Genomic DNA, 230686 nt, shown 5'->3' on the forward strand with positions numbered 1-230686 from the left:
AAAACTTCTATACACTCTTCCAAACTATGTTCCCAACGACGAGGCTCGATACCATAGGTTTTCTCTATTTTGTCAAGATTCATCGTAGAACGCATTGGACGTTTTGCAGGCGTCGGAAATTGCTCTGTCGTAATTGGGTTAAGCTTAACACTAGAACCCGAATATTCTTTAATTTTTTCAGCAAAGTTAAACCAAGTCGTCTCAGGATAATTTGAAAAGTGGAAAATCCCAAAATGCTTCGCATCTTTTTTAATAATTTCCATAATCGCGTCCGCTAAATCGTTTGCATTAGTCGGTTGTCCATATTGGTCATTCACGATTCCTAGTTCATCCTTTGTTGCAAACAAGTAAAGCATGGTTTTAACAAAGTTCTTGTTAAACTCCGAATATAACCACGACGTTCTCAAAATAATTGTTTTTGGGTTGTTATCTAAAGCCAACTCCTCGCCCTTTCTTTTACTTGCGCCATAAACGCCTTGTGGATTTGTAAAATTGTCTTCAGAATAATCGATGTTGGTGTTACCTTCAAAAACGTAATCTGTCGAAACGTGGATTAATGTACATTCGTGGCTTTCGCAAACATCTGCCAAATCTGCAACAGCATAGGCATTAACTGCAAAGGCTTTATCTTCCTCTGTTTCTGCCAAATCTACAGCGGTGTAAGCTGAAGCGTTGATGCAGTAGTCAGGCTGATAATCCTGAAACTCACGAGAAATATCTTCGTGTTTCGTAATGTCTAAAACGCTAGAACTTGTAAAATTAAAATCGAAAACATCATGATAACGATGTGCCAATTTTTGTAAACAATGTCCCAATTGACCATTAGCTCCGATTACCAATATTCTTTTCATAGTATTAATTTTTAGCTTTATTAAATTGTCTTAAGACTTTCGCACGCTCACTGAATTCTTTTTCGGGAAGATCAACAATAGTCGGCGCAAACAAATCCAAAGTTTCTTGCGGATGTGGAACGCTAGTTCTGGCTTTCATACTAAAATGAATAACCGTCATCCAAAGAACTGCGTGGATTGTTTTTTCGTCCTCACTTTTCATTAAGATTTCGACTTTCGAAACGCGGTCTTGTAACTCGATTAACTTGCTGGAAATTACAACTTTTTTATTATATCTAACTTCTTTGAAATAGGCTATCTCATTCTGAATACTTACCCATGTAAAACCAGTTTTGGTAGCGTATTCTTCGTAAGTGAATCCAAAATGTTGTTCAACATGATCTTCTCTCGCATTAAGCATATATACCAAATAGTTGATATTGTTAAGATGCCCGATTGGATCGCAATCTCCGAAACGTATTTTGGCTAAACTCTTGAATTCTTTTTCCATAGGGCAAAAATAAAAAAACCACTCCATAAAGAGTGGTTAATATTTGTTAATTAAAACGAATTATTTAATACCTAATTGATTTTTAACATCTTGAGTTGCATCTGGACCTCCTTTGTATACGAAAACTGTGTCGTCAACGATGAAATCGTATCCTTTAGCTTTAGCTACTTTAGAGATAGCATCTTTAATTTTAGCTTCGATGGGAGCAAGACCAGCATCATATTTTTCTCTGATATCTTTCTCACCAGCCATAGCTTCTTGTTGAAGGTTAGATTGAAGTTTTTCCATCTCAGCGCTTCTTTGCTCATTGACTTGTTGAGTTTGAGTAGAAGCTTCTTTTTGGTATTTTTCAAATGTTTGTTGAGCTGCAGTTCTTTTCTTTTCTAATTCTGCTTTTTTAGTATCAGACAAAGTTTTCATTTGTTGATCTAACTTAATTTTCTCTGGCATAACGCTAAGTACAGAAGCAACATCTAATGAAGCTATTTTTTGAGCCTTTGCAACGCCTACTGCAACAAACATCATAACTGCTGCAAATAATACACTTAGTTTTTTCATAATAGAATTTATATAATTTTAATTGTTACTTAGCAACTTCCATTTGCAAACTCTCAATCTTTAACTGTTGAGATGCTTTTGGATTGTTGGTTTTAGTTGGTGCTGTTCTACTTCTAGTTCCACGATCGTTATTAAGAACTGGCGCTCCAACTTTGCTATTGTTTTTTGTATCCGTATTAGATTTTGGAAGTGTTTTCACCAATAAATCCAACACAGCATCTGTATAATCAAACTTTTTGTCTAAAAACAATACACTTGTGTTATTGCTTTTATCAAAGACTATGCCCAAGCTATTTTTCTTAGACATTGTTTCGATGCTATTCCAGATTTGATCTTGGTAAGGTTTAACAAGACTTGCGCGTAATTGATCGATCTCGCCACCTGTACCAAAACGTCCGTTGATAGAATTACGAATATTATTTTCTAAATCTGAGATTTCTTTTTCTCTCAATTTTAATTGATCACCAACTAATAAAACCTTTTCGCTTTCGAAAGCAGCTTTTTTGGTTTCATATTCATTTTGTAATCTTTGTAAATCACCTTGCCATTGCGTAACTTGTGTATTAAGTCTAGTTTCGGCTTCTTTATATTGTGGTAATTTGCTCAATATATAATTAGTGTCTACAACACCTATTTTTTGTGCGAAAGCTGTGCTAGAAAAAACACATACTGCAAAAGCTAAAAATAATTTCTTCATATTACAAATGTATAAAAATTATAATGGTTGGTTCATTAGGAAGTGAGTCTGCCATCCTGAAGGTTCTGTTTGTCCAATACCTTTGTCGAATCCATACGCAAAGTCAAATCCGATTAATCCAAATGCAGACATCGATACTCTAATACCAATACCTACGGATCTTTTTAATTGGAAAGGGTTATAACTTCCCCAAGAGTTCCAAGCGTTACCACCTTCTGCAAATGTTAATGCGAAGATTTTGGCAGTTTGGTTCATTGAGATCGGATATCTTAACTCCATCGCAAATCTATTGTAAATAGTTGCTCCACCGTAAGGTGTAATATCATAAGGTGTCGAACTTGTAAAACCTGTAGATGAAGCGTTTTCATAACCTCTTAACGGCACAATCTCTCTACCATCGAATCTACCATTGAAAAGCCCTACACCTCCGACATAGAATCTCTCAAAAGGTGGTGCTCCCAAATCTTTATTATAGCCACTAAGGTAACCCATCTCAGCAGTTGTTCTAAGAACAAGTTTACCAACAACTTCGTTATAGAAATCTGCTTTAAATTTAACTTTAAAGAATTCCATCCACTTATATTTATCCAAGGCAGACATATTGGCATAGTCCTTCTTTTCAAATAACGAATAAGGTGGCGTGAATTTAACAGACAAATCTAAGTTAGATCCATAAGTTGGGAATACTGGATCTAGACCCGCAGAGTTACGAGAAAGTCCTAGATTCATCGTTAATGACTTCGTAGAACCATTCATCTCTTGTTTGTCACCAAATTGGAAAGGATAATTCTGGAAGTTATAACTCTGGAATTGTAGCCCTGTGTAGAATGAGAAATAGTCATCCGGCCATCTCAATCTTTTCGTTAGACCTACGTTAGCAGAGAAAATATTCAATTTTTGATTTTCACCAGTATAATAATCATAATTAACGCGAGAGTAGTTGAAACCAACACTCAAAGCGGTTGGACGTGTACCATATAACCAAGGCTCAACAAAAGAGATTGAGTAGTTGGTAAAGTACTGACCTGCTTGTGCTTGTAAAGATAAAACCTGACCATCACCTTGAGGAACTGGTTTAAAATCTTTAAACTTCAAGAAGTTTCTAAGTGAAAAGTTATTAAACGTTAATCCCAAAGTACCGATAAAAGAGTTACCACCATAACCAGCTTGTAACTGCACTTGCGAAGATCCTTTCTCCACCAATGTCCAATGCATGTTAACCGTGTTATCTTGAGGATTTGGTTTTACATCTGTCCCGATTTGTTGAGGATCGAAAAACTGCATACCTGCCAACTCGAAATAAGTTCTTTTGATATCGGATTTTGCAAACAAAGCACCTGGTCTCGTTTGTAAAGATCTAAGGATAACGTGGTCATGCGTTGTTGTATTACCAGACCAAGTTACACGGTTCCAAGTTGCTTTTTCGCCTTCGTTGATACGGATTTCTAAATCGATAGAATCACCTTTAACGGCTTTCTCGATTGGTGTTACCGTTGAGAACAAGAAACCATTGTTCATGTAGATTGACTTAAGGTCAGAGTCATCCTCTTTACCGCCATCTTCACCAACTTTCTTGTTAAATCCTACCGCATCGTAAATATCTCCAGTTTTATAACCTAAAATCTTTTGTAAAAACTCTGTGGTAAAGGTTGTGTTACCGATGAAGTTAATATCACCGATATAATATTTTTTCCCTTCGCTAAGGTCAACATTTATGTGGAATCCTTTCTGGTCACGTGTTACGCTATCCGAAACAATTGCCGCATCTCTAAAACCTAACGAGTTGTAATAGCTAATAAGATGTTTTTTGTCTTCCTCATATTTTTCTTCAATAAATTTTGAAGGCTTAATAAGTCCGATTAAAAAGCGTTTTTGCTTGGTATCTTTGAAACCTTTTTTTCTTAATTTACTAGAAGATACATTTTGGTTTCCTTTAAAAACGATTTCATCAATCTTCACCTTTTTACCTTTATCAACTTCAATAGTCCAATCTACCATGTTAGGATCGGTAGCACTTGGCTTATCACTGATTTTGATATTAGCGTCTGCAAAACCTTTTTTTATATATTCTTGAGGAATCTTATTTTGTAAACTTGAAACTAAATTGTTATTAATTTTAGTTCCTGGCTTTAGGTTATTGTCTTTTATGAATTTTTCATTCTTAGACTTACCGATACCTTTTCCTGTGAATTTAACTTCACCAAGTTCTTTAAGATCTTGTAATGAAAACTTAAGAACCGCTTGATCGCCTTCAACATTTTCTACAAGAACTTCAACTTTAGAAAAAGATTGTGAGTCCCATAATTTTTTAATTGCAGAGCTTATACGCTGACCTGGTATTTCTATTTTTTCGCCTTTTACAAAGCCTGCCATTCTAAGGATCTGTGCCGAAGAATATTTTTTAACACCGTCTACAACGATATCCTTAAGATAATATTCGCTAGTGTTTGTATCTTGCTGTAATTCTGCAGTTTGGCTACCAGTTTGCGGGTTAATTTGTGCATTAACCACGCTAAAAGTGGTTGCAAAAAATATTATAGGTAAAATAATTTTTTTCATTTCTCTTCCTGAGTTCTTCAATCGCTAAATCCCAAATTGTTACTTGACTTGCTCACTAGTCATCCCGTAACGTCTTTCTTTATTTTGATAATCCAATATACATTGGAAAAATATGTCTTTACTAAAATCTGGCCACAATACATCCAAAAATTGTAGCTCAGCATAAGCTATTTGCCATAGCATAAAATTACTAATACGAATCTCTCCACTAGTGCGGATCATAAGATCTACTGGCGGAAAATCTTTTGTATAAAGATGATTTTCAAATAGTTTATCATCTATGTCATTAATGGCTACTTTACCATCTTTAACATCAGAAGCTATTTCTTTAACCGCTTTCAAAATCTCATGTTGCGCTCCGTAATTGAGTGCCAATATAAGATTTCCTCCTTTGTTGTCTTTTGTAAGATCTACAAGGTTAAGCAACTGCTCTCTCACAAGATCAGGAAGCTTTGCAATGTCTCCAATAAAATGAAGTCTAAGTCCTTTTGTGTAGATTTCTTCGGCTTCGTTAAGCAAAGATTCTGACAACAAAGACATCAATGTATCAACCTCGTCTGTTGGACGCTTCCAATTTTCTGTTGAAAAAGTATATAATGTAAGATAAGGAATATTGATTTCGTTACACGCGTTAATCGCATTACGAACAGCCTCGATAGCATTACGATGTCCAAAAGTTCTTTGTTCACCTCTTGTTTTTGCCCAACGACCATTGCCATCCATAATGATAGCAACATGTTGTGGCAAATTCGCCTTATCTATTTTTTCTTTTAAATCTGACATGTGATTATTTACAATAACAAGGCGGTCGTCCAAATGAATATGATAAAATGATTGTTGCAGAGTTAACCCAATCGTTAGAGTTTGGATTTCCTATATTCCTAACAGCTTTGACATCTTCTGGTGCATTTTCTACAACACTATAATCGATCTCATCAGAGAAACTTTGTCTAAAGGTTAACTCACCAGAGATAGCCCAATTATAATTAAATTTGTACTTTAAACCAGCTCCAAAGGGAAGATCCATAGTGAATTTTTTCGCTGAGTTATAAACAGGTTTTCCGTCAACAACATCTTGAAACTTTACAATATTATGATACATCCCTCCAACACCCGCAAAAATGTAAGGGCTAAGCTTGCTTTTATATTCTTCATTAATATCAAAAAAATAATATTCAAAAGTTAGGTCCGCATGATAAATAGAATTTGAACCATATAGTTTTCTTATTCTTCTATAATTCTCCTTTGCATAAAGATCACTAAACTGTACATTACTATAACCTGCGCTAATCCTAAGAGACTGTTGAGGATTGACATTAAGTCTATAAATAGCACCTACATACACAGGTATCCCTAAATCAAGCGTTTTGCCCAAAATTGGTTTTTGCAAAATAAAATTGGTTCGACCTATATCACCTACCAAACTACTTGTGCCTATTTGTACACCAACTTCATGACGCTGAGCACTCATATTAGTATGACTTAGAAGACTAACAAGTATTATAAAAAAACTACAAACAATTCTAACTCTCATATTCTTTTGGGATAAATTCTCCCTAAAAATTGCTGCAAATATAACACATTTTTAGGTTAAGAAACCTCTTAAAGTTTCGTTAAAAATAATTGAACTACATTAAAATAAGTTAATTAAATAACGAAAAAATGAAATATTATTATTAGCAGAACAAAATAATATTAATCTAGAGCATTAACCTAATAAGACTAATCCCTTCTGAAAATTTTTCTTATTTGGTTTCTTACCTTAATAATTAGAGGCTCTTTATAGTTGACATCATCTTCAAAATACCCATAACCATAGCCGTAACCATAGCCGTAGCCGTAACCATAGCCTTGTTTAATTTCATAATCGTTATATATAAGTCCAATATTAGAAACCTCTTGTTTAGCTACTTTATCTTTAATCATATTTAACATATACTTTTCGGTATATTCATGTCTAACTATATATATCGTAGCATCCGCAAATTTGATCAACTCGAACGAATCTGCAACTAGTCCAATTGGTGGCGAGTCAATAACAATGTATTCATATTGTTTTTTTAACTCGTTTAGAAGAACTTCGTTTCTTCGCCCTAGTAACAATTCTGAAGGATTAGGAGGAATAGGTCCCGATGTTATTACATCCAAACTTGGAATCTGGGTACTATTTACAATTTGCTCAAGAGTCACCTCGCCTGTTAAATAATTAGAAACCCCGTTTTTATTAGTAAATTTAAAATCACCAAAAATTTTAGGTTTACGGAGATCCATTCCTACTAAAACAGTTTTCTTTCCACTAATTGCTAACACAGTAGCCAAATTCATAGAATTATAGGTCTTCCCTTCTCCACTTATTGATGAGGTTATAAGTATAATTTTACTCTCTTTTGTATCATCAAGTAAAAACTTTAGATTTGATCTGATGCCACGAAAAGACTCAGCAATCGAAGATTTTGGTCTATCCAAAACACTAAGACTACTATCTTCAGTATTTTTTCCGATAACCCCCAGAAGAGGTATTTTGATCACAGACACGATTTCTTTAATATTTCTCACTCGATTATCCAACACTTCAGATACCGCTATTAGAAGCAATGGAATAAGCAACAAGCCTCCAATAATTCCGTTTTGGGTCATTTTAATATCTGGAGCTATTGGACCTTGTCCTAGATTTTTGGCCTTATCAATAATTGTTAAATTACTTTTATTAGAGACAATTCTCATTTGAGCTTTTGCCTGCTCACTTAACAATGTATTATAGGTAGCTTCAATAATATTATATCCCCTTTCTGAGTCAAGAAACAATCTCTGCTTCTCTGGTAATGAATAAAGCTCAGAATCAATTTTTTGAACTTGAGAATTAAGATTACTCAACTCCTGATCAAAAGTTGAATAATATTGACGTAGACCATTAGTAGAGTTAAGTCTTGCTTCATTTATTAATCTATTAATTTCTCGCATTGGTTCAGAATTAGGCGTATAGATTGTCGCCATCTCTCTTCGCTTTGCATATAAGGCTTTGAGCTCAGAAACGGAAGCTGAAAACACACCGTCCTCAATACCAGCAGAACTAATGTTAATAATTTTTTCAATATTATTAGAATTCACAACATTACGCACTTGATCTAAATTTTTCATTTTAGCAAGTAGCTCTGCTCTCTTACTTTCTAAATTTTTAAGTTCTGCGAATGTCTTGGAGTCAAGATTTGTCATATCGTACAGCTTATTATCTACCTTAATTTGATTAAGATTGGCCGCACTCGAATCTAATTTTTTCCTAACTTTTAAAATATTTTCTGCTAAATAATCTAAAGTATTTTTGTCAACCGTGTTCGTATCTTCCAATCTTTTTTTAATAAGCTCTTCAATAGCTATATTTAAAAACCGTACTGTACCATTTAGATTATACCCGCTCTTGCTAATAATCATTATACTTGGTAGTTCTGGGTCAAAACTTACAGATAATGTAGATACAATGTTTCCAACTGATTCGCTTACAGATTTAAGAGTAACATTAATATTTTCATAATTAATAAGTGGTGGATTAGGATTTTTTTCCAGCTTAAATCTTAAGTTTGGAGATGTGTACCATTCATCTATGCCGATAATTTTATTAGCGGGACGTTTATAACTCCCAACTCTTTCAACCGCCTCTGTCGTATAGTTATAAAGAGTTATCGCATGTCCTTCTTCTGGTAAAACAATCTCATATTTATCATGTCCTTTAGGGATAATTGTGATGGGATAATTAGTCTGTTGAAGATGCGTCTTATCAATTCTAAGAATAACAGGTGAGTCATCTTGATCTAGATAGGTTTGCTTAATAACCCCTTTAGTAGTGTAGGTAGTATAAAGGTCTAGTTTATTAACCAAATACTCATTAAGACTTCGGGACATTAATATTTTCTTAATATAAATACCATCTTGATTGCCATTTTGCCCCCAAATGAAATTAATTGATTGATTGGGTGTAAAGTAACTTGCTGTATTATTGGAAATACTTAAAGTCAGATTAGAAGCGTATACTCTTTGTGCATAATATTTACTATAAAAATATGAAATCGCATAACCTAACATACCTAAAATCACAAACCAATACCAATTTCTCAATAATCTATTAAGAAAATTTATTGGATCAAACAGATTAAAAGACTTTGATTTAACGTCCTCTTCCGCTGGATTGTCGTATGTTTTATTCTTTTCAGGAATCATATTATAATTTGGTAAAAATCAAATAAATAGACAATACGGTCGTTAACAAAGTAACACCTGTCGACAAACTCTGCAATGGTTCTTTTCCAAAACCATACATACTTTTTTTATTAGTACTTAACAATATCATGTCGCCATTTTGCAACCAAAAATAAGGAGAATTCATTACATCTTCCCGAGTAAGATCAAGTCGAACGCGCTTCATTCCCTCAGGATATTTCCTAACAAGTACAATATTTTTTCTATCGACAGTTCTATTAAGACCATTATTAGTTGAAATAGCTTCCAAAATATTAAGCTGCTGCACATGTGCTTTTTTTGCACCAGTCAGACCAACTCCTTCCATATCACCAAGGATAAAATAGTTAATCCCGTCGATATTTAATCTAACTTCTGATTTGCCTTCAAGAAAGTTTTCATTTACTTTAATTTGTATCTCTTGCCCAATATCTTCTAAAGTTCTACCCTCTGCTTTCACAAATCCAATTCCAAAAACATAAATATCACCTTTGGAATCAACTTTCAACCCATTGAAGTAAAACCTCGTATTACCAACCGCTTGACCGGATGCTCCTCCTGAAGCACTAATTGTAGTAGTTGGATTTTGATTTACACTTCCGCTACCAGATTCGCCCCCACTTGAGCTAGTATTGAAACCTGAATAAAATTGCGCTGCATCACCTTTAGGTGTTGTTACAATATTCAGTGCCAAAATATCATTCTTTGTTATACGATACTCTTGTATGTTATAAGGAACCAAACCTTCCTCATTTAATACTAAACTAGGATTAGGCTGCAAATACGTAATATCCTTTCTCGAAACACAAGAAGATAACAACAAGACGGGTAAGAGCAGATATAAAAATATTTTTTTCATTATTTAAAACATTCACAAAATTAAATATTTATTTTAACATTTTTTTTAATAAAAAAGGTAAAAAAGAACACATCAATCCTATTATAAACACCAAAACAAAAAGTAAATTTAAATCTTGGTGCCTTAATAGGTAGACAATTCCAATCACTATTAAATAAACAATACAAATGCTGAATGTTGCTTGTTTATGACTCAAACCTAAATCTACCACTCTGTGATGAAGGTGATTCTTATCAGGCTTAAATAACGACTGCCTTTTTATTAATCTTATTAAAATCACAGAAAAGGTATCTGCAACTGGTAATATCAACACAGACAATGCGATTACAGGTGCGCTTACCAAATGATAATGAGGCTTAAAATAATCGCCCTTATCTATAAAAATATCAATGAAATTAATTGCGGTAAAAGCCAATAAAAACCCTAAAATCATGGAACCTGTATCTCCCATAAAAATTTTTTGATTCCGTTGATTAGAGAGATTAAAACGTAAAAAACCTAGAACAGATCCAATTATAATGATACAAAATACTACCAAAGGAAAGTTATATTCGCCAAGACGATAAAAACTAACCGCAAACAAACCACTAGACAATAAACTATAACTTCCTGCTAGTCCATCAATTCCATCAATCAGATTGAAAGCATTTATCAGTATAATAAACGTCAACACACTAAAAAAAACACTGAAATAATAATTAAGTTCATCAATACCAAACAACCCAAAAAAACTCCGTATCCTCACATCGGAACCAACGACAACTAGCACAGATACAACAATCTGAGCTAATAATTTTTTATAAGCACGCATCACGACAATATCATCAGTAACACCAATATAAAATAAAATAACTAATGAAGCGAACAAAAATTTGTATTGGTCAAACAATTCGTAGGCAAAAATTGGAGCACAAACACCGAGTGCGAAAAATATCGCAATTCCTCCAAGGTTGGGGATTTTTCTTTGATGAGACGACCGCATTGTTGGCTCATCCATCAAATTTTTTCTCCTAGAGATTTTAATAATTGCTGGAACCAAAAAATAGGTCAACAAAAATGATATTGAAAATCCTAAAACCATCTTCAAAATAAAGACGGATTCAAAACTCATATTTTGCACAAAACCTAAGTTGTCCATGGGCAGAATTCGTAATTTTTTTTCATCGCGTTGTGGGTGAAAAACTCTCTAAGGAATGCTTCTCAGCGCAAAAATACTAATAAATAGCAAATAACTTCAGATTAGTTTTAAAAACATTTCAACCATTACTCTCAAATATTATCATTAAACATCAAAACATTTCAAAATATTGAACTAAATGTTATTTTTGTAAAACAACAGCACTATTTAGATAATTTCGAAATAATTGTTGTATGCAAACTTACGGGTACAAAAAATTGAATTAAATAATAAAATCGCTTCGTTATTGGCAAGCTAGAAAAGTAATTTTCTCCAAATCTTTTGTAAGCAAAAACATCATTTCGTGATATTTGACGTTCCTTTATAAAAGTTGAAAGCGCATTCTGCATTTGTAGATATGTAGACTTATCTTTCACAAAAGCCAAGTAAGCTAAAAAAGTGTAAACACCTTCTAGAATCTGGAAATTCTTAAGTTCAATTGTTCGGTTAGAAAAACTAGAATTTTTAAAAGCAACTTCAACATCTTTAACAGCGTTAAGAATATCAAGGCCTTTCAAAGTATGTGTTTTGGTTATCGAATCGGTGCGTTCTAGATATTGATAATGGAATTTCTGAGTTTGTGCTATCGTTTTGCAATTCAACAAAAGCTGTGGAATTAACTGTATATCCTCAAAATGAATGTCTTTTTTAAAATTTTTATTCGAAAACAAATCAGCTCTAAAAATTTTATTACAAGCAAAATAACTCAAATCCGAAAACACTGAAAAATGCTCGCTCAAGTCAATTTTCTCTGGCATATTTGGGATTTGCGTCAACTTTTGCGTAACATTTCCGAATTGATCAACTTTTTCTAAATTACAAATGACCATTTCGGCATTGTGTTTTTGCGCCAAATCGTACATTTCCGCAAACATATCATCCGTCACATAATCGTCACTGTCTACAAAACCAATATACTCGCCAGTGCAATGTTTTAATCCAAAATTTCGGGCTTCACTAAGGCCTCCATTTTCTTTTGTAAAAGCTCTAATTTTTTCAGGAAAACGATTTGTAAAATCATCGATAATCTGTTGCGAATTATCTTTGCTACCGTCATTAACAATAATAACTTCAATGGCGGAAAGTTGTTGACTAATTAACGAATTAAGACATTTTTCAAGGTAAATTTCAACATTATAAACGGGAACAATTACCGAAACTTTTGGTCGCATATTTTTTATTTTCTAGTAAAACGTTCGCCCAAATAACCTCTTTTTGCCTCTTCAAAATCCGAGCGCGAACACGGAATTAAATTATTAGAATCCTCATCTTCCCCAAAATACCAAAGATTCCTAAATGTATCACGTTGGAAAGCATGACTTTCTTCGCCAACCATCACCCAATAAGTTTCGAATTTTCGTTCTTTAGGATGTGATCGCTGGATATTGATTCCTTCTATCAAATACCAAATCATTTGCGCCAAAAGCTGATGATTCATTCTGTCGTCAGAATAAATATTAAAATTAAAAATACCAACAGATTTCAGGTTTTCACTAAGACCGATTTCCTTCATATAAGCACAAATTTCGCGCTTATTAAGTCCGTTAACTTGAGGATTTATCGAGAAAGGATCCATGCCGCTTTCGATGGCGTCACAATTAATCGTTACTAAATCTGTTTTTCTAAAAAAAGGTTCGGTGCGCTCTGTAGAATTCATCATTTCAGCCAAACGAATAACATCAAACTGAACTTCTTTTATCAATTTAACAGAATCTAATTCGTTAAGATGTTTTTGATAACCAAGGTGATGATAATTCTGAATTTCGAAGTTTTTGGAACCCAAAATTTTACTTAAAAAATTGCGCTCATTGATTTCGTCACCTTGCGCCAAAGACACAACGTTATTGATTTGCGTATAATTTATCTTTTTATAATGAAAATCTAAAGCGGCATAAAGTGAATAAGAGAAATCTGTAGAACCGCCAACCACAACTGGAATCGCGCGTTTGTAATGACAAGCAGAAAGCACTTCTTGCAAAATATAATGCGTGTCTTCTAGACTTTTACCAGACACCAAATCGCCCAAATCCACCATCGGAATTTCAAAATCCAATTTTGACAACCTGTAAAACTCACGACGAACATTCATAAAATCCTGAACCTCAGCATCACCGCGCGCACCACGATTATCTGAAACAAACAACAACACAATGCTGTCTTCCAAAATTTCATTTGCGATATGAGCGCCCAATTGCCATTCTTCAGTTTTTATGGGTTTTGGAGCAATGATAAAATCTTCAAAATTCATGTTTAGTTTTATTTACGGTTGGTGATTTGATAGTAAAATTTTATTTTTCTTTTAAATCTTTAAGAACTTCACGGAAAAAATTTGCCATCAACTCTCGATCTGTCTTACTAAGATTAGCTTCGGGATGCTTTGAGATATACGCAGGCAACGGCATTGTATAATTTTCCACTGTAGTACTACTTTTCTCCATCATCCCCTCTTTTTGGAAAGTATTATAAGTCCCCCATTTGGAAAAATTAAGGCGCTCGCGACCTTCCGAAACGTGATCTTTCACCATCCACGAAATTGGCGCTACATAAGCATAATCTGGATATTTAACCTCGTTAGAATGACAATCGTAACAAGCCGCAATTATCAAATTCTTGACACGCGGACTCACTTTATAATTATCTACAAAATTCTCCTCTTTTTTGATAGGTTCATTAACTCTATCAATCGGAATTAATTGTATCAAGCCAAATATTACAATTACAACAATTAAAATTCTTAAAATCTTTTTCAATTCCCTTGTGTTTCAGCGTTAAGATCCCACTTTTCGTTAATTTCCCACATCGGTCGTATATTAACTTTAGTCATCGGATTTTGATCTTTTCCTTTTTTAAATAAATAAGCATCCTCCGCATATCGATTCTCCGCAAAGGAAGCGGTTTCCCAATAAGCATCATCGTTATTATCCACCAAAATACGAAGAAAATAATCACCAGGTTTTAAGTTTTTAAAATAGACAACATTCTCCTTAGTGTATTGTTGGTATTGGACATCGCCTTTTTCATTCAGCATTTGTACCCAAAAATGTGACGTCGGCGCATTGGAAATTTCAAGTTTAAAAGTTCCAAAATCTGTAGGTTTTCCGATTTCGAAATCGAGTCGATAAGATTTTGCGATAGATTTATAGAAAGATTTTACACTTTCTTTTGGAATGGAAAGTTGATAAGATTTCCCAGCTTTAAAATCAGAATTAATGATAATATCCTCGCTATTCGCCTTAGAAATATTTGCCGTAAAATTTTGCGAAATACTATCCGAAGTCAATCTCCATTTGTCCGATTGAATTTCTGACACTGGAAAATTAGCTTTAATTTTAAATAATGTATTTGGCGCTAAAACTTTGTCTGATCCACTTGCTAAAGTCATTTCCGCTCTTGGATCATTTTTATAATAAACCGAAACAGAATCTGTTTTAACAACAGTTTTTGAAGCTAATTTTATGTTATCACTTTTATCAATACCTATGTTTTGCGCAATTGCATCAAACCAAACAAACACCGAATCCGACTTTGGACGATGCGTGACCTTGTAATCTTTGAGATTGGCCGACGCAGAAGTTACCTCAACATTCTCAGGTTTTCCTTCATACAACAACATAATGCCGCCATTTGTCTGTTTGTATTCTTTATATTTAATAGGCGGAACACTTGGATAAAGTTTCAGTTTTGTCCCAGAAATATTTTTCTTGTCTTCGATAACAACATCATCTTTAGAAAAGGCAAATTTTTCTTTTCCATTATCAAAAATAGAATTTCCATTTTGATCTTCAAAAGCTAGAATTTTATATTTTCCTGGTGATAAATAATTAAGTTCAAAATAACCATCCGGATCAACATTCGTAATATAATAAGGCTTTTGACGATAGTCCATCGAGTCTTTAACCTGATAAAGTCCTACAACATAATTGACATCTTTACCTTCAGATTTTTTTTCACCGAGTGCATCCACCAAAGTTCCACTTAGATAATTATCTTCTATCTCTGGACCTGTAGAAAAAGCATAATTAAAATACGGTAAAACGTTAGCTTCATTAAGGTCGTTAATCGCATTCCCGAAGTTGAAATTGTAAGTCGTGTTTTCTTTAAGCGTATCGCTCCATTGGATCATCAAAAATTTTGTTCCAAGATTAGCGGGCAAAATCTTTTTGATATTCTTAATAGGGGGTGATATAATCAGGTTTTTGTTAATATCTTTTAGCTTGATATATTCATCAAACTCAATGCGCAATTCTTTAGTTGTCACAGGCACATTAACACGTGTTGTATCGATATTGCTAAACAACATTTTTGGCGGAATTGTATCTTTGGCGCCGCCGTTAGGAGAACCAACGCGCGCGCAAGACAGCATCAACAAACTGATGAGGAAAAGAAAAAAAATCTTCTTCATTATGGTATTTATACTGCAAAAATAAAAAAACTAAAACGGAAAATGCGTTTTAGTTCTCTATATGATTTTTATTCTGAATAATTCGTGGTACTCACATTGACAGAATCTGCATTTTCGTTGGTTGGTTTGTCGCCATTCATAACTTTATTAAGTTTTTCAATCTCAAAAGGAAACGGCTCGAACAAGCCTGACAAAGCCATTGCCGAATAAACACGCTGCGAATATTTGTTACCGATAGCGATTATCGTCACCTTAGATTTTAAAAGATGAACAAAAACTGCATTACTACCATGCCACCAACCATTATGATAGGTCAGTTTATTATTTTCGTCAAAGATTTTCATTCGGAAACCTAAACCGTAATTATTAACGCCAGCTTTTTCATTACTGTAAGGTTCAAAAATTTTAGCTTTTAATTCTGGCTTCAAAAAGTCTTTAGAAAACATTGCAGTCGAAAATTTTAATAAATCTCTTGGCGTTGTGTAGACATTTTTATCACCGTAGATTAGGTCAAAATGATCTAGCGGATATAATCGATTTTGTCCATTATAAAAGGATTGCGAAGCCGTCGGAATATCTTTTTCTTCAAAAATAAAAGAATGCTCCATGTGCAAAGGCTTGAACAAAATCTCTTGCATCGCCTCAGGGAATTTGGTCTCTGTCACTTTTTCAACAATTAAAGCCAACATCGCAAAGTTCGTGTTACAATACATAAAACCTGTATTGCTAGGACGCGCCAATTCTGGTTTGTCACGTTCCAAAATATTAAGAACATCTTGGTTGGTGATAAATTTCTTTTGCAGTTCAGCAGGCGCGGGTTTTACAGATTGGTCAAAATGCTCATATTTCGGAAGTCCGCTACGTTGCGACAACAAGCTAAAAACTGTAATATTAGGATACGGAAGTTTTGGAAAAAACTTGGTTAAATCATCTTCGAGTTTCAACTTTCCAGCTTCAATTAATTTGAGAACCGCCATCGCTGTCATCGTCTTACTAACCGAAGCGACATGAAGCGGCGTATCTTTATCAATCGGCATTTGCTCATTTTCTCGTCCAAAACCTCGGTATTTTTCAACCAAAATCTCGTCACCTTTTGCCACTAAAAAACTTCCGCTAAGATTTCCGTTTTCCCAAACTGTTTTATAGTAATTATCGATTTGCGAAACGATTTGATCTTTGTTATCAAGTTGTCGATCCTCGTCAGTGAAAACTTTATCGAGTTTGACATTAGAATAATTGGGTAATTTGCTTTGATAAGCTTCTTTTTCCGTAGGTGAATTATCTTTTTTACAACTAAAAAATAACATCGACATCACTAATAAAAACACACCTTTGGAGTTCTTCATTGTTCCTTACATTTTTTCAATTAACAGAATCGCTAAATTATGGATTTGTACAAAGAAATGACGCACCCGAAAATGTTATTTTATGTTAAATTAATTACAAAAAAAGAAGCCTAAAAATGATTTAAGCTTCTCTTGATTATTATTAAAATGAAGACTTTATTCTATTAACTATTATAAAGTTTCAAAATTTTATCAACGATAAATTGCGCTAATTTTTCTTTGCTTTGATGCGTCCAACCAGCGATATGTGGCGTTACGATGACATTGTCAGAATTTAATAAATATTTTAAATCATCATTTTCAACATCTAAATTTTCAAAAGAAGATTTTTCATATTCTAAAACGTCAAGCGCTGCAGCTTTTACTTTTCTAGATTTCAGAGCTTCAACCAAAGCCGAAGTTTTAAGATTTTTACCACGCGCAGTGTTAACGAAGTAAAACTCTTTTTCCATGTTATTAATGAAATTTTCATCAATCATATAATGCGTCAAATCGGTCAGCGGAATATGAAGGCTCACAATGTCAGCGCGTTTTTGCAATTCTTCTAAGCTAACCTGCGTCGCAAATTCGTCCGCTATGTTTGGTAAAATATCATAAAAAATAACTTCAACACCAAAACCCGACAATCGTTTTGCAACCGATTTTCCCATATTTCCGTAACCGATAATACCGAAAGTCTTGCCTAAAAGTTCGTCGCCACGATTTTCTTCGCGCAGCCAAATTCCGTTTTTAACTTCGTTAGACGCGATAAAAAGACGATTCATCAAAATCAATAACATCCCCAAAACATGTTCTGCAACAGCATCTCGATTGCCTTCGGGTGAATTTATCAATTCAATATTTAAAGCTTTAGCAGTTTCGCCATCGATGTTTTCCATACCAGCACCAACGCGCGCTATGAATTTCAAATTTTTTGCTTGATTCAGAAAATTAGCATCAATCGGAATTCTACTTCTAATGATAATGCCGTCGTACTCTTTTATCTTTTTTAAAACCTCATCGTAACTCGAACTAAAATCTTCGTCCAACACAAATCCTTGCGCCAATAATTGTTCGTCAATTAAGGGATGGTTTTTGTCTAATAATAAAATCTTTGCTTTCATATCTACTTCATTTTTAATGATAAAAAAACGGAAGATAAATCTTCCGTCATATTATATTTCTCCAGCGAATAATTTTTTCAACTCTACAGAATCTGTCGCTTTCATTCTTCCAGAAAGGATTAATGACAATTCTTTTCTGCGAAGTGCCGCATCGAATCTCTTTTTCTCCTCTTCCGTTTCTGGCTCTAACGCAGGAATCGGAACTGGCTTGTTAAACTCATCAACCGCCACGAAAGTGTAAATACCTTCGTTAGTATGAATTTTTTTTTGGTTGATGGGATCATCCAACCAAACATCAACATAAATCTCCATCGATGTTGAAAATGCACGCGTCACTTTTGATTCCAAAACAACAATTCCAGCTTCAGGAATCGGATGATTAAACGAAACGTGATTAACAGAAGCTGTTACCACACGTCTTTCGCAATGACGAGCCGCCGAGATAGAAGCGCAACGGTCCATTTTGGAAAGCAATTCTCCACCGAAAAGATTACGCAACGAGTTGGTTTCGTTTGGTAGAACAATGTTCGTCATAACCGTAAGCGACTCAGCTGCTTTTTTTGATTTTTGCATATATTATTTCCTTGTATTGTTAATTGGTCGCGATAAAGAATCGCTTTTGATCGAGTCGCTCGGTTTTACACCCAACGAGTCGACAACGACAGGTTTTGTTGGTTGTTTTTCAATCTTTGAAAGTTCAACACTTTTGAAAGAAGATTTCCCAAACAGTTGATCTTTTTGGGTAAATGCAACGTACAAAATGCCCGCAATCGGAATAACGACTAAAAATGTCCAAAGAATAGATTTATTAAATTTGTAATCTTCATCGAGGCTTGGCATTAACTGCGGCGCATGGGCGCCAACTCTCGGCACTTCAATTTCTTCGAAACCGTAAAAGTCGTTTGCTGCAATTTGAGAATCTGCAACAAAGTCGATTTTCCCTGCAAAATTTGTCCATTTACCAATACCTGCAAGATCGTAATTTCCTTTTTCCAAAAGATCTTTTAGAATTTGCGATGACAACCCATTAAATTGATTATCAGCCTTTTGACCACGATAAAGATTAAAAATTAATTCCTTTTTTGGAGGCAGAATTTTATCATTCTGAACATCCAATTCAGCATGTTTAGTGATAAGAGAAAGCATCCCCAACCCTGCTAGCTCAAGTTGACCTTGAGCATTAAGAACCTGTAAAATTTGCTGTGCAATGTCCATAATATGCAAATTTATAATTTTATAACAGGATGGCAAATTAATTAGTAATTTATAAAAACAAAAACACCCCAAAATTTTGAGATGCTTTTGCAGATATATTTAATTAGTGTTTAATTATTTGAACTTTAAAGAAATGCCAAACATAAAGTTAACACCAGCTTGTGCATAATAATAAGGTGTATCGCCATATACAAAACCATTATTAATATATTTTTGATCAAAAACATTATTCACCAAAAGCTTGAATTCTGCTGTTGTTCGTGGCAACTGTAATGTAAACTTTGCATTAAAATCTGTCAAGAAATAATCTTTAATTCGGTAGTTTTCGTTCTGAGTATTGTCCAAATATTGTTTTCCAACATATTGATTGGTTAAACCAATTGTAAAAGCGTCACCAAAATCATACTGCAATCCCAAATTTCCGATAACAGAAGGAGAAAAAGAAGTTTCTGCATCTTTAATAATGATAACAGCATCGTCTTTTGAAGCATTAACTTCTTTAATTTTGTTTCTGCTTAAACTTAAGTTTGCATTAACTCGGAAGTCTTTCGAAACATTTGCCAAAGCACCTAACTCGATACCAGCTCGGTAACTTTTGTCAACATTTTGACGGACAAAATTCCCAACATCATTAATAACGCCCGACAGTACCAATTGATCTTTGTACTGCATATAATAAAGATTCGCGGAAAAAGATAACACGGACCCAAATTGTTTTTCTAAACCAAGTTCCCAATCTTGTAAAAATTCGTTTTTAGTATTTGGGTTTTCTTGTAAGTCGTCACGATTCGGTTCTCGGTTTGCGATAGCGTAAGACAAAAATAATTTGCCACCGTTTATCTTGTAATTAACGCCAGCTTTAGGATTAAAGAACGTCCATTTTTTATTTAAATCAAAACTTTCTCCATCACCTTGTTGAATGTTTTTTGCATCATAAGTCACATTTCGCATTTGCAAATCTCCAAACAACTCAAAGTCATTAATTCTGTAAAGTCCTTTAACAAAGCCAGAAATCTCATTCTTCACCGTTCTATTTCGGTAATACTCATGTTCAGTAATTTCTGGAAAGAAAACACCCGATACATTCCCGAAATGTCTTCCGTAATATTGGTTAGCAACAACGCCAATATTGATGTCTGTATTTTCATATTTACCATATAAAGTTGATACAGCTCCATAAAAATCGTTATCCAACCATTTCTTTCTAATAAAGTCTGAGCGCTTAATCTCCGAACCTTCAACTAAAATATTCGGTAAGTTATATTTTGAAAACTTAGCGTCTTGTTTGTAATTTTCATAGTAACCTTTTCCTTTGGTGTAATGTAAAGTCGTTTCAAGATTCCAATGGTCGTTAAAAGTTTGTTCCCAAAGTAATTGATAATGATTTTGTCTGTAATTATCTGTTTCGTTATCGTAGAATTTTTCTTTATTTGTCAACAAATCAAAATATTGACCTGAATAGTTAAATCGTCGATCTTTGTCATAAGTCTCTTTATCGACGCCATTCCAAGCTTGGTAAGTCTTTTCTTTTCCACCAAAAGCCATCAAACGAATTCTCGTTTTATCTTCTTCAAATAAAGCTGCGAAACTATAGGAATTAAGATCAGAAAATGCCCGATCAATATAACCATCCGAATGGATTTTGGTGTAACGTCCCATCAATGACAATCGGTCTTTCCAGAACTTTCCAGAACCTATTTCGGCAGAATATTTATAGGTATTAAACGAGCCATAACTGTCATCGGTTTTTACATAAAATTCTTTTTCAGGATCTTTAGAAACGATGTTAACACTCGCTCCAAAAGCGGCAGCTCCGTTTGTGGATGTCCCAACACCACGCTGAATAACAATCTGTGATGCCGAACTTGTCAAGTCCGGAACGTTAACAAAGAAAGTCCCTTGACTTTCGGAATCGTTGTACGGAATACCATTCATCATCACATTGATACTTGTCCCAGCAACACCACGAATTCTAAAACCTGTGTAGCCAACGCCATTACCAGCATCTGAAGTTGACATAACTGAAGTTTGATTTTTCAATAAAATGGGTAAATCTTGTCCAAGATTTTTGGCATCAAGATCTCTCTGAACATTGATAATTTCTTTAGAAACTGGTAGTTTTTTGAAAACACGAACTTGCTCTATCTCCTTGATTGTATCTTGCTTGGATTGAGCAAAACTGAAAGCTCCGATACTAAGAGCCGATAAAAAAATAAATCCTTTCATTCTAACACAATATTTGTTGGAATAAAAGGATGCACCAAACAGCCAAGCCGTTTATATTTCCCTTGGCAGCATTACCCGCCCAGGTTCTTAGGGTATAATCTCAGCCTTTCTAGGGCACCCCTTTTTCCGTGTTGCAAACTTATGAAAAATAAATTTGATTTTTTGAAGATTTGTTAATGAAATTTTTAAAAAAAAGCTTGGTTTAAAAAACTAAATTGAATTAATGAATACGGTGTAAAATCCTGTGTTTCTAACAACAAAAAACATTAAAACAATAATTAAATAAATAAGAATACTTTTAAACCCAAACAACAAATTGTAAAATTTCGAATACTTTGTTTTTAAATCAACAATCTGAAAAACAAGAAAAATCAAAAAAACGGGAATCGCGACTACAAAAAGCGGATTCAAAACAAAAGCATTACTACATTGCCCATGTAATAATTGATGAAAAGCGCGCTGACTACCACAACCAGGACAATCGTATTTAGTTATAGCTTTAAATGGACAGTTAATCGCCCAACCAGAATATGCTGGATCTATAAAAAAGTAAACCAACAAAACACCAGTTAATAATACGCCCAAAAACCACTTAATTTTCATTTTCCAAATCATAAATCAGCGAATATTCGCTAAATATTTTTTACGATTTCCAAACTCACACCAATTAATAAAACACTAACCATCAATTAATTACAAACAAAAATAAGAAAATATAGATAAAAACTAATTGTACTTATTTCAAAACTGAATGAATAAAGTTTATAAAAAGTATAAAAAATCGTATTTTTGGCTGCAATTTATAGAATAATTTAATAATCAACTGAATTCACTTTTAGTTTTAAATAAAATTACAAGCAAAAGCTTCTACATATTATGAGCGTTTATACAGATTATCTTCAAGAGATTGAAGAAAGAAAAGGTCAAGGTTTGCATCCAAAACCAATTGACGGAGCAGAACTTACAAGCGAAATCATCGCACAAATTAAAGATTCCAACAATCCGAACAGAGCGGATTCTATTCAGTTTTTAATTTACAACACACTTCCAGGTACGACGCCTGCTGCGGGTGTAAAGGCTAAATTTTTGAAAGAAATTATTCTTGATGAAACTGCAGTTGCGGAAATTACACCAACTTTTGCGTTCGAATTGTTGTCGCACATGAAAGGTGGCCCGTCTATCGAGGCTCTTTTAGATTTGGCTTTAGGAAACGATGAAGCAATTGCAAAACAAGCTGCTGAAGTTCTTAAAACTCAGGTTTTCTTGTATGACGCCGATACAGCGCGTTTAGCAGATGCTTATAAAGCTGGAAACGCGATTGCAAAAGACATTCTTGAAAGTTATGCAAAAGCAGAATTCTTCACAAAACTTCCAGAAGTTGCTGAAGAAATTAAAATCGTAACATTCATCGCTGGTGAAGGAGATATTTCTACTGATTTATTGTCGCCAGGTAACCAAGCGCACTCGCGTTCTGACAGAGAATTGCATGGGAAATGTATGATTACGCCAGAAGCTCAGGAGCAGATTCGTGCGTTACAAGCACAACATCCTGATGCGAGCGTGATGCTTATCGCAGAAAAAGGAACTATGGGTGTTGGTTCTTCTCGTATGTCGGGCGTTAACAACGTTGCACTTTGGACAGGGAAACAAGCATCACCTTACGTACCTTTCGTGAATATCGCACCGATTGTTGGTGGAACGAATGGTATTTCTCCGATTTTCTTAACGACAGTTGATGTAACTGGAGGTATCGGAATCGACCTTAAAAACTGGACAAAAAAAGTAGATGAAAACGGAAATGTTGTTCGTAACGAAAATGATGAACCTATTTTAGAAGAGGTTTATTCGGTTGCAACAGGTACAGTTTTAACCATAAATACGAAGACTAAAAAATTATACAACGGCGACCAAGAATTAATTGACATCGCTCGTTCTTTAACACCGCAAAAAATGGAATTCATCAAAGCGGGTGGTTCTTATGCGATTGTTTTCGGAAAGAAAATTCAAACTTTTGCAGCACAAACTTTAGGTGTTGAAGCGCCAACAGTTTTTGCTCCAGCAAAAGAAATTTCAATAGACGGTCAAGGTTTAACCGCTGTTGAAAAAATCTTCAACAAAAATGCTGTTGGTGTAACGCCAGGAAAAACATTACACGCAGGTTCAGACGTTCGTGTAAAAGTAAATATCGTTGGTTCTCAAGATACAACTGGTTTGATGACAGCTCAAGAGCTTGAATCTATGGCGGCCACTGTTATTTCACCGATCGTTGATGGAGCTTACCAATCTGGATGCCACACCGCTTCGGTTTGGGACAAAAAAGCCCAAACCAACATTCCTAAATTGATGAAATTTATGAATGATTTTGGGGTGATTACAGCAAGAGACCCGAAAGGTGAATATCATGCAATGACCGACGTTATTCACAAAGTTTTGAATGATATTACGATTGACGAATGGGCAATTATCATCGGGGGAGATTCGCACACGAGAATGTCGAAAGGTGTTGCTTTTGGAGCCGATTCAGGGACTGTAGCTTTGGCTTTGGCGACTGGTGAAGCGTCTATGCCAATTCCAGAATCTGTGAAAGTGACTTTCAAAGGTGAAATGAAACCGTACATGGATTTCCGTGACGTGGTTCATGCAACTCAAGCGCAGATGTTGAAGCAATTTGATGGTGAAAACGTTTTCCAAGGAAGAATTATCGAAGTTCATATCGGTACTTTATTAGCCGATCAAGCCTTTACATTCACTGACTGGACGGCGGAAATGAAAGCGAAAGCGTCAATCTGTATTTCACAAGACGATACTTTAATTCAATCTTTAGAAATTGCGAAATCTAGAATTCAGATTATGATTAATAAAGGAATGGATAATCATAATAAAGTTCTACAAGGTCTTATCGATAAAGCAAACAAGCGTATCGAAGAAATTAAATCTGGTTCTAAACCAGCACTTCAACCCGATGCGAATGCAAAATATTACGCTGAAGTGGTAATTGATTTGGATATCATCAACGAGCCAATGATTGCCGATCCAGACGTAAATAATGAAGATGTTTCTAAACGTTATACGCACGACACAATTCGTGATTTGACGTATTACGGCGGAACAAAAGCGGTAGATTTAGGTTTCGTAGGTTCTTGTATGGTTCACAAAGATGACCTTAAAATCGTTTCGCAAATGTTGAGAAATGTTGAGAAAAAAGAAGGTGAAGTTAAATTCAACGCGCCATTAGTTGTTGCAGCACCTACGTACAACATTATCGACGAATTGAAAGCAGAAGGCGATTGGGAAATGCTTCAAAAATATTCTGGATTCGAATTTAATGACGATGCACCGAAAAATGCAGCTCGTACAGAATACGAAAACATCATGTATCTGGAACGTCCGGGATGTAACCTTTGTATGGGTAACCAAGAAAAAGCGGAAAAAGGAGATACGGTAATGGCGACTTCTACGCGTCTTTTCCAAGGTCGTGTGGTTGAAGACAGAGATGGCAAAAAAGGAGAATCTTTATTGGCTTCTACTCCAGTGGTTGTACTTTCGGCTATTTTGGGTAGAATTCCGAATATCGAAGAATACCAAGATGCTGTTGAAGGTATCAATTTAACGAAATTCACGCCGATTTCTTGTCACTAAGAAACCCTTGAATAAATACAAAAGACTGCTCGATTTGGGCAGTCTTTTTTTGTTTAATTGAAATATCCAAAAATTGTTGCGATAGGCATTTTCAACTAAAACAAGTTTGCTTGGCATAGAATTCCCATCATAATTAAAGCTCTTAAAATTGATTTTAATTCAAAATAGAGATGTCAATTTGTCAATTTTGATTCTTATTTAAAATCAATCTTAATAACAAACTGAATTCGAATAAGTTCTAAATTATCACTAATTTTAGAAGTCGATTTTAAAACATTTCAAAGTATAATATTAAAAAATTAAAGTATGATTTTTGACCTTGATATGATCAAAAAAGTGTACGAACGTTACCCAGAAAGAATCGCTGTTGCGAGAAAAGTTGTGGGAAAACCTTTGACACTTGCTGAGAAAATTCTTTACGCACACCTTTGGGAAGGTAACGCAACACAAGCTTACGAAAGAGGAAACTCGTATGTAGATTTCGCACCAGACAGAGTGGCGATGCAGGATGCTACGGCTCAGATGGCGTTATTGCAATTTATGCAAGCTGGAAAAGCGAAAGTTGCGGTTCCATCTACAGCACACGCTGACCACCTTATCCAAGCGAGAGTTGGTGCTGAAGCAGATTTACAAGAAGGAATTAATAAGAATTCGGAGGTTTTCAACTTCTTAAGTTCTGTTTGTGATAAATACGGAATCGGTTTCTGGAAGCCAGGAGCAGGGATTATTCACCAAGTGGTTTTAGAAAACTACGCTTTCCCTGGTGGAATGATGATTGGTACCGATTCGCACACAGTTAATGCAGGAGGTTTAGGAATGGTAGCCATTGGTGTTGGTGGTGCAGATGCGGTTGACGTAATGGCTGGAATGGCTTGGGAACTGAAAATGCCAAAACTTATTGGTGTTAAATTAACGGGTAAAATGAGCGGATGGACTTCTGCAAAAGACGTTATACTAAAAGTTGCTGGTATTTTAACCGTAAAAGGTGGAACTGGTTGCATCGTTGAATATTTCGGTGAAGGTGCAGAATCTCTTTCTGCAACTGGAAAAGGAACAATTTGTAACATGGGAGCAGAAATCGGTGCTACGACTTCTACTTTCGGTTACGATGATTCTATGAGAAGATATTTGGCTGCAACAGGAAGACAGGATGTTGTAGATGCTGCCGACAAAATCGCAGAACATTTAACCGGTGACGCAGAAGTTTACGCAAATCCTGAACAATATTTCGATCAAGTTATTGAAATCAATCTTTCTGAATTAACTCCACACCTTAACGGACCATTCACGCCAGATTTAGCAACACCAGTTGCTGAATTTAGAGCAAAAGCAGAAGCTAACGGATGGCCTTTGGAAGTTGAATGGGCATTAATCGGATCTTGTACCAACTCATCTTACGAGGATTTATCAAGAGCGGCTTCAATTGTTGAAGACGCTGTTGCTAAAGGAGTGAAACCAAAAGCGATTTTGGGAATCAACCCAGGTTCTGAGCAAGTGAAATTCACTGCAGAAAGAGATGGTTTCTTGGATTCATTTAGAAAATTCGAAAACGCAAGAATATTTACCAACGCTTGTGGACCTTGTATTGGACAATGGGATAGAGAAGGTGCTGAAAAAGCTGAGAAAAACTCAATTATTCATTCTTTCAACAGAAACTTTGCAAAAAGAGCGGATGGAAACCCAAATACACACGCTTTCGTAGCTTCTCCAGAAATGGTTGCGGCGGTTGCAATTTCGGGTCGATTAGATTTTAACCCAATTACAGATACCTTAACGAACGAAGCTGGTGAGCAAGTGAAATTAGACGAGCCAAAAGGTTCTGAACTTCCTGCAAAAGGTTTCGCAGTAGATGATAACGGTTATCAAGCGCCGTCTGAAGATGGTTCTAATGTACAAGTTGTTGTTAGTCCAACTTCGGATAGACTTCAGTTGTTAGAAGAATTCCCAGCATGGGACGGATTGAACATTACAGGAGCTTTTGTATTAATTAAAGCTTTCGGAAAATGTACAACCGACCATATTTCTATGGCTGGACCTTGGTTGAAATACAGAGGTCATTTGGATAATATTTCGAACAATATGTTAATTGGAGCCGTAAACGCTTACAATATGGAAACCAACAAGGTAAAGAACCAATTAACCGGTGCTTATGGTGAAGTTCCTGCAGTAGCAAGAGCTTATAAAGCAGCAGGTGTTCCTTCTATTGTTATTGGTGACGAAAATTACGGCGAAGGTTCTTCAAGAGAGCACGCTGCAATGGAACCGAGACATCTTGGTGTGAAAGCAGTTTTGGTAAAATCTTTCGCTCGTATCCACGAAACTAACCTAAAAAAACAAGGGATGTTGGCTCTTACTTTCGCTGACAAAGCGGACTATGACAAAGTAAGAGAAGATGACGTTGTGAATTTCTTGGATTTGGACAAATTTGCCCCAAGAAAACAATTGACTTTAGAATTTGTTCACAACGATGGAACTAAAGATATCGTTATGGCAAACCACACGTACAACGAGCAACAAATTGATTGGTTCAAAGCGGGTTCTGCCTTGAATTTAATTAAAAGAATGGAAGCGAATTAATTTTGCTTTCAATATAAAATTAAAACCACTCCAAAACGGGGTGGCTTTTTTGTTCTAAATAAAGTTTTTTTACTTACGGTCAGGATAATATGATCGAATCAACTTTTCTGGTGAAAGCTCAATTATTGCAAGACCATTAGAAATAAGTAAATAACTTACTTTTATTTTGGATAAAGTTAGTTTTTCAATTAGCGTATTAGCAGTTTCATCATTCTTAATAGCAGAAATTTCGACATTTTTTAAGACCATCCCTTTTCCTTTTGCGTCTATAAAACCATTAATAGCTGCAGAATTAGGAATGAAAATAACAACGGAGTTTCTGTCATCATGCATAGTTTGTAAAAAGAGTATTTCAAGTTGTTTTTCAAAACCTTTTTGCATACTTGTACCGACAATTACTTTATCCGAACCATCGACGAATTTACCGAATTGCATTGTTTTGTTAGAAACTTCTAGTAAGGATTTAGAAGCCAATTGCAGATCAAAATTTTCAAAAGTTTTCATGGCATTATAATTTTCTGTTAAAGTGACAATAAATTTGAAATTTGCATCCGTAAAAACCCCAAATTTTAATAGTGAAGTCCTCATCAACGTAAAACCAACCATAAAGAGATAGAACAATGACAATTATCATTATTTAGAAATAATTTGTAACAAATGCAAAAATTTTTTGTCTAATTGCGTAGACAAGCATTTATGAACAAAAGAATTATTTTAGCAGCGAGTTTATTTTTGAGCGTTCAAGTTGCGTTTGCGCAAGAAACTAAAAAAGATAATCCGAAGGAAAAACAAATAGAAGAGGTTACAATAACCAAAACTAAAAAAGCTGTCGAGCAAAAGGCTGACAGAACAATTTTCGACTTTTCCGAACAAGCAAGCCTTAATTCAGGCTCATCTTTAGAAGGAATTAAAAAACTTCCAGGTATGGTGGTTACAGACATCGCAGGAATGATGTATCAGGGAAAACCGCTCCAAGTCTACATGGATGGACGACCACTTAACATTTCGACCAACGATTTAACTGCTTTCCTTGAAGGCATGCCTGCATCGGCGATTGAGCGTGTGGAAGTTGTGACGCAACCAGGAGCGGAATTTCCTGCAACTTCTGGTGGCGCTATTCTAAATATTATTACTTCAAAATCTGCAAAAAATTATTTAACAGCAACATATTCTGGAGGTTATAGATTTTCGGATTATGATAAATTCAGAAATAGATTTAACAATAGTATTGTTTTAAATTCTAGAAATAAAGTTTTTGGATGGCAATTCAGTGCTGGTCAAACTTACGCAGAAGCTTTTTCTAGCAACCAAATGGACGATTTATCGAGAGGTTTTGGTGACAAATATTCTCGCGGATATTTTGCAAAAGCGGCTTTAACTTTCGATTTAGGAAAAGATAGATTATTATTAAATTACGATTATTATAAAGCAAACAACGACGCTTACAACAATTCGGACGGAACATCTATGATCGAATCGCCGATCGGATCAGGAAATAATGTTGTTGCTAATTATCTAAACATCGGAAAAAGCAAAACCAAAAGCGACCGAAACGAAATTACGGCAACTTATCAGAAAAGATTTGATGATAAAAACCAAAAGTTAGACATCAAAGCCAATTATTCTAGTTTCAAATCAACTTTTGACCAAACAGGACAAAACTCATTTTATACACCAACTGGCACACAGATTTTTGGAGCTGATATGGACAATGCGTCCGATCAAAACTACTACAACCTTCGCGTCGACTATTCGCAACCGATAAAATTGTTGGATGAAGGTAAAATTAGTTTTGGAGGCTTGTACGAAAAGACGGATTTTACAACAGATTTTCTTGGCATTAAAAACTTAGATTATCAAAGACAAACGGCTGCAACTTATGCAGAATTAAATACGAAGATTAAAAAATTTACTTTTATCGCTGGTCTTAGAGCTGAAGATTACGACATTTCTGGTAAATCTTTGAATTTAAGAAAAAACCAATGGGATGATTTAACGCCTTTCAAAAGGTTTGAATTGTTCCCAAATGCTAGCATGCAATATGATTTTGCAAAAAGCTTGTATTTTAATTTAAACTATAACCGAAAAATCAGTTTGCCATCAACTGGTCAATTGAACCCGAACAACACGACTTTCCAAAATCCGAATGTTAGCATTTCTGGTAACCCAAATGTGCAACCGACGATTTACAACAACTTCGAAGCTAAAATTAGCGCATTCGATTATGCCTTTATCAGCTATAACGTGAGCAGCGTGAAAGACCAAGTGATGATGTATGTGGAACGCGACGGCTACAGCATTTCGCAGACCAATGTTAACATCCATAGTTTGACACAACACAGCTTTAATGTGGGACTTCCCGTTCCGTTTATGATTTTCTCGAAACCGTTTAGCGAGATTATGAAGTTTAATTTTAATCCTGATAAAATTAATTTCTTGTACTTGTATGCAGGTTATCAATTCCAAGACATCAAAGAAATTACGGATAAAAAAGGCATGTGGTTTTTCAATGTAGCTGGACAATTTATTCTTCCCTACAATATTAAATTTGCGCCGAATTTCTCTTATTCAACAAAAGGAAATTACTATTTCTTCCAATCGACACAACCAATTATGAATCGTGTTGACCTTAATTTCAGCAAGAAATTTAATAAAGATAGAATTACTGTAAGCTTGTTTGCAAATGATATTTTCAACAGTTCGAGAATGAATTTCAAAACGGTTAATACTGCAACGCCGATTTATCTGCAAAACCGTTGGGACAGCCGAAACTTTGGTTTCTCTATCAACTATAAAATCCCGACTAAAAATAAGTTAGCAAAAGTTGATCAAAACCTCTTAAATCAAGATACGCCAAAAGAAGACAACGGCGGATTGATGAACCAAAAATAGGCACTCAATCACACACATTTATATTACTTAAAAAAGGCATCCGAAAATTTCGGATGCCTTTTTAGTATTCTTAATTTTAAAATTTATTTTCTAAAATTACAAATTCTCACACGCCTGCCAAACCTTATCATTCTTCGGCAAAGACGCGATGATTTCAATGTCTTCTTTTGTTACAGGATGTACAAAATTCAGTTGTCTTGCGTGAAGATTAATGCCCCCATCGGGATTAGAACGCGGCGAACCATATTTGAGATCACCTTTTATTGGCGTTCCGTTTTTTGATAGTTGCGCTCGGATTTGATGATGACGACCAGTTTCTAAATCAATTTCTAACAGCAAATAATTGTCCAAAGTTTGAAGCAAATGATAAGTCAGAATCGCTTCTTTTGCACCATCAGTTGGTTTTGAAAAGACAATCGCTTTATTATTTTTTTCATTCTTTTTAAGATAATTCACCAAACGTTGCGACGTCGGAATCATCTCTTTTGCCACCAAAGCCCAATAGGTTTTCTTAATTTCTCGATTTGCGACCATTTGTGTTAAACGAGAAAGCGCTTTAGAGGTTTTAGCATAAAGCACCAAACCAGAAGTTGGTCGATCGATACGATGTACCAAACCCAAAAATACGTTTCCAGGCTTGTCATCTCTTTTTTTTATAAAATCTTTAATCAATTCTAACAACGACGAATCGCCAGTTTTGTCACCTTGTACAAGCTGACCAACTTTTTTATTAATCACCATCATGTGATTATCCTCGTAGACGATTTGCGATGCAGAAAATATTTGTTCCGACATTATTGCTGTGCGTTTCTGTTACGTCCAAATAATGACATGATAACTCCAGCAATTAATCCGATGGTTTTAATACCTGAAAGTCTTGTCTCAACTGGTAAAAATGCACCAATAATACAAAGTCCAGCTGCGATGTACATTGGGATTTTGAATTTTGGATTCGCTAAAGTTGGCGCTTGTAATACAAAACTTGCACCTACTAAAATGTAAAATAATTTATTATAAAAAATATTGTTAAGCTCTGGAGAAAATGGCTGAATCCAACCAACTAATAAACAAGCTAAAGCCGCGAAAGATACGCCAGCTTGTATTGCCATAAGGTTTTTCATGTATAAATTTTAATAACTTTCTGAGGCATTCGGGAAATCTACAGATTTTACATCTTTTACAAACTGAGCAACAGCACCAGTAATTTCGGTATGTAAATCTAAATATCTTCTTAAAAACTTAGGTGAAAAACCTTTGTTCATCCCAACCATATCGTGATAAACCAAAACTTGTCCGTCGCAATTTGCGCCAGCTCCAATTCCGATCGTTGGAATTGTAATAGCTTCGGTCACTTTTTTAGCTAAATCAGCAGGGATTTTTTCTAAAACAACTGCAAAACAGCCTAGTTCTTCCAAAAGCTTAGCATCAGAAATTAGTTTTTCTGCTTCTGCATCTTCCTTAGCTCTTACTTTATAAGTTCCGAATTGATAAATCGATTGCGGCGTTAATCCCAAATGTCCCATCACAGGAATCCCCGCATTTACAATTTTACGAATCGATTCTTCGATTTCTTTTCCGCCTTCAATTTTTACAGCGTGTGCACCGCCTTCCTTCATCATTCTCACCGCCGATTCCAAAGCTTTTTCTGGATTACTTTGGTAAGTTCCGAAAGGCAAATCCGCCACAACCAAAGCTCTGTCAATCCCCCGAACAACGCATTGCGTGTGATAAATCATTTGGTCAAGAGTAATCGGAAGTGTTGTCTCGAATCCCGCCATAACATTAGCCGCAGAATCGCCAACCAACACCGCATCTATACCGCCAGCATCAACCATCTTTGCAGTTGTGAAATCGTAAGCAGTGATCATCGAGATTTTATCATTATCGAACTTCATCTTACGAAGTGTCTCCGTTGTAATCTTTTTTATTTCTGAATGTACCGACATGGGCTTAACTTTTAGGTTGTATTAAAGAAACAAATGGTTATCTAAAATTAGATAACCACATGACCAAGTTTTATAAGTTTTTCGTGATTGATGATTTTGATGTTCCGTCCCTCGACAAGGATCAATTCATCTTGTTTGAATTCTGATATTAATCGGATTGCACTTTCTGTCGCAGTCCCGATAAGGTTGGCAATTTCTTCTCTTGTTAAAGAAATATTAATAAATCCTTCTGGATCAGTTCCTAATTTTTGTTCAAGTAAAATTAAAATCTCAGCTAATCTTTCTCTTACTGTTTTCTGAGCTAAAAAGGTTACTGTGTTAGACGATTCGCCCAATTCGTAAGCAATTTTTTGCAGCATTGCGTAAGACAATTTAGCATCAACTTCTAATAAATGAATGAAGAAATCCGCTGGTAAAAAAACAACCTTCAGTGGTGTCATCGCTTCCGCTTTTGCTTGGAAATTTTCTCCACACAATAAAGAGCGATAACCGATAAGATCGCCTTCTTTACAAAATCGAAGGATCTGATCTTTACCATAAACTCCAGATTTTGAAAGCTTTGCAGTACCTTCTTTTATAAAATAGACACCTTGCGGAGATTCTCCATCTTCGAAAACAGTATCTCCCTTTGCGAACTCCATATCTCGCAGTTCTGCTACTAATTTATCATAATCCTCAGGTGATAAACTTCTCTTAAAAGACTCTCTATTAAAGGCTTTAATAAAATTCTGTTCAATAACTTGCTGTAATTCAAGTGACATATGTAATGACATTTATCAGCAAAAATAAGACTTTCTACTCCCAAAAGCAAAGTTTTTTGACGTAATTTTGTAAGCTAAACCCAACAAACCACATGTCAGAAAAGTGCTTCCATTGCGGTCAGCCTATTGAAAGTGAGCGCATTGAATTTGATGAAAAAGTCTTCTGTTGTAATGGTTGTCAGTCCGTTTACGAAATCCTAAACCTAAATAATCTTGGTAACTTTTATGAATTTAATAAGAATTCGGGGATACGACCAAGTAGCGACGACCAAACGCAGTTCGACTATTTAGATACTGAGGATGTCTTCAACAAAGTTGTAGACTTTCATGAAGGTGGAACGACATTAGTTACTTTCAAAATCCCTGTAATCCATTGTTCGTCATGTATTTGGCTTTTGGAAAGCTTAAACACAATCAATCCAAAAATAAAATATTCGCAAGTTAACTTCACGAGAAAAACGGTGCAAATCGCTTACAAAAGCGACGAACTGAAACTCAGCGAACTAGCTAATTTTTTAACAAATTTCGGCTACAAACCTGTTATTAACCTCGAAACTGCGGACAAAAAGAAGGAAACACTTGACAAAAGTCTTTTGATAAAATTGGCTATCGCAGGATTTGCTTTTGGAAATAGTATGTTTTTAAGTTTCCCCGAATATGTTGGTGGCAACGATGTTTGGATGGATAATTACAAGCATCTTTTCAGAATCACCTTGTTGATTTTGGCAACGCCAGTTGTTTTCTATTCTGCTTTAGATTATTACAAATCAGCTTGGTACGGTCTTAAAAATAAAATCATCAATATCGACGTTCCCATTGTCATCGGGATTATCATGTTATACGGACGTTCGATTTACGAAATTGCGACCGATTACGGCGGCGGCTATTTCGATACACTTTGTGGACTTTTGTTCTTCATGCTTTTAGGAAAAACTTTCCAAAAAAGAACTTACAACAGTTTGTCTTACGACCGCGATTACAAGTCATTCTACCCGATTGCCGTCACCAAAATCGATTTTAATGGTAAGCAAGACAATATTCTGCTTTCTGACCTGAAAGTTGGCGACAGAATCATGGTTAGAAATCAAGAAATCATTCCTGTTGATTCGATTTTAATAAAAGGAGAAGCCAATATTGACAATAGTTTCATCACTGGAGAAGCGGCTTTGGTTCCTAAAAAAGCTGGTGACAAAATTTTTGCTGGTGGTAAGCAAAGTGGACCAATCTTGGAGTTGGAAGTTATTAAAAACGTGGATCAAAGTTACTTAACACAACTTTGGAACAAGGAAGCCTTCAAAAAAACAGAAACGGGACTCGATACAATTACCAATAAAATCAGCAAATATTTCACAATTGTTATTTTGACGATTACCGCGATTGCCGCAATATATTGGTCACAAGAGAATTTTGAAAAAATGTTCCAAGTGGTTGCCGCAATTTTAATTATTGCTTGTCCGTGTGCCTTAGCGCTTTCGGCACCGTTCACCTTTGGGCACATTATGCGAATTTTGGGCAGAAATAAATTTTACGTTAAAGATACTTTGACCATTGAAAGACTCTCAAAAATTGACAGTTTAGTTTTTGACAAAACTGGAACGATTACAGAAAATAAAAAGTTAAATATTAATTATTCTGGACAAGATATTGCCGAGTTTGATTTGAAAAACATTAAAAGCTTATTAAAAAATTCGAATCACCCTCTTTCAAAATCTTTATATGATTTTATTGACACTAAAGATGATTATTTCCCGATCGAAAATTTTGTAGAAATACCTGGAAAAGGTTATTCTGCAAGCGTTAGAGGCAAGCTTTACAAAATAGGCTCTGCGAATTTCACAGGACAAAAATCTGAGAACTTAGAAACCGCTGTTTTCGTACAAGTCGGCGACGAATTTTTGGGGAAATATATTTTTAAGAACGAATACAGAAAAGATTTAGAGACCCTTTTTACACATCTTAAATCTTACCAAATTAATATCTTAAGTGGCGACAACGCATCGGAAGAACAGCAACTTAAAAAGATGATCCCGAATGTTTCGCAGATGCGTTTTAATCAAAGTCCAGAAGACAAATTAGAATTTATACAAGAACTTCAAAACCAACATTATAAAGTAGCGATGCTTGGCGATGGTCTTAACGACGCAGGCGCACTAAAGCAAAGTGATGTAGGCATTGCCATTTCTGACGACACTAACGCCTTTACGCCATCATCCGACGTTATAATGGATGGTAGCAAAATCCCAGAATTAGATAAGTATTTAAAATTCTCAAAAGACGCCATAAGCATCGTAAAATTAACGTTTGCAATTAGTTTATTCTACAACGTTATTGGGGTAACATTTGCGGTTATGGGCAAGGTTTCGCCATTATTTGCAGCCATTATAATGCCTATAAGTTCGATAAGTGTTGTTGCTTTTACAACTTTATCAACGTGGTACCATAGTACAAAGTATTTCAAGCTGTTAAAATAGAATCATCTATTTAGATAAATTATAAATTAATTAATTTAAATTCATTCTGACTAAAGTCATTAATTTTAACTAAATTTGGGAACTTTAATTAGTGTAAATTTGTCTCAGTTATGGAGATTCTCTATTTAATGATCATATGCAGCGTGTCTTTAGCTGTGGTTTTCTTAATAATTTTTATTATTGGAGCTAAAAAAGGGCACTTCGAGGATGACGAAAGTCCGGCTGTACGTATCCTAATGGACGACGAAATTAAGGAGGAAAAATCTGACAACAACAAACAAGAAGAAAAAGATAATAGTGATTTGTAGATATGGAAACACAAAAGTTTAGTTATGACAATAGTATCGTTAGGGCTTTCCTGATTGCAACTATGGCCTTTGGTCTAGTTGGATTCTTGCTTGGTCTGATAGCGGCACTTATGCTTTTTTATCCCGAACTTCCAGAGTTCTTCTTCGGAACGGATGATACGACAATTGCCAGTTTAAGAAGCGGCGATATGTCTGGACTTATCAGTTCTCACGGAGCGTTTGGATTCGGTAGAATCAGAATGTTGCACACAAGTGCAGTTATTTTCGCTTTTGTAGGTAATAGTATTTTCGCTGGTGCTTACTATTCTTTGCAAAGGTTATTGAAAACAAGAATGTGGAGTGACACTGTGTCTTGGTTACACTTCTGGACATGGCAGATTATGATTGTGTCTGTAGTTATTACTTTCTTGATGGGTATTAATACATCAAAAGAATACGCAGAGCATGAATGGCCAATTGACATCCTAATTACCATTTCTTGGGTATTATTTGGAGTTAATATGTTCGGAACAATTGCTAAGAGAAGAGTTAGACACTTGTATGTTGCTATTTGGTTCTATCTAGGAACTTGGGTTGCTGTAGCAATGCTACACATCTTTAACAACCTTGAGATACCATTAACAATGTGGAAATCTTACTCTATTTATTCAGGTGTTAAAGATGCTCTTGTACAATGGTGGTATGGTCACAATGCGGTAGCATTCTTCTTGACAACCCCAGTATTAGGTTTGATGTATTACTTCTTACCAAAAGCTGCTGATAGACCTGTATTCTCATACAAACTTTCAATCATCCACTTTTGGTCCTTGATTTTCGTATATATCTGGGCTGGTCCTCACCACTTACAGTATACTTCATTACCTGCGTGGGCACAGGCTGTAGGCACAGGCTTCTCAATTATGCTTATTGCACCATCTTGGGGTGGGATGCTTAATGGTTTATTAACATTGAGAGGTTCATGGGATAAAGTACGCGAAAATCCTATTCTTAAGTTTTTCGTTGTAGCTGTCACATGTTATGGTATGGCAACTTTTGAAGGTCCTCTTTTAGCCACCAAAACTTTAAATAAAATTGGTCACTTTACAGACTGGGTTATTGGTCACGTACATTTAGGAGCTCTTGGATGGAATGGTTTTATGGCATTCGGGGTTATTTATTACTTGGTTCCAGTAATGTGGAGAACAAAATTGTACTCCACTAAAATGGCTAACTGGCATTTTTGGCTAGGTACATTTGGTATTATTTTCTACGCTGTTCCTTTATATATCGCAGGATTCACACAAGGTTTGATGTGGAAACAATTTAACCCAGATGGTACTTTAGTTTATAAAAACTGGTTAGATACTGTTACGGCAATTCTTCCTTATTATAAAATGAGATTTGTTGGAGGTTTATTCTATATCTCAGGTGCAATCTTGATGGTGGTTAACGTAATATTAACTGCAAAACAAGGATCATTCCTTAAAGATGTTCCTGCAGAAGCGCCTGCTTTAGCAAAAACTATTAAAGGTAGAAAACAAGGTGAGAGCTTCCATTTATGGTTAGAAAGAACACCTTTATATTTAACAATTGGAGCTTTTATAGCTGTTGCTATTGGTGGTGCTATTGAGATTCTACCTACTATATTTGTTAAAAATAATGTACCAACAATTTCTGCTGTTAAGCCTTACAGTCCACTAGAATTAGAAGGTAGAGATATTTATATTAGAGAAGGCTGTAATGCTTGTCACTCTCAAATGATTAGACCATTCCGTGATGAAGTTGTTAGATTTAACGGTAAAAATGGCCAATACTCAAAAGCTGGAGAATTCGTATATGATCATCCATTCTTGTGGGGATCTAAAAGAACAGGTCCAGACTTACAGAGAGAAGGTGGTGTTAGACCAGATTCTTGGCATTTTAAGCACATGTACAACCCTAGATCTACCTCAGCAGGATCTATCATGCCTCGTTATCCTTGGTTAATTACAAGTACACTAGACAGGTCATTAACCAAAGCTAAATTAGAATTGATGAAAAATTCTTTAGATGTACCATACACTAAAGCACAAATCGACTCAGCAGATTCTTGGATGAATAACCAAGCAGCTGCTATCGTGAAAAACATCTATTCTGAAGCAGCCGACGTTAAAGATCAATTTGCTAAACAGCAACAAACACAAGGAGCTAGCTTTGTTCCGCTTGAGAAAAGAGAAATTACAGCACTTATTTCTTACCTACAAAGATTAGGTACAGATATTAAGACAACTGAAGTTAAAACAGCGAGCAACTAATAATAATTACGAATGATTCCGCAAAGTTTTAAAGATATTATTTCTAATGTTGAGTATGCAGGATTACTGAATACCCTTTCGCTAATCCTGTTCATTATAGTTTTTGTAGGGATAACATTGTATGTGTTTAATAGACCTAAAAAATATTACGAGGAAGAAGAGAATGCTCCTCTTAATGATGACCTAGACATGGATGATGATGAGAATAGAACTTCGCACTAAAACATTTTAAAATCATGAAAAGAAGAACACCCGTATATATTAACATCCTTATCGTCTTAGGATTATTGCTTGTCGTATTTTACATGTTTGCACAGTCTTCCGATTTCTTTGGTACAAAGTATTTCTGGGCTGCTGCTATAGTGAGTATCATTGTTGTATTTATCCAATCAGCAATTGGTGATTTGATCGAGAATGAAAAATTCAAAAAGCTAACAGACGAAGAGAAGAAAACCTACCTAGCAGAAACCAAGGTTCCTTACTTCAAATACCTTTGGAATTCCGCTTCCAAAAAGCAAACTGCAAAGGAGGAAGAAGACATACTTATCGATCATGGCTTCGATGGTATCATGGAGTTGGATAATCAACTTCCAAAATGGTGGTTAGGTCTCTTTTACTTTGGTGTTGCTTATTGTATTCTTTACATTGTTTCATTTAGTTTTACAGATTTTGCCCACCCAGATGTTGAATACAACATAGAGCATAAAGAGCAAATTGCTGCAATTGACGAGTATAACAAAAGTGTCCCTCCTGTAACTATTGAAACTGCGGTTTTCTCAGAAGATAATGTTGCAGAAGGAGAACAGATATTCAACACCAACTGTACTGCTTGTCATATGGATGCTGGAAAAGGCGGTATTGGTCCGAACTTAACTGACAACTCTTGGATTAACCAACCAGAGAAGACATTGTTTAAAAACATTTTCCATGTGGTATATAATGGTAGTCCGAACAATCCAACAATGCAAGCTTGGGGTAAAAATGGTGTGTTAACTGGAAAAGATATCGAAAAAGTTTCGGCTTACGTATATCATATCAACCAAGAAAAGGCACCTATTACACAAGCACAAGGCGGTGCAGCACCTCAAGGTACAGAAGCGCATTGGGAGAAATAGATTTTTAACAAAACATACTAAAAGAGATTGTCAAAATGTATCGGTTCAATTTTTGTAAATGAGCTGATATGGGAGAAACTAATTTTTCCGGGCAATCTCTTTTTTTATTTATAAATGAATGATATGAGCAACTCTAACAAACCTGACATTGGAGGCCAAGGCCAAATAATAGAGGCAGAAACATTTAGAGATTCTGTCGGGACAATGGATAATACTGGGAAGCGTAAATGGGTCTTCCCGCGCAAACCAAAAGGAAAATACACTAACTACAGAAATATTGTAAGTGTTATTCTTTTAATGATTTTTTTTATTCTTCCTTTTATTAAAATTAACGGAAATCCGTTTTTGATGATTAATATTCTAGATCGTCAATTCTTTATAATTGGGCAACCATTTTATCCACAAGACTTTTTCATACTCGCACTAGGAGCCATTGCTTCGCTAGTATTTATTATTCTTTTTACAGTTGTTTTTGGTAGAATATTTTGTGGATGGATTTGTCCCCAAACTATTTTTCTAGAAATGATTTTCAGAAAAATTGAATACGCGATAGAAGGTGACAGAAACAAACAAATACGCCTAGATCAACAACCTTGGAATTCCGAAAAAATATGGAAAAGAGGTCTTAAATGGAGCATTTTTCTTTTGATATCACTTATCATAACGCACTTTATGTTCATGTATATTGTAGGTTATGAAGAGGTTTTCAGAATCATGAAAGAAGGTCCATTTGCACGACCAACCAACTTCTTGGTAATGATAATGTTCACAGCGGCATTCTACTTTGTATTTGCATGGTTTAGAGAACAAGTTTGTACACTAGTCTGTCCTTATGGTCGTCTACAAGGCGTACTTATCGACAAAGAAACCATTAATGTTTTCTACGATTATCAACGTGGCGAAAACCGATCTAAATGGAGAAAAGGCGAAGATCGAGCTGCAGCTGGCAAAGGAGATTGTATCGATTGTCATCAATGCGTTGTTGTGTGTCCAACAGGTATCGACATCCGTAATGGTCAACAATTAGAATGTATTAACTGTACTGCATGTATAGATGCTTGCGACGAAGTAATGGAGAAAGTTGGTTTACCAAAAGGCCTTATCCGTTATGCGTCTATCAACCAAATCGAAAAAAAGGAAAGTTTTAAATTTACCAACAGAATGAAAGCTTCAACTGTCATTTTAGCTTTATTAATGGTATTTTTGGGCTTTTTATTAAACAACAGAGGAACTATGGAAGCAAAATTCCTAAAACCTCCTGGATCTACTTTCTTTGTTAGAGATGGTCAAATTACAAACACTTACAATTACACCTTCCTTAATAAGTCTAATAAGACGATGACGGTTACTATAAAGGTATTAGAGCCTAACAACGGAACAATTAATGTAAGTGGTGGTAACAAGATTGTTTTGAAAAGAGACGCAATGTTAAAAGGTACAATCAATGTAAGTTTTCCTGAAAAGCAAATTACACTATCTAAACAAAATGTAACAATTGGCGTTTATGATATGGACGGAAAACTTCTTGACTCTTTCCAAACCTATTTTGAAGGCCCGTTTAAGTTTCAATTTTAAAAATTAAATATGTTCAAGAAATTATCGTGGGGACATGCAGTGGTTATAGCTTTAGGTAGTTTTATCGCATTTATTTTATACTTAATTCTCATCTTCCCAATGGGAAAACAAAATGCAGAAATGATATCTAATAACTATTACGAAGAAGAATTAGTCTATCAAGATGTTATCGATGCTAAAAAAAGAGCGATGGAACTAGAAGTGCATCCAGTCTATTCTCAAGACAAAAATGGAATCAAACTTCATTTTCCGGAGGACAGAAAAGTTGACAAAAAAGAGATTGACTTTGTACTTTTCCGTACCGATGATTCGACTTTAGATTTAAAAAAAGTAGAATTTTTGGATGGGACTAACTCGATGCTAATCCCTGCTAGAGTTTTGGTTCCTGGATCTTATACATTAAAAACTAAATGGAAAGAAAATAATCAATTGTACCAAATTGATTATGATGTATTATGGAAATAGCCTTGCTTTTTTCAGCATTATTTCTAGGATTTGCGTCGGGCTTTCATTGCGTTGGTATGTGTGGCCCGATTGCCCTTTCCATGGGATTAACGCGCGAACAAAAGATTAATTTCTACCTTCAGAATTTTACCTACAATTTGGGCCGAATTATCACCTATTCTATCCTTGGCGCTATTATCGGTATTGTTGGCGAAAGTTTTCAATTTGCAGGATTACAAACCACTTTGAGTATTGTTGTTGGGATTTTATTAATTTTAATGGCGTTATTTTCATTTGGAGGAAAAGACTTCGCAACCAAAATCCCATTCATTAATAAAGCTTTATTACAAGTTAAATTAAAACTATCAAAACTCCTTACCAAAGCCGATCTTAGCTCACGTTTTACAACAGGATTGCTGAATGGTCTATTACCATGCGGAATGGTCTATATGGCGTTAACGGCATCCATAGCAGCTGGCGGAATCTGGCAAAGTGCGCTGTATATGCTATTTTTCGGATTGGGGACTTTTCCTTTTATGTTCGCTATCGTACTTATCGGTAATTTTCTTAACCAAAATATGCGTCTTAAAATTGTAAAAATCGTCCCAATTGTTTTGATACTTCTTGGTGGACTATTTATACTTCGAGGTTTAGAATTGGGCATTCCTTATTTGTCACCGAAAAAAGAAGCTTTACAAATTAAAACTCACAATCATGGTACTGATCCTAACGATCATACCATGTGTCACTAAATAAAAAAACCTCCCGAATGCTCGAGAGGTTTTGCTTTATGATTCAATTTTATTAAAAATCGACATCTGCAGTTTCTTTCCCTTTTTGGAAGTTAACCGTTTTTAGATTGCCTTTATAAGAAACGTTTACAATATTAACTTGTTTAGGATAAACATTAGTCAAAATTGAATTCTTAATTCTAAGACTTGATACATCACTAACGCCAGTTGCTTCATAATACACGAAAACCGACTCACCATTAACCTGACTTCCTGTAAAAGTTAAAGTCTTGTTAGTCCCATTAACTGCTACTGCAACGTTGGCATTAACATACTTTTTAACATCAGCATCGAAACCTGCTGTATTTGGGTCAATACCTACTGCTTTAGAAATATGAGAGGTGTTAAGTTTAGTTGTAAATTTTAAGGTTTTACTACCTTCCACAAACTCAACCTTCGTCATCGAAGAAAACATCTCCAATCCAGTAAAACTCATTGCAATAAGCAATAGTAAAACCCCAAAAATGTTGAAATACTTTTTCATAACAATTGATTTTTATATTTAGCTCAAATAACATGCCATGCGGCAGTATTTAGAAATTCACGTTTACAGAATATTTATCATAGAAGGCTTTAATGTGAGCAACCGCTTCATCTGCAGTATCTACAACTCGGAACAATAATAGATCTTCTTCATTTATTAATTTATTCTCAAGAAGTGTATTTTTGAACCAATCCAAAAGTCCACTCCAAAAATCTGATCCTACCAAAACAATCGGAAAACGTCCAATTTTTTTTGTCTGAATTAAAGTCAATGCTTCCATCAACTCGTCCAAAGTCCCAAAACCTCCAGGCATTACAATAAAACCTTGAGAATACTTTACAAACATCACTTTTCTAACAAAGAAATAATCGAAGTCCATATTGTAACCCTTGTCAATATACGGATTAAAATGCTGTTCAAAAGGTAAATCGATATTTAAACCAATAGAACTTCCATGTCCGAAAGCGCCTCTGTTACCAGCTTCCATAATACCAGGACCGCCGCCAGTTATCACACCAAATCCTATTTCGGTGATTTTCTTAGCAATTTCGCTAGCCATTTTATAATAATAGTCCTCTTCCTTCAGACGAGCGGATCCAAAAATAGAAACACAAGGTCCTATTCTACTCATTTTTTCGTAACCATCTACGAATTCTGACATGACTTTAAAAACCATCCAGCTGTCTTTGGTAATGGTTTCGTCCCAAGTTTTTCTACGAAAACTCTCATGTAACTTTTTATCTAAATCTTGATTATCGTCAATCATAAAAATATTTTTTCTGCTTCTGTAATAGATTCTGGTTTTCCAACATCAATAAGATTCGCGTGATGCTCGTAACCAACAATCTGTTCTGTCATCATCATATCGAGATATTCCTCCATGATGGAGAATTTGCCAGTTCTTTTAATTTTATTAAAAATCGCTGAATTAATGCAATGGATTCCGCTAAAAGCCAATTCTTTAAATCCTACATTTGTGCTTGCCATTCTGGTTTCGGCAGTCCCAACATTCTTCCAACCTTTCAAAATCATATGATCGTCGAAAAATAATTTTCGAGAACTTTTTCTATCCGAAACCGCTAAAGTAACAAAATTCTCAGATTCGAGATGTGACTTAATAAAATCTGAAATATTAAGATCTGTGAGGATGTCCGCATTCATAATGAGGAAATCTTCTTCTGATGATAAAAAATCTTTTGCAAAAAGCAAACCACCACCAGTTTCCAAGAGTTCATTTCGCTCGTCAGAAATTTCAATATTGGCTCCGAAATTATTTTTAAGTTTTAAAAAATCAACAATTTGTTCTCCAAAATGATGAATATTAATAACAAAATCATTGATGCCGAAAGATTGCAAATATTTGATATTACGTTCTAACAACGGGCTTCCGTTAACTTCGGCTAAAGCTTTCGGATGCGAATTGGTGAAAGGTTGCAAACGTGTCCCCTTTCCTGCCGCAAAAATTAGAGCTTTCATCAATCAATTTATTTATTAAGTTGTGGTTGCTCATCATGATTAATCACCACTTCGACTTCAGGATATTTTTCTTTAATAAATTCTGCAATTTTTATCGCTGAATATACCGAACGATGTTGTCCACCAGTACAACCAAAATTAATTTGCAAATTTTCAAAACCTCGTGCTAAATAATCTTCAATATTAATGGAAACGATAGATTTAATCGCGTTTAAGAAATGTGGCATCTGCGTTTTCTCTTCCAAATAATCTTGGACAGCGACATCATTACCTGTTTGGATTTTGTATTCTTCGATACGTCCCGGATTGAGAATTCCACGACAATCAAAGACAAATCCGCCACCATTCCCAGAATTATCTTTCGGTATTCCTTCTTTTTTATATGAGAAACTATGTATTTCAACTTTCAAAGTATTGGACATCATTTTTTAATTTTTGTAAAAATAGTTTTTTTAATATGCTTAACGCAAAAAGAAATGATGTAATTTTGCAGCATCAAAGCTTCTATACTATGCAAAACATTGCAATATAGTAGATTAACAACAATTTTTGTATATTAGATTTCTAACTAAAAAAACATAGATATGAAATTCTTCCGTTACCTTTTATTTGCAAGTTTAGTCCTTGTGATGTCTTGTAAAAAAACAAGTGTAGATGGTGCTAACAGAAAAGCTTTCCAAGAAAGTATCAACGATATGACCTCATCGTTACCAACACTTAAGCAAATAAAATTCAATGAAGCTTTATATATTCTTAAAACTTTTGGTGTAGAAGCCGATGGCGATATTGCAGAAATTGAAGCTTTAGGAAAACTTCTTAACGGAAAAAAAGTTCCTGACATTTTGAAAATGGCGGACGAAGTGGCTCAAAAAAATAACATTACTTGGTCTAGCACTGCTCCACCATCATTAGGAACCATGAATATCTTCGGTGATGAAAAAGCATCGGAAGTTGACCCGAACGACGTAACAGCTAGCGGACTTAACATTGTTGTTCGTCCTGCGATGTCAGACAGCATCACTGGTCCAAAGGCAATTGTTGTTGTACCGCAATTGGTTGATCAAAACGGTGAAAAAGTAAGTTTCACAGGCGCTGGTCTAGAAACGACACTTGAAGTTTTCAGTAACGGAAACAAATTGCAAACTGCTAAAAACATGATGCAGGACAATAACTTCAAAGGTTTTACTATTAAATTTTCTTCTCTTCCTATTGCAAGTATTGTTGACAACAAATTAGAAGTTAAGGTCAGTGTAAAAACGGCTAAGAAAGTCTATCAAATGATTAAATCTGGAATTGAATTTAATCCTCGTGCAATTGTACAAGCAGCGCCTTCTACAAATATCCCTGAACCAACAGATCCAACTTTAGCTGATCCAAACAACCCAGAAAACCCAACAACTGGAACAGAAAACCCAACAACAGGAACAACTCCAACCACGCCTACGACACCTACTAAACCAGCAGGAGATCCAAAGACAACGGTTTCAAAATTCTTGAGTAGTCTTAATTCTCAAAACTATAAAGCCGCTTTTGACAATGCAGACAACCCAGCTTGGGGAAGTTATGATAAATTTTCAAATCCAAATTCTGGCTTTGGTTCGGTTAAAAGTGTGAAGGTTAATTCGCTTTCTGCACCAGTTACCAAAGACAATGCATCTACGGTTAATGCTAACTACGATGTAACCGACAAAGACGGCAATGTGACTTCGCTTAATGTAACTTATGGACTTAAATCCACTTCTAACGGTTGGAAAATCACAAGCTACAAAATCAATTCATCTAAAAAACAATAATTAAATGGCATCTTCGGAGCTTATCCACGATTTAGAAAAAACAATAACCAATATCCCTGACTTTCCTATTGAAGGCATTCAGTTTAAGGATATTTCACCAATATTTTTACAGCCAAAACTTTACGAAGCGGTTATTAAAGACTTTGTAGAATTTAGCAAAGGAAAAATCGATGTCGTTTGTGGTATCGAAAGTCGCGGGTATCTTTTTGGAATTGCGATTGCGGTTGCGTTAGAAGTTCCATTTATTTTAATTCGTAAAAAAGGAAAACTTCCACCACCATTTATTGGACAAGTTTATGACTTAGAATATGGCACCTCGGAAATTGAGATGAAAACCGACCAACTACAAAAAGGACAACGCGTGTTAATCCACGACGATCTTTTAGCAACTGGCGGCACAACAGAAGCCGCAGCCAAATTAGTTGAAAAGCAAGGTGGCATCCCAGCACAATTCAGTTTTTTGATTTATTTGGAAGGGCTTAACGGCTCCAAAAAACTTGAAAAATTCAACGCAGATATTTATTCAATTTTAAAATATTAATCTATAAAACGCAGTTTTTTTGCATATCACACAGAAAGCATTAAATTTGCATTTCGATTATATAAAAAATATGGCAGACTTAAATAAAAAACAAATCGAGGAAGGTAAAGAAACCGTAGAGTTTTTTAAAGACTTAGACCAAAAAGCTTTCAATGTAGAACAAGGCTTAGAGAAGCATTCTAAAACAATTAGTATTGCTTTCGGAGTTCTTATCCTTGCAGTTTTAGGATTCTTTGGTTACAAACAATTTATCGTTGGACCTCAAAACGAAGAAGCGACTAAATCATTCTTAACAGCTCTTGCTAACCTTTCCAAAGGTGATAACGACTTAGCTTTAGGAGGAAAAAGCGCTGCTAATCCTGGTTTTGTTGGGACTTACAACGAGTATTCTGCTACAGATGCTGGTAAGTTAGCGGCTTATAACGCAGGTCTTATCGAATTCAAAAAAGGAAATTTCCAAAAAGCTTATGACATGTTGGACAAATTCAGCAGCGACAATAAGACTTTAATGGCGATGAAGTACGGTGCAATGGCAGATTGCTCTGCTAACCTTAACCGTAGCGATGACGCAATGTCTAATCTTGACAAAGCAACAACTGCGTCAAAGGATGCTTATACAACTTATTATTTTACAAAAAAAGCAGGGATGTTGGCATTGTCTCTTAACAAAAAGGCAGAAGCTAAAAAATACTTTGCAACAATCGATGAGAAGTATCAAGACTATGACAATGGTCAGTCTGATGCTTATATTGAAATGACTAAATATTACTAAAACATGGCAACGGTTAATCTTTCCGATTACAAGCCACTCAGCCTATCAAATGCCGATGAATATTCTATCGGCATTGTTGTTTCTGAGTGGAATGATTTTGTAACATTCAACATGCGCGATGGCGCGATAGAAGTACTTCAAAAAGAAGGCATTCGTAAAGAAAACATCAAAGTTTTCTACGTCCCGGGCGCTTTCGAACTTAGTTTTGCAGCAATGCAAATGTGCAAATCCAACCGTTTTGCAGCCGTTATCGCTATTGGATGCGTTATTCGTGGCGAGACGCCGCATTTTGACTACGTTTGTTCGGCAGTGGCGCACGGCATCAAAGATTGCAACGTCCTTACCAAGACGCCGACTATTTTCTGCGTTTTAACAGACGACACCAAAGAACAGTCTATTGCAAGAAGTGGTGGTGCATTGGGCAACAAAGGCATCGAAGCAGCCGTTACAGCCATCAAAATGATACAGTTTAACAACAAAGTATAATTTTAGGAGCAGGACCATTCGCCATGCTTTTGACTATTAGTCCCTCTGTCCGCACTCGCTGTTGTAGCCAAAGCAAATCCAAGCTTTACAACGAGCTCAAACAATTGCTCCCATCGGGGCTATTTTAGACGATTTTCCACATTCTTAGAATAAAATTAAATGTAGGTTTCTCACCTACATTTTTTTTGTACTTTTATCACATAAATTTTCAAACTATGAAATGGACTAACGATAGAAGTGACAACGTTGACGACAGACGTGGTTCCGGCGGAGGTGGCGGAATGCTTGTTGGCGGTGGATTGGGCACTTTAATTATTGCTGCTATTGTTTTCTTTTTAGGAGGCGATCCATCAGCAATTTTAGGGACTGCTGTTAACTCTGGCGGACAACAGACCGAACAAAGACAACTTAACCAACAAGAACTTCAAGTTCGTGAGTTTGTACGGATGGTAACAGCCGAGACTGAGAAAACATGGTCACAAATCTTCCAGCAAAACGGAATGACTTATATAGAACCGCATGTTGTACTTTTCGAAGACGTAACGCGCTCTGGTTGCGGTACAGCGCAAGCGGCGATGGGACCTTTCTATTGTCCCGCTGACGAAACAGCCTACATGGACATGAGCTTCTTCAACGAGTTGCAACAACGCTTTGGTGCTAAAGTAACCGAATTTTCTATCGCTTATGTAATGGCGCATGAAGTTGGTCACCATGTACAGACTTTGTTAGGAACGACACAAAAAGTAGATCAACTTAGACAAAGTGGACGTTACTCCGAAGCTGAAATGAATCGTGTATCGGTTGCAACCGAACTACAAGCGGATTTCTACGCTGGTGTATGGGCAAGACAAACGGACAATCGTGAAAAGATATTAGAACCCGGCGACATTGAGTCTGCAATTAGTGCAGCAGAAGCTGTTGGTGACGACAATATCCAAAAAAGATCAAGCGGCTATGTTAATCAAGAAGCTTTTACACATGGTTCTTCTGCTCAACGTAAAGAATGGTTTATGAAAGGTTACAACACAGGCGACATTCGTCAAGGTGACACTTTCAATGCTCTTTTGAAATAGAAAAGTCTACAAAAAATAATGTAACAAAAACAAGCCGCGCGGAACGAAGTTCCGCGCGGCTTTCTTTACTAATATGAAAAAAATAAACTAATTGGGAATTTGCAACTGATAATGCGTCCCTATTTTTGAATGCACATAATAGACGGAAGCTTCTATCTGCTTACTAAGCTCCATCGCCAATTTTAATCCCAAAGAAGGAGAATTTTTAAAATCAATCTCCGAAAAATTTTTGAGACCATTATCTTTAACATCAATAGCTAACTTGCCTGCTTCTTGCTTTACATTAACATTAACTTTTAAGCGCTCCTCTCCAACTGGTTGATGTGCAAAAGCACTTGACATCAACTCATGAACAATAAGCCCAATAAAAGCAAGTTTTTCAACCTCCAATTTTGGATTATGATTGACGCTAAATCTTAGATCAGCATGATTTGACTTCTCATTAATAAAACTTTCAAACATGGACATATATTCCTTCATGTGTAGTTGACTTTGGTTAGATCGCCTCGTTAACTCATTGTGCATTTGTCCAAGATCTGACACTCTATTTTTAATAGCTAATAAAGCAGTATTAACCTCTGGAGAACAGCCAACACCTTCCGCATCAAAAAGTGATTGCATTAAAGAATGTTGATAACTAAAGCGTAAATCTGCATTTCTACTTAAGAATTCATTTTCGGTTTTTAATTTAATAATCTCAGCTGTTGCGCTTTTTCTATGACGTCTGTGTTTTTTAAAAAAGAATAAAAACATTAAAACACATAGCAGAAAAATACCAAAAAACACGTCAATATGCTGATTCCTATACGAAATGTCACGAAAAAAAACAGCAATCGAATTTGTGATGCTTGTATTTTGTGGTAATGGCACTAAAAATTTGACAGTTGACAAAAAAGAAAAGTCTTTATAGAAAAGCTGAGGCGACGAATACACACACTCAGCAAAAGCAAAGCATCTCATATTGATTTCATTTTGGTTATTAGTTTCTCTAATATACTAAATAATAACGCAATAACTAACATTTTTACTAAATAATTTAAAAATCGGAAACAAACAATAAGAAACAGAAGTACTAACCAGTTTTTCTAATACAAATCATATAAATTTCGTAATGTGAATACAAAAACTAAAGAAAAAAGCTTAGAAAACTACTTTTTTATTTAAAAATCCGATAAGTAAAGCGTTAAAGCATCATTTTTATTGAAAAAAAATTGGGTGCAATCAAACAAAATTCTATATTTGACGCTCAAATTAAAATAATTTACAATGAAAGAACTTATTGAAAAGATCAATGCTGAAATCGAAGCTTTCAAAACTGATGCTAGCTTACAAGAAGAAAAAGGAAACAAAGCTGCTGGAGCAAGAGCTAGAAAATCAGCTTTAGAATTAACAAAATTATTCAAAGAATTCAGAAAAGTTTCTGTAGAAGAATCTAAAAAGTAATTTTTGAATTGTGCAAGTTATAAAAGTCCTCTGTTGAGGGCTTTTTTGTTTTTAAATATAAGGTAATGGCTATTTAATATTCCTTAAGATCATGCATTCTAATAGCTGAAAAGACGCCAATAGGTTTATTAAATATAAGCTTCAAAAAAAAACATCTCATCCTAAAACAAAAAAGACCGATAATCAATGATTATCAGTCTTCTTATGTACCCCAGACGGGACTACCATAATACTTTTCTCAATTTTTCTTGTTTTTAATCCACTTATATTCAGTATATTTGATTAACAAAGGGAAATGGAACTATGCTATTTTTTTAATTTTAGTTAAGTTAATTTCAAATTTAGCCACCCTTTTAGCCACCCTTTATTATTTTTTATTAAATTAAATTTCACAATGAAGATAGTTTTTGAATTAAGAAAAGAAAAAATAGCTCAAAATGGTTTAATTCCAATTCAACTCGTTCTAAGACACGATGGAAAAAGAATCAGAAAAAACACTGGATTTTCTGTTTTAGAAAGCCATTGGAATGGACATAGAGTTAAACCCAACCTTAAAAAAGAACCTAACAACAATTATGAAATAACAAATAATGAGTTACAATTAATTGAAGAAAAAGTAAACAAGTTATTTCTTTTTTTAAAGGGTAATGATATTCCTTTTTCAGTCGAAAAATTCAATGAAATATTTGAAAAAAAAGAAGAACCTTCGGATAATAAATTTGATTTCTTTTCTTGCTTTAAAGAATACATTGAAAAAGGAAAACTAACAAAAACACCAAATACAATAAAAGGTCAAATTACAGTAAAAAATTATTTAGAGCTCTTTTGTAAAGAAAAAAACATTTCGCTTTCTTTTGATGAAGTAAATAATGATTTTTTTGACTCATTAAGAGATTACTCCTATGAAGTAAAAAAAATGAAACAGAACTACTTTGCTAAAGTAATTAAGGTTTTAAAATCATTTCTGAATTGGGCGATAGAAAAAGGATACAACACTAATCGTGAATTTGAAAAATTCAAAGCTGCTGAACATGATATTGACATTGTTTTTTTGACTTTTGAAGAATTAATGAACTTATACAATTATCAATTTGAAAGTGATAGACTTTCTCAAGCAAGAGATTTCTATTGTATGGGTTGTTTTACAGGATTAAGATTTTCTGATTTGTCAAAACTACACCTAGCTAATATTTCCGAGGATCATATTGTCCTTTCTATCCAAAAAACGAAAACCCAAAACCACGCCATTAAACTCAATAAATACGCAAAAGCTATTTTGGGAAAATACAAAGGAACAATCTATGAACCGTTACCTATAATTTCCTCTCAAAAATTTAATGAATACATCAAGGAATGTTGTGAGTTAGTGGAAATCAATCAACTTTTTACTATTCATTGGTTTGTTGGTAATAAGAAAAAATCTTTAACTCAACCAAAATATAAATTTATTACAAGCCATACTGCAAGAAAAACATTCATAACCAATTCTCTACTTTTGGGAATGGAACCGAAAGCCATTAAGAAAATTGCAAACATCAAAAAAGATGCAGTTTTAGACAAATACATGAAAGTAACAGAAGCTTTTACAGATGAACAAATGGATAAAGCATGGAGATAAAGTTATTGCATATTGCGATATGCAATAACGCTAATTTGTAATTCAATTTTTTTTTATTAATATTGCATATCGCAATATGCAATATATGAAGAATTCAAAGCAAAATATGAAACCACAGGACATCGTTTTGTTACTAAAAATTATTAGCCTCGATAATGATTCGTGGAATCAATCTTCCGTTGCGGCAGATTTAGGAATAAGCCAAGCTGAAATAAGCGAATCGGTTGCAAGGTCAAAAAACTCAGGCTTATTAGACCCAAAAGGAAAAGTAGTAATGAAGTATGCTCTTGCCGAGTTTCTACAATATGGGATAAGATATGTTTTTCCTCAGAAGCCGGGAGCAATAGTCAGAGGAATTCCAACCGCTCATAGTGCTTTACCTCTCAATAATGAAATCCAAAGTAATGAAAAGTATGTTTGGGCTTATGCAAAAGGAAATACAAGAGGTCAAAGTATAGAACCACTTTATCCATCGGTTCCAGAAGCAGTATTGAAAGATGAAAAATTATATGAATTACTTGCAATCACAGATGCGATTCGTGTTGGGCGAACAAGAGAAAAAGAAATAGCCGTAGAATACCTAAAAAAATATTTAAAAATTGTATAATAAGACCATAAATATAGGAGTTGTAGCGAAAGTAGCAGAAGGTTTACAACAATATAGGGAGCAAGTAGTGTTCGTCGGTGGAGCTGTTATCAGTCTTTATACAGATGACCCAGCAGCCGACGAAATACGTCCCACGAAAGACATTGATTTTACAATTAATATCGTAAATGTAGGAGAATTTCTCAAAACAATCGAGGAATTGGGAAAATTAGGTTTTCATCCAGACCCTTATGGAACATCTATTTGCAGTTACACATACAAAAAATATCCAGTAGATATAATTCCTGCCGAAGACAACGCCTTTGGTTCAACCAATCGCTGGTATAAAATAGGTTTTGAGGACTTATGGAAAGTGAAAGCAAAAAATCAGGAAATTTACATCTTATCAGCACCTTGTTTTCTTGCAACAAAGTTTGAAGCATTCAATAGTAGGGGAAAAGATTACAGAACCAGCCATGATATTGAGGACATTATCTACATCATTGATAACAGAATCAGCATTGTAGATGAAATAGCAAAGTGCGATGAGAGAATTTTAGAATTTATTAAATCTGAATTGCAAAAAATCATTGATAAAGGTCTTTTAGAAGAACTCTTGCAAACACATATACACCCATTGATTATTGATGAAAGGATTGAAATTGTAAAAGAAAAAATCAACAGCATTATGAATGCCTGAAAATATTGACGATGGATAGTTCTTGTATTTTAATCAAAAAACAACACTCTTTATTTTTGAATCAAGTAAAAAAACGTTAAACTTTGTTAAAGTAGAAGTATTTTAGTTAAAATTTGTTAAAACATAAGATTTATTGAAAAGACTAATCTGGATTAATTTAGATTAATCTGGATTGCAAAAAAATTATTCTGGACTAATTTGGATTAATTTAGACTGTTCTGGACGAATCACAACTATTTGATTTTCAATAATTAAGTTGATATTATTGCATTTGAATTTAAAATAATTAAAATACAATCAAATGTCAGTACAACTTTTTTCACATTCCAAAGCAGATTTGGAAAAAGCGGTTGAAATTATTCTAAAAAAAGCAACCGACTTCACATTACCCGTTAAAAAAACAGAAGAACAACCCGAAGATTTAATTTCTCAAATCGAAGCCACAAAATTTCTGCACATTTCTGTTCCGACCATTATTGACTGGCGGAAAAATAAGAGTCTGCCTCATTACAATTTTAATGGGCGATACTACTATTCTAAAAAGGAACTTTTGGAATACGGAAAAAACCGAAGAATGTAACCTCTGTTCGAGCATTACAATTTCTATTGTTTAACAATTTCGTATTAAAATCATTCTTAAAATGAACAAAAAAATTCCCTATTTACGAGTAGGCACAACATACTACAAAACCATAGAAAAACCATTAATTTCAGGTGATAAAATTTCCATACTAGTTCGTTGGAATCGGGAAACCATTATCAGCGACTACGGAAAAACCTATCTTTCACAAATTCCGAAACACGATGGTTTTTGCTGTATTCCCAGTCATCTGAATTATGAAAAAATAATCGAAGGGTTTTACAATATGTACAATGAAATCCCACATCAACCAATTGAAGAAAGCTTAAATTCCGATGCACTAAAAGAAAAAATTAAGTTTTCTCTGAATTTTATGGAACATATTTTCGGCGAACAATTGGAGTTAGGATTAGATTACATAAAAATATTACTTGAGAAACCCACACAAATGCTTCCGATTCTATGTTTGGTAAGCAAGGAGCGTTCTACAGGAAAATCCACTTTTATCAAATGGCTAAAATCCATTTTCGGGTTGAATATGACTTACATTAAAGGAGATTCCTTTAACAGTCAATTTAATTCAGATTGGGCGTCAATGCTCATTGTAGCTATTGATGAGGTGTTTTTCGACAAAAAAGAGATTACTGAGCGCCTTAAGCACCTTTCCACAACAGATAAAGATAAGAAAGAAGCGAAAGGAAAAGATCGTGAGGAAGTTGAATTTTTTGGAAAATTCATTCTTTGTTCCAACAATGAAGACAATTTTATTCAGATTGATGAAGAAGAAATTCGGTTCTGGATTATCAAAGTTAAATCTATAAAAACAGAGAATACTGAATTCCTTCAAAACCTAATTAAAGAAATTCCCTATTTCCTTCGCTATCTGATTCAAAGATCGTTCTGTAGCCAGAAACAAACCCGAATGTGGTTTACTGATTCTGAGATAAGAACAAAGGCGTTACAAAAATTGGTTTGGAAAAACAATAACAAACTTGAATCAAAAATTATTGAGCTCTTGTATGAGTTTTTTGAGAGTACCGAAGAAAATGAAATCCAAGTCATTCCGCAGGATATTTTCAATATGCTCGGAAGAATGTTCAGAAACCATTATTGGACTGTAAACGACATCCGAAAGCTTCTAAAAGAAACATGGAAACTTGAACCACAAAATAATTCTTTGGCATACATCAAATACGACATTGATTATTCAGGAAGTTTTTATCAAAATAATAAAACTGGACGCTATTTCACAATTAAAAAAGATTTCATTCTTCAAAAATTTGATGAAATGATGAATTAATTGATAATGAAAACAAAATCAATGGTTTATATCTCATCAAAACTCTTATCAAAATATAAAACCTTGATTTTTGATGAGAAACTGATGAGCAAAAAATTTGAAGTTTGATGAGATGATGAGTCTTTGATGAGAATGTAATCTTTTAAAATACAGCAACATATACGGCTATCTCATCAATTCATCAAAATATTTGCGAAAATTAAACCCTAACATTTTTCATCTATGAACTGCAAACAATTCAACTCTGTAAAGTTGGAAGAAATCCTTGTTTCACTCGGACACCATCCAACAAAACAAAATGAAAAAGAAGCTTGGTTTCTCAATCCTTTTTACACAGAAACACAAGCCTCTTTTAAAATTAATAAAAATCTGAATTATTGGTATTTACACTCCGAAGGAATTGGCGGAAACAATGTCGATTTTATGAAAAAATATCTAAACGAATCAGTAAAAGAAGTTTTAGAATGGGCAGAAAAGCAAAATTTTTCTTCTTTTCAACAGCAGAATGTTATTCATTCAATAAATTCAAAACCAAATTATCAAATCACCGAAATCAAAAAACTCCAAAACGAACATCTTAAAAGCTATCTTCATCAAAGAGGACTTTCAAAAGTAGTATATCCGTTAGTTAAAGAAATTCATTTTACCATTGGAGAAAAGAAACTCTACGCTATAGGTTTTGAAAATTTTTCTGGAGGTTGGGAACTTAGAAATTCATTTTACAAAGGTTCATTACAGAAGAAAGACATTTCGCTCATTAATCTGAATAATCAGACAGAAAATAAAAATGTAGCCGTTTTTGAAGGCTTTACCGATGCTTTATCTTTTGTTGAAATGAAGCCGTTTTTCAATGGTGATTTGTTGGTGATGAATTCTATTTCATTGTTGAATAGAACAAAAGAATATTTAAAAAACTACTCCGAAATCAACTTGTTTTTAGACAATGACAAAGCAGGAGAAACTTGTAAAAATTCAATTCTGAAATCTTTTCCCGAAGCCAAAAATCATTCTGAAATTTATGCTCTTCATAAAGATTTGAACGACTATTTACAATTCAAAAACAACACTGAAATCGAAAAAAAACAGCAGATAGACTTGAAATCAAAACAAGAACAAGAGGAAAGTGAAATATATCAAACTTACAAAAGAAAACGCTGATTATGTGGGTTACCTATTTTTATCAACTATCGGCGAAAGTTAGGAGCTCATTCGCAACTTTGAAGGTCGATACTCTCCCAACAAAGTTTCTACTTCGCTCTGCGAGGCTTTAACCTGAGTAAAATAAATACAGGTGCCTTTTTTCAGAAATTACAAAAATAATAAATCGTCATTTTATAGCCTGGTTAAAAAAGAATCAAGATGTAAAGTAACTGAGTAAAAAAGATACAGGTAGAATTTTTATTTAATTAAAAAAATGAAGACATCAATTAACTTCAAAGCCGTAAAATCTGATTCTGAAATTCATAATTTCAGAAAAAAATCATTTGACTATATCCGCAAAGATTTAACTCATAAAAATGAATATTGGATGGAACAAAAGATTGCGGATCGACTGTTAAAAATAGAAGCTTTTTGTAAAGAAAAATCTGGAAGAAAATTACAGAAAAATGCAATGCCAGTTCGAGAAGCGGTAGTTGTCATTAAAGAAAATACAACGATGCAGGATTTGCATAACCTATCAAAAAGATTGGAAGAAGAACTTAAAATCCGAATTTTTCAAATTGCCATACACAAAGATGAAGGGCATTATGATAAAGACACCAAAGAGTGGAAACCAAATTATCACGCTAATTTGGTCGCAGATTGGCAAGATTTGCAAACTGGAAAAACGCTGAAACATCAATCATTTCATTATTCCAAAATGCAGGATTTGGCAGCAGAATGTCTCGAAATGGAAAGAGGTGTTTCAGGTTCATTAGCAAGATTGGAAGCGGTAGAATTTAAAATCAAGAAAAAAGAAGAAGATTTGAAAATTTTGGAAGAACGCTATCAAGAAATGCAACAAGAAATGGAATCTAAAAAGTCTGAAGAGTTAATTGTAAAAGAATCAGATTTTCTTGGTTTTCAGAAAATAAAAACGGACAAAACCATTGAAAACTACAAAAAGGCAATCAAAACGAATAATATTCAACTTCTCAAAAACAAAACAGAACTGGAATCCAAAGAAAAACAAATTGTAGAATTAAAAACCAACATTGAAAGTCTTAAAAAAGAGGTTTCCTTCTTCAAAAGCAAAAACTCCGCTCTGTTAACCAATGAAACTATTTTTGCTGTTGAAAAGAAAAAATATTTGGATTCGGTAGAAAACACACTTAAAAAAGCGATTCTACAGGAAAGTATAAATATTCCGAATCTGCAAAATCTAAATGATGCTGAACGAAAAGATAAAATGATTGAGCTATTGGAAAAAACATCAAAAGAAAATCAAATCCCTTTTTTGGCTATAGAGGAGGTTTTTAAAGACTCTCATAAAGCAACTTATCTTTTAAGTTTGTTAGGCATTGGTAAAAGTAATAAACAATCACAGGAAGTAGAGAATGTTCAAAGTACTATAAAATCAAGGAGATAATTGTGATTATTAATTAAAAAAAAACAAAGCATTAAATAAAAAAATATCTTTTTATGATCTTGACAAGATTTTTTTTTCTAGCAATTTTCATTACAATATATTGAATATCATATATAACTCAATAAATCTAATATTAGATGTGAAAAACCACTAAAATGAATCATACTTTAGTTTCTGAAGATTTTAGAGTGTAAGAATATTAGAAAATCTGACAAACTTAATCTTAACAATTAAAAAGCAACCTTCCAAACCCAATCTCCTTTCCTGAAAAGTGGAAGGGATTTTTTATATGATAAAAAGTATAAATGATTACGCCAAAAATTTAGTATTTTAGCAAAACTTTGGGGTTTCAAAATCCTTAATTTAATAACACACATTTTTCAAATGTCAGAAGAACAAAAGAAAATACTAGAACAACAGCTCTGGAATATAGCCAACACGCTACGTGGAAAAATGAATGCCGATGAATTCCGAGATTATATTTTGGGATTTATTTTTTATAAATATTTGGCTGAAAAAATGGAAATTTTCGCCAATTCCATTTTAAAAGAAGATAAAATCCAATTCAGAGAAATAAAAGAAGATACCGTAGAAGGTTCAGCATACATTGATGCGATTAGAGAAGAAGCATTGGAAACCTTAGGATACTTTCTAAAACCTTCTGAACTTTTTAGCGAAATAGCCAAACGTGGAAATAGTGATACCAACACATTTATTCTAGAAGATTTACAAAAAATATTGACCAATATTCAGTTGAGTACAATGGGAACACAAAGCGAAGAAGATTTTGATAATCTCTTTGAAGATATGGATCTCAACAGTACCAAACTGGGCAAAACCGCCGATGCAAGAAACGAAATTATTGTAAAGGTTTTATTACATTTGGATGAAATTGATTTTCAACTCAATGATACCGAATTAGATGTTTTAGGCGATGCTTACGAGTATTTAATTGGTCAGTTTGCAAGCGGAGCAGGAAAAAAAGCAGGCGAGTTTTATACGCCTCAGGAAGTTTCTAAAATTTTAGCAAAAATTGTTACTACAGGTAAGAATAGGTTGAAATCGGTTTACGATCCCACTTGTGGATCAGGATCGTTGTTATTGAGGGTTGCAAGAGAAGTAAAAGATGTAAGCAATTTTTACGGACAAGAAATGAACCGCACCACGTACAATCTTGCCCGAATGAATATGATTCTTCACGGCGTACATTATCTTCAGTTTGATATTAAGCAAGAAGATACGCTGGAACATCCACAGCATTTGAACGATATGCCTTTTGAAGCCATTGTAGCTAATCCTCCTTTTTCGGCGAATTGGAGCGCGAATCCTTTATTTTTAAATGATGACCGTTTTAGTCAGTACGGAAAATTAGCTCCTTCTAGTAAAGCCGATTTTGCTTTCGTTCAGCATATGATTTATCATTTGGCAGAAAACGGAACAATGGCTATTGTGTTACCACACGGTGTGCTTTTTCGTGGTGCAGCCGAATTGCATATTCGTAAATATTTGATTGAACAGAAAAATTATTTAGATGCCGTAATTGGTTTACCTGCCAATATTTTCTACGGAACCAGTATTCCTACTTGTATTTTGGTGTTTAAAAAATGTAAAGAAGATCCTGAACACATTTTGTTTATTGATGCCAGTAAAGAATTTGAAAAGGTAAAAAACCAAAATATGCTGAGGGAAGAACATATCAATAAAATTGTAGAAACCTTTCGCAATAGAACAGTTATTGAAAAATACAGTCATTTGGCAACCTTACAAGAAGTGGCAGATAATGATTACAATCTTAACATTCCTCGTTATGTAGATACTTTTGAAGCCGAAGAAGAAATTGACATTCAAGCGGTAATGCAAGAAATAAAATCTCTGGAAGCAAAACGTGCAGCGTTGGACAAAGAGATTGATGTGTATTTTAAAGAATTAGGACTTGTTTTTTAAATTTTTATGATGAAGCCAACAATCAATATATATTGTGACGAAAGTTGTCATTTGCAAAATGACAAAGAACCTGTAATGGTTATCGGTGCGGTTTATTGCCCAATCGAAAAGAAGGAAGAAATTTTTGAGCGATTATATAGCTTTAAAGTTAAGCACAATCTTATTCCTAAAAATAAAAAGAATGACAAAGACAATCGTCCCTATTATGAATTAAAATGGAACAAAGTCTCTAAATCAAAAATTGAGTACTACAAAGATGTAATTAATTATTTTTTTGATGATGATGATTTACAGTTTCGGGTGCTTGTAGTTTCTAACAAAACCGACATAGATTACGAAAAGTTCAACCATACGCACGATACGTTTTACTATAAAATGTATTTTGGGATGTTAAAAGCCATTCTAAATCCTGAAAACTCGCATCATATTTACATTGATATTAAAGATACCAAAAGCAAAGAAAAAGTTCACAAACTGGAACAAGTTTTAAGGAATGATAAATATGATTATTCTAAGGAAATCATTAAAAAAGTACAGCAGGTAAGATCTCATGAAGTAGAAATTTTGCAATTGGCAGATTTGTTAGTGGGAGCTACCGCTTATGTGAATAGAGGATTAGCAAACAGTAAAGCAAAAAATGAATTAATCAATCTCATTAAACACCGTTCTAAATATTCCTTAACAAAATCTACTTTGCTAAAAGAGAGAAAGTTCAATGTTTTTATTTGGGAACCACAAAAACCTTATTTTGTATGAGTTTAGTATTTCCCGAATTAATACCATTTAGTGATTTTGGTGGTGATTTCACGTCATATTTTGAAGCAGTTTATTTGGTTTTTCATAATGATTTTATTAAAACTCAACCCAATTATGAAGGGCTAAAAGTAGCTGTAAGAAAATATCCTGAAGTGGACGGAATGCATCGTACATTTTACCATATTACCCACGAAGGAGAAGACGAAGCTAATAGACAACCAGATTTTAGAAGAATGGAACGTATCCGTTTTCCAAAGTTTGTTATAGAATACTTTGAACACGAAGAAATCCTCATCTGGAAAAACGTAAGAGGTAAAGACGAACGTATTGTTTTGTTTAATGAAACCGAAAATTATATTGTGATTTTAACCGACAGAGGAGAATATTATATGTTCATAACGGCTTATTATATTGAAACAGAACATAGAAAAAGAAAGCTATTAAAAGAATACGAAGCGTATAAAAAAGCCAAAACCGCTTAGCGGAACTAAACGGCTTCTTATACTCCTTTAACACTTACAACCAATAAAGGAATGGTTACTGAGCTTTTGCAAAGATACGCAATAAAAATAAAAAAGCAAATAGATTAAATCCTTAATGCTGAAAAAGAAGATAATAGTATGACCGATATACAAAAAGAAAATAAAAGTGGTGGTAAAGTTCCAAATTTGAGATTTCCAAACTTTGAAGGAGTGTGGGAAGTGAAGAAGTTGGGAGAGATTTGTGAAATGCGTGCTGGGAAATTTATTGTAGCCTCGGAAATATATGATAAGCCTAATGATTCCTTATTTCCTTGTTTCGGAGGAAATGGCTTAAGAGGATATACTAAATCATTTAATAAAGAGGGAACATATTCCTTGATTGGTCGGCAAGGAGCGCTTTGTGGAAACGTAACTCTTGCTAATGGAAAATTTTATGCAACGGAACACGCAGTTATTGTTGAGCCAAACGAAAATGCAGACACTATTTGGATGTTCTACTTATTGACATATCTAAATTTGAATCAATATGCGACAGGAATGGCACAACCAGGTTTATCAGTTCAAAATTTAGAAAAGATAGAAATAGTATATCCAAAATCTAAAAAGGAGCAACAAAAAACAGCATCTTTTCTCTCTAAAATCGACGAACGCATCCAAACCCAAAGCAAAATAATTAAGGGTTTGAAAAAATTAAAGGTTGCAACTGCAAAAAAAATATTTTCACAAGAGTTGAGGTTTAAAGATAATAATGGAAATGAGTTTCCGGAATGGGAGGAAGTTTTATTAGGAGATGCTTTGGATTATGAACAGCCTACTAATTATTTAGTTTCAAGTACAGAATATGATGATAGTTTTGAAACTCCTGTTGTAACTGCTGGAAAAACGTTTATTTTAGGATATACTGACGAAAAAAATGGAGTATTTGAAAAAGAAAAACTTCCTGTGATTATTTTTGATGATTTTACTACTGCAAGCCAATTTGTAGATTTTTCTTTTAAGGCAAAATCATCTGCAATGAAAATTTTAAAAGCTAAAAACGGTACCAATATTAGATTTATTTTTGAAGCGTTACAAATGATTAATTATGAAGTTGGAGGGCACGGAAGGCATTGGATTTCGGTATTTTCAAACTTAAGCATTTCTGTTCCCTCACTTCCCGAACAAACCAAAATCGCCAATTTCCTTTCCGCTATCGACTTTAAAATTGATATTGAAAACCAACTTTTGCAAAAATTAGAAGAACAGAAAAAGTTTTTGCTGCAAAATATTTTTGTTTAGAATGTTAAACAAACATTTGCTGTAATAGATATTTTTTTTGCATTTCCAGCTGTTCTAAAATGGTTTTTTCAGTTTGGATTTTTTGGTCAATTTTGGTCAAAAAAGATGATATTTGAATTTGCTCTTCAAGTGATGGAATCGATATATTCATCTTTATCAAATTTTCATAACTCAAAGTATTTCTTACGCTACCCTCAAACGAATTATTCATTTGTTTAGTAAATTCGATAGTCTTAAACCAATACAATAAAAAAGTATCTATTAGAAAAATATTCTCAGCTTTAAAGCTAATATACAATGGACTTATTATAGAAATTTTATCATCAAATTTATAAGCAAGAGAGCCTACATTTATTCTTGATGGATTGTAAGCAAAACAGCCCTTATCTATTACATAGTAGTTGGAAGTATCAACACTTGCAACACGCCTATCTTCAAAAATATCTTCTTGATTAATGAAGCCATATTTATTACTAACACTTTGGACAGTTGAATATCTTTGATTTTTGTTTTTGGTTGAATTTTTTAGCAAAACATCTCCTAGTTTCTTAGTTTTCCAATCATCTGCAAAATCTCCGAATCTTATTTTTTGAGAAAAAAGATTATCCTTAATGCCCTTAAAATAGAACTCTATTTGTTCTATTATTTTGCTTTGGGTTTGAATTCTTTCATCAAGTAAAGCCAAAAACGATGATATTTTGCTTTGCTCTTCTACAGAAGGAAAAGACAATTCAACTTTTGAAATTCTTCCAACATTAATACTTAAAACTTTTGAGCCTTGAGATTCTTTTTGAATTTGGGTTCTGACAGAATTAGATTTAAACAAATAACCACTAAAACCTAAATGAAAAATATCTTTTTTTGGTCTTGCTAATAAAGTATGCAATCCTGAAAGTAATTTTTCTCCATTGGTATTTATAATCTCAATGCTTTTACCAACATCATTTAGATCTTCTGAAGCATCTGCGAATATAATATCTCCATTTTTACAATAATTTTCATCCGAAATTCTACTAATATCTATTTCTTGATTGATGAAAGGAACTGATTCACAATTAATATCAAATAAAGTTTGAAATTTCGTATGAATATCTCCGTAATGAATGTTTTTGACTGTTCCATATTCATAATTCAGATTTTCACGAGAAAAAGAATTGGTTACTTTAAAATCCATAACCTCCCCCAACTTCTTCACTTCCCACTCTCCTTCGAACTCAGGAAATCTAAGATTAGAGATTTTCTTTGGGTTATTTGGAACAAAGGTGGGTACTTACAAATTTTAAACCCTCAATCCTTAAATGTTTTCCTTTGTAAGTAAAAATCTTTAATTCAAAAAAATGAACAAAAAACAACTCTCAGAAGTCATTGCACTATGGAAAGCAGACAAAAAAAATTATGTAAAAAAATCTACATTTTCGGCGTATGTATTACTCATCGAAAATCATTTATTGCCGTCTTTTGGCAATCAATACGAAATTCAGGAAGCCGATGTACAAACTTTTGTATTGCAAAAATTAGAAGCTGGTTTAAGCCAAAAAACCATCAAAGACATTTTAATCGTTTTGAAAATGGTGCTGAAATTTGGTGCTAAAAACAAATGGATTGCTTATGAACCTTTCGAAATTCAATATCCTACCATTCGCGAAAATCAGCAAATAGAAGTGCTTTCCAGAACGCATCAGAAAAAAATAATGAATTACATACAAGAACATTTTACCTTTCGGAATTTAGGTGTTTTAATCTGTTTATCCTCAGGAATGCGAATTGGCGAGATATGTGCTTTAACTTGGGAGGACATTGATACCGACAACGGAGTAATCAGCGTGAATCGTACCATTCAAAGAATCTACGTAATAGAAGACGGAACCCGAAAAACAGAACTCATTTTAGACACGCCAAAAACCAAAAATTCCATTCGCGAAATCCCGATGAACCGAGACTTGATTCGATTGATAAAACCCATCAAAAAAATAGTAAATCCCTCATTTTTTGTACTCACCAATGATGCCAAACCTACAGAACCTAGAACGTACAGAAGTTTTTACAAAAACCTAATGCGTTATTTAGAAATCCCAGAAATAAAATTTCACGGATTAAGACACAGTTTCGCCACACGCTGTATTGAAAGTAATTGCGATTACAAAACAGTAAGTGTATTACTCGGACATTCCAACATCAGTACAACTTTAAATTTATATGTTCACCCAAATATGGAACAAAAGAAGAAAGCCATTGAGCAGATGTTTAAGACATTGAGATAAGTTCTAAATTATGAATTGGGAGAATATTTTATTTTACTAAATTTGTAAGTAGTTGAAAAACCATAATAACCTCCTAATTCATAATTATTTTGAGTAAACAATCAGAACATATATTGGAAGAACAACTGTTAATCCAACTTCAAAAAATAGGGTATCAATATGTTTCCATAAAAGATGAAAAAGCTTTATTGGTAAACCTTAAAACACAATTAGAAAAGCACAATCATATCCAATTTACTGTCAGTGAATTTGAGAAAGTTCTAAATATTCTCAACAAAGGTTCTGTCTTTGAAAAAGCGAAACTACTAAGAGAAAAGAAACATCATATCATTCGTGATAATGGGGATAATCTGTATTTTGAGTTTTTGAATGTAGAACACTGGTGTCAAAACGAATATCAGGTAACCAACCAGATTACGCAAGAAGGAAAATATGAAAACCGTTACGATGTGACGCTGTTGATTAATGGATTGCCATTGGTTCAAATAGAATTGAAACGTAGAGGATTGGAAATGAAGGAAGCGTTCAATCAAATCAATCGTTATCAAAAGCACAGTTTTGGTGCAGGAAAAGGATTGTTCCATTTTGTACAATTGTTCATTATCAGTAATGGAGTCAACACTAAATATTTCAGCAACTTTGGTTTGCATCCACAAGAATTTTTGCAAACTTTTCATTGGACAGATGAGGAGAACAAACCACTCAATAATCTATTGGAAGAATTTACAGATGCCTTTTTAGAACCTTGCCACATCAGTAAAATGATCTGTAAATACATTGTACTGAATGAAACCGCCAAAGCGTTGATGGTGCTTCGTCCATACCAATATTACGCCGTAGAAAGTATCATCAAAAAAGTAAAAGAAAACGAAATACTAAACGGTTACAACATTGATAAGAACGGTTATATTTGGCATACTACGGGAAGCGGTAAAACATTAACCAGTTTCAAAGCCAGTCAAATATTATCAAAAATTCCTGCTATTAAAAAAGTGGTTTTTGTGGTGGATAGAAAAGATTTGGATTATCAAACCAATCAGGAATATGATAAATTCAGCAAAGGTTCGGTAAGTTCTGCCACCAATACCGATGATTTAATCAAGAAGTTTAACGACCCGAATGTTCGCATTATTGTTACCACCATTCAGAAACTGAACAACGCTATTTCGGGCAGAAATTTATTGAAAATGAAATCAATTCAGAACGAAAGAATGGTTTTTATTTTTGACGAATGTCATCGTTCGCAATTTGGGGATACGCATAAAAACATTGTCAGTTATTTTACCAATATTCAACTGTTTGGCTTTACAGGAACACCTATTTTAGCAGAAAACGCAAACGGCGAAAAAACCACAGCAAGTTTGTTTGGAAAATGCTTGCATAAATATGTGATTACCGATGCTATTCGAGATGAAAATGTGTTGAAATTTTCGGTAGAATACATTCAAACCTTCAAGCAGAAAGAACAAATTATTGATTTGAAAGTAGAGCAAATCAACGAAACAGAAGTTTTTGAAGCACCTGAACGTAAAGAAGCCATTGTAGATTATATCATTCTACATCACGATCAAAAAACACAAAGCAGAAAATTCTGTGCAATGATGTGTGTGCAAGATATTGATGCGGTGATTCAGTACTATGAAATTTTCAAACGCAAAAAACAAAACGGAGAACATAATTTAAAACTTGCCACCATTTTTAGTTTTGGTCAAAATGAAGACGAAATGGAAGACGCAACTTCTTCTCAACTCGCTATGGTTGCAGAAGACCAAGCAGAATATGGCAATCCAAAGCCACATCGTAGAGAAGTTTTAGAACATTATGTAGAAGATTTTAATGAACTATTTGGAGAAAAACACAACATCAATGACACCGAAAGCTTTTACAATTATTACAATGCTGTTGCCAAAAAATCGAAGCAAAACGAAACGGATATTTTGTTAGTCGCCAATATGTTTTTGACAGGTTTCGACAGCAAACATCTGAACACATTGTATGTAGATAAAAATTTACAATATCACGGATTGATACAAGCATTCAGTAGAACCAATCGGATTTTAGATAAGAACAAAACACAAGGAAATATCGTTTGTTTCCGAAATTTAAAAGATAAAACAGACGAAGCCATTGCGTTATTCAGCAACAAAGAAGCAATTGATGAAATTATTGTAGAGCCTTATGAAAAATATGTAGAGCAATTTAATGAAGCAGTAGAAAAATTACTAACCATTGTTCCGGAAGTGAAATCGGTGGACGGATTGTTTACCGAAGAAGATCAGTTGCAGTTTATTTTGGCGTTCCGTAACTTAATGCGTTTGCACAAAAAAATGAGCCATTACACCGAATTTACTTGGGAGGATTTGCAAATGGAAGAGCAGCTTTTTGCTGATTATACCAGTAAATATCTTGATCTAAAAGAAAAAATTGGTCCTCATTCTTCACCAGAAAAAACATCAATTCTGAATGATATTGATTTTGAATTGGAACTAATAAGGCGTGATACCATTAATGTAACCTACATTGTTCAGTTATTGATTAATTTGAAGTCAAAACACAGTAAAAAAGACAAAGAAAGTATTGAAAAAGATATTTTCAACTTACTAAACACAGATGTTTCACTAAGAAGCAAAAGAGCGTTAATTGAAAAATTTATTCAAGAAAATTTGCCATATATTGAAGATACAGACACTATATCGGAAGAGTTTGAAAAATTCTGGAGCGTTGAACAAGAAAAAGCACTCAAAGAATTAATCGAAACAGAAAATTTAACGAAAGAAAAAACAGAAAGGTTAATAGAAAACTATCTTTTTACAGAACGAGAGCCCATACGTCAAGAAATTTTGGATTTAAGAAATGAGGGAAGACCAAGTGTTTTACAATCTAAAGAAATCGGAGACAGAATCTTACATAAAATAATCAGTTTTGTAGATACTTTTGTGAATGGAATATCTGGGAATTAAAAACGAATTACTAAAAAGCCACCCTTTTAGCCACCCCTAAAAAACAAAAACGCTGAAAATCAAATGATTAACAGCGTTTTTTGTACCCCAGACGGGACTTGAACCCGTACGCCAAAAGAGGCACAGGATTTTAAGTCCTGCGTGTCTACCAGTTCCACCACCAGGGCATGGTGTGGAGCGAAAAACGGGATTCGAACCCGCGACCCCAACCTTGGCAAGGTTGTGCTCTACCAGCTGAGCTATTTTCGCATAGTGCGGATGAAGGGACTCGAACCCCCACGCCGTGAAGCACCAGATCCTAAGTCTGGCGTGGCTACCAATTACACCACATCCGCTTTATTTAAAGAACTTCTTACCTGTTGTTTTGTGGTTGCAAATATAGAGACTTTTTATTTTACCAACCAAATATTTTTTAAAACTTTTTAATATTTTTTTTCTTCACCTTTTTTAGACCCAAAAATTTTTAATCTATTTTCGTTTTTATTACCTTTACCCACATAAATTTATTTTAACATGGAGTTACAAGGCACTATTAAAAAACTTTCTGATTTACAGACATTTGCAAGTGGTTTTCAAAAAAAAGAAATGGTATTATTAACTGAGGAACAGTATCCACAGCCGATTAACATCGAATTTCTTTCAGAAAAAGTTGACTTACTTAATGCCTACAACGAAGGAGATAAAGTGAAAGTTTCTATCAACATAAGAGGACGCGAATGGACTTCACCACAAGGAGAAGTTAAGTATTTCAACTCTATTAACGGTTGGAGAATCGAAAAACTAGACAGTGGTAGCTTTAATGAGCCTACATCTGCGGCTGGCGCTCCAGCAAGCTCTAGTCAAAACACAAATGTTTTCGCAGACGAAGAAGACGATCTTCCTTTCTAAACAAAAGAAAACAACTAAAATAAAATCCTGCTAACAAGTAGGATTTTTTTATCCCAATGATTAGACTAGACGCCGACGATATTTCGTTTCCTGATCCGATGTTGTATAATCCTGACCAAGGCGTTATTGCTATTGGCGGAGATCTACGTCCAGAACGGCTGTATTTTGCATATCAACTAGGGATTTTCCCTTGGTACAACGACGATTCGGAAATATTATGGTGGTGCCCAGATCCGAGATTTATTTTAATTCCGAATGAGTTAAAAATCTCAAAGTCGATGTCAAAAATCCTAAATCGAAATGTTTTTAGTTTTACTGAAAATAAAAACTTCGAAGCAGTGATAAAGGCTTGTCAAACAACTTATCGACCTGACCAAGACGGAACTTGGCTTAATGATGATTTAATAAATTCTTTTATTGAGCTCCATAAACATGGTATTGCCCACAGCATTGAGGTTTGGCAAAACGAAGAGTTGGTTGGCGGATTTTACGGCATTAAAATCGGGCGTGTTTTTTGTGGCGAAAGTATGTTTTCTAAAGTTAGTAATGCGTCCAAAGCTGGTTTTATTAATTTTTGTAAAACACATGCTGGCGAATTTGATTTAATCGATTGTCAAGTTCATAGCGAGCATTTAGAAAGTTTGGGTGCCAAAATGATTTCGAAAAAAGAGTATTTAACAGTTCTATACCAATCATCAAATGTCGAATGATAAACTAAAATGGATTCTACTCATCGTACTTTCCTTAATCTGGGGTTCTTCATTTATTTTAATAAAAAAATCTCTTATCTACTTTAATCCTTATCAAGTTGGCGGTTTAAGGGTTCTAATTTCGGGTTTGGTTTTATTGCCTTTTGCAATTAAAGAAATCAAAAAATTCCCGAAAGACAGAGTAAAATGGTTAATTATTGCTGCATTGTGCGGTAACTTTTTTCCGATGTTCTTATTCCCGATGGCCGAAGAACATATTAGCAGCAGTATTGCGGGGATTATCAACTCTATGATGCCGATTTTTGTGATTATTGTTGGAAGTTTAGCATGGGGAATAGCAACGACGAAATCGCAGCTTTACGGGATTCTTATAAGTTTTACAGGTGCTTGTATTTTAGCATTCGGAAATTTAAACTTTGGAGAATTCAAACTCTATCCAATTTTACTGCTTCTTTTAGCAACTTTAATGTACGCAGTCAGCACTACAACAGTCAAAGCAAAATTACATAATGTTGAGCCCAAAATATTATCAGCTTTTGTATTTTCGATTGTGCTGCTAATTCCGTCATTTTTGTCCTTAATTTTCTCTGGATTTTTTACTAAATTAAATTCTGGCGAAGAAATTCCATGGCACGGCTTTATGTACGTTGGGACATTATCGATTGTTGGAACTGGACTTGCAATGATGCTCAACTACAAATTATTACATATTTCGACGCCGTTATTCGCTTCTACAACAACGCTGGTTATGCCGATAGTTGCAGTTATTTGGGGATTATTAGATGGCGAACATTTAACATGGATACAATATTTCGGGGCAGCTTTAATATTAGGCGGATTAATATTTCTGAGAAGTGCACCAACAAAAAAAATCATCTCAGATTGAGATGATTTTTAATTTTATTTCTTTTTAGTCTTAACTTTTTTGACGGCCTCTTTTATAAACGGATACTTTTGTCCCATATCTTCGGAGATTTCGGGATCCATTTCTAAAGCTTGTTTCAAGGCTTCATTTCCTTCTTTATTTAAATTAAGATGGAAATAACAGTTACTCTTTTGATAATGCAATTCTGCGCGGTTATGCAACTGAATTGCCTTTGCTAAAAGCGCTAAAGCATCTTCGTATTCGCCAATCAGCATCAAAACTTCCGAATAAGCGTACCAATTATAAAATCTTGAAGGCTCAACAGCAATCAATTTTTTAAAACAAGCTAAACTTTCTTCAAACTTACCAGATTCGATATACAGAAATGCTAAACGTTTTTGATACTCAATATTATTTTCGTTTAACAAAACACTTTCTTTAGCAAAATGAAGCGCTTCTTTTAATTTGCCCATATCTTCGTAGATGTAAGATTGCTCCATCATTGACAAATAAAATTGAGGATCTTCTATTAACGACTTCTGAAAATAAGCCAACGCCTGAATCGGCATTTTGTTTTCTTTATAACAAAGTCCTATTTTGTAATAAGTGAAAGCCTTGGTGTATTCCAAATCCAACATCTCTTCATAGACTTCGATAGCGCGTGCCCAATCTCCCAAAGCCTCATAACAAGCTGCTTTGTTAGCGTAAACCCCCACCGAATTTGGATTAATCGCCAAAAGATAATCGAAACCTTTGATAGCTTCCAGATAATTCTTTTTGTTAAAATGCAATTGTCCATACTCGAACCAAGCCATTTCCGAGAACGGATACTTGTCCAAATATTGATTAATAAAACCTAAAGCCTCTTGGAAACGATTAAGCTTCGTATAACAAGCCATCGCATTTTCCAAAGAATATTCGTCTTGCGGATCAAATTGCAAAGCTTTAGAATAATGTTTCAAAGCATTGAATGGATCGTCAAGATTCACATATTCATCCGCGATAAAATTGTGTAAGAAGTTCTCTTCTTCTTCCAATTCCAAAGCCTTTTCGCAATATTCAATTGAGCGTTTTGGATTCCCAAGGTTAGAATAATATTTAGCACAACACACTAAAAAGTCTGTCATTTCCATACAAGATGGCTTCAACTCATCAATAAGTTCTTTAGCCTTTGTATAGCGCTCTAACTCTAGGAAAACCTCTAGTTGTTTTGTTTTTAATTCGATTGAAGTTGGATGGAGTTTCAGCGCATATTTTGTTGCCAATTCTGCGTAAGAAATGTCGCCAAGTTCCAAATAATAAATAATGATATCCTCGTATTCTTCGGTATCGAAGTAGAGTTCTTCATTATTTTCAATCATGTCTTCGAACTTTTTAGCAAGTTCGTTTTCAAAAAATTCTTCCAATATATTTATAAACGTACTATCGAACTGAGAAAAAGTTTTACAAACTTCGATAGACTTTAATTAATAAAACATATAGTCTGTCTAAAACCGACTATTAAATTTAATAAAAAAATATTAAATCAAACTTTTAATTTTAGCGATGATATCATCACCCAATTTATCAGCTTCCTGCTGAGATTTAGCTTCTGTATAAATTCTGATAATCGGCTCTGTATTTGACTTTCTAAGATGAACCCAATTTTCAGCGAAATCTATTTTAACACCATCAACAGTAGAAACCTCTTCATTTTGATACTCTTTTTCCATTTTAGTTAAAAGATCATCAACATTAATTTCTGGCGTCAATTCAATTTTCTTTTTCCCCATAAAATATGCTGGATAAGTTGCCCTAAGCTCGGAAACTGTTTTGTTTTCTTTTGCTAAATGTGTTAAAAACAAAGCAACACCAACTAAAGAATCTCTTCCGTAATGTAAATCTGGATAGATAATTCCACCATTACCTTCGCCACCAATAACCGCATCTTTTTCCTTCATCAAATTAACCACATTAACCTCTCCTACTGCACTTGCGAAATATTCTGAACCATGACTTTGCGCCACATCACGAAGCGCTCTACTTGATGACAAGTTAGAAATCGCTGCACCTTTTTTATGTTTTAAAAGATAATCTGCAACAGCAACCAAGGTGTATTCTTCACCAAACATTTCACCTTTTTCATCAATTAAAGCCAATCTGTCAACATCCGGATCTACCACAACGCCAACATCAGCTTTTTCTTTAATCATCAGTTCGCAAATATCTCCAAGATGCTCCTTCAAAGGTTCTGGATTGTGCGGGAAATGACCGTTTGGCTCGCAATAAAGTTTAACAACATCACAACCAAGTTTTTCTAATAACATCGGAATTGCTAAACCACCCGTTGAGTTAACAGCATCCAAAACAACTTTGAATTTTTTAGCTTTAATAGCTTCTGCATCAACCATTGGCAATGCCAAAATCTTTTGAATATGAATATTGAATGCCTCTGTGTTAACTTCATAATTTCCTAAATCATCAACTTCTGCATAATTGAAATCTTCTTTCTCTGCCAATTCTAAAACTTTAGCACCTTCCTCAGCATTGATGAATTCGCCTTTGTGATTAAGAAGTTTTAGCGCATTCCATTGTTTCGGATTGTGAGAAGCCGTTAAGATAATTCCGCCATCAGCATTTAGTTCTGGCACCATCACCTCCACAGTTGGCGTTGTTGACATTCCTAAATCGATAACATCGATACCCAAACCTTGCAAAGTTGCCGTCACCAAAGACGAACACATTTGCCCAGAAATACGAGCATCGCGACCGATTACAAGTTTTAGATTTTTTTTGTTTTTAGTATTTTGAAGCCAAGTTCCGAATGCGGAAGCGAATTTTACGATGTCTAAAGGAGTTAAGTTATCATTGACTTGTCCACCTATCGTTCCGCGAATACCAGAGATACTTTTTATTAATGACATTAAATAAATTTTTATGCAAAATTACATAAAAAATAACTGCCAAATGTTAATCAAAAATGATATTACGAACAACCGCAATTGGTATCGCAACCACCGCCTTTTTTTGACCTTCTAAAAGCGTTTCGTAAATTTCTGAAAAGTGCATAAACAATAGCAAAAATCAAAACACCAATCAATGTATATTGAATTACGAGAGAATCCATTTTGTTTAAATTTTTAGAAGTTATTTTAAAATCTGATACGTAAGTAACGACACAAAGTATGCCAAGAAACACATGACAACAGTTTGTGTTGCCGTTAACTTCCAACTTCCTGTCTCACGATATACAACCGCAATAGTTGTGAAGCATTGCATCGCAAATGCGTAGAACATAAGTAATGAAATACCTGTGGCTAAAGTGAAAACCTTCTCACCATTCGGATAAGTATCGTGATGCATTTTGTCGAGCAACTTCCCTTTTGGCGCTTCGTCATCTAGACTATATAAAGTTGACATCGTACCAACAAAAACCTCCCTTGCTGCAAAACTTGATAACAGGCCGATTCCCATTTTCCAATCGTAACCCAAAGGTCGAATGGCTGGCTCTATAAAATGTCCAACTTTACCAAGATATGAATCCTGAAGACTCACTTCACTTGCTACAAATTGATTTGGTTGCTGTTTTGGACCAAAATAACTCAGAGCCCACAAGATAACACTAACTGCAAAAATAACTTTACCAGCACCCGTCACAAATCCCCAAACTTTCTCCAACATCAACTTTACATTGTAACCCCAAAGTGGCATTTTGTATGTTGGCAAATCCATAACCAAAAAACTTTTAGTTTTAGATTTAATAAAAAACTTTGAAACCAAAGCTGCTAAAAGTGCCAGAACAAAGCCTAATAGATACATAGCCATCAAAGCCAATGCATGATATCCAAAACCTAAAAATGTCTTATCTGGAATAACCAAGGTTATCAAAATACTGTACACTGGTATTCTAGCAGCACAAGTCATAAAAGGTGTCGCTAAAATAGTAATTAATCGTTCTTTTGTATTTTCGATGTTTCTTGTAGACATAATTGCAGGAATCGCACAAGCAACACCAGAAACCAAAGGCACAATACTTTTACCGTTCAAGCCAAAAGGTCGCAAAAATTTATCCATCAAAAATACGACGCGCGCCATATAACCCGAATCCTCTAACAGATAAAGGAAATAAAGCATAATACCAATTTGAGGTGCGAAAACCAAAATCCCGCCAACACCAGGAATAATTCCCGTGGTTATAAGACTATTAATTGGTCCTGGAGGAATAGTTGCCGCAGCCCAATCTGTCAACCACGCAAATCCATCTTCGATCCACGCCATCGGGAATTCTGCTAGGAAAAATACGCTTTCGAAAACCAACATCAAAATCAAAAAAAAGAAAACATAACCCCAAACTTTATGCACTAAAACTTTATCTAGTTTTTCTGTTAAAAGTTCTTTAAAAGCCGGTTTTTTCTGAACGATTTGAGATAACACTTCATCAATAACTTGATAGCGTCTAATGGTCTCTTGGACTTGCAAACGTTTCGGAACATGGCAACTTACATCTTCTTTTTTAAGAATCTCGTTGATGTTATTAAGTTTCCCGATATAATTATTAGCCGCCAAAAGCGTCCATACTCGATATTGATTCGCCTCATGCGTTTGGTCAGAAATCCGAGTTACAATCTCTTTTTGCTCGACAGGGATTTCAAAACTAATTTTTTCGGTGGTTGTAAACTCAGAGTTTTTAACCGCTTTTTTAATTTCTTCGAGACCAATATTTTTTTTAGCATTCGATTTAAAAACAGGAACATTGAGAAGTTCTGAAAGTTTTTTAATATCGATATTAATTTCTCTTTTTTCGGCTTCGTCAATCTGGTTAATCACCATAATTGCAGGAATACCGTAATCACGAATCTGTTGAAAAAGCAGTAAACTTCGTCGCAAATTAATAGCATCAGCAACGTAAATAACGCCTTCGTAAGTATCGCGCTCTTCTACCAAATATTTTGAAAAAATAGCTTCATCCTCAGAAGTTGGATAAATACTGTAAGAACCTGGAAGATCGACAATCTCTACATTTTCGCCTTCGTATTCGTATTGTCCAGAATGACTAGCAACTGTTACACCTGCGTAATTACCAGTTTTTTGTTTTTTCTTAGAAAGTCCATTAAAAATAGTTGATTTTCCAACATTTGGATTTCCGACTAAAAGGACTTTTTTGCCCGGATTTTTTTGATTTTCCATAACTACATCATCTCTACCTCAATAAATCTTGCTTCTTCAATTCTTAACGCAAGTCTAGATCGCTCCTCTCCATATTCGATATACAAAGGCCCATCAAAAGGCGCTTGATACAAAATCTTAAAACTCGTTTTTGGCAACAGTCCCATTTCCAAAATTTTGGTTGGCATTTTCAATTCATCATTAAACCCACGAATTTTCCCTAATGTATTTTTAGGGAAACAACATAATGTTCCAGATATTTTTTTTGTCAAAACGAGTAATTTAGAATTGCAAAGATAGCTTATTTTAATTAAATCTAAATAACAAACTAAAACAGAAAAGCCGAGCTATCACCCGACTTTTATCATGTTATCAATAATATAAAACTATTTTTTCTTCTTCGCTGCGGTTTCTGTAATCTCAATTGGATTATCGTTAGCACCAAAAAAATCTTTCAACATTTTTTCTTGATTTTTCATCATTTCACCAATTGTCAAATCACTTCCTGGCATTTTCATACTCAACATATTTTCAGGAACGCGAGTTCTTGCCTCCGCCATTGGATCTTGTTTAAAAGCTAAATATGCTTTATCAAATTTCTCTTTAGTAATTAATTTCATTTCATTACTAACGCCATATTTAGCGTTTGCTTCTTCAGCATAGCTCAGCTCTTTCCAATCTTTTAGTTGTTTATTCCCTTTTAATTCCCAAGAATAATTTTTAGCATCATCTTCTATTTTAACAATTAAACCCGGAAGTCCATAGAATTTGTATGGCCCATCTTGGAAAGGCAAATCTGCACTAAACCAAGCTGTCCATTTTCTTCCTCCGAATTCTGTGGTTGCTTTTTGAGTATTGTATTTCCCAATCATTTGTTTGTCATTAGAAATTTTCCAATCGAATTTCACAGACTCTTCATACCCAAAAAGATTCATACTAATTCTATCTTGATACGTCTCAAGCATGGATGGATAGGACTTGTAAATCTTATAACTAAACTTTGGCATCTTAAGCGACTTGCTCAAATCTTTAAAAGTTTTCGTTCTTTCCATTTCTTCAACTGCGGATTTTATAATTGAATCTTGAGCGGGAAAAGTAAAATCCTGATAAATAGACTTTGTACTTGTAATATCCAAAATCGTCATGACTTTGTCAATTTTTGCAGAATCTTTTTTTGGTTTAAAACTTAATTCGTAGAAAAAACGGTTCGCATTTTCTTGCGCCGAAAGTAATCCTACAAACAAGATAAAACTAAGACTGATTAATTTTTTAATATTCATTTTGTATTGTTTTTAAATGTAATATCCAATTAGTAGCGAGTCTCGAATTTTGTTACAAAATATTTTAATCCAAATTGTACATTTTTTGGATCGAGGCATTCATAACTTCATAAACTGCCAATTGCTCAAGGTTTTTGATAAGTTCTTTATGCGCTTCCAAAATCCTCTTATCATTTCTAACCGCAGGTCCAGTTTGCGCGTCTTTTGGATTTACAGATTTAATTTTATCAAAAGTTTCTTCTATTAAAGGCATAAAACAATCAAACGAAATCTGTTGCGAATCCGAAATTTCTTTAGCTCGAGCAAAAAGATGATTCACAAAATTGCATGCAAAAACTGCTGTTAAATGGACATATTTTCGTTTTTCAAAATCAGCAATTTCGACATGTTTAGAAATTTTTGAAGCAACTTCTCTTAGAACCGTTTCAACATCTTTATTTTCGGCCTCAATAAAAAATGGAATCCCTGCATAATCTAAATCTTTCGACTTCGAAAAAGTTTGCAGTGGATAAAAGCTTGCTTTTTTGTAATCACCATTTAATATTTCTTTTGGTAAAGAACCTGAGGTGTGAGCAACAATTGCATTAGGATTTTTTATAATTTCTGAAACATCCTCAACCGAAGAATCGCTCACCGATACAACATATAAATCTGCATCCGCCAACTCGTTAGTCGACACAGGAATATCTAATTCTTTTGAAATAGAATTTAAAACTTCTTGGTTTCTTCCGAAAATTTGGACTAAATTTTGTTCAGTTTGTTTTAAGGCTTTTGCAAGATGATAAGCCACATTTCCGGAGCCGACGATAACGATTTTCACGATATTGAATTTAATATTTGTTGCAATTTAGTAGAATTTACAGACAATTTCGAGACTACAAATCAAAAATTTGAAAAACAATTTTAACTTTGGCTTGTTAAAAGTATCCAACTAACGAAACATCTCAATGAAGCTCAACGACGACGACATTCTCAAGCTAATGTTACAGCCAAAAACTGTAGAAAAGGGGCTTCGCGCATTGATGGATACACACCAAAGTCGATTGTATTGGCATATTCGACGACTTATTGTGGATCACGATTTGGCGCAAGATGTATTGCAGGAAACGTTTATTAAAGCTTACCAGAATTTTCATCAATTCAAACAAGATAGTAAGTTGTACACTTGGCTTTATAGGATTGCAACCAACGAAGCGCTTCAACAACTTAACAAAATGAAAAAGATGAAAAAAGCGGATGAAGATGCAGATTACTACATGCAGAATTTGGTAGCTGATAACGCAGAAAAAGACGCCGACGAGATTCAACTTTTGTTACAGAAAGCTATACAAAGCCTTCCTGAGAAACAAAAATTGGTTTTCACGATGCGATATTATGACGATTTGCCATACGAAGAAATTTCAAAAATTGTTGACATGTCCGTTGGCACGCTAAAAACGAACTATCACTACGCGAAAGAAAAAATTGAAACTTTTATTAAAGACAACTATTCTAGCGAATTTTAGTAAAATAAATAGATGATGAAAAATTTTGATATAGAAAATCTTGAACGTAAAAACAGTTTTGCAACACCGCCAGATTTCTTTGCGGAAATGCAGAATAATGTTTTGGACAAGGCTATTCCTCAAAAGAAAGAAGCTAAAATAATTCCACTGAATTTTAAATGGGCAGCCGCAGCAGCAATAGTAGCTATCGGAGGTCTTGGCATCTGGAGTATTAGCAATAAAAACACCGATCAACAGACAACTATTGCAAAAAACAAAGACATTGTTGATAGCAGTTATACAATAAAAAATGATGAAGCTTTAGCTGTATATAATGTGCCACAAGCTAAATCAACTCCACAAGAAAACCTTACAACAGAAAGCAAACATCCTACTGCAACTGAAAACAATAATAGGATTACAAATAAACCGACTGAACGTCAAAATCTAGCTTATATCAAAGTTAATGCGACAACGGCAAAAGCTACTTTTGCAAAAGCTAATAAATCGGATGCGAAAATTACACAAGTTCTTGCGGTTATGACGCCTGACCAAGTCAGCGACCTTGATAAAACTGTGGACCAGGATGTTTATCTTGACCTTTACAATTAGTTGAAAAAAGAGAGTTATGAAAAAATTATTTTTTAGTTTAATATTAATTTCTTCGATGTCGCAAATTAATGCGCAAACCGAGCGCCGTGGAGGAAGTACAGATAGAAATCGTACGTCATCAGAAAACCTTGGCAACACCTCGCAAAGAGGAAGTCTTGGCACAACAAGTCTTTTGCCAATACAAAATGACAGAGTCCGAAGTGCACCAAACCAAACGCAAAACATGTCCAACTGGCAAGGCATGAATAAAGAAGAACGTCACGAAATGATGAAAAACATGAGTCCTCGTGAGCGGTCACAATTTATGCAAACGGTAAAACAACATATTTTCCTTGACGAATTGGATATCCCTGAAGCATCACAAGCGGAGTTTAAAGAAATTTTTGAGCAATACACTAATAGTCAAAAACAGATTAAAGACAAATTTAAAGGATCGGTTAACATCGAAAAACTTAGTAACGATGAGGCTAAGCAAAAACTTGATGAAAGTTTTGAGATTGGAAAACAACTTTTAGACAACAGAAAATTATATGCTGATAAGTTTTTAAAAATATTAACTCCACAACAAGTTCTTAAACTCTTCCAAACAGAAGGAAAAGTGCGCGACAAGATTATGGATAAAAAATATGGCGGTCAATAAGCATTAAAATTGAAAATATATCAGCCATCGAAAATTATTTTTTCGGTGGCTTTTTCATAAAAGACTTTTAGGAATGATAAAAGTTTAAAACAAATTTTTCATTTTAGTTCAAAAATATGTATTTTCGCGGATTGATTATAAACACATAACAAAAAATGGCAGTTTTAGGAGAGATTAGAAAACGACCTTGGTTATTGATGGGTGTTATTGCCTTAGCTTTATTAGCTTTCTTGGTAAATCCAGATTCTATCGATAAAATTTTTGGTAAAAACCCTAGCATTCTAGGAAAAGTTAATGGTGAAGAAATTAGCCGTGACGAGTTTAACGACCAATTATTTGTACTTCAGCAGCAAGCGCAACAACAAGGACAACCTCAAAATGGACTTGAAGAGCAAGCTTGGCAAGTTTTGGTACAATCAAAATTGATTAAACAAGAATTTGAAAAACTTGGTCTTGAGTTAACGGACGACATGTTCTGGAGTCAACTGCAGTACGATCCAATGTTTGCACAAAACCCGTCTAACTTCGACGAAAAAGGAAACTTCAAACTTCAAGACATCAAAAAACAAATCGAAGGTTTACAAGAAGCTGGTCAAGCAGAAATGTACAATGCTTGGATTAGAAACAAAAAATCTATCGAGTACAGAATGATGGCAAGAATCCTTTTCGGAAACTTAGGAAATGGTATTACTGCTAGCAAAAAAGAAGCTGACCTTGTTATCAAACAACGTGACGAAATCGCAAACGTTGATTATGTAAAAGTAGATTATACAAGTTTCGAGAAAACAAATCCTACAAAAGTAACAACACAAGATCTTACAGATTACATCAAGTTACATCCAACAAGATTCAAAGTTGATGCTAACCGTAACATTGGTTATGTATACTTCCCAGCGACACCAAGCGCACAGGATGAGGCAGCATCTCTTAACGAACTTAACAAATTATTCTTAAAAGGGTCTGATGCTTCTAACGGAACTGAGAACTTCCAAAATACAAAGAACGACTCAATGTTTGTGGAACTAAACTCTGACGTTCCTTACATGCCTCAATATCTAAAGCCTGAGCAATTGCCAACAGCTTTAAAAGATAAAATCTCTGGCGCTACAGTTGGACAAACTTTTGGACCTTATAAAGAGCAAAATTATTATATCGTTTCAAAATTACTAGACAAGAAGCCGACGGATTCTACAATGTCTAGCCATATCTTAATCGGCTACAAAGGCGCTGAAAGATCAACTGCAACAAGAACTAAAGAGCAAGCAAAAAAATTAGCTGACAGCATCTTAGCTGATGTTAAATCTAACGCTGCTAATTTTGATAAAGATCTTAAATTCTCTGATGAGCCTAACGCTGTAGAAAGAAAAGGTAGTGTGGGTTGGACGACACCAGAATCTCAATTTGCGCCAGGATATCTTAATTTCTTAGCCAACAACAGCAAAGGATCTATTGGTCTTGCTGAGACGCAATTCGGTTACCACATCATAAAAGTGGATGATAAAAAATCTGGTGCTATGGCTTACAAAGTAGCGCATTTAGCAAAAGCGATCAAAGCTTCTGACAAAACAGAAAGCGACGTACATAACAAAGCAACTAGATTCATCCAACAAATCCAAGGTAAGAGCTTTAATGAGTTTAGTAACATTGCTAAGAAGGGAGGTTTCAACATGCAAAATCCTAAAGCAGTTACAAGATTCCAAGGACAATTACCAGGTTTAGGAACTGATAAAGACGGCGAAATCTTAACTTGGGCATTTGACAAGAAAAGAGAAATTGGCGATAGCGACATCTTCACTGTTGACGGTACAGGCGATCGTATTGTTGCTTACCTAGTTGGTAAACAAGATGCTGGTCTTGCTAACCCAGAAAGTGTAAGAGAACAAATCGAACCGATTGTTAAAAATAAATTACTAGCTAAAAAGATCATTGACAAAATAAATGCAGCGAAAGCGGGAAGCCTAGATCAAATTGCGAAATTGTTTAACACAACAAAAGCAAATTCTGACATCAACTTCTTCAATGCCAACATTGGTGGATCTATGGAATCTAGAGTTGCAGGTGCTGCATTCGGTGTTGCAAACAACAAAATCTCTCAACCTATTGAAGGCATGGCAGGTGTTTTTGTTGTACAACGAAAGTCAATCAGGAGCAACAAAATGCCTGGCGATGCTAAGCAAGTTTTAGATGCAATCCAACAACAAAACAGTAATATGTTCGGACAAGGTTATCTTAAATCTCTCCAAGATAACGCTGACATCAAAGATTACAGAATTGAAGTTTGGGACAAAACAGGACATCAATAGTAAGAAATTACTCAAAATTATAAAGAAAGCGGCTTGCAATTTGCAGGTCGCTTTCTTGTTTTTATTTAGAAAGAATATTAACTGCAATATTCTTATATTTGTAACCTAAAAAATATTATTTACGTGAAGTTTAGTAAAGAATTAAAAGCTGGTCTTATTGCAATTTTTGCGATTATTTCCTTTACCATATTGTTTCAATTCATGAAAGGGAAAAATATCTTTTCTACAGACAATCAATATTATATCAAATATGATAATGTAGAAGGATTAGCAAAGTCAAACCCAGTTTCTATAAATGGTTTACGTGTTGGACAAGTTTCTGAGATTAAACCAGTACCAACCGCTAATGGCGATATACATTTTGTCGTTCAGATTACTGTTGATGACAAATTTGAATTTACAAAAAATTCTAATGTAGAAATTTTTGAACCAGGCCTTATGTCTGGCAAAGAGCTTAGAATAAATCTTGCAAAAGGAAATGTTTTAGCAAAAGATGGTGATACACTTAAAGGCAACTTCCGTTTATCAATGCTTAACTCATTGGCATCGCAAGTTGGTCCTGTTAAAGATCAAATATCAAGTGTTTTGACAAAATTAGATTCGACAATTGTAAGCGCTAATAAGATTGTAGATGAGCAAAATCGTCAACAAATAAAAGTGCTTTTAGCAAACCTTAACCACACTGTTTCGGCTTTTAAAGTTACCGCTGACCAAACCAACAGAATGTTAGCAAATAACGAAGCTGGTGTTAAGTCAGTTTTGGATAACACGAATGACGCTGTTAAATCGACAAAAGTTACAGTAGAAAAGTTTGGGAATGTTGCAGACAATGTAGATGTTAAAAAACTTAACTCTGCGATTGACAATCTTAGCACGACTGCTGACAAACTGAATTCTGTTATTGCAGGCATACAAAATGGCGAAGGTTCTCTTGGAAAACTTACCAAAGATGAAGACCTTTACAACAACCTCAACAAGACATCTAGTAACCTTAATGCTTTAATAGAAGACCTTAAAGCAAATCCTAAGCGTTATATCAACTTTTCCGTTTTTGGTAAAAAATAATTTTTGATTGATATGCAGTATATTGACAACATCATTTTTGTAATTCTCCTTATCGTTGGCTTTGGCATGTTTGCGAAAAGCTTACAAAAGATTTACAGAAATATCAACCTTGGTAGAGACATTAACAGATCCGACAGAAGATCCGAACGTTGGGCAACCATGACACGTGTTGCGCTTGGACAAAGCAAAATGGGACAACGTCGTGTTGCTGGGATTCTTCACCTATTTGTCTATGTTGGTTTTGTCATCATAAATATCGAACTTTTAGAAATTATCGTTGATGGTGTTTTCGGGACGCACCGTTTTTTACATTCAATTTTAGGAGACACGATTTATGATTTCTTCACTGCGACATTAGAAGTTTTGGCGTTATTGGTAGTTATTGCAGTGGTCGTTTTCTTTATTAGAAGAAATTTTTACGGTGTTAAACGTCTTAACATGAAAGAACTTTTCGGTTGGCCAAAAGATGACGCTAACTGGATTTTGATTATCGAATTTGCGCTAATGATGGCTTTCTTCAAGTTGAATGCGTCAGAGTCTATTCTACAAGCTAGAGGTGTTTATCATGCGGTGGGATCTTTCCCAATTAGTAATGTATTCATTGTTCCAATTTTGGAATGGTTTAGTTTTGATAATGGTTTTTTAATCTTTGTTGAAAAGGCCGCTTGGTGGTTCCATTTTGTGGGGATTTTATTCTTCATGAATTATCTTTATTATTCTAAGCACTTACATATTATTTTGGCGTTCCCAAGTACTTGGTATGCTAAATTAAACCAGAAAGGAGAATTCAATAATTTGGAATCAGTTACTAAAGAAATCAAATTGATGATGGATCCAAACGCTGATCCTTACGCAGCGCCAGCTGAAGGTGCAGAAGAAGCGCCAGCAAAATTCGGTGCAGAAGATATTTTTGATTTAAATAAAGTTCAGCTTCTTAATGCCTATTCGTGTACCGAATGTGGTCGTTGTACAGCGAGCTGCCCTGCAAACATTACAGGTAAAGAACTTTCGCCTCGTCTCATCATGATGAAAACGCGTGACCGTCTAGAAGAAGTGAGCAAAAACATGGATGCGAATGGTGGTAAATTTGTTGATGATGGCAAAAAGTTGTTAAACGATTATATTACTAAAGAAGAACTTTGGGCGTGTACAACTTGTAACGCTTGTACAGAAGCTTGTCCTATCCTACTCGATCCGTTATCTATCATTTTTGAAATGAGAAGATTCTTGGTGATGGAGCAATCTGCTGCGCCGACAGAACTTAACTTAATGATGACCAATATCGAAAACAATGCTGCACCATGGCAATACAACCAAGGCGACAGATTGAATTGGGCAACAGAATAATGTAATAATTAAATAATTTAACGATCTACCAATCATGATTTTTGTTTTTAAGATATTGGTAAATTGTTACTCTGATACATTAATAAATTAAAAAAATGGATTTCACTATAAAAACAATGGCAGAATATGCTGCCGAAGGAAAATCTCCAGAAGTTTTGTTTTGGGTTGGTTGCGCAGGAAGTTTTGACGATCGTGCAAAAAAAATCACCAAAGCTTTTTGTAAAATCTTGCATAAAATAGGTGTAGAATTTGCTGTTCTAGGCCAAGAAGAATCTTGTACTGGTGATCCTGCAAAACGCGCTGGTAACGAGTTCATCTTCCAGATGATGGCATTAACCAACATCGAAATTCTTAATGCTTATGATGTTAAGAAAATCGTAACGGCTTGTCCGCATTGTTTTAATACTTTAAAAAACGAATATCCAAGTTTAGGTGGGAAATTCGAAGTGCTTCACCATACGCAATTCCTTAAGCAGTTGATGGAAGAAGGTCGTCTAAAAATCGAAGGAGGACAATTTAAAGGGAAAAGAATTACCTTCCACGATCCATGTTATTTAGGTCGCGGCAATGACGAATATGAAGCGCCAAGAATGCTTTTAGAAAAGCTTGACGCCGAATTGGTTGAGATGAAGCGTTGCAAAACCAACGGACTTTGTTGTGGTGCTGGTGGTGCGCAGATGTTCAAAGAGCCAGAAAAAGGTAATAAAGACATCAATGTTGAAAGAACAGAAGAAGCGCTTAAAGAAGAACCGAAAGTTATCGCAACAGGTTGTCCTTTCTGCAACACGATGATGACCGACGGTGTTAAACATTTCAACAAAAATGAAGAAGTACAAGTTAAAGACATTGTCGAACTTCTTGCCGAAGCAGACGATTTGTAGACTTCAATAAGTTTAATAATACTATTAAAACTCAGGCTTTGCTTGGGTTTTATTTTTGTCAATATTAAAACTAAATAATAATTCGTAATTTTATACTTTAATTTTAAAACCATTCTGATATGAAAATTGAAGAATCTAGCATTGTAGAAACCAACGACTACAGAGTCATTATATATCCTGCATCGCGTCCTTTCTCACCAAAAGAAGCAAAAGACATTGCAGAACGTTTGTACGAATTTTTATCAACTTGGGCTGCACATGGCAAACCGCTGGAAGCGTCTTTCAAGATTGAAAAAAATCAATTCATCATTGTATGTGTTGATGAAGAAAAAGAAATGGCTTCTGGCTGTAGTATTGATGCGCTTGGAGGACTTATGCGAGAATTTGATAAAGAATACAAGCTTGGACTATTCGACAGAATGAAAGCTAGCTACGTTGAAAACGGCGAAGTAAAAACTTTGAAACTTCTTGATTTTAAAAACAAAATAAGATCGGGTGAACTTTCTCGCGACATCGAAGTTTTTGATTTTTCAAAAAACACTTATTTAGATTTTTTAAGCCATTTTTTACAACCACTTAGCAGAAGTTGGGCGCATAATATCTAGTAGCATTTGAAAGTTCTTTTTATTTCTTCTTGGTATCCAAACAAATTGGAACCCACCAACGGAAATTTCGTACAACGCCACGCAGAAGCCGTGGCTTTGCAACATCATGTAGAAGTACTTCATGCGATTGGTGATCCTAACCAAAAGGAAAAATTTCTATTCGATGAAAAAGTAATTAATGGTCTTAAAACTTTGATCGTTTATTATCGAAATACGAAGAATCCGCTTATCAATTTTAGAAGAAGAATGAAAGCTTATACATTAGGTTTTCAAAATATGCAAAAACCCGACATCGTCCATGCGAATGTGATGCATAATAACATGCTTTTTGCGGTTCATGTAAAAAAGAAATATAAGATACCATATGTTGTAACAGAGCATTGGACAGCTTTTCAAGAGAATGCAACCGACTCAAGTGGTTATTTTGGGAAAAGCATTGCGAAAAGAATCGCTACTAATGCCAATCATATTCTTCCAGTATGTGATCGACTGAAAAGAGGCATAAGAAGTATGGGAGTCAAAACCCCAATTTCTATTGTGCCAAATGTTGTTGATACAGACATTTTTTCAAAAAGGAAAATTGAATCTCGGCCTACCCAATTTTTACATATTTCGAGTTTAACTTATATGAAAAATATACCTGCAATTTTAGAAACATTTTTAAAACTACATAATGCAGGTTACAACTTTAGACTTTCAATAGGTGGTGATGGAGATATTAAGCCAATCCTAGAATTCATCAAAAAAAATAATTTAGATTCCAAAATTTCTGTTTTCGGAACGTTATCTCACACAGAAGTTGCTGCAAAAATGCAAGCTTCAGATGCCTTCATCCTTTTCAGTAGATACGAAAATCAGCCTTGTGTGATTAATGAATCTATGAGTGTTGGTCTCTTTGTATTTAGTTCTGATGTGGGAGGAATTTCGGAATTCTTTCCAGAAAAATTTGGCGTCTTAATTCCAAAGGAAAATAACGATATATTTTACGCTTCGCTAACACAATATTTAGATAATAAATTAGAAACTGCAAGTATAGAAGAAATGCATACCTATGCCGTCCAAACCTTCGGAAAAGAATCTATTTCGAATCAATTTACTAAAATTTACAACGAGTGTTTTAATCCATGAAAAGCTTCATCCAAGATTTCGTCGCAAAAAAAGGAATTTGGGTTGGCGCATCCTTATTTGTATCCAGAATTTCGTCATTTCTTATAAGTCTTTTTGGAGCGCGAATGTTGACAATGGAGGAGTTTGGGATGGCCACTTTTGCATTAAATTTTTTAGGAATATTTTTAGCAATCTCAGGATTTGGAGCAGCACAAGGTGTTTTAAAATACGGTCCAACAATACATGATCAAAAAGAAAAAGAGCGTTTTTTTTCTTATGCTTTTTCTTATGGATTGATTTACAATTTCGTACTTACCGCAATTATGTTTCTCGTTGCAGGATTTCTGTACTGGGATGAACATTCAAAAATATATCTTATTACCTTATTTCTCATTCGCTTTCTTGGCTTCTATCTATCTGAACAGAAAAAAGCAGAGTATCGAGCCAATCTCGATAACGAATCTTATGCTAAACTAGACATTTTTATTTCTGTTTTAAGTTTGATTTTAAGTTTGGCGCTTACTTATTTTTGGCATTTCGAAGGCTTTATTATTAGTTTGGTTATTGCACCTTTCTCGTATCTTTTGTTTGATCGAAAGTTTAATTTAAGTTTTAAAAGCAATCATTTACAGAATTTTAATAAAAAAGAATTTTGGAATTTTTCTTCGACAACGGCTTTAACAACGCAAGTTGGCGAGCTGGTTTTTATCCTTGATATTTTTTTTATTGGCTGGTTGATGACCGATGCCGATGTTGCACATTACAAAGTTAGTACGATGATCCCAATGAATATTTTAGTTTTAGGTTTTATTTTTATGCAAACTGAATATCCAAAACTTTGTCAGCACCATAGAGACCGAAAATACCAATACCACTTTGTATTTAATTACTTGAAATTATTTAGCATTGTTGGTGTTGCTATATATTTAGTTGGCTATTTTTTCAGTAAACAAGTTCTAGGAATTTTCGGAAAGCAATATGCAGATACAATAATTTATAACATTCTACTATTGGGGGCAGTTATGTCCTTAATTTTCCGAGTTTTGTTTGTGTACATGCTAGCTTCTATCGGAAAATCGATGTGGAACTTAAAAATTTCCGTATTAATGCTCCTTTTGACTTCAGTTTCATTATACTTAATAATTCCGAAATTTGGGTTAATTGGTGTCGCATACATCACATTTGGGTGTCTTACATTATCCGGAATTCTACCAGCAATTGCTTATTTTTACGAATCAAAAAAACTTTCCTAATGTGCGGTATCACTGGTTATTTTTCAATTAATAAAAAGCTTTCTTCCAAAAATATTTTGGAAATGAATAAAGCTATTGCGCACCGTGGTCCCGATGACGAAGGTTTTTGGCTTGGTGACCTCAACAATGGATGTTTCTTTTCGGGAACTGATAGCATTTCAGAAATTAAATCAAAACAGACACTTCTTACAGAAGGCGAAAACTCCAATATTGCAATTGGTTTTAGAAGACTTGCGATTTTGGATTTATCAGAAAGAGGTCATCAACCAATGTCTACGACAGATGGCAAATGCATCATTAACTTTAATGGTGAGATTTATAATTTTAAAAAAATCCGTGTCGAACTAGAAAATTTGGGTTATCAATTTTTAAGTCAAACTGACACAGAAGTTATTCTCAAAGGCTATCTACATTGGAAAGAAGCTATTTTTGAAAAATTAGATGGGATGTTCGCCATCAGCATCATCGATTTAGAAAGAAAAAAATTATTGCTGGCAAGAGATAGAATGGGGTTAAAGCCGCTTTTCTATTCACTAAAAAAAGACGAAAGTATTATTTGGGCTTCAGAAATAAAAGCAATATTAAAAGCGGATTGGATAAAACCTGAAATCAATTGGCGTGGCGTGTACAGCAATTTTTTATTCCAAACAACCTTGGCTCCTGACACCTGTTTTGAAGAGATTTATTCTTTGAAACCAGCCCATTGGATGTCGATAGACTTAGAGAATTTTGAAACAAAAACCCAATCTTTTTGGGAACTTTCAACTATTAAAAATACAAATATTAGCTCAGAAGAAGCGCAAAAACAAGTTGATCAATTATTAAGGGAAAGCGTCGACGAACAGCTTTTTGCAGATGTGCCTGTGGCAAGTATGATGAGTGGTGGTATCGATTCTACTTTAATAACTGCGAAGTCGAAAGCATTTCATAATGATATTACGGCGTTCACAATTTCGTATAAATTCTCCGATCAAGAAGTTGAAAATGCAAGTTTGGTTGCAAAAACTTTAGAAATACCTCATCTTATAAAAAAAGTTGATGACGAGGAAGTGCTCAACAATTTGAAATACAATATTCAACATTTTGAAGAGCCTTATTGCAGTCTCGAAGTATTAATAAATGCTGCTCAATTTGCAAATCAGAAAGGCTACAAAGTGGTATTAAGTGGCAATGGCGCGGACGAACTTTTTGGCGGTTACGAGCATTCTTTAAAACTGGGAAAATGGCAAAAACTTAAAAAACTCAACTTTGTTAAGAAATTTATTTTTACAAATGATAAGTTTTCACAAAAAGTAAAAAACTATTTTTCTCAAGATTCAATGTTTGATTTCTTCCGTCAAAGTCAATCCGGAATGCGTCCAGCTGAAGCAATGTCTGTATTTTCAGACGATATCAAATCGAAAAATAATTTTAATTTAAACGAATTTCATTTAAACAATAAAGAAAATTACGAAGGCCTTTTCGAATACGATATAGCCTACTCTTTGGCTTCCCATCACGTTTTTAGAGACGACCTTAGCGCCATGAAGTATGGCATCGAATTTCGTTATCCCTATCTAAGTAACAAACTGATAGATTATGTTGCGCAATTGCCTATCCACATTCGTTATAATGGCATTATCAATAAACCTTTATTAAGAAAAGTTGCACAAAACTTTCTCCCAAAAGAAGTTTTAGAAATGCCCAAAAAAGGATTTAGTTTTCCACTTGCCTATTTTATTCAGTCTAATGATAAAGCAAAAAACTTTATTTCGGAAAATTTAAAAAGTCTAAAAACTCGTGGATTCTTTAATTCTGATATCATTGATAAATGGCAGCAAGAAGCGCAAGAACCAATGGATTACGTAAGACTTTGGCAACTTGTCACTTTCGAATTATGGTATCAAAAATATTTTGAAAACTAAGTTATTCGTTCATATCTTTTTATCTTTGTCGTGATGAAACAAAAAATTTCAATTTTTCTTATCGCCGTTTTTTGTCTTTTGGCTTGTCGTCAAGACGAAGAGTCTACCCAACAGATTGACCAAGTGCTTAATATCTATGTTAAAAATGCAGAGGGTACAGACTTGTTAAAACCGAAAGTTGCAGGCAACTACACAAGTGTTGCATTACTAGATCTATTGGCTGATACGGATCAGAAACCTGTTAATTCTTCGATTTTAATAAATAGCGATTCCATCCGCTATGTCGAATATGTTGCTGGTGCAACGCGCTTGATAAAAGATTCGATCAATCCGGATTCCAAAAGTTATTATTCGAGTATGATTATGCGTTTCACAAAAAAACTAACAGAAACACAAAATTCTATCGACGATGACACCATAAGAATCGAATACAATTGGACACCACAAAAATTTGAAGTTTCCAAAATGTGGCATTCTAAAAAACTGGTATTCACAAAATCTGACACTCAGCCGAATATTGTCAACATCGTGAAATAAAAATCACTAATTTTGCAATCTTAACTGATGTTTTAGTTTTTTTATAACCATTTTTTTTTAAACAGAAAACATCAACAACATCAATATACTAACAACAAAATTATGTTACAAGTTAATTTTTTACGCGATGAAAAGGAGCGCGTTATTGAAGGTTTAAAGAAACGTCATTTCAAAAATCTAGAATTGGTAGATGCTGCCATTTCCGCAGACGACAACAGAAAAAAACTTCAGTTTGACCTTGACTCCCAACTTGCTGAAATGAACAAAATTTCGAAAGAAATTGGCATCATGATGAAAGAAGGTAGAAAAGACGACGCCGAAGCTGCTAAATCTCAAACAGCGCAGTACAAAGAATCGAGTAAAGAATTACAACAACAACTTAATGACGCCGAAAAAGCCTTGTTAGATATTCTTTATCAAATCCCGAACATTCCTTACGAAAAGGTTGTTGCTGGTATTTCTGCTGACGACAACGAAAATATCTTCCAATCAACACCCGTTGAAGGACTTGGAGAAGGCGCAATTCCGCATTGGGAATTGGCGAAGAAATACAACCTCATCGATTTTGAATTAGGTGTTAAAATTGCTGGCGCTGGCTTCCCTGTTTATCTTGGAAAAGGAGCTAGATTGCAACGTGCTTTGGTACAATATTTCTTGGACAAAAACACTGATGCCGGATATCTGGAAGTTAATCCGCCACATGTTGTTAACGAAGCTTCTGGCTACGGAACGGGACAATTACCAGATAAAGAAGGGCAAATGTATTATATCAGTGCAGATGATTTGTATCTTATCCCAACGGCTGAAGTTCCGGTGACGAATATCTATCGTGATGTTATCTTGGACGAAAAAGAGCTTCCTATTAAAAACACAGCATTTTCGCAATGTTACAGAAGAGAAGCTGGAAGTTATGGCGCGCACGTGAGAGGCCTTAACCGTCTTCACCAGTTCGAAAAGGTTGAAATCGTTAGAATCGAAAAACCTGAAAACTCTTATGCTGTTCTAGAAGAAATGGTAGAACACATCAAATCAATTCTTGAAGATCTTGAATTGCCTTACAGAATTTTGAGACTTTGTGGTGGCGATACAGGTTTTGCTGCAGCGATGACTTATGACTTTGAAGTTTGGAGTGCTGCTCAAGAAAAATGGTTAGAAGTATCTTCAGTTTCGAATTTTGAAACTTTCCAAGCGAACAGACTTAAGTGTCGTTATAAAGCAGATGGAAAAACACAATTGGTACATACGCTAAATGGTTCTGCAATGGCTCTTCCAAGAATTATGGCAGCTTTACTGGAAAACAATCAAACATCTGAAGGTATTAAATTACCAAAGAAAATTGCTGAATATGCAAGATTCGAATTGATTAATTAATTTTCAAATTTTTCTCAATAAAACAAAGGCGGACATTTCTACGAAATGTCCGCCTTTTTTCATGTTTACTACCATTCATACATACATAGGACTTCGTCCTATTCTTAGTTAAATCGTTCCTTCGGAACTTATAAGAAAAACACACAACAATTCAATAGGACTTCATCCTATTCTAAGTTAAATCGTTCCTGCGGAACTTTTTCAAATAAATTTAATACTCCATTTTTCGAAGTTTTGGCGATGTGGAAGCAATGAATATTGCGGTACCAAGCGTCAACGCACCACCAATAACCACTGATCTGGCAACACCAAAAATCTTAGCCATAACGCCGCTTTCGAATTGTCCCAACTCATTACTCGACATAATAAAAATTGAATTAACGCTCATCACACGACCGCGCAATTCGTCAGGTGTTTTGAGTTGTACAATAGTCCCGCGGATGACAACGCTGATACCATCGAGCATTCCGCTCAGCATTAAGAATCCGAAACTTAACCAATAGAGTTTTGACAAACCAAATCCAATAATACAAAGTCCAAATCCTGCGGCAACGCATAACAATATTTTGCCTTGATTTTTCTTTAATGGAACTAAAGACAAGAAGATAATAATACACATCGATCCAATATCTGAAGCGGCATTTAACAATCCAAAACCTTCGGAACCGACTTTGAGAATGTCGCTTGCAAAAACAGGAATCATCGCAACTGCGCCACCAAACAGCACTGCAAACATATCAAGCATTTGTGCGCCAAGAATCTCTTTTGTTCGGACAATAAAAGAAAGACCTTCTGTGATGCTTTTCCAGACTTCTGGCTTCTCGTCGTGTTTAACAACAGGAAATTGTTTGTTCAAACTCCAAAAGAAGAACGACGCGATAATCATACTACAGATTATAACAACCAAAGTATATTTGATGCTGATTAAAGCAATTAAAAAACCACCAATGGCATGTCCCGAAACTGACGCCGTTAAAAACGTTGCCTGATTCATAGTGACTGCATAAGGAAGGTTTTCCATTTTCACGATTTTGGGAATCATCGAAGGAATAAGCGGTCCTAAAAACGCACGACAAATCCCTGTGAAGAATATAATTCCGTAAATAAAATAGGTGATTTCATGTCCTGAAAAATGTAGTCGATGTCCTAAAAATGCCGGAATTAAAAGAAAGCTTATCAGAAAAACGTAAGCGTAATTACACATCAAAAGCATTTTCTTTTTTTCATTATTGTCGATAACATGTCCCGCGTATAATGCGCTACCAACTGCGGGAATAACTTCGGAAAGCCCGATAAGTCCAATAGACAAAGGATCTTTTGTCAATTGATAAACCCACCAACCTAGCAAAGTCGCCAACATACGAAAGGCTATAATCAAAAAGAATCTTCCCGAAAGAAGATTTCTGTATTCTTGGTTTTTTAAAACCTTTAATGGTTCAAATGAAATCATTTAACAAAGAAAAATATTTAAGTTAAATCTCGAATTGATTTAGATTAAGAAAAATATATATTCATAATTTTAATCTGAGTAGTGATAGCCTAAACCACGCCCAATTTCTGCCATACCATTAAGTGAGTATGCCATTCCGCCAATAAATCCGCCAACGCCCACTAGCAATGCCGCAGTTCCTGCAGGACTATCTTTTTTGATAATTCTAATATCCTTTTTTGCAATTCCAACATTTTCTTTGTGCCGAATCCCGAAAATACTGTCTTTCTCAACACTTGTCACAGCCATTTTAAACTCGCCATTCGAAAAAGTTTTAAAATGATATTTGGATCCGGCTTTGACTCCCAAAAAATTACTTCCCCACTCCTGCTTATACTTTGTCGTTCTACAAGAATTTAGCAACGAACAAACTATAACTAAAATCGGAAATACTTTTTTCATAAGCTTAGAGTTTTTCTAGAAAGTCAGCAATTTTTCTATCATTCGCTAATCTAGGAATTTTATTCTGACCTCCAAGCTTACCTTCGGCTTTTGCATAATCTTGAAACGCATTCTTTTTTAAACTTTTAATTTTTAAAACTTGAAGAATATTTCCTGAAATTAAATCATCATAATATGTATTTCGTTGTCTTAATTGTTGATCCAATTCTACTCGAAATTTCTCTAAATCATTAGGTTCTTTAGCAAACTCGATAAACCATTCGTGATATGGCAATCCTTCTTCAGGATTAACTTGTGGCGCCAAATGAAATTCTGTAATCTGACACGGAAATTTCTCAACCGTCGCCTTCATGGCTTCTTCAACTTCATAAGCAATAACGTGTTCACCAAATGCAGACGTAAAATGTTTGGTCCTTCCACTCACCAAAACACGATGCGGATTTTTGGCAATAAATCTCACAACATCGCCAATCGAATATGCCCAAAGTCCCGAATTGGTTGTCAAAATCATTGCATAATCTTTATTAAGTTCTACCTCGCCTATTGTCAAACGTCGCGCATCTGGTTTTCCAAATTCTTCCAAAGGGACAAATTCGAAGAAAATTCCGTGATTGGTCAATAGCAAAAGACCTTCCTTTTGATAATCATCTTGAAATGCAAAAAAACCTTCGGAAGCTGGAAAAGTTTGTACAATGTCAACTGGCTTTCCTAACAAATCATTCATCTTTTCGCGATAAGGTTCGTAGTTAACGCCGCCAGTAATAATCAATTGAAGATTCGGGAAAATTTGGGTAATTTTCTTGTTATGTTTTTCTGTCAGTTTTTCAAAATACATAATCAACCAAGGCGGAATGCCAGAAATCAACGTCATATTTTGAGTTTCGGTTTCTTCAACAATTTTATCAACCTTGGTTTCCCAATCTTCGATGCAATTGGTTTCCCAACTCGGCAAACGACTTTTTTGTAAATAATTGGGAATATGATGTGCAACAATCCCAGAAAGTCGTCCGGTTTTAACGCCGTTAACTTCTTCCAATTCAGGTGAACCTTGTAGGAAAATCATTTTACCGTTGACGAAATCGGCATTTCCTTTTTGAGCGATGTAATGAAATATTGCGCTTTGCGCCGCAGCAACTTGATAAGGCATTCCCTCTTTGGAAATTGGAATATACTTAGCTCCAGACGTTGTACCAGAAGTTTTAGCAAAATATTCGGGAAGATTTGGCCAAAGAATTTTGGCTTGACCGCGTTTTACTTTTTCGATGTAAGGTTTCAGATCTTCGTAATCTGAAATAGGAACAAGTTTTTGAAAATCCTCGATAGACTTGATGTTTTCGAATTGATGCTCGCGTCCGAATAATGTTTTTTCGGCGGTTTTGATCAAATCTAAAAGAAGTGCTTCTTGGTCTTTCGCCGCATTATTTTTAAAAGCTTGGGTTTTGGCAACATGTTTTTTTGCCCAGACTTTGGCAATATTTTTCTTGATAAAATTTAGCATTGATAAAATTTTCAATGCTCAAATTTATTGAGATTAATTAAGATTATTAGATTAAATATAAAATTGTTTTGTGAAAGAGATTTTGTAATAATTCGAAATTTGAGATTTGAGATTCTAATTGATGATAAGGCTCTCTCAGTCTGAAACTTTGAAAGCTTTGTATTTTTTCCACGAGACTGTCGCAGCCCGACCTGAGTGGAGCTCATTTTTTTGGCTTGGCTAAGGCTTGAAAAAAAATAGCGGGAACGGAGGGCGGAAATGCTGCCCCAAATAAAAATAAAAAGTACTGAGCATCAAATATTTGAAAAAAGTGAAATAAATATTGTGCTTGTTAAATAAATTGTCTACTTTTGCACCTCGAATAATTATATAAAAATCATAAACAATGTTTGCAATTGTAGAAATAGCAGGGCTTCAATATAAAGTTGAGCAAGACCAAAAGTTGTTTGTAAACCGTCTAGCAGGAGAAAAAGGATCAAAAGTATCTTTTGATAAAGTTCTTATGACTGTTAACGGAGCAGTAACTGTTGGCGCCCCAGCTGTAAGCGGTATCGCTGTAGAAGTAGAAATCCTTGACCACGTTCAGGCTGACAAAGTAATCATTTTCAAAAAGAAAAGAAGAAAAGGTTATGCTAAGAAAAACGGTCATAGACAACAATTAACTCAAATCCAAGTTGTTTCTATCACTGGTTTTGATGCAGCTAAACCAAAGGCTAAAAAAGAATCTAAAGCGACTGAAGCTGCAGAAGAAAAAGCGCCTAAAGCTAAAAAGACTACTAAAAAAGAGGAGTCTGCTGAGTAATTAATTAATACCCAAAAAACATTAAAGTAAGATGGCACATAAGAAAGGGGTTGGTAGCTCCAAAAACGGTAGAGAATCTCACTCTAAGAGATTAGGTGTTAAAATCTTCGGTGGTCAAGAAGCTATCGCTGGTAACATCATCGTAAGACAAAGAGGTACGCAACACCACCCAGGTGAAAACGTAGGTATCGGTAAAGATCATACTTTGTTCGCTCTAGTTGACGGAAAAGTTGTTTTTACAAAAAAAGCAAATAATAGATCTTTCGTATCTATCGAAGTTAATGCTTAATTCTTAGCATTTGAACAATATAAAAACCCAATCTTCGGATTGGGTTTTTTGTTTTTTTTTGAGAACTAAAAAAGACCTAATAATTTGTTAGGTCTTTTGGTTAATTTAATATAAAAATTTATCCAGCTAGATAATCTTCCATTTTGCTGCGGAGTTTGTACCAATCTTTTGGTTGAATGCCGCCACTTTCGAAGCGGACGAAAACGATAAATTAGCTTTCTTCAAAAAAAGCTATTAACAATATATTCTTTAGTTAAAAACAAAATGATATAAAGAAAACCATCGAAAACGATAGCTTCATTTCATCAAGTTGTTAATCTTGGCTGAATAAGTTTTGCAACCGTCGCTGTCCACCCCGTTTGATGCGAAGCGCCGACGCCACGACCATTATCGCCATGGAAATATTCGTAAAACAAAATATAATCTTTAAAATTAGGATCTTGATTCATCTTTTCGTTTCCACCATTAAAAGCACGATTTCCGTTTTCATCTTTTAAGAAGATACTGCAAAGTCGGCGTGACAGATCTTTAGAAATCTCATCAAGATTACGTTCTACTCCACTTCCTTTAGGATATTCGATTTTCAAACTATCACCATAGAAAAAGTGAAAACGCTGCAAGCTTTCCACAATCAGGAAATTAATCGGAAACCAAATCGGTCCTCGCCAGTTGCTATTTCCACCAAACATTCGGCTGTCACTTTCGGCAGGCGTATAATACACCACATAATCGTGACCTCCAACATTGAAACTAAAAGGCGTGTTTTCATAAATTTTCGACAAAGCACGAATCCCATAATCACTCAAAAACTCAGCTTCATCGACCATTCTGTTTAAGACTTTAGTCAAACGAGTTTTGCGCATAATGCTCATCAAATGTTTGTTACCTTCACCTTCCACATACCATTGCGACACCAACTTAGTCAAATCAGTTTTGTTGCGTAACACCCAATCCATTCGTTTTTTAAAATTCGGCAATTTCTCCAAAAGGCTATGTTCGATAACCTCAACAGCGAACATTGGGATAAGCCCAACGATGCTTCGTAACTTTAAATTGACGCTATTTCCGTCTGACAATTTTAACAAATCATAGAAGAAACCATCTTCCTCATTCCAAAGTCCAATATTATCTTCACCCAAATTCTCCATCGCTTCGGCAATGTATAAGAAGTGTTCAAAAAACTTAATCGCCATATCTTCGTAGACAGGATTGTATGTCGCCAACTCCATCGCGATGCGCATCATGTTAAGCGCATACATCGCCATCCAACTTGTACCATCGGCTTGCTCCAAAGTTTGACCAGCATCCAATTCCATATTGCGGTCAAAAGCACCAATGTTATCAAGACCTAGGAAACCGCCACCAAAAATATTATTGCCTTTAACGTCTTTTCGGTTAACCCACCAAGTAAAATTGAGTAGCAACTTCTGGAACACATTTTCTAAGAAAAACAAATCTGCTTTACCATTATGTTTTTCATCGATTTTAAAAACCCTGAAAGTCGCCCAAGCATGTACGGGCGGATTAACATCGCTAAAATTCCATTCGTAGGCTGGCTGTTGTCCGTTCGGATGTAGATTCCATTCTTTGGTCAAAAGCATCAATTGATTTTTCGCAAAAGCTGCATCTATCAGACTAAAACTCACACAATGAAATGCCAAATCCCAAGTCGCGTACCACGGATACTCCCATTTATCAGGCATCGAAATAATATCTTTATTATGAAGATGCTGCCAATCGACATTTCTTACAAAACCTTGTCGTTCTACAGGATGGTTAGGATCGCCTTTTAGCCATTTTCCAACATTGTAATGATAGAATTGTTTATTCCAAAGAAGTCCTGCAAACGCTTGTCGTTGCACATTTTTTTCGTCCTCGTCTTTTATGTCTTGTTGAATGCCTGCGTAGAAATCATTCGCTTCTTGAATTCGATGATTGAACTGATCTTCAAAATCCCAGAACGCATCATCCATAATATATGGCGACAATCGGAATTCAAAAGTTTTATTGCCTTTCGCAGGAATCATCTCCTCACATCGAAAAGCCGATTTTGTCCCAACTCGATTTGGATTAACAGAAGTTCCGCCGCGTAAAACATAATCGTTAATACCGTCTTTATAAAACCTACCAGTTGTAACTTCACCGAAAAGTTTCGGTCTATTGGTTTCATTATCACAAAAAAGAGGTTCTACGTTGCGACTTCTCGAGTACAATTTCTTTATTGACAAACTATCATGATGAACATCGATTTCTGCATCTTTCGAAAAACCTAGATTTGGCTTATAAGTATTATAACCCCAGGACCAGTTATTGCGATACCAAAGCGTCGGCAGCACCACCAAAGGCGCATCCTTGTCGCTTCTATTATGGACATCAACTCTGATCAAAAAATCATCTTCTCTAACTTTCGCATATTCAATAAAAATATCAAAATAAGCATCTTTGTCAAAAACGCCAGTGTCAAAAATCTCATATTCCATTTCCTTGTTAGATCGTTGGGCATTGGTCGCCACCAAATCATCGTACGGAAAAGCATTTATCGGATATTTGTACACCATTTTCATATAGCTGTGCGACGGCGTATTGTCAATATAGTAGAAAATCTCTTTAATATCTTCGCCGTGGTTACCTTGGTAATTGCTTAGCCCAAAGAAGCGTTCTTTGATCATTTTGTCATTTTTATTCCAAAACGAAAGCGCAAAACACAACATTTGCTTATCGTCAGAAATTCCCGCAATTCCTTCTTCCGCCCAACGATAAGTCCAACTTTCGGCGCGATCATGCGTTGTATAACCCCATGCATCGCCATTGCTACTATAATCTTCTCGCACATTTCCCCATTGGCGGTGGCTCACATACGGCCCCCACTTTTTCCAATTTGGATTATTGAGTTTATCTTGTTCTGTCATATAATTTTATTTCTGAAGCTTTTCAGATTCATTTTTAGGAGCATCGAGATTATTGAATTCTTAGACATCAAATCTCGCTGTCACTACTCGCTATTATATTTTTAAAAAAAATATAATGAGCTCAAACATACCGTTCCATCGGGGCTATATTTGAAGATTTTTCATTCTCTTGACTATTAAAAAGAACCATTCCAAAATACTGTTTTCTGTTATCCATTATCCGAAAAACTCTCTAACGTTGACATTCCACCATCGATGTAGATGCTTGCTCCCGTAATATAATCTGAAAAGTCGCTTGATAAAAATACTGCTAAATTTCCAATATCTTCTGCTTTTCCGATTCTATTATAAGGCATCAAAGTCATCAATGCATTAAAAGAAGCTTCGTTATCCCATGCCGATTTGTTAATAGGCGTTTAGATGGCTCCCGAACAAATATTGTTGATTCGGATTTTATCTTTTCCATATTCCTGAGCCAAAGTTTGCATCAATATTCGCAGGGCACCTTTACTAGAAGCGTATTAGCCTGTCCCGCCCAAGGAATATTTTCGTGGACACGGCTGATGTTTACGATTTTCCCTAACGAAATAGATTTATCATTCATCCCCCTTTTCAAAAACTCCCGAATCGCCTCGCGTGCGCACAGAAACTGACCAGTAAGATTAACATCAATTACCTTTTGCCATTGCGCTAAAGTCATATCAATAAATTTTGCGTCTTGTTGTAATCCAGCATTGTTTACAAGAATTTCAACTGTTCCGTATGTATCAATCGTCTTTTGAAAGATCGCCTAGACTTCAACTTCTTTATTTACATCACATTGACTTAGCATGCCTTGTTCGCCTTTAACAAAAATATCATCAAGAATGATTTGTGCAGCTTCTTTCGAGTGTTCCGAAGAATGATTAACAATGACAATGGCGCCAGAAGCCGCTAAACATTTTACAATTCCTTCTCCTATTCCACTTCTAAAACAAGTTACGATTGCAACTTGTCCATTTAGTTTTATTTCCATTTTATGTTTTTTAGAATTCTTTTTTATCAAAAATCATACGAGAAAATTTAATTTCTTTAAAAAATTTGCCAGATTAAAATAATTTAATTTTAAAAGGAAAAATCTCAAAACCCCGATAAATACTAACAATTGTTAGCTGATTATTTTAAATTATTATTGTGAAATATCATTTAATAACAATAATTTATTCTAAAAATGGAAATATTTTAGAATATTTTATTGAATTATCAAAATTTTCATATATTTGCATTACCGTTCTTTCACATATTGAAAATGTTATCCAGAAAGGTTGAGGGATTAGACCCTATGAAACCTTAGCAACCCTTTGCAAAAGCCAAGAAGGTGCTACGTTCTACCAAGATATTTGGACAGATAACAACTGAAGTTCTTTACTCAGCCATTCTTAGAGGCATTTTCAATGAAAAAAAATATTAAAGCATTGAAAAAAGAACTTTTAACCACAGACATTAAGTACAAATCCTTTTCAGGACAGAATTTTGATATCCCTTTAAGCTACGAAGTATTCGGGAAAGCCCTAGGCACCGCACCTATCGTATTGGTTAACCACGCTTTGACTGGCAACTCTACAGTGTCTGGCAGCAAAGGTTGGTGGAAAAACATAATTGGTCCACAAAAAATAATTTCTACCAAAAAGTATAGTATTATTAGTTTTAACATCCCTGGTAACGGTTACAATGATTTCTTTATCGATAATTATGAAGATCTCACAACCAAAGATATTGCAGCGATTTTTTTGCAAGGTTTAGAAAATTTAGAAATAAAAACGTTACACAGTATTATTGGTGGTTCGTTAGGAGGTTCTATCGGTTGGGAAATGCTAGCCATCAACCCTAAAATCAGCGAAAACTTTATCCCAATTGCCTCGGATTACAAAACCCACGATTGGTTACACGCACAATGTTTGGTTCAAAAATATCTTTTAGACTCACCTGAAAAACCACTAGAAAAAGCAAGAGCACACGCCATGCTTTGCTACAGAACGCCAGAATCGCTTAATGAAAGATTTGAGGGTAAATTAACAAAAGAAAATACTAGGCGCGAGTCCGAAGATTGGTTAATCTACCACGGAAAAAGTCTCAACGAAAGATTTAGTTTAAAAGCTTACAAATTGATGAATCATCTTCTGATGACCGTTGATACTAACGAAAAAGTGTTATCCAAAATAAAAGCAAACATTAACCTCATTGCGATTAACACAGATTTGTTTTTTCCAGCTTCGGAAATCAAAAAATGTTACGAAAAAATAAAAACACATAAGAAAGATATTTTCTACGACGAAATTGTTTCTATCCACGGCCACGACGCATTTTTAATAGAGTATGAACAATTGCAAGAATTATTAAAACCTATTTATTAGAACAAAATGACAGACCAAAATCCAATTAGTATATACAGAAAGAAAGCTTTAGTCAACTTTGAAGGCAAAGACTTTCTTGGACAAATCGGCATCGACTCTCGAATCTTTACAACACTTAACAAAGGTGGCATCAGCGTTGGGGTTATTTCTCAACAAGCCATCGAAAATGGTGTTTCAGTTTTGGTTGATGAGAAAGATGCCGAGGACGCCGTGGCATTATTGAAGAAAGAATTCCAAAATGAAAAAGCAGCTGGCATAGTGAGTAATATTTACAGCATTGACAATCTTTGCGTTCTTGGATTTGTTTCGGAACAAAATGCTAAAATCATGTCGGAACTTCAACGCAACAAGATTTATCCTTTGTTGCTTAACCAAGTGTCATCGACTGGTAGAGTTAACATTGTTGTAACTGACAATCAAACCGAAATCACTCAAAATATTATTGAAACCGAACTTTTCGGAAAACCTAAAGTTGTTCACTTAGCTTTAATTGGTCACGGAAACGTTGGTTCAACACTTATCGAACAGATTTTAGATTCGGCTTACGATATTTTGAACAGAAAAAGAATTGATCTTAAAGTCGTTGCGATTTCTAATTCCAAAAAAATGGCTTTAAACAAATCTGGTTTTGGCAGCGATTGGAGACAAAAAATAAACTATTCGAACACTAAAAGTAATATCTCAGAACTTATCAGTTACACAAAAGAGCACAACTTAGAAAACCTAATTGTTGTGGACAATACCGCGAGTCCAGCTTTTGTAAAAAACTATACCAAATTTGTCGAAAACGGTTTTGATGTGGTTTCATCAAATAAAATCTTCAATACTTTACCTATTTCAGATTATCGAAATTTCAGAACGCAACTTGCAAAAAATAATAAAAAATATTTATACGAAACCAATGTTGGTGCAGGTTTACCATTAATTGATACGCTTAAATTACTGCATTTATCGGGAGAAGATATCACCAGAATAAAAGGGGTTTTCTCAGGAACATTAAGTTATGTCTTCAACCAATTTTCTGTTCGTAATGAGAAATTTTCAACCATCGTAAAAGAAGCAATGAACAAAGGTTTTACAGAGCCAGATCCGCGCGAAGACCTTTCTGGAAACGATGTTGCAAGAAAACTTTTGATCCTTGCTCGCGAATTAGATTTAATGAACGAATTCGAAGATATCAATATCAAAAACCTAGTTACAGAACCGCTTCTTCCAATTTCAAAAGACGAATTTTTGACACGAATAGATGAGTTGGACGAAACTTTCCAAAAGATAAAAGACGAACAAGAACCCTATCATGTTTTACGTTACGTTGGCGATTTGCATGGCGATTTAAGTCAAGACAAAGGCGAACTGGATGTAAAATTAATTTCCGTTCCTGCCAATTCTGCTTTGGGACAATTAAAAGGTTCCGATTCTATTTTTGAAATCTACACAGAAAGTTACGGCGAAAATCCGATTGTTATTATGGGCGCTGGAGCTGGAGCAAAAGTTACTGCCCGCGGCGTTTTCGGTGATATTTTAAGAGTCAGTGAGACAAAATAGATGCTAGAATCAAGAATCAAGAGCCAAGAACCAAGAAGCAAGACAAATTTAATATTGAAAAAATGTCAGAAAACATACCAACAACCAGCAACCAACAACCAACAACCAACTTTGAAACCCTCGCCATCAGAACTCAAACCGAAAGAAGCCAGTTTGATGAGCATTCAACGCCGTTATATTTAACTTCAAGTTTCGTTTTTGAAGATGCCGAAGATATGCGTGCAAGCTTCGCCGAGGAAAAAGACAAAAACTTATACAGCCGATTTTCGAACCCAAATGTCACCGAATTCATCGATAAAATCGCATTAATGGAAGGGGCAGAATCGGGCTATGCTTTTGCAACTGGAATGGCGGCAATTTATTCCACTTTCGTGGCATTATTGAATGCGGGCGATCATATTGTGAGCTGTCAATCGGTGTTTGGTTCTACGCATACTTTGTTCACAAAATATTTCCCAAAATGGAATATCGAAACAACCTATTTCAAAGCCGAAGACGCACAAAATGTCGAAAAATACATCCAACCGAACACCAAAATTTTATATTTAGAAACGCCTACCAATCCCGCAATTGAAGTTTTAGATTTGGAATTTTTCGGTCAAATTGCAAAGAAGCACAATCTCATTTTTATTGTGGACAATTGCTTTGCGACACCGTATTTACAGAAACCGATAAAGTATGGAGCAGATATCGTCGTACATTCCGCAACCAAATTAATCGATGGTCAAGGTCGAGTTTTAGGTGGCGTGGCAGTTGGCAAGGCAGATTTGATTCGTGAAATTTATCTTTTCGCGAGAAACACCGGACCTGCGATGTCGCCGTTCAACGCTTGGATTTTGAGCAAAAGTTTGGAAACTCTGGCAATTCGTGTTGAAAAACATTGTGAAAATGCAATCAAAGTTGCGGAATTTTTAGAATCACATCCAAATGTCGATTTGGTGAAATATCCGTTTTTAAAGTCCCATACAAGTTACGAAATCGCAAAAAAGCAAATGAAATTAGGAGGAAATATCGTCGCTTTCGAAATTAAAGGAGGCATCGAAGGCGGTCGCAATTTCCTCAACAAAATCAAGATGTGTTCGCTTTCCGCGAACCTTGGTGACACGAGGACGATTGTTACGCATCCCGCTTCCACAACGCATTCCAAGCTTTCGGACGAAGAAAGAAATGAAGTCGGAATCACGGCAGGTTTGGTGCGCTGCTCCGTAGGTTTAGAAAATGTGGACGACATCATTGCGGACTTAAAACAAGCATTAGATTAGTTTTTTAGGAGCATCAAGATTTCAGCTTCGAAAGAAAAATTTAACCCGCATTACGCTATATCTTCTTTGATTTAGAAAACGAAAACATAAAAAGAAAGATTAGTAAAAAGCAAAAAAGGATGTCGCTTCAATCGGGGCTAAATAGAAAGTTTCCCTCATAATAACAAAACAAAAAAAATGGATACTCAAGATAAAAACCAACTTCAAGAAACAAGAAACCAAGCTTTATACAAAGCCCTTTGCGAACGAATTCTCGTTTTGGATGGCGCAATGGGAACCATGCTTCAGCGCTATGGTTTCGAGGAAGAAGATTATCGCGGCGAGCGTTTCAAAGATTGGAAATCTCCAGTGAAAGGCAACAACGATTTACTGTCTTTAACGCAACCACAAGCTATTGAAGAGGTTCACAGACAATATTTAGAAGCAGGTGCAGATATTTTGGAAACCAATACTTTTTCGGGGACAACCATTGCGATGGCAGATTACCACATGGAAGAATTGGTTTACGAATTAAATTACGAATCTGCTAAAATTGCTCGTAAAGTTTGTGACGAATTTACGGCGCAAAATCCCGACAAACCGAGATTTGTAGCAGGTTCAATTGGACCGACTAATAAAACCGCAAGTTTAAGTCCAGATGTTAATGACCCTGGATTCCGTGCGATTACATTTGATGAATTAAGAATAGCTTACAAGCAACAAGCAGAAGCTTTGTTAGACGGTGGTTCAGACATTCTTTTAGTGGAAACCATATTTGACACACTAAATGCAAAAGCGGCACTTTTTGCCATCGACGAAATCGCAGAAGAACGCAACATCCGAATTCCCATCATGGTTTCAGGAACAATTACTGACGCTTCTGGCCGAACATTGAGTGGACAAACAGCGGAAGCCTTTTTAATTTCGGTGTCGCATTTAGATTTGTTAAGTGTAGGTTTCAACTGTGCTTTAGGAGCGAAACAGTTGACTCCTTATTTGGAAACCATTTCTAGCAACTCGGAGTTTTTTATTTCGGCGTATCCAAATGCAGGTTTACCCAATGCTTTTGGTCAATATGACGAAACTCCCGAACAAATGGCAGCTCAGATTAAAGAATACGTAGACAAAAATCTCATCAATATCATCGGAGGTTGCTGTGGAACAACGCCGCCACACATAAAAGCCATTGCTGATTTGATGAAAGATTATAAACCGAGAAAAATCAATGTGATAATTTGATAATGAGTTAATGCGATAATTTTTCACAACATTATCTAATTTTCAAATTACCTTATTATCTCAATTTAAAATATGAAATATTTAAAACTTAGCGGATTAGAACCGCTCATCATAACACCAGAAAGTAACTTTATCAACGTTGGTGAAAGAACCAATGTTGCAGGTTCCAAAAAGTTTCTTCGTTTGATAAAGGAAGAAAAATTTGCGGAAGCTTTGGATATTGCCAGAAATCAAGTTGAAGGTGGCGCCCAGATTTTGGATGTCAATTTCGATGATGGATTATTGGACGGAAAAGCCTCCATGGTGAAGTTCCTTAATCTTATCGCTTCCGAGCCTGATATTGCTAGAATTCCGATTATGATAGACTCTTCAAAATGGGAAATTTTGGAGGCTGGACTTCAAGTGGTTCAAGGGAAACCTGTCGTGAATTCCATTTCGTTGAAAGAAGGTGAAGAAGAATTCATCAAACATGCAAAAGCCATAAAACGTTATGGTGCAGCGGCGATTATCATGGCGTTTGACGAAGTTGGACAAGCTGATAATTACGAACGACGAATAGAAATCTCGAAGCGTTCGTATGATATTTTGGTGAACAAAGTTGGCTTCCCCGCCGAGGATATTATTTTCGATTTAAATATTTTCCCTGTAGCAACGGGAATGGAAGAACATCGTCGAAATGCAATTGATTTTATTGAAGCAACAAAATGGGTTCGCGAAAACCTTCCACATGTTTCGGTGAGTGGTGGCGTTTCCAATGTTTCGTTTTCGTTTCGTGGGAATGATGGTGTGAGAGAAGCGATGCACTCGGTTTTCTTGTATCATGCCATCAAAAACGGGATGAATATGGGAATTGTAAATCCAACTATGTTGGCAGTTTACGACGAAATTCCAAAAGAATTATTGGAATTGGTAGAAGATGTTATGCTTGATCGTCGAGATGATGCCACTGAAAGACTTCTTGATTATTCTGAAACGCACAAATCAACAAAGAAAGAAAAAGTCGAAGATTTATCTTGGCGAGAACTTCCTTTGCAAGACCGAATTACACACGCTTTGGTGAAAGGAATCGACCGATTCATCGAGGAAGATGTGGAAATTGCACGTCAGCAAGCAGAAAAACCGCTTCACGTTATCGAGATTAATTTGATGACAGGAATGGGCGTCGTTGGTGATCTCTTCGGAAGCGGAAAAATGTTTTTGCCGCAAGTCGTAAAGTCGGCGCGAGTGATGAAACGCGCAGTTGGGTATCTACAACCATTTATTGAAGCTGCAAAAGATATTAGCAAACCTACTAACGGAAAAGTTTTGATGGCAACTGTAAAAGGCGATGTTCACGATATTGGAAAAAATATTGTGAGCGTGGTTTTGGGTTGTAACAATTACGAGATCGTGGATTTGGGTGTAATGGTTCCGGCGGAAAAGATTATTCAGACTGCGATTGATGAAAATGTGGATGTTATTGGTTTGAGTGGTTTGATTACGCCAAGTTTGGACGAAATGGTGCATATCGCCGCAGAATTGGAAAGACAAAACCTTGATTTCCCTTTGATGATTGGTGGTGCAACAACTTCCAAAGCGCACACTGCGGTAAAAATTGACCCAAAATATAAAAATACAGTTATCCATGTTAATGATGCTTCACGAGCGGTTAACGTAGTAAGTTCTTTATTAAATAAGGAAAAATCCAATGTTTATGGTTTGGATTTGAAAAAAGAATACGAAGATTTCCGCGAAAAATTCTTGAATCGTCAAGTCGATAAAGAATATGTTTCGATTGAGGAAGCGCGGGAACAAAAGTTTAAAATTGATTGGGAAAACGAAAAGATTTCGATTCCAAAAAAATTGGGAATCACGATTATTGAAGACCAAAAATTGGATGATTTAATTGACTTTATCGACTGGTCGCCGTTTTTCAGAAGTTGGCAGTTGTTTGGAAAATTTCCAGATATTTTGACAGATGAAATAGTTGGCGAACAAGCAACAATACTTTTTGATGAAGCAAAATTAATGCTCAAAAAAATCCTTGAAGAAAAGAGTTTTAAAGCAAAAGGTATTTTCGGAATTTTCCCTGCGAACGCTAATGAACAAGACGATATTTTGGTGTATGACGAGAATCAAAATGTAATTTCAACATTCCGAACGTTGAGACAGCAACATAAAAAATCGGCTGGTAAAGAATATTTCGCATTATCCGATTTTGTGGCGCCAAAAAACATCGGTAAGCAAGATTATTTCGGAGTTTTTTGTGTTTGTACTGGTTTTGGAGCAGACGAATTAGCGAAAGAATACGAAGATAAAAACGACGACTACAACGCAATTATGGTGAAAGCTTTGGCTGACCGTTTTGCAGAAGCCTTTGCCGAATATCTGCACAAAAAAGTGAGAACGGAATATTGGGGTTATTCGGAAGACGAAACTTTGGATAACGAAGATTTGATTAAAGAAAAATATTTAGGAATTCGTCCAGCTCCCGGCTATCCAGCTTGTCCAGACCACTTGGAAAAACTGACGATTTGGGATTTATTAAAAGTAGAAGAAAATATCGGCGTTAGCTTGACAGAAAGTTTGGCAATGTGGCCAACAGCAGCGGTTTCGGGATATTATTTTGGAAATCCTAAATCTAAATATTTCGGGGTTGGAAAAATTTCGGAAGACCAATTGAAAGATTACGCCGAACGAAAAGATGTGGATATAGAATTTGCAAGAAAATGGTTAGCTCCGAATCTTTCGGAGGTGTAATGAGTTTAAAATTTAGGTTTGAAGTTTAATGTTGAAAGTTTTCTGGTTGATCTTGGGAAGAACGAAGATTCAACTTAAAACTCGAAACTTGAAACTCGAAACTTGAAAACGCGCATCTCACACCTCAAACCGCGTAAGCGATGGTAGCGGATATCCTTTTTTTGATGACTGAGCGGAGTCGAAGTCACCAAAAAAAGATAGCAGCGAACGTAGCGACCCGAGCGGCTGGAAAAGCTTGGCGAGGGATACGCCCAAATAAAAAACAAAAAAAATGAAAGTAACTGAACATATTGAAAAAGCGAACGGAAAAACATTGTTTTCCTTTGAAATATTGCCGCCTTTGAAAGGGCAAAACATAAAGTCGATTTTTGATGGAATTGACCCGTTGATGGAGTTTAATCCTGCATTTATCGACGTGACTTATCATCGTGAAGAATATGAGTATATCGAGCGTCAAGACGGACTTTTGGAGAAGCGTGTGGTAAGAAAACGCCCCGGAACTGTTGGGATTTGCGCGGCAATCCAAAATAAGTACAAAGTGGATGCGGTACCCCATATTTTGTGCGGTGGTTTTAGCCGCGAAGATACCGAAAATTTCCTGATTGATTTGGATTTTTTGGGTATCGAAAATGTGGTAGCACTTCGTGGAGATGCCGTGAAATCTGAGATTTATTTTAAGCCCGAGAAAAACGGTCATGCCAATGCAAGTGACTTGGTGAAACAGATTCAAGGTTTGAATTTGGGTGCTTATTTGGATGAATCTTTGGAGAATTCTTGTCCGACCACTTTTTGCATCGGCGTTGCTGGTTATCCCGAAAAACACATGGAAGCGGCGAGTCTTTCGCAGGATTTGCAATACTTGAAAAAGAAAGTGGAAGCTGGCGCGGATTACATCGTGACGCAAATGTTTTTTGATAACGAAAAGTATTTTGAATTCGTGGAAAAATGCCGTGAGGAAGGAATAAATGTTCCAATTATTCCGGGTTTGAAACCTTTGGTTACTAAAAGCCAATTGAGTATGATTCCGCACCGTTTTAAGGTAGATATTCCGAACGATTTAGTGATTGAAGTTGCGAAAAGTAAAGACAATAAAGCTGTAAAAGAAATCGGCATCGAATGGTGTATCCAACAAAGTAAGGAACTTCTGGAAAGAGGTGCTCCGGTTTTGCATTACTACACGATGGGGAAAAGCGAGATTACGAAGAGAATCGCGTCGTCTGTATTTTAAATTTAGGATTCATAATTAAAAAAAGGAGAACTATTTATTTTGTCTTTTTATATTGTGTTGCCATCTCTGCAATAGGGATGGTAGCGTCACATCCAAGATATAGCGAACAGCCCGACCCGAGTAGCTGCTGAGTGATGGGGAGGGAATTGTTCTGAAAAATAGAATTTTAATTCCCGCAATTTTTGACTAAATTTGTAACTATGAGTCAAAAATGGATTTATAAACCAGAACCCGATGAAGACATAGTAGATGGTCTCATTTCCTCAATTGGATTTGGAACTTTAGAATCCAAACTTCTCGTTTTGCGTGGCATCGACAATTATCAAAGTGCTCGCGAATTCTTTAAACCAAACGGAAACGATTTCCACAGTCCTTTTTTGATGGCGGACATGCAAAAAGCGGTTGAACGCATTGCAACAGCTATCGAAATTGGCGAAAAAATATTAGTATACGGCGACTACGACGTGGACGGAACAACCTCTGTGGCGCTAATGTACCTCTACCTCAGCAAAATCGTTGACAAAAAATATCTTGATTTTTATATCCCAGATCGTAACGTTGAAGGCTACGGTATTTCGACGGAAGGCATTGACTTTGCGAAAGAAAATGGGTTTAGCTTGATTATTGCGCTTGACTGCGGAATAAAATCTATCGATAAAATTGAATATGCTAACAAGCTAAAAGTCGATTTTATAATTTGTGATCACCACTTGCCAGGTGACGAAATCCCGAAGGCTGTGGCTGTCCTTGATCCAAAACGTAAAGATTGTCGCTATCCTTATAAAGAACTAAGTGGTTGTGGTGTCGGTTTTAAACTTTGCCAAGGGCTAAATACTATTTACAAAATTCCTGAAAACGAACTTTTCGAATTAACGGATTTACTAGCGATTAGTATCGCTTCCGACATTGTTGCAATGACTGGAGAAAATCGAGTTTTGGCTAAACAAGGGCTTAAATTTTTGCGTAAAACTAGAAAGTTCGGTTTGCGATTGTTGATTCCTGAAGAGAAATTAGCGCATTTTGAAATTTCTAATATTGTCTTTGACATTGCTCCAAAAATAAACGCTGCAGGAAGAATTTCGCACGCAAAAGCGTCTGTGGAACTGATGATCTCTGACAACCTAAAACAAGCACAACAGATTGTAAATGAGATTATTAACCTAAATGATGAACGTCGAGAAATGGATCACACGATTACGCAATCGGCGATGAATCAGGTTGAATCTTCAACTGAAAGCACCTACTCTACTATTGTCTACGATCCGTCTTGGAATAAAGGCGTTATCGGCATCGTGGCTTCGCGATTAATCGAAAGTCACTTTAAGCCAACTTTAGTTTTCACGGACGGTAACAATGGCGAAATGGTTGCTTCGGCAAGATCGGTTTCGGATTTTGATATTCATGCGGCTTTGGACTATTGTTCGGATCTTTTCCAGAAATTTGGAGGACATCAAGCTGCGGCAGGACTATCGATGGACAAAGAGAATTTTGAAGTTTTCAAAATTATGTTTGAAGGTTATGTTCGCGACAACATTCAAGAGCATCAAAAAGAACCATCTATCTACATCGACAGCGTTATCAACATCGATGATCTCAACCGCGAGTTTTATAATTTCCATCGAAAGTTGGCGCCATTTGGACCAAAAAATATGAAACCAGTTTTGGTTTTAAAAGATATAAAAGTCGCTGGATACGTCCGACTAATGGGCAAAGATGGCAATCATCTCAAATTTTTTGTACATCAACCAAGTACCAATCGCAACATCGAATGTATTGGTTTTAAACTGGGCATTTATGCCGAAGATTTCCGTACAAAGTCTTTTGATTTGGCATTTACAGTTGAAGAAAATCACTGGAAAGGTAACGTTTCTTATTTTTTAAACATTAGAGATGTTAAGTTTCATTCTTAAAATTTAAAAATGAAAAAAATCGGTTTGTTTTTCGGTTCGTTTAATCCCATTCATATTGGACATTTGATTTTGGCCAACTATATTCTGGAAAAATCGGATATGGAAGAATTGTGGTTTGTGGTAAGTCCGCAAAATCCTTTTAAAGATAAAAAATCACTTCTTGCCGATCATAATCGATTGGATATGGTGAATTTATCTATTAAACATTATCCAAAAATGCGTGCGTCGGATGTTGAATTTTCGCTTCCAAAACCAAGTTACACCATTGACACTTTAACTTATCTTCACGAAAAATACCCGAATTACCAGTTTAGTTTGATCATGGGTGAAGATAATTTGGCGGGACTTCATAAATGGAAAAACGCTGAAGTTTTAATAAAGAATCATCAAATTATTGTCTATCCAAGGCTGTTTGAAGGTGAAAAGAAAAATAACGACTACACTTCCGAAGGCGAAAATATCATTCTGATCAACGCGCCCATTATCGAATTGTCTGCAACTGACATACGTAACATGATTAAAGAAGGCAAAAATGTCCGTCCAATGCTTCCTCCAGAAGTTTTTGAATACTTAGATGGAAGTAATTTTTATAAATAAGTTTTCAATTATTTGATAATTTGCATTAAATGAAACTTATTTTCAGCATTCTATTTTCATTTGTTTGCTTTGGTATTTCGAAAGCACAAAATCTTTATTCTAAAGCTTATGGCGACAAGAAAAACCCAGCGATTATTTTTATCCATGGTGGACCAAGCGGAAATTCGAATTTGTTCGAAGCAACAACCGCGCAAAAGTTAGCAGACAAAGGTTTTTATGTTATTGTCTATGACAGACGCGGCGAAGGTCGTTCCAAAGATGAGAATGCGACGATGACTTTCCAAGAAAGTTTTGACGACCTCAACCAAATCTACGAGTTGTATCATCTAGAGAAAGCCAACATTTTGGCGCATAGTTTTGGCGGAATTGTTGGGACACTTTACACCAATCATTATCCTGAAAAAGTAAAATCTCTTATACTTGCAGGCGCTTTGGTCTCGCAACAAGAGACTTATGATCATATTTTGGAGAACGCGAAATCAGCTTTTAAAAATGATGAAAATAAACTTCGAGAAATTTCTACGATTGAAAGTCTGAACAAAAACTCAGCGGAATACAGAAAGAAAACTTATGATATTGCTAGTGATTTGGGGTATTTTTCGATGCCAAATCCGACAACAGAAAGTCAAAATTTGAGACAAGAATTTGAAAATTCGGAGTTTTATAAAACTAATTTTAGAAACCATAATTCGCCTTTATTATTTTATAAAAATGAAACTCAAAATAATCTAGATAACAAGGGAGTGCTTTTAGAAATTACGAAAAAGAAAATCCCTCTTTTTGCCATTTATGGACAAAATGACGGCATCTTTTCAGCGAAACAGTTAACGGATTTGCGTAATATTGTAGGAGCAAACAATTTTAGAATTCTTGATAATTGTTCGCATTATTTGTTTATTGATCAGCAAAATCAATTTTTAGATTTTATTAAACTTAAAATAAAAAAATAGTTTCAAAACTTGAGTTATGTATGCTCAAAACTAAACTGAATTATGAATTTCATCGAAAAATACTTTTCAAAATATCCAGAAGAAAAAGTCCTAAAATGGTTTAAGCAGGTTTGCGTTGCAGAAGCGATTTCATGTTTGTTACTTTACGGTTTCGCGCTGATCTGGAAACGTTATGACCAAGAAGGACTTTTGCCAACGATTTTTATCATCATTGTCGGAAATATCCACGGTTTATTTTTCACACTTTATCTTCTATTATGTGTGCCAGCACGCAAAATTTACAATTGGGATGATGAAGATTCTGTCATTGCGCTCATAGCAGCTTTCTTCCCTTTCGCAACGATTTGGGTTGAAAAAAAGTTAGCCCGAAAAGATCGCGAATAGTATTTAATTTTAACATTGAAATTCAAAATAAGCAACACCGAATTTTTTTTCGGTGTTTTTTTGTGCCTTGTTGTAACAAAAATATAAGACTTGTTGTCTAATTGTATAAAGCATTAAATTTTAAACGAAATTTTATTAACTGAAAACCAGTATATTACAGTTAAATAAAAAACATTTTTAGTACTTTGTATTGCATAATACTGATTTTAATATATATCTTTGCTTTGTTCAATATTAAAACATACACACTTCTAAAAAATTACTATTATGAAAACGCCAATATTAATCGCCGCATTATTCTTCAGTGGATTTGCAATTGCTCAACAAAAAATAAATGACACAATCAAATCTCAAAGTACAAAAGAGATTGAAGCTGTTATGATTACAAAACAAGTTTTCAAAAAGCAAAGTGATCGTTTTGTTTACGACGTTGCAGCTTCTCCTGTTGCCAAAGGAAATACAACTTTTGACTTGTTGAAGCAAACGCCTCTTCTTTCTACAACCGACGATAAAACATTGAAAATCGCTGGGAAAAATAACGCGATTGTGTACATCAATGGAAGAAAATCTAATATGGATGCGGAATCTTTGGCTTCTTTTCTAAAAAACACACCTGCAGAAAACATTCAAAAGATTGAAGTTATTACACTTCCTGGAAGCGAATATCAAGTGGAGGCTTCGGATGGCATCATTAACATTGTTTTGAAGAAAAAAATGACGGATGGACTTAACGGAAATTTCAGAATGTCGAACACGCAAAACAAATATAATTCGACATCGAGTAGTGCATCGCTTAACTATAGAAAAGGAAAATTCGGTCTTAACGCCAATATCACAGGAAGTCAAGAAATCGAACCTCAAGAATACATCATCAGAAACGGAAATAAAAACACAGTAACCGAATCTGTTGGTCCTATCGACAGTCCTGAAAAAAACTTGGGCGGTTACATCAACATGGATTATCAATTAACCGACAAAAGTAATCTTGCGTTGTCATGGAATACTTGGGCGAGTAATAATAAAGGCGCGACAATTTTACTTAACAACACGTACAGCAATTACGACGATAACGGAAATCTGACGAATCGTTTTTATAATTTGAGCCGAAATGTGCTCAATAATAGATCTTACAACAATAATTTCAACTTGAATTATGAATTGAAAACCGATGAAGAAGGAAGTAAATTAAATTTGAATGCTGCTTATCTTACCTACAAACGAATTCAAGATTCGGATAACAGAACTTATGCTTCAGACGCCAATTGGAATCAAGGTGCTTTAGCGAATCAAATTATTCAAGATACGCCACAGAATATCAACAATATTTCTGCAATGGCAGATTACATCAAGAAATTTAAAAATGATTTTTCGGTTTCGGTTGGTGGAAATTATAATAAAACGAAAACTGAAAACGACACGAAATACGAAAGCACGAATTTCGCAGCAAACGAAGCAACTAAATACAAACCAAACTTATTTGAATATGATGAAAATATCTATAGTTTCTATTTAACATTAGAAAAGAAATTTTCTGATAAATTTTCCGGAAAAATTGGAACACGTTACGAAATCACCAACAGCATCGGGACTTCGGATAATCCGCCAGCAGAACGACCAGACATGGCACGCGTTTATAAAAATTACAACAATGTTTTGCCATATTTAAGTCTAAACTATGCGATTAATGACAAAAATAACATTTCGTATGCGTTCTCTAGCCGAATGAGAAGACCAAGTTTTTGGGAATTGAATCCCGTACGAAACATCATTACGCAAGACAACTACACGCAGAATAATCCATTTGTAAAAGCGTCTTCGATATACAATCAAGAGTTGACGTATATGTTCAAAAATTCTTATTTCTTGATCCTTAATCACTCGTATTTTAAAGATGTAATTACGATGGTTCCGTTACAAAGAGATGTCGTTCGCGACGGAAATACGTACAGACAATTGGCTTACATCCGCAGCAATTATGGCGACAAACAAGAAATGTCGGCGATGTTAGGAATGCAGAAAAGCTTCTTCAACCAGTATTTAACAACCAATTTTAATATCGGTTTGCAACATAATATCAATAATGGAACTTTGAATTCGGATCCAACAACAGGCGAAATTTTCGATACGTATACCAACACGAAAAAGTCAACAAGTTTACTTATTCAAACCAACAACACGATTCGTTTAGACAAAGCAAAGACTTGGTTTATAGGCGTTAATTTCTTTTATGTAGATAAACAACAAATCGATTTTGGACAGTTGCAAAGTCTTGCAGGATTGGATTTAAGCATCAAAAAACTTTGGAATAATTGGACGTTCGCAGTTAATGTCAACGATGTTTTAAGAACTAATATTGTAAAAATTAAAGATGAACAAGCTAACGGAAATTTCAATTATCTGTCTAATAACTCTTTCCGAAGAGGCTTAACAGCGAGTGTTACCTATAATTTCGGAAATCAAAAAGTTAAAAAAGTAAGAGACATCGACAGTGCTGCTGGCGACATCAAATCCAGAACACGTTAATCTAAATTATAATTAAACTTTTCAACAAAAAAACTTCAGCCTGTACTGAAGTTTTTTTTTATTAGGAGCTAATCCTGCTGTCCGCTATATCTTTAGCATTGTCGCTCGGACGGCTCCGCTACGCTCCGCCGCCTCACTCCAACGCCAAAGGATGTCGCTTCCATCAGGGCTAGGGAGTTTGTCATCCATAGAAACTAATCCTTCGGTAAGAAAACCTCAGCCAACATACAACGAGCGCTTCCGCCGCCATTGGTTTCAATGGTTTCAAGATCCGAATATATAATTTCGGAATACTTTTCAATTTGATTTATTTGACTATCACTCAAAGACTTATAAGCCGACTGACTCATCACAAGATAAGTTTTTCCTTCATCATTTCTAACTTGCAGCATATTACCAGCAAACTGTTGCATTTGCGCTTCGGTGATTTCAACAATTTCTTTTCCAGAATCTGCGAGGCTGTTCACCACATTTTGTCTTTCGTCCTCGTCATCAATACATTCTAAACAGATTACTGCAAAACGATCCGCAACGCACATCATCACATTAGTATGATAAATAGGAAGTCGCTCATTATCATAACTTTGGAACGAATGAAAAACAACTGGCGTATAATTGTATTTAGCACAAAACTCACGGAACAACTTTTCATCCAATCTTAAAGAAACAGAACCATAAGCAATTTTGTTATCATGATCGAAAATCATACTTCCGGTGCCTTCCAAGAATTTTTCATCTTGTTCGCTTCCGCTAAGATCATCTATTTTACTGATATTAAAACCTTTAGCTTTAACTTGATCTAAAATATCTTGACTACGTTCTACTCTTCTATTTGGAGCAAACATTGGATAAAGTACAACTGTTCCGTCTTCTGCAAAACTCACCCAATTATTCGGAAAAATAGAATCTGGCGTATGCGGCTCCAAAGTATCTTTAATAGTGATTACGTTAATACCTTTACTTCTAAGTTTTTCAACAAAAGCATTAAACTCCGCTAAAGCTTTCTCCTGAACTTCAGCACCTTTTTGCTCTACCTGAAAATAATTATTCTCCGCCGTTTGGGCATTATAACCGAAAGCTATCGGCTCAATCATCAAAACTGTATTCGTTGTCTGCATAATTTTTAGTTAAGTCACAAAAATAGCAAAGTTCCGCAGAATAACTACGGAACTTTTAAAATTATAATTTTGTTTTCAGAATCGTTAAAATGCTTGTTCAAAATCCGCAATAATATCGTCGATATGTTCAATACCAACACTTACTCGGATTTGTCCTGGCGTGATACCCGCTGCTTTTTGTTCGGCATCACTCAACTGCTCGTGCGTTGTTGATGATGGATTGATAACCAACGTTTTAGCATCACCTACGTTTGCAAGATGACTCGCCAATTTTAATGAATTAATAAATTGAACCGCAGAATCTTTTCCTCCTTTTATTTCAAAATTAAGAACACCTCCAAAACCTCGTTTTAGATATTTTTTTGCATTTTCCTTATCAGTGAAACTTTCAAGTCCTGGATAAATTACTTTTTCGACATTTGGATGATTTTCTAAAAACTCTGCTAACTTTTGTGCGTTAGAAACTGTTCTTTCTAAACGAAGTGATAAAGTTTCTAAACCTAACAACAACTGATGAGAATTAAACGGCGAAATCGCAGGACCAAAATCTCTAAGACCTTCTACTCTAGCTTTAATGATAAATGCAATATTCCCAAAATCTGAATTGACACCAAAAACATCTGTAAACACCAAATCATGATAACCAGCCGATGGTTGAGACAACAACGGGAATTTCCCATTTGCCCAATCAAACTTTCCAGAATCTACAATAACGCCGCCAACACTTGTACCATGACCGCCAATCCATTTAGTCGCCGATTCAACAATGATGCTTGCACCATGCTCAAATGGGTTAAACAAATATCCACCAGCTCCAAAAGTATTATCAACAATCAACGGAATGTTATGCTTTCCAGCGACAGCTGCAATAGCCTCGAAATCAGCTACATTCAGCGTCGGATTTCCTATGGTCTCGACATACAAAGCTTTGGTATTTTCATCAATTAAAGCTTCAAAATCTTCAGGATTGTCGTCTTTTGCAAAACGTGCTTCGATTCCAAATTTTGCAAAACTCACTTTAAATTGGTTGTGACTTCCTCCATACAAATAAGGCGATGTCACGAAATTATCACCATTTTGCAAAATATTAGTAATCGCGATAAACTGAGCAGCGTGTCCAGAAGAAACCGACAAAGCGCCAACGCCTCCATACAAAGCGGCAATTCTTTTTTCGAAAACGTCAGTTGTGGGATTCATTAATCGGGTGTAGATATTTCCGAAAGCTTTGAGACCGAAAAGATCCGCAGCATGTTGCGCATCATTAAAAGTATAAGAAGTTGTTTGATAAAGAGGAACTGCGCGACTGTTTGTATCTCTGTCAACGGTTTGTCCTGCGTGCACTTGTAAAGTTTCGAATTTTAAATTGCTCATTTTGTATAAATTTTAAATCGTTAATCAACTAAAAACTTATCCAAGATGTCGAGCAATTGCCGGAAAAATAAAAACTCTTCCGACAAGTCGAAAGAGTTTTTTGAATATTTTTAATAATACTTTTCAAAAAGTGTCTCTGACTTATCTTTCCTCAAATCTTGAGGTTGAATGCGGCACCTTACATTTGCAGGTTGCCAAGATTTCATCGGGTCAATTCCCTCCATCTTTCTGGATAAGTGTAATTCTTATTTCAGAATTACAAAACAAAAGTATTAACTAATTTTTGAATCTGCAAGAAAAATTTTTATTCTCTCACCAAAGGCATAGTAGAACAACGCAACAAACCGCCCATTTTAGAGATTTCTCTGTACGGGATTTCTTCCACCGTAATTCCCCAAACATCACGAAGATGATTGTTCATTCTTGTAAAAGTTTTATCCGAAACAACCACTTCTGGCGAAATTGAAAATACATTAGGAACCATCTCAAACATCTCCTGATCATCAACATGGAAACAGTTTTCTTCTCCAAAAATATCAACAATTAATTGATAATCGCTTTCGTCTACAAAACCATCTTTGTAAATAATGCATTTATCCTTCCCAATCGGATTAAATGTACAATCCAAATGTAAAATTCCTTTATAAGGTTCGGTATCGTTTTTCTTTAATTCAAAATCGAGGATACGTTTTTTTGGAAAATATTCTTTTAGAATTTCGATGGCATATTCGTTAGTTCTAGCGGTTTTAAAACTTCTGTAATCCTGACTATAACAAGTCCCGATAAAAATGAAATCGTCCCAAACAATCACGTCTCCGCCTTCGATATGAGCAGTTTCTGGCAAATTAATGATATTCCGCCAAGCTACTTTTTCGAAAATTTTACGATAAGCTTCCTGCTCATCAGCGCGATCTTCGATAATGTTAGAAATAATCATTTTATCATCAATAACAAAAGCGACGTCACGTGCAAAAACTTGGTTATAATCTTCAATAACTTCTGGACGATAAACTTTGACATTGTGTTTTAGAAGCACCTCTTCGAAAGCCGTCATCTCCGAAACAATATCGACTTCTTTAGGATAAATATTCTTCAGAATAGAATTGTAGGATTTTGCATCATAACTTTCCTCCAATCTTGGTATGCCACCAATGGAATTTGGTTGCCCCAAAACAACAGATTTTAGTCTTCCAGTTTCGTTTTTAATATTAAGCTTCATAAAATTACTCGTCTGTCACAAATATAATGATTGCATAACATTTTCATAGTCGTCTACAGCAGCAATATCATCTATATAAAGCTTAAATAAAAAGAAAATATATCAGCAATAATCAATTTATGGGAAATTTTATCCAAAACCCTTAAAATCAATGGTTAAAACAAACCGTTTAACAAAATTATTGGTTAGTTATAAAAAGCTGTACAATAGACTAAATGTAGACAGTTAGTCGTAGCTTTGCAGCGTTTTAACAACAAAAATGAAGACTCAAGGATATATTTTAGCTGCAATTTCTGCGATTTCGTACGGATTAATTCCCATTTTTATACTTCCGATGAAGCAAATCAACTTTTCGATGGACGTGACATTGTTTTATAGATTTTTGTTTTCAGCAATTATGGTTGGCGTTTATTTAGTTTTTAAAAAAGTGAATTTGAAAATTAATAAAGGGGAATTATTAGTCCTATTAATTCTAGGATTATTTTACGCCTTATCTTCGGAATTTTTGTTCCTTGGTTACGATTATTTATCCGCTGGCATTGCATCAACCGTTTTGTTTGTATATCCAGTTTTGGTAGCATTAGTAATGTTTTTATTTTATGGTGAAAAGCTTTCTAAAATGGGTATCGTCTCGCTTCTGTTGACTTTCTTAGGCGTTATTGTGCTTTGTCTAAAAGGCAACAGTCTCGAAATTAATTTTGTTGGATTAGGCATCGTTTTGTTAAGTGCCTTATTTTATGGACTGTATATCATCATCGTTAATAAAGCGAAAATTAATGTATCAGGAATTAAATTATCATTTTATTCAATGCTGTTTACATCAATATATTTCTTGATGAAATCTTTAGTTTTAAAAGAGAGTTTAACAATTCCGAGTTATTCGATATTCTTCAATTTTGTGACATTTGCATTTGTAACAACTTTAATATCGAGCGTTGCTTTGGTCTTAGCGATTCAAAAAATAGGTTCGACACCAACCGCAATTATGGGCGCTTTAGAACCAGTTATCGCTGTTGCAGTCAGCGTTTTGTTCTTTAATGAAGACTTTACAAGAAATCTCTTAATCGGAATTGTTTTAATATTAATAGGTGTTTCTCTCAACATGTCATCTTCTCCAAAAACTATCAAGTAAAACGACAAAGCTTTCTAGATTTAAACCTTAAAGTCTTACTTAAATGAAAAACTTAATCATAAAAAAACTCCCAAATTACTTTGGGAGTTTTATATTGAAGTTTAAAACTTCTTATCTGTTAGTCATTGCAACGTAATCTCTTACACCTGCGCCTTGATAAACTTGTCTTGGACGACCGATTGGATCTCCGTGAAGTCTCATTTCTTTCCATTGAGAAATCCATCCTGGAAGTCTTCCTAATGCGAACATTACTGTAAACATTTCTGTAGGAATTCCTAATGCTCTGTAGATAATTCCTGAATAGAAATCTACGTTTGGATATAATTTTTTAGATACGAAGTAATCGTCTTCTAACGCTACTTTCTCTAATTGCATTGCGATATCTAAAGCTTTATCTTGGATTCCTAATGCGTTAAGGATATCATCAGCAGCTTTCTTAATGATTTTTGCTCTTGGATCGAAGTTTTTGTAAACTCTGTGTCCGAAGCCCATCAAACGGAAGCTATCTTCTTTGCTCTTCGCTTTTTCTACCCATTTGTTAACGTCTCCACCGTCAGCTTCAATCATTTCTAGCATTTCGATTACTGCTTGGTTTGCACCACCGTGAAGTGGCCCCCAAAGTGCAGAAACACCTGCAGAAATAGAAGCGAATAATCCTGTGTGTGCAGAACCTACCATTCTTACTGTAGATGTAGAACAGTTTTGCTCGTGATCTGCGTGAAGAATTAATAATTTATCTAAAGCACTAACAACAACTGGATCCATTACAAACTCTTCGTTTGGTAATCTGAAAGTCATTCTGTAGAAGTTTTCTACATAGCTTAAGCTGTTATCGCCGTGGTTGATTGGTAAACCTTGAGTTTTTCTGTAAGTCCAAGCACAAAGATGAGAGAATTTAGCAAGCATTAATTCTGCTGCGTGATCCATTTCTTCTTTAGAGTTTACATTTACAGCTTTCGGGTTAAATGCTGTTAACGCAGAAGTAAGAGAAGAAAGAACTCCCATAGGGTGAGCAGAACGAGGGAAAACGTCTAGTATTTTCTTCATTTCGTCTGCTACGAAGTTGTATTTTTTAATATTATTATCGAAAGAAGTAAATTGGCTTTCTGTTGGCAATTCACCGTGAAGTAATAAATACATTACTTCTGTAAAGTTCGATTTTTCTGCGATTTGCTCGATAGGATAACCTCTATAGTACAATTCTCCTTTATCACCGTCCAGGTAAGTGATGTCACTAAGCGTAGCTCCTGTATTTTTGTATCCTAAATCTAAAGTGATAAGACCTGTTTGATCTCTTAGTTTTGAAATATCAATCCCTCTATCACCTAAAGTGCTGTCAACGATTGGATATTCATAAGAATTACCATCGTAATTCAGTATAACTTTATTATCTGACATTATTATATAATTTTGGTTTAAATATACATAAAATAGAACGAACAGCGAAAGTTCGCTCGTTTAAAATTTTGTTAAAACTTATTATCTTTTTACTTTGAAAGCGTCCATTCCTGGGAAAATAGCTGTTTCACCCAAAGCTTCTTCGATTCTAATTAATTGATTGTATTTCGCCATTCTATCAGAACGAGAAGCAGAACCTGTTTTAATTTGACCGCAATTCATAGCAACCGCAAGATCAGCAATTGTTGCATCTTCAGTTTCACCAGATCTGTGAGACATTACAGAAGTATATTTGTTGTTTTGAGCCATTTGTACCGCTGCCATCGTTTCAGAAAGAGAACCAATTTGGTTAACTTTTACCAAGATTGAGTTTGCCGTATCTTCTTTAATTCCTCTTGCTAAACGCTCAACATTAGTAACGAATAAATCATCACCCACCAACTGAACTCTATCACCGATTTTATCTGTCAACATCTTCCAACCTGCCCAATCGTCTTCGTGCATACCATCTTCAATAGAAATAATTGGATATTTAGCACAAAGATCAGCCAAATAAGAAACTTGCTCTTCTCTGCTTCTGTGCGCTCCTTTATCGCCTTCAAATTTTCTGTAATCGTAAGTTCCATCAACGTAGAATTCAGAAGAAGCACAGTCTAAAGCCAACATAACATCGTCACCTGGTTTGTAACCTGCTTTTTCAATCGCTTGTAACAAAGTATCTAAAGCATCTTCTGTACCGTTGAATGTTGGTGCAAAACCACCTTCGTCACCAACAGCTGTTGAAAGATTTCTTCCTTTTAAAATAGATTTTAATGAATGGAAAATTTCTGTTCCTTTTCTCAATGAATCTGAGAAAGATTCTGCTTTCACTGGCATAATCATAAACTCTTGAAATGCAATAGGCGCATCTGAGTGAGAACCTCCATTAATAACATTCATCATCGGAACTGGAAGTGTGTTAGCATTAACACCACCAATATATTTGTAAAGTGGCATTTTTAATTCGTTAGCTGCTGCTTTAGCTGCTGCCAAAGACACACCAAGAATAGCGTTAGCGCCAAGATTTCCTTTATTGTTAGTTCCATCAAGATCAATCATTATTTGATCCAATAGATTTTGCTCAAAAACTGGAAGACCAATTAATTCTGGAGCAATGATTTCTTTTACATTTTCTACGGCTTTAAGAACACCTTTTCCCAAATATAGGCTACCACCGTCTCTTAACTCAACAGCTTCGTGCTCACCAGTCGAAGCACCAGAAGGTACTGCAGCACGTCCCATAGCACCGTTTTCTGTAAATACATCAACCTCCACTGTCGGATTACCTCTAGAGTCTAAAATTTGTCTAGCATCGATAAAAGAAATGTAACTCATTTTTAAATTTTAATTTGATTTAATATTCATTCTTAAATGTTTACAAAAATAATCAATTGAATTGATATTTAATAGAAACTTGTTTAATATTTGATAGAATTATTAAAAGCTTTCAATAGTAAAAAAAAAAAAAACCTTAAACACTTGATTAAGAAAAAGAAAAAAAACTCAAAATAAAATGTATAATGCCTAAAAATATCCATATATTTATTCATATTTTTGTCCAAATAAGAAAGATACTTATTTAATAAGTAAGTTTAATTTAGTACTTTGCATTCAAAAGAGAATGAAGATGAATTTTGAAAATATCATTTTAGAGAAAAAAGAAAAAATTGCGGTTATCACAATTAACAGACCACAAAGTTTAAACGCCTTGAACAAACCTGTATTCACAGAGCTTTCAATGGCTTTGGATACTATTGCAAATGACAAAGAAGTTAGAGCTGTCATCTTAACTGGCTCTGGAGAAAAGGCTTTTGTTGCAGGAGCGGACATTAAGGAATTTATGGATTTTGATGTCGCACAAGCAGAGGCTTTGGCAAGAGATAACCAAGAAATGATTTTTAACAAAATTGAAAACTTTAACAAACCTGTTATTGCAGCGGTTAACGGTTTTGCCTTAGGCGGAGGTCTAGAGTTAGCAATGGCGTGTCATATTCGCTATGCATCCGACAATGCAAAACTTGGTCTACCCGAAGTAACTTTAGGATTGATCCCTGGTTATGGAGGAACACAACGCCTTCCAAAGTTGGTAGGAAAAGGAATAGCTAATGAAATGATTTTCACAGCGAAAATGGTATCTGCGCAACGTGCAAAAGAAATTGGCTTGGTTAACGAAGTCTATTCTCAAGAAGAACTTTTAGCCAAAACAACTGAGCTTGCAGAGACTATTGCTAAAAACTCGCCAATGGCTATTGAGAAAGCGATACAAGCCGTTAATAAGTCTGATGATGCAAAAGTAGGCTTTGAGCAAGAGATAAAAAGCTTTGGAGAATTGTTTGGTTTAGAAGATAAAAAAGAAGGAGTTGGTGCATTTTTAGAAAAGAGAAAACCAAATTTCTAAAATGACGGACTTTAATAAATTCGATGTTGCTTACCTGAAAATGGCTCTTGAATGGAGTAGCCTTTCTTACTGTAAAAGAAAACAGGTTGGTGCATTGATAGTAAAAGATAGAATGATTATATCCGATGGTTATAATGGGACACCATCGGGTTTTGAAAATAATTGCGAAGACGAATCAGGAAAAACACATTGGTATGTGCTACATGCAGAAGCCAACGCCATCCTAAAATTATCGTCTAGCACACAGTCTGCAAAAGGAGCAACATTATATTTAACAATGTCGCCTTGTAAAGAATGCAGCAAATTGATACTACAATCTGGTATTACCAAAGTGGTGTATACCAGTGATTATTCAGATGACTCTGGATTAGATTTTTTAATTAGCGCTGGAATAGAAACTTTAAAAATAAGTGAACAAAAACTCTATGAAAATTAACAAAAACGATAACTAAACACAACTCAAAAACACAAACGATGAACTGGTCCGAAAAAATAAGTGACTTTTCAAATTATTTAAAATTTGAAAAGAACTTTTCCGATAATACACTTGATGCTTATGTACGAGATATTAAAAAGCTTCAAGAGTACGCTATGACAGAATTAGAAGGCATTTCTCCATTAGAAATAAGCTTCGAAAATCTGCAAGAATTCATTTATCAACTTTCTAAAAAGAAAATTAGCGAGCGATCTCAAGCGCGTTGGATATCTTCTATAAAAGCATTTTTTAAATATTTGGTTGAAGACGAAATCCGCGAGGACAATCCTGCCACACTATTAGAAGGTCCAAAGTTGGGATTATATCTTCCTGATACCTTAAGCATTGAAGATATCGAGCGTATCATGAAGTGTATTGACCTAAGTAACGATCTTGGCCAACGCAACCGTTGTATTCTCGAAGTTCTTTACGCTTGCGGATTACGGGTTTCGGAATTGATTGATCTTAAAATATCAAACATCAATTTTAAAGAACATTATCTAAAAGTAGAAGGTAAAGGGGGAAAAGTAAGATTAGTTCCTTTAGCAGAATACACCTCAGAGCTTATTTTATCTTACATTAGCGACACACGTGCTAAAGGTAAAATAAACAAAAAATACGAAGATATATTATTCTTAAATTCTCGAGGTGCAAATATGTCACGCGTGATTGTATTCTTAATTATTAAAGAATTAACTGATCGTGCAGGTGTCAACAAGAAAATTTCACCGCACACTTTTAGACATTCTTTTGCGACACATTTGTTACAGAATGGTGCAGATCTCCGCTACATCCAAGAAATGCTTGGGCACAGCAGTATTACAACTACCGAAATCTACACACATCTAAAAACCGAAGAATTGCGAGATGTTATTCTCAATTATCATCCAAGAAATCAAGCTTAAAAAAATATGAATCAATTACAATATTGTCCTAAATGTGGAAATAAATCTCTTAAGTGGGATGGCGAAAAAAAATGGAGTTGTGGACAATGCGACAATACAATGTATCATAATTGTGCTGGCGCCGTCGCAGTTGTTATCCGTTGCGGAGAAGAAATCTTTTTAACCAAGAGAAATCAAAATCCTGCAATTGGGAAAATGGATCTTAGCGGTGGTTTTGTTGATCCAAAAGAATCTGCAGAAGAAACTTGTCGTCGAGAATTAAAAGAAGAATTAAACATTGACATCGATATTTCTAAACTTAAATATCTTACAAGTGCACCAAATGTCTATCATTATAAAGACATTGATTACAACACTTTGGATTTATTTTATGAATATGAAGTTTCGGAAAAGTTTGTTCCAGAATTGGAAGAGCATGAAGTTTCTGATTTTGTTTGGATTAAAAAAGAAGACATCAACTTGGACGACATCGCATTTGATTCCCAAAGAATTTTTTTTAAAACATATTAACTACAAAAAATAAGAAAGCCTCGCAAATTGCGAGGCTTTCTTTATTTAAAATAACATCAACATTAGATTTGAGGTCCGCTAGCAACTAATGCTTTAGCTTCGTCGTTATCTGTATATTGCTCAAAATTCTTAATGTATTTAGCAGCTAATTCTTTAGCTTTAGCTTCCCACTCTGCAGCATCAGCATAAGTATCTCTTGGATCAAGGATTCCTTCTGATACGTTTGGTAACGCAGTTGGGAATTCAAGATTCATTACAGGAACTGTGTTAGTTTCTGCTTTGTCAATAGAACCATCGATAATTGCATCGATAATCGCTCTTGTATCTTTAAGAGAAATTCTCTTACCAGTACCATTCCATCCAGTGTTAACTAAATAAGCTTTAGCACCGTGCTCTTTCATTTTTCCAATTAATGTCTGAGAATACATTGTTGGGTGTAATGATAAGAACGCCTCACCAAATGCTGGAGAGAAAGATGGCGTAGGCTCTGTAATCCCCCTTTCAGTACCTGCAAGTTTTGAAGTATAACCGCAAAGGAAGTGATATTGCGCTTGATCATCTGTTAAGATAGATACCGGAGGCAACACACCGAAAGCATCAGCAGAAAGATAAATAATCTTTTTAGCATGACCTGCTTTTGACGGTAAAACGATTTTGTTGATATGATAGATTGGGTAAGAAACTCTCGTATTCTCGGTAACAGATCCGTCAGCAAAGTCAACTTCTCCATTATCTTTAACCACAACGTTTTCTAACAAAGCATCTCTTCTGATAGCACCATAAATGTCTGGTTCTTTTTCAGCAGAAAGGTCGATAACTTTCGCATAACATCCACCTTCGTAGTTGAATACACCATTGTTATCCCATCCGTGCTCGTCATCACCAATTAGGTAACGTTTAGGATCTGCAGAAAGTGTAGTTTTACCAGTACCTGACAATCCGAAGAATACAGCAACATCACCAGCTTCGCCAACGTTAGCAGAACAGTGCATAGACGCCATACCTTTTAGTGGTAAATAGTAGTTCATCATTGCGAACATACCTTTCTTCATCTCACCACCGTACCAAGTACCACCGATGATTTGCATTTTTTTAGTTAAATCGAACATTACAAAAACCTCAGAGTTAAGTCCGTGGTCTTTCCAGTTCGGGTTAACAGTTTCAGCAGAATTGATAACTAAGAAATCAGGCTCTCCGTATTGATCTAACTCATAATGAGAAGGACGGATAAACATATTAGTTACAAAATGCGCTTGCCAAGCCACTTTAGTTACGAATCTAACTTTTAGACGCGTGTCTGGGTTAGTACCGCAGAATGTATCAACAACATACAATTTGCTCCCCGACATATCTTTTTGTACAAGACCTAGTAATTCGTCAAAAATTGCCGTCGTTGTTGGTCTGTTGATGTTACCATCCCACCAGATTGTATTTTCTGTAGCAGCGTCTTTTACAATGTAACGATCTTTTGGCGATCTTCCTGTAAAAATACCTGTTTGCACAGATACTGCACCAGTTGTAGTTAAAGTTCCTTTAGCAAATCCTTCGTTATTAGGATTCATTTCTTCTTGGAAAATTGTTTCGTAAGAAGGATTGTAAAGTATCTCTGCGTCAGTTGTGATACCATTACGCTCTAGGTAGCGTTTGATGTGTTCCATAATTTTTACTATATTATTTTGACCTTTTGCAAATTTAAAACGTTAAAGTAAGATTTTTAAAATAAATAAAATGACAATAGTCAGTTTTCAAAAAAATTAATTAAAAATTACGAATATACCATTTCATTCCATGGTATTATTGTTTCAAAACCTTTTTTAGAAAAATATTTTTCGTAATCCTCAAATCGTGAAGTTAACACAAAATCGCCTCCCCAAGCCCCCAAAGACTTAATAAAACTCGGGCAATCATCAAAAAAGCGCTTTTTCGTAGTTTCTAATTCTAAAAACTCCGAAAGTAGACTTTCGTGTTCAATCATCAAATCTGAAAACTCTGAAAGTTGATTTGCCTTTAAAACTTGTTGTGTAATGTTATTAAACTTCGCGATTAAATGTACGGATTTTTCTTTAGAACGATAAAGTCTTATGCCTTCCCTACTATCTTGCTTTTTGTTAAGATGTACAAATATTAAATCCTCCAAAAATTTGGGTTTGAAGTCACTTTCTTTATAAGTTGGCAAATTATTTTCAATTTTAAATAAAATCGAATGATTGGCTTTTGCAACAGCAACATCGTAACCACTTCCGCCCAACGATTTTTCGTTTAAAACAAAAGCGTCAACATCAGCCCATTTCGCCAAAGAAGCCATCAAAGTCGAACTACTTCCCAAACCATAATTGCTAGGAAATTGCAAATTGGAAGTAATTTCAATATTTTGATCAGCCTCGAATTTTGTCGAGCCGAGCAACTGACAGTTTTTTAAAGTTTTTAAAACAAATTCGGCAGCTTCAGGATTATTAGACTCGAGAACTTGCCAAGATTTGTAATCAATCTTAGTCGTTAACCAAATTTGCCCTTGATGTTTTCCTGTCCAAATAACTAGATGATTGGGCTCTTGTTGCTCTCTAAAAAAAAACTCTTGCCCCCAATTGGTTGGTACAGCAAGAGCTTCGGCGCCGTCTAACACGACGTATTCTGAAGTGAGCAATAATTTCCCGCGAGAAAAAATTTGACTCATATTTTTAAATTATAATGCAGAAGAAACAAAAACTTCTGGGTTAATTTTTTTGATAAGACCTTGTAAAGTCTTTCCTGGTCCAACTTCGATAAACATCTCAGCGCCATCTTTAATCATATTTTGTACACTTTGTGTCCACTTAACAGGACCTGTCAATTGTGCAATAAGATTTTTCTGAATTTCTAATGGATCAGAAACTGCAGTCGTCGTAATGTTTTGATAAACCGGAATTGTCGCTTTTCTAAACTTTGTGTTTTCAATAGCTGCCGCCAATTTTTCTTGTGCTGGTTGCATCAAAGGAGAATGGAACGCACCATTAACTGGCAACAACAAAGCTCTTTTAGCTCCAGCTTCTTTTAGTGCAACACAAGCTGCCTCAACCGCTGCTGTTTCACCAGAAATTACCAATTGTCCAGGACAGTTGTAATTTGCAGGAACAACAATACCATCAATCGATTGACAAATATCTTCTACAACTTTATCTTCTAAACCTAGAATAGCCGCCATAGAACTTGGGTTGATGTCACAAGCTTCTTGCATAGCTTCTGCTCTAGCTGCCACCAATTTTAGTCCATCTTCAAAAGATAAAACACCATTTGCTACCAAAGCCGAAAACTCACCAAGTGAATGTCCTGCCACCATCTGCGCACCAAGAGCATCTGCAGCTTTAACACCAGCAACAGAATGAATAAAAATTGCAGGTTGTGTTACTTTAGTTTTTTTAAGATCTTCATCAGTTCCTGCGAACATGATGTTAAGAATATCGAAACCAAGAATCTCATTTGCAGAATCCATCAAATCTTTGATGTCTCTACGGGCGTCATACAGCTCCTTACCCATCCCAACATATTGAGACCCTTGTCCAGGGAATACAAGTGCTTTCATATATATTAACTCTTTCCTATATTAATTATTAAGGCACCAATCTTACCACTCTGTAACCTGTGTTAATGTAAGCACCGTTTGGTTTTGCTCGAGTAAATTCGAATTTTGTTGCTAATTGCGTTTGCGATTTATTAATTTGTTTAAAAATCTCGCCTTTTTTATTTTCACGAGACAACATATCATTAACCACATCAAATCCTACAACAGCGTAGCGACTTGGCGTTTTGCAATATTTAGTTTTATAATCTTTAAGAACTTCCTTCTCGAAAGAACCTTCTGTATTAATTTTTTTATCCATCAAATACACCAAGCTCGATTGTGATAAGTCATCCATCTTTTTCTCAAAGGTTGAATTATAAAACATGCTAAATGCTTTGTTACCTGTAACTTCTTTTGACAAGGCAATTAATCGATTTGCAAAAGCCGTCCCAACATTATCATCATCATTTGCCAATACCGCAATAACTGGCGCAGATTGACCTGTCATCATATTTTGGTCTGCTTTGATGTCGTTAGCAGAATTTACAATAATAACTTCTGGTTTCTTTAGAGATTTTTCTAAACCTACTTTCAATGCATTTGCATTTGCTTTAGAATCATCAGCTACAATGTATATTTTTTGATCGGAGTAAACTTGCCCAACTTCCTTCACAATCTTCTCGATGTAAGCATCTTGGTTAGTTTCTGCAATTATTAAATTACTATAATCATATAAATCTTCGGAGTTAGCAAAAGGCGCTACAACAGGGATTTTTTTATTTTTTACAAATTCTAAAACCTCTAAAACACTGGTTTTAAAAAATGGACCTATTATTAAATCTGTATTATCTTGATTAATTTGCGAAATGCTATTTTTAAAGGTATTTTCGTTACCAGCATCAATAACCTTGATGTCAAGATTCATCCCATTAGCAACATTACGCTCAATCGCCAACTTAGCACCAGTCATAAAGTCTAACGCCATCGATCTGTACTTACTATCATTAGCATCAAAACCAAATGGCAACATGATAACAACGTTAAGAGCATCACCATTTTTCTTGCTGTACATAGGATCTAGTTTTTTAATTTTTAAAACCATCCCTGCACGAAGACCATTAACCAAATCTGGATTAAGCGCCAACAATTCGCTTAGATCAACATTAAAACGATTTGTAATTCCGAAAACTGTATCGCCACTTTTTACTGTATAAGTAATAAAGTCATCCGAATTGCTCGTTGAATAATTTGTCGAATTAGAAGTCGTATTATTGTCGTTTGATGTTGATGTAGTTGTCGTTGTTTTAGTTGGCTTTACATCTTCAATTTCTGTGGTTGTCGTTACAGCATCACCAGCAACTCTAATTTGCTCACCCACTTTAAGACCTTTATCTTCAAGACCAGGATTTAAAGCAAACAATTGTTTTTGAGTGATGTTAAACGCTCTCGAAATTTTATAATAATTGTCTTTTTCCTTTACAAGGTAGAAATCTTTTGACTCAACAGTTGCAGTCTTTGTCGGATGCGTCGTAGAAGTGGTCGTTGTTGTTGTACTTGCCACAACTTCTGTACTTTCGGCATATTTCTTTATACTTTCCAAAGGAAGAATAACCTGATCACCGATTTTCATATGAGAATCTAGATCTGGATTTAATTTTCTAAGATCTGCCTCCGAAATATGATATTGTTTTGTAATACCGTAAATCGTTTGTTTTGGTTGCAGAATAATCGCTCCCGTTTTCGCAGTAGAAGTCGTTGTTGTAACTTTTGGTGTCGTTGTAGTTGTCACAACTTTTCCAGATTTTGAAACCTTTAACACATCACCAATACCAAGCGCACCATCTTTAACTTGAGGGTTAAGTTGGTACAATTCGGCTACAGTTAGTCCGTACTTTTTGGCAATACCATAAGGCGTTTCTTTAGGTTCAACCTTGTGAGTTGCCTGTGCACTTGCTGTTAAAACTGTTGCTAACGCTGATAAAACAAAGAATTTCTTAATCATCTGGAAATTTATATTTACAAAAATAAGGCTTTCAAATTAAATGTGAAATGATCAATTCTGATTTTTCGACATTCATCATATCGTAACAAGATTTTAGCCAATCTCGGCCAGCATCGGCGAAAAAAACAGAAAAATTAAACTGTCGCTCTTGCCAAATTCCGCCAGGATGGACTTTTAAAAATAAATCTTCATATTGCTTTAGCTTTTCGCCTTGCTTGATCCGCTCTGCCCGCAACAATCTTTTTTGCATTCTTTTAAAAGATTTTAGTTGTCGTGTTTCTTCGGCGTCAACAAGGTTTTTAAAACTAATATCTGTTAAACCAGCTTCGTCTTTTAACACAGAAAAACGATTTTTAAAATCTTCTTCTTGTTGAATTAAAAGCTCATGAAGCGGATGATTTTCCACCAAATGTTTTTTAATAATAACCGAAAAATCCTCAAAAAATTCTGCAATTGTTAAATTTAATTTTTCAATTTTCTTAAATGTTTTTTCATTTAAAAACAATAAAGAATTTCGAGGAATCAAAATCGGAAAGGGCAGTTCTACAGAATTAAAAAAATCTGGAAGCTCCAACCAATACATGATTTCGGCGTTACCACCAACATAAGCCAAATTCGGTAAAATGCTTTCCTGATAAGCTGGACGAAGCACCGCATTTGGACTAAATTTTTCGGGGAAATTATTTAATTCTTCTAAAATCTCTTCTTCAGAAAAACTAATGTCTGTGTCCAAAACCTTGTAAACACCATCGATTTTTTCAATACGATTACGTGTTTCCGACAAATAGAAAAGATTTATTTCGCGCGGATTAACTTGGATTTTATGGTATTTTTGTTCGAGAAGTTGACGTTTTTCTGCTGTGGTTTTAAAAAGTTGTTCGTTTAATAATTCCTTTTTAAAAGTAGGAATCATCAACGTTTTAAGATCTTTATCATCACCATCCAACATTAATAAGCCATAATCTGCAAAAAGATTTTGTCCAATAATTCGGGTTGCTTCGGCAAAAGTATTTCCGACTTTATAAGCTTCTTTCATCATCAGAATAAGCTCTGTCCCGAAAACATAATCTTTAAACTCCTTCTCAAACTCAGAAATAAAAAATTGATCTTCAACTTTTATACGACCAACTGCGCCACCTTGTTTGGCTTTAGTTTGATAAAAATGGTTTTCGGTTTTGAAATGGTCAATCTCATCAAAATCATGATCTTCAGTAGCCATCCAAAAAATCGGAACGAAATTTTTAGTTGGAAATTTTTCTTTTAAAAAGTTTGCAGTTTTTATCGTTTGCAAAATCTTATAAATAAAAAAAACAGGTCCCGTAAAAAGGTTAAGTTGATGTCCTGTTGTTATCGTAAATGTCTCTTCATCCTTCAAAAGATCCAGATTCTGCTTTTGCAAATCTGTCAACTTTGAAGATTGCAACTGCATCGATAAACTTGTATGCAAAACCTCGCGATTAGCTTTTGGAAAAGACTTTTGCTTTAATTCTATTTGTTTTGAAATATTATCAAGACTAAAAATCTTGTCACCAGCAAAGCCCAAATCATCGTTAAGAAAATCCTTGATGAGTTGGGGTATATTTTTGATATGATTAAAAGCTATATTCATCACACCAAAATTAACTAAATAAGTACCAAACGATTCCTAAGTTAAGACGAAAATCATAAATCGGAAAATATGGCGCTGTATAAGATTTGTTCTGTAAAAATGTCGTGTTAAAATGTTGCGCTTCGATGTAGAAGAACATTCTTTTAACTTTTAGATTGAAGTAAGCATCAGCAATTGGTTGTCCTCCGATAGAATAAGCTTTGTCATTCGGCAACATAAATTCGTTAAGTATCGGCGAGTAATCTCGCGATGCAAACTTGGTAAAATAATACATTTTGATACCCGCTTGGATTTCCGCTGCATCTTTGAAAGCTTTGGTTTGATAAAACAAATTAGCTCGTCCAATAAAGCTTGGCATCGGATAATAGTCTTTCCCCGAAATGGCATTTTGAAAATGTAGACGACCATTAAGGTTAAACTTCCCATAACGCAAAGTCGCTTCACCACCAACTTGTGTAATATTAAGCGCATCGCTGGCTTGTAAAGACTGTCCTTGATTATTAAAATAAGCATAATTATCAACACGTACCAAATTGAGATAAATATTAGCGTCAAACCATTTTAGTCGCAGTTTTGCACCAAGCTCTGTCACACTTTGATTTTTTGGATCGCTCAGATAATAGTTGTAGCTCGCGTAGTTGGAACTATTAAGGATGTTATTAAAACTCGGTGTCGCGCTTTGAAAATTAAAATGCGCATCGACAAAGTAATCTTTAATAGGTTCGAACTCAACTAAATTTGTCGTTTTAAGAAAGGTCCCGAACGTATTACCATTAGAAAATTCAAGATAAGATTTGAGTTGAAAGCGATTCCAAAGTTTAATTTGAAGATTCCCTAAAGCTCCGAATCTATTTTCTTTTAATTTACCAGGAATTCCTAGAGAATCCGATGGGTAAAGGTTTCCGAAAGTAATACTCTGATGACGAACACCTGCGTCTAGCTTAAAATTCTCTTTGTCCCAAACCAAACTAAAGGTATTACTAAGATTATCCGAATATTTTTTAGAATTTAAACTGTATCCTTTAATGACATTTTTACTGAAAAAATCATCTGCAACCGTTTGATTAAAATAGTACTTGTTGCCCTGATGCGAAATCGTGTGACGCAATTTGAATGGATACTTTTCTGGATCCAAAGGCGCAAACTCGTGACTAAAATAATAGCGACGATAGTAAAGTCTCGATGTAACGCCTTCTAAATTTGTTTCTAAATTTTGTCGGTTTTTAAAACGAGAATCACCACTCAAAAAGACACTTAGATCAGCAATACCGCCATTCTCTTCGTTGTTTACGTTTTGATGAATGTAATGCGCGAAAGCTTCGTATTTTTTATTTTTAGAAATATAATGCCCCGAAAAAATAGTATTGTTAGAAGCCGCCAAACTGTTTCTGTACAAACCTTGCGAACGAAGCCCCATATACTCTATCGCAAAATTGAAATTCTTACCAATATTTTGTGTATAAGTCGAGTTAAGTGCTGCACCGTTGCGCATCGAGTTATGATACACAAATGTTGCTGTTGGCGTTTTAACATCATAATATTTGATATCGTCCGAACCTAGAATAAAAAATGACTTATTAGTTGGCAACACGGACAAATTTTGCTCTTTATTGGTTTCAAAAATCAAAGGTTGAAATCCTGAGCCTATATTGGAAAACTGGATTTTCCCAAAATTATCTCGGTTGTTAAACTGCGTGAATTCGTATGATCGCGAAATAGAAAAACTTGTATCAAATAGCTTCTTCTGCGAAAATTGCGTTTGATACAAGTAATCGTTAATAGTAGGTTTAAAAATTTCGAGAGAGTCTGACTTCCCCGAAACCACAACCAAAGTATCTTCACTTTTTCTCGTTTCGTCCTTTGTCGTAACAATCTGTGCTGACAAAAACTGAACGCCGAAAAGTAATATTAAAAGAATGTATTTCATTCGTAAATTTTGAAATACAAAAGTAACGGATTTTTATGAATTAGTTTTGATTAATAAACTCAACTAATTTTATTAAGTCAGCTTCCTTTGAAAGATTGATCTTGTTAGACTTGGCGAAGTCAGAGATTTTTTCTTTATTGTCTAAAGGAAGACTGACAAAGTCTTTCATATTTTTAGGAATTTTATAATAAGAATTATTTGAATAGATTAAATAAACATCTTTCTCTTTTGCGTAATAATCATTAGCATCTTTACCATAAGCATTTGGACTTTTTTCTCCTTTTAGCAACTCAACTTTTTCACGTTTATATAATTTAGTTTTTGTGCCATCTTGTAAAAGAACTAAGTATCCCAACTTACTTTTATCGTCAATACGATAATTAAGACAGACATAAGTCTTTTTGAGATCAGGAAAATTAATTTTCAATCCTTCCTCTTTATTTGCGAAAAACGTCTCGTTATTTTGAGAGAACTCCATTTCATCTTCATATGCATTATAACGCAAGGGTTGAACATCTTTACTATAATTAGCAATTATAACTTTAGCAAAATCTTTACTTGATGTGTAAGGAGATCCGTCAATGACATAGTCTTTTGATGATGGTCGGTTAGCTCTGGTAAAAAAATTACCTGTCGAAAATGAAACATTCTCGTTACCCGCTTGTGCAAATGTCATTTGTGAAGCAATCATTACAACTGCAAAAAAAATCTTTTTCATAAAAGTAATTTGATTTACAAATATAATCTAAAAAAAATAGCCACCTCAATTGAGATGGCTAAAGTATTTAATATTTCAAAAAAAATTATTTTGAATTATCATATCCTGGGTTAGGTAGAATTGGAGAGTTAGCCAAATCTGTTTCACCACGAGGAATTGGGAATGCATTAAGATTAGGATCTGTAGATGCACCTGCTGGTCTAGCAATAGTTGCCCCCCATCTTCTTAAATCCCATTGACGAAGTCCCTCACCAAGAAGTTCTTTCATTCTTTCAGTTTTTAGCATAGTCATATCAACAGAAGTTGCTGCTGAAAGACCTCTATTAGTTACAATTTGATTGTAATAATTTAATGCTTTAGTAGAGTCTCCTCCATTTAATTCAGCTTCAATACCGTTAAGTAGAATTTCTTCATAACGTAACATCTTGATGTTATCTGCACCAACAGTATTAGTATATTTACCAGTACCATTGTTGTTAGATAAATATCTAACTGCACTAGCCCCAGAACCAACTACAGTTATAAGTTTCTTTCTGATGTCATTAGTTGTATAAGCGTCAAAAGCACTAGCTGAAACAGCAATATTACCATAACCCAATTGGTTAAGTCTTTGACGGTATGATCCAGTAGACAACGAAGAATTGATACCAACTGCTAATTCGAAAATTGAGTTAGGAGCAGCACCATTCATTACGAATTGGAAAGATACCTGATGTAAATCTTGTGTCGCAACAGAATATTTCCCGATCAAGTCATTAGTTAAAGATCTAACCTTAGCATAATCTCCTTTATATAGGTAATATCTAGACATCATCCCTTTAAGAGCATTAATGGAAAGTTCAGTTTTATTACTTGCTCCCACAAAGTTAACTCCTGCAGTCATCAATTGAAGAGCTTTTGTAAAATCGGCTTCAATTTGTGCTTCAGTTTCAGCAATTGTTGCTCTAGGCATCACTGCTTTTGGGTCATATTTAATAGGTAATACAATACCCAAAGTTCCATTAGGAATATATTTTTGACCATACAATCTAAATGCATCAAAAAAACCAATTGCTCTTAGTCCGTATGCTTGACCTTGTGCAAATAATGCATTACTTCTATCCGCATCTGATCCTTGAAGACTAGAGATATTGGTACCAATAACAATATTCGCTTTTGCTATTGCAGTATAAATCTGATTATATGTACTAACCGCATAAGGGTCATTAGACAACATTGTATAGTTGTAAACGTTTTGATAATAACCACCTGCTAATGTACTGTACATTTCATCTGAACGAATCTCAGAATAAGCTAAAAAGTCAGCACCGTAATAAGTTGTAGCTCTCATCGATGAATATATACCTCTTGTAAAGGCAATCACTTCATTAGATGTTTTTAAATCACTAACTATTACATCTTGATTAAACTCTCTGTCAACGAAGTCATCAGAACAAGACACTGCTCCGAGTCCTACTATTAGTGAAAGAATTCCAATTTTTATTGTTTTTTTCATTGTATTAAAATTTTTAGAAGCTAATATTTACACCAAATAAGTAAGACTTAAGAATTGGTAAGCTTAGGTTAGTATAACCAGATACGTTAACTTCTGGATCGAATTTCAGTCTATCATCAAATGTATGTGTCCATGCATTGTTGGCCATAACATATACTTGTACTGAATTAAGTCCTGAACCATTTAAGAACTCAGAATTAAATGTATACCCAAATCTAGCATTTGACAATCTGATAAAATCAGAATCATATAGGAATCTTGTAGATGCTCTATTTGATAATTTGTTACCACCATATACTGGCTTTGGATTAGATGCTGCTGTATTAGTAGGCGTCCAATAATCTCCCATTACATCACCGTAACCTGGGTAGTTAATAGTATATTGTCCATCACTATAAGTGTACTGAGCCCAATCATCATAGATCTTACCTCCAAATCCATAAGTAAACTGTAGGTCTAAGTTAAATCCTTTATAAGAAATTGATGTATTAGCCCCACCGAAAACATTACTCAAGAATGATCCTTGTACAGCTTGTTTAGCTTTGTTATAATCATTTGTTGTCTCTCCATCAACACCATTAACGAACCATAGTGGATCACCATTGGCAGCGTCTACACCAGCCCATTTTCTCAAATAGAATGTACGAACCCCCTCACCTACACGAATTGTGGTAGTTCCTGAGTTAACATCTCCTCCATAAAGTTCTGTAATTTCATTCTTAAGTGTAGATAGGTTAGCACCAATTGACCAATTAAATTGATTTCTATCTCCTTTAAAGACATCAGCATTAACAGAGAATTCAAAACCTTTATTAACTAATGTCCCAATATTATCAACATAAGATGTTAAACCTTGAGCTCCTGACAATGGAAGGTTATAAATAAGATCTTTTGTCTTTTTGTTATAATATTCTGCTGAAACTTTTACTCTATCTCTAAATAGCCCTATATCAAGTCCAACGTTAAATGGATTAACTGTTTCCCATGATAAATTAGGATTAAGAACACCTGAATAAGTTGCAGCAGCGTAGTCATTATAGTTTGTAGAATAAGCATAAAGAGCATATGGATTAGCTGTAACTTGGTTACCTAACTTACCATAAGAACCTCTAAGCTTAAGCATTGATATTGCATCAATTTCTTTGAAGAAATTAACTCTTGCTAAATCAACACCTAAACCAACAGACCAAAAATTACCCGCTTTTTTACCTGGTAAAAACTGTGATAATACATCTCTTCTATATGATGCATCAATCAATACTAACTTATCATAATCATAATGAGCAGTAGCCGCATAACCATATCTTGAAGAAATACTCAATGCTCCTTCATAACCGTAAGGTACAACAAAATTAGTAAGTGACTCTAATTCAGGAGTACCAACAGTTATACCTGTTGCTCTTAGGAATTTTCTATCAGACTTGTATGCCTCTTGGATTAATGAAGCGCCAATATTATGCATTCCAAATTTTTGAGAATAATCTAAGATATTCTGAACATTGAAATTGAAAAATCTATTAATAGACTCTCTTTTATAACCTCCATATCCATATCCATCACCATGTAGTGGATTCCAATACTGATTTTCTTCTACATTAACATACTCAGGCGAAAAAACAAAACGGTATGTAAGATTTTTTAGAATCTTATACTCTGCACTAAGATTAGCAAAAGCTCTTAGCGTACCAGCTTGCATGTAGTTTTTCTCCAATAGATAACCAGGGTTAAATTGGTTATTACTCAATCTCATTGTTGAAGGACTCCAATACCAACTACCATCGGCATTTTTAGCAGGATCTGTTGGTCTGTTAAAATACTGAGCTAAAATCGGGTTAGAGAATGCTCCTCCATCAGACAACGATCTTGTCTTAGAATGAGAAATTTGGAAGTCAGTACTAATCTTTAATTTATCAGTAGCTTGATATGTTAATTTGGTAGTATAAGAAAGTCTTTTAAAGAAAGAGTTTCTAATAATACTATTTTGGTCAAACATGTTGGCTGACGCATAGTAAGTAAATTTATCGCTACCACCACTAATACTAAAGTCAGCATTTTGTTGATAACCATCCTTTCTTACGATACTTTGCCAATCCGTACTGTATGGAGACTTAAAAACATTAGTAAAAGTTGAATTTACAGCTCCATTTGCAATATCTTCAATTGACAAATCTTTACCAAGATAGTTGTTAACCTGATCTCTTAAATAGATTTTATACTCTTCACCTGTAAATTGTCTATGTCCATCAACAGCTTGTTGGTTAACACCACTATTATAAGAAAAATTGAATCTCGGCTTACCCTTCTTACCTGATTTCGTTGTAATAACAATTACACCAGCACCAGCATCTGCACCATAAACCGCAGTTGATACAGCGTCTTTCAACACCGTAATTGACTCAACATCATCAGGATTAAGATTCGCCAAGATATTTGCGGTAGTACTTCTTGTTGTTAAATCTCCATTCGCTACCCTTACACCATCAACGATATAAATAGGAGAAGTTACACCATTAATAGAAGAGATACCTCTAACTCTTACATTAGCCATACCCCCGGGCTGTCCGGATGCATTACCAGTTTGCACCCCAGTTACACGTCCTTGTAACATTTTATCAACAGAAGCTACTGGTATATCCTCTATAGACTTAGCAGACATTACACTAGCAGAACCTGTCAATTCTTGAACGGTCTTCTTTTGACCAAAACCAACAATAACTACCTCTTCAATCTCTTTTGTAGAAGTAGTATCTTTAGCTTTTTGTTGTGCAAAAGCTGCTTGTCCTGTAAAAAACAACACCCCAGCAGTTAACACTTTTAATTTTACATTCATATTAACACTATTTAATATTTACTCGATGCAAATATGTTAATAATATTTAACATGACCAAATTTTTAACTATTCAATAGTAAAATGAAAAGCCACCAAACATAATATTTGGTGGCTTCATCTATTATTGAAATACTAATTATTTCTTAATCATTTTAGTATTTTCGAAACTTCCATCTGTATACTTAACTTGGATAATATAAGTACCTTTTGATAAGTTAGATACATTGAAAGTTGCAGCATTTTCTCTCTTAATAGCCTTACCAGCCATATCAATAACAGTAGCAGTTGCAATTTCTTTAGTAGATTTTAATTCAACTTTATCACCAACTGGGTTGTTAGCAATAGTCAACTTAGCCTTAGAAGCATTAACATCGTTAACAGCCAAGAATTGTCCTTTAAATTTATAAATTGCACTAACAGGTCCTTCTGCAAGTTGAGCTTGGCTCATTCCCCCCATGTAACCAACTGTAGGACTAACGAATTGTATTGCACCAGAAGAATAATTTGCCTCGCCTGCTGGGTAAGTCATATCTATCCATGTATGACCACCGTCTGTAGAGTACGAAGAACTATCTCCTGTAGAAACATAAGTATTATCTGTGCCTGGAACATATGCTATACTTGACCCATAAAAATTACCTGTGGGGAATATTTCCGTCCAGTTAGCACCACTGTCAGATGTCTTCCAAAGACCAATTACACCATTATCATTCGTTTGAAGTAATCCGTTAGTAGAGTCTTTAAATGCTAAATATGCCGAACTCCCCGCAGTTGTAACACCTCCAAAGTCGATTGCTGGACTTTGCCAAGCTTGCCAAGAAGTTCCTTTATCTGGTGAATACAAAATACGTCCTGTATCTGTACCCATCCAAATATTATTTCCTTGTACAAATCTAACATGTGTATATCCAAAATCACCCGCAGAAGCTGGAGCTGATGTCAATTTAGTCCAGTTAGTACCACCATTTGTTGTTTTATACATTTCAAAAACGTTACCAACAGGATCTCCAGCCGAGATACCTTCGTTTTCGTTCCAGAAATGAACTATATTAGCAAAAGATGCAGATCCGTAAGCTGCAGAAGTTTGCTTAGTCCAAGATGTCCCTCCGTTAGTTGTCTTCCAAACACCGTTTTGAGAACCTGATCCAGAAGTTACTACCCATGCGGTAGTAGCAGTTGCCGCACTAAAGTCTCCAATAGTAGCTGCTGAAGGCACTCCTGCAATAACATTGGAAGTCCAAGTAGCTCCTCCATCAGTCGTTCTTGTAGTATATTTACCTTGATCAGTAGCTGCTGTTGCTGCATGATCTGCAAACCAAACTGTATTAGCATCAATTACTGTCATTGCATACGGATAATGCAATGCTGGTGCTTGTGTTTGCATCCCGTCCCATCCTGGTGCTGTTTGTGCAAAAGAAATTCCTGCAATCGCAAGAGCGCCTAAAGAAAATAATAATTTTTTCATAATAATAAATTTTATTGATATTAATGTTATAAATATAAATGTTTTTTACGGAATAACTGTTAATCATTCCGTAAAAATAAAGTTTAATAACCTGGAGCCTGTTTGATATTTGGATTATTTTGGATTTCACTATAAGGAATTGGCCAAATAAATCTTCTATCACCAGCAGGAATTACCGTTAATGGTTGACCTGTTGAGTTAGTTTGATACTTGCTAATGGTCATATTATTTCTCTTAAGATCAGAAAAACGAAGGCCCTCTAAGAAAAACTCATAAGCTTTCTGAGTAAGAATCTCCTTCAATACTTCTGGCCCATTAGTAACACTTGGTACATAAGCAGGGAATCGTTTGTCCTTAACCCATGTTGTAACGGTTTGAGAAGCTAAACTTGGATTACTGTGAAACTGCGCTTCAGCCTTAATAAAAATTGCTTCAGACTTTCTCAATTGTATCAAGTCTCTCGATCCTGACAAGTACTTTCTAACATCAATAGGTTTAGGATTATCTGGATACTTTGAAGATTCTACAGTAGCATTAGTCATATACCAGCTATATGCTCTTACATCCCTTGTTGCAGGCGTTACTGTAACTCCCGGAGGGTTTGCAATGTTCCAAAAGGCACGTGCCATAAAGTTTTGGGTATAACGGGAGTTAGTTCCCCAATAATCTGTTAAGCCTTGTGGTGTAACAGAGTTAAACTCTAGTTGGAAAATTGTCTCATCAGATGATTCTTCTCCACTGTTAAAAAATTGAGAAGCTGCTCCTCTTCCTAAGAAAGCAACACTTCCATCATCAATAACCTTTTGTGCGTACTGCTCTGCTTTGGCATAATCTTTTTTGAACAGATAAGCTCTCGCAAGCAACAACTTAACCGCCAATGGACTAAAGGAATTCTTTTTCGAATAAATCTCTCCAATAATATCATTAGCTTCGAAATAAGACAATGTAGACTCCAAATCTCCAATAACATTATCAATTACCTTACCGACAGATTCACGAGGTAATTTCGCTTTAATGTCATAGGTTGTTGGATATGGTACGCCTAAAGATTGATCTCCTTCACCATAGTTAGGAGAAAAATAAGTCAACAAAGCCATATAGTTATAAGCTCTGATAATTTTGGCATGAGCAAACAACTCTCCATTTTTATGAATTGCATTTTCATCTTCAGGTATTTTTCCTTCAAAACCTAACACAAAGTTAGCATTTGCAATAGTATTATAGAAAGCATTCCAAAGTCCACCACCAGCACCGCCTTCTACTTGAATGTGTGTACCTCCATTAGTACCTACAAAATATCCTGAATTAGATTGTGATACAAAACCTATATCACCCGTAAGTTCTTGATATGTAAAATGATCTCCTCCAAAACCACTTGTATTAGATAATTTTGAATATAGACCTTTTATCGATCTTTCTAAATCGGCATTATTCTTTAGGGCATTTTGATCCACTACTATTAAACCAGCTTCAGAATAATTTTCTTCGAACATGCTGTCTGAGCACGAAAATAATAAAGAGCCTAAAAATAATGATAATATAATTTTATTTTTCATTGTAATTGTTGTTAGAATTTAATTAGAAATCAATCGTTGCACCAACCATAAATTGTCTCATCAATGGCATTGTTTGATCGTATAATCCCATACCACCTATAGTCCCCATGTGGTTACTGTTAGATTCTGGATCGAAAGGTAAATTTTTGTCAAATGCAAATGTCAATAAGTTAACCCCTCTAACATACATATAAACATTATTAATACCGTCAATCTTTAATTGATCTTTATTTAATTTATATCCTAATTCAGCACTTTTCAATTTGATATTATCCCCTTTATACAAATAACGTGTTGAGTGGTATTTAGTTACCGTATTACCAGCTCTAAATTGCGGTCTAGTGGCTCCCGTATTAGTTGGCGTCCAAGCATTAAGAACATCAACTACTTGATTGTCTTTAACACCTTGTCCATCATTATCCATATATCTTCCCCACAGATCATACACGTAGAAATCCCCTTGATAGGTTAATAAGAAACTTAAGCTAAAATTCTTATAACTAAATGAGTTTGTTAATCCAGCTGTATGCGCTGGTAAAGCATTCTTCCCTGTAAAATCGGAAACGATTGATGCACTAGTGCCAGAACCATTACTCAACGCAGTATGTGTAGCGTTTGTGTACCATTGAGCATCTCCATTAGTACTATTAACACCAGCATAATGTGCTAAGAACCACTCAGTAGGATTGTGCCCAACCATAAAACGTTTAAATCCCTCAACGCCGACGTATGGTCCTAAAATTTTAGTAACAACTGATTTATTATATCCGTAGTTAGCATTAATAGACCAGTTAAAATCTCCTTTTCTAAAGACATCATAAGAGATAGTTGATTCAACACCTTTAGACTCATGCTCAAGCGCATTACCTACAAGATTACCAAAACCAGTTGATGGCGCGTTAGGAACCTGAGTAGTTAACTGATCTAAAACAATATTCTTATAGACATCAAATGATAACTTAAGTCTATTTTGAACAAAGCCTAAATCTAAACCTATATTATACTTTTTTGATGTTTCCCAACCTAACTCTGTATTTCCAGGATTATTAATCGCCATACCGTTCTCAAGCATATATGTAGCCACTCCGAGAGTCGGCTTACTAAGGTATTGAATGTTTCCTATATTCCCTACCTCACCATAACTGGCACGTACTTTCAATTCATTGAAATAATTTCCAATATTTCCAATCTTGTGCAAGTTTACATTAGCACCAGTAGCCCAGAAGTTCCCTTCTTTTTTGTCAGCACCAAAGTGAGAGTATTTATCCCTTCTAAAAGATCCCATTACATTGAATAAATCTTTGTATCCATATGAAGCACGACCGATTAAACCTATCAAGTGACTTGACTCGTTGTATGACCAAGCCATGTAAGGTGTTGGTCCCCATTGTAGATTATTCTGTTCATAGTGACCACTATCGAAGCCTGTAGATGCTGCTTGCGAGCGCTTTGTCCACAACTGTGTATACTCAGTTCCTGCTGATACATTAATCTTATGATCGTCATTAATTGTCCAATCATAGTGCAAGAAGTTAGACCAGTTCAAAGTCGTATAAGCAAAATCACTTTGTAGAGCAAGTCCTATGATACCTTGTGTAGGATTATTACCATCCCCAAAATCTGGATTACGATATTCCGACTCATCATAATAGTTATAATCCATACCCAAATTCGTCGAAAATCTCAAATTAGGCAAAATACTATAATCTAAACCAAATGAAGAAAGAATTTTAGTAACCGCTGATTTTCTTTTGTTGATATTTTGAATTGCTACTGGGTTAAAATCTTCTCCCGCAGAAGTTACAATATTAAAATTATATGATCCATCTGCATTGTAGATAGGGCTAGTTGGCGATGCAAATCTAGCACTTAACACTGGGTTTGCGAAGTACCCATAATCTAAGGGCCCCCACTGTGTTCCTCTAGAAATTATGTTAGAAAACGCCACGTTAATCTTATCAGATAATTTAGCATTAAGTTTTACTGTTGCGTTTATTCTTCTGTATAATGCATCACGGATAATACCTTCTTGTTCTGTTGAACCTATAGATGCATATCCTTTTATCTTCTCATTACCAAAGGAATAATTCAAACCATACTTATACAATCCTGTTGATGATCTCCTAGTCGCTTTCTGCCAGTCAGTATCAGTTTTACCATCCCAACCAAGAATCCCCTGAGCACTAGCAGTTGCTTTTTCAAGACTTTCACCATTACTCATATACCCCATAATAAGAGCCTGCTTTTGCTGTGCTGCATTGAGAAGCGTATACTTTTCGTATGCAACACCACCTACACCGTACTCCATATTAAGCGTTAATTTACCTCTACCACCTTTACCAGATTTAGTTTTGATAATGATAACCCCCGAAGCTCCTCTTGAACCATATAACGATGTCGTTGCCCCATCTTTAAGGACTTCAACTGATTCAATATCTGAAGGATCGATTAAGGACAATCCATTAGAAGAAGTTGCTACACCAGCTTGATCCCCAGAAGTTACTGGTACACCATCGATAATATAAAGAGGCTGGTTGTCCCCAGTCAAACTGCTAATCCCTCTAATAAGGACTTTTGCATTAGAACCCGGTTGCCCACTGTTAGAACTAATAACAGCTCCCGAAACTTGTCCAGCAATAGCCAAATCAACAGAAATTGCAACTGGTTTTTCCAAAGCTTTTGCAGAAACCAAAGAATACGAGCCTACCTTCTGCTCTTGTGTTTCTTTGATACCATAAGTTCCCAAAATGACTACTTCCTCAATAGCATTAGTAACCGTATCGGATTTCTTTTTTTGTGCTAGCATTGAGGCTCCCATAAAGAAAACTGCCCCAGCGCTTAAAACTCGTAGTTTTACGTTCATATTAACACTAATTTGATATTATAGTTTACAAATATGTTAATTTTTTCCTAATACACCAAATTAAATTTAAAAATCCATTAAAACTTTAACATTTAAGTACAAAAATAATAGATTATAAGTTAATGTTTTGACACATTACTCTTAAATCAAACGGTTGTTTATTAAAACAAAAAAAATACCACCGAGAGTTCTCAGTGGTATATTATCCAATACATAATATTGATTATTTCAGTTTCTTCTTAACTGCTACTTCTTCGTAGACTTCTAAGATGTCACCAACTTCAATATCATTATAACCTTTTAGGTTAAGACCACATTCGTAGCCTTTAGTTACTTCTTTAACATCGTCTTTGAAACGTTTTAAGCTTTCTAGCTCTCCATCAAATTTCACGATACCATCACGAAGCAATCTAATTTTAGAATTTCTAGTTACTTTACCAGTTAATACCATACAACCTGCAATAGTACCTACTTTAGAAATTTTGAACACCTCACGGATTTCTACATTACCGATAACTTGTTCTTTAATTTCTGGTGAAAGCATACCTTCCATCGCTTCTTTAACCTCATCAATAGCAGCATAGATAATCGAATAAGTTCTGATTTCAACTTCTTCTTTATCCGCAATATCTTTAGCGTTTACACTTGCTCTAACGTTGAATCCGATAACAATAGCATCAGATGCCGCTGCTAATAGAATATCACTTTCTGTAATTTGACCAACACCAGAGTGTAAGATATTAACCTGAATTTCTTCAGTTGATAATTGTTGTAACTGATCTGATAATGCCTCTACCGAACCATCCACGTCACCTTTAAGGATAATGTTAAGTTCTTTAAATTCACCAAGTGCAATACGTCTTCCGATTTCATCCAAAGTAAGATGTTTTTTAGTACGTAAAGTTTGCTCTCTTTGTAACTGCTCTCTCTTCGTAGCAATAGTTTTCGCTTCTTTCTCGTCTTCGTAAATTCTGAATTTATCACCTGCAGTTGGTGCACCATCTAAACCTAAAATAGTTACAGGAATTGATGGACCAGCGGCCTGCATGGGTTTTCCTCTTTCATCAAGCATTGCTTTAACCTTACCGTGATTTTTACCTGCAAGAATATAGTCACCTACCTTAAGCGTACCATTCTGAACCAAGATTGTAGAAACATAACCTCTACCTTTATCTAGAGCTGCTTCGATAACAACACCGTTTGCTGCACGATTAGGATTCGCTTTTAATTCAAGCATTTCTGCCTGTAATAAAACTTTCTCCAACAATGCGTCTACGTTGTTACCAAACTTCGCCGAAATCTCTTGAGACTGGATGTTACCACCCCATTCTTCTACCAAGATATTCATACCTGATAATTGTTGACGAATGTTATCTGGGTTAGCATTTGGTTTATCAACCTTGTTAAGTGCGATAATCATTGGTACACCAGCAGCCTGTGCGTGCGCAATAGCTTCTTTAGTTTGTGGCATCACGTCGTCATCCGCTGCAATTACGATAATTACAATATCGGTAACTTGTGCACCACGCGCTCTCATCGCTGTAAAGGCCTCGTGACCAGGTGTATCTAAGAATGTAATACGTTGTCCACCTTCTAGCTTAACATTGTAAGCACCGATGTGCTGTGTAATACCTCCAGATTCTCCTGCAATAACATTTGCTTTACGGATGTAATCCAATAATGACGTTTTACCGTGGTCAACGTGTCCCATTACGGTTACAATTGGCGCTCTTGGAATAAGATCTTCTTCTGCATCTGGCGTTTCCTCATCTAAGTTTTCTTCCAAGTCAGCATCAGAGAATTCAATTTTATAACCGAATTCGTCAGCAACCAATGTTAAAGTATCCGCTTCTAGACGTTGGTTCATCGTAACCATAACACCTAGTGAGAAACAAGCAGAGATAACCTCAGTTGGGCTAACATTCATTAAACTTGCTAACTCATTAACAGTAATAAATTCTGTTACTTTAAGTGTTGTATCTTGAGCATCACGTTCTTGTTGAAGTTCGTCTTGCTCTCTTCTCCAGTTACGTTTATCTTTTCTATGTTTAGCGCCTTTATTTTTACCGCCTTTATTGGTCAGCTTTTCTAAAGTCTCTTTAATTTGATTTTTAACTTGCTCATCCGTTAACTCAACCGGCATAACTCTTTGTCCGCCGCCTCGGTTGTTACCTCCACGATTGTTACCTCCACGATTACCACCTTGGTTGTTACCGCCTGGACGATTTCCGCCTTGGTTGTTACCACCTTGACCTCCACGGTTATTGTTATTACCAAAACGGTTACCACCTTGACCTTGGTTATTATTACCTCCGCCTTGGTTGTTATTATTGTTACCGCCTTGTTGGTTATTGTTAGCTCCGGGTTGCCCAGGTTTTTCTATACGCTTTCTTTTCTTCTTAGCAGCATTAGGACCACCAGCATTTGAAGATTTAGGTTTTGGAGCAAATTGAGATAAGTCAACCGTTTGCTTAAGGATTTTAGGTCCATCCAGTTTTTGATAAACTGTTTCAATTTTTTGAGGCTCGCTATCTTCTGTTGTTTCAGTTGGTTTGTTATCAACAACCTCTTCTTTAGGAGCAAGCGGTTTTTCTTCAACTTTAGGCGTTTCGGCAACTACTTTTGGTGTTTCCACTTTTTTAGATGCTTCTGGCTTTTCAGTTTTAGGTTCTGGTTTTTCCTTTTTTGTAGGTCGATTTCTGTTTTCTAATTGAGACAAATCAATCTTATCTAAGACTTTGAATTCTTGTTTAGAATCTTCTTTCTTAACTTCTTCAGCTTTTGGTTGTTCTACCACAGGCTCAGCTTTAACCTCGCTAGCAGGCTCTTCCACAACTGGTTTGTTAGAATCAAGATCAATCTTACCTAAAATTTTTGTTTCAGGTTTTAGGTTTGCTTTGGCTCTTATAACCTCAGGCGCTTTTTCTTCGATTTCCAGTTTTTCTTCTGGAACTTTAGAAATCACAACCTCATGAGAAGCTTTACGTTGTTCTCCATCTTTTTTGAACTCAGCTTCTAATGCAGAATATGCCGCTTCTTCTAGTTGAGCGTTAGGGTTACTCTCTACTTCGAAGCCTTTAGATTGTAGAAATTCTACCATCCTTCCCATCGAAATATTAAATTCCTTAACTGCTTTATTTAATCTAATTTTTGGCATTTATAAATGTTCTGTTTTTAATTTTTAAAATTAAAGTATTTTCTTTTTACTGTTTATTAGAGATTGTAACAACTCGCTTAGTCTTCTAATTCTTCTCTAAGAATATTTTTAACCTCTTCGATTGTTTCTTCTTCTAAGTCAACCAAGTTAAGCAATGCTTCTGTATCTTTATCTAATACACTTCTAGCAGTTTCTAGACCAACTTTTTTGAACTCTTCAATAATCCATGATTCGATTTCGTCGCTAAACTCTTTTAGTTCAACATCGTCATCTTCTTGTTTCTCTCTATAAACATCGATTTCGTATTCTGTTAACCAAGATGCCAACTTAATGTTTTGACCTTGTTTACCAATAACTTTAGAAATCTCCTCAATAGGTGTGTAGACCATTGCATAGTTATGCTCTTCGTCTACTTCTACCTTATTAATAATGATATTACCTAATGCTCTCTTCACCAAAATTTCTGGATTCTTAGACCATTGGATAACGTCAATATTTTCATTTCTCAACTCTCTTACAACACCGTGAATTCTTGATCCTTTAACACCCACACAAGCACCAACTGGATCAATTCTGTCATCGTAAGCATCTACAGCGATTTTCGCTTTCTCTCCTGGTATTCTTACAACCTTTTTAAGAATAATTGTACCATCTTGAATTTCAGGAATCTCCAACTCTAGCAATTGCTCTAAAAACTTCGGTGAAGTTCTCGAAATCATAATCTGAGGCTTAGATCCACGGAAGTCAACACTTTCTACAATCGCTCTTACATTATCTCCTTTTTTGAAGAAATCTGACGGAATCTGATTTTCTTTAGGCAAGATAAATTCGTTACCCTCATCATCCAACATAATAACATGCTTGTGACGAATGTGGTGAACTTCTCCTACAACCAACTGTCCAATTCTATCACGGAATTGCTCATACAAAGTCGCATTAAAGTGCTCTTGTATTTTGGTTGCAAGAATCTGCTTAAGTGTAAGAATGTTTCTACGTCCCAATTTAGCAACTGGAATTTCTTGTGTATATTCTTCACCAACTTCAAACGTAGAGTCTATTTTTCTAACTTCAGAGATTTCGATTTCTAAATCATCGTCTTCTGACATTTCGTCTTCAACAATAACCTTGTTTAAGAAAATCTGAAAATCCCCTTTGTCAGGGTTAACAATAACATCAAAATGATCATCAGAATCATATCTTTTTCTCAAAAGCGTTTTAAGAGAATCTTCAATGATCGCCATTAGGTCAATTTTGCTTATATTCTTTACTTCTTTAAAATCGCCAAAAGCTTCAATTAAAGCTAAATTATCCATTGATTATATTTTTCTTATTAAAATTTAATTACCACCAACGCCTTTTTAATCTCATCAAGACGTATTACTTTTTCTTCTTCGACATCTTCCTTACCTTTTCCGATAAGTTTTGGACGACGATATCTCAACAAAAGAGTGATCGACTCTTCATCCACAGACACCAACTCCCCTTCAATCTTTTCACCAGAAGTCAAAACAACATCCAGTTCTCTACCAATATTTTTTTGATATTGACGATTAAGAGCTAAAGGTTCCGACAAACCATAAGACATAACCTGCAAAGCAAAATCATGTTCTTCTCGATCCATATTAAACTCTATAGCACGACTTGCATCTAGACAATCTTGTAAAGTTACGCCATTATCTCCATCCAAAGTCACTGTAATCTGGTCATCTGCAGAAATCTTAAGATCAACCAAAAACAAATCTTTTCTTTCTTCTAAAAAAGAAGCCAACAAAGCTTCAATTTGCTCTTTAAAACTCATACTTTTCCCTGAATTACGTTTACGAAAAAAGGCATTCTCTCGAAGGCCTTTTCATTCTGTTCCGTAAATCTTTTGCAAATATAGCTACTTTTTTCAAAAAATCCAAATTATATTGAATTTTAAGACTTTACGCTCTCTAATTTGGAAATTTAAATTTAATATTATTAACAAAAAAAAAGCATCATTTCTTCCAACATTAATAAAAAGCAAAATCGACATTATACTATAATATGTTAAAATAATTTATCTTTGTATGAAATTTAAAAACTCAAATCTTGAATATTACTATAGTAGGAACGGGTTATGTAGGTCTCGTAACTGGTACGACACTAGCAGAATTAGGCAATTCTGTATATTGTGTAGACATAGATGAAAAAAAAGTTGAAAGCATGAAGAAAGGCATCGTACCTATCTACGAGCCAAATCTTGAAGAAATGTTCCTGCGAAACATCCATGCTAACAGATTACACTTCACAACCAATTTAAAAGAAGCTTTAGACAAAAGTGAAGTTATTTATCTTGCGTTACCAACGCCTCCCGGTGAAGATGGTTCTGCAGATTTATCTTACGTTCTAAAAGTTGCGAATGACATTGGCGAAATGATGACTGAATATAAAGTTGTTGTTAACAAATCGACTGTTCCGGTTGGCACAGCGGACAAAGTAACTGCTGTTATTGCTTCTAAGACTGATATACCTTTTGATGTTGTCTCAAATCCCGAATTCTTGAGAGAAGGTTTTGCAGTAGAAGATTCTATGAATCCAGCAAGAGTTGTTGTTGGTTGTAGCTCTGACAAAGCAAAAAACATTATGGCTCACATCTATCAGCCATTCACCAATACGGGCGTTCCAATTATTTTCATGGACGAAAAATCTTCGGAATTAACAAAATATGCTGCCAACTCCTTCCTTGCTGTTAAAATCACCTTCATGAACGAAATCGCAAACTATTGCGAATTGGTTGGTGCTGATGTTGACAAAGTAAGATTGGGTATGGGAAGTGATGATCGTATTGGACATAGATTTTTATTTCCTGGTATCGGATATGGTGGATCTTGTTTTCCGAAAGATGTTAAAGCTTTGATTAAATCTGGACAAGATGAAAATTTCAAATTCCAAATTTTAGAATCGACAGAAGCGGTTAACAATGCACAAAAAGTAATTTTAACAAAAGATATTGAAAAGTATTTCAACGATTTAAAAGGAAAAAAAATTGCACTTTGGGGCTTAGCTTTTAAAGCAAATACGGATGATATTCGTGAAGCTTCATCACTTGATAATATTAAATTATTATTAGAAAAAGGAGCAAAAGTAAAAGCTTACGACAAAATTGCTGAAGCTAATGTTCGCAATGTTATTGGTGACCAAATCGAATATGCAGAAGATATGTACGCTGCGCTAGAAGATGCTGACTGCTTATTAATCGCAACAGAATGGCCAGAATTTAAAAACCCTAATTTTGATCTAATGGCATCAAAGATGAAAAATAAAATCATATTTGATGGACGTAATATGTTCCCATTAGAAGTCCCAGAACAGCATGGTTTCTTCTATAAGTCTATAGGTCGTAAAACAATTAACAACTAATTTTTAGAATGAAAAATATCATCATTACTGGTGGCGCTGGTTTTATTGGTTCTCACGTTGTTAGAGAATTTGTAAAAAATCTCCCAAACACTAACATTATAAATCTTGATGCATTGACTTATGCAGGTAATCTAGAAAACCTAAAAGATATCGAAAATGAACCAAACTACATTTTCGAAAAAGCTGATATTACAAAACCAGAAGAACTAAGAAAGGTTTTTGAAAAGCATAATCCAGACGCTATTATACATTTAGCAGCAGAATCTCATGTTGATAGAAGTATTACAGATCCTAATGCATTTATCAATACTAATGTTAATGGAACTGCTAACTTATTAAATTTAGCGAAAGAGTTTTGGACTCTTAATCCAGATCATCAACATGGTAACTTCCCAGATGAACCGAGAACTAACTTGTTCTATCACGTTTCTACTGACGAAGTATACGGAGCTTTGGGAGAAACAGGTTTCTTTACAGAAGAAACTTCTTATGATCCAAAATCACCTTACTCAGCGAGCAAAGCTGCATCTGACCACTTGGTAAGAGCTTACGGAAACACTTACGGAATGCCATTTATTGTTTCTAATTGTTCTAATAATTATGGTCCAAATCACTTCCCAGAGAAGTTGATTCCGCTTTGTCTTTTCAATATTTTAAATGAAAAACCACTTCCCATCTATGGTGACGGAAAATATACAAGAGACTGGTTATATGTAATTGACCATGCAAAAGCTATTTTCCAAATTTTCCACGAAGCAAAAACTGGAGAAACGTACAATATTGGTGGTTGGAACGAATGGCAAAACATCGATTTGGTTAAAGAATTAATTAAACAAGTTGATGAAAAAACTGGAAAAGAAGCAGGTTACTCAGAGAAGTTAATTACTTTCGTTAAGGATAGACCTGGACATGACAAGCGTTATGCAATTGATGCAACAAAACTTAACAAAGATCTTGGGTGGAAACCTTCTGTAACTTTTGAAGAAGGACTTTCTAAAACTATCGATTGGTTTTTATCCAACAAAGAATGGTTAGAGAATGTAACTTCTGGAGATTATCAAAAATATTACGACAAACAATATTCCTAAAAAGCGCGAACATATGAAAGGAATTATTCTAGCTGGTGGATCTGGCACAAGATTGTACCCATTAACAATCGCTGTTAGCAAGCAATTGATGCCTGTTTATGATAAGCCGATGATCTATTTTCCCATTTCGACACTATTGCTTGCTGGGATTAGAGAGATTTTAATTATTACAACACCACATGATCAAGAAGCTTTCCAAAGACTTTTAGGTGACGGATCTCAAATTGGATGTCGTTTCGAATATAAAGTTCAGCCATCTCCAGATGGGCTAGCGCAGGCCTTTATCCTTGCTGAGGAGTTTATTGGAGAGGATTCTGTTGCTTTAGTTTTAGGTGATAACATATTCTATGGCACTGGCTTACCTCAACTCCTAGAAAGTAAAACTAACGTAAAAGGAGGTTGCGTTTTTGCCTATCAAGTTTCTGATCCAGAGCGTTATGGTGTTGTAGAATTTGATGAAAATTACAATGCTCTTTCTATTGAAGAAAAACCAACTGAGCCAAAATCAAACTTTGCTGTTCCTGGATTGTATTTTTATGACAACTCGGTTGTGGAATATGCAAAAAATTTGAAACCATCTCCTCGTGGCGAATTGGAGATTACAGATATCAATAAAATTTATCTTGAAAATGGCGAATTAGAAGTTGGGGTAATGAGTAGAGGCACTGCTTGGTTGGATACAGGGACTTTCGACTCACTCCATGAAGCTTCAGAATTTGTGCGTGTTCTTGAAAAGAGACAAGGTGTCAAAATTTCTTGTATTGAAGAAATTGCTTTCCGAAAAGGTTTTATTAATGAAGAACAATTATTAAAATCTGCTGAAAAATATGGCAAAAGTGGATACGGAACTTATCTAAAAAACTTAACTATATAAATGAGCAACACATCTGATGAAAATAATAAATGGACTCAAGTTATTGAGTCCGGACATTCTCTTTTTTCATTAAACTTAAAAGAAGTTTGGAATTATCGTGACTTAGTTTATATGCTCGTGAAGCGTGACTTTGTTACATCGTTTAAACAAACTATTTTAGGTCCATTGTGGTTTTTTATAAATCCAATTTTCACAACAATTATGTATGTAATTGTTTTTGGGAATATTGCAAACCTTTCTACCGATGGTGCTCCAAAGTTAGCTTTCTATCTTGCGGGTGTTACATTATGGAATTATTTTTCTTCTTGTCTTAACAACACCTCCAATGTTTTCCGTGGGAATGCCTCAATATTTGGGAAGGTGTATTTCCCTAGACTAGTTATGCCATTAGCAATTGTAACCTCTAACCTAATGCAATTTGGTGTACAGTTTTTATTATTTATTTGTGTAACAGCATACTATTATTTTTTTGAAGGTAACATACATCCTAATATATGGATATTAGCAACACCTTTTCTAATTATCCTAATGGCAGCATTCGCAATGGGTATGGGGATGATATTTTCGTCAATGACAACAAAATATAAAGATTTATCAATGCTACTCAGTTTTGGTGTTTCTTTATATATGTATGTAACACCAGTGGTATATCCTGTTTCTTCAATGCCTGAAAAATACAGATGGATTGCTGATCTTAACCCTTTAACTGGAATTTTCGAATGCTTCAAATATGCATATTTAGGTGTCGGTGACTTTAACTTAAGTATGCTGCTGTATTCTACTATTGTGATTTTTATGATTCTCCTTTTAGGAACAATTATTTTTAATAAAGTAGAAAAATCCTTTATGGATACAGTTTAACCATAACCAAATGATGATTAAATGGATAAAAATATAATTCTAGATATTGAAAATGTTTCAAAACAATATCGTCTTGGAGAGGTTGGCACAGGAACATTACAACATGATATAAAACGCTGGTGGGCTAATCTGCTAGGTAAAGAAGATCCTTATCTTAAAATCGGCGAAGCTAATGATAGAACGCATAAAGGTGAATCTGACTATGTCTGGGCACTTCAAGGTATCAATTTCCAAGTAGAGCAAGGACAGGCTGTCGGGATTATTGGACGAAATGGCGCTGGTAAATCAACTTTATTAAAACTCCTTTCTCGTGTTACAAAACCAACAACCGGGTCAATAAAATACAAAGGACGTATTGCGTCATTACTTGAAGTAGGTACTGGTTTTCATCCAGAAATGACAGGTCGTGAAAACATCTACCTAAATGGAGCTATTCTTGGAATGACAAGAAAAGAGATTTCAAGAAAATTTGATGAAATTGTAGATTTTGCTGGTGTAGAACGTTATATTGACACGCCAGTTAAACGTTATTCATCAGGGATGTATGTACGTTTGGCATTTGCGGTAGCAGCACATCTAGAATCTGAAATATTAATTGTAGATGAAGTACTTGCCGTTGGAGATGCAGAATTCCAAAAAAAATGTCTTGGAAAGATGGGTGATGTTACAAAAGGTGAAGGCAGAACGGTCTTATTTGTAAGTCACAACATGACCTCCGTTAAAGAGCTATGCAACAATGGCATTCTTATGAAAAATGGAATGTTAAGCTATCAAGGAGATATTTTGGAAACTATTTTGGAATACCAAAAAGATTATGAATTATCAAATAGTTATCTTGCGGAAAACATAGAGACAGCACTAGGAAATGATAATATCAAGATATTAGAATTTTCGGCAAAACCTATCATCGGCAAAATCATCGATGTAGACTCAGGAATTCGAATAAAACTGCAATTTTACAACAATCTAGCAGATATAAACCTTGATGCTACTTTTGAGTTAAGAAACTTTGAAGAGTTGGTAATTTTCCACGTTGGTAAATTAATTAGTGAAAACTATAATGCTAAAAAAGGAGTCTACTCAATCGAATTTGATTTGCCCGCAGGTATGCTAAATGCTGGTAATTACTACTTCAAGCTAATTTTTGGCAAGAATCAATCTGAAGTATTATTCAATGTAGACAATCTCATCGGCTTCGAAGTAGAAAATGTAAAAGTGGGTACTAAAACGCATATTTACCCAGGAATTATTAGACCTAGTTTTGATTATAAAATTGATTTTAAACTTGATTAAAATGAATGATATTAAACTACTTCAGTTACCAAAAATTGAGGATCCAAGGGGTAATCTTTCTTTTTTTGAATATCCTAATCAATTACCGTTTCAAGTTAAAAGGACCTATTGGATATACGATGTCCCTGGGGGAGAAATTAGAGGCAGTCATGCTTTCAAAAATCAAAATGAAATAATCATAGCATTATCAGGATCTTTTGACATTGTATTACATGACGGATTTGAAGAAAGAAAATTCTCTTTAAATCGGTCTTACTACGGACTTATTGTTCCTAAAATGACATGGAGACGAATAGAAAACTTCTCAACCAATTCTCTTGCATTTATAGCGACCGATATGGTTTTTGAAGAAAACGAATACATTAGAGATTTTGATGAATTTTTAATTTTGAAACAAGATGAAAAAAATAATGACTGTTTATAATTGTGATATAATTCAATTAAAAAAAATTCAAAATCGCTCAGGCAATATTACCTCTTTAGAAAATTCTTCAGACATTCCTTTTGATATCAACCGAATCTTTTATCTGTATGACATTCCTGGTGGCGAAAGCAGAGGTGCGCATGCACATAAGGAGTGTCATCAATTTTTAATTGCAGCTTCAGGAGCTTTTGAAGTTCTGTTAGATGACGGAAAAATTAAGCGTCAAGTTTTATTAAATAGACCAGATATAGGCTTGCATATACCTCCTGGAATTTGGGCATCCGAAGTTAATTTTTCTTCTGGTGCAATCTGTTTAGTGATGGCTTCTCATCAGTACCAAGAGGAAGATTATATTCGAAATTATGAGATCTATTTAAATTACAAAAAAAATGATTAAAGTACATTCTTTAGCTGATGTACAATCAGAACATATTGGAGAAGGAAGCACAATTTGGCAATTTTGTGTAATTCTTAAGGGTGCCATTATAGGAAGAAACTGTAATATAAACTGTCAAGTATTTTTGGAAAATGATGTTATTATTGGAGACAATGTGACGATCAAACCAGGCGTGCAAGTTTGGGACGGAATTACTATCGAAGACAACGTTTTCATTGGTCCTAATGTAACTTTCACCAACGATTTGTTCCCAAGATCCAAACGGTATCCTGAAGTTTTTGCCAAAACCTTGATTAAAAAAGGAGCTTCTATTGGTGCTAATGCAACCATATTGGCAGGGATTACAGTTGGAGAAAACGCTATGATTGGAGCTGGGAGTGTAGTAACTAAAAACGTCGGCGATAATGAAATTTGGTATGGTAACCCAGCTTCACACAAAAGCAACATAACTCAATAGAAGTTAGAAACTTATGAATCTAAAACCTCTAACTTCCCTAAGGTTCTTTTTTGCGTTTATGGTAATGGCTAGTCACCTATTATTTCTAAAGCATTCCTCATATTTTAAAAACTTTTATGACAATTACTTGTTTGAGGGTTTTTTAGGAGTTAGTTTTTTTTACATTCTTAGTGAATTTATTTTGTCACTTAATTATTATGAACTAAAGCCTAGTAAAGAGAGTTTTATCAAATTTTATAAAGCAAGAATTGCACGAATATATCCAGTGCATCTTATAACATTAATAATCGCTGCAATATTATTAGTAAAAAACTTCAGTTTAAAGACTTTTCTAATGCAATTATTTTTAGTACAAAGTTTTTCGTCTGATCAAAAGGTATATTTCTCATTTAATGCTCCTTCATGGAGTATATCTGATGAGTTATTTTTTTACCTCATATTTCCCTTATTAATCATAATTTTTAGAAAATTAAAAACATCCGCAAAAACAATTTTATTTTTAGCGATAACTATTACAATATTAGGATTAAATATACTTCTACCAGAAAGTAAAAAACATTATTTGATCTATATTTTTCCACTATCGCGCTTGGCAGATTTTATTTTGGGAATTCTCTTGTTTCAGATTTGTCAATTTTTGCGGACAAAAGAAATTAAGTCAACCACAATAATTCTATTTCAGATTATTGCTGTCCTAAGCTTTGTTCTGACATATATCTTTCATTCTGATATAAGCATTTCTTATCGATTTTCAATTTATTACTGGCTTCCAATTTCACTAACTATCCTATCACTCTCATCTGAGTATTATTGTCAGGCGGAAACATTATTAACGAAAATATTATCCAATAAGATTTTAGTATATTTAGGTCAAATAAGTTTTGCGTTTTACATGACGCATCTTCTCGTTATTGACATATTGCATCTCTATTTTGTAATTCCAAATCACATTATAAAAACTGGCTTAATAATAATTATAACTCTTACAGCGAGTATTTTCAATTTTGAAAAAGTTGAAAAACCTGCAAATAAATTAATAAAAACACTATGATAAAATTCCTAGACCTACAGAAAGTAAACTTATTATATCAAAAAGAAATTGAGCAAAAACTATTAGATGTTTTTCGTTCGGGTTGGTACCTGATGGGAGAACAAGTAAAAAATTTCGAAAATAATCTTGCCAACTATATTGGTGCGAAACATGCAATTGGTGTTGCCAATGGACTAGACGCTTTACGTTTAATTTTTAGAGCTTACATTGAATTGGGAACAATGAAAGCTGGGGACGAAGTAATCGTTCCTGCAAACACCTATATTGCTTCTATTTTAGCACTTTCTGATAACGGATTAGTACCTGTTTTGGTGGAGCCTGATGACAATACCTTCAATATTGACATTAATAAGATTGAAACTGCAATCACAAAAAAAACGAAAGCAATTTTAATCGTTCATTTACAAGGAAGAATTGTTTTTAGTGAAGAATTAAAATCTATCGTAGCTAAACATAACCTAAAAATTGTCGAAGACAATGCTCAAGCTATTGGAGCAACTTGGCAAGGAATAAAATCTGGAAATTTGGGAGATGCAGCAGGATTTAGTTTTTATCCTGGGAAAAATCTCGGTGCGTTAGGCGATGCGGGTGCAGTCACAACAAATGATGACGAACTTGCAAAAACTATTCGTGCAATATCTAATTATGGGTCCAATCAAAAATATGTGAATATCTATAAAGGATTAAATTCTCGCTTAGATGAATTGCAAGCAGCTGTTTTGGATGTGAAACTAAAATACATTGACAACGAAAATAAAGCTCGTAGAATAATTGCCAAACGTTTTCTTTCGGAAATCAATAATCCAAAAATTATTCTTCCTGAAAACCCTACAGATGAAAATGAACATGTTTGGCATGTTTTTGTTGTAAGATCTACAGATCGAGATGCATTACAAAACTTTCTTACGCAGAATGGTGTACAAACAATTATCCATTACCCTATTCCTCCACACCATCAGGATGCATATAAAGAATTGGCGCATTTATCTTTCCCTATTACAGAAGCAATGCATAATGAAGTTTTGAGCTTGCCAATATCATCTATTTTAACGGAAGATGAAGTGACAGAAATCATAAATATTGTGAATCAGTTTTAACATGAATCTTCAACCTCTTGTTACTATCGTTGTAATATCATACAACCAAGGAAGGTATATTAAGGAAAATTTGGACAGTATAAAAGCTCAAACCTACTCTAATATAGAATTAATTGTTGCAGATGATGCATCAACCGATAATTCTGTGGAGATATTTGACAATTGGTTAAAGGATAATAATTATCGCGCAAAAAAGAATTACCATACAAAAAATACAGGCTTAGCCACTGTCCTAAATGAGTGTGTTGAATTGGCAACTGGAAAATACATAAAGTTAATAGCTGCAGATGATTTTCTTCATCCGAAAGCAATTGAAAAATGCGTCAAAAAACTTGAAGAATTAGGAGATGAACATGGAATGGTGTTTACAGACACTTATGCAATAGATGATAATTCAAGAATCATTAATGATATTGCAGATTATAACAGTCTTGGCAACATTACATCCATCGAATTTAGAAGAGAACTTATTCGAGGAAACAGGATTCCGGCACTTACAGTTATTATGAGGCTAGCTGTTCTAAAAGAAACAGGAAAATATGATTCTAAACTAATTGTCGAAGATTATTATCGTTGGTTAAAAATAAATGAAAAATATTTCATAAGTTATGTACCAGAAAAACTTGCATATTATAGACAACACAATAATAATATTTCTAAACTAAAGGAAGATCGAATAACATTAGAAAGTATATGGCTCAAAATAATTTTTGATAAAGAAGGTCTATGTAAAGATGAAATAAATCATTATGTTCTTAATCAATTTCTAAATAATATAGAAATACCTTCTTACTTCAAAACCGATTATTGCAATTATCAACATGCTTCAAAAAGATTATCAAAAGCACTAAAATTTAATATACCAAAATCTTTATTTAAAGTAATAAATAAAATTTCGTAAGTTAAAGCTATGAATAAAATGATTGAACTTAAACCAACTATTTCCATTGTTGTCCCTTGTTATAATCAAGCTCACTATATGGACGAGTGTTTGCAATCAGTTTTAGATCAAACATTCCAAAATTGGGAATGTATTATTGTTGACGATGGATCTCCTGACAATACAGAAGAAATAGCCCTAAATTGGGTAGAAAAAGATAAAAGAATTAGATATTTAAAAAAAATTAATGGTGGCCTTTCATCAGCACGTAACGAAGGAATAAAGATGGCATTAGGCCAATGGATTTTACCGCTTGATTGCGACGACAAAATCGCTACTCGTTATCTAGAAATTGCTTCAAAGGAATTCAAAAACGGATATACAATTATTTACTGTTTAGCAGATTATTTTGGAAAAAAAAATGAAGCTTGGATATTACCTCAATATTCGCACCAGCAAATGTGTCAACAAAACATAATATTTTGTAGTGCTTTTTTTGAAAAAAAGAGCTGGGAAAAAGTAGGTGGATACGATACTAATATGATTTTCGGGTTAGAAGATTGGGATTTTTGGTTGTCAATATTAGATGAAAATTCTACTGTCAAAAAAATACAATACAAAGGATTCTTCTATAGAATTAAAGATTCATCTATGTTAACCAATTTACAGAGCGACAGGCTGAATTTAATGAAAAAAATGATTTTCAAAAAACATCATATTTTTATCGAAAATTATTTAGGAAGTTATTACGACATATTAAAAGAACGTAATAAATATCAAAAAGAATCAAATCTTTACAGAAAATTATTTCAGAATCGCCTTTTTAGATTTTTAGTTAAATTAAAATTAATCAAAATCAGATGAAAATATTTACGATTGTAGTTATCTATAATGGATTGAAAAATGATTGGATTAAAAAATGTTTTGATTCGGTACTGTCTAGTTCTATAAAATCAGAAATTATTGCCATTGACAATAACTCAACTGACGAATCTGTATCTTATATTGAATCTAATTTTCCAAATGTACATTTAATTAAAAACAATGTAAATATGGGATTTGGTGGTGCCAACAATCAAGGGTTTAAATTAGGATTAGACCTTAAGGGAGATTATTTTTTTCTATTAAATCAAGACGCAACTGTAGAAACACAGACGCTCGAAGTCCTTATTCATACGAGCAACAAAAATCCAGACTTTTTTGTACTAAGCCCTATACATAGGAATGGATTGGGTAATAAATTAGACCTTAGTTTTTCTAAATCAATAGCGCCCCATTTATGTCCAGATTTCTATTCCGATTATGTACTAGACCAACAAAAGAAGGATATTTATGAAGCTGATTTTATATGTGCCGCAGGATGGCTGCTTCCTCTTAAGAGCTTACAAAAAGTAGGAGGCTTTAGTCCTAGTTTTTTTCATTATGCAGAAGATGATAATTATTGTCACAGAGTAAAATATTATAACGGCAAAATTGGAGTTGTTCCTAATACATTTATAAATCATGATCGAGAGGACAGAAAACCATCAACTTACGATAGCAAGTTAGAGCATGAAAAAAGGCAATATGTATTATGGACTTCAAATCCATTAAGAAAAATTAGCATTGAACTTTTGATAAAACAGTATCGAAATAAAAAAGTAAAGTACTTAATTCTTCGAGATAAAATAGAATATAGAAAAGCAAAGGAAGTTTACAATTTTCTTAGAGTCAACGAAAAACTTATAAATGATAATTACAAGAAAAGTATATCATGCAAGGATTATGAATTTTTATAAATGATAACCGTATTTACTCCTGCATATAATCGCGCTTATATCCTCCCAATACTGTACAACTCTTTGGAAGAACAAACGTGTAAAGATTTTGAGTGGCTTATTGTTGATGACGGATCTACCGATGAAACTAGGGAATTGATAACCGAATTTCAAAAAAATTCCACATTCCCGATTCGTTATTTTTATCAGGAAAATAGTGGGAAACACATCGCCATTAATTTAGGATCAGAAAAGGCGAAAGGCCATCTATTTTTTATTGTCGATAGTGACGATTATTTAGCAAAAAATGCTATTTCAACGCTAATCGAAAAATACGAAACAATAAAAGACAAAAATAATGTTGGAGGAATAGCCATTGGATGTCGTTCCATTAAAAATAATGGTGCTATAATATATTCTAAGCAACTTCCTCAACACGAAATGCTTCTAGACCATAATGAGTTAGTATATAAAGAAGGAATTACAGGAGACTTTGCAACAGCTTTCAAAACTGATCTCCAGAGACAGTACCCTTATCCTCATGTTGAAGATGAGAAATTCTTTAGAGAGTCATATGTATATCGTCAAATAGGTAAAAAATATAAAACATTATACATTGATGACCCAATTTACTTTGCAGATTATCTGGAAGATGGTCTTACCTCAAAATCATGGCAATTATTAAAAAAATCACCCAAAGGCGCCTCGCTATTCTTTAAAGAATTAAGTAAAGAAAATATTCCTACTAAAGCAAAAATCAAGGCGCTCGATTCGTATTGGGACTTCCAGCTTAATAACATTAAATCCTCTTGGATTCAAAAGTTCCGAGGCGTTTCATTTTTCTTATCTTTGATAGTGCTATTCAAAAGATTTTTCAAATAATACATTATGGTAGTAGGTAAGGGTTTAATTGCTTCATTATTTTCCGATTGTGACCGCCATGAAGTCGTCTTTTTCGCATCTGGTGTTTCTAATTCATCTGAAACATCGAAGGCGAACTTTGATAGAGAAAATACATTAGTTACCGAAGTCTTACAAAATAATATAGACAAATTATTTGTGTACTTCAGTACATGTTCCATCTATCATTCGTCAAAATACAATAGTCCTTATGTTCTTCAAAAATTACATATGGAAGAGATTATTAATCAAAACGCTTCTAATTATTTAATTCTTAGGGTTAGTAACGCTGTTGGTAAAGGAGGCGACCTACATTTATTAGTCAATTATCTGCATCGACAAATTGCATCTAAAAAACCTATCAATATACATAAAAATGCTACTAGAAATCTAATGGATGTAGAAGACATTAAACAAATTACATTAGATTACATTACAAAGAAAAAATATAATCACATACTTAATCTCGCCTATCCAGAGAATTTTCATATCGCTGAAGTTGTAGAAATTTTAGAGGAAGAATTAGCAACACAAGCTATAAAGCATTTCTGGTCTAGATGCATTTGTATTATTAACAAAACAAGACATGATTAGTTGGGAAAGACATTTCAAAAATCTTTACCATATATCTAATCCTATAACATTAGAAACTAATCATATAAGTGAAGTTAAATCCAAAAACGTCCTAGCAATAGGAAGATTTCATCACCAAAAAGGATTTGATTATTTAGTCCGCATTTGGGATAAAGTAGCAAAACAACATCCTGACTGGACATTAAAAATTGTGGGCGTGGTGAACAAGAAACGACTATTAGAAACTTTATTAAAAAAAATGATTTAGAAAATAATATTTGTATAATAAAACCAAAACCTGATGTTCATAAAGAATATCTAGATGCAAGTATCTATGTCATGACTTCTCGATTCGAAGGTCTCCCCTTAGTCTTGATTGAAGCGATGCATTTTGGGCTACCCATTGTTTCTTACGACTGTCAATGTGGTCCAAGCGATCTTATTAAAAATGAAACCAATGGGTTTTTAACCCCTGTTGGCGATATTGATAAGACAGCAGAGCACATTTGCTAACTTATTGAGAATCCAGATCTTCGTTCTAAATTTGGTTTGGCCAATAGAAAAAAATCTTTTAACTATAAAGTTGAACCTATTATGAAGCAATGGGAACAACTATTTGAAACTGTAACTAAAGAAAACAAATCATTCCAAAAATTATTCACTATTGTTGGTTTGGAAAAAATCCAAAGTCAGAGCTTGGTCAAAAATGTATTGCGAGCTGGAAAAAACACCTTCCCGATTACGAGTTTATGGAGTGGAATGAGGATACATTCGATATTAATATAAACCTCTTTGTAAATGGAGCTTACGAAAAAAAAGATTGGGTTTTCGTTGCAAATTATGCTAGAGTTTGGGCAGTTAATAAATATGGAGGCTTTAACCTCGATACCGATATGGAAGTCCGCAAGTCCCTAAATGACTTACTGGACACTCATGCCATCTGCGGCTTCGAAATGGCCAATAAGCCATTTTCTGCCTTTTTTGGAGCAGAGCCGAACCATCCCTTCGTTGAAGATATACAGAAATTCTACGATGAAAAACCTGAATACCAACTAGTGATAAGCACCGAAACTTTTAACAACATCCTCATAAATAAATATGGTGCAGATCCCTCTAAAGATGTTATCCAAAACCTAAAAGAAGGTATAACCTTATATCCCTCTAACTACTTTTCAGCTAACATACCTTCTAATTATGTTGTACATTATTGCGAAGGAAATTGGCTTGCGGAGCACAAACATTTCTACTCTCAATTGGTGAATTCCTTTGCAATAGTTAAGTATTTTATCGAAAATAAGGACTCAAAAACAACTATAAATCACTTAGTGCATCACAAAAAATTTTTAATGAAGATATGATTCTTGACCAAATTCCATTAAAATATATAGTCAATTATTGTAAAAAGAAAGTTGTTAAAAAAATGGGCTTAAAAAAAATAATATTTAATTATAAGATAATATTAATTTTAAAACAAAGAGAACGTAAATTTGCATCTATAATTACATTTAAAAATACAAATGAATTTCAAACCTCAACTCGAAAATAAAAATATACTTGTCACTGGTGGCGCAGGTTTTATTGGCTCTAACCTTTGCGAAGTTTTACTACAAAACAATGTCAGTGTAACTTGTCTTGACAATTTTTCTACTGGGCGTCGTGAAAACCTCGAAGCTATCAAAAACCATCCTAACTTTACATTAATAGAAGGCGATATCCGCGATCTACAAACTTGTAAAAAAGCTTGCGAAAACAAAGACTTTGTTCTTCATCAAGCAGCTTTAGGCTCAGTGCCAAGATCCATTAACGATCCGATAACAAGTAATGATGTTAATGTTGGTGGCTTTCTAAATATGCTTGTTGCAGCACGAGATGCTGGTGTTAAGCGCATGGTTTATGCGGCGAGCTCTTCAACTTATGGAGACTCGGAAGCGCTTCCAAAAGTAGAAGATAGAATTGGAAAACCTCTTTCTCCTTACGCCATTACAAAATATGTTAACGAACTTTATGCTGATGTTTTCAAAAAAACTTACGATTTCGATACGATTGGCCTAAGATATTTCAACGTATTTGGAAGAAAGCAAAACCCTGGCGGGGCATACGCAGCTGTTATTCCAAAATTTGTGATGCAATTTATGAATCATGAGTCTCCAACTATTAACGGTGGTGGCGAGTATTCTCGTGACTTCACATATATTGACAACGTTATCCAAATGAATCTTTTGGCAATAACGTCTGATAACAAAGATGCTTACAATCAAGTCTATAATACAGCTTTTGGTGAAAGAACAACGCTTAATGATTTGGTTAAATATTTGAAAGAATATCTATCAGAATTTGATTCAAAAATTGCGGATGTAGACATCATTTACGGAGATTACCGAAAAGGCGACGTTCCACATTCATTAGCAAGTATTGACAAAGCAAAAAATTTATTAAATTACCAACCTCAATTTTCTATGAAAGATGGCTTAAAAGAAGCTGTTAAATGGTACTGGGAAAATCTAAAATAACACAATGACACACAAAATATCTATTATTGGGCTTGGTTATGTAGGTCTGCCTTTAGCAAGACTTTTTGCAACCAAATATCCTGTGGTTGGTTTTGATATTAACCAAGCCAGAATTTCAGAACTTCGCCAAGGTATCGACTCAACTTTGGAAGTCGAAAATGATGTTCTGAAAAGTGCAATTATTGACCACAATCCAACCGCAACAGACAAAGGTCTTTATTGCTCTAACGAGCTTAACGACATTGCAGATTCTAACATCTATATTGTTACGGTCCCAACGCCTGTTGACAAGAATAACCGTCCAGATCTAACACCACTTTACAAAGCCAGCGAAACCGTTGCTAAAGTTTTAAAGAAAGGCGATATCGTAATTTACGAATCTACAGTTTATCCAGGTGTTACTGAGGAAGAATGTATTCCTGTTTTAGAAAAAAATTCAGGCTTAAAATTTAATGAAGATTTCTTCGCTGGTTATTCGCCAGAGCGTATCAATCCTGGCGATAAAGAACATACGGTTGAGAAAATCTTAAAAGTAACTTCTGGCTCTAATCCCGAAATTGGAAAAATTGTCGATGACATTTATAAATCGGTTATTACCGCAGGGACACATCTTGCGCCAACTATTAAAGTTGCTGAAGCGGCTAAAGTTATCGAGAACTCACAACGTGACATTAATATTGCTTTCGTTAATGAATTAGCAAAAATATTTAATCTAATGGACATCGACACGCATGATGTTCTTGCTGCAGCTGGCACAAAATGGAACTTCCTGCCCTTCAAACCTGGATTGGTTGGAGGGCACTGTATAGGCGTAGATCCTTATTATCTTGCCCAAAAAGCTCAAGAATATGGTTATCATCCAGAAATCATCTTGGCTGGTCGTCGCATGAACGATTCTATGGGACATTATGTAGCAAGTGAAGTTGTTAAACAAATGTTGAAAAATGACATTAAAGTTAATCAATCCAATGTTTTGGTATTAGGTTTCACATTTAAAGAAAACTGTCCAGATGTCAGAAATACCAAGGTTATTGATGTTATTAAAAACCTAGAAGATTACAACATCAAAGTTAATGTCTATGACCCTTGGGCTAACCCAAGTGAAGTTAAGCATGAGTATAATCTCGACACTTCTAACCAACTTCCGCAAGAGAAATTTGACGCAATTGTATTAGCCGTTTCTCATAACGAATTTGAAAATTTAGATTTAAATAATCTTCTTAAAGAAAATGGTGTCATCTACGATGTCAAAGGAAAATTAGCTCTCGAGCAAAATATAAAAAGATTGTAATAATAAAGGCATCAAATTAGTTTGTTGCCTTTTTTTTATTTTAGTCTCCAAAACGTTTTCGGAATAACTTGTATCCTAAATTAGTTGGCAAAGACATATAAAAATTTTCTTTTTTCTGTTTGGAAGAAAACTCTGAAGAAAAATAATGAGATAAGTTTAGCCCTTTAAGTTTAGCATAAGCTTTATAGCTATGTTTCCACAATTCCTCATTTTTTTGAGCCTTCCAATTCATCAATAAAGTCATTGCTTTAAAATTGAGTAAGTATTTTAGAATTTGTAATTTTCGTGAAGCTACTTTTTCCGATAAATAATAATCGTTAAGCTTATTAGCAATTGTGATCCAATTGTCAAAATGCACTTTTTTTCGGTTATGAATAACAGATTCCGAGTGCAAATAGTAATTATAGGTTTTCTTTCTTAAAAAAGCAATTTTAGTGAGTTTTAATGCCATCTCGAATGTATGAAGAGAATCTTGCGCATATAATCCTTTCGTAAAGTATATTTTATTATTCCTAAGAAAGTCAAGTCGAATCAACTTGTTCCAACTCGACACAGGAAATCCACCATCTACCAAACACTTAAGAATAACATCGTTACCTTCCAATACATCATCTTTAACTCTTAAAGGGAAAACATCAACTTCTTGATATTCCGGAAGCTTAATTCCTTTAACCTCTCCAACAACAACTTCAGCATTTGTCGCTTCTGCCACTTCAACAAAATCTGCAATTGATGACGCTTCCAATGTATCATCACTATCTAAAAAGAAAATATAATCGCCTGTCGCCTCATCTATCCCTTTATTTCGAACAACAGAAAGTCCAGAATTCTCGCTTAATTCTATCAATTTCCAATTACTAAGTTGACCTTCTCTAATAAAATTCGTCACTAAGTCCGCACTATTATCTGGTGTTTTATCGTTAACTAAAATAACTTCAATATTAGGATATGTTTGCGATTTTACTGACTCCAGCGTCTTGATAATAAAACTTTCACATTTGAAAATTGGTATCGAAATCGTAACTTTTTTGTCATTCATGTTATTCATTATCTGCAAAATTATCATTTTATTTTGGAAAGCAGTATCTTTGGACTACACAAACAAAAGATGATGAGTATTCTAGGAAAATTAATTCTCAAAATTTTAAAAAACGCTAACCTAAAAGAGCTTTCTAAACACCAAAACGCCAACATAAAGATTGGTAATTTTTGTGATTTCAAGTTTTATAATGGTTACAAAAGTATAAGCTTTGCCAAGGACATTAATGTTAGAGATAATTGTCATTTTTTGGTTGGAAAAAATGCTAGTTTAAAAATTGAAAACAATGTATTTTTCAATAATAATTGTTCAGTAAATTGTCTTGACAGTATTGAAATTGGTGAAAATACATTGATCGGAGAATCTGTCAAACTCTACGACCATAATCATAAATACTCCTCTTTACCCAACTTTAAAGTTGAACACCAAAAATTCAAGACTGCTCCTGTCAAAATCGGCAAAAACTGCTGGCTTGGCAGCAATGTTGTTGTGTTAAAAGGCGTAACAATAGGCGACAATACAATTATTGGTGCAGGTTGTGTTATCCATAAAGATGTGCCAGCTAATTCGGTTATCATTAACAAGCAGGAGCAAATTGTAAAATCAATCTAATTATGCTATTCTCTATATTAGTTGCTCATTATAACAACTGGGATTACTTTCAAGATTGTTATAATTCTATAAAAAATCAGACTTATCAAAATTTAGAAATTATCATTGTTGACGATTGTTCTACAGATGGTTCGTACGAAAAATTACAAGAATTGGCGAATACCGATTCTCGCATTCAACTTTTTAGAAATGATGTCAATTCTAAAGTTGGATTTACTAAAAGGAGATGTATCGAAGAAGCGAATGGAGAAATATGCGGGTTCCTAGATCCAGACGACTTTGTAACGAATACTGCAATCGAAGAATCTGTCTTAGCATATAATAGCGAAAACTGCATTGCAACTTATTCAAAAATTAAATTGGTCAATGACAAAGGGAAAGCTGTAGGCGATTTTAAATATTCTCGAAAAATACCTCAACATAAAAATTTGTTCTTTAACATTAATTTTGAAGTTGCTCACTTTTTTACTTTTAAAAAATCTACATACAACCAGACAGAAGGGATAGACCCAGCATTAACATCGGCTGTCGACCAAGATTTGTATTTAAAACTATACGAAAAAGGTAATTTCAAGTTTATTAATTCTTTCCAGTATCTTTATAGACTGCATGACAAAGGGGTATCACAAGACAAATCGAAAAAAGCAAAACTAAAGGAAAATTGGCATAAAGTCATCTTTGCAACTTGCCACAGAAGAAAAATCAACAAACTTTATGGCAAGAATGTGGCAGAAATAACTGACTTACCAAAATATATTTTTGAAAAAGAAAATAGCTTTTTTAAAAAACTTTTACGAAAACTAAGCTAATGGATATCATTATAAAATCTTTCAATCGACCTTATTACTTAGATCGTTGCATTGCTTCTATTATGGAAAATGCTAAAGGAGATTTCAACATTTTTGTTTTGGATGATGGTACACCTCTGCGGTATTTAGAAAAGATTAAACAAAAATATCCATCGATTTCTATTTTAAAATCAAAACAATATCCTGAAAAGATTAAAGCTGTTGAGCAGAATATTGCATCAGGAAAAAAAATTGATGGCTTTACGATTCCCACCGACCTTTGGTATAATCAAATTAAAAAGGCTTCGGATTATGTTATGGTAACTGAAGACGACGTCTGGATGACAAAGCCGATTAACTTTGACACACTGACTTCCGAAATGCAAAAAAGCAAAATTCCTTTGTTAAAGCTAGGTTGGCTTGGGAATTATTCGGACGATAAAAACTGTGATGTCAATAATTTTGGCATTTTTGATTCGGTAATTCCTAAAAAAACATTTACATCGAATCAGTTTGTTATGGATCTTTTCATGTACAACAAGTACAAATTTTTTACGATTTTGTATAAATTAGGTATTGCCGACAACACAACAAAAAGAAAGTACTGGGCACTTAATTCTATCCTGATGGGACTGTATCAGAAAGATTATTGGTTACAAATCTGGAAAGACGCCAGAGGCAAAGTTGACGAAAAACAACAATTGCGAAACGCCGCAGCTTGGTATCACAACAATAAAAAAGCCATCTTTGCACGAACGAAACAAGAGGTTTTAAAAACGACTTTCAAATCTTCGGCAACAGAATCTTATCACGAATATGGAAACAATTTTGATGTTAACAGAATGAATTTTATCCTTAACGAAGCTTGGTACACAGATAAGTTTAACGCCATGGAAAATTATCCAAAAGATTTTTCTGACGACTATATCAAAACATTTTTAGAACAAGCCAATCATCCCGACGCGCAATATTTGGAATGGAAAAAATGGTCAGAAAAATTTAAAACACAATATCGAAATCTAGGGGCTGAAGTCGATAACTGAGAACATAAAACACAATATGCAAAAAATAAAAATACTATTTCGGTTACGATCACTAGAGATGGGCGGTGTCCCACGCGTAATCTTAGATATTTTAGACAACCTCCCAAAGGATAGATTCGATTTAACCTTAATGCTCAATCTCTATCAAGGAGAATTGGTGAAAGAAATCCCCAAGAACATCAAACTTATCGTTGTGGAAAAGGGTAAAGAGCAAATGAGCTCTAATAGATTCCTCCAAAATTTCCAAATGCTTTTTCGCCGCTTAAAGCTGGAGGTCTACACTAGATTTCCATCAATATTATATCATCTGAAAGTTCGTGAAAAATACGATATAGAAATCGCCTCAAGTTACGCAGAATTTGATATGGTGCTAAACTCACCTGATAAAAAATCGCGGAAAATTGCCTGGTTTCATACTGACATTTCTTATGATGTACATCAAAAAAATGAACGCAATCAAAAGACCGCCTCAGAAAGAGTCGAGAAATTAAGGAAATTTGATCATGTAATATTTTGTGCAGCAAATATTAGAAATGCAATTGAAAAATATTATCATATAACATATCCTAGCAGTTCGGTTATCTACAATGCGATTCGAACCGATGAGGTTAAAGAAAGATCTTTAGCCACAAATGTCGATCTTCACAACCTCAAAAAGCCCATTTTTTGTTCTGTCGGTAGACTCAATAAAAGAAAAGCTTATCATACCTTAATCAATGTTCATCAAAAATTGATTAATGAAGGCTTTGAGCACAGCATCATAATTTTAGGAGATGGAGAAGAAAAAAACAATTTGACCCAACAAATAAAGGCGTGTGATGTACAGGAAACTTTTAAATTATTGGGAACAAAAACTAATCCTTTTCCTTACATGAAAAATTCTGATTATTTTGTTTTCCCTTCAAAAACTGAAGCATATCCACTGGTTATTAACGAGGCTCTAGCATTAGAAATACCTATTATTAGTACCAATGTTGGAGGCATCCCAGAGATGATAGATAACGGCATCGATGGTATTTTGGTTAATGATAACGAATCGGAAATCTACGAAGCCATGAAAAAAGTATTTACGCAACCAGAATTATTTGAAAAAATAAGAAAAAACACTGCGAAATCATATAAAAAGTTTGATTCTCAAAAGATTTACAAACAGATCAGTGATGTTTTTGAACAACAATATAATTTATTGAATAAGTGAAATTATTCCTTCGGAAAAGTGAATTGTGAATTTTAAAAATTTCAAAACTTGTAAACACAAATGAAAAAAATTACCATTATCACGCCCACTTACAATCGGGCAAAAACGCTCCCGAAAGTTTTTGAATCTCTTCTCAATCAGAGTTTCAAAGATTTTCTTTGGATTATTTTAGATGATGGTTCCACAGATAATACTGAGAAAGTGGTGCAGAATTTCCAACTGCTGAATACTTTTTTTGAAATTATTTATAAAAAAGATAAAAACCGTCATAAATTTCTAACTGTTTTAGAAGGCGTAAAAATGGTGAAAACACCTTATTTTATGGTGGTAGATTCTGATGATGCATATCCAGAAGACGCTTTAGAAACTTTAATTTCTGAAGTTGAAAAAATAGAAAATCAAGACGATTATATTTCTGTGATGGGACTTTCTGCTGATGAAAACGGTAAAATTGTTGGTGATAAATATCCTAACAATGGTTTTGATGGAAGCATTTTCGAGATGCGCTACAAATACAAAGTTAGAGGAGATAAATTCGGGATTTTTATTACCAAAACCTATCAAAGAGAAGTTTCTGATAAAGATTTTAGTCAATACGAAGGTAAAGGTTACATTCCGCAAAGTGTGATTTTCAATGAGTATGACGCTAGAGGAATTAAGACCAGATTTGTGAATAAAATAGTGCGATTTTACCTAAAAGACGATGATGATGCAGCTTCTGTTTCGAATACAAGATGGAGCGGGAAAAATCTTTTTGGATTGACAGAAGGTCATCTTTCATTCTTAAACGCTTACGGAAATCAATTGTTTTTTTATCCAAAAGCACTGTTGAGAAACTTAATTGGCTACCAAACCTATGCTTTAAAAAGTGGAAGAAAAATTTCTACCATTTTTAATGAGATTAAAAATCCTGTGATTAAAATATTAGGATTTTTTGCATTGCCTTTTTCATTCATCTATCAAAAAAATAAATAATGGAGCAGAAAAAGTCGATTTTACTGGTATATTATAAATTGTTCAAACCTGGTGGTGTTGCCAAGGTTCTTACCAATCTTGCTAATGCTTTATCAGAACAAGGATATACTGTAGAAATTCTTTTATTAATAAATGAAAGAGAGCATTTTTACCCTTTAGATCCTAATATTAAAGTTCACAATATAGATACTTTTTCACATTGGGCATGGAAAATTTGCGAATTCAGTGTAAAACATTTAAGATTTATCCCGAAAATAACAAACATTAACGCTTATATTTATCATATTGGGGTTTTTCTAATGCTTAGAAACTGGATGAGAAAAAACCATCAAAATTATGATACCATTATTTCTGCTTGGTATAAACTATCTAGCTTTCTTAGTCTTAACAAAAAAGCGAATCACAAAACTATTGCTTGGGAGCATGTTACTTACCAAACTGGCGGAATACTTTTTAATGATATTTTAAGAAGATATTACAAAAATCTTAAGGGTATTGTCTGTATTAATTCTCCTGCCATAGAATATTATAAACAATTCAATAGAACTTATTTTATTCCTAATATTATAGGAGAACCTTTTGAAAATCAGCCAAAAATCAATTTTGAAAATAAAGAAAATCTTATTTCTTTTGTAGGAAGATTAGATAAGGAAAAAAATGTAATTACTCTTTTAGAAATTTTCAAAAAAGCCAACATTTCTAAAGATTGGAAATTTCAAATAATTGGTGATGGCAACGAAAGAGTAAATTTAGAACAATTTGTAGAAAAAAATCAATTACAAGATCGTGTAATTTTCTACGGGACTAAAACTTCTGATGAAATTTTAGAATTGCTTAGAAAATCTAAAATATTTGGATTCACATCACTTAAAGAAGCTTTGCCCACGGTTTTGGTAGAAGCTATGTTTTGTAGTAATACTATTATTTCTTACAACTGTAACTATGGCCCAAGTGATATTGTTAAAAACAATTCAGGGTTTTTAATTGATATAAACAATAAAGAAGATTTTATCCAAAAACTAGAAATGCTTACTAATTCTGATGAAAAACTAGAAAAGATGATGGAAAGCGCATCTAAAGAAGCACAAAACTGGAAACAAAATGAAATTCTGAAAAAATGGCAAGAAATAATCTAAGTTTAATAAAACTAAAAATCAGGATTTTAAAAAATAAAATTCTCTGGTGTTTTTGTGAGATAAAATCTAAATTATCTAACAAAAAAATTATTGATTCAGAATTGATCCTTCCTCATGTTGATTTGAAAAACATTTTGATACTTGCCCCGCATGCTGATGACGAGTGGATTGGCTGTAGCCAAGTAATTTCTAAAGCAGAAGAATCTACAGTTTATTATTACAATTTTTTGGGGAAAAATTATCATCAAGAAAACGAAACAATAAGACAGAACGAGATAAGAAATGTAAGTAAGAAAACTGGTTTTAAACTAATAGTTTCTACAAATAGAGAAAAGAATTAATTTCAAAGAACAACTTTTCTGCTATTTTTATCCCTTTTCCGTTAGATTAGCATCCGGAACATATAAAAGTAAATGACATTGCTTTAGAAATTCTCAAAAAAATAGATTTATCCGTACCTCTTTACTTTTATCATATTTCTGTACCAATTCCAGAAAGCATGAGAAATTGTTATTATTTGCCTCTTTCTAAAAAGGAAATTCAAACTAAAATAAAAATATTTGACGATTGCTATATCTCCCAAAAAAATACACCCATTAGAAGGTTTGCCATTCAAAATGTAATTTGGGCACAGTCTCAAAATTTTTATGCTGCTGAAGTATTTGCCAAATATTCTCTTTTAGAATGGGAATTATTTTTGAATTTTGTAGAAGAACAAAAAAACGAGATTGAAAAAAGCATCCATTTAATAGATTATCCAATTAAAATAAGAGAATACAGTGACAAGATATTTTTAAAATTCAATACCTAAAAAACACAAATATGCTTGTAGAAGAATCTATCTGGATTGCCGAAAAAATAAAAGAAATTCTTCCCGAAGAACCTTTCCCTGTGCTTAATATAGGAAGCTCAACCCTTGTCTATAGAACCAAAAAACAGCCATTTATACAAAATAATATTTTTAATCTTTTTTTAGACGAAAAAAAACAAGTTATCCATCTCGACATGAAAGAAGATGAAGGTATAGACTTGGTTGGAGATTTATCTGATGAAAATTTCAGAAACGAAGTGAAAAAACTGAAACCAAAACTTATTCTCTGTAATAATATTTTGATGTATCTCAACAAAAATACCAGAAAAGAATTATCCAAAATATTATTTGAAATTTTAGCCGAAAATGGCTATCTTATTATTACCAATTCTTTGGTGTTTCCTCCGTCTCCAGACCCTGTGGAAGCTTATTATAGAGCAACCCCTGAAAAAATGTATAAAAGTCTTTTTGCTAATTTTTATTTAATTGATCAAAATATAGCGAAAACAGAATATAGTTTTTATAAATTTTTACAATCTAAACCCAAATTAATTTTAATAAAATTATTGAGACTTTTTATGCCTTGGTACAAAAGTAAAGAATGGTGGTTTATGATGAAGTATTATTTATCGGGGATTAAAAAAAATTATTCTGCTACCTGTTTGTTTTTAAAAAAAGAAAACAATGGATAAAAATCATATATTGTATTGTTAAATTTTAAGATTTTGGAAAAGAAAAAAATCCTCATCAGAATTGGATCTCTGCGTCATGGTGGTGCGGAGAAAGTTTTGGTGATTTTCCTCAAAAATTTGCCGTCAGACAAATACGAAGTGGACCTTTTACTTAACCTATATTCAGGGAAATATCTTACCGAAGTTCCGAATTGGGTTAATGTGATGTACCTCAACAAAGGCGAAATGATTACGACCAATCGCCCGCAAGACATTCCTAAAAAAGCCTATCGCGTTGTCTATCAGCGTTTATTGAAAAAATATCCAAAAATTCTTTATAAGCGAAAACTCAAAAACAAAAAGTATGACATCGAGTTTGCTGCAATCCACGGTTTTATGGACGAAGTGCTTAATAGTCCTTTGACGTCCTCAAAAAAACTGATGTGGATCCATAATGATTTGACACAAGTTGAAGGCTATACCAAAGAAAAAATCAGACGCTTTTTCAAATATGATAAAGTGATGGTTATTTCTGAAAAAATAAAACAAACCTTCGAAGATCTTGCTATTTCCGAAACTGAGAAATCCAAAATTGTTAGAATTTTCAACCCTTTGGATACAGAAGAGATTTTAACAAAAGCGGAAAAACCTTTAGAAAATTATAAGTTTGATGGCACACTTCCGACTTTCATCTCGGTTGGGACTATTTTCCCTCAAAAAGGATTTGACCGACTTCTTAAAGCTCATAAAAAATTAATAAATGAAGGATTAGATCACCGACTTCTCATCGTTGGCGATGGTTATGATTTTGAAAATATTAAAAAACTAAAAACCGAACTTGGCGTTGACAACACAGCCACAATGATGGGTTTTACAGACAATCCTTATCCTTATTTTAAGAGAGCGGATTTTTATATTTTAAGTTCTCGTTACGAAGGTTTCCCAACCGTTTTATTCGAAGCGATGACACTTAACAAAAATATTATTGCAACAGATGTTTCTGGCGTTCGAGAAATGTTAAATGACGGCGACTTGGGTTTAATCATAGAAAACTCCGAAGAAGGTATTTATAAAGGTATGAAAAAAGCTTTATTACATCCTCAAACTTTTGAAAGTTATCAGGCTAAACTTCAAGATTACGAAATGCCATTTAACCTAAAAAATTCTGTGAAAGGGATTACAAATATTATCGATAATCTTTAACTTTGCAATATGTCTTATACGACCATTCAAAAAGATTTTTACAGAGAAAGTGGACAATATTTGTCACATTTTCAGATACTAAGAAAATGCTTTAGTCCAAATCTGCATTATATCTATTGGTTCCGAAATGCGCAAAAACATCCCAAATCTTCATTAACAGGGAAAATCTACAGATTCATTCTTCGTCATTATCAAATTAAATATGGTTTCCAAATCTATGCAGAAACTCAAATTGGCGAAGGATTTTATCTCGGACATTGGGGACAATTGGTGATTAATCCAAAAGCTGTGATTGGCCGCAACTGTAATATTGCACAAGGTGTAACCATCGCACAAGCCAATCGTGGAAGGCGCGAAGGCGTACCAACTATTGGCGACGAAGTCTGGATTGGTCCCAATGCCGTTATTGTTGGTGGCATCACAATTGGGAATAATGTTCTTATCGCGCCTAACGCTTATGTAAGTACAGATGTGCCAGAAAACTCCGTAGTCATCGGCAATCCTGCGCAGATTACACCTAATAATATGGCCACAGAAGGCTATATTAATAATAAAGTAAAATATTAAACTTTGTTAATATTTTTAATTTTTTAATCAAAATAAATTACTTTTGCATCATTATTGATTCAATCTATCAAAACACCGTATTTAATAGTTAAAGTAATTTTAACCTTAAATATATATTTTTATGCAAGATTCGTACAACAAAGTTTTTGAAAACAACCGTCAATGGGTAGAAGAAATGAAATCTACCAACGCAGACTTTTTTAAAAACTTAGCAGAAGGTCAAAACCCAGAATTTTTATACATCGGATGTTCCGACAGTAGAGTTCCGGCAGAAGACTTGATGGGATTGAAACCTGGTGAAATTTTCGTTCACAGAAATATTGCTAACGTGGTTAACAATATCGACATGAATGTTAATTCGGTTATTGAGTATGCGGTTAGTCATCTAAAAGTGAAACACATTGTTGTATGTGGACATTATGGATGCGGCGGTATTAACGCAGCGATGCAATCGACAGACCTTGGTCTACTTAACCCTTGGTTAAGAAGTATTCGTGACGTGTATCGTACACACCAAGAAGAGTTAGACGCAATCACTGACCAACATCAAAAGTTCGACAGATTGGTAGAACTCAATGTACAAGAGCAGTGTATTAACGTAGTGAAAGCTGCTGCAGTACAAAAAGGCTTTGTCCAAAATGGTTATCCCGTTGTGCACGGATGGGTTTTCGATTTGAAAACTGGCACATTAAAGGATTTGAATATTGATTTTGAAGGCATTCTTCACAATATTCAGAAAATTTATGATTTGACAGAATCTACTTGGTCGGTTCCAAAAATGGAAAAATAACCTTGTAAAAACTGTTATTAAAGCAATCTTATGAAGTATTTGAGTATTTTAGTTTTAGCAATCTTTATGAATTTCACAGCCTTACCGAGTATGGCTGCGGTTTTCGGATGGGATTTGCCAACGACTAATGTATCGATTGCTGAAGAAGAAGTAAAAACAAGCTCGTCATCTTTTAATGAAAAGGTAACGCCTAATCCACTTTCGATACACGACTTTATTAAGTTTTTCGAATCTGATCTTGGCAAAAAATCTTTCACCCTTATTGATGACAACGCGAGTATCTCTCCGTATATCCCTATTTTTTCGCCACCTCCGAATCAGATTTAATTTTAATCAAGCTTCCCTTTATCAACTATCGGGAAACTCCTCTTATTCAATTAATTAAAATTAAATTTTCAACGTAGAAAACTTCAGTTACGTCAGTAATGAGGTTATATACTTATACTTTTTCGGATATGAAAAAAGCAAAAAACTTCATGGGCTTATTCAAGGAGAATTTCCCATCAGGACTTGTCGTCTTTTTAGTTGCCTTACCACTTTGTCTTGGTATCGCATTAGCATCTGGCGCACCACCATTAGCAGGAATTATCTCAGGTATTATCGGGGGCTTGGTTGTCGGATTTATTAGTAACTCGCACATTTCGGTATCGGGGCCAGCGGCAGGGCTTACAGCCATTATTATTGCTGCCATCACAGACCTAGGCTCTTTTGAATTGTTTTTAGCAGCTGGTATTATCGCCGGTGTTATACAACTTATTTTAGGTTTTATTCGAGCTGGTAGTATTTCCAACTATTTCCCCAACAACGTTATCGAAGGTATGTTGGCGGGTATTGGTATTATTATCATTATTAAACAAATTCCGTTGGCATTAGGCTACAACAGCAATATTGCAAGCGAATCAATTTTTGATAACGGAATTAATCCTGCCTTTTTCACTAATTTACTTTCAGCGGTACATCCAGGAGCAATCGTGGTAACTTTAGTTTCAATAACAATTCTACTCATGTGGGATAAAGTTAAAGCTTTAAAGAAACTAAAACTTTTGCCAGGCGCTTTGGTAGCTGTTATTGCAGGTATTGTTTTAAATCAAATCTTTTTAGTGAGTGGAAGTTCTTTAGCGATTTCAAAAGAGCATTTGGTAAATCTTCCTGTCCCGAAAACGGCAGACGATTTTAAAGCAATGATTACTTTCCCAGCTTTTGAAGGTTTTTTAAACTATAAAGTTTGGATTGTTGGTGCAACGATTGCGATTGTAGCTTCTATCGAAACACTTTTGTGTATCGAAGCTTCGGACAGACTCGATTCTAAAAGAAGAATTACAGACACCAATCTAGAGTTGCGTGCGCAAGGCATTGGTAACATTTTGAGTTCTTTAATTGGTGGACTTCCAATGACTTCGGTTGTTGTGCGAAGTTCTGCAAATGCGAACGCTGGTGTAACCAATAAAATCTCAACGATGATACATGGTGTTTTGCTACTTGTATGTGTGCTAAGTATTCCATTTTTGTTGAATATGATTCCGCTAGCGACTTTGGCTGCCGTTTTAATCTTAATTGGTTACAAACTAGCAAGTCCTAAAAACATCATGCATTTTTGGCACAAAGGAAAATATCAGTTTATCCCTTTTATAGCAACGATTATCGCAATTGTAGCAACAGATTTATTAAAAGGTGTGGCTATTGGTTTGGCAATTTCGATTATCTATGTTCTTCAGGGTAATATGAAACGTGCTTATTATCTGAGTCGAGAAAAACTTAACGCAGCAGATGAAATTAATATCAAACTTGCAGAAGAAGTTTCGTTTTTAAATAAAGCTGCGATTAAGAAAACGCTGAAAAACATCAAAGCAAATTCTATCGTAACCATCGATGCGAGAGGCACATCTTACATTGCGACAGATGTATTGGAAATGATACAAGATTTCGCTAATATTAGAGCTGTAGAAGAAGATATCGAAGTACGATTAGTTGGTTTTAAAACCTCTTATAAAGATTATGCAATCGACGAAGATTCTCATGTAATTATTGAGCATCGAAGAGCGATTTAATTACAAAAACTCTTTTTTCACTTATATTCTATCAAAGAAAAGCGAACCAAAATTTGGTTCGCTTTTCGATTTTATTTACCATTAAAAGCTGTCATCGTATTCCCCACACCAGCGAACACAAAAGACAAACTAGCATTCGCAAACTTATCCAGTCGTTCTGGTAGTTTTTCATTTTCTTCTTCGGACCATTTCCCGAGCACATAATCGACTTGTTGTCCATCTTTAAACTCAGCAGAAATCCCAAAGCGAAGTCTTGTATAATTTCCTGTATTAAGAACTTCTTCAATATTTCTAAGTCCGTTATGACCACCTGCGCCACCTTTCATTTTCATTCTTAAAGTTCCGAAAGGTAAAGCCAAATCATCGGTAATCACTAAAACATTTTCCAACGGAATATTCTCTTTTTGCATCCAAAATCTAACCGCATTTCCGCTAAGATTCATGTAGGTATCAGGTTTAAGAACAAAAACTTTTCGGCCTTTGTGCTTACCTTCTGCCAACAATCCAAAATTACTAGATTTGAAAGGCGTTTCAATTTTTTCAGCGATTTTTTCAGCAACTTTAAACCCGACATTATGTCGGGTCTCAGTATATTCGTCACCTTTGTTGCCTAAGCCAACAATAAGATATTTCATAGTTTAATAATATTCGAAAGTAATTTTTCCACCATTATCACTTCTTGTACCAGCAACTGGATAATTATCAGTGTTGTAGGTGTATGTCATATCATAAGAAACACTATCACCAACCACTTTAATAGTTTTATAGTTGTTTTGAGAAAACATAGCGACAGGCGAAGATGAACCTAACATGAAATTCATAGAAAAAGCTTTAAAAGCTTCAGGAAAATTTGCAAATGGATTCTTTTTATCATCAAAATTAGACATTAGCATTTCCACTTTCGGGAAAATCGGAACCGTTGAAGTCAATTTAAACGAAGTAAGATTGGCTCCAGTAAAACCCAATGTACTATCCAAACTTCCCATCTCACTAGTACCATTTTTGAAAGTAGATTTAGCACCAGAAATATTACTTGCTGAATATCTAAACTGTGTATCAATATTATAAACCTCAACATCACTAGATTTTGCGACAGCTTTCATAGAAGTTAGCTTTCCTCCAGTGTATACCAAATCATAGGTTGTATCCATTTGCGACTCGCCCTCTTCTTTTTGAGTTTGCTTTATTTGCGATAACTCTGTTCCGTTATAAACAAGAACATACGTATACTCATTTCCATGACTAGATTTGGAATATACTTTTGTAAGCTTATCTGCGTCGTATGTATAAGTGGTTGTTAAAACATCCCCGTCTCCATTCGTATCTTCAATTTTTTTTAGCTTTTTGACTGATGTATTTGTATTACCATAATTAACCCCTACTAACGAATCCCCAGTTATGTCTCTTGTAGAGTCACAAGAACTTGTGATTAAAAAAGCACCAACAACAACTAAAATTTTGAAACTTAATTTCATCTTTTAAATTTTTACAAAAATACTATATTTCGATTAATCCTAACTTGCTAAAATCTTCTGCAATAAAACATTAACGGCATCCACATCATTAATATTGTCAATACGCATCATGAGCTGACTTCCTTCCTTGCCGGCTTTCTCCTTTAGCTGCGCTTCTGCTGGATTAAGTTGAAGATAGGAAATGATCTTTCTAAACTTTTCTGTTTGATAAAACTTATCTTGCGGATTGCTTGGGAAATAACCTAAAAAGACTCGATTTTTCATAACAATTTTATCAAAACCAATATCAGCCGCAAGCCATTTTAGACTAACACTTTTTAATAAATTAATCGCTTCTTTTGGTAACGCACCAAATCTATCAACCAATTCATTTTCAAATTTTTGCAAGTCTTTTTCATTATCGATATCCGCCAATTTTTGATACAACAAAAGTCGCTCTTCTGTACTCGACACATAATCGTCTGGTAACATCAAATCCAAATCGGTTTCAACATTAACTTCTTTGGTAGATTTAATTAATTTTTGACGCTCTTCTTCATTATCAAACAATTTCTCAAATTCTTCATCATCTTTTAATTCTTCCAAAGCTTCTTGCATAATTTTTTGATAAGCTTCAAAACCCATTTCGTTGATGAAACCGCTTTGCTCACCACCCAACAAATCTCCGGCACCACGAATTTCTAAATCCTTCATCGCTATTTGGAATCCACTTCCCAAATCTGAAAACTGTTCAATTGCTTCAAGACGTTTTCTAGCATCGGAAGTCATCATATCCATAGGCGGCGTTAGAAGGTAACAAAAAGCTTTTCTGTTACTACGACCAACACGACCACGCATTTGGTGCAAATCAGCCATCCCAAATCGGTGCGCATCGTTAATGAAAATCGTATTCGCATTAGGCACGTCTACTCCACTTTCGACAATGGTTGTCGACACCAAAACATCATATTTGCCTTCCATAAAGTCGAGGACATTTTCTTCAAGCTTTTTGCCATCCATTTGTCCATGTCCAGTAATTACTCGAGCATCTGGAACCAATCTTTGGATTAGCCCCGCAATGTCTTTAAGGTTTTCAATTCTATTATTAATAAAATAAACCTGGCCACCACGTTGTAACTCGTAAGAAACCGCATCTCGAATCAATTCTTCATCAAAACCGATTAACTGTGTATCAACAGGTTGACGATTAGGCGGTGGTGTTTTAATAACCGATAAATCACGAGCGGCCATCAACGAAAACTGTAAAGTTCTCGGAATCGGCGTCGCTGTCAAAGTCAACGTATCGATATCACTTTTCAGGGTTTTAAGTTTATCTTTTACAGAAACCCCGAACTTGTGCTCTTCATCAATAATTAAAAGTCCCAAATCTTTGAATTTAACATTTTTGCTAACCAATTGGTGTGTACCAATGACAATATCAATTTTGCCTTCTTCAAGTCCTTGTATGGTTTCTGATTTTTGTTTTGCAGTACGGAATCTATTGAGATACGACACATTAACTGGAAAGTCTTTAAGCCTTTCTTTAAAGCTCCGATAATGTTGAAATGCCAAAATTGTAGTCGGCACCAAAATCGCAACTTGCTTCCCATCAGTAGCTGCCTTAAAGGCAGCACGGATTGCAACCTCCGTCTTACCGAATCCAACGTCACCACAAATCAAACGATCCATCACCGTTTCGGCTTCCATATCATGTTTAACATCAATAGTTGCTTTCTCTTGATCTGGCGTATCTTCGTACAAGAAACTCGCTTCCAATTCATTTTGTAAATAAGAATCTGGTGAAAAAGCAAATCCTCGCGCCATTTTTCGTTGGGCATATAGTTTAATCAAATCAAATGCAATCTGTTTAACTTTAGCTTTAGTTTTCTGTTTTAAAGTCTTCCAAGCAGGAGAACCTAACTTGCTTAAAACGATCTCGCGACCATCTGGTCCATTATATTTCGAAATTTTATGAAGCGAATGAATACTCACATAAAGCAAGTCGCCATTCTTATAACTTAGCTTAAAACATTCCTGAACTTTGCCATCATTAGTAACTTTTACAAGTCCCATAAATTTCCCAATTCCGTGGTCAATATGGGTAATGTAATCACCAATTTTCAAAGATGTTAAATCCTTGAGTGTCAGCTGTTCACTTTTAGCGAATGAATTCTTTGCTTTAAAACGTTGGTAACGATCAAAAATCTGATGATCTGTGTAGACTGAAATTTTATTCTTGCTGTCGACAAAACCTTCATGAAGCTCTGACAAAAATCCTTTGTAAGGCACTTCTTCTTCCAGTTCTCCAAAAATAGATTCTAGCCTTTCTTTTTGTTTTTCTGTTGAAAAGGAAATCCAAGTATCATAACCTTCTGCTTGTTTCTCCATTAAATCTTCAATCAAAAGCTCAAAGTTTTTATGGAAAGAAGGTTGCTGTGTTTGGAAAGCATCAACTTGATGAAATTTAATATCATCTAATTTGAGTGTATCCAAAGTAAAATCAACTAAAACCCTATCCTTCAAAGAATTAACAAAATCATCTTCCGAAACAAAAAGCTCCTTTGGACTTTGATGTTTGATATCTTTATTAAGACTTTCAAATTTTGTTTCTGCTTTTTCGTAAAAATTCTTAACCTGAATAAATGACATAAAAGCATTCTTCGCTAAAACAAAACAATCTTTTGGCAACAATTCGAACAACGAAACCTTACTTCCAGTAACGCTATAATTCATGTTCGAAACCAATTGAAAATCCGTTACTTTTCCAACAGAAAGTTGCGTTTCGATATCAAACGTTTTTATGCTTTCAACTTCATTTCCAAAAAATGTTATTCTGAATGGTTTTTCGTTCGCAAATGAAAATACGTCGACAATTCCACCACGAATAGAAAATTCGCCAGGCTCAGACACAAAATCAGTTTGGTTAAATTGATAATGATTTAATAATTCATCAACAAAATCAAAATCCAATTGATCACCAACTTTGATGTGATGTGAAATCGCTTTAAAATCTTCCTTCTTCAAAACCTTCTCCGACAGCGCGCCAGCATAAGCCACAATTATTTTAGCTTTTTTACTGGAATTCAACTTATTAAGAACCTCTGTTCGAAGTACAAGATTGGCATTTTGCGTCTTTTCTATTTGGTAAGGATCAAGATGCGTTGCTGGAAAATACAGAACATTTTCTTTCCCAACAAGATCTTCTATTTCCGCATTCGCATACAAAGCCTCTTCTTTATCATTAAAAATAAAAAGAATGCTTTTCTTCTGAGTAACAAACAGTTCCGCAGCAAAAATAGAAGCAGACGATCCCGCCGAACCTTTCACAGAAATATGTTGATATTGCTCCAAAGCCTCGAAAATGGATTTCCCAAATTCGTTTTTCAAAAGGTCTGGAAGAAGATATTGTTGAATGGTTTTTAGTGACATAAATTCTAAAGTCTATAAACGACATAACGATTCCGAAAGTTTTCCGGAATCGTATTTATTATGCAAATATAAGAAATCTGAAATTTTCATATCTTAGCTTTCTAAAAATTCGATGCAAGCATGCTAAAAACGTTACGGTTTTTCAGTTACATAATGATCGTTGTTTCTCTTATTATTTCTTGTAAGAGCAGTGATGATTCTGATCTTTTTCGTGCTTATGTTGAAGGAAAGGTTATACCTGGACCAAATAGCGCAGAAGATTTTATGATCTCACCAATCCATTTAATAAGCAACAACAGAATTATCGGAGAAACTTTTCCGAAAGAAAATGGACAATTTGTTATAGCTGGTCCATACGCATCAGGAGATTACAAACTTCAATTCAAATCAAAAATTAAAACTTTTTCTAACAGCAATACTAATTGCAAAATAGCCTCAGATTCAGTCAGTATTATTATACCATCTGGTGTGACTTATTTAGTTTTTAATGAAATAAAATTTAAATAATGTCAAGACTTGCACTACTTCTCATAGTTATCCCTACACTTGTTTTATCACAATCGAGAAAAAAGAAAGCCTTGCTTGAAGAAATGTCGTTTTCGATCGAACCAAACGTTCGCGTTATGAAGGCTATCGGAGATAACTCGATGAATAAAGCGCTTTCTCCATTTGTTGGTTTTGGTCTTGGAGGAATTCTGTATGTTTATAAAAACTTTGGACTAACAGCGGAATACAATTATATGACTGCAAATCTCAATCAAGATAACCAAGGCGGTCTTTTTGGTTATATGTCTGCTGCGACCATGCACAATGTAGAATTTTCAGGACTTTACAAACACAACATTAGCGAAGCTGTCGACCTTGAAGGCCTTGCAGGTGCTAGTATCTATAGAGTTTCCTCAAAGTTCATCGACAAAGGAGGAAAATTTAATGAAGGAAATTCTGGTTTTCATATTGGAGGCAAAATTCTTTACACATTGGATCGTGAAGGCGTTCAACAAGTTGTTTTTGGAACAAAACTCAATTATTATACAGCCAGTATTAGAAATCAAAATCCGGACATCGAAAAATTCTACTCTAAAGCTTGGTTTCTAAATTTCAGCGCTGCTTACCGAATTAACTTTTAAGTTTCATTTTAATGTTTTTTTAATCTTTGATAAATTATAGTTAAATATTTCAAATTCGTTTTAGCGAATGAAATTTTACTATACTTTTACCACAGAATTCACAAAGCAAACAAAATGAAAAATATCCTAACAGTATTAACTTTAAGTTTAGGTTTAGGAATTGCGAGTGCGCAAAGCACCCAGCCTTCTACATCTAAAACAACACCTGTCAAACCAGTTACTACAACGGTAAAAAAAACAGAGTTGAAAGAAGTTAAATCCTCAACAGGTAAAGCTGTTGTGACAGATACGAAGACAACATCTGTAAAGCTTAAAAAAGACGGCACACCTGACAAGCGTTACAAGCAAAATCAGCATCTTAAAAAAGATGGTACGCCAGACAAGCGTTACAAACAGAATAAATAATTTTTCATAACTTTTATTTTTAGCGTGAACCTTGTTTCAGATTTTTCTGAAGCGAGGTTTTTTATTGCATAATATTTGCTAGACTTTACAAAATCACAATATTATGACATTCGACTATCCAATGACAACACTTAGCGAACTTATGGCACAACTTGCCCAAAATGGCATTAACAAAGAAGTTCGCATGAATGATGATAAAGTATTTGAATTGCAAGGCGCAGGGAAAATCTACAATAAACCTGACGAATTATTAATTATTCGTGCCTACAGATTCGAAGGAGAAAGCAATCCTTCCGATAGCGCCGCTTTGTATGTTATGAAAGACAAAGATGGTGAAATAGCTTACCTTATCGAAACTTATGGCGCCGAAAGTAATTATGACGGACCAGAATTTGATGATTTTCTAAAGGCGATTCCGTTTGATGAAGATTCACAATTTAAACTGTCGTAATAAAAAAGGTGCTCAATAATTGAGCGCCTTTTTTACTTTATCTCAAGCTCTATCACATAACCTTCGTGTCCACGAACATTGATGAAATAGTCACCTTCGAATTGTAGATATTGTCCTTTAATACCCTTAAGTATTCCAGTGAATTCTGGTTGCTTATCCAAAGTGAAAACATTGACTTTTCCTGGCGCTGTGTATGGATAATCTAGTTTTACAATATTTTCTTCATCGCTTGCAAACTGCTTAAAATCCTTCGGAAAATACTCCGAAATTTTATCACGAAATTCTTTTAAATCCAAATCAGATTCAAGTTCCGACATTAACATTTTTTTATAGTTGGTTTTGTCTGCGATATGTTGTTTTAGTTCGACCTCGATCATTCCCGCTTCATAACGATTTTCGGTTCTCGCAATTGGCAAAGCAAAAGTTGCACCTTGATCAATCCAACGTGTTGGCACTTGCGTCTCACGCGTCACACCGACTTTAACGTCGCCCGTGTACGAAAGATACACGACATGAGGAACTAACTGAATAGATTTTTCAACCTCTAAATCGCGCTCTGCAATACCAAGATGTGCTGTTGACAACTCTGGACGAATGATGGTGTCGCTCGCATATGGGCTTTCGAAAAAGCATTTCTTACAAAATCCCATTCTGTAGATTTTCTCATCACTGCCGCAATTTACACATTGATAACCGATATGTTTGATGCGAAGTTCTTTTCCGAAAATTTGATTCATCGAAATCAAATCATCATTTAGATTTAAAAAATATTGAATAGGTTCTGCCAATTGCGAACTCATCTTTAGAATTTGTCCAGAAAATATCATCTCAAAAATTTAAGACTATAAAATTAGTCTTTTCTATTGTATCATTATTAAAATATGTGCGAAAAACTGCAACTTGTTACAAAAGCTTTTTATTAAAAATCTCTTTATTTTATTACATTTGCGAATCAAGAAAACACAAGTATGCAATATCTGGTTACAGGTGGCTCGGGCTTTATCGGCTCTCACCTTGTCGAACATCTTCTCAAAAATGGACATTCTGTCATTAACATCGATAATTTTGATGATTTTTACGATTATAAAATCAAAATTGAAAACACTTTAGACAGTATTGGACTTTCTCCAGATTTTAGTTTTAAAACAAAAGAAGAAGATATTGCAAAACTTGAAAGCTTGACTAAAAGCGACAAGTATCAACTTTACTATCAAGACATTCGAGATTTAGATGGTTTAGAAAAAATTTTTGATAATCATAAAATTGATTTAGTAATTCACTTGGCGGCTTTGGCAGGTGTTAGACCTTCTATTGAAAGACCTTTGGACTACGAATCTGTCAACATCCGTGGCACAATGAACCTTTGGGAACTTTGCAAAAAACACAATATTAAAAAGTTTGTTTGTGCATCTTCTTCAAGTGTTTATGGTAATAATGAGAAAGTTCCGTTTTCTGAAACTGACAATGTTGACAGACCGATTTCGCCTTACGCTGCTACTAAAAAATGTGGTGAAATAATGGGACACGTTTATCATCATCTTTATAGTATAGATATGATACAGTTGCGTTTCTTCACGGTTTATGGTCCGAAACAGCGTCCAGACTTGGCAATTCATAAATTCACGAAATTAATTTCTGAAGAAAAAGAACTTCCTTTCTATGGCGATGGCAGCACGGCGAGAGATTATACCTTTATTGATGATATTATTGATGGCATCCTGAAATCAATCAATTATCTTGAAAAGCATGACAACGTCTACGAAATCTTGAATCTTGGCGAAAGCGAAGTCATCAACCTCAACGAAATGCTATCAACCATAGAAACAGAAATGTCACAAAAAGCACATCTCAAAAAACTGCCAATGCAACCTGGCGATGTGACAAAAACGAATGCTGATATTACAAAAGCTATGACAATAATTGATTATAAACCAACGACCAACTTCCAAAATGGCATAAAAAAATTTGTGGAATGGTTTTTGAGAAAAGCTTAGCAAGTCTCGCGAAACAATATTAAATACAGCACTTCGCAAGCTTTTTATTAAATTAAACTTAAAAATAAATTTAAAAAGTTTTTAAATTTATTTGAAAATTGAGAATAAAACTTATATTATATAACCTATTTTTTTACTTTTGCAAAAAATTAAATTATGTACTGGACTTTAGAATTAGCTTCATATCTGAGCGACGCACCTTGGCCAATGACTAAGGCAGAACTTATCGACTATGCCATCAGAACTGGTGCGCCAATGGAAGTTGTAGAAAACTTACAAGCCATCGAAGACGAAGGTGAAGTCTACGAAAGCATCGAAGAAGTATGGTCTGACTATCCGTCTGACGAAGACTTCTTGTGGAACGAAGACGAATATTAATATTATAATAATGCCTTTGGACAACCTCCAAAGGCTTCACTGAATTATTAACGAAGAAGACATATGGTTTTCTTCAAAACTAAGGATGATTCCTGACGAAAAAATCAATAGATAATGAGTTTTTTAAATAGTGTTCTTAAAAGTTTTTTGGGTGATAAAAACGCAAAGGACTTAAAAGAAGTAAAAAAAGTTGTTAACAAGATCAAAGCTGTAGAGCCTAACATTCAGCAACTAACAGATGATGGACTGAGAGAGAAGACAGAAGAGTTTAGATCAAAGATCAAAACAGCTACAGCTTCTATTACAGAGCAGATTAACTCTGTACAAGAACAAATAAAAACTACAGAAAATGTTGATGAGAAGGAAGCACTTTTCGGTAAAATAGAAGCTCTTAAAAAAGATTCTTACCAAATCGAAGAGAAAGTCCTTGGAGAGATTCTTCCAGAAGCTTTCGCATTAGTAAAAGAAACTTCTAGACGTCTCGCTCAGAATGGATCAATCCGCGTGAAAGCCACTGATTGGGACAGAGAGTTGGCTGCAACTAGAGATTTCGTAGAGTTGGAAGGCGACATTGCCGTTTGGAAAAACCAATGGGACGCAGCTGGTACAGCCGTAACTTGGGATATGGTACATTATGACACTCAGTTTATTGGTGGTATTGTACTACACTCTGGTAAGATTGCGGAGATGGCAACTGGTGAAGGTAAAACTTTAGTAGGGACACTTCCAATATTCTTAAATGCACTTCCGGGACGTGGTGTACACGTCGTAACAGTTAACGACTATCTTGCAAAACGTGACTCCGCTTGGATGGGACCATTATATATGTTCCACGGGATGACCATCGATTGTATCGATAACCACCAACCTAACTCGGATGCTAGAAGAAAAGCTTACCAATCGAGCATTACGTACGGAACAAACAACGAATTTGGTTTCGATTACTTAAGAGATAATATGGTAACTTCACCAACCGAATTGGTACAAGGTGAACTTAACTTTGCGATCGTCGATGAGGTTGACTCAGTTTTAATTGATGATGCAAGAACGCCATTAATTATTTCTGGACCAGTTCCACAAGGTGATAGACAAGAATTTGATGTTTTAAAACCATCAATCGATCGTATCGTTGAAATCCAAAAAAGAACCATAACAGGTATTTTTAATGAAGCAAAAAAATTAATTGCCAACGGAAATACTAAAGAAGGTGGTTTCAAATTATTACAAGCTTACAGAGGACTTCCAAAATCTCGTCCTTTAATTAAATTCTTATCAGAAAGCGGAAATCGTGCATTACTTCAAAAAGTTGAAGCGCAATATATGCAAGACAACAACCGCGACATGCCAATTGTAGATAAAGATCTTTATTTTGTGATTGATGAAAAAAACAATCAAATCGATCTTACTGACAAAGGTGTAGAATATATGTCTGCTGGTAACGAAGATCCTAACTTCTTCGTATTGCAAGACATCGGGACAGAAGTAGCAGAACTAGAAAAACAAGGTTTAACAAAAGAAGAAGAATTCGCTAAAAAAGATGAATTGTTCAGAGATTTCGCTGTTAAATCTGAGCGTATCCATACCCTTAACCAACTTCTTAAAGCTTACACACTTTTCGAAAAAGATGATGAGTACGTTGTTATCGATGGTGAAGTAAAAATTGTTGACGAGCAAACTGGTCGTATCATGGACGGTCGTCGTTATTCTGACGGTCTTCACCAAGCGATTGAAGCTAAAGAAAATGTAAAAATCGAAGCAGCGACACAAACTTTCGCAACGGTTACTTTACAGAACTATTTCCGTATGTACAACAAGTTAGCAGGTATGACTGGTACAGCGGAAACTGAAGCTGGAGAATTCTGGCAAATTTATAAATTGGATGTTGTGGTTATCCCAACCAACAGACCAATCCAAAGACATGACAGACACGATCTGGTATACAAAACGAATCGTGAAAAATATAATGCCGTAATCGAAGAAATTGAAAAATTAACAGCTGCTGGAAGACCAGTTCTTGTAGGGACAACTTCGGTAGAGATTTCTCAATTGTTATCGAGAGCATTACAACTTAGAAAAATTAAGCACCAAGTTCTTAACGCGAAACTTCACAAGAAAGAAGCGGAAATCGTTGCTGGAGCAGGTCAACCAGGTGTTGTAACCATTGCAACTAACATGGCAGGTCGTGGTACCGATATCAAGCTTTCATCAGAAGTTAAAGATGCGGGAGGTTTAGCAATTATTGGTACAGAAAGACACGACTCTAGACGTGTTGACAGACAGTTAAGAGGTCGTGCTGGTCGTCAAGGAGATCCAGGTTCTTCACAATTCTATGTGTCTTTGGAAGATAACTTGATGCGTCTTTTCGGTTCAGAAAGAATTGCGAAAATGATGGACAGAATGGGCCATAAAGATGGTGAAGTTATTCAACACTCAATGATTTCTAAATCTATCGAAAGAGCTCAGAAAAAAGTTGAAGAAAATAACTTTGGTATTCGTAAAAAGCTTCTAGAATATGATGACGTGATGAACAAACAACGTGACGTAATCTACAAGAGAAGAAAGAATGCATTGTTCGGTGATCACCTTAAGTATGATATCGTTAACATGATCTACGATACGTCTGCATCTATTGTTGCGGCGGCTAAAGCTAACGGAAACTTCAAAGATTTTGAATTTGATTTAATTAAATATTTTACAATGGAATCTCCGGTTACTGAGCAAGAATTCAGCAACTTACAAGAGAAACAATTGGTGGACAAAGTATTTGCAAGCGCACAAGAAGATTACAAAATGAAGTTGCAACTTCTTAAAGAAAAAGCAAACCCAATCATCGAGAATGTTTTCCTTAATCAAGGTAGCATGTTCAAAATGATCCAAGTTCCTTTCTCTGACGGTGTTAAAACAACAACTATTGTAACAGATCTTCAACAAGCTTACGAAACTAAGTGTGAGAGTCTTATCACAGATTTTGAAAAAAATATCTGTCTTGCAATCATCGATGAAAACTGGAAAACTCACCTTCGTGAGATGGACGACTTGAGAAGATCATCACAAGGTGCTGTATACGAGCAAAAGGATCCGCTAGTAATCTACAAGCAAGAGTCTTTCTTCCTATTCAGCGAGATGGTTGACAAGGTTAATAAAGAAATCATTTCATTTTTATACAAAGGCGAAATTCCTGCATAAGAATATTAAATATCATAAAACCGGAGATTTTTCTACAATCTTCGGTTTTTTGTTTTTAAAATTAAAATACTAACGAGCTGTAGATTGAAAAAAACTTTAAAACAAAACTTTTATTATCTTTTGAAACTTTTGTGCTTATCATGTTTAAGCTCTAAGATTTTCACTAAATTTATCCTTCGATAAAATACAAGATGGCATTACTAGATTTATCCAACGAAGTCGCAATCGGTATCGATATTGGCGGCACTAACACTAAGTTCGGACTCGTTAACCACCGTGGCGAAATTCTCCAAAAAGGAAGCCTAAAAACAACGGGTTACGACAAAGTCGAAGACTTTATAGATGAGCTTTACAACAATATAAAAACCTTGGTTGACATGCATCCCGAAGTATCGGTGCGTGGCGTTGGCGTTGGCGCTCCCAACGCTAATTATTATAAAGGAACGATTGAGCATGCTCCCAATCTTAACTGGAAAGGTATAATCCCATTTGCTAAATTAATCACAGAAAAATTTGAAAAACCTTGCACCATCACCAATGATGCCAATGCAGCCGCTTTGGGCGAAATGATGTACGGCGCCGCGCGCGGTATGCGAGATTTTATCATGATAACTTTGGGGACTGGCGTTGGTAGCGGTATTATTTCTAATGGTCAATTAATCTACGGCCACGACGGTTTTGCGGGAGAATTAGGACACACCATTGTGAAACCTGGTGGAAGAAGACATTGGAGCACCGATTCCGAAGGTTCTTTAGAAGCTTATGCATCGGCATCAGGCATTAGTATCACCGCCAAAAAACTGCGTGCAGAATTTCCGAGTTCGATGTTAAATGATTTTCCAGAAGATGAAATCAATTCGCAAACCGTATTTGAGTGTGCTGAAAAAGGCGATGATATTGCTAAGGAAGTTTTCCGATATACAGGTCAAATTTTGGGTGAAGCTTTAGCCAATTTTGTTATGTTCTCTTCACCAGAAGCTATTTTGTTATTTGGAGGTGTTATCAAAGCGGGCGATTATATTTTGAAACCTACCAAACTCCACATGGAGAAAAATTTGTTACCGATTTTCCGTAACAAAGTGAAGTTAGTCACCAGCGAATTGGACGAAGCCGATGCAGCCATTCTTGGCGCAAGTGCTTTGGTCTGGGAAAAATAATTTTATTTAAACTTTTTTAAAAATGAAAAATCTTGCATTATTTATATTGACCTTGGTAGTATTTGTCAGTTGTAATGGACAAGATTCTAAACCTAAAACTATAAATATTAAACCTAAAAATAATCATAAAATGGAATTAGCAACAATAGGAGGAGGCTGTTTTTGGTGTGTCGAAAGCTGTTTCAATATGTTAAAAGGTGTCGAAAGTGTAACCTCTGGATATTCTGGTGGACATAAAGACAATCCCACTTACGAGGAAGTTTGTACGGGAGAAACTGGTCATGCAGAAGTCGTGCAAATTAAATTTGATCCAAGCATCATCTCGTTTTCAAAACTCTTGGAAGTGTTTTGGTTTTTACACAACCCAACAACGCTTAACCGACAGGGCAATGATATTGGAACACAATATCGTTCGGTGATTTTTTATCATTCTGAACAACAAAAACAAGACGCTCAAACTTCTCTTAAAAACTCGGAAGCGAAGCAGGAATGGGAAGGAAAATATGTGACAGAAATTGTTCCGTTTGAAAAATTTTGGGCTGCAGAAACTTATCATCAAGGTTATTACAACGCCAATCCCACACAACCTTATTGTAGCGCGGTGGTTGGTCCTAAAATTCAGAAGTTTAAAAAACATTTTGGTGCATTAGACATGTTGAAACCTGAATAAAATTAAAAAGCGCTCTAGAAATTCTAAAGCGCTTTTTTATATGTTTTAAATTTAATTAAAAACTACTTCCAAGTTTGGTTATCTTTTCTTTCAGAACGTTTTACACCGTTATCGATGTTATACGCAAGACCGATTCCCAAAGTTTGTTTAAGCTGAGTTTTCTTAATTTGATTGTGATCGTAGATAAGATCTAGAGTGATTAACGACGAAATATATTTATTAATTTTCATGTTAAGAACACCGCCGTACGACAGCATCAAACGCTCAGGATGATCTAGATAATTCGAAAATACCGAAGCCGAGTTCATCAAGCTGATATTCTCCATAATTTGCAATTTGTATTGCACTGTTCCCAAGAAACTGAACTGGAACAATGACGAATCGCCATCATGTTTAAGCCCGTAATCACCTGCCAATTGTAAATCTTTATCACCGACAAAAGTCCATCTCGCATTGGCTGCATGTAGTGACATTGTAAAATTATCATTCGGCTTGTATGTAAAACCCGCACCAACATTAACATAACCTGGCGCCATAAAGTTTGAAATCTTTTTAGCATCAGGATTGTTGCCATCCTCATAACCTGCCGAAAATTGTGTTAACAAACTTGCACCACCTGACGCATACCAATGACCAGAAATTTGTCTACCATAGTTAGTAGAAAGATTGATGATATCTTGTGTTTTACGATTTCCTAGACCTTTTGTATTGTTCATCCCGCAACCTAAAATCAAGATATTTTCCCAAAGGTCTTTATCTTTTTCGTAAGTCATGTTTTAGTTAACACCCGCAACCCAGCCAACGTTGTTAGCTCCACCACCAACCCAGTTGGAGAAAGCCGCTTGGTTTAGCATTAACGTATTTTGACCAACGATAGACCACGCTTTTGTAGACTCCGCACCCGCAACTTCTTTGTTATCTTTCGCCTTTGCAAGAACAGTCAAAAACAAAGAGGCGAATAAAAGTTTTTCATGTTTGTATTATTTAATAAAAGGATTAATTATTTTACTGTTTTTATCACGTTCAAGTTTGAATCCAAAATTATAGGTTAAACCAACACCCAAAGTTTGTTTAGTTTGTAAACCCGCAATTTGGTCATGATCGTACACCATGTCAAATGTGACAACAGTCGTTATAAATCTATTGAACTTCATATTTAAAGCTGCTGAATAAGCTACATCAACACGTTCAAAATGTTCTAAATAATTGGAGAAAAGATTCAGTTTGTTGAGGAGCGTCATATCTTTCATAATATTAATACGATAGGTCGCATTAACCATCGCCCCAAGCTCTGTTCTCATGCTTTGTCCATCTCTTTCTAGACCGAATTTACCAGCTTGTTGTAGATGTGGGTCTAAGACAAATGTAAACTTACCATTGATAGGACGCATCACCAATTGGAAATTATCATTAGGATTGTACGAAATACCAAGACCTAAGTTAAGATAACCTGGCGCCATAAATTTGGAAACGCGATCATCATATGTAGGATCAGGTGTTAAAGAATAATTATATCCAGCCCCAAACTGCGACGCAAATTGGAAACCTGTTGATATATAGTAGTTAGAGCCTAACTCATAACCATAATTGGAAGAAAGGTTGATGTAATCTTCGGTTTTTCTGGTCGATTGTCCTGTTGACGTCACAAAACCATAACCTAGCTGCACATTATTTTCAAGAAAATGTTTTCCCGTTTTGTAATTAAAATTATAGTTCACTTTTCCGATAACCCCGATGTTATCGTTGCCCCCAGCATACCAATTCGAAAACGATGATTGGTTAAATACGAGGCTATTTTGTCCAAAAATAAACCAACGTTGTGCTTCAACAGTATTAAACATACTATAAGGCGTTATTGGCATATCTTGTAGTGACAATTGTGGTCGATCTTTGAAGATAATTGTATCTCCTTTTTTAATAACCTTAATATTAGATAGCGTTTCTGTATCAATACTATCCAAAACCGTATTAGCAGTCGTCCAATTAGCTTGTGCTATCGAGTCAATGATTTTGCTAAGATCAGGTCTTTTCTGAGAAAATAATATTAAATTTAATCCTACAAATACTACTGAAAATAATTTCTTCATCGTTTAATTCAATCTTACAATCTGCAAAATTAAGACAAAATAAATAATTTCACTTTTTTTAAAAGTTAAAGCCCTCTATACAAAAATCTGGACAGAATTTCCTAATTCTATTTTTGGCAACCAATTTGACAATCCAAAGATATGTTTATAAAAAGTATCAACCGCAAAGCACTTGTTGCTCCTATCCTAATGCTTGCATTAATGTGGATTGGCTATGCATTACAAAACTTAGGTTTTTTCAGCAATTGTACAGGTGCCATTATTCCGTTGATGCCGGACGGGCTCGTAGGGATTATCACCTCTCCATTTTTACATGGAAGCCTCGAACATATTTTCGGAAATAGTGTTCCGATCGCTGTACTTTTATTTTTGTTGTATACATTTTATCCAACAATTGCGGACAAAATTTTAATAACAGGTTGGATTAGCACAGGACTTTTGGTGTGGCTACTTCCGCCAATCGATATTTTTACAGGACAATGGAACTACGCCTGTATCATCGGCGCCAGCGGCGTAGTCTATGTTTTAGCATTTTTCTTGTTCTTTAGCGGACTTTTTCGTTGGGATATGAAGTTGTTAACAATCTCTTTGTTAGTCGCTTTATATTACGGAAGTTTGGTTTGGGGTATGTTACCAGAAGAATTATTTAGTAACTTACAAGAGCCAAGCAGAATCTCTTGGCAGTCACACCTTGCTGGTGGCTTGGTTGGGATAATTCTCGCATTTTTGTTCAGAAAAATAGGAGAAAAAAAGAAAAAATTCATTTGGGAATTCCCGAACTATTACAGCGAGAAAGATGACAAAATGTGGCAAGAATATAAAGAGAAATTTCCAGATGACTTTTTGGAGCTTCCTCACAAACCAAAAGATAATATTTGGGATCATCTTGATGAGATAAGACGTCGCGAATCTAAGTAACCATTCTAAAATCCAAAACGATGAACACTGAGCATCTATACGCTATTGCATTACGAAGTTGCCATCAACTTGGGATTCTCAATTATAAAAAACTGATTGACGAATTTGGATCTGCCGAGCAAGTCTGGAATCTTCCAAAATCTTCTCTCAAACAGATCTTTGGTATTGGTGATAAACGCTCGGAAGAAATCGGCTCCGAAAAACATTTGGATTTTGCGACTTCGGAGTTACAGTTTTGTGAGAAAAACGATATTAAAATCATTTCTTTCCAAGACAAAGATTATCCGCAACTTCTTCGAGAATGTCCAGATGCGCCAGTTTTACTCTTCGTTAAAGGGCAAATACCTGTTAAGACGCATAATGTCAGCATTGTTGGTACAAGAAATATCACGAGCTATGGGAAGCAATTTATCGACGACTTTTTATCTGAATTAAAACCTAAAAAAGTTTCAACCATCAGCGGTCTTGCTTATGGTGTTGACGCTCAAGTTCATGAAAAATCTCTACAACTCAACATCCCGACTGTTGCAGTTTTGGCGCATGGTTTACACATGATTTATCCTTCTAAACATCATCGTTTATCACACCAAATTATTGACAACGGTGGCGCTCTTATTTCAGAATATACTTCGAAATCAAAACCTGACCGCGAACATTTTCTCCAACGCAATCGTATTATTGCAGGATTTTCTCAACAATGCATCATCGTAGAATCGGCATTTGGAGGCGGATCGATGAACACCGCCAATTTCGCCAACGACTACAACCGTGATGTTTTCGCACTTCCAGGAAAGCTATCGGATAAATACAGCCAAGGTTGCAATCTTCTTATTTCGCAGAATAAAGCGCAAATTATCCACTCTGTATCAGATTTGGTGCAAACTTGCTTCACCAATCAAGCAGAAGTTGGAAATCTTTTCTTACAGTTTGAAATTCCAACTATTGATAACCCAATACAATCGAAAATCTATCGTTTAATACAAGAAAAGATTAGCATTTCTTTTGACGAGTTATTAAACAAAATCGATAAAAATCCGCAAGAACTTCTCAATATTTTATTAGAAATGGAACTTTTGGGATACATAAAATCGCAATCCGGCAAGAATTACACTTGTTCGAATTATTAATATATTGTTAACTTGATAAGAAAATTTTATTTTTAGTTCTAAATTTTCAAAAAGAAAAGCATTTTATAAAAACATTAAGAAAAATATTTGTTTAAGCTAAAAAGCATTAAAAAAACTCAATAATTGTTTTGCTTTTTTGAAAATAAAATTAAATTTGTCACATAACATTAAAGCTTTATGGAGCAACACGAAATCGATCAAAAGATTAAGGATTTTATCGCCAATATCGAAGCGAAAAATCCAAACGAACCAGAATTTATCCAAGCGGTGAAAGAAGTTGCTGTGACGGTTATCCCTTTTATTGCAACGAGGCCAGAGTACGACGGCATGAAGTTGCTAGAAAGAATGGCTGAGCCAGAACGTGCAATTATCTTCCGTGTGCCATGGGTAGATGACAAAGGCGAAATCCAAGTTAACCGCGGATTCCGTATCCAGATGAACTCTGCAATTGGCCCGTACAAAGGCGGTATCAGATTTCACCCGACTGTTAACCTAAGTGTTCTTAAGTTTTTGGCTTTCGAACAAGTTTTCAAAAACTCTTTGACAACGCTTCCGATGGGTGGTGGTAAAGGCGGTTCAGATTTCGATCCACAAGGCAAGTCCGATATGGAAGTGATGCGTTTCTGCCAATCCTTCATGACAGAATTGTGCAAGCATATCGGTCCTGAAACTGACGTCCCAGCTGGTGACATTGGTGTTGGTGCTCGAGAAATTGGATATCTTTTCGGACAGTACAAACGTATCCGTAACGAGTTCACGGGTGTGTTGACTGGTAAAGGCTTGGCTTATGGTGGATCTTTGATTCGTCCAGAGGCAACAGGATTCGGTGTTGTGTATTTCACGGAGCAAATGCTAAAAACGATTAATCAAGATATTAAAGGAAAAATTGTTACAGTTTCTGGTTTCGGAAATGTGTCTTGGGGTGTTATCAAAAAGATTGAACAACTTGGAGGCAAGACAGTTACAATCTCTGGTCCTGACGGCTATATCTACGATGAAGAAGGGATTTCTGGTGAAAAAATTGACTACCTATTAGAGTTAAGAGCAACTGGAAATAATCGAGCTGAGGATTATGTTAAAAAATATCCTAACGCAAAATTCTTTGCTGGGAAACGTCCTTGGGAAGTGAAATGTGACATTGCAATTCCGTCTGCTACTCAAAATGAATTAGATTTGGATGATGCTAAAAAGTTGGTTGCTAATGGATGTATCTGTGTGACAGAAGCGGCTAATATGCCTTCAACTTTGGAAGCAATTAATTATTTCTTAGAAAATAAAGTTTTATTCTCTCCTGGAAAAGCTTCTAATGCTGGCGGTGTAGCAACTTCTGGTCTAGAAATGACGCAAAATTCTATTCGTCTTAACTGGACATCCGAAGAAGTTGATGCTCGTCTTAAAGAAATTATGATTGGCATTCACAAAGCTTGTCGCGATTACGGTAAAGAAGAAGATGGTTATGTTAACTATGTAAAAGGTGCAAACATAGCAGGTTTTGTTAAAGTTGCCGAAGCGATGTTAGCGCAAGGTGTGGTTTAAAATAAAACCTATAAAAAGTAAAAATATAAAAGCCCAACTCGAATGAATTGGGCTTTTTTATTTTAAATTTAAATCAAATTACTTTCTTGGAAGTCCGCGTTTCAAAGCATAATTTGCTCTTTCTACGGCTTTTTTCTCTTTCCAAGTCATATATCTAATTTTGAAGTTTTTCTTCATAAAGTTGTCAAACGTTCTTTGCACAGTAAGATTCCACAGCGAATGAGCCTTTACGCCCCACGATTTATCCCAAGCTCTTAACGAAATTGAGAAACTTCCGTCCAAATATTTCATCCAATGCCACCAACCAGTTGGCATAAACAATGTGTCACCATGCTCTAAAAAACATTCGATACCCTCAACGCCATCCAAAGCTGGGAAGTTTTTGAAATCTGGATTTTCGATATCATAATCTTCCAAAGCATAAGTTGCGTAAGGAATTTGATACAATCTATCTTTCCACTTATAATCGAAAAGCATGATATGTTTTCTTCCATTAAAATGTGTGTGGAAGATGTGCGCCATATCGATATCATAATGTAAAAACGTTACAGAACCCTTTCCACCAAAGAACATATTAGGATATTTATCCAAAAAACCACCCATTAATTCTTTAGGAGAAATGTAATCATCTAATAATTTTGGAGCGCTTTTAATCGGATCAAATAAGAAAATTCTAAGATCTGTTGGCTCTCTTTGTATCAAATCGATATAATCACCAAACTTCATTTTTGCTGCGGAAGCGTTAATTGGCGCTGCTGGATCAGCTTTAGAACTGTCATACAAAGGCACCTCAACATCACCTACAGCCTGCTTCATATAGTCCATCGTCCACTTTTGGTAAGCTGGCCATTTTCTAGCCATATTCTTGATAACCACCGGTGTACGGGTTTTAAGGTATTTATTTTCGAACTCCTCTTTCGTAATGTCATCAACAACATCAATCGGTTTCAGAATGATTCCCATTTTGCTTAACTTAATATGTTACAAAATTATTAATTTTTTGTGGAGTGTGGTCAAAAAAAATAGTTTTTAATTATAATGATTCTAAATTATTTTATCTATTAAAATCTGCAATTGCCGATTAACACTAACAAAATTGACAAAGATTTAACTTTTCATCAAATTATTTCTCAAACAACTGTAACAAAAAAAACAAACTTCTACTAATTGTTTAGTGATACAGTAACTATATGAAAAATCTACTCAGTTTTATTTTGGTATTTTGTTGTTCAATAATTGTTTTAGCTCAAAAAACAATTAGCGGCAACATTACCGACTCTAACGGAAAAGCATTACCAAGCGCCAGTGTAACTATTGAGGAACCTGGCAAAAACGCAATTCTAGCTTATGCAATATCCAATTCTAAAGGTGAATACAAGATTATTTTCACCTCATCAGAAAGCGATGTGATTTTAAAGGTTAAAGCTTTTAATCAAAAAACGCAAAGCAAAACGATCAAAAATACTGACCAAACTCAAAACTTCTCATTAGCTGGTGAAACAACCGAAATTGAAGAAGTAAAAATTAAAACTAAGTTAATCACCAAAAAAGGTGACACGATTTCTTACGACATCAAAGCTTTCGAAAACAAAGCCGACCGTAGCCTTGCTGACGTTTTGAAAAAAATGCCAGGTATCGAAGTCAACAAAGATGGTACTGTACTTTATCAAGGTGAACCGATTAACAAATTTTACGTTAATGGAAAAGACTTAATGGAAGGCGGTTATGGGACAATTAACAATTCACTTCCAAAAGATGCTGTTGCTAAAGTTGAAGTCTTGGAAAATCATCAGCCAGTTAAAATTTTACAAGATAAAGTCCCTTCAGAAAACGCTGCGCTTAATATTAAACTAAAAAAATCGGTGACGATGACGGGTCGTGGCGAGGTTGGCGCAGGTTTTAGTCCTTTCCTTTGGAATGTTAAATTAACACCTATGTTTTTTGGACAAAAAAATCAATGGGTCGTTAACTATAAAGCGAATAACAATGGCGAATCTGTAGAGAATGAAGGCAAAATGCTTTCTTTTGGATCTCGATGGGAAGGTCGTCGATCGCAAGCATCACAAAAATCTTGGACCAATGTAGAAACGGCGGGCACGCCCAATATTGGAGAAAAAAGATATTTGTTGAATAATGTTCATTTCTTCTCCGCTAATTTGTTGACAAGCCCTTTCAAAAATAAAGAATGGGAGCTAAAAGCCAATGCATCTTATACCAACAATAGCATCAAGCGTGAGGATTATCAAGTTAGCGTTTATGATGTTGGCTCCAGAACAGTGCCCTTGGGCGGAACTTTTACGTCAAGTACCTCTAATAATTTCTATGATAATGCTGCAAAAGGAGAATTAATCTTTACTAAAAATGCAAAAAAAGGTTTCTTCAAAAACACAACAACTTGGAATAGTTTCTGGAATACAGATCGCGCAAAAGTTGACAATTATCTACCACCAGCTGTTGGCGAAACGAATGCGATTCATAAAATGGCAATGGAAGATCTTAACTCCCCGAGTGGTATTTTCCAAAACGCGTTAAGTACGATTGTACCTTGGAAGGAAAAGCTTTTCAACGTGATGAGTTATGTTAAATATCAAAAAGATAAACAAACGATGAGCATTAATCCAGGAAGTTATCTTATTGACTTTGGATTCGGAAATTATGAAAAAATCAACCAATATGCGACTTCAAAAACCTTAGAAGTTGATCATTCGGTGTCGGTAGGATTTAGCTACAAAAAATGGACTTTCACGCCGGAAGTGGGTTTAAATATGAATTTTAATAACTTAAATTCTGCGATCAATGGGGAAGTTGGTGGCACCAATCACTTTCTTGGAAGCGATATGCTTAACGATGTTGATTGGAACGAAATCCAACCTTACACACAATTGGGCGTTAATTTCAAATCCCAAAATTTTAATCTTAATATGACTTTGCCTGTTAATTTCTACGGCATTACATATAGAGATAATATCCGCAACAAATATCTTGACCGAAGCAAAACGGTTTTTGAGCCGACATTATTTGCAAATTATGAGTTTGCTTCATTCTTCAAACTTTGGGCTTTTGCTAACCAAAAATATGATTTCGGAAACTTTGGATTCTTGTATGGCGGAAAAATGCTAACAAGCCCAACAAGTCTTAGAGTGCGTAGTGCGGATAACATCGAAATGCCAGAGTATTTAACAAGAAGCATTGGATCTAGATTAGAATACCGAAATCCACTTAACAACTTGTTCTTCAATGTTAGATATAACTATTCGACCAACAAGAGAAACATTATAGAATCTTACAACACCAATGGTTTCACAAATGAGTTGGTGTTGGAAACAATGGACAACACGTCTAAAAGTCAAACCGAAAGCGCAGAAATTGGAAAGTATTTCCCTAAATATAAAATGAACTTATCGGTCTCAGCTAGCAATACAGATTCTAATTCGTTTTCATTTTTTAATGATCTACGCGAAACAGATTCTAACCGACAAAATTTAGGAATTAAATTTAATAATGCTTATTTCAGTTGGTTGAGTGTTGATTACAATATAGGTTTTAATTGGTCAAAAAGTAGGAACACAACAGACAATATCGATGTGAAAACTTCTGGCTGGAATCACAATCTTAGCACTTACATCTACCCTAGCGAAAATCACACTTTTGGGTTCTTTTGGGATGATTTGACAACAAAAGTAAAAGGCACTAATTTCCGAAACTCTTTCTTTGACGTGTCTTATCAATACACTTGGGTTAAAAAGAAAATCGATTTCGAGCTAAAATGGTTAAACATTGTAAACCGAAAAGTTTATGAAACGGTAAGTGTTGACGTTGCACAAAGCTTGATCTCAACTAACCAAATGTACATCCGACCAAGTCAGTTTATGTTTACTGTTAAATTTAATTTTAAATAAAATTCAAAAAAAGAATCAAATAATTTCTCAATAAAAAAATATTTCGCTGAAACATTGCGAAATATTTTCTACATTCGTATAACTAATTTTTTAGTCATGAAGCATTTAAATCTACTTTTATTACTTCTTAGCATTTCCATTTTTGGACAAGGCACACGCATCGCCTATGAGTATGAATTTGCGCCAAACATTAATCAAAAAGATACGATAAAAAAAGAAACTGTCTTTCTTGATATTCGAAAAGATGGCAGCAAATTTTACAGCCAAAAACAGTTTGTTGCTGATTCGCTTCGCGATCAATATTTTAAACAAATGCGTGCGTCCGGAACGATTAACACCAACTTTAAAGGAACAAATCCAGGTATGGTAAAATATAATGTTACCAAATCTTATCCCGATTACAACATTGTTCTTAAAATGCCAATCAACACAAACAATTATGCCATTAAAAACGAAAAATCTATCGTTTGGAAAATCGATCCTGAAACCAAAAAGATTGACAAATTCACGGCTCAAAAAGCAACGACAGAATTTGGAGGAAGAAGCTGGACGGCGTGGTTCACGCAAGAATTACCTTTCCAAGATGGACCTTACAAATTTTCGGGACTTCCAGGTTTAATATTAGAAATGCAAGATGCAACGGGAACACATGCTTACAAGTTTTTAGGCATTAAAAAATTTGACGATGTCGAAATTAAAGAAAGTGCGAATGACAGCAATGGCAGAGCAACTGTGATAATCGGCGGTAGCAAAGGTAAACCTCTTGATGTTACAGAAGCGAAGTTTACACAATTATGGAAAGAGTACAAGAACGATCCTGTAAAAGATATGCGCCAAACTTTGTCACAAGGTAACGTGAAAATGAAACTGAACATGAACGGAAAAGACATCAGCGATCCCAACGAAATTATTCGCACCATGGAAAAAAGTCAAAAGGAGGCTTTCAAAAATGACAACAATCCGCTCGAATTGACTTTGTTCCCATAAATTGATTTCAAAATTCACTAATATTTATTACATTTATAATCCCTTATCAACAAGGGATTTTTTATTATGAGCTATTTAGAAAAACTAAAAAATATACGTGCTTTTGTCTTCGATGTGGACGGCGTTTTCACCGACGGAAGCGTCTATCTTCTTCCCGACAAAAATATGTCTCGAGTTATGAATGTACTAGACGGTTACGCCGTTGTTAAAGCGATAAAAGCAGGTTACAAAATTGCGGTTATCACAGGCGGAGATGATCCTATGGTACGCCATCGCATCGACTATTTAGGGATTAAAGACTATTATGCAAAGTCAGCTCATAAAGTGTCGGATTATACAGATTTTAAACTAAAATATCAGATCGACGATTCCAAAGTTTTGATGATGGGCGACGACATTCCAGATATTGGCATTATGAAACAAGTGGCGATTGCAGCAGCACCAGCCAACGCCGTACCAGAAGTTAAAGACATTGCAGATTATATTTCGCCCATCGAAGGTGGAAAAGGCGCAGTACGTGATGTTATCGAACAAGTTATGAAAATTCAAGATCGTTGGAATCTAGAAGATGACACCAAATCAACTTAAAATGAAGTTATTATTAGCTTCGGCATCGCCACGCCGTCAAGAACTTTTAGCATCATTAAATTTTCCTTTCGAAGTTGTAAAAATTAACTGCGATGAGTCTTATCCCGAAGATTTAGCAACAAAAAATATTGCTGGCTTTGTAGCCAAAACAAAAGCTAAAGCTTATAAAGATTTAAAAGAAAATGAAATCCTTTTGACTTCGGATACGATTGTCGCTTTGGAAAACGAAATCCTTTTAAAACCAAAAAATGCAGATGAAGCATTTGATATGTTAAAAAAACTATCGGGCAAAACGCACCAAGTTTACACTTCAATTTGTATTAAAACGCTTGATAATTTAATAACAGAAACCGATTGCGCCGATGTGACGATGCAAATTATCTCAGATGACGAGATTAATTATTATATCGAAAAATACAAACCTTTTGACAAAGCTGGTAGTTACGGCATACAAGAATGGTTGGGGATGAGCAAAATCGAAAACATCAATGGGAGCTATTATAGCATTATGGGACTTCCAACACATTTGGTGTATAAATATTTATCAAAATACTTTCCTGTTGAAGGATTCTCGATATAAATTCGTTTTTAAAAAGAAAAAGATTATTTTTACAAAAATTAATGTCTTAAATAATAAATTGCCTTTTAGCAAGTTATCTACTTAAATGAGAAAATTCGCCTTTATTATACTTTCTATATTTGTTGTTGTTGGATGTACACCTCGTAAGAAAAAAACGAAGAGTGGCCCGATGAATCGCTTTTCTACCTATTATAACACGATGTTTAATAGTAAAGAAGCCTTCAATACAGAAATGCAAAACCGTACTAAAAGTTTTAAAGACAACTTTTACGAAGCTTATATTCCAATACTTACTACTGAAGATGTCGCAACGGAAGTTTCTAACTTTGGTGCAGGAAATCCGATGACCAACATGAGCGGCAACAAAGGTCCTGCTTCGCCTAATGCAAATTCTACAATGGGAGGAGGTCCATCGCGACCTAGTACTTCTGGAAAAGGAGCTTCAATTTTACAAATTGCAGAAGCCAAAGCATTAAAAACGATTTCTAAAAACTCAGTTCTTGTTAACGGTGTAGAGAAAAATTCGTATATGTTTGACGCTTATATGTTATTGGCAAAATCACGAATGTACCAAGGCAAAAATCACGAAGCTTTGGATGCTTTGAATTATATTTTCAATAATATGCCAAAACATAAACGCATTAATACTGCAAGAATTTATCAAGCCGAAATCTATGCTAAACTAAAAGACTATCAAAAGGCAGATCGCCTTTTCGTTGAGCTTAAAGATGAAAAACTTAACAAAGAAGAAAAACGAACTTTAAGTATTTTCTACTCGGAAATGTTATTAAAATGGGGCAAAAAAAATGATGCTGTAACCGAGTTAGAAGAAGCGTTTGAGTATAATAAAGTTAGAAAAACAAGAAGTAGAATTGCTTATCTACGTGGACAAATCTTAGCAGAATTGGGTAAAAAGCAAGAAGCTAGAGAGTCTTTCACAACGGCTTACAAATACGCTTATGATTTCGAATTCGAGGTTAAAACGCAAATCCAAATTGCTAAAACCTTTGATAATACCAACGACAATTATGACGAGGCTTTAGCTTATCTAGAAAAGATAGCTAAAAAAGGAACTTACGCTTCTCGTAAAAACGAATTGTATTATGCCATGGGACTTTTGGCGCTAAATGCAAAACAAGATAAAGATGCAGATTCTTTGTTTAGAAAATCGATTTCGGCAAAAGTGTCGGATCCACAAATCAGAGGTTTAGCGTTTTCAGAAATTGGAAAAAAATATTTTGCGCAGGACGATTACTTAACAGCTGGCGCTTACTACGATAGTGCTTTGGCGGTTATGACTTACGCACCAGAAAAAGCACGTCTCACAGAGCTTACAACCAATATTAAAAAACTTTCGAAAAACTATTATTTAATAAAGAAAAATGATAGTATTCTTGCGCTTACAAAAATGTCTAAAGAGCAACAAGAAGCCTATTTTGCAAAACATATTGACAAGTTGAAAGCTAAAGAAGCCGCAGAAGAAATTGAAAGAAAAAGAGTTGAGCGATCTAAAGGTTTTGACACTGGCGATTATAACGCTAACTCGATGTTCGCCAACTCTGGCGCTGGAACTTTCGGAGACATCAATATGGCTGGTGATAACAAGAGTACATTCTACTTCGCAAATACCAACAATATCCCGCGTGGAGAAACTAACTTTAAGCAGATCTGGGGCAACAGAACATTAGCTGACAACTGGCGTTACTCCGCAAAATCTCAAACGATAGAAGATCTTAAAAACGAAGCTTTAGGTGTAACTACTGCGCCCGATCCTCGTCGTTTTGAACCAAGTTTCTATACAGAAAAAATACCGAGCAATTCTTCGGATATTGCAAAGCTTAAAAAAGATAGAGATACCGCAAGTCTTGGTTTAGGAATTATGTTTGAGAACTTCTTTAGCAATTCTAAATTGGCGACCAAAACACTTTATGACCTTGTAGATGGGCAACCTGACGAAGACACAGAACTGAAAGCACTTTATCAAGCATTTGTTATTAATTATGAAAAAAATCCTGGTGCTGAAGAACGTGCAAAAACTATGATTTTAGAGAAATATCCGTACACTTCGTATGCAGAGTTTGTAAAAAATCCTCGTGATAAAAACTTCAACAAGTCGTCGGAAGATGTTCAGAAAAAATATGAAGAAGCTTACAAACTTTATGATGAAGGAAAATACCAAGCCTCTTCAGAATTAATTCTTAAAACCATTGACGAGAACAAGAAAGACGCCCTAGTTCCGAAGTTATATTTATTAAATGCTTATAACGCTGGAAAATCTGCTGGTAAAGAAATCATGATTCTTCAGCTTGAGCAGATTGTTCTTAACTATGCCAATACTATGGAAGGCGACAAAGCAAAGCAACTTCTTAAGTATTTGAAAAGTGATATTAAACTTGAAATGACAGACGGCGAAGGTAAAAAGATTGCCCCAACCGAACCTCAGAAAGTCAATAATGCACCAAATCCTGACGAGGAAAAATCTATCAAAATGAGAAGTATAGAAGCTACTCCAAGACCAGGACGACCAGGAATAAATCAAACAGAAGGCCCACCAAAGCCTAAAATGCAAGCGATTTCTCCTGATGCTGCAGACGCTTCTATTCAACAATTAAAAAGTGAAAAATAAAAAAAACCGACACTCAGCTGAGTGTCGGTTTTTTTTTACTATGTTTAAGCTTTATCTAGCTTCACAGTAAAGTGTCTTAAAATCGCTGGTTCTTTCACGATTTTGTAACCTTTGGTGATCTCGTTTCTACGCTCATAGACATTTCTAACAGCCGCTGCGATATAATCCATGTGATTGTTAGTATAAGTCCTTCTCGGAATTGCTAAACGAAGAAGCTCTAGTTTTGGGTAACGATTTTCACGTGTGTCTGGATCACGATCGGCTAATAAAGTTCCGATTTCTACACCACGAATGCCAGCTTCAATATAAAGTTCAAGACCTAAAGTTTGCGCAGGAAATTCTTCACGAGAAATATTTGGTAAGAAACTTAGCGCGTCAACAAAAACTGCATGTCCACCAATTGGCTTTTGTACAGGTACACCGTATTCTATTAATTTATTTCCAAGATATTCAACTTGTGAAATTCTACTTTCAAGATAAGCACTTACTGTCGCCTCGTCCAGACCAACTGCCAAAGCAGCCATATCTCTTCCCGCCATTCCACCATAAGTAATGAAGCCTTCGTAGATAATCGTGAAATTAGAAGCTTTTTCAAAAACTTCTTGGTTGTTAAGTGCGATAAATCCACCAATATTAACCAAACCATCTTTCTTTGATGACATCGTCATACCGTCGCCGTAAGAGAACATTTCTTTACAAATTTCTTTAATGCTTCTCTCCTTTTCACCCTCTTCTCTTTGTTGAATAAAATAAGCGTTTTCTGCAAATCTCGCTGAGTCAAAATAAACTGGAATTCCATATTTATTCGACAATTCTCGAACCGCTTTTATATTTTCTAAAGATACAGGTTGACCGCCAGAAGAGTTACAAGTCACAGTAACTAAACAAAACGGAATGTTTTCTTTTGGATGAGATTTATAAACTTCTTCAAGTTTGTTAAGATCGATATTTCCTTTGAAAGGATAAAGATCATTAATATCAAAAGCTTCATCAATTGTACAATCGATAGCGTGCGCTTTACGGAATTCGATGTGACCTTTAGTGGTATCAAAATGCGAATTACCTGGTACAACATCGCCTTCTTTGACTAAAACTGAAAACAATACATTTTCCGCTGCACGACCTTGATGCGTTGGCAATAGATAAGGAAATCCTGTGATTCTTTCAACGGTAGATTGCAATTCTTGGAACGAGCGAGAACCTGCATAACTTTCGTCACCAGTCATCAACGCTGCCCATTGTTGGTCAGACATTGCGCCAGTTCCGCTATCAGTTAATAGGTCAATAAATACTTGTGATGATTTTAAATTGAATAAATTGTAGTCAGCCTCTTTCAGCCATTGTTCTCTTTGCTCTCGTGTAGACTGTTGGATATTTTCAACCATTTTAATTCTAAATGGCTCAGCATAAGGTAATTCCATATAAATAATGTTTTGTAGATTTTTAAAAATTGATTTTGTCTAAGTCAAATGTGTTTTTAACCTAAAGTGTTTTTCATATTTAAAAATCAAACATCATTCTGGCGCTTTGAAAACGTTATCATCGCTATGGAATCCAGCAACACCGCCACTTACCGCAAACTTCATGGCTTCGGCAGCGCTCATGCCATCAACCTCTTTTATATTATTAAATTTAGTCACAATTACCCAGCCCGAAACGGCGTAAGAATGCGGAAGATAAACCGCAATCATCCCATCCATTTTAACGGCTGACATATCATTTTGAGTTAAAAACCCGATGCGCCAAACTTCTGGATTTTCATTGGTTTTAACCCAAACAGGAACATTGAATTTCTTTTTATCACCGACAAAAGACCCCATCACATCTTTAAGAGACGTGTAGATAAATTTGATGCCCGGCGTATGTTCGAGGATGTAGTCAACACTATCAACAATAATTCGACCGATGATAAATTTGTTTCCAAAATAACCGATAAGCGTCGTCGCAGCAATAACCACAACAAAAACCAATCCTGGAAACTTCTCGGATACAGACGGGATAATGTTATCGATACTAAATACAATGTACCAAATGATCCACGCCGTAACCGCCAAAGGTCCGATAATAACAAGTCCTTGTAAAAAATTTCGGAACGCTAATCCTATATAGTCGTTGAATCCTCTCTTCATATTATCCGTGGATGGTTTCTTTATTTCCGTACGAACGGATAATTTGGGACTCGTAGTCTAGCCACTCTTCCCAGCGTTGGTTTACTTTTTCTGGATCGCCCAATTGACGCGCAAATCCAATGAAAGTTGTATAATGATTCGCTTCCGAAACCATCAACTCGTGATAGAATTTTTTTAGCTTTTCATCTTTAATATTTTCTGTTAAAACTTTGAAACGTTCGCAACTTCTAGCTTCAATCATCGCTGCAAAAAGCATTTTGTCAACAATTAAATCTTCGCGACTTCCTTGCACAATAAATTTGATTAAATCATTTACATAATCGTCTTTTCTTGATCGTCCCAAAACGCCGCCACGTTCTTTGATAATCTCGTGAACTTGGTTGAAGTGATCCAACTCTTCTTGTGCAATCGCCAAAAGTTCGGTAACAATTTCGGGATATTCTGGCAGCATCGTAATCAATCCAATCGCGTTAGTGGCTGCTTTTTGTTCGCACCAAGCGTGGTCAGTTAATATTTCTTCCAAATTGCCTTCTGCAATATTTGCCCAACGGGGATCCGTAAGTAGCTTTAACCTAAACATTTCAATTTTTTTCGTAAAAATAAGAATTTTAAGCGCATTTCCTTTATTTTTAATACAAATTCAGGAATGATGAAAATTTTTAAATTAATAATTCTAAGTCTTGTCGTAATTGCTTGTAATAAACAAGAAAAAATTATAGAAAAACCTACACTCAATTCTCCAGAACTTAAAACTGAAAACATCACATTAATCAATCCAAAAGCCAATATTTTAAAAGATAGACTTCTTCCGATTTCTGATTTTAAAAGAGTGGAAACGCCAGCAAATTCTTGGGAAAATTTTCTACAAAATCTAAAACTGCAGGGTTTTGGAAAACCAATTCTTAAATATGATGGCTCCGAAATATCGGACCAAAAGCATCATGTTGGGATTTTGACTTATGACATAGGGACAACCGATTTGCAACAATGCGCTGATGCGTTGATAAGACTTCGCGCTGAGTATCTATTTAAAAATGAAAAATATAGCGACATCCATTTTCGATTTACAAGTGGTGATAATTACGCTTGGGAATCTTATGCGAAAGGTATTCGCCCAATTATCAATGGAAATTCGGTGAGGTTTTCGCAATCAGCAAGCACAAATCAGCTGAATAATTACCAAGAATTTAGAAAATATTTAGACATAATTTACACTTATGCAGGGACAATTTCTTTGGCTCGAGATCTAAAAGAAGACCGCAACAAAAAAGAATTTGAAATCGGCGATTTGATTATTACGCCAGGAAGTCCAGGCCACGTGGTGATGGTTGTTGACAAAATCGACAACGGCGACCAAAAACGTTATGCTTTGATCGAAGGTTATACGCCAGCACAATCGATACATATTCTTTCTGAAAGCGCAAATCCTTGGTTTGATCTAAAAATTAGCGACAATGTCCCAACACCACGATATTATTTTAAAAACGCAGTTATCAAACATTTTTAAAATTTAAGTTTGTAAAAAACAAGCAATACATTTATGAACCAAATATAATTTTGGTATAATAATTGTGAATTTGAAAAACATTTAACACTATATACCAACATAAAAAAATCAAAATTATGGAAAGCAACTTATCAACAAGACTTAAAAGCGTTCTGATTATGCTTTTATGTTTCTTCAGCACAGGGCTTATCTTTGCTCAAGACAAAGGCGCAGATTTAACTGTTGACATTAACACCAACAAAGGTGGTGGCGCAGGCGAATGGTACACCAACCCAACTTATCTCATTATTGGCGGCGTTGTTCTTATCATTATTATCGCACTTATTATGCGAGGTAGCGGAAGCAAAAACTAAATATTAACACAAAAAAAATAACCGTTTCTTTATTTAGAAGCGGTTTTTTTGCGTAAAATATTTAAAATTTTCCAGCCAAAAGCATCTACTTTTTTAAGAGCTTCTGCAATGATAACCGCAAGCACAACATTGATAATATAAACTGGAATTAAAAGCAAAATCCAATTAACATCATCTTGGAAAGGCACAACAATAAAGTAAATTAAAGAAGAACTAATCCCTTGCGAAAAGTAAAAGAAAATCGCGTTATTTCCGATATATGTCAAGAAGTTTTTCTTGTTAATTTTCAAACGATTATAACCAACAAACAAGGTGACAACTGCAAAAAGCGTCCAAATAATATATGGTAATTTCGGCGGGAATTTATTTTTATTAAGCTTGTAAAAAATTTCTGTTCCATAATTCCAAAACATTCCGAGCAAAGCTATCGCAACAAGTCCATACAAAACAGGAATCATCTTGGTCGGGATTTTTTTCCCACGCATCTGATGCGCAATTAAAAACACAGCAAAGTAAAACGCAACATAACCAACTTGTCCATTTGGATAATATTGTGGAAACAAATTGAATATCAAGGTTAAAGCAATACAAAGCCCAATAAACCAGTTGATATGTTTAGGGAAAAATTTTAAAACTAAAACACCAAATACCGTCAAAATATAATAAACCTTAAGATACCAAAAACTTCCCATCACAACTGGAAACGTGTCAGCATTAGAATATTGATGAAGATACCAATTTCCTAGATTTTGCCATTGTGGTTCCACTGAAATATTCTGTGGAACATACTTCCCGCCAAAGGTCGAATAGAAAGATTTAAGCCAATCCATCGAGAAAAATGTCAAGCCAAAAACTTTGAATAAATAATCTAAAACAAAAAGAAAAGTCACAAAAATCATATACGTGACCTGCAATTTCAACAATCGATAAAAAGTCTTTTCGATGTTATTCCCAGAAGTTATCCCGCTAAGGGCGTAAAACAAAATCACATCAAAAAACAAAGACATCACACGCACTTCCGTCGGTACATAGAATTGCCCTGACCAAAAAACAGTGTGGATAAAAATTACAGAAAGCGTTGCAAAACCTTTTGCAAAATCAATATATAAATCTCTTTTCATTCAGATTATCAAATAATTAAAGGATAAAATTTTACTAAAATTTTGACAACAATATACAACAGAATTAGCTTTTATTAAGACATTTTCACAAACATTTAATTTTTGAGCCTCGATACTTATCCGTATTTTTGCGGGTTAATAAGAAATATGTCAGATATTATACAACTTTTACCCGATCACGTTGCCAACCAAATTGCTGCTGGAGAAGTTGTCCAACGTCCTGCATCCATTGTTAAAGAATTGATGGAAAATGCAATAGACGCTGGCGCTAGCAAGGTAGAACTAATAGTTCGTAATGCTGGAAAAAATCTGATTCAGGTTGTTGATAACGGCGTTGGTATGTCCGACACCGATGCAAGATTGGCGTTCGAACGTCATGCGACTTCCAAAATTAAAAGCACCGAAGATATTTTTAAAATCGCAACCAAAGGTTTTCGCGGCGAAGCTTTAGCCTCGATTGCTGCCGTTGCACAAGTGGAGTTAAAAACTAAAAAAGCCGAAGCTTCTGTTGGGACTAACATCTACATCGAAGGTGGCGAATTGCAGTTTCAGGAACCTGTGCAAACTTTGGAAGGTTCTAACTTTTTAATTAAAAATTTGTTTTTCAATGTGCCTGCGCGACGCAAGTTTTTGAAAAACGACAATATAGAATTTCGTCACATCATCGACGAATTCCAGCGTGTGGCTTTAGCTCACGAAAATGTTGAGTTCGAAATGTTCCACAACGACGAACCTATTTTCCGACTGAGAAAAGGCGGACAAATGCAACGCATTGTGGAAGTTTTCGGCAGAAAAATCCAACCGCTTTTAATCCCTATTAAAGAAGATTTGGGTTGGGTAACACTTAACGGATTTGTTGCAAAACCAGAAGGCGCCAAAAAAACCCGAGGCGAACAATTTTTCTTCGTTAATGGAAGATATTTCCGCAGTCCTTATTTGAGTAAAGCTGTGCAAGAGGCGTTTGAAGGACTTTTGCAGCCAGGCTATATTCCTAGTTTTTTCTTGTATTTGGAACTTGATCCAGAGAAAATCGACGTTAATATTCATCCTCAAAAAACGGAAGTAAAATTCGAGGACGAAGCTTTAATTTTTGCACTTCTTCGTTCAACAATTAAAAAAGCATTAGGAATTTACAACATTGCTCCAAGTTTGGATTTTGATAGAGATCCTGCGATGGATGCTTTCTTCCAACCACAACCGAGCAAAGCTAACACTGAAACTAGCATTAGTGGTGGATCTTCATTTTCGAAAGCGGTGAAAGTTGATCGCAGTTTTAATCCATTTACTTCTGAGAAACCTTCTGCCATCGAAAGCTTTAATCTGTCTGAAATGTACAATGCAGATGTGCCAACTGCGGAACCTTCGAAAATTAATCTTTTTGAGGACGACGACGATTTGGAAGAAGATCTTTTCCGACTTCCAAATGGCTATTGGCTATTTAACAAAGATGGAAAAACCTTGATGCTGGATTTGGGAAGAATTCATCGTGTGATTTTGCAATCGCAGCAGAAAGAGTTTAAGCCAAATAAAAACGGGCAACATCTTCTCTTTTCGATTGAATATCACCTCAACGAAATTGAAAAAAACAAATACAAATCGATTAAAAAATATTTGCCATCACTGGGATTTGACATGGTTATTGCACACGATAATGTGCTACGAATCAACGCAGTGCCAGAAGGTCTTAATGAATCTGCAGTTGCCGGATTTTTAGAAAAAATATTTGAGATTTTGGATTACAGAACAGAAGATGAGTTCATAAGTTTTTATCAAGATCAATGGTTAAAAGTGCATAGCAAATCTAAATTCGATTTTATTTATAAAACTGAAGTAGAACAACTTATAAAAGATTTTATCGACTTGGGCTTTCCACAATACACCGCTTATGGCAAGAAGTGTTTCGAGGAAATACCTTTCGATGATTTTAAAAATAAATTTTAAAATATGTTTCAAAATATGTTTCAAAATATTACGCCAATTACAAAGAACATTATCATTATCAATGTTATTGTTTTTGTAGCTACATTACTTTTAGAAAACTACGGAATATTTGTAACACAGTGGCTTGCTGGGTTTTTTCCGCTGTCGCCTAATTTCCACTCTTGGCAAATTATCACACACATGTTTATGCATGGTGGCTATATGCATATTGCATTTAACATGTTAACTTTATTAAGTTTTGGACCTGTTTTAGAACAAGTTTTAGGAGGTAAAAAATTTACAATTTTATACTTTTTAGCGGGTCTAGGTGGGTTTGCACTATATAATTTATTAAATTTTTATCAAGCTTATCAATTTACAAACATTTTAAATGAGCAAAATTTTAACATACACGACATTTACAAGATATCAGCCTATGGTTATCGTGAAGGCGTTGTTTTTTCAAACAATCCAATAATTCAAGAATATGCTAACGGTTTATATAGAATTTTAGGAACGCCAATGGTAGGTGCCTCGGGCGCCATTTTTGGAGTTGTTGCGGCATTCTCGACATTATTCCCAAATGCGAAATTGATGTTCATGTTTATCCCAGCGCCAATCAAAGCAAAATATCTTTTACCAATTATTATTTTGATTTCTGTATTCTTAGGTGTAGGACAATTTAGTTGGGATAATGTAGCGCATTTTGCACATATTGGTGGCGCATTAGTTGGCTATCTCTACATCAGAAATTGGAAAAAACACAATAACATTATTGGTGGATAATGAAGGTTTTTAATTTCATTTTAACGATAGGACATTTAGTTATTGCAAGCTTGCTAATGGCGATGTTGCTTAATAATTGGATATCGCCAAGCCAAATTTCATTATTAAACTTGTTGTCTTTAGGTTTTCCTATCTTAATGATTTTGAATGTTTTACTTTGTATCTATTGGATCATTTTATTTAAAAAAAGAGCGATTTTATTTTTAGTAATTTCGATTTTATTTATTACGCCAACACGTCGGTGGATTAATTATTCGCCAGAGAAAAAAGACAAAGCTGATTTCACGTTGATGAGCTTTAATGTAAGAAATGGCACGATGGGTAAAGAAGAAATTGAAAACTACATTTCTGAAAAAGATCCTGATATTGTTCTCCTACAAGAAGCGTCAATTGAATTTAATCTTACAAAATATCCACATAAACTTCAACAATTTCCGCATATTCAATGTTATTCAAAATTTCCTATTGAAAAATTTGAAGACATAAAAACGCAAGTTGATATAGGCAATAGTTTTTATACTGATATTAATATTAAAGGAAAAACGATACGTTTCGTTAACATCTACATGGAGCCTTTTCAGATTGATAAACAAATGGTTAGACCAGCCAACTCCATGGACGAAAACGAAGCGAAAGCAAAAGGTTTAGTCAAGAAAATGCTTCCTATTTTTAAGGAACATCAAATCCAAATGCAAAACACGATGACAGCGGTTGACAAATCACCTTATCCTGTTATTTTTGCTGGTGACTTTAACGCGGTTCCTAATTCTTACGAATATTATTTGGCTTCAAAAAACCTAAAAGATGCTTTTGTGGAAGCAGGAAGCGGAAGCGGAACAAGCTTTCATGAATTTAAATTTCCAATAAAAATTGACCATATTTTCACGTCAGAATCGATAAAAGCTTTAAATTATCGTGTTGACAGAAGTGTTCACATTTCGGATCATTTTCCAGTTTTAGCAAGTTTTAAAATCCAATAAAACGATGACAAAATATCTAATTATCCTAGGCGCAATTGTTTTAACATCATGTTCAAAAAAAACAGATGCTAACGCCAGTGTAGAAATTCCTGAGAAGTTAGATTATGACACCATTGCGATTGATTCTTTCGCACCTGGAGCAACGCCAGCTAATATGGCACCAAAAGTAATTGTCGTTAAAGATAGCGCTGCTGAGGCCAAAAAGAAAGAATTGGAAACCCAAATTAAAGAACTCGAAAAAAAGAAAAAGGAGGAAGAAAAAAAGAAAGCCGACGAAAAGGAGAAAGCAAAAAAGACTGAAACCGAAAAAGCTAAAGAAAAGTACAAAGAAGAATCTTCACAAACTCTAACGCCTCCGCCACCAATTGCTAATTAACTCAAAAATCGCGGAAGTTATCTAATTTCCTAAATAAATGTCCTTTAAAGCTCCGGTCATTGTTTTAGAAATATTATCTCCAATGTAATATAATTTAGAGTCGAATTTTCTTTGATAAAGATTTACTTTTTGATCGACTTTAACTTCGACAGCTTGTGTTCTATAAGCTTCAGTCAATGTTTTAAAGATTTTATTAACCTCTTTTTCAGTTAATGATTTAGTCGTTTTATTTTGATAAGCATTAAGCGATTCTTGTAAACTAATATTTGGTTTTTTAAAACTAAACGTATAATAGACTTCTGCAATTTTATCACCTTTAATAAAAGGATTGTCCACTAATTTTACTTCCTTTATTTTATATGATGAATCCCAAAGATTCTGAAACATCGCCATAAAAAATTCTACTACCGAAGCTTTCACAGATTCCGAAATATCTTTAGAAAAATTAGCATCTATAAACTTATCAGTACTAGCTTTAACTTCTTCAACAACAGCTTTTTTACTTAGATTACCATAGACATCGCTTCCTTTGCTTGTTGGTCGTAGATAATCGTTAAGTTCTGCGATGGCACCATCATTCATATTCATCATTGCACGAAAATACAAGCCGAAAACCTCATCTGGCTTTTTAACTTCTTCTTGAGCAAAAATCACTTGTGCAGAAAACAGAGCAACGAGAATAAACGAAATTTTAAAATACTTCATAATGTGTTTTTTCAAGCATTAAATTAAAAATAAAATTCCAATTAAAACCAAAAAAGCTCCGAACGATTTGTCCAGAGCTTTATATAATTTAAAAGAAAATGATTACATCCCTTCTTCTTCGCCTTTCATTTTCTCAGCGTTTTCAGCCATGATAACCGCATCAATCATTTCACCAATATCGCCATTCATGTACGAATCAAGATTATAAATCGACTTATTAATTCTGTGATCCGTCACACGACCTTGCGGATAATTGTAAGTTTTGATCTTTGCAGAACGGTCACCAGTTGACACCATCGACTTTCTTTGTGCCGCGATATCACCTTGCACTTTTTGCAATTCGATGTCATACAGTTTTGTACGAAGCATTTCCATTGCCAATTCGCGGTTAGCTAGCTGAGAACGTGCTTGTTGACAAACAACAACCAATCCAGACGGCTTGTGCGTTAACTGAACTTTCGTTTCTACCTTGTTGACATTTTGTCCTCCAGCACCTCCCGAACGAGACGTTTGCATTTCGATGTCAGCAGGATTTAGTTCAAAATCAACTTCTTCGGCTTCTGGTAAAACCGCAATCGTAATCGCTGATGTATGCACACGACCCTGAGATTCAGTTTCAGGAACACGTTGTACGCGGTGGACACCAGACTCGAATTTCATCACACCATACACGCCATCGCCTTCAACCTTCATAATCAATTCTTTGTAGCCTTTCGCAGCTTCGTTAGAATCGGTAACTTCGTGTCTCCAACCTTTGGTTTTAAAATACATCGTGTACATTCTGTAGATATCTTCCACAAAAATCGCTGCTTCGTCACCACCAGTTCCGGCACGTAATTCTACGATAACGTTTTTGTCATCAGCAGGATCTTTGGGGATTAACAGAACTTTCAACTCTTCTTCCAACGCAGGAATTTTGTCGATAGCCTCTTGTTTTTCCATTTTTGCTAAATCCACCAAATCTTTGTCAGACCCATCAGCAATGATTTCGTCAGACTCTTCAATAGCATCCAAAGCGCCTTTATATTGGTCATAGACTACAACAATTTTTCCCAAATCGCTGTATTCTTTGTTAAGAGTAGAATATCTTTTTTGGTCGTTGATAACATCCGGTTGGATGATCAGATCAGCAACTTCGTTATATCGTTGTTTTATCGCTTCCAGTTTTGGAATAAGAGATTTTGACATCGTGTAATTTTAAGAATGCAAAAATACGAATTTTCAGCGAATTATTTTTTTGGCTGTGTCCCTTTTGTTTTGCCGACTCTAAAACCTTACAAAAACAAACGGGTCGGTCTACGCGCAGTCGCTTTTCTTGTGGCGCCCAAGCTTAGTCGAACCCACCACAATAAAGAGCTCCAACAATGCGCTTCTCCCTCACAGGCACTACTAACCGCAAATAATTCTACTTCAAAATAAAATCTATTTTTAGACGAGTATATGTCTTCATTTTAATAAAAACAAAAAAGCTTGGCATCGAAATCCTTTAAAAAAAAATATTTCTTATCCTTCCCCATTCTCCCCAAATGCGTATTCTGGAAACTATCTTCATATTTTAATCCATAACCAACAATTCTATCAAAAGCAGAATGTTCCAACAAATTTCACAATAAAGCAAAAAAGCTTTTCGGATTTATCCGAAAAGCTTTTCAATATATGTTGTTTCGCTTTGAGTGCAATTCCCAAAACAGAAATTGCCAACTATTAGTGATGACCGTGCGCCACAGGCTTCTCACCAGCAGGTCTTTGGTAGATAACCTCTACACCTTCTTGCTCGTATAGTTTTTGGTAACGTACTTTTTCTGGATCAAAGTTTTTGTTGATTTTTCCAAAATACTCAGCAACACCCTCTGTTAACCAAAGTGGTACAATATAAGTTGCGAACATAAAAATACACCAAAATCCAGCTAAAAACATTGTGAAGAAATAAATAGTCCACAAAAACTGGTAAAACGGCCAAAATGCTGATAACATCATGTCTATAATATTTTATTAGGCAAAAATAGAACTTTTTCTTTTTCTAGCAAAGGTTTTATGCATGTTTTTTAATTTAGAATTTTTCAATATAAAAACTGTTGAATAATTAACATGATAATAAACATTAGATTTTAATGAAAGTACAAATGATATTTTGTTGACTTTTTACGCTTATTTCTTGTTGACTTAGATTTTCTATCACCAATAAATCGTCTTTTTTTAATGTTATTTTTCGATTATTTAATTGAATTTCGGTTTCTACTTTTGCAAAAACAAAGATAAAATCCGCAATAGAATTACTAAATTCGGTTAAGATGTCGACGGCTGAAAACGTGATAGATTTCGAAACCATTACATTAAAATCTTTACCCAAACTGTGCGAAATAATCTCATCGTTAGAGTCGAATACAAAAACATCTTGTTGGGAATAATGCTCTATTTTATCGTTTCTTCTGATCTTTAAATCATTGTCTAACATCACCAAAAAACGTTGAAAATTTTCAAAACGAGTGAAAATTGAAGGTTCTTTTTCTATAGAAGCAGCACTTATTCGAAACAAAAAATCTTTATTTGCATACTTTGTTTCGTGTGGGTAAATAAAATACTCGAAAGTTTTTCCGCCATCCCAAATCGAAGGAGAAATATGATGTTTTGAGATTTTAGTGTATTTCATTGGAGAATGTTTAGATTTAATTATAAAAATTGTAACAATGATAGTTCTCGATACGCATTTTCTTCATTTTATTTCGAAAACACTACTCGAACTGACGGAGGTTATTATTCTTCTTCAAATAGTATTAAACCCTCGTCACTTCGAGTAAAGCAGCGGAGCGAAGTGCATAGAGAAGTTTATAAGACAAGTTCTCTATACGATTTTTGCAAAATCTACTCGAAGGGACGTTAGTTTTCTTATCCCGAACTCAAGTTAAATTAAGGATATTTTCACATTTTTAATTAAAAAAACGGTTGCAAAATTCTTATTTACAACCGTTTTATCTTTAATGTATGTTAAAACTTAAATAAAGTTTCTTCTTAATTTTAATGCGCCAAATTTGCGAAGAAATCATTGCCCTTGTCATCCGTAATGATGAACGCAGGGAAATTAACCACTTCAATTTTACGCACAGCTTCCATTCCTAATTCTGGGAAATCAACCACTTCAACAGACTTGATGTTGTCTTTCGCCAAAATCGCGGCTGGACCTCCGATAGAGCCTAAATAAAATCCACCATATTTTCCGCAAGCGTTGGTTACATCTTTACTTCTGTTTCCTTTCGCAAGCATCACCATACTTCCGCCGTTGGCTTGGAATTCGTCCACATAAACGTCCATTCTTCCCGCTGTTGTTGGTCCAAAACTTCCTGAAGGCATTCCTTCTGGCGTTTTTGCTGGCCCAGCGTAATAAATTGGATGATTTTTGAAATATTCTGGCATTGGTTTTCCTGCATCCAACAATGCTTTAATTTTTGCGTGAGCAATATCTCTTGCAACGATTAAAGTTCCGTTCAGTTTCAAACGGGTTTTGATGGGATATTTAGACAATTCAGCCAAGATTTCTGGCATTGGTCTGTTCAAATCAATCGTTACAGGCTCTTCCAAATGCGGAGGCGTTGCAGGTAAGAATTTCTCTGGATTGGTTTCCAACTGCTCCAAGAAAATACCGTCTTTGGTGATTTTTCCTTTGATATTTCGATCGGCAGAACAAGAAACGCCCATTCCAACCGGACAAGAAGCCGCGTGACGAGGCAAACGAATCACACGAACATCGTGCGTTAAATATTTTCCGCCAAACTGCGCTCCAATCGCACTTTCTTGACAAATTTTCTGAACTCTTTTCTCCCACTCCAAATCGCGGAAAGCCTGACCGCCCATGTTTCCTTCAGTCGGAAGATTATCGTAATAGCCAGCACTTGCTTTTTTAACCGCAGCCAAATTCGCTTCTGCAGAAGTTCCGCCAATCACCAAAGCCAAGTGATAAGGAGGACATGCTGCAGTTCCTAAATCCATAATTCTTTCTCTCACAAAAGCGTCTAAAGAAGCTTCATTCAACAAAGATTTTGTTTTTTGATATAAGAACGTTTTGTTTGCAGAACCGCCACCTTTTGCTAAGAATAAAAATTTGTAAGCATCACCTTCTTCGGCATAAATGTCGATTTGTGCAGGCAAATTAGAACCCGAATTTTTCTCATCAAACATCGTCAAAGGAACGATTTGAGAATATCTTAAATTCTGCTCTTGGTACGTATTGTAAATTCCTTTCGAAATCCATTCTGCGTCGTTTGCGCCTGTGTAAACGTTTTCACCTTTTTTGGCAACGCAAATCGCCGTTCCCGTATCTTGACAAGAAGGCAACGCACCTTGAACCGCAACTGCTGCGTTTTGAAGTAAGTTATAAGCAACAAATCTGTCGTTATCTGTAGCTTCTGGGTCGTCGATAATGTTTTTTAGTTTCTGTAAATGAGCCGAACGAAGCATGAAAGAAACGTCTTTCAAAGCGTTTTCAGCAAGGAGTTCCAAAGCTTTTGGGTCAACTGTTAAGATTTCTCTGTCGCCCAATTTCTCAACTTTTACAAAGTCAGAAGAAAGCTTTTTGTATTGTGTATCGTCTTTTAAAATAGGAAATGGTTCCTGATAAGAAAATTCCATAATTTGATTGATTTCTGAAATAAAAATAATTCCCGTAAAATTAAGCATTGCAAAATGCTCTACTTGAACAAAATGAGTAAAATCAGTAAAGCATATTGATATTTATAATGATTATAAATTGGCTCTGAAAATTATTATTCCTAATTTTAAACAACAAAAGTTTGGAATGAAAAAAATTGGAATTATCGGTTGCGGTTGGTTGGGTTTTAGAATGGCAAAACATTTTGCTCCAACAAATGATATTTTTGCAACGACAACTTCTTATGATAAAGTGAAAATGCTTTCTGAACAGGGTTTCAAAACATTTAAAATTGATTTTGATGCAGATGAATTTTTAAAACCTAATGAAATTTGGAATAATTTAGATGTTGTCATTATCACGATTCCTTTTTCTAAATCTGCGGATTTTGAAGATTTAAAGAAGAGATTCGAAAATTTAAGTTCATTTCTTAAAGATTTTGAAAAACAGATTTTTTTGATGAGTTCTATTGGAATTTATCCTCAAATTGAGCAAGAAATTACAGAAAACAATTTGGATGAAAATTTATTAAATCCAAACATTTTCGGAATTGAAAATTTAATGAAAAAGAATTTTTCTCAAATTAATATTCTACGATTAGGCGGATTGATGGGCGATGACCGGTATTTGAATAAATATAAAATCAAAGAACCACAACAAATCGTGAATCACATTCATTTTGAAGATATTTCCAGAGTTGTTGAAAAAATGATTGACGAGAATTTACAATCGAAAACTTACAATTTTGTCGCGCCTTTGCATCCTACAAAGCAACAGGTTTTGGATTTTCAAACCAAAAATATCGAAACAAAAATTGGAGAAAGCTTTGGACGAAAAATTATTTCTACACATTTAGAAAATGATTTGAAGTACGAATTTCTTCATCCCAATCCGAGAAAATTTAAATAAATAAAAATATGGATTACAGAATAGAACACGACACAATGGGCGAAGTAAAAGTGCCTGCTGATAAATATTGGGGAGCACAAACCGAACGTTCTCGCAACAATTTCAAAATCGGTCCAGAAAGTTCGATGCCGCACGAAATTATCGAAGCTTTCGCCTATTTGAAAAAAGCGGCAGCGCTTGCTAATGCAGATTTAGGCGTGCTTCCGAAAGAAAAAAGTGACATGATTGGAAAAGTCGCAGATGAAATTTTAGCTGGAAAACTTAATGACCAATTTCCTTTGGTAATTTGGCAAACCGGTTCTGGAACACAATCTAACATGAATGTGAACGAAGTAATTTCTAACCGAGCTCATGTTTTGAATGGCGGAAAGTTGGGCGAGAAATCTGAAATTCACCCGAATGATGATGTCAACAAATCTCAGTCGTCAAATGATACGTATCCAACAGCAATGCACATCGCAGCTTATGTAAAAGTGGTTGATGTGGTAATCCCCGCTGTTGAGAAACTAAAAATTACGTTGAAGGAAAAATCCGAAGCTTTTAAAGATATTGTAAAGATCGGTCGAACGCATTTGATGGACGCAACGCCGTTGACTTTAGGTCAAGAATTTTCAGGTTACGCTGCACAATTGGAATATGGATTGCGAGCATTGAAAAATACACTTCCGCATCTTTCGGAACTCGCTTTGGGCGGAACAGCAGTGGGAACAGGGTTGAACACGCCAAAAGGTTACGACGTAAAAGTGGCAGAATATATTTCGAAATTAACGGGACATCCTTTCATCACGGCGGAAAATAAATTTGAAGCTTTGGCGGCGCATGATGCGATTGTTGAATCTCATGGTGCTTTGAAGCAATTGGCAGTTTCATTATTTAAAATTGCACAAGATATCCGAATGTTGGCTTCTGGACCACGTTCCGGAATTGGCGAAATCCACATTCCTGAAAATGAGCCTGGTTCTTCCATCATGCCTGGAAAAGTAAATCCGACTCAAAATGAAGCATTGACAATGGTTTGTGCACAAGTTTTAGGAAACGACACTACGATTTCTTTTGCAGGAACGCAAGGGAATTATGAGTTGAATGTTTTCAAACCTGTGATGGCGTACAACTTCTTACAATCAGCTCAATTGATTGCAGATGCTTGTATCTCGTTTAATGATCATTGTGCGGTGGGAATTGAGCCAAACTTACCACGAATTAAAGAATTGGTAGATAAATCATTGATGTTGGTAACGGCTTTAAACACCCATATCGGCTACGAAAATGCCGCAAAAATTGCAAAAATGGCGCACAAAAACGGAACAACTTTAAAAGAAGAAGCGGTAAATCTCGGTTTGGTAACGCCTGAACAATTTGATGCTTGGGTAAAGCCTGAGGATATGGTGGGAAGTTTGAAATAGAGGAAAGAAGAAAGAGAAAGGATCAAAGACTTGAAGTTTTCTTAAATTTAAACCTCATAGATTTTGAAAACCTATGAGGTTTCTTGTGTAATGAAACCTAGAATTTGTAAAGGATAATTTTTAAAGAAATGTTGAACCCTGAAAGGCTTTGAAAGCCTTTCAGGTTTTTTTTGAATAACCAACCTTGATAGCATTTGATTGTTGCGCCTCGATTGATTCAGACTTGTTTTTGCTTTTTGATAAGGCAGCAGATTGTTGCGCCCTCGATTGATTCTGATATATTTATTTGCTTAAGGAATCATCGAAACTCGTTCCTCGTTTTGAAGCGGTTACCCCACAGCGAGCTGAAAGCGAGCGAGGAGTAAAAGCGGATAGCGGGAAAAGGCGCCCAAATAAAAACAAAAAAACTCCGAGCCAGAACTCGGAGTTTTATATTTAAACTAAAAATTTCGGTTTACTTGAAATCTGCGTCTTTAGCCTTGTTTAATTCGTACTTGCTTACAACGAAATCAAGGTTTTGCCCCATCATAGATTGCGATATTTTGTAAGGAAACTTAACACCATCCACCGCTTTGTAATCGCCGTATGTTGTTGGGATTGTAACCTCTTGACCATTTATCTTTTGAGTTTTTGTTTCACCAGTTTTAAGACCTGATGCTACGCTGTAATAATAAACCGTCGATCCATCTTTGATGGCGTAAGAATCTTCGCCGTTAATCTTCTCGATACCTGATACTTTAAGATCCGCTTTTTTCGCAAAAGCAACTTCTGGGAACAACTCTTTATCGTTTGCAAACTCAGCTTTCATCTCTGCAGGAAGATCCATCGTTTGACCTTGCGCAGTCATTTTACCATTAACACCGTCGAATACTACTTTTTGCATGCTGTTGCCCATCACCTTCATGTCCATCAACATTTTGCCTCCTTTAGCTTTTACCATTGTCATATCCAAATTCATACCCTGAACCGAAGCAGCAGCCGTTGTAGCAATAGATGTCACCTTATCCAAAGCAGCCTTACCACCAATTGCAGTAATGTATTTGTCCGCAACTTGTGCCGCTGTAACATCTATTTTTTGAACTATCGGTTTTGAAATCTTGTTGGCGTCTTTGTCATAATAGTTAACTGTGAAACCTAATTTTTCCAAACCATCAGAAACTTCCGACGACTTACCAGCTACAAAAATTCTACTTTGGTTAGGAAGAATATTAGCTTTGGCTGCGTTTTGAACATCTTCAACGGTTACATTGTCGATCGCCTTAAGATAGTTAGCATAGAAATCTTTTGGAAGGTTATAAATCTCTGAATTAACAGCAAATTTCGCCATAGTTTCTGGCTTTTCCATTGAACGGATAAAGTCACCTTTTAACTTCGCTTTTGCATTAGCCAATTCTTCTGGTTTGATCGTCGCAATTCCTTTTAATTCATTTAAAAATTCAGTAACTGCTTTGTCTGTCACTTCGTTTCTTACACTAGATTCCGCACTGAATCCTGGTGAATATTTACTGGTTGATAAACTTGAATAAGCGCCATAAGTAAAGGCATTTTTCTCACGAAGATTCATGAAAAGACGCGCTTCGCCTCCACCACCAAGAATGTAATTCGCGATTGTTGCAGCGAAAAACTGAGGGTCTTTCATCTGAAGCGTTGTGATATTCCCAACCGAAATTACAGATTGTACCGCCGATGGCACATCGATCATTTCTATTTCTGTTTTAGCAACATTTTTAGCTGGTTCAACCGCAGGAATCGTAGTTGAAGATTTTTTCCAAGCATTAAATTTGCTCTCAACAAGTTTTTTAACATCTTTAAATTTAACGTCACCAACAACTACCAGATAAGCGTTGTTTGGCGCAAAATATTTAGAATAAACATCTTGAACATCATTCAACTGAATTGCATTGATTGAAGCTTCGGTTTCGAACTCACCTCTTGCAGTATTTTTACCGTAGATAACAGCATTAGAAACTTTAGAAGCGATGGACTGTGCACTTTTTTCGTCAAGTTTTAAAGCTTCGATGCTTCTTTCTTTAGATTTCTGAATTTCGTTAGCAGAGAATTTTGGATTAATCGCCGCATCTGCCATCAAACCAAGGATTTCTGGAAAATATTTTGACAAGGTATTTGCAAAAGCACCATTCGAACTAAAATTAATTGTCGAACCTAAAAAGTCAACTCTTTTGTTGAAATCATCTTTTGACATTGTTGTCGTTCCGTTTCCTAATTGATCTGCCATAATGCTGTTAACGCCAACAATTTTGCCTTCATATACAGGCGGACGATCCATAGAAAGTGTTACGTTAACTCTCGGAAGTTTGTGGTTTTCTACAACCATAACCGTCAAACCATTGCTAAGTTTGAAAGTCTGAGGCGTCGCAATATTGATGCTAGGTGTTGGACCAGCTTTCGGCATTGCGTTGATATCTATTTTTTGAGCCATCGTCATTCCTGAAATCAGAAAACTTGCGGCTATATATGTAAGTTGCTTTTTCATTTGATTATTTTTTTTCAGGTAGATAATTGATGATTACTCTTTGGTTAGGATTAAGATACTTCTTCGCTGCGTTTCTTAGATCCTCTTTAGTTACAGAACGATAGATATCAATTTGTTTGTTGATCAAATTAGTATCGCCATATAACACATTGTATGTTGCCAAAGAACTTGCAATCCCCTGAATGCTCGAGTTTGCGTTTACAAACTGATTCTCAACAATGTTTTGAAGTTTTTGATAATCCTCATCAGAGATAAGGTTAGTTTGTAATTTTACGATTTCGGCATCAATATCTTTTTGTAAAACATCTTTGCTTGTAGATCCCATCGGAATTGCAAAAAATGCGAAAATACCATAATCTTCTAGACCCAAGTTAATCGCTTGTACTTCCAAAGCTTTCTTCTCTTGGTCCACTAATTTTTTATAAAGAACAGATGATTTTCCGTTTGATAAATAAGTCGAAAGCATGCTCAAAGCATAAGATTCTTTATCACGACTTCCTGGCACTCTGTAAGAAAATAAATAAGCTGGAAGTTGAATGTTAGGATCATTCCAAGTTACTTCTTTAGCTTGTGTAATTGGATCTTCCTTTATTGTTGTTCTTTTAACTTCTGGACCTTTTGGAATAGAACCGTAATACTCTTCGATCCATTTTTTCGTTTCATCTTTTTTGAAATCACCCGCTACAACTAATGTTGCATTGTTCGGCGAATAATATTTTTTGAAGAAATCCTGAAACTCTTCCAATTTCGCACTATTAAGATCTTCCATCGTACCAATCGTTGTCCAACGGTAAGGATGTTTTGCGAAAAGGTTGGTTTGTAAAGCTGTCAAAAGGTTTCCGTAAGGTTGGTTGTCCATACGCAATCTTTTTTCTTCCTTTACAACTTCGCGTTGTGTATCAACACCAATTTGGTTGATAATCGGCTGGCGCAATCTGTCAGCTTCCATCCAAAGACCTAATTGTAGATTGTTGCTCGGGAAAGTTTCGTAGTAGTAAGTTCTATCATTAGTCGTATTGGCATTGTTAGTTCCACCGTTTGATGATACTATTTTGAACCAATCTCCTCTCTTAATATTTTTTGTCCCTTCGAATAAAAGGTGTTCAAAAAAGTGTGCAAAACCACTTCTCCCAACTTCTTCATCTTTAGCACCAACATGGTACATAACGCCCGTTGTTACAACAGGAGCCGAGTTGTCTTGATGCAAAATAACGTGCATCCCGTTAGGAAGGTTATACTCCTCGAATTTGATTTCTTGCGCGTTCATCAGCATTCCTGTCAATGCTAAAGCCGCCGTAGATAAAAATTTTAATTTCATTTTTGACTATGGTTAATCTCCTCAATAGGTAACAAAAAATTCGATGTTGTTACAGTTTCATTAATATTTTTCTAAATTTTAAACAAAATTAAAGACCTTCTGCAAAAAAAGCTTCCAACTCTTGAAGCGTTTCTGGAGAGGTTTGAATATCGCGAACCAATTCTCCTTTGTTGAGAACAACTATTCTCTCCGAAATTTCGGTAGTATGCGCCAAATCGTGACTCGAAATCAAAAATGTTGATTCCGAATTTTGCGACC

203 protein-coding genes, 3 tRNA genes, 4 pseudogenes and 3 riboswitches (2 of these 213 only partly in view) are annotated in these 230686 nt (G+C 34.9%); of the genes and pseudogenes, 122 read left to right on the forward strand and 88 right to left on the reverse strand.

Annotated elements, in window-relative coordinates; all coding sequences use genetic code 11:
• The 20 genes from rfbD to RT037_RS13805 form a co-directional block, all read right to left on the reverse strand.
• Positions 1-851 carry the 5' portion of a dTDP-4-dehydrorhamnose reductase gene (rfbD, locus tag RT037_RS00265; protein ID WP_313026853.1) on the reverse strand. It extends 16 nt beyond the left edge of the window, so only the first 851 of its 867 coding nucleotides appear in the window; the start codon lies at positions 849-851; the stop codon falls past the left edge of the window.
• Positions 852-855: 4 nt separating this feature from the next.
• Positions 856-1341: an acyl-CoA thioesterase gene (locus RT037_RS00270; protein ID WP_313026858.1), complete on the reverse strand. Its 486-nt coding sequence runs from the start codon at positions 1339-1341 to the stop codon at positions 856-858.
• A gap of 60 nt (positions 1342-1401) precedes the next feature.
• Positions 1402-1899: an OmpH family outer membrane protein gene (locus RT037_RS00275; protein WP_312322010.1), complete on the reverse strand. Its 498-nt coding sequence runs from the start codon at positions 1897-1899 to the stop codon at positions 1402-1404.
• 25 nt (positions 1900-1924) lie between these two features.
• Entirely contained in the window at positions 1925-2596 is a 672-nt protein-coding gene (locus RT037_RS00280; RefSeq protein WP_312322009.1) for an OmpH family outer membrane protein, read from the reverse strand.
• A gap of 18 nt (positions 2597-2614) precedes the next feature.
• Positions 2615-5155: an outer membrane protein assembly factor gene (locus tag RT037_RS00285; protein WP_313026870.1), complete on the reverse strand. Its 2541-nt coding sequence runs from the start codon at positions 5153-5155 to the stop codon at positions 2615-2617.
• Positions 5156-5194: 39 nt separating this feature from the next.
• Positions 5195-5938, reverse strand: a complete 744-nt coding sequence (locus RT037_RS00290; RefSeq protein ID WP_312322007.1) for an isoprenyl transferase — start codon at positions 5936-5938, stop codon at positions 5195-5197.
• A 4-nt stretch (positions 5939-5942) separates the two neighbouring features.
• Complete coding sequence (locus RT037_RS00295; protein WP_374330089.1) at positions 5943-6626, reverse strand: DUF6089 family protein; 684 nt, start codon at positions 6624-6626, stop codon at positions 5943-5945.
• Between the two features lie 251 nt (positions 6627-6877).
• A complete protein-coding gene (locus RT037_RS00300) occupies positions 6878-9367 on the reverse strand; it encodes a polysaccharide biosynthesis tyrosine autokinase (protein WP_313026878.1) in 2490 nt (829 codons plus the stop codon).
• Between the two features lies 1 nt (position 9368).
• Complete coding sequence (locus tag RT037_RS00305) at positions 9369-10244, reverse strand: polysaccharide biosynthesis/export family protein (protein ID WP_313026883.1); 876 nt, start codon at positions 10242-10244, stop codon at positions 9369-9371.
• A gap of 28 nt (positions 10245-10272) precedes the next feature.
• A complete protein-coding gene (locus tag RT037_RS00310) occupies positions 10273-11382 on the reverse strand; it encodes an MraY family glycosyltransferase (protein WP_313026888.1) in 1110 nt (369 codons plus the stop codon).
• A gap of 203 nt (positions 11383-11585) precedes the next feature.
• Positions 11586-12593: a glycosyltransferase gene (locus RT037_RS00315; RefSeq protein ID WP_313026892.1), complete on the reverse strand. Its 1008-nt coding sequence runs from the start codon at positions 12591-12593 to the stop codon at positions 11586-11588.
• Positions 12594-12598: 5 nt separating this feature from the next.
• On the reverse strand, positions 12599-13669 hold the full coding sequence (locus RT037_RS00320) for a formimidoylglutamase (protein WP_312322001.1): 1071 nt from the start codon (positions 13667-13669) through the stop codon (positions 12599-12601).
• A gap of 40 nt (positions 13670-13709) precedes the next feature.
• Positions 13710-14171: a heme-binding domain-containing protein gene (locus RT037_RS00325; protein WP_312322000.1), complete on the reverse strand. Its 462-nt coding sequence runs from the start codon at positions 14169-14171 to the stop codon at positions 13710-13712.
• The gene (locus tag RT037_RS00330; RefSeq protein ID WP_313026898.1) at positions 14168-15823 is read right to left on the reverse strand and encodes an Ig-like domain-containing domain; all 1656 of its coding nucleotides are present in this window, start codon (positions 15821-15823) and stop codon (positions 14168-14170) included. The genes RT037_RS00325 and RT037_RS00330 overlap by 4 nt, the downstream gene beginning before the upstream one ends.
• Positions 15824-15891: 68 nt before the next feature.
• Positions 15892-17169 (reverse strand): serine hydrolase domain-containing protein, encoded by a 1278-nt coding sequence (locus RT037_RS00335; protein WP_313026903.1) that lies wholly within the window; start codon positions 17167-17169, stop codon positions 15892-15894.
• A gap of 164 nt (positions 17170-17333) precedes the next feature.
• Entirely contained in the window at positions 17334-18272 is a 939-nt protein-coding gene (locus RT037_RS00340; RefSeq protein WP_313026907.1) for a 2-hydroxyacid dehydrogenase, read from the reverse strand.
• A 51-nt stretch (positions 18273-18323) separates the two neighbouring features.
• Positions 18324-18845 (reverse strand): acyl-CoA thioesterase, encoded by a 522-nt coding sequence (locus RT037_RS00345; RefSeq protein WP_313026911.1) that lies wholly within the window; start codon positions 18843-18845, stop codon positions 18324-18326.
• Positions 18846-18848: 3 nt separating this feature from the next.
• The gene (locus RT037_RS00350) at positions 18849-19487 is read right to left on the reverse strand and encodes a hypothetical protein (RefSeq protein WP_313026915.1); all 639 of its coding nucleotides are present in this window, start codon (positions 19485-19487) and stop codon (positions 18849-18851) included.
• 114 nt (positions 19488-19601) lie between these two features.
• A complete protein-coding gene (locus RT037_RS00355) occupies positions 19602-21713 on the reverse strand; it encodes a TonB-dependent receptor plug domain-containing protein (RefSeq protein WP_313026920.1) in 2112 nt (703 codons plus the stop codon).
• A gap of 41 nt (positions 21714-21754) precedes the next feature.
• Positions 21755-21845: riboswitch (TPP riboswitch) on the reverse strand.
• A gap of 78 nt (positions 21846-21923) precedes the next feature.
• Complete coding sequence (locus RT037_RS13805; RefSeq protein ID WP_409529535.1) at positions 21924-22328, reverse strand: DUF2752 domain-containing protein; 405 nt, start codon at positions 22326-22328, stop codon at positions 21924-21926.
• A gap of 261 nt (positions 22329-22589) precedes the next feature.
• On the opposite strand from RT037_RS13805, the gene RT037_RS00360 reads away from it, so the two are divergent.
• Complete coding sequence (locus RT037_RS00360) at positions 22590-25352, forward strand: bifunctional aconitate hydratase 2/2-methylisocitrate dehydratase (RefSeq protein WP_313026925.1); 2763 nt, start codon at positions 22590-22592, stop codon at positions 25350-25352.
• 306 nt (positions 25353-25658) lie between these two features.
• Positions 25659-27929, forward strand: coding sequence for an aconitate hydratase (locus RT037_RS00365; RefSeq protein WP_313026930.1), 2271 nt, complete (start codon positions 25659-25661; stop codon positions 27927-27929).
• A gap of 69 nt (positions 27930-27998) precedes the next feature.
• On the opposite strand, the gene RT037_RS00370 is transcribed toward RT037_RS00365, so the two are convergent.
• Positions 27999-28556: a hypothetical protein gene (locus RT037_RS00370; RefSeq protein ID WP_313026933.1), complete on the reverse strand. Its 558-nt coding sequence runs from the start codon at positions 28554-28556 to the stop codon at positions 27999-28001.
• A gap of 69 nt (positions 28557-28625) precedes the next feature.
• On the opposite strand from RT037_RS00370, the gene RT037_RS00375 reads away from it, so the two are divergent.
• Positions 28626-30821: an outer membrane beta-barrel protein gene (locus RT037_RS00375; RefSeq protein ID WP_313026935.1), complete on the forward strand. Its 2196-nt coding sequence runs from the start codon at positions 28626-28628 to the stop codon at positions 30819-30821.
• A gap of 96 nt (positions 30822-30917) precedes the next feature.
• Here the strand turns inward: RT037_RS00375 and RT037_RS00380 are convergent, their stop codons facing one another.
• Genes RT037_RS00380 through RT037_RS00395 form a run of 4 tightly spaced genes read right to left on the reverse strand, consistent with a single transcriptional unit; the run spans position 30918 to position 33528 of the window.
• Positions 30918-31616, reverse strand: a complete 699-nt coding sequence (locus RT037_RS00380; RefSeq protein ID WP_313026937.1) for an RluA family pseudouridine synthase — start codon at positions 31614-31616, stop codon at positions 30918-30920.
• The gene (locus tag RT037_RS00385) at positions 31616-31942 is read right to left on the reverse strand and encodes a hypothetical protein (protein ID WP_313026940.1); all 327 of its coding nucleotides are present in this window, start codon (positions 31940-31942) and stop codon (positions 31616-31618) included. The genes RT037_RS00380 and RT037_RS00385 overlap by 1 nt, the downstream gene beginning before the upstream one ends.
• 9 nt (positions 31943-31951) lie before the next feature.
• Positions 31952-32767 (reverse strand): 3-methyl-2-oxobutanoate hydroxymethyltransferase, encoded by an 816-nt coding sequence (gene panB / locus RT037_RS00390; protein WP_312321676.1) that lies wholly within the window; start codon positions 32765-32767, stop codon positions 31952-31954.
• A gap of 47 nt (positions 32768-32814) precedes the next feature.
• Complete coding sequence (locus tag RT037_RS00395) at positions 32815-33528, reverse strand: Crp/Fnr family transcriptional regulator (RefSeq protein WP_313026946.1); 714 nt, start codon at positions 33526-33528, stop codon at positions 32815-32817.
• Between the two features lie 92 nt (positions 33529-33620).
• On the opposite strand from RT037_RS00395, the gene RT037_RS00400 reads away from it, so the two are divergent.
• The 8 genes from RT037_RS00400 (at position 33621) to RT037_RS00435 (ending at position 42466) form a co-directional block, all read left to right on the forward strand.
• Positions 33621-35999 carry a heavy metal translocating P-type ATPase metal-binding domain-containing protein gene (locus RT037_RS00400; RefSeq protein WP_313026950.1) on the forward strand — a complete coding sequence of 793 codons (2379 nt, stop codon included), beginning with the start codon at positions 33621-33623 and terminating at the stop codon, positions 35997-35999.
• Positions 36000-36109: 110 nt separating this feature from the next.
• A complete protein-coding gene (ccoS, locus tag RT037_RS00405; RefSeq protein WP_313026954.1) occupies positions 36110-36307 on the forward strand; it encodes a cbb3-type cytochrome oxidase assembly protein CcoS in 198 nt (65 codons plus the stop codon).
• Positions 36308-36309: 2 nt separating this feature from the next.
• Positions 36310-38580 (forward strand): cytochrome-c oxidase, cbb3-type subunit I, encoded by a 2271-nt coding sequence (ccoN, locus tag RT037_RS00410; RefSeq protein ID WP_313026957.1) that lies wholly within the window; start codon positions 36310-36312, stop codon positions 38578-38580.
• A gap of 12 nt (positions 38581-38592) precedes the next feature.
• Complete coding sequence (locus tag RT037_RS00415; protein WP_313026960.1) at positions 38593-38802, forward strand: CcoQ/FixQ family Cbb3-type cytochrome c oxidase assembly chaperone; 210 nt, start codon at positions 38593-38595, stop codon at positions 38800-38802.
• A gap of 14 nt (positions 38803-38816) precedes the next feature.
• Positions 38817-39695: a cbb3-type cytochrome c oxidase N-terminal domain-containing protein gene (locus RT037_RS00420; RefSeq protein WP_312321682.1), complete on the forward strand. Its 879-nt coding sequence runs from the start codon at positions 38817-38819 to the stop codon at positions 39693-39695.
• Positions 39696-39818: 123 nt separating this feature from the next.
• Positions 39819-41270 carry a cytochrome c oxidase accessory protein CcoG gene (gene ccoG, locus RT037_RS00425; RefSeq protein ID WP_312321683.1) on the forward strand — a complete coding sequence of 484 codons (1452 nt, stop codon included), beginning with the start codon at positions 39819-39821 and terminating at the stop codon, positions 41268-41270.
• Between the two features lie 9 nt (positions 41271-41279).
• Entirely contained in the window at positions 41280-41735 is a 456-nt protein-coding gene (locus tag RT037_RS00430) for a FixH family protein (protein ID WP_312321685.1), read from the forward strand.
• Positions 41726-42466, forward strand: a complete 741-nt coding sequence (locus tag RT037_RS00435) for a sulfite exporter TauE/SafE family protein (protein WP_313026969.1) — start codon at positions 41726-41728, stop codon at positions 42464-42466. The genes RT037_RS00430 and RT037_RS00435 overlap by 10 nt, the downstream gene beginning before the upstream one ends.
• Before the next feature lie 52 nt (positions 42467-42518).
• On the opposite strand, the gene RT037_RS00440 is transcribed toward RT037_RS00435, so the two are convergent.
• Genes RT037_RS00440 through RT037_RS00455 form a run of 4 tightly spaced genes read right to left on the reverse strand, consistent with a single transcriptional unit; the run spans position 42519 to position 44890 of the window.
• The gene (locus tag RT037_RS00440) at positions 42519-42989 is read right to left on the reverse strand and encodes a DUF6702 family protein (RefSeq protein ID WP_312321688.1); all 471 of its coding nucleotides are present in this window, start codon (positions 42987-42989) and stop codon (positions 42519-42521) included.
• 49 nt (positions 42990-43038) lie between these two features.
• Positions 43039-43755 carry a TIGR00730 family Rossman fold protein gene (locus RT037_RS00445; protein WP_312321689.1) on the reverse strand — a complete coding sequence of 239 codons (717 nt, stop codon included), beginning with the start codon at positions 43753-43755 and terminating at the stop codon, positions 43039-43041.
• Positions 43752-44465, reverse strand: a complete 714-nt coding sequence (locus tag RT037_RS00450; protein WP_313026974.1) for a sugar phosphate nucleotidyltransferase — start codon at positions 44463-44465, stop codon at positions 43752-43754. Before RT037_RS00450 ends, RT037_RS00445 begins: the two co-directional genes overlap by 4 nt.
• A gap of 8 nt (positions 44466-44473) precedes the next feature.
• Positions 44474-44890 (reverse strand): RNase adapter RapZ, encoded by a 417-nt coding sequence (locus RT037_RS00455; RefSeq protein ID WP_313026978.1) that lies wholly within the window; start codon positions 44888-44890, stop codon positions 44474-44476.
• A gap of 159 nt (positions 44891-45049) precedes the next feature.
• Between RT037_RS00455 and RT037_RS00460 the strand changes: the two genes are divergently transcribed.
• From RT037_RS00460 to RT037_RS00480, 5 genes are all read left to right on the forward strand, one after another.
• Positions 45050-46258 (forward strand): hypothetical protein, encoded by a 1209-nt coding sequence (locus RT037_RS00460; protein ID WP_312323260.1) that lies wholly within the window; start codon positions 45050-45052, stop codon positions 46256-46258.
• 4 nt (positions 46259-46262) lie between these two features.
• Complete coding sequence (locus RT037_RS00465; RefSeq protein ID WP_312323261.1) at positions 46263-46799, forward strand: adenine phosphoribosyltransferase; 537 nt, start codon at positions 46263-46265, stop codon at positions 46797-46799.
• A gap of 70 nt (positions 46800-46869) precedes the next feature.
• On the forward strand, positions 46870-47571 hold the full coding sequence (locus tag RT037_RS00470) for a tetratricopeptide repeat protein (RefSeq protein WP_312323262.1): 702 nt from the start codon (positions 46870-46872) through the stop codon (positions 47569-47571).
• A 3-nt stretch (positions 47572-47574) separates the two neighbouring features.
• On the forward strand, positions 47575-48057 hold the full coding sequence (gene ribH, locus RT037_RS00475) for a 6,7-dimethyl-8-ribityllumazine synthase (RefSeq protein WP_312323263.1): 483 nt from the start codon (positions 47575-47577) through the stop codon (positions 48055-48057).
• 215 nt (positions 48058-48272) lie between these two features.
• Positions 48273-49130, forward strand: a complete 858-nt coding sequence (locus tag RT037_RS00480; RefSeq protein ID WP_313026983.1) for a neutral zinc metallopeptidase — start codon at positions 48273-48275, stop codon at positions 49128-49130.
• Positions 49131-49217: 87 nt separating this feature from the next.
• Here RT037_RS00480 and RT037_RS00485 read toward each other — a convergent pair whose 3' ends face one another.
• Positions 49218-49751 (reverse strand): hypothetical protein, encoded by a 534-nt coding sequence (locus tag RT037_RS00485; RefSeq protein WP_313026987.1) that lies wholly within the window; start codon positions 49749-49751, stop codon positions 49218-49220.
• A gap of 645 nt (positions 49752-50396) precedes the next feature.
• Between RT037_RS00485 and RT037_RS00490 the strand changes: the two genes are divergently transcribed.
• The 12 genes from RT037_RS00490 to RT037_RS00545 all read left to right on the forward strand — a co-directional run bounded on the left by RT037_RS00490 (position 50397) and on the right by RT037_RS00545 (position 62386).
• The gene (locus tag RT037_RS00490) at positions 50397-50573 is read left to right on the forward strand and encodes a histone H1 (RefSeq protein WP_079666618.1); all 177 of its coding nucleotides are present in this window, start codon (positions 50397-50399) and stop codon (positions 50571-50573) included.
• Between the two features lie 394 nt (positions 50574-50967).
• Positions 50968-52191, forward strand: coding sequence for a site-specific integrase (locus tag RT037_RS00495; protein WP_313026991.1), 1224 nt, complete (start codon positions 50968-50970; stop codon positions 52189-52191).
• 106 nt (positions 52192-52297) lie between these two features.
• Positions 52298-52798 (forward strand): hypothetical protein, encoded by a 501-nt coding sequence (locus tag RT037_RS00500; RefSeq protein ID WP_313026993.1) that lies wholly within the window; start codon positions 52298-52300, stop codon positions 52796-52798.
• Positions 52791-53477 (forward strand): nucleotidyl transferase AbiEii/AbiGii toxin family protein, encoded by a 687-nt coding sequence (locus RT037_RS00505; protein ID WP_313026996.1) that lies wholly within the window; start codon positions 52791-52793, stop codon positions 53475-53477. Before RT037_RS00500 ends, RT037_RS00505 begins: the two co-directional genes overlap by 8 nt.
• 301 nt (positions 53478-53778) lie before the next feature.
• Entirely contained in the window at positions 53779-54057 is a 279-nt protein-coding gene (locus RT037_RS00510) for a helix-turn-helix domain-containing protein (protein ID WP_313026998.1), read from the forward strand.
• 61 nt (positions 54058-54118) lie between these two features.
• Positions 54119-55357, forward strand: coding sequence for a DUF5906 domain-containing protein (locus tag RT037_RS00515; RefSeq protein ID WP_313027001.1), 1239 nt, complete (start codon positions 54119-54121; stop codon positions 55355-55357).
• A gap of 222 nt (positions 55358-55579) precedes the next feature.
• Entirely contained in the window at positions 55580-56515 is a 936-nt protein-coding gene (locus tag RT037_RS00520; RefSeq protein ID WP_313027003.1) for a toprim domain-containing protein, read from the forward strand.
• A 256-nt stretch (positions 56516-56771) separates the two neighbouring features.
• Positions 56772-57926, forward strand: a complete 1155-nt coding sequence (locus tag RT037_RS00525; RefSeq protein ID WP_313027006.1) for a hypothetical protein — start codon at positions 56772-56774, stop codon at positions 57924-57926.
• A gap of 384 nt (positions 57927-58310) precedes the next feature.
• Positions 58311-59870: a type I restriction-modification system subunit M gene (locus RT037_RS00530; RefSeq protein WP_313027009.1), complete on the forward strand. Its 1560-nt coding sequence runs from the start codon at positions 58311-58313 to the stop codon at positions 59868-59870.
• 6 nt (positions 59871-59876) lie between these two features.
• On the forward strand, positions 59877-60626 hold the full coding sequence (locus RT037_RS00535; RefSeq protein ID WP_200402518.1) for a DUF3800 domain-containing protein: 750 nt from the start codon (positions 59877-59879) through the stop codon (positions 60624-60626).
• Positions 60623-61108, forward strand: a complete 486-nt coding sequence (locus RT037_RS00540) for a hypothetical protein (RefSeq protein WP_313027015.1) — start codon at positions 60623-60625, stop codon at positions 61106-61108. Before RT037_RS00535 ends, RT037_RS00540 begins: the two co-directional genes overlap by 4 nt.
• Positions 61109-61246: 138 nt before the next feature.
• Positions 61247-62386: a restriction endonuclease subunit S gene (locus RT037_RS00545; RefSeq protein ID WP_313027018.1), complete on the forward strand. Its 1140-nt coding sequence runs from the start codon at positions 61247-61249 to the stop codon at positions 62384-62386.
• 4 nt (positions 62387-62390) lie between these two features.
• On the opposite strand, the gene RT037_RS00550 is transcribed toward RT037_RS00545, so the two are convergent.
• Positions 62391-63581 (reverse strand): restriction endonuclease subunit S, encoded by a 1191-nt coding sequence (locus RT037_RS00550; protein ID WP_313027021.1) that lies wholly within the window; start codon positions 63579-63581, stop codon positions 62391-62393.
• 142 nt (positions 63582-63723) lie between these two features.
• On the opposite strand from RT037_RS00550, the gene RT037_RS00555 reads away from it, so the two are divergent.
• Both RT037_RS00555 and RT037_RS00560 read left to right on the forward strand, forming a co-directional pair.
• The gene (locus RT037_RS00555) at positions 63724-64647 is read left to right on the forward strand and encodes a tyrosine-type recombinase/integrase (protein WP_313027025.1); all 924 of its coding nucleotides are present in this window, start codon (positions 63724-63726) and stop codon (positions 64645-64647) included.
• 89 nt (positions 64648-64736) lie between these two features.
• Positions 64737-67607: a type I restriction endonuclease subunit R gene (locus RT037_RS00560; RefSeq protein WP_313027028.1), complete on the forward strand. Its 2871-nt coding sequence runs from the start codon at positions 64737-64739 to the stop codon at positions 67605-67607.
• A gap of 83 nt (positions 67608-67690) precedes the next feature.
• Here the strand turns inward: RT037_RS00560 and RT037_RS00565 are convergent.
• From RT037_RS00565 to RT037_RS00575, 3 genes are all read right to left on the reverse strand, one after another.
• Positions 67691-67774: transfer RNA gene (locus RT037_RS00565), tRNA-Leu, on the reverse strand.
• Between the two features lie 6 nt (positions 67775-67780).
• Positions 67781-67856: transfer RNA gene (locus RT037_RS00570), tRNA-Gly, on the reverse strand.
• A gap of 4 nt (positions 67857-67860) precedes the next feature.
• A tRNA-Leu gene (locus RT037_RS00575) sits at positions 67861-67942 on the reverse strand.
• A 178-nt stretch (positions 67943-68120) separates the two neighbouring features.
• Here RT037_RS00575 and RT037_RS00580 point away from each other — a divergent pair.
• The 3 genes from RT037_RS00580 to RT037_RS00590 are packed head-to-tail and all read left to right on the forward strand — an operon-like array spanning position 68121 to position 70091.
• Positions 68121-68495 carry a DUF3127 domain-containing protein gene (locus RT037_RS00580; protein WP_313027032.1) on the forward strand — a complete coding sequence of 125 codons (375 nt, stop codon included), beginning with the start codon at positions 68121-68123 and terminating at the stop codon, positions 68493-68495.
• Between the two features lie 56 nt (positions 68496-68551).
• Positions 68552-69205 (forward strand): leucyl/phenylalanyl-tRNA--protein transferase, encoded by a 654-nt coding sequence (gene aat / locus RT037_RS00585; protein WP_313027037.1) that lies wholly within the window; start codon positions 68552-68554, stop codon positions 69203-69205.
• Positions 69195-70091: a DMT family transporter gene (locus tag RT037_RS00590; protein ID WP_313027041.1), complete on the forward strand. Its 897-nt coding sequence runs from the start codon at positions 69195-69197 to the stop codon at positions 70089-70091. The genes aat and RT037_RS00590 overlap by 11 nt, the downstream gene beginning before the upstream one ends.
• 14 nt (positions 70092-70105) lie before the next feature.
• Here the strand turns inward: RT037_RS00590 and RT037_RS00595 are convergent, their stop codons facing one another.
• The 7 genes from RT037_RS00595 to RT037_RS00625 form a co-directional block, all read right to left on the reverse strand.
• Positions 70106-71476, reverse strand: a complete 1371-nt coding sequence (locus RT037_RS00595; RefSeq protein ID WP_079666614.1) for a tetratricopeptide repeat protein — start codon at positions 71474-71476, stop codon at positions 70106-70108.
• 114 nt (positions 71477-71590) lie between these two features.
• On the reverse strand, positions 71591-72973 hold the full coding sequence (gene glmM / locus RT037_RS00600) for a phosphoglucosamine mutase (RefSeq protein ID WP_312324633.1): 1383 nt from the start codon (positions 72971-72973) through the stop codon (positions 71591-71593).
• Positions 72974-73035: 62 nt separating this feature from the next.
• Positions 73036-73176: a FeoB-associated Cys-rich membrane protein gene (locus RT037_RS00605; protein ID WP_312324631.1), complete on the reverse strand. Its 141-nt coding sequence runs from the start codon at positions 73174-73176 to the stop codon at positions 73036-73038.
• A 20-nt stretch (positions 73177-73196) separates the two neighbouring features.
• Positions 73197-75236 carry a ferrous iron transport protein B gene (gene feoB, locus RT037_RS00610; protein WP_313027047.1) on the reverse strand — a complete coding sequence of 680 codons (2040 nt, stop codon included), beginning with the start codon at positions 75234-75236 and terminating at the stop codon, positions 73197-73199.
• Between the two features lie 2 nt (positions 75237-75238).
• Positions 75239-75487: a ferrous iron transport protein A gene (locus RT037_RS00615; protein WP_374329679.1), complete on the reverse strand. Its 249-nt coding sequence runs from the start codon at positions 75485-75487 to the stop codon at positions 75239-75241.
• Between the two features lie 114 nt (positions 75488-75601).
• Positions 75602-76495, reverse strand: a complete 894-nt coding sequence (locus RT037_RS00620) for a GLPGLI family protein (protein ID WP_313027050.1) — start codon at positions 76493-76495, stop codon at positions 75602-75604.
• A 64-nt stretch (positions 76496-76559) separates the two neighbouring features.
• A complete protein-coding gene (locus RT037_RS00625; RefSeq protein ID WP_409529537.1) occupies positions 76560-77342 on the reverse strand; it encodes a Rossmann-like and DUF2520 domain-containing protein in 783 nt (260 codons plus the stop codon).
• A gap of 100 nt (positions 77343-77442) precedes the next feature.
• Between RT037_RS00625 and RT037_RS00630 the strand changes: the two genes are divergently transcribed.
• From RT037_RS00630 to serS, 13 genes are all read left to right on the forward strand, one after another.
• Positions 77443-78000: a sigma-70 family RNA polymerase sigma factor gene (locus RT037_RS00630; RefSeq protein WP_313027056.1), complete on the forward strand. Its 558-nt coding sequence runs from the start codon at positions 77443-77445 to the stop codon at positions 77998-78000.
• Between the two features lie 12 nt (positions 78001-78012).
• The gene (locus RT037_RS00635; RefSeq protein WP_313027058.1) at positions 78013-78591 is read left to right on the forward strand and encodes a hypothetical protein; all 579 of its coding nucleotides are present in this window, start codon (positions 78013-78015) and stop codon (positions 78589-78591) included.
• A gap of 16 nt (positions 78592-78607) precedes the next feature.
• Complete coding sequence (locus RT037_RS00640; RefSeq protein ID WP_313027062.1) at positions 78608-79231, forward strand: hypothetical protein; 624 nt, start codon at positions 78608-78610, stop codon at positions 79229-79231.
• A 155-nt stretch (positions 79232-79386) separates the two neighbouring features.
• Positions 79387-81534: a SurA N-terminal domain-containing protein gene (locus tag RT037_RS00645; RefSeq protein ID WP_313027065.1), complete on the forward strand. Its 2148-nt coding sequence runs from the start codon at positions 79387-79389 to the stop codon at positions 81532-81534.
• A 123-nt stretch (positions 81535-81657) separates the two neighbouring features.
• Positions 81658-82599, forward strand: coding sequence for an MlaD family protein (locus tag RT037_RS00650; protein ID WP_312322208.1), 942 nt, complete (start codon positions 81658-81660; stop codon positions 82597-82599).
• 12 nt (positions 82600-82611) lie between these two features.
• Complete coding sequence (locus RT037_RS00655) at positions 82612-83946, forward strand: (Fe-S)-binding protein (protein ID WP_312322207.1); 1335 nt, start codon at positions 82612-82614, stop codon at positions 83944-83946.
• 95 nt (positions 83947-84041) lie between these two features.
• Positions 84042-84827 carry a (Fe-S)-binding protein gene (locus tag RT037_RS00660; protein ID WP_079666603.1) on the forward strand — a complete coding sequence of 262 codons (786 nt, stop codon included), beginning with the start codon at positions 84042-84044 and terminating at the stop codon, positions 84825-84827.
• A 119-nt stretch (positions 84828-84946) separates the two neighbouring features.
• A complete protein-coding gene (locus RT037_RS00665; protein ID WP_313027070.1) occupies positions 84947-85432 on the forward strand; it encodes a hypothetical protein in 486 nt (161 codons plus the stop codon).
• A gap of 6 nt (positions 85433-85438) precedes the next feature.
• Positions 85439-86560 carry a glycosyltransferase gene (locus RT037_RS00670; protein WP_313027074.1) on the forward strand — a complete coding sequence of 374 codons (1122 nt, stop codon included), beginning with the start codon at positions 85439-85441 and terminating at the stop codon, positions 86558-86560.
• On the forward strand, positions 86557-87792 hold the full coding sequence (locus RT037_RS00675) for an oligosaccharide flippase family protein (protein WP_313027077.1): 1236 nt from the start codon (positions 86557-86559) through the stop codon (positions 87790-87792). The genes RT037_RS00670 and RT037_RS00675 overlap by 4 nt, the downstream gene beginning before the upstream one ends.
• Positions 87792-89696, forward strand: coding sequence for an asparagine synthase (glutamine-hydrolyzing) (gene asnB, locus RT037_RS00680; protein ID WP_313027080.1), 1905 nt, complete (start codon positions 87792-87794; stop codon positions 89694-89696). The genes RT037_RS00675 and asnB overlap by 1 nt, the downstream gene beginning before the upstream one ends.
• 33 nt (positions 89697-89729) lie before the next feature.
• Entirely contained in the window at positions 89730-90233 is a 504-nt protein-coding gene (locus RT037_RS00685) for a hypothetical protein (RefSeq protein WP_313027083.1), read from the forward strand.
• A 102-nt stretch (positions 90234-90335) separates the two neighbouring features.
• Complete coding sequence (serS, locus tag RT037_RS00690) at positions 90336-91604, forward strand: serine--tRNA ligase (protein WP_313027085.1); 1269 nt, start codon at positions 90336-90338, stop codon at positions 91602-91604.
• A gap of 211 nt (positions 91605-91815) precedes the next feature.
• Here the strand turns inward: serS and RT037_RS00695 are convergent, their stop codons facing one another.
• The 3 genes from RT037_RS00695 to RT037_RS00705 form a co-directional block, all read right to left on the reverse strand.
• The gene (locus RT037_RS00695; protein ID WP_313027088.1) at positions 91816-93054 is read right to left on the reverse strand and encodes an MFS transporter; all 1239 of its coding nucleotides are present in this window, start codon (positions 93052-93054) and stop codon (positions 91816-91818) included.
• A gap of 69 nt (positions 93055-93123) precedes the next feature.
• A complete protein-coding gene (locus tag RT037_RS00700; RefSeq protein WP_313027091.1) occupies positions 93124-93495 on the reverse strand; it encodes a hypothetical protein in 372 nt (123 codons plus the stop codon).
• A 4-nt stretch (positions 93496-93499) separates the two neighbouring features.
• Complete coding sequence (locus tag RT037_RS00705; RefSeq protein WP_313027093.1) at positions 93500-94993, reverse strand: GH3 auxin-responsive promoter family protein; 1494 nt, start codon at positions 94991-94993, stop codon at positions 93500-93502.
• Positions 94994-95378: 385 nt separating this feature from the next.
• On the opposite strand from RT037_RS00705, the gene rplU reads away from it, so the two are divergent.
• Positions 95379-95795, forward strand: coding sequence for a 50S ribosomal protein L21 (rplU, locus tag RT037_RS00710; RefSeq protein ID WP_300675738.1), 417 nt, complete (start codon positions 95379-95381; stop codon positions 95793-95795).
• A 31-nt stretch (positions 95796-95826) separates the two neighbouring features.
• A complete protein-coding gene (gene rpmA / locus RT037_RS00715; protein ID WP_312323300.1) occupies positions 95827-96084 on the forward strand; it encodes a 50S ribosomal protein L27 in 258 nt (85 codons plus the stop codon).
• Positions 96085-96389: 305 nt separating this feature from the next.
• On the opposite strand, the gene RT037_RS00720 is transcribed toward rpmA, so the two are convergent.
• The 3 genes and pseudogenes from RT037_RS00720 to RT037_RS00730 all read right to left on the reverse strand — a co-directional run bounded on the left by RT037_RS00720 (position 96390) and on the right by RT037_RS00730 (position 100008).
• Positions 96390-98993 carry an MGH1-like glycoside hydrolase domain-containing protein gene (locus RT037_RS00720; protein ID WP_313027096.1) on the reverse strand — a complete coding sequence of 868 codons (2604 nt, stop codon included), beginning with the start codon at positions 98991-98993 and terminating at the stop codon, positions 96390-96392.
• 209 nt (positions 98994-99202) lie between these two features.
• Positions 99203-99780: pseudogene (locus RT037_RS00725) on the reverse strand (SDR family oxidoreductase).
• Between the two features lie 3 nt (positions 99781-99783).
• The gene (locus RT037_RS00730) at positions 99784-100008 is read right to left on the reverse strand and encodes a hypothetical protein (protein WP_312324178.1); all 225 of its coding nucleotides are present in this window, start codon (positions 100006-100008) and stop codon (positions 99784-99786) included.
• Between the two features lie 273 nt (positions 100009-100281).
• Positions 100282-100387: riboswitch (SAM riboswitch) on the forward strand.
• A 39-nt stretch (positions 100388-100426) separates the two neighbouring features.
• On the opposite strand from RT037_RS00730, the gene RT037_RS00735 reads away from it, so the two are divergent.
• The 11 genes from RT037_RS00735 (at position 100427) to RT037_RS00785 (ending at position 115742) form a co-directional block, all read left to right on the forward strand.
• Entirely contained in the window at positions 100427-101386 is a 960-nt protein-coding gene (locus tag RT037_RS00735) for an alpha/beta fold hydrolase (RefSeq protein WP_313027099.1), read from the forward strand.
• Between the two features lie 6 nt (positions 101387-101392).
• Entirely contained in the window at positions 101393-102931 is a 1539-nt protein-coding gene (locus tag RT037_RS00740; protein ID WP_313027102.1) for an ACT domain-containing protein, read from the forward strand.
• 62 nt (positions 102932-102993) lie between these two features.
• Positions 102994-104193 (forward strand): O-succinylhomoserine sulfhydrylase, encoded by a 1200-nt coding sequence (locus RT037_RS00745; RefSeq protein WP_313027104.1) that lies wholly within the window; start codon positions 102994-102996, stop codon positions 104191-104193.
• A 177-nt stretch (positions 104194-104370) separates the two neighbouring features.
• A complete protein-coding gene (locus tag RT037_RS00750) occupies positions 104371-105411 on the forward strand; it encodes a homocysteine S-methyltransferase family protein (RefSeq protein WP_312324064.1) in 1041 nt (346 codons plus the stop codon).
• Between the two features lie 72 nt (positions 105412-105483).
• Positions 105484-108150, forward strand: a complete 2667-nt coding sequence (metH, locus tag RT037_RS00755) for a methionine synthase (protein WP_313027107.1) — start codon at positions 105484-105486, stop codon at positions 108148-108150.
• A gap of 271 nt (positions 108151-108421) precedes the next feature.
• On the forward strand, positions 108422-109378 hold the full coding sequence (metF, locus tag RT037_RS00760; RefSeq protein ID WP_313027109.1) for a methylenetetrahydrofolate reductase [NAD(P)H]: 957 nt from the start codon (positions 108422-108424) through the stop codon (positions 109376-109378).
• Between the two features lie 200 nt (positions 109379-109578).
• The gene (gene recJ, locus RT037_RS00765) at positions 109579-111288 is read left to right on the forward strand and encodes a single-stranded-DNA-specific exonuclease RecJ (RefSeq protein WP_313027113.1); all 1710 of its coding nucleotides are present in this window, start codon (positions 109579-109581) and stop codon (positions 111286-111288) included.
• Positions 111289-111297: 9 nt separating this feature from the next.
• Positions 111298-111885, forward strand: a complete 588-nt coding sequence (nadD, locus tag RT037_RS00770) for a nicotinate (nicotinamide) nucleotide adenylyltransferase (protein ID WP_312322231.1) — start codon at positions 111298-111300, stop codon at positions 111883-111885.
• A gap of 29 nt (positions 111886-111914) precedes the next feature.
• Complete coding sequence (locus RT037_RS00775) at positions 111915-112835, forward strand: alpha/beta hydrolase (RefSeq protein ID WP_312322229.1); 921 nt, start codon at positions 111915-111917, stop codon at positions 112833-112835.
• Between the two features lie 42 nt (positions 112836-112877).
• Complete coding sequence (locus tag RT037_RS00780; RefSeq protein ID WP_313027118.1) at positions 112878-113219, forward strand: DUF3817 domain-containing protein; 342 nt, start codon at positions 112878-112880, stop codon at positions 113217-113219.
• A gap of 267 nt (positions 113220-113486) precedes the next feature.
• The gene (locus RT037_RS00785; protein WP_312322225.1) at positions 113487-115742 is read left to right on the forward strand and encodes an outer membrane beta-barrel family protein; all 2256 of its coding nucleotides are present in this window, start codon (positions 113487-113489) and stop codon (positions 115740-115742) included.
• A gap of 194 nt (positions 115743-115936) precedes the next feature.
• Here RT037_RS00785 and ctlX read toward each other — a convergent pair whose 3' ends face one another.
• The 3 genes from ctlX to RT037_RS00800 form a co-directional block, all read right to left on the reverse strand.
• Positions 115937-116860 (reverse strand): citrulline utilization hydrolase CtlX, encoded by a 924-nt coding sequence (ctlX, locus tag RT037_RS00790; RefSeq protein WP_312322223.1) that lies wholly within the window; start codon positions 116858-116860, stop codon positions 115937-115939.
• Between the two features lie 84 nt (positions 116861-116944).
• A complete protein-coding gene (locus RT037_RS00795) occupies positions 116945-118231 on the reverse strand; it encodes an O-acetylhomoserine aminocarboxypropyltransferase/cysteine synthase (RefSeq protein ID WP_313027123.1) in 1287 nt (428 codons plus the stop codon).
• Between the two features lie 138 nt (positions 118232-118369).
• Positions 118370-118470, reverse strand: a riboswitch (SAM riboswitch).
• Between the two features lie 65 nt (positions 118471-118535).
• On the reverse strand, positions 118536-119450 hold the full coding sequence (locus RT037_RS00800) for a dimethylarginine dimethylaminohydrolase family protein (RefSeq protein WP_312322219.1): 915 nt from the start codon (positions 119448-119450) through the stop codon (positions 118536-118538).
• A gap of 259 nt (positions 119451-119709) precedes the next feature.
• Here RT037_RS00800 and RT037_RS00805 point away from each other — a divergent pair, with 259 nt between their 5' ends.
• A complete protein-coding gene (locus tag RT037_RS00805; RefSeq protein ID WP_313027129.1) occupies positions 119710-120582 on the forward strand; it encodes a DMT family transporter in 873 nt (290 codons plus the stop codon).
• 111 nt (positions 120583-120693) lie between these two features.
• Here the strand turns inward: RT037_RS00805 and RT037_RS00810 are convergent, their stop codons facing one another.
• Positions 120694-121980, reverse strand: a complete 1287-nt coding sequence (locus RT037_RS00810; protein WP_313027131.1) for a citrate synthase — start codon at positions 121978-121980, stop codon at positions 120694-120696.
• 81 nt (positions 121981-122061) lie between these two features.
• Positions 122062-123354, reverse strand: a complete 1293-nt coding sequence (eno, locus tag RT037_RS00815) for a phosphopyruvate hydratase (RefSeq protein ID WP_313027134.1) — start codon at positions 123352-123354, stop codon at positions 122062-122064.
• 292 nt (positions 123355-123646) lie between these two features.
• On the opposite strand from eno, the gene RT037_RS00820 reads away from it, so the two are divergent.
• Genes RT037_RS00820 through RT037_RS00835 form a run of 4 tightly spaced genes read left to right on the forward strand, consistent with a single transcriptional unit; the run spans position 123647 to position 126307 of the window.
• Positions 123647-124417 carry an enoyl-CoA hydratase-related protein gene (locus tag RT037_RS00820; protein ID WP_313027136.1) on the forward strand — a complete coding sequence of 257 codons (771 nt, stop codon included), beginning with the start codon at positions 123647-123649 and terminating at the stop codon, positions 124415-124417.
• A gap of 1 nt (position 124418) precedes the next feature.
• A complete protein-coding gene (locus tag RT037_RS00825) occupies positions 124419-124853 on the forward strand; it encodes a dCMP deaminase family protein (RefSeq protein ID WP_312324835.1) in 435 nt (144 codons plus the stop codon).
• A gap of 38 nt (positions 124854-124891) precedes the next feature.
• Entirely contained in the window at positions 124892-125797 is a 906-nt protein-coding gene (xerD, locus tag RT037_RS00830) for a site-specific tyrosine recombinase XerD (protein WP_313027140.1), read from the forward strand.
• A gap of 6 nt (positions 125798-125803) precedes the next feature.
• Positions 125804-126307 (forward strand): NUDIX domain-containing protein, encoded by a 504-nt coding sequence (locus RT037_RS00835; RefSeq protein ID WP_313027143.1) that lies wholly within the window; start codon positions 125804-125806, stop codon positions 126305-126307.
• A 62-nt stretch (positions 126308-126369) separates the two neighbouring features.
• Here RT037_RS00835 and pckA read toward each other — a convergent pair whose 3' ends face one another.
• The 15 genes from pckA to rimP all read right to left on the reverse strand — a co-directional run bounded on the left by pckA (position 126370) and on the right by rimP (position 151266).
• The gene (gene pckA / locus RT037_RS00840) at positions 126370-127965 is read right to left on the reverse strand and encodes a phosphoenolpyruvate carboxykinase (ATP) (RefSeq protein WP_312323341.1); all 1596 of its coding nucleotides are present in this window, start codon (positions 127963-127965) and stop codon (positions 126370-126372) included.
• A gap of 107 nt (positions 127966-128072) precedes the next feature.
• Positions 128073-128981 carry a GYDIA family GHMP kinase gene (locus RT037_RS00845; RefSeq protein ID WP_313027147.1) on the reverse strand — a complete coding sequence of 303 codons (909 nt, stop codon included), beginning with the start codon at positions 128979-128981 and terminating at the stop codon, positions 128073-128075.
• A 9-nt stretch (positions 128982-128990) separates the two neighbouring features.
• Positions 128991-129866: an ACP S-malonyltransferase gene (gene fabD / locus RT037_RS00850; RefSeq protein WP_313027150.1), complete on the reverse strand. Its 876-nt coding sequence runs from the start codon at positions 129864-129866 to the stop codon at positions 128991-128993.
• 28 nt (positions 129867-129894) lie between these two features.
• A complete protein-coding gene (locus RT037_RS00855) occupies positions 129895-131847 on the reverse strand; it encodes a LysM peptidoglycan-binding domain-containing protein (protein WP_313027153.1) in 1953 nt (650 codons plus the stop codon).
• 31 nt (positions 131848-131878) lie between these two features.
• A complete protein-coding gene (gene bshC, locus RT037_RS00860; RefSeq protein WP_313027157.1) occupies positions 131879-133456 on the reverse strand; it encodes a bacillithiol biosynthesis cysteine-adding enzyme BshC in 1578 nt (525 codons plus the stop codon).
• 10 nt (positions 133457-133466) lie between these two features.
• Positions 133467-135383 (reverse strand): putative porin, encoded by a 1917-nt coding sequence (locus tag RT037_RS00865; RefSeq protein ID WP_313027160.1) that lies wholly within the window; start codon positions 135381-135383, stop codon positions 133467-133469.
• Between the two features lie 40 nt (positions 135384-135423).
• Positions 135424-136101, reverse strand: coding sequence for a hypothetical protein (locus RT037_RS00870; protein WP_313027163.1), 678 nt, complete (start codon positions 136099-136101; stop codon positions 135424-135426).
• Between the two features lie 85 nt (positions 136102-136186).
• Positions 136187-137542, reverse strand: coding sequence for a RagB/SusD family nutrient uptake outer membrane protein (locus tag RT037_RS00875; RefSeq protein WP_313027165.1), 1356 nt, complete (start codon positions 137540-137542; stop codon positions 136187-136189).
• 67 nt (positions 137543-137609) lie between these two features.
• The gene (locus tag RT037_RS00880; protein ID WP_313027168.1) at positions 137610-140426 is read right to left on the reverse strand and encodes a SusC/RagA family TonB-linked outer membrane protein; all 2817 of its coding nucleotides are present in this window, start codon (positions 140424-140426) and stop codon (positions 137610-137612) included.
• A gap of 137 nt (positions 140427-140563) precedes the next feature.
• Positions 140564-141892: a T9SS type A sorting domain-containing protein gene (locus tag RT037_RS00885; RefSeq protein WP_313027171.1), complete on the reverse strand. Its 1329-nt coding sequence runs from the start codon at positions 141890-141892 to the stop codon at positions 140564-140566.
• 83 nt (positions 141893-141975) lie between these two features.
• Complete coding sequence (locus tag RT037_RS00890) at positions 141976-143448, reverse strand: RagB/SusD family nutrient uptake outer membrane protein (protein ID WP_313027173.1); 1473 nt, start codon at positions 143446-143448, stop codon at positions 141976-141978.
• Between the two features lie 22 nt (positions 143449-143470).
• Positions 143471-146311, reverse strand: coding sequence for a SusC/RagA family TonB-linked outer membrane protein (locus RT037_RS00895; protein ID WP_313027176.1), 2841 nt, complete (start codon positions 146309-146311; stop codon positions 143471-143473).
• 223 nt (positions 146312-146534) lie between these two features.
• Positions 146535-149468: a translation initiation factor IF-2 gene (infB, locus tag RT037_RS00900; RefSeq protein ID WP_313027179.1), complete on the reverse strand. Its 2934-nt coding sequence runs from the start codon at positions 149466-149468 to the stop codon at positions 146535-146537.
• 77 nt (positions 149469-149545) lie between these two features.
• Positions 149546-150781 carry a transcription termination factor NusA gene (gene nusA / locus RT037_RS00905; protein WP_313027182.1) on the reverse strand — a complete coding sequence of 412 codons (1236 nt, stop codon included), beginning with the start codon at positions 150779-150781 and terminating at the stop codon, positions 149546-149548.
• A gap of 17 nt (positions 150782-150798) precedes the next feature.
• Complete coding sequence (gene rimP, locus RT037_RS00910; RefSeq protein WP_313027186.1) at positions 150799-151266, reverse strand: ribosome assembly cofactor RimP; 468 nt, start codon at positions 151264-151266, stop codon at positions 150799-150801.
• A 275-nt stretch (positions 151267-151541) separates the two neighbouring features.
• Between rimP and RT037_RS00915 the strand changes: the two genes are divergently transcribed.
• From RT037_RS00915 to RT037_RS01000, 19 genes and pseudogenes are all read left to right on the forward strand, one after another.
• Complete coding sequence (locus RT037_RS00915; protein WP_313027188.1) at positions 151542-152852, forward strand: UDP-glucose/GDP-mannose dehydrogenase family protein; 1311 nt, start codon at positions 151542-151544, stop codon at positions 152850-152852.
• A gap of 8 nt (positions 152853-152860) precedes the next feature.
• On the forward strand, positions 152861-153940 hold the full coding sequence (gene rfbB / locus RT037_RS00920; RefSeq protein WP_313027192.1) for a dTDP-glucose 4,6-dehydratase: 1080 nt from the start codon (positions 152861-152863) through the stop codon (positions 153938-153940).
• A 13-nt stretch (positions 153941-153953) separates the two neighbouring features.
• On the forward strand, positions 153954-154814 hold the full coding sequence (rfbA, locus tag RT037_RS00925) for a glucose-1-phosphate thymidylyltransferase RfbA (protein WP_312321553.1): 861 nt from the start codon (positions 153954-153956) through the stop codon (positions 154812-154814).
• Positions 154815-155675: an ABC transporter permease gene (locus tag RT037_RS00930; RefSeq protein ID WP_313027197.1), complete on the forward strand. Its 861-nt coding sequence runs from the start codon at positions 154815-154817 to the stop codon at positions 155673-155675. It begins immediately after the preceding gene.
• Positions 155676-155696: 21 nt separating this feature from the next.
• Complete coding sequence (locus RT037_RS00935) at positions 155697-156968, forward strand: ABC transporter ATP-binding protein (RefSeq protein ID WP_313027201.1); 1272 nt, start codon at positions 155697-155699, stop codon at positions 156966-156968.
• Between the two features lies 1 nt (position 156969).
• A complete protein-coding gene (locus RT037_RS00940; protein WP_313027204.1) occupies positions 156970-157392 on the forward strand; it encodes an FdtA/QdtA family cupin domain-containing protein in 423 nt (140 codons plus the stop codon).
• Positions 157367-157789 carry an FdtA/QdtA family cupin domain-containing protein gene (locus tag RT037_RS00945; RefSeq protein WP_313027209.1) on the forward strand — a complete coding sequence of 141 codons (423 nt, stop codon included), beginning with the start codon at positions 157367-157369 and terminating at the stop codon, positions 157787-157789. Before RT037_RS00940 ends, RT037_RS00945 begins: the two co-directional genes overlap by 26 nt.
• Positions 157782-158246, forward strand: coding sequence for an acyltransferase (locus RT037_RS00950; protein WP_313027213.1), 465 nt, complete (start codon positions 157782-157784; stop codon positions 158244-158246). The genes RT037_RS00945 and RT037_RS00950 overlap by 8 nt, the downstream gene beginning before the upstream one ends.
• 13 nt (positions 158247-158259) lie before the next feature.
• Positions 158260-159297, forward strand: coding sequence for an acyltransferase family protein (locus RT037_RS13810; protein WP_409529536.1), 1038 nt, complete (start codon positions 158260-158262; stop codon positions 159295-159297).
• Positions 159294-160394 (forward strand): DegT/DnrJ/EryC1/StrS family aminotransferase, encoded by a 1101-nt coding sequence (locus RT037_RS00955; protein ID WP_313027217.1) that lies wholly within the window; start codon positions 159294-159296, stop codon positions 160392-160394. The genes RT037_RS13810 and RT037_RS00955 overlap by 4 nt, the downstream gene beginning before the upstream one ends.
• Position 160395: 1 nt before the next feature.
• Positions 160396-161295, forward strand: coding sequence for a glycosyltransferase (locus RT037_RS00960; protein WP_313027220.1), 900 nt, complete (start codon positions 160396-160398; stop codon positions 161293-161295).
• 9 nt (positions 161296-161304) lie between these two features.
• Positions 161305-162138: a glycosyltransferase family A protein gene (locus tag RT037_RS00965; RefSeq protein ID WP_313027224.1), complete on the forward strand. Its 834-nt coding sequence runs from the start codon at positions 161305-161307 to the stop codon at positions 162136-162138.
• On the forward strand, positions 162135-163052 hold the full coding sequence (locus RT037_RS00970; protein WP_313027227.1) for a glycosyltransferase family 2 protein: 918 nt from the start codon (positions 162135-162137) through the stop codon (positions 163050-163052). Before RT037_RS00965 ends, RT037_RS00970 begins: the two co-directional genes overlap by 4 nt.
• Entirely contained in the window at positions 163053-163913 is an 861-nt protein-coding gene (locus RT037_RS00975; protein ID WP_313027231.1) for a glycosyltransferase family A protein, read from the forward strand. It abuts the gene before it with no gap.
• Positions 163914-163919: 6 nt separating this feature from the next.
• Positions 163920-164525 carry an NAD-dependent epimerase/dehydratase family protein gene (locus RT037_RS00980; RefSeq protein ID WP_313027234.1) on the forward strand — a complete coding sequence of 202 codons (606 nt, stop codon included), beginning with the start codon at positions 163920-163922 and terminating at the stop codon, positions 164523-164525.
• 78 nt (positions 164526-164603) lie between these two features.
• A pseudogene (locus RT037_RS13815) lies at positions 164604-165014 on the forward strand (glycosyltransferase); the annotation flags it as partial.
• A 146-nt stretch (positions 165015-165160) separates the two neighbouring features.
• Complete coding sequence (locus RT037_RS00990) at positions 165161-165862, forward strand: glycosyltransferase family 32 protein (RefSeq protein WP_313027651.1); 702 nt, start codon at positions 165161-165163, stop codon at positions 165860-165862.
• A 159-nt stretch (positions 165863-166021) separates the two neighbouring features.
• The gene (locus tag RT037_RS00995) at positions 166022-167014 is read left to right on the forward strand and encodes an SDR family oxidoreductase (RefSeq protein WP_313027239.1); all 993 of its coding nucleotides are present in this window, start codon (positions 166022-166024) and stop codon (positions 167012-167014) included.
• Between the two features lie 4 nt (positions 167015-167018).
• Positions 167019-168305, forward strand: coding sequence for a nucleotide sugar dehydrogenase (locus RT037_RS01000; RefSeq protein ID WP_313027242.1), 1287 nt, complete (start codon positions 167019-167021; stop codon positions 168303-168305).
• 40 nt (positions 168306-168345) lie between these two features.
• Here the strand turns inward: RT037_RS01000 and RT037_RS01005 are convergent, their stop codons facing one another.
• Entirely contained in the window at positions 168346-169344 is a 999-nt protein-coding gene (locus RT037_RS01005; protein ID WP_313027246.1) for a glycosyltransferase, read from the reverse strand.
• Positions 169345-169413: 69 nt separating this feature from the next.
• Between RT037_RS01005 and RT037_RS01010 the strand changes: the two genes are divergently transcribed.
• From RT037_RS01010 to RT037_RS01075, 14 genes are all read left to right on the forward strand, one after another.
• Positions 169414-169956, forward strand: a complete 543-nt coding sequence (locus tag RT037_RS01010) for an acyltransferase (protein WP_313027249.1) — start codon at positions 169414-169416, stop codon at positions 169954-169956.
• Positions 169957-169958: 2 nt separating this feature from the next.
• Positions 169959-170765: a glycosyltransferase family 2 protein gene (locus RT037_RS01015; protein WP_313027252.1), complete on the forward strand. Its 807-nt coding sequence runs from the start codon at positions 169959-169961 to the stop codon at positions 170763-170765.
• Complete coding sequence (locus RT037_RS01020) at positions 170765-171787, forward strand: glycosyltransferase (protein ID WP_313027255.1); 1023 nt, start codon at positions 170765-170767, stop codon at positions 171785-171787. The genes RT037_RS01015 and RT037_RS01020 overlap by 1 nt, the downstream gene beginning before the upstream one ends.
• Positions 171788-171803: 16 nt before the next feature.
• Positions 171804-172985 (forward strand): glycosyltransferase, encoded by a 1182-nt coding sequence (locus RT037_RS01025; protein WP_313027259.1) that lies wholly within the window; start codon positions 171804-171806, stop codon positions 172983-172985.
• A 60-nt stretch (positions 172986-173045) separates the two neighbouring features.
• Positions 173046-173960 carry a glycosyltransferase family 2 protein gene (locus tag RT037_RS01030; protein ID WP_313027261.1) on the forward strand — a complete coding sequence of 305 codons (915 nt, stop codon included), beginning with the start codon at positions 173046-173048 and terminating at the stop codon, positions 173958-173960.
• Positions 173960-175096 carry a glycosyltransferase gene (locus tag RT037_RS01035; protein WP_313027266.1) on the forward strand — a complete coding sequence of 379 codons (1137 nt, stop codon included), beginning with the start codon at positions 173960-173962 and terminating at the stop codon, positions 175094-175096. Before RT037_RS01030 ends, RT037_RS01035 begins: the two co-directional genes overlap by 1 nt.
• Positions 175078-175437, forward strand: coding sequence for a hypothetical protein (locus RT037_RS01040; RefSeq protein ID WP_313027269.1), 360 nt, complete (start codon positions 175078-175080; stop codon positions 175435-175437). Before RT037_RS01035 ends, RT037_RS01040 begins: the two co-directional genes overlap by 19 nt.
• 158 nt (positions 175438-175595) lie before the next feature.
• Positions 175596-175907, forward strand: coding sequence for a hypothetical protein (locus RT037_RS01045; RefSeq protein ID WP_313027272.1), 312 nt, complete (start codon positions 175596-175598; stop codon positions 175905-175907).
• Between the two features lie 11 nt (positions 175908-175918).
• The gene (locus RT037_RS01050; RefSeq protein ID WP_313027276.1) at positions 175919-176599 is read left to right on the forward strand and encodes a hypothetical protein; all 681 of its coding nucleotides are present in this window, start codon (positions 175919-175921) and stop codon (positions 176597-176599) included.
• A 33-nt stretch (positions 176600-176632) separates the two neighbouring features.
• Positions 176633-177781 carry a glycosyltransferase gene (locus RT037_RS01055; RefSeq protein WP_313027280.1) on the forward strand — a complete coding sequence of 383 codons (1149 nt, stop codon included), beginning with the start codon at positions 176633-176635 and terminating at the stop codon, positions 177779-177781.
• A 9-nt stretch (positions 177782-177790) separates the two neighbouring features.
• Positions 177791-178348: a serine acetyltransferase gene (locus tag RT037_RS01060; RefSeq protein ID WP_312321612.1), complete on the forward strand. Its 558-nt coding sequence runs from the start codon at positions 177791-177793 to the stop codon at positions 178346-178348.
• A 121-nt stretch (positions 178349-178469) separates the two neighbouring features.
• On the forward strand, positions 178470-179138 hold the full coding sequence (locus RT037_RS01065; protein ID WP_313027284.1) for a carbonic anhydrase: 669 nt from the start codon (positions 178470-178472) through the stop codon (positions 179136-179138).
• A gap of 30 nt (positions 179139-179168) precedes the next feature.
• Positions 179169-179465, forward strand: a complete 297-nt coding sequence (locus tag RT037_RS01070) for a hypothetical protein (protein ID WP_313027289.1) — start codon at positions 179169-179171, stop codon at positions 179463-179465.
• Between the two features lie 128 nt (positions 179466-179593).
• Positions 179594-181186 carry a SulP family inorganic anion transporter gene (locus RT037_RS01075; protein ID WP_313027292.1) on the forward strand — a complete coding sequence of 531 codons (1593 nt, stop codon included), beginning with the start codon at positions 179594-179596 and terminating at the stop codon, positions 181184-181186.
• A gap of 71 nt (positions 181187-181257) precedes the next feature.
• Here RT037_RS01075 and pth read toward each other — a convergent pair whose 3' ends face one another.
• Genes pth through mfd form a run of 3 tightly spaced genes read right to left on the reverse strand, consistent with a single transcriptional unit; the run spans position 181258 to position 186069 of the window.
• Positions 181258-181821, reverse strand: coding sequence for an aminoacyl-tRNA hydrolase (gene pth / locus RT037_RS01080; protein ID WP_312321605.1), 564 nt, complete (start codon positions 181819-181821; stop codon positions 181258-181260).
• Between the two features lie 3 nt (positions 181822-181824).
• Positions 181825-182661, reverse strand: coding sequence for a hypothetical protein (locus RT037_RS01085; RefSeq protein WP_312321604.1), 837 nt, complete (start codon positions 182659-182661; stop codon positions 181825-181827).
• Between the two features lie 39 nt (positions 182662-182700).
• The gene (mfd, locus tag RT037_RS01090) at positions 182701-186069 is read right to left on the reverse strand and encodes a transcription-repair coupling factor (RefSeq protein WP_313027298.1); all 3369 of its coding nucleotides are present in this window, start codon (positions 186067-186069) and stop codon (positions 182701-182703) included.
• Between the two features lie 153 nt (positions 186070-186222).
• Between mfd and RT037_RS01095 the strand changes: the two genes are divergently transcribed.
• The 4 genes from RT037_RS01095 to RT037_RS01110 all read left to right on the forward strand — a co-directional run bounded on the left by RT037_RS01095 (position 186223) and on the right by RT037_RS01110 (position 188052).
• Positions 186223-186576: a hypothetical protein gene (locus tag RT037_RS01095; protein WP_312321602.1), complete on the forward strand. Its 354-nt coding sequence runs from the start codon at positions 186223-186225 to the stop codon at positions 186574-186576.
• Positions 186576-187196: a hypothetical protein gene (locus RT037_RS01100; protein WP_312321601.1), complete on the forward strand. Its 621-nt coding sequence runs from the start codon at positions 186576-186578 to the stop codon at positions 187194-187196. Before RT037_RS01095 ends, RT037_RS01100 begins: the two co-directional genes overlap by 1 nt.
• A 114-nt stretch (positions 187197-187310) precedes the next feature.
• A complete protein-coding gene (locus RT037_RS01105; protein ID WP_312321600.1) occupies positions 187311-187601 on the forward strand; it encodes a hypothetical protein in 291 nt (96 codons plus the stop codon).
• Between the two features lie 103 nt (positions 187602-187704).
• A complete protein-coding gene (locus tag RT037_RS01110) occupies positions 187705-188052 on the forward strand; it encodes a hypothetical protein (protein ID WP_312321599.1) in 348 nt (115 codons plus the stop codon).
• A gap of 32 nt (positions 188053-188084) precedes the next feature.
• On the opposite strand, the gene RT037_RS01115 is transcribed toward RT037_RS01110, so the two are convergent.
• On the reverse strand, positions 188085-188879 hold the full coding sequence (locus RT037_RS01115; RefSeq protein ID WP_313027308.1) for a DUF2797 domain-containing protein: 795 nt from the start codon (positions 188877-188879) through the stop codon (positions 188085-188087).
• A gap of 141 nt (positions 188880-189020) precedes the next feature.
• On the opposite strand from RT037_RS01115, the gene RT037_RS01120 reads away from it, so the two are divergent.
• The 5 genes from RT037_RS01120 (at position 189021) to msrA (ending at position 195437) form a co-directional block, all read left to right on the forward strand.
• Positions 189021-190046 carry a GDP-mannose 4,6-dehydratase gene (locus RT037_RS01120; protein ID WP_313027311.1) on the forward strand — a complete coding sequence of 342 codons (1026 nt, stop codon included), beginning with the start codon at positions 189021-189023 and terminating at the stop codon, positions 190044-190046.
• Positions 190047-190202: 156 nt separating this feature from the next.
• Positions 190203-190424 (forward strand): DUF2795 domain-containing protein, encoded by a 222-nt coding sequence (locus tag RT037_RS01125; RefSeq protein WP_079666493.1) that lies wholly within the window; start codon positions 190203-190205, stop codon positions 190422-190424.
• Between the two features lie 114 nt (positions 190425-190538).
• Positions 190539-193610, forward strand: a complete 3072-nt coding sequence (gene secA / locus RT037_RS01130; protein WP_313027316.1) for a preprotein translocase subunit SecA — start codon at positions 190539-190541, stop codon at positions 193608-193610.
• A gap of 191 nt (positions 193611-193801) precedes the next feature.
• The gene (locus RT037_RS01135) at positions 193802-194767 is read left to right on the forward strand and encodes an ROK family protein (protein ID WP_313027319.1); all 966 of its coding nucleotides are present in this window, start codon (positions 193802-193804) and stop codon (positions 194765-194767) included.
• Positions 194768-194789: 22 nt separating this feature from the next.
• Positions 194790-195437 carry a peptide-methionine (S)-S-oxide reductase MsrA gene (gene msrA, locus RT037_RS01140; protein WP_313027323.1) on the forward strand — a complete coding sequence of 216 codons (648 nt, stop codon included), beginning with the start codon at positions 194790-194792 and terminating at the stop codon, positions 195435-195437.
• Between the two features lie 62 nt (positions 195438-195499).
• On the opposite strand, the pseudogene RT037_RS01145 reads toward msrA, so the two are convergent.
• Together RT037_RS01145 and RT037_RS01150 are read right to left on the reverse strand one after the other, a co-directional pair.
• Positions 195500-196387 (reverse strand): annotated as a pseudogene (locus tag RT037_RS01145) (DUF3078 domain-containing protein).
• A 30-nt stretch (positions 196388-196417) separates the two neighbouring features.
• Positions 196418-197524, reverse strand: a complete 1107-nt coding sequence (locus RT037_RS01150) for a DUF3078 domain-containing protein (protein WP_313027327.1) — start codon at positions 197522-197524, stop codon at positions 196418-196420.
• 141 nt (positions 197525-197665) lie between these two features.
• On the opposite strand from RT037_RS01150, the gene RT037_RS01155 reads away from it, so the two are divergent.
• The 3 genes from RT037_RS01155 to gdhA all read left to right on the forward strand — a co-directional run bounded on the left by RT037_RS01155 (position 197666) and on the right by gdhA (position 201105).
• Positions 197666-198442, forward strand: a complete 777-nt coding sequence (locus RT037_RS01155; protein WP_312323604.1) for a rhomboid family intramembrane serine protease — start codon at positions 197666-197668, stop codon at positions 198440-198442.
• 20 nt (positions 198443-198462) lie between these two features.
• A complete protein-coding gene (gene dprA, locus RT037_RS01160; RefSeq protein WP_313027332.1) occupies positions 198463-199569 on the forward strand; it encodes a DNA-processing protein DprA in 1107 nt (368 codons plus the stop codon).
• A gap of 177 nt (positions 199570-199746) precedes the next feature.
• Complete coding sequence (gdhA, locus tag RT037_RS01165; RefSeq protein WP_079666501.1) at positions 199747-201105, forward strand: NADP-specific glutamate dehydrogenase; 1359 nt, start codon at positions 199747-199749, stop codon at positions 201103-201105.
• A gap of 78 nt (positions 201106-201183) precedes the next feature.
• On the opposite strand, the gene RT037_RS01170 is transcribed toward gdhA, so the two are convergent.
• Positions 201184-202068 (reverse strand): cupin-like domain-containing protein, encoded by an 885-nt coding sequence (locus RT037_RS01170; RefSeq protein WP_312323283.1) that lies wholly within the window; start codon positions 202066-202068, stop codon positions 201184-201186.
• Between the two features lie 227 nt (positions 202069-202295).
• Between RT037_RS01170 and RT037_RS01175 the strand changes: the two genes are divergently transcribed.
• From RT037_RS01175 to RT037_RS01195, 5 genes are all read left to right on the forward strand, one after another.
• The gene (locus RT037_RS01175) at positions 202296-205004 is read left to right on the forward strand and encodes a hypothetical protein (protein ID WP_313027339.1); all 2709 of its coding nucleotides are present in this window, start codon (positions 202296-202298) and stop codon (positions 205002-205004) included.
• Between the two features lie 96 nt (positions 205005-205100).
• Positions 205101-205991, forward strand: coding sequence for a GLPGLI family protein (locus RT037_RS01180; RefSeq protein ID WP_313027341.1), 891 nt, complete (start codon positions 205101-205103; stop codon positions 205989-205991).
• Between the two features lie 66 nt (positions 205992-206057).
• Positions 206058-206579 (forward strand): HAD family hydrolase, encoded by a 522-nt coding sequence (locus tag RT037_RS01185; protein WP_312323288.1) that lies wholly within the window; start codon positions 206058-206060, stop codon positions 206577-206579.
• Between the two features lies 1 nt (position 206580).
• The gene (locus RT037_RS01190) at positions 206581-207159 is read left to right on the forward strand and encodes a Maf family nucleotide pyrophosphatase (protein WP_313027345.1); all 579 of its coding nucleotides are present in this window, start codon (positions 206581-206583) and stop codon (positions 207157-207159) included.
• An 85-nt stretch (positions 207160-207244) separates the two neighbouring features.
• Positions 207245-209785, forward strand: coding sequence for a tetratricopeptide repeat protein (locus RT037_RS01195; RefSeq protein ID WP_313027347.1), 2541 nt, complete (start codon positions 207245-207247; stop codon positions 209783-209785).
• Between the two features lie 44 nt (positions 209786-209829).
• Here RT037_RS01195 and RT037_RS01200 read toward each other — a convergent pair whose 3' ends face one another.
• The 3 genes from RT037_RS01200 to RT037_RS01210 all read right to left on the reverse strand — a co-directional run bounded on the left by RT037_RS01200 (position 209830) and on the right by RT037_RS01210 (position 212494).
• Positions 209830-211206, reverse strand: a complete 1377-nt coding sequence (locus RT037_RS01200; protein ID WP_313027351.1) for a tryptophanase — start codon at positions 211204-211206, stop codon at positions 209830-209832.
• Between the two features lie 93 nt (positions 211207-211299).
• A complete protein-coding gene (locus tag RT037_RS01205; protein ID WP_079666410.1) occupies positions 211300-211914 on the reverse strand; it encodes a DUF502 domain-containing protein in 615 nt (204 codons plus the stop codon).
• Position 211915: 1 nt separating this feature from the next.
• The gene (locus RT037_RS01210; protein ID WP_312322730.1) at positions 211916-212494 is read right to left on the reverse strand and encodes a tRNA-(ms[2]io[6]A)-hydroxylase; all 579 of its coding nucleotides are present in this window, start codon (positions 212492-212494) and stop codon (positions 211916-211918) included.
• Between the two features lie 66 nt (positions 212495-212560).
• On the opposite strand from RT037_RS01210, the gene RT037_RS01215 reads away from it, so the two are divergent.
• Complete coding sequence (locus RT037_RS01215) at positions 212561-213421, forward strand: DUF4846 domain-containing protein (protein WP_313027358.1); 861 nt, start codon at positions 212561-212563, stop codon at positions 213419-213421.
• A 116-nt stretch (positions 213422-213537) separates the two neighbouring features.
• On the forward strand, positions 213538-213774 hold the full coding sequence (locus tag RT037_RS01220) for a hypothetical protein (protein WP_313027361.1): 237 nt from the start codon (positions 213538-213540) through the stop codon (positions 213772-213774).
• A gap of 29 nt (positions 213775-213803) precedes the next feature.
• Here RT037_RS01220 and RT037_RS01225 read toward each other — a convergent pair whose 3' ends face one another.
• Entirely contained in the window at positions 213804-214895 is a 1092-nt protein-coding gene (locus RT037_RS01225; RefSeq protein ID WP_313027365.1) for an acyltransferase family protein, read from the reverse strand.
• A gap of 147 nt (positions 214896-215042) precedes the next feature.
• On the opposite strand from RT037_RS01225, the gene mutL reads away from it, so the two are divergent.
• The 4 genes from mutL to RT037_RS01245 are packed head-to-tail and all read left to right on the forward strand — an operon-like array spanning position 215043 to position 218957.
• Entirely contained in the window at positions 215043-216836 is a 1794-nt protein-coding gene (gene mutL / locus RT037_RS01230; RefSeq protein WP_313027369.1) for a DNA mismatch repair endonuclease MutL, read from the forward strand.
• A gap of 15 nt (positions 216837-216851) precedes the next feature.
• A complete protein-coding gene (locus RT037_RS01235) occupies positions 216852-217601 on the forward strand; it encodes a rhomboid family intramembrane serine protease (protein ID WP_313027372.1) in 750 nt (249 codons plus the stop codon).
• Entirely contained in the window at positions 217601-218581 is a 981-nt protein-coding gene (locus tag RT037_RS01240) for an endonuclease/exonuclease/phosphatase family protein (protein WP_313027375.1), read from the forward strand. The genes RT037_RS01235 and RT037_RS01240 overlap by 1 nt, the downstream gene beginning before the upstream one ends.
• 4 nt (positions 218582-218585) lie before the next feature.
• Positions 218586-218957 carry a hypothetical protein gene (locus RT037_RS01245; RefSeq protein WP_312324211.1) on the forward strand — a complete coding sequence of 124 codons (372 nt, stop codon included), beginning with the start codon at positions 218586-218588 and terminating at the stop codon, positions 218955-218957.
• A gap of 21 nt (positions 218958-218978) precedes the next feature.
• Here RT037_RS01245 and RT037_RS01250 read toward each other — a convergent pair whose 3' ends face one another.
• The 6 genes and pseudogenes from RT037_RS01250 to RT037_RS01275 form a co-directional block, all read right to left on the reverse strand.
• Positions 218979-219662 carry a hypothetical protein gene (locus RT037_RS01250; protein ID WP_313027379.1) on the reverse strand — a complete coding sequence of 228 codons (684 nt, stop codon included), beginning with the start codon at positions 219660-219662 and terminating at the stop codon, positions 218979-218981.
• Between the two features lie 102 nt (positions 219663-219764).
• Positions 219765-220850, reverse strand: coding sequence for a peptide chain release factor 1 (gene prfA / locus RT037_RS01255; RefSeq protein WP_079666401.1), 1086 nt, complete (start codon positions 220848-220850; stop codon positions 219765-219767).
• Between the two features lie 263 nt (positions 220851-221113).
• Positions 221114-221263 (reverse strand): annotated as a pseudogene (locus tag RT037_RS01260) (DUF4260 family protein); the annotation flags it as partial.
• Positions 221264-221366: 103 nt separating this feature from the next.
• Positions 221367-221639 carry a hypothetical protein gene (locus RT037_RS01265; protein ID WP_312324214.1) on the reverse strand — a complete coding sequence of 91 codons (273 nt, stop codon included), beginning with the start codon at positions 221637-221639 and terminating at the stop codon, positions 221367-221369.
• 124 nt (positions 221640-221763) lie between these two features.
• On the reverse strand, positions 221764-222312 hold the full coding sequence (locus RT037_RS01270) for a HutD family protein (protein ID WP_313027387.1): 549 nt from the start codon (positions 222310-222312) through the stop codon (positions 221764-221766).
• A 365-nt stretch (positions 222313-222677) separates the two neighbouring features.
• The gene (locus tag RT037_RS01275; protein WP_313027391.1) at positions 222678-224285 is read right to left on the reverse strand and encodes a fumarate hydratase; all 1608 of its coding nucleotides are present in this window, start codon (positions 224283-224285) and stop codon (positions 222678-222680) included.
• Positions 224286-224451: 166 nt separating this feature from the next.
• On the opposite strand from RT037_RS01275, the gene RT037_RS01280 reads away from it, so the two are divergent.
• Both RT037_RS01280 and fumC read left to right on the forward strand, forming a co-directional pair.
• Positions 224452-225213 carry an epimerase gene (locus RT037_RS01280; protein ID WP_312323349.1) on the forward strand — a complete coding sequence of 254 codons (762 nt, stop codon included), beginning with the start codon at positions 224452-224454 and terminating at the stop codon, positions 225211-225213.
• Positions 225214-225221: 8 nt separating this feature from the next.
• Complete coding sequence (fumC, locus tag RT037_RS01285) at positions 225222-226616, forward strand: class II fumarate hydratase (protein WP_312323350.1); 1395 nt, start codon at positions 225222-225224, stop codon at positions 226614-226616.
• A 454-nt stretch (positions 226617-227070) separates the two neighbouring features.
• Here the strand turns inward: fumC and RT037_RS01290 are convergent, their stop codons facing one another.
• The 3 genes from RT037_RS01290 to RT037_RS01300 form a co-directional block, all read right to left on the reverse strand.
• Positions 227071-229110, reverse strand: a complete 2040-nt coding sequence (locus RT037_RS01290; protein ID WP_312323351.1) for a pitrilysin family protein — start codon at positions 229108-229110, stop codon at positions 227071-227073.
• A 4-nt stretch (positions 229111-229114) separates the two neighbouring features.
• Positions 229115-230428 carry a M16 family metallopeptidase gene (locus RT037_RS01295; protein ID WP_079666390.1) on the reverse strand — a complete coding sequence of 438 codons (1314 nt, stop codon included), beginning with the start codon at positions 230426-230428 and terminating at the stop codon, positions 229115-229117.
• A gap of 88 nt (positions 230429-230516) precedes the next feature.
• Positions 230517-230686, reverse strand: partial view of an ABC transporter ATP-binding protein gene (locus RT037_RS01300; protein ID WP_313027403.1) — the 3' end only. Its footprint extends 532 nt past the window's final position; 170 of the gene's 702 nt are visible here — the last part of the coding sequence; its start codon lies beyond the right edge, outside the window; it ends in the stop codon at positions 230517-230519.

It is taken from the genome of Soonwooa sp., assembly GCF_032062245.1.
Classification (GTDB): Bacteria; Bacteroidota; Bacteroidia; order Flavobacteriales; family Weeksellaceae; genus Soonwooa.

What these genes read in the sequence shown, in the direction of transcription:
- RT037_RS00270 (WP_313026858.1), bottom strand. Translation starts at nt 1,341, where the DNA reads ATGGAAAAAGAATTCAAGAGTTTAGCCAAAATACGTTTCGGAGATTGC.
- RT037_RS00275 (WP_312322010.1), bottom strand. Translation starts at nt 1,899, where the DNA reads ATGAAAAAACTAAGTGTATTATTTGCAGCAGTTATGATGTTTGTTGCA.
- RT037_RS00280 (WP_312322009.1), bottom strand. Translation starts at nt 2,596, where the DNA reads ATGAAGAAATTATTTTTAGCTTTTGCAGTATGTGTTTTTTCTAGCACA.
- RT037_RS00285 (WP_313026870.1), bottom strand. Translation starts at nt 5,155, where the DNA reads ATGAAAAAAATTATTTTACCTATAATATTTTTTGCAACCACTTTTAGC.
- RT037_RS00290 (WP_312322007.1), bottom strand. Translation starts at nt 5,938, where the DNA reads ATGTCAGATTTAAAAGAAAAAATAGATAAGGCGAATTTGCCACAACAT.
- RT037_RS00295 (WP_374330089.1), bottom strand. Translation starts at nt 6,626, where the DNA reads ATGAGTGCTCAGCGTCATGAAGTTGGTGTACAAATAGGCACAAGTAGT.
- RT037_RS00300 (WP_313026878.1), bottom strand. Translation starts at nt 9,367, where the DNA reads ATGATTCCTGAAAAGAATAAAACATACGACAATCCAGCGGAAGAGGAC.
- RT037_RS00305 (WP_313026883.1), bottom strand. Translation starts at nt 10,244, where the DNA reads ATGAAAAAAATATTTTTATATCTGCTCTTACCCGTCTTGTTGTTATCT.
- RT037_RS00310 (WP_313026888.1), bottom strand. Translation starts at nt 11,382, where the DNA reads ATGGACAACTTAGGTTTTGTGCAAAATATGAGTTTTGAATCCGTCTTT.
- RT037_RS00315 (WP_313026892.1), bottom strand. Translation starts at nt 12,593, where the DNA reads ATGCGACCAAAAGTTTCGGTAATTGTTCCCGTTTATAATGTTGAAATT.
- RT037_RS00320 (WP_312322001.1), bottom strand. Translation starts at nt 13,669, where the DNA reads ATGAATTTTGAAGATTTTATCATTGCTCCAAAACCCATAAAAACTGAA.
- RT037_RS00330 (WP_313026898.1), bottom strand. Translation starts at nt 15,823, where the DNA reads ATGAAGAAGATTTTTTTTCTTTTCCTCATCAGTTTGTTGATGCTGTCT.
- RT037_RS00335 (WP_313026903.1), bottom strand. Translation starts at nt 17,169, where the DNA reads ATGAAGAACTCCAAAGGTGTGTTTTTATTAGTGATGTCGATGTTATTT.
- RT037_RS00340 (WP_313026907.1), bottom strand. Translation starts at nt 18,272, where the DNA reads ATGAAAGCAAAGATTTTATTATTAGACAAAAACCATCCCTTAATTGAC.
- RT037_RS00345 (WP_313026911.1), bottom strand. Translation starts at nt 18,845, where the DNA reads ATGCAAAAATCAAAAAAAGCAGCTGAGTCGCTTACGGTTATGACGAAC.
- RT037_RS00350 (WP_313026915.1), bottom strand. Translation starts at nt 19,487, where the DNA reads ATGGACATTGCACAGCAAATTTTACAGGTTCTTAATGCTCAAGGTCAA.
- RT037_RS00355 (WP_313026920.1), bottom strand. Translation starts at nt 21,713, where the DNA reads ATGAAAGGATTTATTTTTTTATCGGCTCTTAGTATCGGAGCTTTCAGT.
- RT037_RS13805 (WP_409529535.1), bottom strand. Translation starts at nt 22,328, where the DNA reads ATGATTTGGAAAATGAAAATTAAGTGGTTTTTGGGCGTATTATTAACT.
- RT037_RS00360 (WP_313026925.1), top strand. Translation starts at nt 22,590, where the DNA reads ATGAGCGTTTATACAGATTATCTTCAAGAGATTGAAGAAAGAAAAGGT.
- RT037_RS00365 (WP_313026930.1), top strand. Translation starts at nt 25,659, where the DNA reads ATGATTTTTGACCTTGATATGATCAAAAAAGTGTACGAACGTTACCCA.
- RT037_RS00375 (WP_313026935.1), top strand. Translation starts at nt 28,626, where the DNA reads ATGAACAAAAGAATTATTTTAGCAGCGAGTTTATTTTTGAGCGTTCAA.
- RT037_RS00380 (WP_313026937.1), bottom strand. Translation starts at nt 31,616, where the DNA reads ATGTCGGAACAAATATTTTCTGCATCGCAAATCGTCTACGAGGATAAT.
- RT037_RS00385 (WP_313026940.1), bottom strand. Translation starts at nt 31,942, where the DNA reads ATGAAAAACCTTATGGCAATACAAGCTGGCGTATCTTTCGCGGCTTTA.
- panB (WP_312321676.1), bottom strand. Translation starts at nt 32,767, where the DNA reads ATGTCGGTACATTCAGAAATAAAAAAGATTACAACGGAGACACTTCGT.
- RT037_RS00395 (WP_313026946.1), bottom strand. Translation starts at nt 33,528, where the DNA reads ATGTCACTTGAATTACAGCAAGTTATTGAACAGAATTTTATTAAAGCC.
- RT037_RS00400 (WP_313026950.1), top strand. Translation starts at nt 33,621, where the DNA reads ATGTCAGAAAAGTGCTTCCATTGCGGTCAGCCTATTGAAAGTGAGCGC.
- ccoS (WP_313026954.1), top strand. Translation starts at nt 36,110, where the DNA reads ATGGAGATTCTCTATTTAATGATCATATGCAGCGTGTCTTTAGCTGTG.
- ccoN (WP_313026957.1), top strand. Translation starts at nt 36,310, where the DNA reads ATGGAAACACAAAAGTTTAGTTATGACAATAGTATCGTTAGGGCTTTC.
- RT037_RS00415 (WP_313026960.1), top strand. Translation starts at nt 38,593, where the DNA reads ATGATTCCGCAAAGTTTTAAAGATATTATTTCTAATGTTGAGTATGCA.
- RT037_RS00420 (WP_312321682.1), top strand. Translation starts at nt 38,817, where the DNA reads ATGAAAAGAAGAACACCCGTATATATTAACATCCTTATCGTCTTAGGA.
- ccoG (WP_312321683.1), top strand. Translation starts at nt 39,819, where the DNA reads ATGAGCAACTCTAACAAACCTGACATTGGAGGCCAAGGCCAAATAATA.
- RT037_RS00430 (WP_312321685.1), top strand. Translation starts at nt 41,280, where the DNA reads ATGTTCAAGAAATTATCGTGGGGACATGCAGTGGTTATAGCTTTAGGT.
- RT037_RS00435 (WP_313026969.1), top strand. Translation starts at nt 41,726, where the DNA reads ATGGAAATAGCCTTGCTTTTTTCAGCATTATTTCTAGGATTTGCGTCG.
- RT037_RS00440 (WP_312321688.1), bottom strand. Translation starts at nt 42,989, where the DNA reads ATGAAAAAGTATTTCAACATTTTTGGGGTTTTACTATTGCTTATTGCA.
- RT037_RS00445 (WP_312321689.1), bottom strand. Translation starts at nt 43,755, where the DNA reads ATGATTGACGATAATCAAGATTTAGATAAAAAGTTACATGAGAGTTTT.
- RT037_RS00450 (WP_313026974.1), bottom strand. Translation starts at nt 44,465, where the DNA reads ATGAAAGCTCTAATTTTTGCGGCAGGAAAGGGGACACGTTTGCAACCT.
- RT037_RS00455 (WP_313026978.1), bottom strand. Translation starts at nt 44,890, where the DNA reads ATGATGTCCAATACTTTGAAAGTTGAAATACATAGTTTCTCATATAAA.
- RT037_RS00460 (WP_312323260.1), top strand. Translation starts at nt 45,050, where the DNA reads ATGAAATTCTTCCGTTACCTTTTATTTGCAAGTTTAGTCCTTGTGATG.
- RT037_RS00465 (WP_312323261.1), top strand. Translation starts at nt 46,263, where the DNA reads ATGGCATCTTCGGAGCTTATCCACGATTTAGAAAAAACAATAACCAAT.
- RT037_RS00470 (WP_312323262.1), top strand. Translation starts at nt 46,870, where the DNA reads ATGGCAGACTTAAATAAAAAACAAATCGAGGAAGGTAAAGAAACCGTA.
- ribH (WP_312323263.1), top strand. Translation starts at nt 47,575, where the DNA reads ATGGCAACGGTTAATCTTTCCGATTACAAGCCACTCAGCCTATCAAAT.
- RT037_RS00480 (WP_313026983.1), top strand. Translation starts at nt 48,273, where the DNA reads ATGAAATGGACTAACGATAGAAGTGACAACGTTGACGACAGACGTGGT.
- RT037_RS00485 (WP_313026987.1), bottom strand. Translation starts at nt 49,751, where the DNA reads ATGCAATCACTTTTTGATGCGGAAGGTGTTGGCTGTTCTCCAGAGGTT.
- RT037_RS00490 (WP_079666618.1), top strand. Translation starts at nt 50,397, where the DNA reads ATGAAAGAACTTATTGAAAAGATCAATGCTGAAATCGAAGCTTTCAAA.
- RT037_RS00495 (WP_313026991.1), top strand. Translation starts at nt 50,968, where the DNA reads ATGAAGATAGTTTTTGAATTAAGAAAAGAAAAAATAGCTCAAAATGGT.
- RT037_RS00500 (WP_313026993.1), top strand. Translation starts at nt 52,298, where the DNA reads ATGAAACCACAGGACATCGTTTTGTTACTAAAAATTATTAGCCTCGAT.
- RT037_RS00510 (WP_313026998.1), top strand. Translation starts at nt 53,779, where the DNA reads ATGTCAGTACAACTTTTTTCACATTCCAAAGCAGATTTGGAAAAAGCG.
- RT037_RS00515 (WP_313027001.1), top strand. Translation starts at nt 54,119, where the DNA reads ATGAACAAAAAAATTCCCTATTTACGAGTAGGCACAACATACTACAAA.
- RT037_RS00520 (WP_313027003.1), top strand. Translation starts at nt 55,580, where the DNA reads ATGAACTGCAAACAATTCAACTCTGTAAAGTTGGAAGAAATCCTTGTT.
- RT037_RS00525 (WP_313027006.1), top strand. Translation starts at nt 56,772, where the DNA reads ATGAAGACATCAATTAACTTCAAAGCCGTAAAATCTGATTCTGAAATT.
- RT037_RS00530 (WP_313027009.1), top strand. Translation starts at nt 58,311, where the DNA reads ATGTCAGAAGAACAAAAGAAAATACTAGAACAACAGCTCTGGAATATA.
- RT037_RS00535 (WP_200402518.1), top strand. Translation starts at nt 59,877, where the DNA reads ATGATGAAGCCAACAATCAATATATATTGTGACGAAAGTTGTCATTTG.
- RT037_RS00540 (WP_313027015.1), top strand. Translation starts at nt 60,623, where the DNA reads ATGAGTTTAGTATTTCCCGAATTAATACCATTTAGTGATTTTGGTGGT.
- RT037_RS00545 (WP_313027018.1), top strand. Translation starts at nt 61,247, where the DNA reads ATGACCGATATACAAAAAGAAAATAAAAGTGGTGGTAAAGTTCCAAAT.
- RT037_RS00555 (WP_313027025.1), top strand. Translation starts at nt 63,724, where the DNA reads ATGAACAAAAAACAACTCTCAGAAGTCATTGCACTATGGAAAGCAGAC.
- RT037_RS00580 (WP_313027032.1), top strand. Translation starts at nt 68,121, where the DNA reads ATGGAGTTACAAGGCACTATTAAAAAACTTTCTGATTTACAGACATTT.
- aat (WP_313027037.1), top strand. Translation starts at nt 68,552, where the DNA reads ATGATTAGACTAGACGCCGACGATATTTCGTTTCCTGATCCGATGTTG.
- RT037_RS00590 (WP_313027041.1), top strand. Translation starts at nt 69,195, where the DNA reads ATGTCGAATGATAAACTAAAATGGATTCTACTCATCGTACTTTCCTTA.
- glmM (WP_312324633.1), bottom strand. Translation starts at nt 72,973, where the DNA reads ATGTCATTAATAAAAAGTATCTCTGGTATTCGCGGAACGATAGGTGGA.
- RT037_RS00605 (WP_312324631.1), bottom strand. Translation starts at nt 73,176, where the DNA reads ATGGATTCTCTCGTAATTCAATATACATTGATTGGTGTTTTGATTTTT.
- feoB (WP_313027047.1), bottom strand. Translation starts at nt 75,236, where the DNA reads ATGGAAAATCAAAAAAATCCGGGCAAAAAAGTCCTTTTAGTCGGAAAT.
- RT037_RS00620 (WP_313027050.1), bottom strand. Translation starts at nt 76,495, where the DNA reads ATGAATATTAAAAAATTAATCAGTCTTAGTTTTATCTTGTTTGTAGGA.
- RT037_RS00630 (WP_313027056.1), top strand. Translation starts at nt 77,443, where the DNA reads ATGAAGCTCAACGACGACGACATTCTCAAGCTAATGTTACAGCCAAAA.
- RT037_RS00635 (WP_313027058.1), top strand. Translation starts at nt 78,013, where the DNA reads ATGATGAAAAATTTTGATATAGAAAATCTTGAACGTAAAAACAGTTTT.
- RT037_RS00640 (WP_313027062.1), top strand. Translation starts at nt 78,608, where the DNA reads ATGAAAAAATTATTTTTTAGTTTAATATTAATTTCTTCGATGTCGCAA.
- RT037_RS00645 (WP_313027065.1), top strand. Translation starts at nt 79,387, where the DNA reads ATGGCAGTTTTAGGAGAGATTAGAAAACGACCTTGGTTATTGATGGGT.
- RT037_RS00655 (WP_312322207.1), top strand. Translation starts at nt 82,612, where the DNA reads ATGCAGTATATTGACAACATCATTTTTGTAATTCTCCTTATCGTTGGC.
- RT037_RS00660 (WP_079666603.1), top strand. Translation starts at nt 84,042, where the DNA reads ATGGATTTCACTATAAAAACAATGGCAGAATATGCTGCCGAAGGAAAA.
- RT037_RS00665 (WP_313027070.1), top strand. Translation starts at nt 84,947, where the DNA reads ATGAAAATTGAAGAATCTAGCATTGTAGAAACCAACGACTACAGAGTC.
- RT037_RS00675 (WP_313027077.1), top strand. Translation starts at nt 86,557, where the DNA reads ATGAAAAGCTTCATCCAAGATTTCGTCGCAAAAAAAGGAATTTGGGTT.
- asnB (WP_313027080.1), top strand. Translation starts at nt 87,792, where the DNA reads ATGTGCGGTATCACTGGTTATTTTTCAATTAATAAAAAGCTTTCTTCC.
- RT037_RS00685 (WP_313027083.1), top strand. Translation starts at nt 89,730, where the DNA reads ATGAAACAAAAAATTTCAATTTTTCTTATCGCCGTTTTTTGTCTTTTG.
- serS (WP_313027085.1), top strand. Translation starts at nt 90,336, where the DNA reads ATGTTACAAGTTAATTTTTTACGCGATGAAAAGGAGCGCGTTATTGAA.
- RT037_RS00695 (WP_313027088.1), bottom strand. Translation starts at nt 93,054, where the DNA reads ATGATTTCATTTGAACCATTAAAGGTTTTAAAAAACCAAGAATACAGA.
- RT037_RS00700 (WP_313027091.1), bottom strand. Translation starts at nt 93,495, where the DNA reads ATGAAAAAAGTATTTCCGATTTTAGTTATAGTTTGTTCGTTGCTAAAT.
- RT037_RS00705 (WP_313027093.1), bottom strand. Translation starts at nt 94,993, where the DNA reads ATGCTAAATTTTATCAAGAAAAATATTGCCAAAGTCTGGGCAAAAAAA.
- rplU (WP_300675738.1), top strand. Translation starts at nt 95,379, where the DNA reads ATGTTTGCAATTGTAGAAATAGCAGGGCTTCAATATAAAGTTGAGCAA.
- rpmA (WP_312323300.1), top strand. Translation starts at nt 95,827, where the DNA reads ATGGCACATAAGAAAGGGGTTGGTAGCTCCAAAAACGGTAGAGAATCT.
- RT037_RS00720 (WP_313027096.1), bottom strand. Translation starts at nt 98,993, where the DNA reads ATGACAGAACAAGATAAACTCAATAATCCAAATTGGAAAAAGTGGGGG.
- RT037_RS00730 (WP_312324178.1), bottom strand. Translation starts at nt 100,008, where the DNA reads ATGGAAATAAAACTAAATGGACAAGTTGCAATCGTAACTTGTTTTAGA.
- RT037_RS00735 (WP_313027099.1), top strand. Translation starts at nt 100,427, where the DNA reads ATGAAAAAAAATATTAAAGCATTGAAAAAAGAACTTTTAACCACAGAC.
- RT037_RS00740 (WP_313027102.1), top strand. Translation starts at nt 101,393, where the DNA reads ATGACAGACCAAAATCCAATTAGTATATACAGAAAGAAAGCTTTAGTC.
- RT037_RS00745 (WP_313027104.1), top strand. Translation starts at nt 102,994, where the DNA reads ATGTCAGAAAACATACCAACAACCAGCAACCAACAACCAACAACCAAC.
- RT037_RS00750 (WP_312324064.1), top strand. Translation starts at nt 104,371, where the DNA reads ATGGATACTCAAGATAAAAACCAACTTCAAGAAACAAGAAACCAAGCT.
- metH (WP_313027107.1), top strand. Translation starts at nt 105,484, where the DNA reads ATGAAATATTTAAAACTTAGCGGATTAGAACCGCTCATCATAACACCA.
- metF (WP_313027109.1), top strand. Translation starts at nt 108,422, where the DNA reads ATGAAAGTAACTGAACATATTGAAAAAGCGAACGGAAAAACATTGTTT.
- recJ (WP_313027113.1), top strand. Translation starts at nt 109,579, where the DNA reads ATGAGTCAAAAATGGATTTATAAACCAGAACCCGATGAAGACATAGTA.
- nadD (WP_312322231.1), top strand. Translation starts at nt 111,298, where the DNA reads ATGAAAAAAATCGGTTTGTTTTTCGGTTCGTTTAATCCCATTCATATT.
- RT037_RS00775 (WP_312322229.1), top strand. Translation starts at nt 111,915, where the DNA reads ATGAAACTTATTTTCAGCATTCTATTTTCATTTGTTTGCTTTGGTATT.
- RT037_RS00780 (WP_313027118.1), top strand. Translation starts at nt 112,878, where the DNA reads ATGAATTTCATCGAAAAATACTTTTCAAAATATCCAGAAGAAAAAGTC.
- RT037_RS00785 (WP_312322225.1), top strand. Translation starts at nt 113,487, where the DNA reads ATGAAAACGCCAATATTAATCGCCGCATTATTCTTCAGTGGATTTGCA.
- ctlX (WP_312322223.1), bottom strand. Translation starts at nt 116,860, where the DNA reads ATGCAGACAACGAATACAGTTTTGATGATTGAGCCGATAGCTTTCGGT.
- RT037_RS00795 (WP_313027123.1), bottom strand. Translation starts at nt 118,231, where the DNA reads ATGAGCAATTTAAAATTCGAAACTTTACAAGTGCACGCAGGACAAACC.
- RT037_RS00800 (WP_312322219.1), bottom strand. Translation starts at nt 119,450, where the DNA reads ATGAAGCTTAATATTAAAAACGAAACTGGAAGACTAAAATCTGTTGTT.
- RT037_RS00805 (WP_313027129.1), top strand. Translation starts at nt 119,710, where the DNA reads ATGAAGACTCAAGGATATATTTTAGCTGCAATTTCTGCGATTTCGTAC.
- RT037_RS00810 (WP_313027131.1), bottom strand. Translation starts at nt 121,980, where the DNA reads ATGTCAGATAATAAAGTTATACTGAATTACGATGGTAATTCTTATGAA.
- eno (WP_313027134.1), bottom strand. Translation starts at nt 123,354, where the DNA reads ATGAGTTACATTTCTTTTATCGATGCTAGACAAATTTTAGACTCTAGA.
- RT037_RS00820 (WP_313027136.1), top strand. Translation starts at nt 123,647, where the DNA reads ATGAATTTTGAAAATATCATTTTAGAGAAAAAAGAAAAAATTGCGGTT.
- RT037_RS00825 (WP_312324835.1), top strand. Translation starts at nt 124,419, where the DNA reads ATGACGGACTTTAATAAATTCGATGTTGCTTACCTGAAAATGGCTCTT.
- xerD (WP_313027140.1), top strand. Translation starts at nt 124,892, where the DNA reads ATGAACTGGTCCGAAAAAATAAGTGACTTTTCAAATTATTTAAAATTT.
- RT037_RS00835 (WP_313027143.1), top strand. Translation starts at nt 125,804, where the DNA reads ATGAATCAATTACAATATTGTCCTAAATGTGGAAATAAATCTCTTAAG.
- pckA (WP_312323341.1), bottom strand. Translation starts at nt 127,965, where the DNA reads ATGGAACACATCAAACGCTACCTAGAGCGTAATGGTATCACAACTGAC.
- RT037_RS00845 (WP_313027147.1), bottom strand. Translation starts at nt 128,981, where the DNA reads ATGAGTCAAATTTTTTCTCGCGGGAAATTATTGCTCACTTCAGAATAC.
- fabD (WP_313027150.1), bottom strand. Translation starts at nt 129,866, where the DNA reads ATGAAAGCACTTGTATTCCCTGGACAAGGGTCTCAATATGTTGGGATG.
- RT037_RS00855 (WP_313027153.1), bottom strand. Translation starts at nt 131,847, where the DNA reads ATGATTAAGAAATTCTTTGTTTTATCAGCGTTAGCAACAGTTTTAACA.
- bshC (WP_313027157.1), bottom strand. Translation starts at nt 133,456, where the DNA reads ATGAATATAGCTTTTAATCATATCAAAAATATACCCCAACTCATCAAG.
- RT037_RS00865 (WP_313027160.1), bottom strand. Translation starts at nt 135,383, where the DNA reads ATGAAATACATTCTTTTAATATTACTTTTCGGCGTTCAGTTTTTGTCA.
- RT037_RS00870 (WP_313027163.1), bottom strand. Translation starts at nt 136,101, where the DNA reads ATGAAAAAGATTTTTTTTGCAGTTGTAATGATTGCTTCACAAATGACA.
- RT037_RS00880 (WP_313027168.1), bottom strand. Translation starts at nt 140,426, where the DNA reads ATGAATGTAAAATTAAAAGTGTTAACTGCTGGGGTGTTGTTTTTTACA.
- RT037_RS00885 (WP_313027171.1), bottom strand. Translation starts at nt 141,892, where the DNA reads ATGAAAAAATTATTATTTTCTTTAGGCGCTCTTGCGATTGCAGGAATT.
- RT037_RS00890 (WP_313027173.1), bottom strand. Translation starts at nt 143,448, where the DNA reads ATGAAAAATAAAATTATATTATCATTATTTTTAGGCTCTTTATTATTT.
- RT037_RS00895 (WP_313027176.1), bottom strand. Translation starts at nt 146,311, where the DNA reads ATGAACGTAAAACTACGAGTTTTAAGCGCTGGGGCAGTTTTCTTTATG.
- infB (WP_313027179.1), bottom strand. Translation starts at nt 149,468, where the DNA reads ATGCCAAAAATTAGATTAAATAAAGCAGTTAAGGAATTTAATATTTCG.
- nusA (WP_313027182.1), bottom strand. Translation starts at nt 150,781, where the DNA reads ATGGATAATTTAGCTTTAATTGAAGCTTTTGGCGATTTTAAAGAAGTA.
- rimP (WP_313027186.1), bottom strand. Translation starts at nt 151,266, where the DNA reads ATGAGTTTTAAAGAGCAAATTGAAGCTTTGTTGGCTTCTTTTTTAGAA.
- rfbB (WP_313027192.1), top strand. Translation starts at nt 152,861, where the DNA reads ATGAAAAATATCATCATTACTGGTGGCGCTGGTTTTATTGGTTCTCAC.
- rfbA (WP_312321553.1), top strand. Translation starts at nt 153,954, where the DNA reads ATGAAAGGAATTATTCTAGCTGGTGGATCTGGCACAAGATTGTACCCA.
- RT037_RS00930 (WP_313027197.1), top strand. Translation starts at nt 154,815, where the DNA reads ATGAGCAACACATCTGATGAAAATAATAAATGGACTCAAGTTATTGAG.
- RT037_RS00935 (WP_313027201.1), top strand. Translation starts at nt 155,697, where the DNA reads ATGGATAAAAATATAATTCTAGATATTGAAAATGTTTCAAAACAATAT.
- RT037_RS00940 (WP_313027204.1), top strand. Translation starts at nt 156,970, where the DNA reads ATGAATGATATTAAACTACTTCAGTTACCAAAAATTGAGGATCCAAGG.
- RT037_RS00945 (WP_313027209.1), top strand. Translation starts at nt 157,367, where the DNA reads ATGAAAAAAATAATGACTGTTTATAATTGTGATATAATTCAATTAAAA.
- RT037_RS00950 (WP_313027213.1), top strand. Translation starts at nt 157,782, where the DNA reads ATGATTAAAGTACATTCTTTAGCTGATGTACAATCAGAACATATTGGA.
- RT037_RS13810 (WP_409529536.1), top strand. Translation starts at nt 158,260, where the DNA reads ATGAATCTAAAACCTCTAACTTCCCTAAGGTTCTTTTTTGCGTTTATG.
- RT037_RS00955 (WP_313027217.1), top strand. Translation starts at nt 159,294, where the DNA reads ATGATAAAATTCCTAGACCTACAGAAAGTAAACTTATTATATCAAAAA.
- RT037_RS00960 (WP_313027220.1), top strand. Translation starts at nt 160,396, where the DNA reads ATGAATCTTCAACCTCTTGTTACTATCGTTGTAATATCATACAACCAA.
- RT037_RS00965 (WP_313027224.1), top strand. Translation starts at nt 161,305, where the DNA reads ATGAATAAAATGATTGAACTTAAACCAACTATTTCCATTGTTGTCCCT.
- RT037_RS00970 (WP_313027227.1), top strand. Translation starts at nt 162,135, where the DNA reads ATGAAAATATTTACGATTGTAGTTATCTATAATGGATTGAAAAATGAT.
- RT037_RS00975 (WP_313027231.1), top strand. Translation starts at nt 163,053, where the DNA reads ATGATAACCGTATTTACTCCTGCATATAATCGCGCTTATATCCTCCCA.
- RT037_RS00980 (WP_313027234.1), top strand. Translation starts at nt 163,920, where the DNA reads ATGGTAGTAGGTAAGGGTTTAATTGCTTCATTATTTTCCGATTGTGAC.
- RT037_RS00995 (WP_313027239.1), top strand. Translation starts at nt 166,022, where the DNA reads ATGAATTTCAAACCTCAACTCGAAAATAAAAATATACTTGTCACTGGT.
- RT037_RS01000 (WP_313027242.1), top strand. Translation starts at nt 167,019, where the DNA reads ATGACACACAAAATATCTATTATTGGGCTTGGTTATGTAGGTCTGCCT.
- RT037_RS01005 (WP_313027246.1), bottom strand. Translation starts at nt 169,344, where the DNA reads ATGAATGACAAAAAAGTTACGATTTCGATACCAATTTTCAAATGTGAA.
- RT037_RS01010 (WP_313027249.1), top strand. Translation starts at nt 169,414, where the DNA reads ATGATGAGTATTCTAGGAAAATTAATTCTCAAAATTTTAAAAAACGCT.
- RT037_RS01015 (WP_313027252.1), top strand. Translation starts at nt 169,959, where the DNA reads ATGCTATTCTCTATATTAGTTGCTCATTATAACAACTGGGATTACTTT.
- RT037_RS01020 (WP_313027255.1), top strand. Translation starts at nt 170,765, where the DNA reads ATGGATATCATTATAAAATCTTTCAATCGACCTTATTACTTAGATCGT.
- RT037_RS01025 (WP_313027259.1), top strand. Translation starts at nt 171,804, where the DNA reads ATGCAAAAAATAAAAATACTATTTCGGTTACGATCACTAGAGATGGGC.
- RT037_RS01030 (WP_313027261.1), top strand. Translation starts at nt 173,046, where the DNA reads ATGAAAAAAATTACCATTATCACGCCCACTTACAATCGGGCAAAAACG.
- RT037_RS01035 (WP_313027266.1), top strand. Translation starts at nt 173,960, where the DNA reads ATGGAGCAGAAAAAGTCGATTTTACTGGTATATTATAAATTGTTCAAA.
- RT037_RS01040 (WP_313027269.1), top strand. Translation starts at nt 175,078, where the DNA reads ATGGCAAGAAATAATCTAAGTTTAATAAAACTAAAAATCAGGATTTTA.
- RT037_RS01045 (WP_313027272.1), top strand. Translation starts at nt 175,596, where the DNA reads ATGAGAAATTGTTATTATTTGCCTCTTTCTAAAAAGGAAATTCAAACT.
- RT037_RS01050 (WP_313027276.1), top strand. Translation starts at nt 175,919, where the DNA reads ATGCTTGTAGAAGAATCTATCTGGATTGCCGAAAAAATAAAAGAAATT.
- RT037_RS01060 (WP_312321612.1), top strand. Translation starts at nt 177,791, where the DNA reads ATGTCTTATACGACCATTCAAAAAGATTTTTACAGAGAAAGTGGACAA.
- RT037_RS01065 (WP_313027284.1), top strand. Translation starts at nt 178,470, where the DNA reads ATGCAAGATTCGTACAACAAAGTTTTTGAAAACAACCGTCAATGGGTA.
- RT037_RS01070 (WP_313027289.1), top strand. Translation starts at nt 179,169, where the DNA reads ATGAAGTATTTGAGTATTTTAGTTTTAGCAATCTTTATGAATTTCACA.
- RT037_RS01075 (WP_313027292.1), top strand. Translation starts at nt 179,594, where the DNA reads ATGAAAAAAGCAAAAAACTTCATGGGCTTATTCAAGGAGAATTTCCCA.
- pth (WP_312321605.1), bottom strand. Translation starts at nt 181,821, where the DNA reads ATGAAATATCTTATTGTTGGCTTAGGCAACAAAGGTGACGAATATACT.
- RT037_RS01085 (WP_312321604.1), bottom strand. Translation starts at nt 182,661, where the DNA reads ATGAAATTAAGTTTCAAAATTTTAGTTGTTGTTGGTGCTTTTTTAATC.
- mfd (WP_313027298.1), bottom strand. Translation starts at nt 186,069, where the DNA reads ATGTCACTAAAAACCATTCAACAATATCTTCTTCCAGACCTTTTGAAA.
- RT037_RS01095 (WP_312321602.1), top strand. Translation starts at nt 186,223, where the DNA reads ATGATCGTTGTTTCTCTTATTATTTCTTGTAAGAGCAGTGATGATTCT.
- RT037_RS01100 (WP_312321601.1), top strand. Translation starts at nt 186,576, where the DNA reads ATGTCAAGACTTGCACTACTTCTCATAGTTATCCCTACACTTGTTTTA.
- RT037_RS01105 (WP_312321600.1), top strand. Translation starts at nt 187,311, where the DNA reads ATGAAAAATATCCTAACAGTATTAACTTTAAGTTTAGGTTTAGGAATT.
- RT037_RS01110 (WP_312321599.1), top strand. Translation starts at nt 187,705, where the DNA reads ATGACATTCGACTATCCAATGACAACACTTAGCGAACTTATGGCACAA.
- RT037_RS01115 (WP_313027308.1), bottom strand. Translation starts at nt 188,879, where the DNA reads ATGATATTTTCTGGACAAATTCTAAAGATGAGTTCGCAATTGGCAGAA.
- RT037_RS01120 (WP_313027311.1), top strand. Translation starts at nt 189,021, where the DNA reads ATGCAATATCTGGTTACAGGTGGCTCGGGCTTTATCGGCTCTCACCTT.
- RT037_RS01125 (WP_079666493.1), top strand. Translation starts at nt 190,203, where the DNA reads ATGTACTGGACTTTAGAATTAGCTTCATATCTGAGCGACGCACCTTGG.
- secA (WP_313027316.1), top strand. Translation starts at nt 190,539, where the DNA reads ATGAGTTTTTTAAATAGTGTTCTTAAAAGTTTTTTGGGTGATAAAAAC.
- RT037_RS01135 (WP_313027319.1), top strand. Translation starts at nt 193,802, where the DNA reads ATGGCATTACTAGATTTATCCAACGAAGTCGCAATCGGTATCGATATT.
- msrA (WP_313027323.1), top strand. Translation starts at nt 194,790, where the DNA reads ATGAAAAATCTTGCATTATTTATATTGACCTTGGTAGTATTTGTCAGT.
- RT037_RS01150 (WP_313027327.1), bottom strand. Translation starts at nt 197,524, where the DNA reads ATGAAGAAATTATTTTCAGTAGTATTTGTAGGATTAAATTTAATATTA.
- RT037_RS01155 (WP_312323604.1), top strand. Translation starts at nt 197,666, where the DNA reads ATGTTTATAAAAAGTATCAACCGCAAAGCACTTGTTGCTCCTATCCTA.
- dprA (WP_313027332.1), top strand. Translation starts at nt 198,463, where the DNA reads ATGAACACTGAGCATCTATACGCTATTGCATTACGAAGTTGCCATCAA.
- gdhA (WP_079666501.1), top strand. Translation starts at nt 199,747, where the DNA reads ATGGAGCAACACGAAATCGATCAAAAGATTAAGGATTTTATCGCCAAT.
- RT037_RS01170 (WP_312323283.1), bottom strand. Translation starts at nt 202,068, where the DNA reads ATGGGAATCATTCTGAAACCGATTGATGTTGTTGATGACATTACGAAA.
- RT037_RS01175 (WP_313027339.1), top strand. Translation starts at nt 202,296, where the DNA reads ATGAAAAATCTACTCAGTTTTATTTTGGTATTTTGTTGTTCAATAATT.
- RT037_RS01180 (WP_313027341.1), top strand. Translation starts at nt 205,101, where the DNA reads ATGAAGCATTTAAATCTACTTTTATTACTTCTTAGCATTTCCATTTTT.
- RT037_RS01185 (WP_312323288.1), top strand. Translation starts at nt 206,058, where the DNA reads ATGAGCTATTTAGAAAAACTAAAAAATATACGTGCTTTTGTCTTCGAT.
- RT037_RS01190 (WP_313027345.1), top strand. Translation starts at nt 206,581, where the DNA reads ATGAAGTTATTATTAGCTTCGGCATCGCCACGCCGTCAAGAACTTTTA.
- RT037_RS01195 (WP_313027347.1), top strand. Translation starts at nt 207,245, where the DNA reads ATGAGAAAATTCGCCTTTATTATACTTTCTATATTTGTTGTTGTTGGA.
- RT037_RS01200 (WP_313027351.1), bottom strand. Translation starts at nt 211,206, where the DNA reads ATGGAATTACCTTATGCTGAGCCATTTAGAATTAAAATGGTTGAAAAT.
- RT037_RS01205 (WP_079666410.1), bottom strand. Translation starts at nt 211,914, where the DNA reads ATGAAGAGAGGATTCAACGACTATATAGGATTAGCGTTCCGAAATTTT.
- RT037_RS01210 (WP_312322730.1), bottom strand. Translation starts at nt 212,494, where the DNA reads ATGTTTAGGTTAAAGCTACTTACGGATCCCCGTTGGGCAAATATTGCA.
- RT037_RS01215 (WP_313027358.1), top strand. Translation starts at nt 212,561, where the DNA reads ATGATGAAAATTTTTAAATTAATAATTCTAAGTCTTGTCGTAATTGCT.
- RT037_RS01220 (WP_313027361.1), top strand. Translation starts at nt 213,538, where the DNA reads ATGGAAAGCAACTTATCAACAAGACTTAAAAGCGTTCTGATTATGCTT.
- RT037_RS01225 (WP_313027365.1), bottom strand. Translation starts at nt 214,895, where the DNA reads ATGAAAAGAGATTTATATATTGATTTTGCAAAAGGTTTTGCAACGCTT.
- mutL (WP_313027369.1), top strand. Translation starts at nt 215,043, where the DNA reads ATGTCAGATATTATACAACTTTTACCCGATCACGTTGCCAACCAAATT.
- RT037_RS01235 (WP_313027372.1), top strand. Translation starts at nt 216,852, where the DNA reads ATGTTTCAAAATATTACGCCAATTACAAAGAACATTATCATTATCAAT.
- RT037_RS01240 (WP_313027375.1), top strand. Translation starts at nt 217,601, where the DNA reads ATGAAGGTTTTTAATTTCATTTTAACGATAGGACATTTAGTTATTGCA.
- RT037_RS01245 (WP_312324211.1), top strand. Translation starts at nt 218,586, where the DNA reads ATGACAAAATATCTAATTATCCTAGGCGCAATTGTTTTAACATCATGT.
- RT037_RS01250 (WP_313027379.1), bottom strand. Translation starts at nt 219,662, where the DNA reads ATGAAGTATTTTAAAATTTCGTTTATTCTCGTTGCTCTGTTTTCTGCA.
- prfA (WP_079666401.1), bottom strand. Translation starts at nt 220,850, where the DNA reads ATGTCAAAATCTCTTATTCCAAAACTGGAAGCGATAAAACAACGATAT.
- RT037_RS01265 (WP_312324214.1), bottom strand. Translation starts at nt 221,639, where the DNA reads ATGATGTTATCAGCATTTTGGCCGTTTTACCAGTTTTTGTGGACTATT.
- RT037_RS01270 (WP_313027387.1), bottom strand. Translation starts at nt 222,312, where the DNA reads ATGAAATACACTAAAATCTCAAAACATCATATTTCTCCTTCGATTTGG.
- RT037_RS01275 (WP_313027391.1), bottom strand. Translation starts at nt 224,285, where the DNA reads ATGGAATTTTCTTATCAGGAACCATTTCCTATTTTAAAAGACGATACA.
- RT037_RS01280 (WP_312323349.1), top strand. Translation starts at nt 224,452, where the DNA reads ATGAAAAAAATTGGAATTATCGGTTGCGGTTGGTTGGGTTTTAGAATG.
- fumC (WP_312323350.1), top strand. Translation starts at nt 225,222, where the DNA reads ATGGATTACAGAATAGAACACGACACAATGGGCGAAGTAAAAGTGCCT.
- RT037_RS01290 (WP_312323351.1), bottom strand. Translation starts at nt 229,110, where the DNA reads ATGAAAAAGCAACTTACATATATAGCCGCAAGTTTTCTGATTTCAGGA.
- RT037_RS01295 (WP_079666390.1), bottom strand. Translation starts at nt 230,428, where the DNA reads ATGAAATTAAAATTTTTATCTACGGCGGCTTTAGCATTGACAGGAATG.